210 protein-coding genes, 8 tRNA genes, 1 other RNA gene and 1 pseudogene (2 of these 220 running past the window's edge) are annotated in these 225,671 nt (G+C 70.3%); 86 read left to right on the top strand and 134 right to left on the bottom strand.

Translation table 11 applies throughout. The features are described from left to right. Nucleotides 1–988: the 5' portion of a glucose-1-phosphate adenylyltransferase gene (gene glgC / locus AB0230_RS13195; RefSeq protein WP_315995838.1), read on the bottom strand. The gene continues 257 nt to the left of window position 1, outside the view; 988 of the gene's 1,245 nt are visible here — the first part of the coding sequence; it begins with the start codon at nt 986–988; the stop codon falls past the left edge of the window. Nucleotides 989–1,064: 76 nt separating this feature from the next. On the opposite strand from glgC, the gene glgA reads away from it, so the two are divergent. From glgA to AB0230_RS13180, 3 genes are all read left to right on the top strand, one after another. Beyond that, the gene (gene glgA / locus AB0230_RS13190) at nt 1,065–2,261 is read left to right on the top strand and encodes a glycogen synthase (RefSeq protein WP_363391343.1); all 1,197 of its coding nucleotides are present in this window, start codon (nt 1,065–1,067) and stop codon (nt 2,259–2,261) included. Between the two features lie 59 nt (nt 2,262–2,320). Then, nucleotides 2,321–3,103, top strand: a complete 783-nt coding sequence (locus AB0230_RS13185) for an ABC transporter ATP-binding protein (RefSeq protein ID WP_315995836.1) — start codon at nt 2,321–2,323, stop codon at nt 3,101–3,103. A 129-nt stretch (nt 3,104–3,232) separates the two neighbouring features. Further along, a complete protein-coding gene (locus AB0230_RS13180) occupies nt 3,233–3,484 on the top strand; it encodes a type B 50S ribosomal protein L31 (RefSeq protein WP_055837630.1) in 252 nt (83 codons plus the stop codon). 236 nt (nt 3,485–3,720) lie between these two features. Here AB0230_RS13180 and AB0230_RS13175 read toward each other — a convergent pair whose 3' ends face one another. Then, nucleotides 3,721–4,455, bottom strand: a complete 735-nt coding sequence (locus tag AB0230_RS13175; RefSeq protein ID WP_366376174.1) for an exonuclease domain-containing protein — start codon at nt 4,453–4,455, stop codon at nt 3,721–3,723. Between the two features lie 265 nt (nt 4,456–4,720). Here AB0230_RS13175 and AB0230_RS13170 point away from each other — a divergent pair, with 265 nt between their 5' ends. Beyond that, nucleotides 4,721–5,599, top strand: coding sequence for an alpha/beta hydrolase (locus AB0230_RS13170; RefSeq protein ID WP_366376172.1), 879 nt, complete (start codon nt 4,721–4,723; stop codon nt 5,597–5,599). Between the two features lie 27 nt (nt 5,600–5,626). On the opposite strand, the gene AB0230_RS13165 is transcribed toward AB0230_RS13170, so the two are convergent. Continuing rightward, nucleotides 5,627–6,184 carry a CGNR zinc finger domain-containing protein gene (locus AB0230_RS13165; protein WP_366376170.1) on the bottom strand — a complete coding sequence of 186 codons (558 nt, stop codon included), beginning with the start codon at nt 6,182–6,184 and terminating at the stop codon, nt 5,627–5,629. Nucleotides 6,185–6,255: 71 nt separating this feature from the next. Here AB0230_RS13165 and AB0230_RS13160 point away from each other — a divergent pair, with 71 nt between their 5' ends. Beyond that, nucleotides 6,256–7,248, top strand: a complete 993-nt coding sequence (locus tag AB0230_RS13160; RefSeq protein ID WP_363391354.1) for a DMT family transporter — start codon at nt 6,256–6,258, stop codon at nt 7,246–7,248. Between the two features lie 69 nt (nt 7,249–7,317). Here AB0230_RS13160 and AB0230_RS13155 read toward each other — a convergent pair whose 3' ends face one another. After that, complete coding sequence (locus AB0230_RS13155; protein ID WP_136585763.1) at nt 7,318–7,791, bottom strand: Lrp/AsnC family transcriptional regulator; 474 nt, start codon at nt 7,789–7,791, stop codon at nt 7,318–7,320. A 171-nt stretch (nt 7,792–7,962) separates the two neighbouring features. Here AB0230_RS13155 and pdhA point away from each other — a divergent pair, with 171 nt between their 5' ends. The 3 genes from pdhA to AB0230_RS13140 are packed head-to-tail and all read left to right on the top strand — an operon-like array spanning nt 7,963 to nt 11,590. Beyond that, entirely contained in the window at nt 7,963–9,105 is a 1,143-nt protein-coding gene (gene pdhA / locus AB0230_RS13150) for a pyruvate dehydrogenase (acetyl-transferring) E1 component subunit alpha (protein ID WP_315995828.1), read from the top strand. Further along, entirely contained in the window at nt 9,102–10,145 is a 1,044-nt protein-coding gene (locus AB0230_RS13145; RefSeq protein ID WP_366376167.1) for an alpha-ketoacid dehydrogenase subunit beta, read from the top strand. The genes pdhA and AB0230_RS13145 overlap by 4 nt, the downstream gene beginning before the upstream one ends. After that, nucleotides 10,142–11,590, top strand: coding sequence for a dihydrolipoamide acetyltransferase family protein (locus tag AB0230_RS13140; protein WP_366376165.1), 1,449 nt, complete (start codon nt 10,142–10,144; stop codon nt 11,588–11,590). The genes AB0230_RS13145 and AB0230_RS13140 overlap by 4 nt, the downstream gene beginning before the upstream one ends. Before the next feature lie 135 nt (nt 11,591–11,725). Here the strand turns inward: AB0230_RS13140 and AB0230_RS13135 are convergent, their stop codons facing one another. Beyond that, on the bottom strand, nt 11,726–12,469 hold the full coding sequence (locus AB0230_RS13135) for a TetR/AcrR family transcriptional regulator (protein WP_366376163.1): 744 nt from the start codon (nt 12,467–12,469) through the stop codon (nt 11,726–11,728). A 97-nt stretch (nt 12,470–12,566) separates the two neighbouring features. Here AB0230_RS13135 and AB0230_RS13130 point away from each other — a divergent pair, with 97 nt between their 5' ends. The 5 genes from AB0230_RS13130 to AB0230_RS13110 are packed head-to-tail and all read left to right on the top strand — an operon-like array spanning nt 12,567 to nt 18,811. Further along, on the top strand, nt 12,567–14,243 hold the full coding sequence (locus tag AB0230_RS13130; RefSeq protein ID WP_366376161.1) for a carboxyl transferase domain-containing protein: 1,677 nt from the start codon (nt 12,567–12,569) through the stop codon (nt 14,241–14,243). A gap of 2 nt (nt 14,244–14,245) precedes the next feature. Continuing rightward, complete coding sequence (locus AB0230_RS13125) at nt 14,246–16,345, top strand: biotin carboxylase N-terminal domain-containing protein (RefSeq protein WP_366376159.1); 2,100 nt, start codon at nt 14,246–14,248, stop codon at nt 16,343–16,345. Continuing rightward, entirely contained in the window at nt 16,342–17,517 is a 1,176-nt protein-coding gene (locus tag AB0230_RS13120; protein ID WP_363391374.1) for an acyl-CoA dehydrogenase family protein, read from the top strand. Before AB0230_RS13125 ends, AB0230_RS13120 begins: the two co-directional genes overlap by 4 nt. After that, complete coding sequence (locus AB0230_RS13115) at nt 17,514–17,981, top strand: MaoC family dehydratase (protein WP_363391377.1); 468 nt, start codon at nt 17,514–17,516, stop codon at nt 17,979–17,981. The genes AB0230_RS13120 and AB0230_RS13115 overlap by 4 nt, the downstream gene beginning before the upstream one ends. Continuing rightward, the gene (locus tag AB0230_RS13110) at nt 17,978–18,811 is read left to right on the top strand and encodes a CoA ester lyase (RefSeq protein WP_366376157.1); all 834 of its coding nucleotides are present in this window, start codon (nt 17,978–17,980) and stop codon (nt 18,809–18,811) included. Before AB0230_RS13115 ends, AB0230_RS13110 begins: the two co-directional genes overlap by 4 nt. Before the next feature lie 151 nt (nt 18,812–18,962). On the opposite strand, the gene AB0230_RS13105 is transcribed toward AB0230_RS13110, so the two are convergent. Both AB0230_RS13105 and AB0230_RS13100 read right to left on the bottom strand, forming a co-directional pair. Next, entirely contained in the window at nt 18,963–19,550 is a 588-nt protein-coding gene (locus AB0230_RS13105) for a histidine phosphatase family protein (RefSeq protein ID WP_315995819.1), read from the bottom strand. Nucleotides 19,551–19,628: 78 nt separating this feature from the next. Next, on the bottom strand, nt 19,629–20,477 hold the full coding sequence (locus AB0230_RS13100) for a Sir2 family NAD-dependent protein deacetylase (RefSeq protein WP_315995818.1): 849 nt from the start codon (nt 20,475–20,477) through the stop codon (nt 19,629–19,631). Between the two features lie 199 nt (nt 20,478–20,676). Between AB0230_RS13100 and AB0230_RS13095 the strand changes: the two genes are divergently transcribed. Beyond that, on the top strand, nt 20,677–21,486 hold the full coding sequence (locus AB0230_RS13095; RefSeq protein WP_315995817.1) for an RNA methyltransferase: 810 nt from the start codon (nt 20,677–20,679) through the stop codon (nt 21,484–21,486). Nucleotides 21,487–21,507: 21 nt separating this feature from the next. Here AB0230_RS13095 and AB0230_RS13090 read toward each other — a convergent pair whose 3' ends face one another. Both AB0230_RS13090 and AB0230_RS13085 read right to left on the bottom strand, forming a co-directional pair. Continuing rightward, entirely contained in the window at nt 21,508–22,179 is a 672-nt protein-coding gene (locus tag AB0230_RS13090; protein ID WP_366376154.1) for a hypothetical protein, read from the bottom strand. 4 nt (nt 22,180–22,183) lie between these two features. Then, nucleotides 22,184–23,044, bottom strand: coding sequence for an SGNH/GDSL hydrolase family protein (locus tag AB0230_RS13085; protein ID WP_366376152.1), 861 nt, complete (start codon nt 23,042–23,044; stop codon nt 22,184–22,186). Nucleotides 23,045–23,418: 374 nt separating this feature from the next. Between AB0230_RS13085 and AB0230_RS13080 the strand changes: the two genes are divergently transcribed. Continuing rightward, on the top strand, nt 23,419–25,605 hold the full coding sequence (locus AB0230_RS13080) for a DEAD/DEAH box helicase family protein (protein ID WP_366376151.1): 2,187 nt from the start codon (nt 23,419–23,421) through the stop codon (nt 25,603–25,605). 305 nt (nt 25,606–25,910) lie between these two features. Further along, on the top strand, nt 25,911–26,990 hold the full coding sequence (locus tag AB0230_RS13075) for a VIT1/CCC1 family protein (RefSeq protein ID WP_315995813.1): 1,080 nt from the start codon (nt 25,911–25,913) through the stop codon (nt 26,988–26,990). A 227-nt stretch (nt 26,991–27,217) separates the two neighbouring features. On the opposite strand, the gene AB0230_RS13070 is transcribed toward AB0230_RS13075, so the two are convergent. Next, the gene (locus AB0230_RS13070) at nt 27,218–28,264 is read right to left on the bottom strand and encodes a 2-oxoglutarate and iron-dependent oxygenase domain-containing protein (RefSeq protein ID WP_366376149.1); all 1,047 of its coding nucleotides are present in this window, start codon (nt 28,262–28,264) and stop codon (nt 27,218–27,220) included. Nucleotides 28,265–28,418: 154 nt separating this feature from the next. Then, nucleotides 28,419–28,503: transfer RNA gene (locus tag AB0230_RS13065), tRNA-Leu, on the bottom strand. Between the two features lie 174 nt (nt 28,504–28,677). On the opposite strand from AB0230_RS13065, the gene AB0230_RS13060 reads away from it, so the two are divergent. Next, nucleotides 28,678–29,979 (top strand): M20/M25/M40 family metallo-hydrolase, encoded by a 1,302-nt coding sequence (locus AB0230_RS13060; RefSeq protein WP_366376147.1) that lies wholly within the window; start codon nt 28,678–28,680, stop codon nt 29,977–29,979. A gap of 8 nt (nt 29,980–29,987) precedes the next feature. Next, entirely contained in the window at nt 29,988–30,836 is an 849-nt protein-coding gene (locus AB0230_RS13055) for an undecaprenyl-diphosphate phosphatase (RefSeq protein ID WP_363391405.1), read from the top strand. A gap of 169 nt (nt 30,837–31,005) precedes the next feature. Here the strand turns inward: AB0230_RS13055 and AB0230_RS13050 are convergent, their stop codons facing one another. Continuing rightward, a complete protein-coding gene (locus AB0230_RS13050) occupies nt 31,006–31,872 on the bottom strand; it encodes a PAC2 family protein (protein ID WP_315995809.1) in 867 nt (288 codons plus the stop codon). Between the two features lie 119 nt (nt 31,873–31,991). Between AB0230_RS13050 and AB0230_RS13045 the strand changes: the two genes are divergently transcribed. From AB0230_RS13045 to lnt, 9 genes are all read left to right on the top strand, one after another. Further along, nucleotides 31,992–32,690, top strand: a complete 699-nt coding sequence (locus tag AB0230_RS13045; RefSeq protein ID WP_363391409.1) for an HAD family phosphatase — start codon at nt 31,992–31,994, stop codon at nt 32,688–32,690. Then, complete coding sequence (locus AB0230_RS13040; RefSeq protein WP_315995807.1) at nt 32,687–33,712, top strand: tRNA (adenine-N1)-methyltransferase; 1,026 nt, start codon at nt 32,687–32,689, stop codon at nt 33,710–33,712. The genes AB0230_RS13045 and AB0230_RS13040 overlap by 4 nt, the downstream gene beginning before the upstream one ends. Before the next feature lie 49 nt (nt 33,713–33,761). After that, nucleotides 33,762–34,709 (top strand): FKBP-type peptidyl-prolyl cis-trans isomerase, encoded by a 948-nt coding sequence (locus tag AB0230_RS13035; RefSeq protein WP_366376144.1) that lies wholly within the window; start codon nt 33,762–33,764, stop codon nt 34,707–34,709. A gap of 100 nt (nt 34,710–34,809) precedes the next feature. Then, nucleotides 34,810–35,799: a WYL domain-containing protein gene (locus AB0230_RS13030; protein WP_363578991.1), complete on the top strand. Its 990-nt coding sequence runs from the start codon at nt 34,810–34,812 to the stop codon at nt 35,797–35,799. Next, nucleotides 35,796–36,785, top strand: coding sequence for a WYL domain-containing protein (locus tag AB0230_RS13025; protein ID WP_366376142.1), 990 nt, complete (start codon nt 35,796–35,798; stop codon nt 36,783–36,785). The genes AB0230_RS13030 and AB0230_RS13025 overlap by 4 nt, the downstream gene beginning before the upstream one ends. 108 nt (nt 36,786–36,893) lie before the next feature. Further along, entirely contained in the window at nt 36,894–37,151 is a 258-nt protein-coding gene (gene tatA / locus AB0230_RS13020; protein WP_315995803.1) for a Sec-independent protein translocase subunit TatA, read from the top strand. Between the two features lie 63 nt (nt 37,152–37,214). After that, the gene (tatC, locus tag AB0230_RS13015; RefSeq protein ID WP_315995802.1) at nt 37,215–37,973 is read left to right on the top strand and encodes a twin-arginine translocase subunit TatC; all 759 of its coding nucleotides are present in this window, start codon (nt 37,215–37,217) and stop codon (nt 37,971–37,973) included. Beyond that, nucleotides 37,970–40,453 (top strand): DEAD/DEAH box helicase, encoded by a 2,484-nt coding sequence (locus tag AB0230_RS13010; protein ID WP_366376140.1) that lies wholly within the window; start codon nt 37,970–37,972, stop codon nt 40,451–40,453. The genes tatC and AB0230_RS13010 overlap by 4 nt, the downstream gene beginning before the upstream one ends. Next, nucleotides 40,450–42,018 (top strand): apolipoprotein N-acyltransferase, encoded by a 1,569-nt coding sequence (gene lnt, locus AB0230_RS13005; RefSeq protein ID WP_366376138.1) that lies wholly within the window; start codon nt 40,450–40,452, stop codon nt 42,016–42,018. The genes AB0230_RS13010 and lnt overlap by 4 nt, the downstream gene beginning before the upstream one ends. Before the next feature lie 54 nt (nt 42,019–42,072). On the opposite strand, the gene AB0230_RS13000 is transcribed toward lnt, so the two are convergent. From AB0230_RS13000 to AB0230_RS12985, 4 genes are all read right to left on the bottom strand, one after another. Beyond that, a complete protein-coding gene (locus AB0230_RS13000; RefSeq protein WP_315995799.1) occupies nt 42,073–42,444 on the bottom strand; it encodes an RNA polymerase-binding protein RbpA in 372 nt (123 codons plus the stop codon). 93 nt (nt 42,445–42,537) lie between these two features. Then, nucleotides 42,538–43,332, bottom strand: coding sequence for a glycerophosphodiester phosphodiesterase family protein (locus AB0230_RS12995; protein ID WP_363391424.1), 795 nt, complete (start codon nt 43,330–43,332; stop codon nt 42,538–42,540). After that, a complete protein-coding gene (locus AB0230_RS12990; RefSeq protein ID WP_366376136.1) occupies nt 43,332–44,285 on the bottom strand; it encodes an SPFH domain-containing protein in 954 nt (317 codons plus the stop codon). The genes AB0230_RS12995 and AB0230_RS12990 overlap by 1 nt, the downstream gene beginning before the upstream one ends. Further along, entirely contained in the window at nt 44,282–44,773 is a 492-nt protein-coding gene (locus tag AB0230_RS12985) for an NfeD family protein (protein WP_363391428.1), read from the bottom strand. The genes AB0230_RS12990 and AB0230_RS12985 overlap by 4 nt, the downstream gene beginning before the upstream one ends. A gap of 212 nt (nt 44,774–44,985) precedes the next feature. On the opposite strand from AB0230_RS12985, the gene AB0230_RS12980 reads away from it, so the two are divergent. Both AB0230_RS12980 and AB0230_RS12975 read left to right on the top strand, forming a co-directional pair. Then, nucleotides 44,986–45,750: an SDR family oxidoreductase gene (locus AB0230_RS12980; protein WP_366376134.1), complete on the top strand. Its 765-nt coding sequence runs from the start codon at nt 44,986–44,988 to the stop codon at nt 45,748–45,750. A gap of 2 nt (nt 45,751–45,752) precedes the next feature. Further along, a complete protein-coding gene (locus AB0230_RS12975) occupies nt 45,753–47,723 on the top strand; it encodes a S9 family peptidase (protein ID WP_366376133.1) in 1,971 nt (656 codons plus the stop codon). A 46-nt stretch (nt 47,724–47,769) separates the two neighbouring features. On the opposite strand, the gene AB0230_RS12970 is transcribed toward AB0230_RS12975, so the two are convergent. Together AB0230_RS12970 and AB0230_RS12965 are read right to left on the bottom strand one after the other, a co-directional pair. After that, the gene (locus AB0230_RS12970; RefSeq protein WP_363578998.1) at nt 47,770–48,321 is read right to left on the bottom strand and encodes a DUF308 domain-containing protein; all 552 of its coding nucleotides are present in this window, start codon (nt 48,319–48,321) and stop codon (nt 47,770–47,772) included. Nucleotides 48,322–48,406: 85 nt separating this feature from the next. Continuing rightward, nucleotides 48,407–49,336 carry an AEC family transporter gene (locus tag AB0230_RS12965; protein WP_366376131.1) on the bottom strand — a complete coding sequence of 310 codons (930 nt, stop codon included), beginning with the start codon at nt 49,334–49,336 and terminating at the stop codon, nt 48,407–48,409. Nucleotides 49,337–49,564: 228 nt separating this feature from the next. Between AB0230_RS12965 and AB0230_RS12960 the strand changes: the two genes are divergently transcribed. After that, nucleotides 49,565–50,338 carry a dienelactone hydrolase family protein gene (locus tag AB0230_RS12960; RefSeq protein ID WP_315995791.1) on the top strand — a complete coding sequence of 258 codons (774 nt, stop codon included), beginning with the start codon at nt 49,565–49,567 and terminating at the stop codon, nt 50,336–50,338. Between the two features lie 126 nt (nt 50,339–50,464). Here the strand turns inward: AB0230_RS12960 and AB0230_RS12955 are convergent, their stop codons facing one another. Continuing rightward, a complete protein-coding gene (locus AB0230_RS12955) occupies nt 50,465–51,277 on the bottom strand; it encodes an SDR family NAD(P)-dependent oxidoreductase (protein ID WP_366376129.1) in 813 nt (270 codons plus the stop codon). Between the two features lie 73 nt (nt 51,278–51,350). Between AB0230_RS12955 and AB0230_RS12950 the strand changes: the two genes are divergently transcribed. Then, nucleotides 51,351–52,400, top strand: coding sequence for a hypothetical protein (locus AB0230_RS12950; RefSeq protein WP_363579002.1), 1,050 nt, complete (start codon nt 51,351–51,353; stop codon nt 52,398–52,400). A 110-nt stretch (nt 52,401–52,510) separates the two neighbouring features. Here the strand turns inward: AB0230_RS12950 and AB0230_RS12945 are convergent, their stop codons facing one another. The 5 genes from AB0230_RS12945 to polA all read right to left on the bottom strand — a co-directional run bounded on the left by AB0230_RS12945 (nt 52,511) and on the right by polA (nt 60,274). Next, nucleotides 52,511–53,275 (bottom strand): SGNH/GDSL hydrolase family protein, encoded by a 765-nt coding sequence (locus AB0230_RS12945; protein ID WP_366376127.1) that lies wholly within the window; start codon nt 53,273–53,275, stop codon nt 52,511–52,513. A gap of 124 nt (nt 53,276–53,399) precedes the next feature. Continuing rightward, nucleotides 53,400–54,734, bottom strand: coding sequence for an MFS transporter (locus AB0230_RS12940; protein WP_315995787.1), 1,335 nt, complete (start codon nt 54,732–54,734; stop codon nt 53,400–53,402). Beyond that, nucleotides 54,731–55,783, bottom strand: a complete 1,053-nt coding sequence (locus AB0230_RS12935; RefSeq protein WP_366376124.1) for an LLM class flavin-dependent oxidoreductase — start codon at nt 55,781–55,783, stop codon at nt 54,731–54,733. The genes AB0230_RS12940 and AB0230_RS12935 overlap by 4 nt, the downstream gene beginning before the upstream one ends. A gap of 97 nt (nt 55,784–55,880) precedes the next feature. Continuing rightward, a complete protein-coding gene (locus AB0230_RS12930; protein ID WP_363579005.1) occupies nt 55,881–57,557 on the bottom strand; it encodes a DUF885 domain-containing protein in 1,677 nt (558 codons plus the stop codon). An 80-nt stretch (nt 57,558–57,637) separates the two neighbouring features. Beyond that, on the bottom strand, nt 57,638–60,274 hold the full coding sequence (gene polA, locus AB0230_RS12925; protein ID WP_366376122.1) for a DNA polymerase I: 2,637 nt from the start codon (nt 60,272–60,274) through the stop codon (nt 57,638–57,640). Nucleotides 60,275–60,357: 83 nt separating this feature from the next. On the opposite strand from polA, the gene AB0230_RS12920 reads away from it, so the two are divergent. Beyond that, nucleotides 60,358–60,792 (top strand): hotdog fold thioesterase, encoded by a 435-nt coding sequence (locus AB0230_RS12920; protein ID WP_315995783.1) that lies wholly within the window; start codon nt 60,358–60,360, stop codon nt 60,790–60,792. A gap of 100 nt (nt 60,793–60,892) precedes the next feature. Here AB0230_RS12920 and AB0230_RS12915 read toward each other — a convergent pair whose 3' ends face one another. The 29 genes from AB0230_RS12915 to pyrR all read right to left on the bottom strand — a co-directional run bounded on the left by AB0230_RS12915 (nt 60,893) and on the right by pyrR (nt 93,010). Further along, a complete protein-coding gene (locus AB0230_RS12915; RefSeq protein ID WP_366376119.1) occupies nt 60,893–61,513 on the bottom strand; it encodes a response regulator in 621 nt (206 codons plus the stop codon). Nucleotides 61,514–61,572: 59 nt separating this feature from the next. Next, nucleotides 61,573–61,653: transfer RNA gene (locus tag AB0230_RS12910), tRNA-Leu, on the bottom strand. 77 nt (nt 61,654–61,730) lie between these two features. After that, complete coding sequence (pyk, locus tag AB0230_RS12905; protein ID WP_315995782.1) at nt 61,731–63,176, bottom strand: pyruvate kinase; 1,446 nt, start codon at nt 63,174–63,176, stop codon at nt 61,731–61,733. Nucleotides 63,177–63,231: 55 nt separating this feature from the next. Further along, a complete protein-coding gene (locus AB0230_RS12900; RefSeq protein WP_366376117.1) occupies nt 63,232–64,698 on the bottom strand; it encodes a glutamate synthase subunit beta in 1,467 nt (488 codons plus the stop codon). Next, the gene (gene gltB, locus AB0230_RS12895; protein WP_366376115.1) at nt 64,691–69,268 is read right to left on the bottom strand and encodes a glutamate synthase large subunit; all 4,578 of its coding nucleotides are present in this window, start codon (nt 69,266–69,268) and stop codon (nt 64,691–64,693) included. The genes AB0230_RS12900 and gltB overlap by 8 nt, the downstream gene beginning before the upstream one ends. Before the next feature lie 52 nt (nt 69,269–69,320). Next, entirely contained in the window at nt 69,321–70,325 is a 1,005-nt protein-coding gene (gene lgt / locus AB0230_RS12890) for a prolipoprotein diacylglyceryl transferase (RefSeq protein ID WP_363579010.1), read from the bottom strand. A gap of 10 nt (nt 70,326–70,335) precedes the next feature. Beyond that, a complete protein-coding gene (trpA, locus tag AB0230_RS12885; protein WP_366376113.1) occupies nt 70,336–71,127 on the bottom strand; it encodes a tryptophan synthase subunit alpha in 792 nt (263 codons plus the stop codon). Further along, nucleotides 71,124–72,467, bottom strand: coding sequence for a tryptophan synthase subunit beta (gene trpB / locus AB0230_RS12880; protein WP_315995777.1), 1,344 nt, complete (start codon nt 72,465–72,467; stop codon nt 71,124–71,126). The genes trpA and trpB overlap by 4 nt, the downstream gene beginning before the upstream one ends. Beyond that, nucleotides 72,464–73,240: an indole-3-glycerol phosphate synthase TrpC gene (trpC, locus tag AB0230_RS12875; protein WP_363579012.1), complete on the bottom strand. Its 777-nt coding sequence runs from the start codon at nt 73,238–73,240 to the stop codon at nt 72,464–72,466. The genes trpB and trpC overlap by 4 nt, the downstream gene beginning before the upstream one ends. Before the next feature lie 2 nt (nt 73,241–73,242). Continuing rightward, nucleotides 73,243–73,473 carry a DUF6704 family protein gene (locus tag AB0230_RS12870; protein WP_116239751.1) on the bottom strand — a complete coding sequence of 77 codons (231 nt, stop codon included), beginning with the start codon at nt 73,471–73,473 and terminating at the stop codon, nt 73,243–73,245. A gap of 104 nt (nt 73,474–73,577) precedes the next feature. Beyond that, nucleotides 73,578–74,165 carry a Trp biosynthesis-associated membrane protein gene (locus AB0230_RS12865; RefSeq protein ID WP_366376110.1) on the bottom strand — a complete coding sequence of 196 codons (588 nt, stop codon included), beginning with the start codon at nt 74,163–74,165 and terminating at the stop codon, nt 73,578–73,580. Continuing rightward, entirely contained in the window at nt 74,165–74,503 is a 339-nt protein-coding gene (gene hisI, locus AB0230_RS12860; protein WP_363391474.1) for a phosphoribosyl-AMP cyclohydrolase, read from the bottom strand. Before hisI ends, AB0230_RS12865 begins: the two co-directional genes overlap by 1 nt. Further along, a complete protein-coding gene (gene hisF, locus AB0230_RS12855) occupies nt 74,500–75,264 on the bottom strand; it encodes an imidazole glycerol phosphate synthase subunit HisF (protein ID WP_366376107.1) in 765 nt (254 codons plus the stop codon). The genes hisI and hisF overlap by 4 nt, the downstream gene beginning before the upstream one ends. Next, nucleotides 75,264–76,106: an ATP phosphoribosyltransferase gene (gene hisG, locus AB0230_RS12850; RefSeq protein WP_076675493.1), complete on the bottom strand. Its 843-nt coding sequence runs from the start codon at nt 76,104–76,106 to the stop codon at nt 75,264–75,266. Before hisG ends, hisF begins: the two co-directional genes overlap by 1 nt. A 46-nt stretch (nt 76,107–76,152) precedes the next feature. Next, the gene (locus AB0230_RS12845; protein ID WP_094732978.1) at nt 76,153–76,416 is read right to left on the bottom strand and encodes a phosphoribosyl-ATP diphosphatase; all 264 of its coding nucleotides are present in this window, start codon (nt 76,414–76,416) and stop codon (nt 76,153–76,155) included. A 71-nt stretch (nt 76,417–76,487) separates the two neighbouring features. Continuing rightward, nucleotides 76,488–77,159, bottom strand: coding sequence for a ribulose-phosphate 3-epimerase (gene rpe, locus AB0230_RS12840; protein WP_315995772.1), 672 nt, complete (start codon nt 77,157–77,159; stop codon nt 76,488–76,490). A 154-nt stretch (nt 77,160–77,313) separates the two neighbouring features. Then, a complete protein-coding gene (locus AB0230_RS12835; RefSeq protein WP_366376104.1) occupies nt 77,314–78,684 on the bottom strand; it encodes a transcription antitermination factor NusB in 1,371 nt (456 codons plus the stop codon). Continuing rightward, nucleotides 78,681–79,598, bottom strand: coding sequence for a methionyl-tRNA formyltransferase (fmt, locus tag AB0230_RS12830; RefSeq protein ID WP_315995770.1), 918 nt, complete (start codon nt 79,596–79,598; stop codon nt 78,681–78,683). Before fmt ends, AB0230_RS12835 begins: the two co-directional genes overlap by 4 nt. A 46-nt stretch (nt 79,599–79,644) precedes the next feature. Next, nucleotides 79,645–81,627 (bottom strand): primosomal protein N', encoded by a 1,983-nt coding sequence (locus AB0230_RS12825; protein WP_363391488.1) that lies wholly within the window; start codon nt 81,625–81,627, stop codon nt 79,645–79,647. 121 nt (nt 81,628–81,748) lie between these two features. After that, entirely contained in the window at nt 81,749–82,942 is a 1,194-nt protein-coding gene (gene metK, locus AB0230_RS12820) for a methionine adenosyltransferase (RefSeq protein ID WP_366376102.1), read from the bottom strand. A gap of 93 nt (nt 82,943–83,035) precedes the next feature. Continuing rightward, nucleotides 83,036–83,290, bottom strand: a complete 255-nt coding sequence (rpoZ, locus tag AB0230_RS12815) for a DNA-directed RNA polymerase subunit omega (protein ID WP_055837405.1) — start codon at nt 83,288–83,290, stop codon at nt 83,036–83,038. Nucleotides 83,291–83,494: 204 nt separating this feature from the next. Further along, nucleotides 83,495–84,400 carry a guanylate kinase gene (gene gmk / locus AB0230_RS12810; protein ID WP_315995767.1) on the bottom strand — a complete coding sequence of 302 codons (906 nt, stop codon included), beginning with the start codon at nt 84,398–84,400 and terminating at the stop codon, nt 83,495–83,497. Beyond that, a complete protein-coding gene (gene pyrF / locus AB0230_RS12805) occupies nt 84,393–85,253 on the bottom strand; it encodes an orotidine-5'-phosphate decarboxylase (protein ID WP_366376099.1) in 861 nt (286 codons plus the stop codon). The genes gmk and pyrF overlap by 8 nt, the downstream gene beginning before the upstream one ends. After that, complete coding sequence (carB, locus tag AB0230_RS12800) at nt 85,250–88,537, bottom strand: carbamoyl-phosphate synthase large subunit (RefSeq protein WP_366376097.1); 3,288 nt, start codon at nt 88,535–88,537, stop codon at nt 85,250–85,252. Before carB ends, pyrF begins: the two co-directional genes overlap by 4 nt. After that, nucleotides 88,530–89,702: a glutamine-hydrolyzing carbamoyl-phosphate synthase small subunit gene (carA, locus tag AB0230_RS12795; protein ID WP_366376095.1), complete on the bottom strand. Its 1,173-nt coding sequence runs from the start codon at nt 89,700–89,702 to the stop codon at nt 88,530–88,532. The genes carB and carA overlap by 8 nt, the downstream gene beginning before the upstream one ends. Then, entirely contained in the window at nt 89,699–90,199 is a 501-nt protein-coding gene (locus AB0230_RS12790; RefSeq protein WP_366376093.1) for a hypothetical protein, read from the bottom strand. The genes carA and AB0230_RS12790 overlap by 4 nt, the downstream gene beginning before the upstream one ends. Then, nucleotides 90,196–91,518 carry a dihydroorotase gene (locus AB0230_RS12785; protein WP_315995762.1) on the bottom strand — a complete coding sequence of 441 codons (1,323 nt, stop codon included), beginning with the start codon at nt 91,516–91,518 and terminating at the stop codon, nt 90,196–90,198. Before AB0230_RS12785 ends, AB0230_RS12790 begins: the two co-directional genes overlap by 4 nt. Beyond that, the gene (locus AB0230_RS12780) at nt 91,515–92,483 is read right to left on the bottom strand and encodes an aspartate carbamoyltransferase catalytic subunit (RefSeq protein WP_315995761.1); all 969 of its coding nucleotides are present in this window, start codon (nt 92,481–92,483) and stop codon (nt 91,515–91,517) included. Before AB0230_RS12780 ends, AB0230_RS12785 begins: the two co-directional genes overlap by 4 nt. Then, nucleotides 92,480–93,010, bottom strand: coding sequence for a bifunctional pyr operon transcriptional regulator/uracil phosphoribosyltransferase PyrR (gene pyrR / locus AB0230_RS12775; RefSeq protein ID WP_366376090.1), 531 nt, complete (start codon nt 93,008–93,010; stop codon nt 92,480–92,482). Before pyrR ends, AB0230_RS12780 begins: the two co-directional genes overlap by 4 nt. Before the next feature lie 154 nt (nt 93,011–93,164). On the opposite strand from pyrR, the gene AB0230_RS12770 reads away from it, so the two are divergent. Beyond that, nucleotides 93,165–94,745, top strand: a complete 1,581-nt coding sequence (locus AB0230_RS12770; RefSeq protein ID WP_366376088.1) for an HNH endonuclease — start codon at nt 93,165–93,167, stop codon at nt 94,743–94,745. 192 nt (nt 94,746–94,937) lie between these two features. Here AB0230_RS12770 and AB0230_RS12765 read toward each other — a convergent pair whose 3' ends face one another. From AB0230_RS12765 to AB0230_RS12670, 20 genes are all read right to left on the bottom strand, one after another. Continuing rightward, nucleotides 94,938–95,333 carry a VOC family protein gene (locus AB0230_RS12765; protein ID WP_366376086.1) on the bottom strand — a complete coding sequence of 132 codons (396 nt, stop codon included), beginning with the start codon at nt 95,331–95,333 and terminating at the stop codon, nt 94,938–94,940. 3 nt (nt 95,334–95,336) lie between these two features. Continuing rightward, nucleotides 95,337–96,920: an MBL fold metallo-hydrolase gene (locus AB0230_RS12760; protein WP_366376084.1), complete on the bottom strand. Its 1,584-nt coding sequence runs from the start codon at nt 96,918–96,920 to the stop codon at nt 95,337–95,339. A 125-nt stretch (nt 96,921–97,045) separates the two neighbouring features. Then, a complete protein-coding gene (locus AB0230_RS12755; protein ID WP_315995758.1) occupies nt 97,046–97,576 on the bottom strand; it encodes a putative immunity protein in 531 nt (176 codons plus the stop codon). 80 nt (nt 97,577–97,656) lie between these two features. Beyond that, nucleotides 97,657–97,788 carry a hypothetical protein gene (locus tag AB0230_RS12750; RefSeq protein WP_363579020.1) on the bottom strand — a complete coding sequence of 44 codons (132 nt, stop codon included), beginning with the start codon at nt 97,786–97,788 and terminating at the stop codon, nt 97,657–97,659. A 159-nt stretch (nt 97,789–97,947) separates the two neighbouring features. After that, nucleotides 97,948–98,463, bottom strand: coding sequence for a hypothetical protein (locus AB0230_RS12745; RefSeq protein ID WP_366376081.1), 516 nt, complete (start codon nt 98,461–98,463; stop codon nt 97,948–97,950). A gap of 64 nt (nt 98,464–98,527) precedes the next feature. Then, on the bottom strand, nt 98,528–101,479 hold the full coding sequence (locus tag AB0230_RS12740; RefSeq protein WP_366376079.1) for a DEAD/DEAH box helicase: 2,952 nt from the start codon (nt 101,477–101,479) through the stop codon (nt 98,528–98,530). Between the two features lie 391 nt (nt 101,480–101,870). Continuing rightward, nucleotides 101,871–102,281 (bottom strand): transcription antitermination factor NusB, encoded by a 411-nt coding sequence (nusB, locus tag AB0230_RS12735; RefSeq protein ID WP_298872920.1) that lies wholly within the window; start codon nt 102,279–102,281, stop codon nt 101,871–101,873. Nucleotides 102,282–102,299: 18 nt separating this feature from the next. Next, nucleotides 102,300–102,860 (bottom strand): elongation factor P, encoded by a 561-nt coding sequence (gene efp / locus AB0230_RS12730; RefSeq protein ID WP_076675522.1) that lies wholly within the window; start codon nt 102,858–102,860, stop codon nt 102,300–102,302. 72 nt (nt 102,861–102,932) lie between these two features. Beyond that, nucleotides 102,933–103,391, bottom strand: coding sequence for a type II 3-dehydroquinate dehydratase (aroQ, locus tag AB0230_RS12725; protein WP_366376076.1), 459 nt, complete (start codon nt 103,389–103,391; stop codon nt 102,933–102,935). 72 nt (nt 103,392–103,463) lie between these two features. Continuing rightward, nucleotides 103,464–104,000 carry a GNAT family N-acetyltransferase gene (locus tag AB0230_RS12720; protein ID WP_366376074.1) on the bottom strand — a complete coding sequence of 179 codons (537 nt, stop codon included), beginning with the start codon at nt 103,998–104,000 and terminating at the stop codon, nt 103,464–103,466. Further along, nucleotides 103,997–105,073, bottom strand: a complete 1,077-nt coding sequence (gene aroB, locus AB0230_RS12715) for a 3-dehydroquinate synthase (RefSeq protein ID WP_315995751.1) — start codon at nt 105,071–105,073, stop codon at nt 103,997–103,999. The genes AB0230_RS12720 and aroB overlap by 4 nt, the downstream gene beginning before the upstream one ends. Further along, nucleotides 105,070–105,558, bottom strand: coding sequence for a shikimate kinase (locus AB0230_RS12710; protein ID WP_315995904.1), 489 nt, complete (start codon nt 105,556–105,558; stop codon nt 105,070–105,072). The genes aroB and AB0230_RS12710 overlap by 4 nt, the downstream gene beginning before the upstream one ends. Nucleotides 105,559–105,631: 73 nt before the next feature. Beyond that, nucleotides 105,632–106,858, bottom strand: a complete 1,227-nt coding sequence (gene aroC, locus AB0230_RS12705) for a chorismate synthase (RefSeq protein ID WP_315995750.1) — start codon at nt 106,856–106,858, stop codon at nt 105,632–105,634. Between the two features lie 4 nt (nt 106,859–106,862). Continuing rightward, nucleotides 106,863–107,699 carry a shikimate dehydrogenase gene (locus AB0230_RS12700; protein WP_366376071.1) on the bottom strand — a complete coding sequence of 279 codons (837 nt, stop codon included), beginning with the start codon at nt 107,697–107,699 and terminating at the stop codon, nt 106,863–106,865. Beyond that, on the bottom strand, nt 107,693–109,429 hold the full coding sequence (gene mltG, locus AB0230_RS12695; protein ID WP_366376069.1) for an endolytic transglycosylase MltG: 1,737 nt from the start codon (nt 109,427–109,429) through the stop codon (nt 107,693–107,695). The genes AB0230_RS12700 and mltG overlap by 7 nt, the downstream gene beginning before the upstream one ends. 1 nt (nt 109,430) lies before the next feature. Next, on the bottom strand, nt 109,431–109,904 hold the full coding sequence (gene ruvX, locus AB0230_RS12690; protein ID WP_363391541.1) for a Holliday junction resolvase RuvX: 474 nt from the start codon (nt 109,902–109,904) through the stop codon (nt 109,431–109,433). Beyond that, the gene (alaS, locus tag AB0230_RS12685; RefSeq protein ID WP_363391544.1) at nt 109,901–112,570 is read right to left on the bottom strand and encodes an alanine--tRNA ligase; all 2,670 of its coding nucleotides are present in this window, start codon (nt 112,568–112,570) and stop codon (nt 109,901–109,903) included. Before alaS ends, ruvX begins: the two co-directional genes overlap by 4 nt. A 65-nt stretch (nt 112,571–112,635) precedes the next feature. Beyond that, nucleotides 112,636–112,923, bottom strand: a complete 288-nt coding sequence (locus AB0230_RS12680; protein WP_315995745.1) for an ATPase — start codon at nt 112,921–112,923, stop codon at nt 112,636–112,638. 726 nt (nt 112,924–113,649) lie between these two features. Beyond that, a complete protein-coding gene (gene rpsD / locus AB0230_RS12675; RefSeq protein WP_076675537.1) occupies nt 113,650–114,279 on the bottom strand; it encodes a 30S ribosomal protein S4 in 630 nt (209 codons plus the stop codon). Nucleotides 114,280–114,464: 185 nt separating this feature from the next. Next, complete coding sequence (locus AB0230_RS12670; RefSeq protein WP_366376065.1) at nt 114,465–115,874, bottom strand: replication-associated recombination protein A; 1,410 nt, start codon at nt 115,872–115,874, stop codon at nt 114,465–114,467. Nucleotides 115,875–115,988: 114 nt separating this feature from the next. Here AB0230_RS12670 and AB0230_RS12665 point away from each other — a divergent pair, with 114 nt between their 5' ends. The 3 genes from AB0230_RS12665 to AB0230_RS12655 all read left to right on the top strand — a co-directional run bounded on the left by AB0230_RS12665 (nt 115,989) and on the right by AB0230_RS12655 (nt 118,685). Continuing rightward, nucleotides 115,989–116,267: a dioxygenase gene (locus AB0230_RS12665; protein WP_363579030.1), complete on the top strand. Its 279-nt coding sequence runs from the start codon at nt 115,989–115,991 to the stop codon at nt 116,265–116,267. A 135-nt stretch (nt 116,268–116,402) separates the two neighbouring features. Then, nucleotides 116,403–118,040, top strand: a complete 1,638-nt coding sequence (locus AB0230_RS12660) for a DUF349 domain-containing protein (RefSeq protein ID WP_366376063.1) — start codon at nt 116,403–116,405, stop codon at nt 118,038–118,040. Nucleotides 118,041–118,103: 63 nt separating this feature from the next. Further along, nucleotides 118,104–118,685 (top strand): type IV toxin-antitoxin system AbiEi family antitoxin, encoded by a 582-nt coding sequence (locus AB0230_RS12655; RefSeq protein ID WP_363391557.1) that lies wholly within the window; start codon nt 118,104–118,106, stop codon nt 118,683–118,685. 30 nt (nt 118,686–118,715) lie between these two features. On the opposite strand, the gene AB0230_RS12650 is transcribed toward AB0230_RS12655, so the two are convergent. From AB0230_RS12650 to pdxS, 10 genes are all read right to left on the bottom strand, one after another. Continuing rightward, complete coding sequence (locus AB0230_RS12650) at nt 118,716–120,965, bottom strand: bifunctional (p)ppGpp synthetase/guanosine-3',5'-bis(diphosphate) 3'-pyrophosphohydrolase (protein ID WP_315995740.1); 2,250 nt, start codon at nt 120,963–120,965, stop codon at nt 118,716–118,718. 115 nt (nt 120,966–121,080) lie between these two features. Further along, complete coding sequence (gene secF / locus AB0230_RS12645; RefSeq protein WP_315995739.1) at nt 121,081–122,067, bottom strand: protein translocase subunit SecF; 987 nt, start codon at nt 122,065–122,067, stop codon at nt 121,081–121,083. Further along, nucleotides 122,067–123,776, bottom strand: a complete 1,710-nt coding sequence (gene secD, locus AB0230_RS12640; RefSeq protein ID WP_366376060.1) for a protein translocase subunit SecD — start codon at nt 123,774–123,776, stop codon at nt 122,067–122,069. The genes secF and secD overlap by 1 nt, the downstream gene beginning before the upstream one ends. Before the next feature lie 44 nt (nt 123,777–123,820). Then, nucleotides 123,821–124,279, bottom strand: coding sequence for a preprotein translocase subunit YajC (locus AB0230_RS12635; RefSeq protein ID WP_298872885.1), 459 nt, complete (start codon nt 124,277–124,279; stop codon nt 123,821–123,823). Between the two features lie 91 nt (nt 124,280–124,370). After that, nucleotides 124,371–125,417, bottom strand: coding sequence for a Holliday junction branch migration DNA helicase RuvB (gene ruvB, locus AB0230_RS12630; RefSeq protein WP_315995737.1), 1,047 nt, complete (start codon nt 125,415–125,417; stop codon nt 124,371–124,373). Then, nucleotides 125,410–126,030, bottom strand: a complete 621-nt coding sequence (ruvA, locus tag AB0230_RS12625; RefSeq protein WP_363391566.1) for a Holliday junction branch migration protein RuvA — start codon at nt 126,028–126,030, stop codon at nt 125,410–125,412. Before ruvA ends, ruvB begins: the two co-directional genes overlap by 8 nt. Before the next feature lie 4 nt (nt 126,031–126,034). Further along, nucleotides 126,035–126,643, bottom strand: a complete 609-nt coding sequence (ruvC, locus tag AB0230_RS12620) for a crossover junction endodeoxyribonuclease RuvC (RefSeq protein ID WP_315995735.1) — start codon at nt 126,641–126,643, stop codon at nt 126,035–126,037. Nucleotides 126,644–126,691: 48 nt separating this feature from the next. Further along, nucleotides 126,692–127,450: a YebC/PmpR family DNA-binding transcriptional regulator gene (locus AB0230_RS12615; RefSeq protein WP_315995734.1), complete on the bottom strand. Its 759-nt coding sequence runs from the start codon at nt 127,448–127,450 to the stop codon at nt 126,692–126,694. 9 nt (nt 127,451–127,459) lie between these two features. Beyond that, entirely contained in the window at nt 127,460–128,080 is a 621-nt protein-coding gene (gene pdxT, locus AB0230_RS12610) for a pyridoxal 5'-phosphate synthase glutaminase subunit PdxT (protein WP_366376057.1), read from the bottom strand. Then, nucleotides 128,070–128,954 carry a pyridoxal 5'-phosphate synthase lyase subunit PdxS gene (pdxS, locus tag AB0230_RS12605; RefSeq protein WP_174799665.1) on the bottom strand — a complete coding sequence of 295 codons (885 nt, stop codon included), beginning with the start codon at nt 128,952–128,954 and terminating at the stop codon, nt 128,070–128,072. The genes pdxT and pdxS overlap by 11 nt, the downstream gene beginning before the upstream one ends. 97 nt (nt 128,955–129,051) lie before the next feature. Between pdxS and AB0230_RS12600 the strand changes: the two genes are divergently transcribed. Further along, nucleotides 129,052–130,392, top strand: coding sequence for an aminotransferase class I/II-fold pyridoxal phosphate-dependent enzyme (locus AB0230_RS12600; protein WP_366376055.1), 1,341 nt, complete (start codon nt 129,052–129,054; stop codon nt 130,390–130,392). Further along, entirely contained in the window at nt 130,389–131,240 is an 852-nt protein-coding gene (pdxY, locus tag AB0230_RS12595; RefSeq protein ID WP_363391577.1) for a pyridoxal kinase PdxY, read from the top strand. The genes AB0230_RS12600 and pdxY overlap by 4 nt, the downstream gene beginning before the upstream one ends. Nucleotides 131,241–131,473: 233 nt before the next feature. On the opposite strand, the gene AB0230_RS12590 is transcribed toward pdxY, so the two are convergent. From AB0230_RS12590 to thrS, 3 genes are all read right to left on the bottom strand, one after another. Continuing rightward, nucleotides 131,474–132,079, bottom strand: coding sequence for a hypothetical protein (locus AB0230_RS12590; RefSeq protein ID WP_315995729.1), 606 nt, complete (start codon nt 132,077–132,079; stop codon nt 131,474–131,476). Nucleotides 132,080–132,136: 57 nt separating this feature from the next. Further along, on the bottom strand, nt 132,137–132,649 hold the full coding sequence (locus tag AB0230_RS12585) for an HIT domain-containing protein (RefSeq protein WP_366376238.1): 513 nt from the start codon (nt 132,647–132,649) through the stop codon (nt 132,137–132,139). 107 nt (nt 132,650–132,756) lie between these two features. Beyond that, complete coding sequence (gene thrS, locus AB0230_RS12580; RefSeq protein ID WP_366376052.1) at nt 132,757–134,742, bottom strand: threonine--tRNA ligase; 1,986 nt, start codon at nt 134,740–134,742, stop codon at nt 132,757–132,759. A gap of 82 nt (nt 134,743–134,824) precedes the next feature. On the opposite strand from thrS, the gene AB0230_RS12575 reads away from it, so the two are divergent. Then, nucleotides 134,825–135,976: an SLC13 family permease gene (locus AB0230_RS12575; RefSeq protein WP_366376050.1), complete on the top strand. Its 1,152-nt coding sequence runs from the start codon at nt 134,825–134,827 to the stop codon at nt 135,974–135,976. 3 nt (nt 135,977–135,979) lie between these two features. Here the strand turns inward: AB0230_RS12575 and AB0230_RS12570 are convergent, their stop codons facing one another. From AB0230_RS12570 to AB0230_RS12560, 3 genes are all read right to left on the bottom strand, one after another. Next, nucleotides 135,980–136,372 carry a TIGR03618 family F420-dependent PPOX class oxidoreductase gene (locus tag AB0230_RS12570; protein ID WP_315995726.1) on the bottom strand — a complete coding sequence of 131 codons (393 nt, stop codon included), beginning with the start codon at nt 136,370–136,372 and terminating at the stop codon, nt 135,980–135,982. Nucleotides 136,373–136,413: 41 nt separating this feature from the next. Then, the gene (locus AB0230_RS12565) at nt 136,414–136,797 is read right to left on the bottom strand and encodes an ATP-dependent DNA ligase (RefSeq protein ID WP_315995725.1); all 384 of its coding nucleotides are present in this window, start codon (nt 136,795–136,797) and stop codon (nt 136,414–136,416) included. Nucleotides 136,798–136,991: 194 nt separating this feature from the next. Continuing rightward, nucleotides 136,992–137,405 (bottom strand): PPOX class F420-dependent oxidoreductase, encoded by a 414-nt coding sequence (locus AB0230_RS12560; RefSeq protein ID WP_366376047.1) that lies wholly within the window; start codon nt 137,403–137,405, stop codon nt 136,992–136,994. Between the two features lie 129 nt (nt 137,406–137,534). Between AB0230_RS12560 and AB0230_RS12555 the strand changes: the two genes are divergently transcribed. Continuing rightward, on the top strand, nt 137,535–137,717 hold the full coding sequence (locus AB0230_RS12555) for a hypothetical protein (protein ID WP_315995723.1): 183 nt from the start codon (nt 137,535–137,537) through the stop codon (nt 137,715–137,717). Nucleotides 137,718–137,921: 204 nt separating this feature from the next. Further along, nucleotides 137,922–138,065 (top strand): hypothetical protein, encoded by a 144-nt coding sequence (locus tag AB0230_RS12550; protein ID WP_366376045.1) that lies wholly within the window; start codon nt 137,922–137,924, stop codon nt 138,063–138,065. Nucleotides 138,066–138,174: 109 nt separating this feature from the next. Here the strand turns inward: AB0230_RS12550 and AB0230_RS12545 are convergent. From AB0230_RS12545 to AB0230_RS12535, 3 genes are all read right to left on the bottom strand, one after another. Then, nucleotides 138,175–138,246, bottom strand: a tRNA-Val gene (locus tag AB0230_RS12545). 27 nt (nt 138,247–138,273) lie between these two features. Beyond that, nucleotides 138,274–138,344, bottom strand: a tRNA-Cys gene (locus tag AB0230_RS12540). A 68-nt stretch (nt 138,345–138,412) separates the two neighbouring features. Continuing rightward, a tRNA-Gly gene (locus AB0230_RS12535) sits at nt 138,413–138,485 on the bottom strand. Nucleotides 138,486–138,636: 151 nt separating this feature from the next. Here AB0230_RS12535 and AB0230_RS12530 point away from each other — a divergent pair. Continuing rightward, nucleotides 138,637–138,709, top strand: a tRNA-Val gene (locus AB0230_RS12530). 52 nt (nt 138,710–138,761) lie between these two features. Here AB0230_RS12530 and AB0230_RS12525 read toward each other — a convergent pair. The 4 genes from AB0230_RS12525 to zapE form a co-directional block, all read right to left on the bottom strand. After that, the gene (locus AB0230_RS12525; RefSeq protein WP_366376043.1) at nt 138,762–139,793 is read right to left on the bottom strand and encodes a hypothetical protein; all 1,032 of its coding nucleotides are present in this window, start codon (nt 139,791–139,793) and stop codon (nt 138,762–138,764) included. Then, nucleotides 139,790–140,350, bottom strand: a complete 561-nt coding sequence (locus AB0230_RS12520) for a type II toxin-antitoxin system PemK/MazF family toxin (protein ID WP_363579073.1) — start codon at nt 140,348–140,350, stop codon at nt 139,790–139,792. The genes AB0230_RS12525 and AB0230_RS12520 overlap by 4 nt, the downstream gene beginning before the upstream one ends. 72 nt (nt 140,351–140,422) lie before the next feature. Continuing rightward, on the bottom strand, nt 140,423–141,697 hold the full coding sequence (locus tag AB0230_RS12515; RefSeq protein WP_315995720.1) for an ammonium transporter: 1,275 nt from the start codon (nt 141,695–141,697) through the stop codon (nt 140,423–140,425). Between the two features lie 166 nt (nt 141,698–141,863). Then, nucleotides 141,864–142,901, bottom strand: a complete 1,038-nt coding sequence (zapE, locus tag AB0230_RS12510; protein ID WP_363391601.1) for a cell division protein ZapE — start codon at nt 142,899–142,901, stop codon at nt 141,864–141,866. Between the two features lie 120 nt (nt 142,902–143,021). On the opposite strand from zapE, the gene AB0230_RS12505 reads away from it, so the two are divergent. Together AB0230_RS12505 and AB0230_RS12500 are read left to right on the top strand one after the other, a co-directional pair. Beyond that, nucleotides 143,022–143,924 (top strand): sulfurtransferase, encoded by a 903-nt coding sequence (locus tag AB0230_RS12505; protein WP_366376040.1) that lies wholly within the window; start codon nt 143,022–143,024, stop codon nt 143,922–143,924. A 34-nt stretch (nt 143,925–143,958) separates the two neighbouring features. Further along, a complete protein-coding gene (locus AB0230_RS12500; RefSeq protein WP_315995717.1) occupies nt 143,959–144,399 on the top strand; it encodes a SufE family protein in 441 nt (146 codons plus the stop codon). A 61-nt stretch (nt 144,400–144,460) separates the two neighbouring features. On the opposite strand, the gene AB0230_RS12495 is transcribed toward AB0230_RS12500, so the two are convergent. Further along, on the bottom strand, nt 144,461–145,669 hold the full coding sequence (locus AB0230_RS12495) for an alpha/beta fold hydrolase (RefSeq protein WP_366376038.1): 1,209 nt from the start codon (nt 145,667–145,669) through the stop codon (nt 144,461–144,463). A gap of 25 nt (nt 145,670–145,694) precedes the next feature. On the opposite strand from AB0230_RS12495, the gene AB0230_RS12490 reads away from it, so the two are divergent. The 4 genes from AB0230_RS12490 (at nt 145,695) to AB0230_RS12475 (ending at nt 150,889) form a co-directional block, all read left to right on the top strand. Then, nucleotides 145,695–146,285: a DUF3000 domain-containing protein gene (locus tag AB0230_RS12490; protein ID WP_315995715.1), complete on the top strand. Its 591-nt coding sequence runs from the start codon at nt 145,695–145,697 to the stop codon at nt 146,283–146,285. Next, nucleotides 146,278–147,474, top strand: coding sequence for an HRDC domain-containing protein (locus AB0230_RS12485; protein ID WP_366376036.1), 1,197 nt, complete (start codon nt 146,278–146,280; stop codon nt 147,472–147,474). Before AB0230_RS12490 ends, AB0230_RS12485 begins: the two co-directional genes overlap by 8 nt. 71 nt (nt 147,475–147,545) lie before the next feature. Continuing rightward, on the top strand, nt 147,546–148,754 hold the full coding sequence (locus tag AB0230_RS12480) for a thiolase family protein (RefSeq protein WP_076675584.1): 1,209 nt from the start codon (nt 147,546–147,548) through the stop codon (nt 148,752–148,754). Next, nucleotides 148,751–150,889: a 3-hydroxyacyl-CoA dehydrogenase NAD-binding domain-containing protein gene (locus tag AB0230_RS12475; protein ID WP_366376034.1), complete on the top strand. Its 2,139-nt coding sequence runs from the start codon at nt 148,751–148,753 to the stop codon at nt 150,887–150,889. The genes AB0230_RS12480 and AB0230_RS12475 overlap by 4 nt, the downstream gene beginning before the upstream one ends. Before the next feature lie 340 nt (nt 150,890–151,229). Here the strand turns inward: AB0230_RS12475 and dxs are convergent, their stop codons facing one another. From dxs to dut, 6 genes are all read right to left on the bottom strand, one after another. Then, nucleotides 151,230–153,179 (bottom strand): 1-deoxy-D-xylulose-5-phosphate synthase, encoded by a 1,950-nt coding sequence (gene dxs, locus AB0230_RS12470; RefSeq protein WP_315995711.1) that lies wholly within the window; start codon nt 153,177–153,179, stop codon nt 151,230–151,232. Nucleotides 153,180–153,341: 162 nt separating this feature from the next. Continuing rightward, the gene (locus AB0230_RS12465) at nt 153,342–153,521 is read right to left on the bottom strand and encodes a hypothetical protein (protein WP_315995710.1); all 180 of its coding nucleotides are present in this window, start codon (nt 153,519–153,521) and stop codon (nt 153,342–153,344) included. A gap of 134 nt (nt 153,522–153,655) precedes the next feature. Next, nucleotides 153,656–156,496: an aconitate hydratase AcnA gene (acnA, locus tag AB0230_RS12460; RefSeq protein WP_363391619.1), complete on the bottom strand. Its 2,841-nt coding sequence runs from the start codon at nt 156,494–156,496 to the stop codon at nt 153,656–153,658. Between the two features lie 133 nt (nt 156,497–156,629). Next, a complete protein-coding gene (locus AB0230_RS12455; protein ID WP_315995708.1) occupies nt 156,630–157,385 on the bottom strand; it encodes a DUF3159 domain-containing protein in 756 nt (251 codons plus the stop codon). Beyond that, entirely contained in the window at nt 157,382–158,026 is a 645-nt protein-coding gene (locus tag AB0230_RS12450) for a DUF3710 domain-containing protein (RefSeq protein WP_315995707.1), read from the bottom strand. The genes AB0230_RS12455 and AB0230_RS12450 overlap by 4 nt, the downstream gene beginning before the upstream one ends. After that, nucleotides 158,023–158,478 carry a dUTP diphosphatase gene (gene dut / locus AB0230_RS12445; protein ID WP_363391623.1) on the bottom strand — a complete coding sequence of 152 codons (456 nt, stop codon included), beginning with the start codon at nt 158,476–158,478 and terminating at the stop codon, nt 158,023–158,025. The genes AB0230_RS12450 and dut overlap by 4 nt, the downstream gene beginning before the upstream one ends. A gap of 12 nt (nt 158,479–158,490) precedes the next feature. On the opposite strand from dut, the gene AB0230_RS12440 reads away from it, so the two are divergent. Further along, complete coding sequence (locus tag AB0230_RS12440; RefSeq protein ID WP_315995705.1) at nt 158,491–158,982, top strand: DUF3093 domain-containing protein; 492 nt, start codon at nt 158,491–158,493, stop codon at nt 158,980–158,982. Here AB0230_RS12440 and AB0230_RS12435 read toward each other — a convergent pair. Then, the gene (locus AB0230_RS12435) at nt 158,957–159,250 is read right to left on the bottom strand and encodes a DUF4193 domain-containing protein (RefSeq protein WP_056231545.1); all 294 of its coding nucleotides are present in this window, start codon (nt 159,248–159,250) and stop codon (nt 158,957–158,959) included. The two genes, AB0230_RS12440 and AB0230_RS12435, sit on opposite strands and share 26 nt — an antisense overlap. Before the next feature lie 221 nt (nt 159,251–159,471). Here AB0230_RS12435 and sepH point away from each other — a divergent pair, with 221 nt between their 5' ends. Continuing rightward, entirely contained in the window at nt 159,472–160,497 is a 1,026-nt protein-coding gene (gene sepH / locus AB0230_RS12430) for a septation protein SepH (RefSeq protein WP_315995704.1), read from the top strand. Between the two features lie 12 nt (nt 160,498–160,509). Here sepH and AB0230_RS12425 read toward each other — a convergent pair whose 3' ends face one another. Then, the gene (locus AB0230_RS12425; protein WP_366376029.1) at nt 160,510–161,637 is read right to left on the bottom strand and encodes a nucleotide pyrophosphatase/phosphodiesterase family protein; all 1,128 of its coding nucleotides are present in this window, start codon (nt 161,635–161,637) and stop codon (nt 160,510–160,512) included. 70 nt (nt 161,638–161,707) lie between these two features. On the opposite strand from AB0230_RS12425, the gene AB0230_RS12420 reads away from it, so the two are divergent. Continuing rightward, nucleotides 161,708–164,176, top strand: a complete 2,469-nt coding sequence (locus tag AB0230_RS12420) for a DNA topoisomerase IV subunit A (protein WP_366376027.1) — start codon at nt 161,708–161,710, stop codon at nt 164,174–164,176. Nucleotides 164,177–164,459: 283 nt separating this feature from the next. Here the strand turns inward: AB0230_RS12420 and AB0230_RS12415 are convergent, their stop codons facing one another. Next, on the bottom strand, nt 164,460–166,559 hold the full coding sequence (locus tag AB0230_RS12415) for a DNA topoisomerase IV subunit B (protein WP_366376025.1): 2,100 nt from the start codon (nt 166,557–166,559) through the stop codon (nt 164,460–164,462). Between the two features lie 134 nt (nt 166,560–166,693). On the opposite strand from AB0230_RS12415, the gene AB0230_RS12410 reads away from it, so the two are divergent. After that, nucleotides 166,694–166,912: a hypothetical protein gene (locus AB0230_RS12410; RefSeq protein ID WP_076675603.1), complete on the top strand. Its 219-nt coding sequence runs from the start codon at nt 166,694–166,696 to the stop codon at nt 166,910–166,912. A 156-nt stretch (nt 166,913–167,068) separates the two neighbouring features. On the opposite strand, the gene AB0230_RS12405 is transcribed toward AB0230_RS12410, so the two are convergent. Next, nucleotides 167,069–168,106 carry an alanine racemase gene (locus tag AB0230_RS12405; RefSeq protein WP_363579083.1) on the bottom strand — a complete coding sequence of 346 codons (1,038 nt, stop codon included), beginning with the start codon at nt 168,104–168,106 and terminating at the stop codon, nt 167,069–167,071. Continuing rightward, on the bottom strand, nt 168,103–168,741 hold the full coding sequence (locus tag AB0230_RS12400; RefSeq protein ID WP_366376023.1) for an alanine racemase C-terminal domain-containing protein: 639 nt from the start codon (nt 168,739–168,741) through the stop codon (nt 168,103–168,105). The genes AB0230_RS12405 and AB0230_RS12400 overlap by 4 nt, the downstream gene beginning before the upstream one ends. A gap of 45 nt (nt 168,742–168,786) precedes the next feature. On the opposite strand from AB0230_RS12400, the gene AB0230_RS12395 reads away from it, so the two are divergent. Beyond that, nucleotides 168,787–169,809, top strand: a complete 1,023-nt coding sequence (locus tag AB0230_RS12395; protein ID WP_366376021.1) for a sugar-transfer associated ATP-grasp domain-containing protein — start codon at nt 168,787–168,789, stop codon at nt 169,807–169,809. A 223-nt stretch (nt 169,810–170,032) separates the two neighbouring features. On the opposite strand, the gene AB0230_RS12390 is transcribed toward AB0230_RS12395, so the two are convergent. From AB0230_RS12390 to AB0230_RS12380, 3 genes are all read right to left on the bottom strand, one after another. Continuing rightward, the gene (locus tag AB0230_RS12390) at nt 170,033–170,731 is read right to left on the bottom strand and encodes a coenzyme F420-0:L-glutamate ligase (protein WP_363579084.1); all 699 of its coding nucleotides are present in this window, start codon (nt 170,729–170,731) and stop codon (nt 170,033–170,035) included. Then, nucleotides 170,728–172,056 carry an RNA polymerase sigma factor gene (locus AB0230_RS12385; RefSeq protein WP_315995696.1) on the bottom strand — a complete coding sequence of 443 codons (1,329 nt, stop codon included), beginning with the start codon at nt 172,054–172,056 and terminating at the stop codon, nt 170,728–170,730. The genes AB0230_RS12390 and AB0230_RS12385 overlap by 4 nt, the downstream gene beginning before the upstream one ends. A gap of 296 nt (nt 172,057–172,352) precedes the next feature. After that, nucleotides 172,353–173,279, bottom strand: a complete 927-nt coding sequence (locus tag AB0230_RS12380) for a PAC2 family protein (RefSeq protein WP_315995695.1) — start codon at nt 173,277–173,279, stop codon at nt 172,353–172,355. An 84-nt stretch (nt 173,280–173,363) separates the two neighbouring features. Between AB0230_RS12380 and AB0230_RS12375 the strand changes: the two genes are divergently transcribed. Genes AB0230_RS12375 through sucB form a run of 3 tightly spaced genes read left to right on the top strand, consistent with a single transcriptional unit; the run spans nt 173,364 to nt 178,006 of the window. Beyond that, on the top strand, nt 173,364–174,830 hold the full coding sequence (locus tag AB0230_RS12375; RefSeq protein ID WP_315995694.1) for a leucyl aminopeptidase: 1,467 nt from the start codon (nt 173,364–173,366) through the stop codon (nt 174,828–174,830). After that, complete coding sequence (gene lpdA / locus AB0230_RS12370) at nt 174,827–176,200, top strand: dihydrolipoyl dehydrogenase (RefSeq protein WP_363391654.1); 1,374 nt, start codon at nt 174,827–174,829, stop codon at nt 176,198–176,200. The genes AB0230_RS12375 and lpdA overlap by 4 nt, the downstream gene beginning before the upstream one ends. 54 nt (nt 176,201–176,254) lie before the next feature. Beyond that, nucleotides 176,255–178,006: a 2-oxoglutarate dehydrogenase, E2 component, dihydrolipoamide succinyltransferase gene (sucB, locus tag AB0230_RS12365; RefSeq protein WP_363579087.1), complete on the top strand. Its 1,752-nt coding sequence runs from the start codon at nt 176,255–176,257 to the stop codon at nt 178,004–178,006. A gap of 17 nt (nt 178,007–178,023) precedes the next feature. Here sucB and AB0230_RS12360 read toward each other — a convergent pair whose 3' ends face one another. Beyond that, nucleotides 178,024–179,049, bottom strand: coding sequence for a hypothetical protein (locus tag AB0230_RS12360; RefSeq protein WP_366376017.1), 1,026 nt, complete (start codon nt 179,047–179,049; stop codon nt 178,024–178,026). A 118-nt stretch (nt 179,050–179,167) separates the two neighbouring features. Between AB0230_RS12360 and AB0230_RS12355 the strand changes: the two genes are divergently transcribed. Then, nucleotides 179,168–179,878 (top strand): DUF4191 domain-containing protein, encoded by a 711-nt coding sequence (locus AB0230_RS12355; protein WP_315995690.1) that lies wholly within the window; start codon nt 179,168–179,170, stop codon nt 179,876–179,878. A 56-nt stretch (nt 179,879–179,934) separates the two neighbouring features. Here AB0230_RS12355 and AB0230_RS12350 read toward each other — a convergent pair whose 3' ends face one another. Continuing rightward, complete coding sequence (locus tag AB0230_RS12350) at nt 179,935–180,363, bottom strand: RDD family protein (protein WP_315995689.1); 429 nt, start codon at nt 180,361–180,363, stop codon at nt 179,935–179,937. Between the two features lie 133 nt (nt 180,364–180,496). Between AB0230_RS12350 and glnA (AB0230_RS12345) the strand changes: the two genes are divergently transcribed. Continuing rightward, the gene (gene glnA, locus AB0230_RS12345) at nt 180,497–181,921 is read left to right on the top strand and encodes a type I glutamate--ammonia ligase (RefSeq protein WP_094734498.1); all 1,425 of its coding nucleotides are present in this window, start codon (nt 180,497–180,499) and stop codon (nt 181,919–181,921) included. A 46-nt stretch (nt 181,922–181,967) separates the two neighbouring features. Here the strand turns inward: glnA (AB0230_RS12345) and AB0230_RS12340 are convergent, their stop codons facing one another. Both AB0230_RS12340 and AB0230_RS12335 read right to left on the bottom strand, forming a co-directional pair. Further along, nucleotides 181,968–183,101, bottom strand: a complete 1,134-nt coding sequence (locus tag AB0230_RS12340; RefSeq protein ID WP_366376014.1) for a site-specific integrase — start codon at nt 183,099–183,101, stop codon at nt 181,968–181,970. Beyond that, the gene (locus AB0230_RS12335) at nt 183,076–183,669 is read right to left on the bottom strand and encodes a helix-turn-helix transcriptional regulator (RefSeq protein ID WP_366376012.1); all 594 of its coding nucleotides are present in this window, start codon (nt 183,667–183,669) and stop codon (nt 183,076–183,078) included. Before AB0230_RS12335 ends, AB0230_RS12340 begins: the two co-directional genes overlap by 26 nt. Before the next feature lie 122 nt (nt 183,670–183,791). Here AB0230_RS12335 and AB0230_RS12330 point away from each other — a divergent pair, with 122 nt between their 5' ends. The 10 genes from AB0230_RS12330 to AB0230_RS12285 all read left to right on the top strand — a co-directional run bounded on the left by AB0230_RS12330 (nt 183,792) and on the right by AB0230_RS12285 (nt 188,502). Continuing rightward, a complete protein-coding gene (locus tag AB0230_RS12330; protein ID WP_366376010.1) occupies nt 183,792–184,001 on the top strand; it encodes a helix-turn-helix domain-containing protein in 210 nt (69 codons plus the stop codon). A 108-nt stretch (nt 184,002–184,109) separates the two neighbouring features. Then, nucleotides 184,110–184,577, top strand: a complete 468-nt coding sequence (locus AB0230_RS12325) for a hypothetical protein (protein ID WP_366376008.1) — start codon at nt 184,110–184,112, stop codon at nt 184,575–184,577. 81 nt (nt 184,578–184,658) lie between these two features. Beyond that, nucleotides 184,659–185,267 carry a hypothetical protein gene (locus tag AB0230_RS12320; RefSeq protein ID WP_366376006.1) on the top strand — a complete coding sequence of 203 codons (609 nt, stop codon included), beginning with the start codon at nt 184,659–184,661 and terminating at the stop codon, nt 185,265–185,267. Beyond that, nucleotides 185,264–185,425: a hypothetical protein gene (locus AB0230_RS12315; RefSeq protein ID WP_366376004.1), complete on the top strand. Its 162-nt coding sequence runs from the start codon at nt 185,264–185,266 to the stop codon at nt 185,423–185,425. The genes AB0230_RS12320 and AB0230_RS12315 overlap by 4 nt, the downstream gene beginning before the upstream one ends. Further along, nucleotides 185,422–185,703 (top strand): WhiB family transcriptional regulator, encoded by a 282-nt coding sequence (locus AB0230_RS12310; RefSeq protein WP_366376003.1) that lies wholly within the window; start codon nt 185,422–185,424, stop codon nt 185,701–185,703. The genes AB0230_RS12315 and AB0230_RS12310 overlap by 4 nt, the downstream gene beginning before the upstream one ends. Nucleotides 185,704–185,737: 34 nt before the next feature. Next, a tRNA-Arg gene (locus AB0230_RS12305) sits at nt 185,738–185,810 on the top strand. 188 nt (nt 185,811–185,998) lie between these two features. Beyond that, complete coding sequence (locus AB0230_RS12300) at nt 185,999–186,247, top strand: hypothetical protein (RefSeq protein WP_366376001.1); 249 nt, start codon at nt 185,999–186,001, stop codon at nt 186,245–186,247. Between the two features lie 8 nt (nt 186,248–186,255). Further along, entirely contained in the window at nt 186,256–187,071 is an 816-nt protein-coding gene (locus AB0230_RS12295; RefSeq protein WP_366375999.1) for a hypothetical protein, read from the top strand. Nucleotides 187,072–187,139: 68 nt separating this feature from the next. Then, nucleotides 187,140–187,763, top strand: a complete 624-nt coding sequence (locus AB0230_RS12290) for a hypothetical protein (protein WP_366375997.1) — start codon at nt 187,140–187,142, stop codon at nt 187,761–187,763. 70 nt (nt 187,764–187,833) lie between these two features. Beyond that, nucleotides 187,834–188,502, top strand: coding sequence for a hypothetical protein (locus tag AB0230_RS12285; RefSeq protein WP_366375995.1), 669 nt, complete (start codon nt 187,834–187,836; stop codon nt 188,500–188,502). Here the strand turns inward: AB0230_RS12285 and AB0230_RS12280 are convergent. Continuing rightward, entirely contained in the window at nt 188,499–188,918 is a 420-nt protein-coding gene (locus AB0230_RS12280; protein WP_366375993.1) for a DUF732 domain-containing protein, read from the bottom strand. The genes AB0230_RS12285 and AB0230_RS12280 overlap by 4 nt on opposite strands. A gap of 464 nt (nt 188,919–189,382) precedes the next feature. Between AB0230_RS12280 and AB0230_RS12275 the strand changes: the two genes are divergently transcribed. Beyond that, nucleotides 189,383–190,384 (top strand): hypothetical protein, encoded by a 1,002-nt coding sequence (locus AB0230_RS12275; RefSeq protein ID WP_366375991.1) that lies wholly within the window; start codon nt 189,383–189,385, stop codon nt 190,382–190,384. A 166-nt stretch (nt 190,385–190,550) separates the two neighbouring features. Here AB0230_RS12275 and AB0230_RS12270 read toward each other — a convergent pair whose 3' ends face one another. The 4 genes from AB0230_RS12270 to AB0230_RS12255 all read right to left on the bottom strand — a co-directional run bounded on the left by AB0230_RS12270 (nt 190,551) and on the right by AB0230_RS12255 (nt 192,473). After that, the gene (locus AB0230_RS12270) at nt 190,551–190,835 is read right to left on the bottom strand and encodes a hypothetical protein (RefSeq protein ID WP_366375989.1); all 285 of its coding nucleotides are present in this window, start codon (nt 190,833–190,835) and stop codon (nt 190,551–190,553) included. Between the two features lie 69 nt (nt 190,836–190,904). After that, nucleotides 190,905–191,105 (bottom strand): helix-turn-helix domain-containing protein, encoded by a 201-nt coding sequence (locus tag AB0230_RS12265; protein WP_366375987.1) that lies wholly within the window; start codon nt 191,103–191,105, stop codon nt 190,905–190,907. Between the two features lie 691 nt (nt 191,106–191,796). Further along, on the bottom strand, nt 191,797–192,111 hold the full coding sequence (locus AB0230_RS12260; protein ID WP_363579089.1) for a DUF2277 domain-containing protein: 315 nt from the start codon (nt 192,109–192,111) through the stop codon (nt 191,797–191,799). 38 nt (nt 192,112–192,149) lie between these two features. Further along, nucleotides 192,150–192,473: a hypothetical protein gene (locus AB0230_RS12255; protein ID WP_366375985.1), complete on the bottom strand. Its 324-nt coding sequence runs from the start codon at nt 192,471–192,473 to the stop codon at nt 192,150–192,152. 223 nt (nt 192,474–192,696) lie between these two features. Between AB0230_RS12255 and AB0230_RS12250 the strand changes: the two genes are divergently transcribed. Continuing rightward, nucleotides 192,697–194,391 carry a long-chain-fatty-acid--CoA ligase gene (locus AB0230_RS12250; protein ID WP_363579091.1) on the top strand — a complete coding sequence of 565 codons (1,695 nt, stop codon included), beginning with the start codon at nt 192,697–192,699 and terminating at the stop codon, nt 194,389–194,391. 147 nt (nt 194,392–194,538) lie between these two features. Here AB0230_RS12250 and AB0230_RS12245 read toward each other — a convergent pair whose 3' ends face one another. The 3 genes from AB0230_RS12245 to AB0230_RS12235 are packed head-to-tail and all read right to left on the bottom strand — an operon-like array spanning nt 194,539 to nt 199,108. Continuing rightward, nucleotides 194,539–197,529 carry a bifunctional [glutamine synthetase] adenylyltransferase/[glutamine synthetase]-adenylyl-L-tyrosine phosphorylase gene (locus tag AB0230_RS12245; protein ID WP_366375983.1) on the bottom strand — a complete coding sequence of 997 codons (2,991 nt, stop codon included), beginning with the start codon at nt 197,527–197,529 and terminating at the stop codon, nt 194,539–194,541. A 10-nt stretch (nt 197,530–197,539) separates the two neighbouring features. Beyond that, nucleotides 197,540–198,880, bottom strand: a complete 1,341-nt coding sequence (glnA, locus tag AB0230_RS12240) for a type I glutamate--ammonia ligase (RefSeq protein ID WP_076675636.1) — start codon at nt 198,878–198,880, stop codon at nt 197,540–197,542. A 45-nt stretch (nt 198,881–198,925) separates the two neighbouring features. Next, nucleotides 198,926–199,108 carry an SPOR domain-containing protein gene (locus tag AB0230_RS12235; protein WP_315995684.1) on the bottom strand — a complete coding sequence of 61 codons (183 nt, stop codon included), beginning with the start codon at nt 199,106–199,108 and terminating at the stop codon, nt 198,926–198,928. Between the two features lie 97 nt (nt 199,109–199,205). Here AB0230_RS12235 and ppgK point away from each other — a divergent pair, with 97 nt between their 5' ends. The 3 genes from ppgK to AB0230_RS12220 all read left to right on the top strand — a co-directional run bounded on the left by ppgK (nt 199,206) and on the right by AB0230_RS12220 (nt 200,904). Further along, entirely contained in the window at nt 199,206–199,991 is a 786-nt protein-coding gene (gene ppgK, locus AB0230_RS12230; protein ID WP_315995683.1) for a polyphosphate--glucose phosphotransferase, read from the top strand. A 104-nt stretch (nt 199,992–200,095) separates the two neighbouring features. Next, entirely contained in the window at nt 200,096–200,404 is a 309-nt protein-coding gene (locus AB0230_RS12225; RefSeq protein ID WP_366375980.1) for a hypothetical protein, read from the top strand. Between the two features lie 158 nt (nt 200,405–200,562). Then, entirely contained in the window at nt 200,563–200,904 is a 342-nt protein-coding gene (locus tag AB0230_RS12220) for a hypothetical protein (protein WP_366375978.1), read from the top strand. A 6-nt stretch (nt 200,905–200,910) separates the two neighbouring features. On the opposite strand, the gene AB0230_RS12215 is transcribed toward AB0230_RS12220, so the two are convergent. From AB0230_RS12215 to AB0230_RS12195, 5 genes and pseudogenes are all read right to left on the bottom strand, one after another. Beyond that, nucleotides 200,911–201,198, bottom strand: coding sequence for a hypothetical protein (locus AB0230_RS12215; protein ID WP_315995680.1), 288 nt, complete (start codon nt 201,196–201,198; stop codon nt 200,911–200,913). 78 nt (nt 201,199–201,276) lie between these two features. After that, a complete protein-coding gene (locus AB0230_RS12210; RefSeq protein WP_366375976.1) occupies nt 201,277–201,591 on the bottom strand; it encodes a hypothetical protein in 315 nt (104 codons plus the stop codon). 119 nt (nt 201,592–201,710) lie between these two features. After that, nucleotides 201,711–202,081, bottom strand: an RNA gene (gene rnpB / locus AB0230_RS12205) — RNase P RNA component class A. Between the two features lie 28 nt (nt 202,082–202,109). Next, nucleotides 202,110–203,826 (bottom strand): annotated as a pseudogene (locus AB0230_RS12200) (bifunctional 3'-5' exonuclease/DNA polymerase). Continuing rightward, nucleotides 203,823–204,551: a C4-type zinc ribbon domain-containing protein gene (locus AB0230_RS12195; RefSeq protein WP_366375974.1), complete on the bottom strand. Its 729-nt coding sequence runs from the start codon at nt 204,549–204,551 to the stop codon at nt 203,823–203,825. Before AB0230_RS12195 ends, AB0230_RS12200 begins: the two are co-directional and overlap by 4 nt. Before the next feature lie 223 nt (nt 204,552–204,774). Between AB0230_RS12195 and AB0230_RS12190 the strand changes: the two genes are divergently transcribed. Continuing rightward, nucleotides 204,775–204,850: transfer RNA gene (locus AB0230_RS12190), tRNA-Val, on the top strand. A gap of 48 nt (nt 204,851–204,898) precedes the next feature. Beyond that, entirely contained in the window at nt 204,899–205,573 is a 675-nt protein-coding gene (gene catA, locus AB0230_RS12185; RefSeq protein ID WP_366375972.1) for a type A chloramphenicol O-acetyltransferase, read from the top strand. On the opposite strand, the gene AB0230_RS12180 is transcribed toward catA, so the two are convergent. After that, nucleotides 205,570–206,265, bottom strand: a complete 696-nt coding sequence (locus tag AB0230_RS12180) for a DUF1345 domain-containing protein (RefSeq protein ID WP_315995676.1) — start codon at nt 206,263–206,265, stop codon at nt 205,570–205,572. The two genes, catA and AB0230_RS12180, sit on opposite strands and share 4 nt — an antisense overlap. Before the next feature lie 251 nt (nt 206,266–206,516). Between AB0230_RS12180 and aceE the strand changes: the two genes are divergently transcribed. The 6 genes from aceE (at nt 206,517) to AB0230_RS12150 (ending at nt 214,272) form a co-directional block, all read left to right on the top strand. Continuing rightward, nucleotides 206,517–209,243, top strand: coding sequence for a pyruvate dehydrogenase (acetyl-transferring), homodimeric type (aceE, locus tag AB0230_RS12175; protein ID WP_315995675.1), 2,727 nt, complete (start codon nt 206,517–206,519; stop codon nt 209,241–209,243). Between the two features lie 116 nt (nt 209,244–209,359). Further along, nucleotides 209,360–210,541 carry a helix-turn-helix domain-containing protein gene (locus AB0230_RS12170; RefSeq protein ID WP_315995902.1) on the top strand — a complete coding sequence of 394 codons (1,182 nt, stop codon included), beginning with the start codon at nt 209,360–209,362 and terminating at the stop codon, nt 210,539–210,541. 186 nt (nt 210,542–210,727) lie between these two features. Beyond that, nucleotides 210,728–211,648, top strand: coding sequence for an ACP S-malonyltransferase (locus tag AB0230_RS12165; RefSeq protein ID WP_363579098.1), 921 nt, complete (start codon nt 210,728–210,730; stop codon nt 211,646–211,648). Further along, nucleotides 211,645–212,649 carry a beta-ketoacyl-ACP synthase III gene (locus AB0230_RS12160; RefSeq protein ID WP_315995673.1) on the top strand — a complete coding sequence of 335 codons (1,005 nt, stop codon included), beginning with the start codon at nt 211,645–211,647 and terminating at the stop codon, nt 212,647–212,649. Before AB0230_RS12165 ends, AB0230_RS12160 begins: the two co-directional genes overlap by 4 nt. 67 nt (nt 212,650–212,716) lie before the next feature. Beyond that, nucleotides 212,717–212,965, top strand: coding sequence for an acyl carrier protein (locus tag AB0230_RS12155; RefSeq protein WP_022880558.1), 249 nt, complete (start codon nt 212,717–212,719; stop codon nt 212,963–212,965). A 68-nt stretch (nt 212,966–213,033) separates the two neighbouring features. Then, a complete protein-coding gene (locus AB0230_RS12150) occupies nt 213,034–214,272 on the top strand; it encodes a beta-ketoacyl-[acyl-carrier-protein] synthase family protein (protein WP_315995672.1) in 1,239 nt (412 codons plus the stop codon). A gap of 144 nt (nt 214,273–214,416) precedes the next feature. On the opposite strand, the gene AB0230_RS12145 is transcribed toward AB0230_RS12150, so the two are convergent. The 3 genes from AB0230_RS12145 to AB0230_RS12135 form a co-directional block, all read right to left on the bottom strand. Then, entirely contained in the window at nt 214,417–214,920 is a 504-nt protein-coding gene (locus AB0230_RS12145) for a DUF3145 domain-containing protein (protein ID WP_076675660.1), read from the bottom strand. A 137-nt stretch (nt 214,921–215,057) separates the two neighbouring features. Continuing rightward, nucleotides 215,058–215,939 carry a hypothetical protein gene (locus AB0230_RS12140; protein ID WP_366375968.1) on the bottom strand — a complete coding sequence of 294 codons (882 nt, stop codon included), beginning with the start codon at nt 215,937–215,939 and terminating at the stop codon, nt 215,058–215,060. A gap of 97 nt (nt 215,940–216,036) precedes the next feature. Further along, on the bottom strand, nt 216,037–216,615 hold the full coding sequence (locus tag AB0230_RS12135) for a hypothetical protein (protein WP_366375966.1): 579 nt from the start codon (nt 216,613–216,615) through the stop codon (nt 216,037–216,039). Nucleotides 216,616–216,760: 145 nt separating this feature from the next. On the opposite strand from AB0230_RS12135, the gene AB0230_RS12130 reads away from it, so the two are divergent. After that, nucleotides 216,761–217,435, top strand: a complete 675-nt coding sequence (locus tag AB0230_RS12130) for a response regulator transcription factor (RefSeq protein WP_366375964.1) — start codon at nt 216,761–216,763, stop codon at nt 217,433–217,435. Then, nucleotides 217,432–218,859, top strand: a complete 1,428-nt coding sequence (locus AB0230_RS12125) for a HAMP domain-containing sensor histidine kinase (protein WP_363579104.1) — start codon at nt 217,432–217,434, stop codon at nt 218,857–218,859. The genes AB0230_RS12130 and AB0230_RS12125 overlap by 4 nt, the downstream gene beginning before the upstream one ends. Before the next feature lie 124 nt (nt 218,860–218,983). Here AB0230_RS12125 and AB0230_RS12120 read toward each other — a convergent pair whose 3' ends face one another. Further along, nucleotides 218,984–219,322, bottom strand: a complete 339-nt coding sequence (locus AB0230_RS12120) for an ATP-dependent DNA ligase (protein WP_298872682.1) — start codon at nt 219,320–219,322, stop codon at nt 218,984–218,986. A gap of 334 nt (nt 219,323–219,656) precedes the next feature. On the opposite strand from AB0230_RS12120, the gene AB0230_RS12115 reads away from it, so the two are divergent. The 3 genes from AB0230_RS12115 (at nt 219,657) to AB0230_RS12105 (ending at nt 223,085) form a co-directional block, all read left to right on the top strand. After that, the gene (locus AB0230_RS12115; protein ID WP_366375962.1) at nt 219,657–221,057 is read left to right on the top strand and encodes a hemolysin family protein; all 1,401 of its coding nucleotides are present in this window, start codon (nt 219,657–219,659) and stop codon (nt 221,055–221,057) included. Beyond that, nucleotides 221,054–222,079: a CNNM domain-containing protein gene (locus AB0230_RS12110; RefSeq protein WP_366375960.1), complete on the top strand. Its 1,026-nt coding sequence runs from the start codon at nt 221,054–221,056 to the stop codon at nt 222,077–222,079. The genes AB0230_RS12115 and AB0230_RS12110 overlap by 4 nt, the downstream gene beginning before the upstream one ends. Nucleotides 222,080–222,266: 187 nt before the next feature. Further along, a complete protein-coding gene (locus tag AB0230_RS12105) occupies nt 222,267–223,085 on the top strand; it encodes an SDR family oxidoreductase (RefSeq protein WP_315995665.1) in 819 nt (272 codons plus the stop codon). A gap of 140 nt (nt 223,086–223,225) precedes the next feature. Here AB0230_RS12105 and AB0230_RS12100 read toward each other — a convergent pair whose 3' ends face one another. Continuing rightward, nucleotides 223,226–225,671, bottom strand: partial view of a chitinase N-terminal domain-containing protein gene (locus AB0230_RS12100; protein WP_366375958.1) — the end only. The gene runs 2,915 nt beyond the window's last position; the window shows 2,446 of its 5,361 coding nt (coding positions 2,916–5,361); the start codon falls outside the window, past its right edge; the stop codon is at nt 223,226–223,228.

The following is a 225,671-nucleotide window of genomic DNA, read 5'->3' as shown; positions in this document are numbered from 1 at the left end:
CCGACAGCACCGAGCCGAGCGACACGATCGAGTCGATCGCGTTGCCGATGCGTCCGACCGAGTCGCGCACGAACTTCGCCGGCGGGGCGTTGAAGGTCTGCGAGTAGATCGGCCAGTCGGTGTTGTAGAGGTTGAAGATGGGCAGGGTCGAGATCAGGTCCATGTGCGCGTCGTAGAACGACTCGATCGTGCCCACGTCGCGCCAGTACGACTGATCGCGCGGGGTGGACCCGGGCACGTCGTTGCGCTGGAAGTCGTACACGGCCGCCTCGCCGCGGTTGACGAAGTACGGAACGATGTCGCCGCCCATGTCGTGGGCCGAGGTCGGCAGCTCGCCGTCGTGGGTGACGGCTTCGACGAGCGCGTCGGCGTCGAAGATGTAGTTGCCCATCGAGGCGAGCACCTCGTGCGGCGAGTCGGCCAGCCCCTCGGGGTTCTGCGGCTTCTCGAGGAACGCGCGGATCTTCGTGGGGTCGCTCGGATCGGTGTCGATAACGCCGAACTGGTTCGCGAGCGAGATCGGCTGACGGATGCCGGCGACCGTCGCGCGCGCATCCGAAGCGATGTGGGCGTCGAGCATCTGCTTGAAGTCCATGCGGTACACGTGGTCGGCGCCGATGACGACGACGATGTCGGGCTTCTCGTCGCGGATGAGGTTCATCGACTGCAGGATCGCGTCGGCGGAGCCCGAGAACCACCGCTTGCCGAGGCGCTGCTGGGCGGGGACGGATGCCACGTACGCGCCGAGCATGGGCGACATGCGCCACGTCTGAGAGATGTGGCGGTCGAGGCTGTGCGACTTGTACTGCGTGAGCACGACGAGCTGGCGCAGGCCCGAATTGATGAGGTTCGAGATGGCGAAGTCGATGAGGCGGTACTGGCCGCCGAAGGGGACGGCGGGTTTGGCGCGATCCGCCGTCAGGGGCATGAGTCGCTTTCCCTCGCCGCCGGCGAGGATGATTCCGAAGACCTTCGGCGCTGCAGGCATGGCACCACACTAGGGGGCGGAACAGGATGCCGGAACACGTCGTCGGCGTGCCTTCCGCTGTACTACGGTTCGTCTCATGCGCGTCGACATCGTGACCAAGGAGTACCCGCCGGAGATCTACGGGGGAGCCGGGGTCCACGCCACGGAGCTGGTCAAGGCGCTGCGCGCCGAGGGCACCGAGGTGCAGGTCCGCGCGTTCGGCGCGGAGCGCGACGCGGCCGACACGACGTCCTACGGCGTCCCCGCCGAGCTCGCCTCCGCGAACGGCGCGATCCAGACCCTCGGCACCGACCTCGAGATCGTCACCGACGTCGCCGGCGCCGACGTCGTGCACTCGCACACCTGGTACGCGAACTTCGCCGGGCACCTGGCATCCCTCCTCCACGGGATCCCGCACGTCGTGACCGCCCACAGCCTCGAGCCGTTGCGGCCCTGGAAGGCCGAGCAGCTCGGCGGCGGCTACGCCGTGTCGAGCTACATCGAGAAGACGGCGTACGAGGGGGCCGCGGCGGTCGTCGCGGTGAGTTCGGGGATGCGCGACGACATCCTGCGCAGCTACCCGTCGCTCGATCCCGCCAAGGTGCGGGTCATCTACAACGGCATCGACACCGAGGCGTGGCATCCGGTGACGAACGACGCGTTCCTGGAATCGGTCGGGATCGATCCGTCGCGTCCCTCCGTCGTCTTCGTCGGGCGCATCACACGGCAGAAGGGTCTGCCGTACCTGCTGCGCGCGGTCGAGCAACTGCCGCCGGACGTGCAGGTGATCCTGTGCGCGGGCGCCCCCGACACCCCGCAGATCATGGCCGAGGTGCAGGAGCTCGTGCGCGGCCTGCAGGCGACCCGCGACGGCGTGGTGTGGATCGAGCGTCTGCTTCCACGCGACGAGCTGTGCGCCATCCTCACCGCGGCGACGACGTTCGTGTGCCCCTCGGTGTACGAGCCGCTCGGCATCGTGAACCTCGAGGCGATGGCGTGCGGAGCGGCCGTGGTGGGCACCGCGACCGGCGGCATCCCCGAGGTCGTCGTCGACGGCGTGACCGGTCGTCTCGTGCCGATCGACCAGGTGCAGGACGGCACCGGCACGCCCGTCGACCCCGACCGCTTCGTCGACGACCTCGCCCGCGTGCTCACGGAGGTCGTGGCGGATGCCGAGACCGCCCGCGCGTTCGGCGAGGCGGGGCGCCAGCGCGCCGTCGACGCCTTCAGCTGGGGCGCGATCGCGCAGGAGACCGCGGCGCTGTACGCCGAGGTCGCGGGGGCGTCGCGGTAGCTCTGCACGTCGGCCGTGTGGCATCCGGGTGGTGTCGTCGCGCCCGTTAGGCTAGCTGCATGCCTCAGGTGCTCGAGTTCTCCGACGTCGTCGTCCGCCGGAACGCGCGGGACATCGTGTCCCACCTCGACTGGACGGTGTCGGATGACGAGCGCTGGGTCGTGCTCGGGCCGAACGGCGCCGGCAAGACCACCGTTCTGCAGCTCGCCGACACGTTGCTGCACCCCACGTCGGGGGCCGTGACCATCCTCGGCGAGCGACTCGGGCGGACCGACGTCTTCGAGTTGCGTCCGCGCATCGGCTTCGCCTCGTCGGCGATGGCGCGACGCGTGCCGCCGGAGGAGACCGTGCTCGACGTCGTGCTGACCGCGGCCTTCTCGGTCGTCGGGCGCTGGCGCGAGGACTACGACGACATCGACGAGCGACGCGCGCTGCGCGTGCTGGCCGAGTGGAAGCTCGACCACCTCGCCGACCGCACCTTCGGAACGCTCAGCGACGGCGAGCAGAAGCGCGTGCAGATCGCCCGCGCCGTCATGACCGATCCGGAGCTGCTGCTGCTCGACGAGCCGACCGCGAGCCTCGACCTGGGGGCGCGCGAAGAGCTGCTGAGCCTGCTGTCGGGCTACGCGCAGGCGCCGACGACACCCGCGATGGTCATGGTCACGCACCACGTCGAGGAGATCCCCATCGGGTTCACGCACGTGCTGCTGCTGCGCGACGGCGAGGTCGTCGCATCCGGACCCCTCGAAGAGGCCCTCACGGCCGAGAACCTCTCGGCGACGTTCGGTCTCGACATCACCCTCACGCACGACGCCGGTCGGTACGCCGCTCGCGCGGTGTAATCCCGGGCGGCGGGGCCTCTCGGCGTCGGCTTCGGCTCGGGCCTGGTAGACTCTTCCGTTGGTGCCTCCGGCGCCGCAGACTTTGACGTCCTGGCAGAATCCAGGGCACCACTTCTCAAAGGACCTCCCATGCAGACTGACATCCACCCCACGTACAAGGCCGTCGTGTTCCGCGACCTCGGTTCGGGCGACACCTTCCTCACCCGTTCGACCGTCTCGAGCGACAAGACGATCGAGCTCGACGGCGTGGAGTACCCCGTCATCGACGTGGAGATCTCGTCGGCCTCGCACCCGTTCTACACGGGCAAGCAGCGCATCATGGACTCGGCCGGTCGCGTCGAGAAGTTCAACCAGCGCTTCAAGAACTTCGGCGGTCGTTGATCCGCAGCGGTTCCGCGTCGAAGCCCCTCGTCCTTCAGGACGGGGGGCTTTCGTCTTTCCCGGAGCCGGAGGTGACCGGGGCGCGGTCGCCCTCACCCGCGCTTCGCGGGCAGGAGGGGCTTCGGCGGGTCGGTGCTGAGGATGGGGGACGTCGTCACCGGGGCGCGGTCGCCCTCACTCACGCCATCCCTTCGCGGGCAGGAGGGGTTCGGAATCCCGCGGCGCGACCTCGCTTCTCAGCGGATCGGCCACGCCCCGTCGAGCGGCGGAGCGGCGGCATCCAGGCGGCCGATCTTCACGAAGTACTCGGTCAGGCTCGCGGCCTGCGCGCGGGCCCACGCGATCTGGCGGGTGTGCAGCTCGTCGAGGGTCTGCGGCATCCACGGTCCGAACTTCTCGGCGAGAGCCAGTGCCAGGCGCCCGGCGGCGACCGCGTCGGCGCAGGCTTCGTGAGCGGATTCGAGCGGGACGGCGTAGTGCTCGGCGACGACCGACAGGGTGCGCTTGCCGCGACGGTACCTGTCGTAGGTCTTGTCGACCACGAGGGGGTCGATCACGGGTGAGGGCGCGTGGATCGGCGCGACGCCGTGGCGAACGGCTTCGTTCTTGAGCAGCGAGAAGTCGTACGGAGCGTTGTAGGCCACCACCGGGATGCCGGCGGCGAACAGCGCGGCGAGGGCTTCGACGACCTCGGCCACCACGCGCGGGGCGGGGGCTCCATCGGCGCGAGCCCGCTCCGTGGTGATGCCGTGGATGGCCGCGGCTCCGGCGGGGATCTCGATGCCCGGGTCGGCGAGCCAGTCGCGGGCGTCGATGACGTTGCCGTCGACGTCGAGCACGCCCACGTGGGCGGTCACGATGCGATCTCTCTCGACGTCCACGCCGGTGGTCTCGAGATCGAACACGCCGATCAGGCGCGCCCACTCGGGCGTCTGGAAGAGGGGGAGCGGCTCGGCCTGCCACAGGGTCATGGGGTCACCGTAGAACGAGGTTCCGACATGGACGGCGAGGCGCGCAGAAGGGTGCGGGGAGGAGGTCCCGGATGCCAGGCGGCGGCGTGAGCGCCGGGCGCGCGTCCTGAACGCCGGGCGCGGCGGGAAGCGCCGGGGCGGCGTTCGCGTCGACGCGCGTCCCGGATGACGAGGCGCGACAGGAAGGATCGCGGCCGACGGTGCCGGGACGTGGTGGGGGAGGATCGCGCCCGGCGGTGTCGGGACCCCCTCGTAGACTCGACCCATGCCGAATCCCTACGCCGAGCGCCTCGCCGAGATCGCCGTGGAGCGCCGCGAGACCGCCGTCCTCGGCGGCACCACGGCCTACTGGGTCTACGGAGACGACGCCGCTTCGACGACGATCGTCGCGGTGCACGGGTTCCGCGGCGAGCATCACGGACTCGACCCCGTCGTGGCGCACCTGCGCGGCATCCGGGTCATCTCACCCGACCTGCCCGGCTTCGGTGAGACGGCGCCGCTGGCGGGTCGCGCGCACGATCTCGAGACGTATGCGCAGTGGTTGCGGGCGTTCGTCGAGGCGGTCGCGCCCGGCGCGGTGGTGCTCGGGCACTCGTTCGGGTCGATCGTGTCGGCCGCCGCCGTGGCCGGCGGGCTCGCGACGCCCCGGCTCATCCTCGTCAACCCGATCGGCGCGCCCGCGCTGGAGGGGCCGCGCGGCATCCTCACGCGACTCGCCGTCTTCTACTACCTCGCCGGAGCGAAGCTCCCGCGCGCTCTCGGCGAGGGGCTGCTGCGCAACGGTCTCATCGTGCGGGTGATGAGCAACGCCATGGCCAAGACGCGCGACCCGGAGCTGCGGCGCTTCGTGCACGAGCAGCACGACGAGTACTTCTCCCGCTTCGCCGACCGCGACGTGCTGCACGAGGCGTTCGTGACGAGCGTCTCGCACGACGTCCGCGAGTTCGCGCCGCACATCGCGCAGCCGACGCTCCTGATCGCGGCCGAGAAGGACGACATCACTCCGATCGAGGCCGAGCGGCACCTCGCCACCCTCTTCCCCGATGCGGAGTTGGTGGAGATCCCCGAGGTCGGGCACCTCATCCATTACGAGACGCCGCAGGCGGCGGCATCCTCGATCCGGACGTTCCTCGGCGACGAGTGACGCGAGCTCTGCCGCGCCAGAACCGCACTACGCCGTCTCGGCCTTCCGCTTCCGATACGCGATGACGTTCATGCGGTTGCCGCAGTTGCCGGAGTCGCAGTAGCGCTTCGAGCCGTTCTTCGAGAAGTCGACGTACACGCCGTCGCAGTCGTCGGCGTCGCACACGCGGATGCGGGCGTACTCGTCGGCGCGGATGACGTCGACGAACGCCATGGCCGTCTCGACGAGCATGCGCTGGGCGAGGTGGTCCGACGCCTCGGAGGCGTGGATGTGCCAGTCGAACTCGTCGTGCCGCACGAGCTGCGGGAGGGCGCGTCCGTCGCGCAGCATCGCGTTCACGAGGGGCACCGCGTCATCGCGATCGACGTTCCACAGTGCTTGGATGCGGCGCCGGATGCCGCGCACGGCGGCCAGCTCGCGCTCGTCGCGGGCGCGCGAACCGGTGTAGGTGTGCCGCTCGGCGAAGTCGTCGAGCTCGGCCATCGTCGTGAGGGTGTCGACCCCGCTCACCTCGGTGTGGGGCAGGGTGTTGACCAGTTCGACGGTCGCGCGCAGCACCAGTTCGGTGTCACGGATGAAGACCATGTTGACTCCTGACATTCTCAGGTCGTACTGTCACGAGTGTACTCACTCTTGACTCCTGACAGCAGGCCCGCATGACCACGTCGTCCGTCACCCTTCCCCGTCCCGTCCGCCACGGCTCCGGCGCCGTCACGGGGCTGCTCATCGCCGTCGCCTCGGCGCTGGCCTTCTCGTCCAGCGGCCCCTTCGTCAAACCGCTCCTCGACGGAGGATGGTCGCTCGGGGCCGTGCTGCTCGTCCGCATGGGCGTCGCGGCTCTCCTGCTCTCGCCCGCGCTCATCACGGCGATCCGGCGTCAGCGAGGGTTCCTCCGGCGCCACGGCCTGCTCATCGTGTCGTTCGGCCTGACCGCGGTCGCCGGCTGCCAGCTGTTCTACTTCGCCGCGATGCAGAGGATGCCGGTGGCCGTGGCGCTGCTGATCCAGTACATCGCCCCGGTGCTCATCGTGATCGCCGTCTGGGCGCGCACCCGCCGCGCGCCGTCGAAGGCCGTGCTCATCGGCTCGGTCGTCGCGATGGCCGGACTCGTCCTGGTCGTCGACATCAGCGGGGCGCGATTCGACCTGCTCGGCACGCTCTTCGCCCTGTGCGCCGCCGTCTGCGCAGCCGCGTACTTCGTGATCGCCGGCCGCGCGGGCGACGACCTCCCACCCCTCGCCCTCGCCGCCGGCGGCCTGCTCACCGGGACGCTGCTCATGGGCATCCTCGTGGGGGTGGGCGTGCTCCCCTTCGCCGCGCCCTCGATCACGGTGTCGCTCGCGGGGCTGCAGGTTCCCGGCATCCTGCCGCTGCTGTGGGTCGGCGCGGTGGCGACCACCCTCGGCTACGCCCTCGGGGTGATCGCGGTGCCGCTCATCGGATCGCGTCTGGCGTCGTTCGTCGGCCTCAGCGAGGTGCTGTTCGCGCTCGGCTTCGCGTGGCTGCTGCTGGGCGAGACGCCCGCGCCGATCCAGTTCGTGGGCGGCGCGTTGATCCTCGTCGGGGTGGTGCTGGTGCGACTGGATGCCGGGAGCCCGGCCGAGCCGGCGACCGAGACGGCGAGCATCCCGGTGGTGCCGGCGCCGTGAGCCGGCGCGGGTTCCGGTCCCTCCGACGGGGTCCGGAACCTGGGGTGCTGCGGGGTGCGCAGGGGCGGGTCAGATCTCCTCGCGCGCCAGCTGCATCAGCGGCCCCACGCGATAGCCGATGACCTCGCCCATCACGAGCGAGGTCTCGGTGCGCTCGACGCCCTCGATCGCGAGGATGCGCGCGTCGGTGTCGAACAGGTGCTGCGTATCGCGGCACGCGACGCGCACGAGCAGGTCGACCTGGCCGCTGAGGCCGTGGGCCTGCAGCACCTCGGGGACTTTCGCGAGCTCCTCGCGGATCGCGGGGAGCTCGGCCTGACGCACCGTCACCTGCAGGAACGCCTCGATCGGGAAACCGAGCGCCTCGGCCGACAGTGTGCGCTCGAACGACAGGAATACGCCGCCGCGTTCGAGGCGGCTCATGCGGGCCTGCACGGTGTTGCGCGAGAGGCCGAGCTTCTCGGCGAGCGCGACGACGGTGGCGCGCGGGTCGGCGGACAGGGCGCGGAGGAGGTCGAGGTCGACCGCGTCGAGCTTGCTCATGGTGCGAAACATTAGCAGTGTCACCGCCCTCCGCAATGGGCACCTTGCTCAATATGACGGCGAGGTCTTGAGCGGGGTGCATTCCGCGCGTACGGTCGGCCTCGTCGGCGGAGTTGCCGACGCCCGGACCGCCCCGGCTCTCACGAGGAGCCCCGGGCCGCACCTGGAGGGATGACGATGACGTACACCCAGACCACGCCGGAGCAGGGAGCCGCCGACCGCGGATCCACCGGCACCCGCGGCGACGTCGACGACGTCTCGCGCCTGCTCGAGCCCGACGGCTCGCGGATCCCGGATGCCGAGCTCGACCCGTGGATCGCCGACCTCTCGCCGCACGAGCTGCGCGCCCTCCACCGCGACATGGTCCTCACGCGTCGCCTCGACGCCGAGGGCGTCGCCCTGCAGCGTCAGGGTCAGCTCGCCCTGTGGGCCCCGTGCCGCGGCCAGGAAGCCGTGCAGGTCGGCACCGCGCACGCCCTCGCCCCCGGCGATTTCGTCTTCCCCAGCTACCGCGAGCACGGCGTGCTGCTCGGCCGCGGCGCCCAGCCCGCCGACTACGTGCTCGCCTGGCGCGGTGAGGAGCACTCCGCCTACGATCACACCACGATCAACGCGGCGCCCCCGCAGATCATCATCGGCGCCCAGTCGCTGCACGCGACCGGCTGGGCCATGGGCGCGCAGCGCGACGGCTCCACCGACGTGGCCGTGGCGTACTACGGCGACGGCGCGACCAGCCAGGGCGACGTCAACGAGGCGATGATCTTCGCCTCGTCGTTCCGCGCCCCCGTGGTCTTCGTCTGCTCCAACAACCAGTGGGCGATCAGCGAGCCCGTCACCGTGCAGGCGAAGTACCCGATCGCGGGTCGGGCGCCGGGTTTCGGCATCCCGAGCATGCGCATCGACGGCAACGACGCCCTCGCGTGCGTCGCCGCGATGCGGTGGGCCCTCGACCGTGCGCGTCGCGGCGAAGGCCCCTCCTTCATCGAGGCGGTGACCTATCGCATGGGCCCGCACACCACGAGCGACGACCCCACGCGCTACCGTGACGCCGCCGAGGTCGAGGCGTGGTCGCAGCGCGACCCGATCGCCCGGTTGGAGGCCTACCTTCGTGCCGAGGGCGTGCTCGACGACTCCGCCCTCGACGAGGTGGCCCGCGCCGCCGACGCCCTCGCTGCCGACGTGCGCGCCGCGTGCATCGGCGCGACCACCCGTTCGCCCGAGACGATGTTCGACCACGTGTACGCCGAGCCGCACCCCGGCCTGGAGCGGCAGAAGGCGGAGTACGTCGCGTACCTCGCGGGGTTCGAGAAGTGACCGCGCTGACCCTCGGTTCCGCGATCAACGCGGGCCTGGCGGAAGCCCTCGAGCGCGACGAGAAGGTCCTCCTCATGGGCGAGGACATCGGCGCCCTGGGCGGCGTGTTCCGCGTCACCGACGGCCTGCAGCAGCGCTTCGGTGCACAGCGGGTCGTCGACACCCCGCTCGCGGAGGCGGGCATCGTCGGCACAGCCGTCGGCCTCGCCCTGCGCGGCTACCGCCCGGTCGTCGAGATCCAGTTCGACGGCTTCGTGTACCCGGCCTTCGACCAGATCGTCTGCCAGGTCGCGAAACTGCACTACCGCAGCAACGGTCGGATCCGGATGCCGCTGGTGATCCGCATCCCGTGGGCCGGGGGAGTCGGCGCGGCCGAGCACCACTCCGAGTCGCCCGAGGCGTACTTCGCCCACACCGCGGGACTGCGCGTGGTCGCCCCGAGCACCCCGCAGGACGCCTACGTGATGCTGCAGCAGGCGGTGGCATCCGATGATCCCGTCGTCTTCTTCGAACCCAAGCGCCTCTACCACTCGAAGGGCGAGGTCGACCTGGACGCCGATCTCGCCGACGCGCCGCCCCTGTACCTCGCGCGCGTCGCCCGCGAAGGCACCGACGCGACGATCGTCACCTACGGTGCCCAGGTGCGCACGGCCCTCGACGCCGCCCTCGCCGCGGAGGACGAGGGTGTCTCGCTCGAGGTCATCGACCTGCGCTCGCTCTCGCCGATCGACATGAACACCGTCGCGGCATCCGTGCGCAAGACCGGGCGCGTCGTCGTGACGCACGAGGCCGCACGTCAGGCGGGGATGGGCGCGGAGCTGATCGCGAGCATCACCGAGCAGTGCTTCGAGTACCTCGAGGCGCCTCCCCAGCGCGTGACCGGTCACGACATCCCGTATCCGCCGTCGAAGCTCGAGAAGCACCACGTGCCCGACCTCGACCGCGTGCTGCACGCCGTCGACCGGGTGCTCGAGCGCGACGCGCCGGGAACCGCACCCGGCGGCTCGCACGCTTCGATCGTGGGCGGGGGTGCGCGATGATCGCCGAGTTCCTGCTCCCCGACCTCGGCGAGGGCCTGCCCGAGGCCGAGATCGTCGCGTGGCTCGTCGCTGAGGGCGATGTGGTGACGTTGAACCAGACGATCGCCGAGGTCGAGACGGCCAAGGCCGTCGTGGAGATCCCCTCGCCCTACGCCGGAACCGTGCAGGGCCTGCACGCGGCCGCCGGCGATGTGGTGGCCGTCGGCTCCCCTCTGGTGTCGTTCGCCGTGGGCGGGACGGATGCCGACGACCCGGCGCCGGCCGCGACACGGACGGAGCGTGCGGCGGCGACGGAACGCGAGGACGCGGACGAGTCCGCGGCGCCTCCCGCGGTGGCGGCAGCGGCCGAGGCCGAGCGGGCGACGCCCAACCTGGTCGGTTACGGGGCCGCGCCGGCCTCGGGCAGTCGGCCGAAGCGCCGCGCCCGGGCCGCCGCCGGCACGGCGACCCTCGACGCCGACACGGCGGTCCGCGAGGCGGCGCCCCATGATGCGGTGCGCACGGGTCCCATCGACCTGCCGCTCGAGCGTCCTCGCTCGACGCCTCCGGTGCGCAAGCTCGCGAAGGACCTCGGGGTCGATCTCGTCCTCGTCGCGGCCGCTCACCCCGGGGAGGCGGTGACGCGCGCGCACGTCGAGGAGTACGCGGCACGGGTGCCGGTGGCATCCGTCGCTCGCTCCGTCTCCGCGTCGACGGTCCCCCCGGCCGCACCCGCCTCCACCGCCGCTCGCCCGGATCCCGGCGAGCGGGTCACCCGGACGCCCATCCGCGGCGTGCGCAAGCACACTGCCGCGGCGATGGTGCAGAGCGCCTTCACGGCGCCGCACGCCACGACCTTCCTCACGGTCGACGTCACCGCCACGACCGAGCTGCTGGCATCCCTCAAGACCGACCGCGCCCTCGACGGGCATCGGATCGGCGTGCTGGCCGTCGTCGCCAAGGCCGTGTGCCTCGCCCTCGGGCGCACACCGGCGCTGAACGCGCGGTGGGACGAGGCCGCCGGCGAGATCCTCGAGCACCACTACGTGAACCTCGGGATCGCGGCCGCGACGGATCGTGGTCTCGTCGTGCCGATCGTGCGGGATGCCGAGCGCCTCCCGCTCGTCGACCTCGCCGACGCGATCGCCGAACTGGCCGGCACGGCGCGCGCCGGCCGCACGGCCCCGGCCGACATGACGGGCGGGACGTTCTCGATCACCAACGTCGGAGTCTTCGGGGTGGATGCCGGGACGCCGATCCTCAATCCGGGGGAGGCCGGGATCCTCGCCGTCGGCGCCGTGCGGCGCACGCCGTGGGAGCACCACGGCGAGATCGCCCTGCGCGACGTGCTCACCCTCAGCCTGTCGTTCGACCACCGCGTCGTGGACGGGGCCGAGGCCGCGCGATTCCTCACCGACGTCGCGGGCGTGCTGCGCGAGCCCGGACGGGCGATGCTGCTGCGGTGAAGGTTCCGGGCGCCGTCAGGCGGCGGCGCCCGGTTCTCCGCGCGGGCCGCGCGCGCTCGAGCGTGCGGAACACCCGGAGAGGGTGATCGGGGCTTCCGTCGTCGTGGACGCGCGATCCCGGAGGGACGAGCGCGCTCAGGCCGTCAGTGCGGCCAGCGCCATGCGCGTGAGCGTCGGGCGCACGCGCGATGCGGGCACGCCCCGCACGCTGTGCGGGGTCGAGTTGATGAGGCCGAAGCACGCGAGGGCGCGCACCCGACGTTCGGCGGGGGACTCGGCGTCCGGGGTCTGCGCGCGCCGGTCCCGCGCGTGCGGATCCGGGGACGCCAGCGCGTCGGTCCACACCTCGACGTACGCGTTCTGCAGGCGGCGCACCGCGCGGCGGTCGTCGGGCGCGAGGCGGTCGAGGTCGCGGTCCTGCACGCGGATGACGTCGGCCTCGGCGAGCGCGAACGCGACGTGGAAATCGACGAGGGCGGCGAGGGCCCCGGATGCCGGGCGGGCAGAACGGCGGGAGACGCCGGCGACACGCCGGTCGGCGGCGGGCGCGGGACGGTGCGCGGCCGCGACGGCGCGTCCGCCGGTGAGGAGGCGTTCGCTGACGTCGACGAGGATCGCGCCGAGCAGTGCCTGCTTGCTCGCGACGTGGCGGTAGACCGCGGGCCCGCTGACGCCGGCGGCCTCGCCGATGTCGCCGAGGGTCACCCCGTCGAATCCCCGCTCGGCGAACAACCGTGCGGCCGCGGCGAGCAGCGCCGCCCGGCGCTCGGCCTTGGCGCGGTCGCGCGCCGTGGACGGGGCCGTGGCGCGGGCTGCCGCCGGGGGAGTCGCCGTGTCGTCGGCGGCCGCGGCGCGGGAGGGGTCGAGAGGTCTTGTCATCGGCATCCGCTCGGGTTAGCCTGGGGACTCAGTTAGTCAACATTAACTGAAATCGACGGGGCTGTCGACGACGCGGCCACCGGAACGGAAAGCCGCCATGAGCACAGCACCGGACTCCTCCGCAGCGACCGCGACCGCGGAACCCGCACCCGCGGAGGTCGCAGCCGCACCGCCTGCGGTCGACGCACCTCGGCGCGCCGACCGCGGCGCCCGAGGCGCCGCCACCACGCAGCGCGATCTCGCCGCCGAGCTCCGCGCCACCCTCGCGCGCACCGCCCGCGGGGGATCCGAGGCCGCCCGGGAACGCCACTCGGCCCGCGGCAAGCTCCTCGCACGAGACCGCATCGACCGCCTGCTCGACGAAGGCAGCCCGTTCCTCGAGGTCGCCCCTCTCGCCGCCCACGGGCTCTACGACGGCGGCGCTCCGGCCGCGGGGGTCGTCGCCGGCATCGGTCTCGTGCACGGGCGCCACGTCATGGTGGTCGCCAACGACGCGACGGTGAAGGGCGGCGCCTACTTCCCCCTCACCGTGAAGAAGCACCTGCGCGCGCAGGAGATCGCGCTCGAGAACCGCCTGCCGTGCGTCTACCTCGTCGACTCGGGTGGCGCCTTCCTGCCGATGCAGGACGAGGTGTTCCCCGACCGCGAGCACTTCGGCCGCATCTTCCGCAACCAGGCGCAGTTGTCGGCGCGCGGTGTCCCGCAGATCGCCGCGGTCATGGGCTCGTGCACGGCGGGTGGGGCGTACGTGCCGGCGATGAGCGACGAGAGCGTGATCGTGCGGGGCCAGGGCACGGTCTTCCTCGGCGGACCGCCCCTGGTCAAAGCCGCGATCGGCGAGGACGTCACCGCCGAGCAGCTCGGCGGGGGCGATCTGCACGCGCGCCGCTCGGGCGTGGTCGACCACCTCGCCGACGACGACGAGCACGCGCTCGAGATCGTGCGCGACATCATCGCGACCCTGCCCCCCACCCCGCCTCCGGTGTGGGAGATCGACGCCCCGCGGGATCCGTCGCGCGCGCCGGAGGATCTCTACGACATCGTCCCGGTCGACGTCGCGCAGCCCGTCGACATGCGCGCGATCATCGACACCCTGGTCGACGCCGACTCCCTGCACGAGTTCAAGGCGCTGTACGGCGAGAGCGTCATCACGACCTTCGCCCGCCTGCACGGGCATCCGATCGGCATCATCGCGAACGACGGCGTGCTCTTCAGCGAGTCGGCCCTCAAGGCGGCGCACTTCATCGAACTCGCCGACCAACGCGGCATCCCCCTGCTGTTCCTCCAGAACATCACCGGGTTCATGGTGGGGCGGGATGCCGAGGCCGGAGGCATCGCGAAAGACGGCGCCAAGATGGTCACCGCCGTCGCCACCACGCGCGTGCCCAAGCTCACCGTCCTCGTCGGCGGGTCGTACGGAGCCGGTAACTACGCCATGTGCGGCCGCGCGTACGACCCGCGGTTCCTGTGGAGCTGGCCCGCGAGCCGGATCTCGGTCATGGGCGGAGCTCAAGCGGCATCCGTCCTCTCCACCGTCCAGCGCGACCAGCGCGCCGCACGAGGCATGGAGTGGACGGATGCCGAGCAGCGGGCGTTCGAAGACCCGATCCGCGCCCGCTACGACGAGCAGGGCGACCCGTACTACGCCACCGCGCGCCTCTGGGACGACGGCGTGATCGATCCCGTCGACACGCGCACGATGCTGGGGCTCGCTCTCGACGTCGTCAGCCGCGTCCCCCTGGCCGACCGGGGCTTCGGCCTCTTCCGGATGTGACCATGAGCATTCCTGCTTTCACCAGCCCCGATCTCCGCACCCCTGACGTCACCACCCCCCGGCCGGAGAATCCCCCTTTCTCCTCCGTCCTCGTCGCCAACCGCGGTGAGATCGCCCGCCGCGTGTTCCGCACGCTCCGACGCCTCGGCATCCGTTCCGTGGCGGTGTACACCGACGCGGATGCCGGTTCCCCCCACGTGCGAGAAGCCGACCGCGCGGTGCGGGTGCCGTCGTATCTCGACGTCGATGCCGTGGTCGACGCCGCCGTGTCCAGCGGAGCGGATGCCGTGCACCCCGGCTACGGCTTCCTCAGCGAGAACGCCGGCTTCGCCCGCGCGTGCGCCGCGGCCGGTGTCGTGTTCGTGGGCCCCGGTATCGAGGCGCTCGAAGTCATGGGCGACAAGATCCGCGCCAAGGAGCACGTCGCCGCGCACGGAGTGCCGATCGTGCCGGGATTCCCGGCGGCGGGGTTGAGCGACGACGAGATCGCCGCCGCGTCCGACCGCGCCGGGTTTCCGCTCCTCGTGAAGCCTTCCGCCGGCGGCGGCGGGAAGGGGATGACGGTCGCCACCGGCCCCGCCGACCTGGCCGATGCGCTCGCCACGGCCCGTCGGGTCGCCGCCGCCGCGTTCGGCGACGACACCCTGCTGCTCGAGCGGCTGCTGGAGCGCCCGCGGCACATCGAGGTGCAGGTGCTCGCCGACGCGCACGGCACGACGATCTCCCTCGGTGAACGCGAGTGCACCCTGCAGCGACGTCATCAGAAGGTCGTCGAGGAGGCGCCCTCACCCGTGGTGGACGCCGCGACGCGCACGCGCCTCGGAGAAGCCGCGGTGTCCGCCGCCCGCAGCGTCGGCTACCTGGGCGCCGGGACGGTCGAGTTCCTCGTCGCCGGCGACCGGATCGACGAGCCCTTCTTCATCGAGATGAACACGCGCCTCCAGGTGGAGCACCCCGTGACCGAGATGGTCACCGGGATCGACCTCGTCGAACAGCAGCTGCGCGTCGCCGCAGGCCACGCCCTCGACCTGCCTGAGATCCGACTCGACGGGCACGCGATCGAGGCGCGCGTGTACGCCGAGACCCCCGCGCGCGGATACCTCCCCGCCACCGGGACGGTGACCGCGTGGCATCCGGGACCCGCCCGCGTCGACAGCGCCGTCGAGACGGGGAGCGTGATCAGCTCTCTGTACGACCCCATGATCGCCAAGGTCATCGCCCACGGCCCCGACCGTGGGACCGCCCTGGCGCGCCTCGACGCCGCCCTCGCCGAGACCGTCGTGCTGGGCGTCGACACCAACATCGCCGACCTCCGCGCACTCCTGGCCGAACCGGCGGTGCGCGCCGGCGACCTCGACACGGGCGTGCTCGATCGCAGAGGCACGCCCGAGTCTCCGGAACCGTCACCGGCTGCGCTCGCCGCGGTCGCGCAGCGGGTCGTGGATGCCGCCGCTCCGGCCGAGGGCTCGGTCTGGGGCCGCGCCGGGGCGTGGCGCGCCGGGGGAGCGCAGGCGCATCGGACGGTATGGCTGCAGGATGACGCGGGGCGCGTGCACACGGCATCGCCCGCCGCCGGTGATGCGCGGGTCGTGGGCGGGCCGATCGAGTACTGGGCGCACGCCGAGGGCGCGGCCCATCGCCTGCGGGTCGTCTCGCGTCGGGACGCCGCCGCGCGCCGCCGCGCGAGCGCGGGACGCGCACCCGGCGCCGTCGATCCCGAGCTCGTCGCCCCGCTGCCCGGCACCGTCGTCGCGGTGCACGGCGCGGACGGAGACGCCGTCGAGGCCGGCGCCCGACTCGTCACCATCGAGGCCATGAAGATGGAGCACACCGTGACCGCACCCCACCCCGGGGTGCTGCGCCTGCACGTCACCCGCGGCACCCAGGTCGCCCGCGACGCGGTGGTCGCGACGGTGAGCCCGTCTCCGCAGGTCGTCGAGTCCGACATCCCCGCCTCCGAGGACCCTGATCCCGAGGTCCCTGAGCCTGTCGAAGGGACCGGTACCCCCTCGGCCTCGGGGCTGTCGACGGGCTCCGCCTCCTCCTCCGCCGCATCCCCGGCGTCCACCCCCATCCCATCCCACAAGGAGACCCACCCGTGAGCATCGACAGCCAGCAGGCCTTCACCGACGACGAGCGCGAGCTGAGCGCGATGGTGCGCGAGTTCGCCGACGAGGTGATCGCGCCGCGCTCGTACGAGGCCGATCGCGCGCACGAGCTTCCCCTCGACATCGTCGAGCAGATGGGCGAGCTCGGCCTGTTCGGCCTCCCGTTCCCCGAGGAGGTCGGCGGACAGGGCGGCGACTACGCGAGCCTCTGCGTCGCGATCGAGGGCGTCGCGCGCGTCGACCAGTCGATGGCGATCACGCTCGAGGCGGGCGTGGGCCTGGGTGCCATGCCGATCTACCGCTACGGCACCGCCGAGCAGAAGGCGCAGTACCTCCCCGACCTCGTCGCGGGGCGCGCGCTCGCCGGGTTCGGCCTGACCGAGGCCGAGGCGGGCAGTGACGCCGGCGCCACGCGCACCACCGCGCGTCTCGAGGGCGAGGAATGGGTGATCGACGGCTCGAAGCAGTTCATCACCAACTCCGGCACCGACATCACCCGCTTCGTCACGGTCACCGCGGTGACCGGTCGCACGGGCGATCGCCCCGAGATCTCGACGATCATCGTCCCGAACGGCACACCCGGCTTCACCGTGGGCCCCGCGTACGACAAGGTCGGCTGGAACGCCAGTGACACCCACCCCCTCACCTTCGACGGGGTGCGGGTCCCCGCCGCGAATCTGCTCGGTGAGCGCGGCCAGGGCTTCAAGAACTTCCTGCGCACGCTCGACGAGGGCCGGGTCGCGATCGCCGCCCTCGCCACGGGCGCGGCGGAGGGGTGCCTCGAAGCCGCCGTCGACTACGCCCGCAGCCGCACGGTCTTCGGCGAGCGCCTCTCGACGCGGCAGAGCATGCAGTTCCTGCTGGCGCGCATGCACGCGCGCGTGCACACGGCCCGCCTGGCGTGGGTGCATGCCGCCCGCCTGTGCGACGCCGGAAAGCCCTTCTCGGTGGACGCCGCCGTCGCCAAGATGACGGCGAGCGACGCCGCGATGGCCAACGCACGGGACGCGACGCAGGTGTTCGGCGGCAACGGTTTCATCAACGAGTACCCCGTCGCGCGGCACTACCGCGACTCGAAGATCCTCGAGATCGGCGAGGGCACCACCGAGGTGCAGCTCATGGTGATCTCGCGCGCGCTGGGACTCACCGGTACCGTGGCCGCATGATCGAGCAGCGGGGCCTGTATCTGGAGGAATTCGTCGTGGGGGAAAGGTACGCGCACCGACCCGGCCGGACGGTGACCGACGCCGACAACGTCCTCTTCACCACCCTCACGATGAACCCGCAGGCGCTGCACCTCGACGCCGCCTACGCCTCGTCGCAGCCCTTCGGACGGCCGCTCGTGAACTCGATGTGGACCCTGTCGACGCTCGTCGGGCTGTCGGTCGGGCAGCTCACGCAGGGAACGCTCGTCGCGCAGCTCGGTCTCACCGATGTGAGCTTCCCCGCTCCGCTGTTCGTCGGCGACACCCTCACGGCAGAGACCGAGATCGTCTCGGTGCGGCCGTCGGCATCCCGCCCGGGTCAGGGGGTCGTCGTCATGGCGCACACCGGTCGCTCGCAGAACGACGAGGTCGTGGCGACCGCGACGCGCACGGTGCTGGTGTGGGCGCAGGAGGCGGCGGCATGAGCGGCGTGCGCCCCGACTCACGCGCGGCGACGCGACCTTTCGCCCTGGGGCCCGCTCTGCTGTTCGTACCCGGCGACCGCCCCGAGCGGCTGACCAAGGCCCTCGACCGAGCGGATGCCGCGATCCTCGACCTCGAGGACGCCGTCGCCCCGGACGCCAAGCCCGCCGCTCGCGAGGCGATGATCGCCGCCGATCCCGACCCCGACCTCGTCATCGTGCGGGTCAACGGCCCCGAGACGCCGGAGTTCGCGCGCGATCTCGCCGCTCTCGCGCAGACGCGCGTGCGCACCGTGATGGTCGCCAAAGCCGAGGACCCGGCATCCCTCGCCCCCCTCGAGGGCTACGACGTCGTCGCCCTGTGCGAGACCGCGCGCGGGGTCGTGCACGCGGAGCAGCTCGCCGCCGTCCCGCAGGTCGTCGCGCTCATGTGGGGCGCCGAAGACCTCGTCGCGAGCCTCGGCGGCACCTCGAGCCGATTCGCCGACGCCACCTACCGCGACGTCGCGCGCCTCGCCCGCGCCCGGGTCCTGCTCGCCGCGGGAGCTGCCGGCAAACGTGCGATCGACGCGGTGCACGTCGACATCGGCGACCTCGAGGGTCTCTCCGCCGAAGCTCAGGATGCCGCGGCCTCGGGGTTCGCGGCCACCGCGTGCATCCACCCGGGCCAGGTCGAGACCATCCGTGCGGCGTACGCGCCGACGCCGGAGCAGCTGCGCTGGGCGCACGGCGTGCTCGCGGAGGCCGAGGGCGGCGCGTTCCGCTTCGAGGGGCGCATGATCGACGAACCGATCCTCCGCCACGCGCGCGCGCTGGTCGCGCGGGCGGGCTGAGCGACCTTCGGCGGGGAGGTGGCTGGGCCTGTCGAAGCCCGCGGTCCCCTGGGCGGGCTCTGAGACCTGCGGTCGCGCGTCAGACGGCTGAGCGTGTCGAAGCCACCGGGGTGTGCGGATCCCGGTCGCCGCCCCCGTGATGCGGTCCGGCCTAGCCCGCGACGCCCGCGTACGCGAGCATCTCCCACGCGTCGCCGTCGAGGCGGAACGTCGTCGCCGAGCAGTTCGGCAACCGCTCGCCCTCGCGGGGGAACTGCCCGTCGGTGGCGTGCATGATGACCTCGCGGATCAGCGCGCCGTGCGCGACGGCGATCACGTCGACGTCGGCGGGGGTGGATGCCACCACCTCGGCGATCGCGGCGAGGGCGCGCTCGCGCACGACCGGCCAGGCTTCTGCGCCGGGCACGTCGGCGGCGTGCCACGGTCCGTAGGTGTCGTAGAAGGTGGGGGCGTCCATCCCCTCGGCCTCGCCGTAGGAGCGCTCCTGAAGTCCCGGCATCCGTCGGCTCACCGTGGTGCCCAGGGCGGCGGCGATGACGTCGGCCGTCTCGGCGGCGCGCGACAGGTCGCTCGAGACGACGACGACGTCGCGTCCGGCGTACTCGGCGGCGAGCGTCTCGGCGATGCCCTGCGCCTGGATGCGACCTGTGTCGTTCAGGGGGATGTCGGTCGAGCCCTGGATGCGGCCCCCGTAGTTCCAGGCCGTCTCACCGTGTCGCACAAGAGTCAGGATCGTCACCGTCCGAGCCTAACCGTCGGCACGCGGTGAGGGTTCCAGGAGTCCGGTGGCGACGGGCGGGTCCGCGGCGCGTCGGCGTCAGAGCAGGCCCGGCAGCCGTGCGGCGAACGCCTGGAGCACCTCGGTCGTGCTGCCGTCGATCTTCACGCTCGCGCGCTGATCGGCCCGCGTCTCGCCGCGGTTGACGATGACCACCGGCAGGCGCTTGCGGCGCGCCCGCTCCACGAGCCGGATGCCGGAGTTCACCACGAGCGATGACCCGGCCACCACGAGGGCGTCGCTGGTGTGCACGAGCTGCTCGGCCTCGCGGAACCTCTCGACCGGGATGTACTCGCCGAAGAAGACGACGTCGGGTTTGAGCGTGCCGCCGCACACGGAGCAGACGGGGACGACGAACCCGTCGGCGGACGCCGGCGTCACGTCGCCGTCGGGTCCGAGCTCGACGTTCTCGGGGAGGGTGATCCACGGGTTGTCGGCTTCGACGCGCTCGGCGAGATCGCGGCGGTCGAACACCTGCCCGCAGTGCAGGCACCCCACCCGGCGCATGGTCCCGTGCAGCTCGACGACCCGGCCGCTGCCCGCCCGCACGTGCAGACCGTCGACGTTCTGCGTCACGACGCCGTTGGCCACCCCTGCAGCCTCGAGCGCCGCGAGGGCCCGGTGACCGCCGTTGGGCTCGGCCGCCGCGAACACCTTCCACCCGAGATGGCTACCGACCCAGTAGCGCCGGCGCGCCTCGGCGCTCGCGAGGAACTGCTGCGCCGTCATCGGCGTGCGCGTGGGGGCGCCCTTACCTCGGTAGTCGGGGATGCCCGAGTCGGTGGAGACCCCGGCGCCGGTCAACACGGCCACCCGGCGGCCGGCGAGCACCTCGACAGCCCGATCGATGGATGCCGAGAACCCGGCATCCTCCGTCGTGTCGGTCATGCGCACCTCCGTCGAGTCGAGTCTATGGCGGGGCGCCGACACCGGCTCACGCGCTCGTGATCCCCGCCGAGCTCGGCCGGCGCCGCGGCCTCGCGTTCCCGAGCCACCGACGGAGCGACCGCGGGTGCCGCGTTTCTCGCGCGCTCGGGGATCGGACCCCGACAGGAGGAGAAGGGGGCGGTGCTGGCACGATGGGACGATGCCCGTCATCCCGCTCGACTCCGCCGACGACCCGCGTCTCGCCGACTACCGCGACCTCACCGACGTGTCGCTGCGCCGCGTGAGCGAGCCCGAGGGTGGCCTGTACATCGCGGAATCGTCCAAGGTGCTCGACCGGGCCCTCCGCGCCGGACACCGTCCGCGCTCGGTCCTCGTGCAGGAGAAGTTCCTCTCCGACGCCCTCGCCCTGGTGGGGGAAGATGCCGAGGTCTACGTCGTCCCCTCCGAGATCGCCGAGCAGGTCACCGGGTACACCGTGCACCGCGGGCTGCTGGCCTCCATGCATCGGCCTCCGCTGGCATCCGTGGCCGACGTGGTGAAGGACGCGCGGCTCGTCGTCGTGCTCGAGGACATCGTCGACCACACCAACATCGGGGCGGCGTTCCGGTCGGCCGCCGCACTCGGGGCGGATGCCGTGCTCGTCACGCCGCGATGCGCGGACCCGCTGTACCGGCGCAGCGTCCGCGTGAGCATGGGCACGGTCTTCCAGGTGCCGTGGACGCGGCTCCCCGAGTGGACGGAGGCCACCCCCCTCCTGCACGACGCCGGCTTCCACCTGGCCGCCCTCGCGCTGTCGGACGACGCGGTGACGCTCGACGCGTTCTCGGCCGCGGGGCACGAGCGCGTCGCCCTGCTGCTCGGCGCCGAGGGCGATGGACTGAGCCGCAGCGCGCTCGCCGCCGCCGACACGGTCGTGACGATCCCGATGGCCGGGGGAGTGGACTCGTTGAACGTCGCCGCCGCCAGCGCCGTCGCGCTGTGGGAGCTGGGGCGCGGGCACCGCGGCTGAGACCGAAGACCGCCCGTCGGCTCAGCCGGTCGGGTCGTCGAACCGTCCCACGCGCATGCGGCGCTCCGAGACGGCGGCGGCGCTGACGCGTTGATCCGGGTCGCCCTCGAGCGCGGCGAGCATCTCGTCGGGCAGGTCGTGCTCACCCACCAGGAACCACCGCTCGACGACGCTTCCCTCGGATGCCACGCGGCGGTCTCGCGCCTCGTCGCGCGGCAGGCCCTCGGACGGAGAGTCATCGCGCTCGATCGCGAGGTGCAGGTGGGGCGGGAGCGTGCCAGGCCCGGCGGTCATGGCGGGCGCGGTGAACAGCTGCACGACGACGTCCTGCCCACGCCAGAGGAGCCAGTCGACCGGCTCGTCGTCCCACCACGGGTCGTCGGCGCTCCAGCCCGACCAGTCCGGACCCTCGGTGTCGAAGACCCAGCGGTGCGGTTCGGCGTGCAGCGTCGCGACGATCGAGAGCGCGTCGCGGCGCACGTCGAGCAGGTCTCCGTCGCGGAACACCGACACGTTCGGCGGCCAGGCCGACGACACGACGTCCCACCCGTCGGCGCTGAAGCGACCGCTTTCGACGTCGGGAGCCCACCCGGCGTCTGCGAGCGTGTCGGCGAGGGCGTCGGCGTCGCGCAGGAGCGTGTCGGCGTCTGCTGCTCTCAGCAGCGCGGTGACCGCGTCGGGAAGAGTGCGCACGGCGTCAGACCTGCGTCTCGCGCGGGCCCGCGGCATCCGGCCCCGGGGCGAGGGTGACCACGGGGAGCGGCTCCGGACGTTTGGGCAGGATGTGATCGCCCGATGACTGGTGACGTAGCCGTCGCAGGACCCAGGGCACGAGGTACTCGCGCGCCCACACGAAGTCCTTCTCGCGAGCGGCGCGCCAGGTCATGATCGCCTGGGTCTCGGCCTGCAGCGGCTCGAGGTCGTTGGGGACGTTCAGCGCGCGCAGCACCATGCGAGCGACCTCGTGGTGACCGAGGGCGTTGTAGTGCAGACGGTCGTCGTCGAAGAAGCGCATGTCCTGCACCTCTTTGAGCCCCCACTGGTCGGCGACGACGCAGTCGTACCGATCGGCGATCGAGCGGATGTTCTCGTTGTAGATCGCGACCTTGCCCCGGATGCCGCGGAACACCGGGGTGAACTCGGTGTCGATCGCCGTGAACACCACGACCGTCGCCCCACCGCTGCGCAGGCGCGCCACGGCGTCCTCGAGCTGGCGCGAGACCGCGTCGGGGTCGCTGCCCGGGCGGATCACGTCGTTGCCGCCCGCCGAGATCGTGATGAGGTCGGGCTGGAGCGCCAGGGCGGGCTCGATCTGGTCGGCCACGATCTGCGCGATGAGCTTGCCGCGCACGGCGAGGTTGGCGTAGGCGAAGTCGTCGACCTGCGCGCCGAGCACCTCGGCGACGCGATCGGCCCATCCGCGGTGGCCGCCGTCGGGCAACGGGTCGCCGATGCCCTCGGTGAACGAGTCACCCAGGGCGACGAAGCGGCGCCACGGATGCGGGCCGGCGTTGTCGGGCGTAGGCGAGGTGCGGGGCGAGTGCGGATCGAGTGTCATCGAAACCTCCGTCCTCCACGGTACCCCCGGCCTCCGACACAGCAAGGAGGGATGCCGGCGACGCGCGCTCCACCGGCCGGAACATCCCACCGGGCCGACGGCAGCCGCGCGCCGGTGGGGCGGGAAGGCGCGCGCGCCCGGAGCGCGAGGGCGCGCGCCGGGGGGACGCCGTGGTCGCCGCCACGGCCGCTCGCGACGGGCCCCACCGCGACTCCGATGAACGCGATTCGTGCGCATAAACGCTGCGTCGACGCGTTTCTGCGCACGGATCGCGTTTATGGCCGGTGGTGGGACGGATCCGTTCTCGGCCCGGGCATGTCGTGCGCCGAGGTCGCCTATCGTTGATGTTCGCGCTCGCGAGGGATGGAGGTTCGATGCTGGAAGAAGAAGCCCGCACCCCGAACCTCTCCCACGCGGATGCCACGACCCCGGCACCGCGCATCGCGAGTCCCGGTCCCGTGGCGGGTCGCGGCCCGGTCGCGAGTCCCGGTCCCGTGGCGAGCCCCGGTCCCGTGGCGAGTCCCGGTCCCGTGGCGAGTCCCGGCCCGGTCGCGAGTCCCGGTCCCGCCGCGCACGCCCCCGCCGTCGCCGCGCACGCGCCCGCTGTCGAGACCCCCGACGCCGCCTCCACGGCATCCGCCCCGATCGAACCCTCGCACGCCACCGCGCCCGTCGCGGACGACCCCGCTCCGGGGGCGACGCCCGACCCGGCGTTCGACGGAGCCGTCGACGGCACGGAGCCCCACTTCGGCTCCTTCGCCGCCGAGCACCTCTCGCCGTCGTTCCCGCAGCGTGCGCCGTGGGGGACCGCCCAGCGTCTGCGCGCCTGGCAGGCCGAGGCGCTCGACCTCTACTTCGGCCTCGACGGACCCGACGGCGAGGGCAAGGGCCCCCGCGACTTCCTGGCCGCGGCCACCCCCGGCGCCGGCAAGACGACCTTCGCCCTGCGTCTCGCGTCCGAGCTCATGCGGCGGCGCGTCGTCGACCGCATCGTCGTCGTCGCCCCCACCGAGCACCTCAAGACCCAGTGGGCCGAGGCGGCCGCGCGGGTCGGCATCCGTCTCGATCCGTACTTCTCGAACCGGCACGCCACGCCCTCGCGGCAGTACCACGGCGTCGCGGTCACGTACGCCCAGGTGGCGGTCAAGGCCGAGGTGCACCAGCGCCTGACGATGGATGCCAGAACCCTCGTCATCCTCGACGAGGTGCACCACGGTGGTGACGCGCTGAGCTGGGGCGACGCCCTGCGCGAGGCGTACAACCGCGCCACCCGGCGCCTGCTGCTGTCGGGAACGCCGTTCCGCAGCGACACCGCGCCCATCCCGTTCGTGGAGTACCACCCCAACGCCAAGGGCATCCGTCTCTCGCGCACCGACTACGCCTACGGCTACAAGCGCGCCCTCGAGGACGGCGTCGTCCGGCCGGTCTTCTTCCTCGTCTATGCCGGGCAGATGCGCTGGCGCACCAAGGCGGGTGAGGAGATGGAGGCCCAGCTCGGCCAGGACAACACCAAGGACATCACCTCGCAGGCCTGGCGCACCGCGCTCGACCCCAACGGCGACTGGATCCCCGCGGTCCTGCGCTCCGCCGATCGTCGCCTCACCGAGGTGCGCGAGACGGTCCCGGATGCCGGGGGCCTGGTCATCGCGACCGACCAGACCGCCGCGCGCGCCTACGCCGCCATCCTCGAAGACATCAGCGGCGAGAAGGTCACCGTCGTCCTCTCCGACGAGGCGGAGGCCTCGGGCCGCATCGAGACGTTCTCGAAGGGCACGAGCCGGTGGATGGTCGCCGTCCGTATGGTGTCGGAGGGCGTCGACGTTCCGCGCCTCGCCGTCGGCGTCTACGCCACGAGCGCCTCGACGCCGCTCTTCTTCGCGCAGGCCATCGGCCGTTTCGTCCGCGCCCGCCGCCGGGGTGAGACGGCGAGCGTGTTCCTCCCGAACGTCCCGCAGCTGCTCGCGCTCGCCGGTGAGATGGAGGCGCAGCGCGAGCACGCCCTCGACCGCGACAGCGACGCGGACGACCAGTGGAACGCCGAAGAAGACATGATGGATGCCGCCGAGCGCGAGGACAAAGCCTCCGACGCGCTCGAGCAGGAGTTCGAGTACCAGGCCCTGGGCTCCCTCGCGCACTTCGATCGCGTGATGTTCGACGGGCAGGAGTTCGGTCAGCTGGCCGTGCCCGGGACGATCGAGGAGGAGGAGTTCCTCGGCATCCCCGGGCTCCTCGAACCCGAGCAGGTGCACGAGGTGCTGATGTCGCGCGCCACGCGTCAGTCGCGCCACCGCTCCACACGCGAGGCGCACGAGAAGGAGAACGGCGTCGAGCCGCCGTCGGTCGACGAGGGGGGTCTTCCCGGTCCCCTGCACCGCACGCTCAAGGAGCAGCGCCAGCTGCTGAACACGATGGTCGGGCTCTACGCCCGTCAGACCGGGGAGCCGCACGGACTCGTGCACGCCGAGCTCCGGCGCCTGTGCGGCGGACCCGCCGTCTCGCACGCCACGGTGGCGCAGCTGCAGGCGCGCATCGACCTGCTGCGCAAGCGCGTGCGCTCCTGACCACCGGATGCCGCGCCGCGGCGCGCGCCGGATCCGCCCCCTCTCGTGGGCACGAGACAGCACCCCGCCGACGTCTCGGCGACATCATGCAACCGAGATGTCAGCCACGTGCCGTCTCGACGCCGGAGGAGCCGTGAGACCTGGGTCTCGCGAGACCGCTTTCGCGCCCCCGAAATGCTGGCATCCGCCCCTCGGCATCCGCGTCGTTCCGGGCTTCGGAAGCCCGAAATGCTGGCAGTATCGATCGACGCGCCCGGGGGTCGGATTCCCGCTCACTACGGTGGGGACGACCCGAAGGAGCCCCCGTGACGACCTCCGCCACACCCACCGCCCGCGACCGTCGCCGTTGGGCGCGTTATCTCGTCGACGAACGCGCTGAAGCCCGCGTGTACCGCGAGCTGGCGTCTCGTCGCACCGGCGAGGAGCGCGACATCCTGCTCGAGCTCGCCGAGGCCGAGGGGCGACACGAGCAGCACTGGATCGACCTGCTGGGGGAGACCCCGAAGCGCCTGCCGTCGCCCGGGATCGGCACGCGCCTGCTGGCGTGGATGGCCCGCCGCTTCGGATCGATCTTCGTGCTCGCCCTTGCGCAGAACGCCGAGGCGCGATCGCCCTACGCCGACGAGCCCTACGCCACCGCCGCGATGGCCGCCGACGAGCGCGTGCACCACGAAGTCGTCCGCGGGCTCGCCGCACGCGGGCGTCGACGCCTCTCCGGAACCTTCCGCGCCGCCGTCTTCGGCGCCAACGACGGCCTGGTCTCCAACCTCGCCCTCGTGATGGGCGTCGGCGCCACCGGCGTGGCACCCAGCTTCGTGCTGTTCAGCGGCGTCGCGGGCCTGCTCGCGGGCGCCTTGTCGATGGGCGCGGGCGAGTTCGTCTCGGTGCGCTCGCAGCGCGAGCTGCTCGAAGCCACGGAGGAGAGCGACTTCGCCGACTCCGCCCTTCCCCACCTCGACCTGGATGCCAACGAGCTCGCCCTCGTGTACCGCACGCGCGGCATGGATCCCGACGCCGCCCTCGACAAGGCGCGCGAGGTCGTCACCGCCGCCCAGGCCGGCAGCGCGCCCGTCGCCGCGGCCCCGGGGGAGTCCTCGCACGACGTCGTCGGCAGCGCGTGGGGTGCGGCGCTGTCGAGCTTCCTGTTCTTCGCCTCGGGCGCGATCATCCCGGTGCTGCCGTGGATCTTCGGCATGAGCGGCTTCGGCGCCGTCGCCCTCGCCCTCGGCCTCGTCGGCATCGCGCTGATGGCCACCGGTGCGATGGTCGGTCTGCTCTCGGGCGCCTCGCCCCTGAAGCGCGGCCTGCGTCAGCTCGCGATCGGCTTCGGCGCCGCCGCGGTGACCTACGTGCTGGGTCTGCTGTTCGGGGTGTCGGCGGCCTGACCCGCGTCGCCTGGGCGCGGGGCGTCACCCTCACGCATAAACGCCATTCGTGTGCGGAAACGCGGTGACAGCGCGTTTCTCCACAAGAATGGCGTTTATGCGTGGTGCGCCGCCCGCGCGGTCGCCGCAGCCCGCCGCGCGCGCCGCCCCCGCCCCCGCCGTGCCCGCCGCGCGCCGCCCCCGCCGTGGCCCGCTCCGCGCAGGCTCGCTCCGCGCGGGCCCCGGGATCAGCCCCGTCCTGCCGCCGCCACCCGCGCGGCCTCGCGCACCGCGCTCACGTTCTTGCGTCCGGCGCGGGAACCGGCGAGCTTCGCGGCGATGTGCTCGCGCACGGTGACCGGTTCATACAGCGCGGGCGCCTCCTCCGAGACGAAGCCCGGGAGCGGGGCGATCACGGCGTCCGCGTTGCCGTCGTGGAAGAACGCCGCCGACCGCCGCCGCTCGATGGTGCCGTCGATCACCGGGGGCTTCACCCGGTGCAGCGTCGAGAGCCACTTGTCGTTGGTCAGCCGGGCGGCCACATCCCCCAGGTTCACCAAGAGGGCGCCCTCGGCGGGTGAGACGTCGTTCCACGACCCGTCGAGTCCCAGCACCTGCAGGCCCGCGACGCGATCCGCCCACAGCACCGTCACCAGTCCGAAGTCGGTGTGCTCGCCCATGCCGGTCAGCTCGGCGCCCAGCTCGATCGAGCCGGGCGGCAGGGCGTAGTTGTTCATGCGCAGCACGTCGATCGAGTGGTCGGTGACGTCGCCGAAGAAGTCCTCCGGCACCCGCAGGGCGGCGGCGAAGATGCGGGTGAGGGTCTGCGCCACCCGACGTGCCTCGCCGTAGTAGGCGGTGACGGCGGCTTCGAAGCCGTCGGCGTCGTCGGGCCAGGTGTTCTCGGCGTAGTCCTCGACGGTCGCCGTCGTACCCGGGTACTCGCGCCACGACGTGCCCACATTGAACGCCTCGAAGAAGTCGTTCATGCGGGTGACCGGGTCGACCCCCAGGCTGTAGCTGAGCGATTCGCTCTTCGGCGGGCTGTACCCGCGGTTCTCGCCGCCGGGGCGCACGTACTTCTTCTTCGCCTCCAGTGGCAGCGCGAAGAACTCGTCGAGACCGCGCTGCAGGTCGTCGAGGACGACATTCGGGATGCCATGCCCCACGATCTGCATGAACCCCACCGTGCGGCACGCGTGGTCGATCGCCGCCACGACCGCCGATCGGGCGTCGAGCGAGCCGGGGCCCACCCATGCCGAGATGTCGATGGTGGGGACGTGGAAGCGAGCCATGCGTGATCCGATCTGCCGGGGACGCCTCGACGCTAGGCGCGCCATGTCACGCCGGTGTTTCCTCGCGGTCACGGCATGGGGTGCCAGCCCTGCTCCTCGCGTAAAAAACGAAGAAGACCCCCGGGGATGAACCCCGGGGGTCTTTCTCATTCTGTGCGCGAGGGGGGACTTGAACCCCCACGCCCTATACGGGCACTAGCACCTCAAGCTAGCGCGTCTACCTATTCCGCCACCCGCGCATCTGGGTGTTTTGTCGCTTTCGCAACGAGGAACGACATTACCACGCCCCGGGCCCCGCCTCGAACCGACGGTGACGCCCGGGCGCGTCCGGGTCCGGAGATCACCCCGCATCACGTTCGTCTCCTGACGACGCGCGTCGGGGGAGCGCCCCGGCCGCCGGTACCGTAGTGCGCATGCCCGAGCTCGAAACCGACGTCCCCGAGGTCGCCCGCATCGCATCCGACCTCATCCGCTTCGACACCTCGAACTACGGCGGGGGTCGCGCGAACGGCGAACGCGAGGCGGCCGAGTACGTCGGGGCCTACCTCGAGGGTCTCGGTCTCGACACGGCCTACTACGAGCCGGTCGAGCGGCGCACCAACGTCTGCGCCCGCGTCCCGGGACGCGACCGCGACAAGCCGGCGCTGATCCTGCACGGACACCTCGACGTCGTCCCCGCCGTCGCCGAGGACTGGAGCGTCGATCCGTTCGCGGGAGAGATCCGCGACGGCATCCTGTGGGGCCGCGGCGCGGTCGACATGAAGGACATGGATGCCATGATCCTCACCTCCGTCGCCGACCTGCTGCGTGCGGGGGAGCAGCCCGAGCGCGACGTGATCGTGACGTTCTTCGCCGACGAGGAGAACGGCGGCGTCGAAGGATCGGCGCGCGTCGTCAAGGACCGCCCCGAGTGGTTCGCCGGCGCCACCGAGGCCATCAGCGAGGTCGGCGGGTATTCGATCTCCGTCGGTGACCGGCGCGCCTACCTGCTGCAGGTCGGCGAGAAGGCCCTCATGTGGATCAAGCTCGTCGCCCGCGGCCGGGCCGGCCACGGTAGCGGGCTTCACGTCGACAACGCGGTGACAAGCCTCGCGGAGGCCGTCGCTGCCCTCGGCCGCACCGAGTGGCCGATCCGGCTGACCGACACCACGAGTGCGCTTCTGGCGGGCCTCGCCGAGATCACGGGTGACGACGGGGGCGATCCCGACACCCTCGCGAAGCGCACGGGCGCGGCATCCAGCTTCATCCGCTCGACGTTGCGCACCACGACCAACCCCACGGGCCTGACCGCCGGGTACAAGCACAACGTCATCCCCGACCGCGCGGAGGCTCTCATCGACGTGCGTGTGCTGCCCGGTACGGAAGAGGCCGCCCTCGCCGATATCCGCCGCATCGTCGGCGACGGCGTCGAGATCGAGATCGTTCATCAGGACGTCGGCCTCGAGGTGCCCTTCTCGGGCGACCTCGTCGACGCCATGGTCGCGCAGCTCGGCCGTCACGACCCCGGCGTGCCGGTCGTGCCGTACCTGATGGGAGGCGGCACCGACAACAAGGCGCTGTCGACCCTCGGAATCTCCGGTTACGGATTCGCACCGCTGCGACTTCCCGCCGGTCTCGACTTCACCGGGATGTTCCACGGTGTCGACGAGCGCGTCCCCGTCGACGCGCTCGAGTTCGGTCGACGTGTTCTCGCCGACCTCCTCCGGACGTACTGAAGGACCGCATGCATATCTTCGAGGTCATCATCCTCGGGCTCGTCCAGGGCCTGACCGAGTTCCTCCCCATCTCCTCCAGCGCGCACCTGCGCATCGTGGGGGAGTTCCTGCCGTCGCAGACCGACCCGGGCGCGACGTTCACCGCCATCACGCAGATCGGCACCGAGCTCGCCGTCTTGATCTACTTCCGCAAGAAGATCGGTCGCGTCATCTCGCGCTGGTTCCTCTCGCTCAGCGGCAAGGTGCCGCGCAACGACCCCGACGCCCGCATGGGCTGGCTCGTCATCCTCGGCACGATCCCGATCGCCCTGCTCGGCGTGCTGCTGCAGAGCCTCATCCGCGACAACTTCCGGAGCCTGTGGATCACCGCGATCGTGCTGATCGTCTTCGGGATCCTGCTGGGTCTCGCCGACCACTACGGCAAGCGCCGTCGCGACCTCGACGACCTCACCTACCCGCACGGCATCGCCTACGGTTTCGCGCAGGCGCTCGCCCTCGTGCCCGGCGTCTCGCGCTCGGGGGCGACGACCACGCTCGGCCGCGCCCTCGGGTACAAGCGCACCGCCGCCGCGGAGTACTCGTTCCTGCTCGCGGTGCCCGCCGTCTTCGCCAGTGGTCTGTTCGAGCTCTACAAGAGCTTCGACGAGGGCACCGGCCCGTACAACCTCGGTGAGACCGCGATCGCCACGGTCATCGCGTTCGTGGTGGGCTACCTCGTGATCGCCTTCCTCATGCAGTACCTCAAGCGCGGCAGCTTCCTGCCGTTCGTGGTCTACCGCATCGCGCTGGGTCTGCTCATCATCGTCCTGCTGCTGACCGGCGTCATCCCCGCGGTGTCGACGGTCATGACCAGCTGATCCCGGGATGCCATGACGACGGCGCCGCCCCTTTCGGGACGGCGCCGTCGTCACGTGCGGGCGAGGCGGGTGCCGATGGCTTCGACGGGCTCAGCCACCTCGGTTCGGTCCGTGTGTCGGTGCGAGGTCCCCGAGCGTGTCGAAGGGACCGGGTGTTTCGCGACGGAGGCTAGCGACGCGGCGGGTCGTCGCGACCGGGCTTGGAGGGACCTTCGCCCCCGCGGCGCAGATAGCGCTCGAATTCCTGGGCGATGGCATCGCCCGACGCCTCGGGAGAGTCCCAGGTGTCGCGGGTCTGCTCGAGCTGGCGGATGTAGTCGCTCATCTCCTCGTCATCGGCCGCGGCGGCGTCGATCGACGCCTCCCACTGGCGCGACTCGGATTCGAGGTCGCCGCGTGGAACGGTGATGCCGGTGATCGCCTCCAGCTTCTCGAGCAGCGCGAGCGTGGCCTTGGGAGAGGGGGTGTGTCCCGCGACGTAATGCGGGACGCTGGCCCAGAGGCTGGCGGTCGGGATGCCGACCTGCTCCGAGGCGTGACCGATCGCGCTCAGGATGCCGACGGGCCCCTCGTAGAGGCTCCGTTCGAGTCCGAGCGACTGCCGCACGCCGTCGTTGTCGCTGCCGGCGAAGACCGAGATCGGGCGCGTGTGCGGTACGTCGGACATCATCGATCCGAGCGCGACGAAGCCGGTGACGTCCTCCCGCAGAGCGACGTCGATGAACTCCGCCGCGAACGCCTGCCAGGCGCGCGCGGGCTCCACGCCGACCAGCAGCCAGATCTCCGCATCGCCCGACCGCTCGGTCGGACGCAGCAGTTTGGCCTCGGGCCAGGTGAGCGTGCGTCGACCCTCGGCATCCAATCCGATCTGGGGGCGCGTGTACTGGTAGTCGAAGTACAGCTCGGGGTCGACCGTGTGCACGACCTCGTACTCCGCGTCGGCGCGCAGAAGCGCCGCCGCGGCGGACGCGGCTTCTCCGGCGTCGTTCCAGCCGTCGAAAGCGGCGACGATGATCCGGCGACCCAGTGCGTCCACGCAACCTCCTCTGCCCCGTCGGGGCTTCGTTCCAGGATAGGCGCACCCGCGCGGAGGCGGTCGGACCGGGCGACCCCGCGGGCGCGGGGGAGGAGCCGCACCTTCCATAAGATGGAACGATGACTTCTTCCGCCCTCGCTGCGGTCCTGTGGGACATGGACGGCACCCTCGTCGACACGGAGCCCTACTGGATGGCCGCCGAGGTGCCGCTGGTCGAGCGGTTCGGGGGCACCTGGTCGCACGAACAGGCCCTGGGCATGGTGGGTCTCGCGCTCGAGGACTCCGCGCGCCTGCTGCAGAACGCCGGCGTGCCGTGGGGCGTCGACGAGATCATCGCTCACCTGACCGACGAGGTGCTGCGCCAGCTCGCGAGCACGGGCGTGCCGTTCCGCCCGGGCGCGCGCGAGCTGCTCGCCGACCTCAAGGCGCACGGGGTCAAGACCGCACTGGTGACGATGTCGATGCGGCGCATGGCGCTGTCGATCGCCGACCTCATCGACTTCCCCGCCTTCGACGTGGTCGTCGCCGGCGACGACGTCGAGCGGCCCAAGCCCCACCCCGATCCCTACCTGCAGGCGGCCGATGCCCTCGGTGTGGACATCCGCGACTCCCTCGCGATCGAAGACAGCCCCAACGGCCTGCGATCGGCGATCGCCAGTGGCGCGGTCTCGCTCGGCGTCCCCCTGATGGTCCCGCTCGACGGCGTCGGAGCGCACGCGCTCTGGTCGAGCCTCGAGGGGCGGACCGCCGCCGATCTCCGCGCCCTCCACGATGCGCACACCCCGACCCGACTCCCCGAAACGCGAGTGAACCCATGAGCGAGACCCCCCACCTGAGCGGACCTTTCCGCATCGGCGACCGCGTGCAGCTGACCGGACCGAAGGGCCGCATGCACACGATCACCCTGCGCGAGGCGGGAGAGCTCCACACCCACAACGGCGTGTTGAAGCACTCGCTCCTGGTCGGGCAGCCCGATGGCAGCGTCGTCACCAACAGCTCCGGCCACGATTACCTGGCCGTGCGCCCCCTGCTGCGCGACTTCGTCATGTCGATGCCGCGCGGAGCGGCGATCGTCTACCCCAAGGACGCCGCGCAGATCCTGGCCCAGGCCGACGTGTTCCCCGGCGCGACGGTCGTGGAGGCCGGCGTCGGCTCCGGTGCCCTCTCGCTGTGGCTGCTGCGAGCGATCGGCCCGGCCGGTCGCCTGCTGTCGTTCGAGCGCCGCGAGGAGTTCGCCGAGGTGGCCCGCGCCAACGTCGAGACCTTCCACGGCGAGCACCCCGCCACTTGGGAGGTCGTCGTCGGCGATCTCGTCGAGAGCCTCCCGGACGCCGTGGCTCCGGCCTCCGTCGACCGCGTCGTGCTCGACATGCTCGCGCCGTGGGAGTGCATCGACGCCGTGGCCGACGCGCTGACTCCCGGCGGTGTCGTGCTCTGCTACATCGCCACCGCGACGCAGCTCAGCCGTGTCGCGGAGTACATCCGCGCGACGGGCCTGTTCACCGAACCGGATGCCAGCGAGACGATGATCCGCGGGTGGCACGTCGAGGGCCTCGCCGTGCGCCCCGACCACCGCATGGTCGCCCACACCGGCTTCCTCATCACCGCCCGTCGTCTGGCGCCGGGCGCGATCCCGCCCGAGGTCAAGCGCCGCGCGTCGAAGTCGAGCTACGGCGACGAGGACGTCGAGCTGTGGACGCCGGGCGCCGTCGGCGATCGTGAGATCACCGACAAGAACCTGCGCAAGCGGGTGCGCGAGGCGCAGAAGTCCGCGGAGGGCGTCCGCCAGTCGGTGGCGGGCGCGGCCGCGCCCACGGAGGGTGCCCCTGCGCCGGAGTGACCAGGGTGGGGCGGCGGGCGAGAGCCGCGCGAGCACCTAAACTGTTCCGGTGCGCAGACTTCCCGCTCTCGTTGCCGTGACCGCTCTGGCCGGATTCGGCCTCGTCGGGTGCTCGGCATCCGCCGCCTCGTCGTGCCCGACCCCCACCGATGCGAGCGTCGCCTCGGTCGTCGAGGCGACCGGCGATCTCGGCTCGGCACCCACCGTGACGGTGCGCTCGCCCTTCTTCCCGGAGCAGGCCGGCACCGACACCCTCATCGCGGGCGACGGGCAGCGCATCACGAGCGACAAGCAGCTCGCGCTGGTCGAGGTCACCGTGCTCGACGCGGCGACCGGCGAGGAGCTCGTCGCCACGAAGTACGACGCCGATCTCGCGACCGCGACGCCGCTCCCGCGCCTGACGCAGGCCGTGCCCTCGATCGCTCCGCTGCTGAACTGCGTGGCCGAGGGCTCGCGCGTGGCCGTCGCGATCCCGGGCTCCGACCTCGGGGCCGACGGGGCGAAGGCGCTCGGCGTCACCGAGGGCGACGGCGCGATCTTCGTCTTCGACGTGCGCAAGGTGTTCCTGCCCGCGGCCGACGGGGCCGACCAGTACAACGCCGACTCCGGCATGCCTTCCGTCGTGCGCGCGCCCGACGGTCAGCCGGGTGTCGTCATCCCCGCCGGCGACGCCCCGACCGAGGTGCGATCGCAGGTCATCAAGAAGGGCGACGGCGACGTGCTGACCGCCGACTCCTCGGCCATCATCCACGTCCAGGGCGTCGCCTGGGGCGCCAAGACCACCTTCGCCTCCACCTGGAAGAACGGCGCCCCGGGGCAGGCGAAGGTCTCCGCGCTGCCCCCGGCCCTCGCCTCGGCTCTCGAGGGCCAGCCGGTCGGCTCGCAGGTCCTCGTCGTCGTGCCCGCCGACCAGACCCAGCAGGACCAGCAGGCGCTGCAGGCCCCGGCGAACACCGCGCTGGTGTACGTCGTCGACATCCTCGGCACCATCGGCTGAGTCCGCCCCTCCGCGTCGTTTCGAGACCGGCCCGCCGTCGCCCTCGCGCGCGCGGGCCGGTCTCGGCGGTTCGGCCCCGGCCCCGGCCTAGGATGGGCGGGTGCCCGCCGCTTCCCGCAACGCTCCCGAGGAGCGTCTGGTGAACCTCGTCGTCGCGCTCATGGCGACCGAGCAGGGCCTGACGAAGGACACGATCCTGTCGTCGGTGGCCGGGTACCGCGAACAGCTCGACGCGGGGGCTTCGAAAGACGCGCTCGAGAAGATGTTCGAGCGCGACAAGGAGAACCTCCGCGGGCTGGGCGTGCCCATCGAGACGATCGGCAATCGCACCGACCCCGACGACCTGCGGGAGGCCCGTTATCGCGTGCCGACCGCGGAGTACGCGCTCCCCGTCGACATCTCCTTCAGCCCCGCGGAGATCGCGCTGCTCAACATCGCCGGCGGGGTGTGGGGCAGCGAGTCGCTCTCGGTCGACGCGCGCAGCGGCCTCCGCAAGATCCGCGCCCTCGGCATCGCCGTCGACGAGCCGATCATCGGCTACGCCCCGCGCATCCGGGTGCGAGACGCCTCCTTCGGGGCGTTGCAGCGCGCGATCGAGCAGTGCCGCACCGTCACCTTCACCTACCTGCGCCCGGGCGATGCGCAGCCGCGCGAGCGCCGTCTGCGTCCTCTCGCCCTCGTCGAGTACGAGGCGCGATGGCACGTGTACGGCTTCGACGTGAACGTCGGCGCCGATCGCACGTTCCTGCTGTCGCGCATCGTCAGCGACGTCACCGTCACCCGGGAGAAGTTCCCGCCCGCGTTGCGCGAGGGGGCAGGGGAGCGCGCTCTGCGGGGACTGGACGACGTCGCCGCGCGTCAACGGGCTCTGCTCGAGGTGCACCCGGGCACCGAGGCCGCATTGCGTCTCGCACGGCGGGCGGAGGAGGCGCCGCAGGGCATCGTCGTGCCCTACGTCGATCTGCACGTCTTCGCCGACGAGTTGGCCTCCTACGGCCCCGAGGTGCGCGTGGTGGCCCCCGCCGACCTGCGCACCGAGGTCGTCCGGCGCCTGCGGGCGACCCTCGAGCGGCACGGGGGAGCGGCATGAGCGTCGATCGTCCCGGGGGTGACCGCCCGATCGCGGCCCTCGATCGCGCCGCGCTCCTGCTGCAGCTCGTGCCGTACCTTCTGGGCAAGGGCGAGGTGAGCGTGGCGGAGGCCGCGGCCGAGTTCGACGTCGCGCCCGGGCAGATGCGCGCGATGGTCGAGCGCCTGACCGTGATCGGCCTGCCCGGCGAGCAGGGCTACTGGCAGCTGCCGCACGACCTCTTCGACATCGACTGGGACCTGCTCGACCGCGACGACGTCATCGCCATCACGAACACGGTCGGGCTCGAACGCTCCCCGCGGCTGACGGCCCGAGAGGCGGCGGCGCTGCTCGCCGGTCTGCAGCTCGCACGCAGCCTCCCCGGCGTGGGCGACAGCGACGTGGTCTCCGGACTGCTCGAGAAGCTCGCTCGGGGAGCGGCCGCCGCTCCACCGCCCGTGATCGTCGCGCCCGGACCCGTCGACGGCGTCCGCGACGTGGTCGACCGCGCCCTGCGCGAGCGCGTCGCGGTGACCTTCGTGTACCGCGCCCCGGGTGCCGCCCCGGCCTCGCGCACCGTCGACCCGATCAAGGTGCACATCGCCAACGGCCAGTGGTATCTGCAGGGCTGGGATCACCTCCGCCAGGCCGTGCGCACCTTCCTCCTCGACCGCGTGAGCGAGCCGACCCTCACCGACATCGCGGCTGTCCACGGTGCCGACCCCGTGCCGGAGCTCTTCGCTCCGGGCGACGACGAGGTGGTCGCGCGTTTCCGCTTCCCGCGCGCCGTGGCGCCTTTGCTGGCGGACTACCTCGATCGCGCCGAGATCGAGGATGCCGACGACGACACGGCCGTGGCATCCCTGCGCCTCGCCGACGAGCAGAGTCTGAAACGGCTCGCGGCCCGCCGCGGGGGAGAGGTGGAGCTGCTGGAGCCGCTCGGCGCGCGGCGCGCGGCGGCCGCGTGGGCGGCGGCGGGGCTGGCGCAATACATCGACAAAGACTGATCCGCCGGCGGTGTACCTGGACGCTACGGGGATTTCCCCGCGGGTCGGGTCGCCCGCCGTGTGCGCGGGTTAGACTGATGACTCGCCCGAACGAGACGAGGAGTCCTCATGTTCCAGGGATTGACCGGATGGCACCTGCTAGTCGTTCTGGCTGTCATCCTCCTTCTTTTCGGTGCCGCCAAGCTTCCCGCGCTCGCGAAGAGCATGGGTCAGTCGGCCCGCGTGTTCAAGAGCGAGATGAAGGAGATGAAGCGCGACGACGAGGTCGCGTCCGCGCAGTCCTCCGACGTTCCGCGGCCCGCCGACAGCGGCACCGCGCCGGCCGTGGCACCCGAACCGCGCAGGTCGACCGACCCCACCGTCTGACGCGTGGCGACGGCACGATCGCCGCGGATCGACCTCCCCGAGGAACCGCGGCGCGATAAGCGCATGTCGATCGGGGCGCACCTGGTCGAACTGCGCAAGCGGTTGATGATCGCCGCGCTCGCCCTCGTGGTCGGCATGGTGGTCGCGTTCATCATCACCGATCCGATCATTCACCTGATCACCGAGCCGATCCGCGAGATCGCCGCGCGGCGAGGAGACGACTTCTCGGCGCTGAACTTCACCTCGGTGACGTCGGCGTTCGACCTGCGCATGCGGATCGCCTTCTCGATCGGCATCTTCCTGTCGGCGCCGATCTGGCTCTGGCAGATCTGGGCGTTCATCATGCCCGGTCTCACCCGCAAGGAGATCCGCTACACGGTCGGCTTCGTGGCATCCGCGGTTCCCCTGTTCTTCGTGGGGTGCTGGGTCGGTCTGCTCATCGTCCCGCACGTGATCGAGCTCATGTGGGGCTTCACCCCCGAGGGCGGGGTCAACTTCTACAACGCCGTGGACTACTACGACTTCGTCTTCAAGCTGTTGATCGTCGTGGGCGTCTCGTTCGTGCTGCCGGTGTTCCTGGTCGCCCTCAACGTCGCGGGCGTCATGAGCGGCAGGGCGATCCTGAAGGGATGGCGAGTCGCGATCCTCATCGCCGTCATCTTCTCGGCCCTCGCCACCCCCGCGGCCGACGTCGTGAGCATGCTGATGCTGGCCGGCATCCTGATCGTGCTCTTCTTCGCCGCCGCCGGACTGTCGCTGCTGTTCGACCGCCGCAAGGCCCGTCGCGTCGCCGCGGAGATGGCGCCGGGGCCCATCGCGTGACCTGCCCCAGCCCCGCGGAGCGCTTCGCCCGCGCGAGCGCTCGCTCGTCGCACCCGCACACCGCCGACTTCGCCGAGATGCAGCGGTTCGAGCTCGACGACTTCCAGATCGCCGGATGCCACGCCCTCGAGGACGGGCGGAGCGTCCTGGTCGCCGCGCCCACCGGTGCCGGCAAGACCATCGTCGGCGAGTTCGCCATCCACCTCGCGATGCTCGAGCCGGGCGACAAGGCGTTCTACACCACGCCCATCAAAGCGCTCTCGAACCAGAAGTTCCACGAGCTGCAGGAGGTGTACGGCGACGACGAGGTCGGCCTGCTCACCGGCGACACCAACATCAACGCCTCGGCGCGCATCGTCGTGATGACCACCGAGGTGCTGCGCAACATGCTCTACGCCGATTCACCGGCGCTGCGGGGCCTGCGATTCGTCGTGATGGACGAGGTGCACTACCTCGCCGACCGCTTCCGCGGTGCCGTGTGGGAAGAGGTCATCATCCACCTCCCGCCGTCGGTGAAGCTCGTGTCGCTGTCGGCGACCGTGTCGAACGCCGAGGAGTTCGGAGACTGGCTCGACACCGTGCGCGGCGACACCGAGGTCATCGTGTCGGAGACGCGTCCTGTTCCTCTGGAACAGCACGTGCTCGTGCGGGGCGACCTGCTGCCGCTGTTCGACGACCGCGCCGGCGTGGCCACGGCCCAGGTCAACCAGGAGCTGCTGCGCATCCGCGGAGGCAACGCGGGCGGGTACGAGAACAACCGGCGCGCCCAGGAGTACCGCTCCGCCCGCCACGCCGGAGGCCCGCGCCACGCGCATCAGCGCCGCGGCGGACACAAGCCGCTGCGCGCGCAGCAGGGCCCGCGCATCGAGCGCATCGACCGTCCCGAGGTGGTCGAGCTGCTGCAGCGCAACCACCTGCTGCCGGCGATCTTCTTCATCTTCAGTCGCGCCGGGTGCGACGCGGCCGTTCAGCAGCTGCGCCGCGCGAACGTGCGTCTCACCTCGGTGGAGGAACGCGTCGAGATCCGCCAGATCGTCGACGAGCTGACCTTCACCCTCAAGGACGAAGACCTCGCCGTGCTGCACTTCTGGGAGTGGCGCGACAACCTCGAGCGCGGAATGGCGGCCCACCACGCGGGCCTGCTGCCGGCGTTCAAGGAGGTCGTCGAAGAGCTCTTCCGCCGCAAGCTCGTGAAGGTCGTCTTCGCGACCGAGACGCTCGCCCTCGGCATCAACATGCCCGCGCGCACCGTGGTGCTGGAGAAGCTCGAGAAGTTCAACGGCGAGGCCCGCGTCGCCATCACCTCGGGCGAGTACACCCAGCTCACCGGCCGTGCCGGCCGTCGCGGCATCGACGTCGAGGGCCACGCGGTCGTGCAGTTCACCGAGGGGCTCGACCCGCAGTCGGTCGCGGCCCTCGCCTCACGTCGCACCTACCCGCTCAATTCGAGCTTCCGCCCCACCTACAACATGGCCGTGAACCTCATCGACCAGTTCGGGCGGGCCCGCGCGCGCGAGATCCTCGAGTCCTCGTTCGCCCAGTTCCAGGCCGATCGCTCGGTCGTGGGTCTGGCGCGTCAGGTGAAGGATGCCGAGGAGTCGCTCGACGGCTACGAGAAGGCGATGACGTGCGACCGCGGCGATTTCCGCGAGTACTCCACGATCCGCCGCGAGCTCAGCGACCTCGAGAAGATCAACCGTCGCGACGCCACCGCGCCCCGGCGCCTGAGGGACGAGCGCCAGCAGCAGATCCAGTCGCTGCGCAAGCGGATGCAGCGGCATCCGTGCCACTCGTGCCCCGACCGCGAGGCGCATGCGCGCTGGGCGGAGCGGTACTGGAAGCTCAAACGCTCGACCGACAAGACCCGGCAGCAGATCGATCAGCGCACGGGCACCGTGGCGCGCGTGTTCGACCGGGTCGTCGAGGTGCTCGCCGCGCTGGAGTACGTGGCGATCGAGGCCGACGGCGCGACGGTGCTCACGCGCGCCGGCCGCACGATGCGCCGCATCTACGGCGAGCGCGATCTGCTGGTGGCCGAGTCGCTGCGCCAGGGCCTGTGGGACGGGCTGGACGCCGCCTCGCTCGCCGCTCTCGCGTGCTGCCTCGTGTACGAACCGCGGCGCGACGAGGCCGGACCGGGGGAGCGAGGACTTCCCCGCGGTGCCTTCCGGGGAGCCCTGGATGCCACGCAGACGCTGTGGCAGGAGCTCGACGACCTCGAACGCGACCACCGCCTCCCCGGCTCGGAGAGCCCCGCCTCGGGCCTGGCGCCGGCCATGCACGCCTGGGCGCGCGGCCTGCCGCTGGACAGCGTGCTGACCCTGGCCGACATGGCCGCGGGGGACTTCGTGCGATGGGCCAAGCAGACGATCGACCTGCTCGACCAGATCTCGCTCGTCGCGGAGCCGCCGCTCGCGAAGACCGCGCGCACCGCACTGGACGCGGTGCGCCGGGGCATCGTGGCGTACACGTCGGCATGAGCGGCACGACCCCGCCGCCGCGACCTGTGCTGCGCCTGGCCTTCGCCGCGCCGTTGTCGGTCGTGGCGGGACTCCTTCTGGTCACCGCCTATCCCGCGCTCGCGTGGTGGCCCCTGGCGTTCCCGGCCGTCGCCCTGGCCCTGCTGACGCTCATCGGCCGCCGGTTCTGGTCGGCCGTCTTGGTGGGCTTCCTCTTCGGTGTGGCCTTCTTCTCGGTCAACCTGCTCTTCACGGCGCGTTACCTGGGACCCATCCCGTGGGCCGCGCTCTTCGTGCTCGAGGCGCTGCTGACGGCGGTGCTCGCGGTGCCGATCGCCCTGGCGTACCGGTGGGTGCCCCGCGTGGTTCCCGGGGTGCTCGGCCGCACGCTCGCGCTCCCGGCGCTCGTCGCGGGGCTGTGGGTGCTGCGCGAACAGATCGTCGGGTCGTGGCCCTACGGCGGCTTCCCCTGGGGGCGCATCGGCGTGTCGCAGGTGAACGGGCCGTTCGCCGAGGTCGCGTCGTGGGTGGGGATGTCGGGCCTGTCGTTCCTCATCGTGCTGCTGTGTGCGATGGCGGTCGAGCTCGTTCGCCTTCGCCGTTTTCGCAGGCCCCTCGCCGCCGTCCCCACCGCCGGGTTGCTCGTGGTGCTGCTGGTGCTGCCGCAGTTCCCGACCGCGGCTGCCGGGTCGCTCCGCGTCGGCGCGGTCCAGGGCAACGGCCCGGCCGGGTACTTCGACCAGCGGGCGCGCAATGCCGTGTTGAACGCGCAGCTGGCGGCATCCGCCCCGCTCTTCGGCCAGCAGATGGACGTGCTCCTCTGGCCCGAGGGAGGCGTCGACTCCGACCCGACCGCGAATAGCTCGACCTCCGCGGTGCTCGAAGAGCTGTCGCGCCGCGTCGACGCGCCGCTGCTCGTGTCCGCGGTGACGGAGCGCGGGCCCGACCTGTTCAATTCGGCACTGCTGTGGACGGCCGACGGGCAGTCCGGTGCGACGTACGACAAGCGGCATCCGGTGCCGTTCGGCGAGTACGTGCCCGACCGGGCGTTCTGGGAGCCCTTCGCTCCCGACCTCATCGGGCTCATCGGTCGCGAGTACACGCCGGGCACGGCGAGTCCGCTCATCGACATCGACGGCGTGGGCGTGGGGCTGGCGATCTGCTTCGACGTCATCTACGACGACGTCGTGTGGGACGGGGCCGACGCGGGCGCCCAGGTCTACATGTTCCAGACCAACAACGCCGACTTCCGCGGCACCGACGAGAACCTGCAGCAGCTCGCGTTCGCGCAGATGCGCGCGATCGAGACGGGGCGTGCGGTCGTGAACCTGTCGACGGTCGGGACCAGCCAGGTCATCGCGCCCGACGGGTCGACGCTCGATGCTCTGCCGATCGACGAGGCCGGCCACATGCTGACCGACGTGCCCCTCCGCACCGGCCTGACGCCCGCGGTGGTGATCGGTCCCGCCGTGAAGATGGTGCTGGGGTGGGGGAGCCTCGCCGGTCTTCTCGCGGCAGGGCTGTCGCTGGCGGTGCGCGCGCGGCGCACGAAGAAGACGCCGACCCCCACGGGGGCCGGCGTCTGAATTCTCAGGGCGTTTCGCTCAGGACGTCCTGATCAGGACGCCCTGATCGGTAGGTCAGGCGCTGAGCTTCTCGTTGCCCGCGCCACGACGGGCGCGCACGAAGGCGAGGCGCTCTTCGAGCAACTCTTCGAGCTCGGGGAGCGTGCGGCGCTCGAGCAGCATGTCCCAGTGCGTGCGGGCGGCCTTGTCGCCCGAGTGGTCGACGGTCGCGGTGCCGTCGCCGATGCGCAGCAGCGCTTCGGCGCCGCACGTGCGGCACTCCCAGGACTCCGGAACCTCGGCGTCGGCAGCGAAGGTCAGGACGGTGTCGCGTCCGCAGGTGCTGCAGATGTAGGTGTGTTGTGCACGGTCGTGGAACACGACGCCGTCTTCGCTCTGGAGGCTTTGGGCGCCGAGTCGGATGCCGCGGAGACTGCGGTCTGCCATTTTGTGGTCCTCTCGTCGGTCACCATGTATAACGTCCGCACCTGTGCGCTTTATTCGAACGACGGGCATCGTGGCGCCTTTCACAGAGGATGCTCAGACAGCCGGAGTTCCCCGCGTGTTCACCTTACGGAGGGCCGCGTCGGCCCGGTCGGTGACGAGGCCGTCGACGCCCAGATCCAGCAGGCGTTCCATGTCGTCGTCGGCGTTCACCGTCCACACGTGCACCTCGACGCCGTGCGCGTGCGCATCGCGCACGAGGCCGCGCGTGACGATGCGCAGCGGCCCCTGCCTCTCCGGTACCTGCAGGGCGTCGAGCCCGTCGAGGAGGGCGCCCACGCGCCCCGACCGTCGCAGGGCGCGCGCGGCGAGCAGCCGCACCACCGTCGCCTGTCCCGGCGATGTCGCGGGGCGTTGCGCGGCTCCGGCTGCGTGCGCGGCGGCGAGCGCCTCGAGGCGGCGATCGTCGGAGAAACTCGTCACGAGCACCCGCTCGGCGTGCGGTGCGACCAGCCGCCCGACACCGTCAGCGGCGGCAGCCGTCTTGACGTCGAGGTTGAACCGCAGCTCGGGGAACGCCTCGAGGGCCTGCGCGAGGGTGATGAGACCGCCGCGGTCGGCCATGAGCTCCTCGAGCTCGTGGAGGCGCACATCGGCGATCTGCCGCGGGTCGCCGGCCACGCGCCGGAGATCGTCGTCGTGGAACAGCACGACCGTTCCGTCAGCGCTCACGTGGCAGTCGGACTCGACGTACGCGGCCCCGGCGGCGTGCGCCTCGGCGACGGCGGCGAAGGAGTTCTCGACGACGCCGTGGGAGGCGGCATCCGCCGTCACGAGTCCGCGGTGGGCCAGCACGCGCGGAGCGGCGGGGGACAGGTAGGGATGCCGCATCATCGGGGCGTGGAGGGGTCCGCGTCGGGCGAGAGCGACGCGGGGCCGTCCGCGCCGGGAGTGCGGGAGGTGAAGGCTCCGGAGAAGCCCTTGAGGGCTTCGGTGAACTCGCTCGGGATGATCCACAGCTTGCTCGCGGCGCCGTCGCTGATCTTGGGCAGCGTCTGCAGGTACTGGTAGGCGAGGAGCTTGTCGTCGGGACGGCCCTCGTGGATCGCCGTGAAGACGGAGTGGATGGCCTCGGCCTCGCCCTGCGCGCGCAGCACCGCCGCCTGCTTGTCGCCCTCGGCCTCGAGGATCGCCGCTTGACGGCGGCCCTCGGCCTCGAGGATCTGCGACTGCTTCGAGCCCTCGGCGGTCAGGATCGCGGCGCGCCGGTCGCGTTCGGCCCTCATCTGCTTCTCCATCGAATCCTGGATCGAAAGGGGCGGATCGATCGCCTTGAGTTCGACGCGCCCGACCCGGATCCCCCATTTCCCCGTGGCCTCGTCGAGCACGACGCGCAGCTGCCCGTTGATGTTGTCGCGACTGGTGAGCGCTTGCTCGAGGTTCAACCCGCCCACGACGTTGCGCAGGGTCGTGGTCGTGAGCTGCTCGACGGCGCCGAGGTAGTTGGCGATCTCGTAGGTGGCGGCGCGCGCGTCGGTGACCTGGAAGTAGACGACGGTGTCGATCGAGACGACGAGGTTGTCTTCGGTGATCACCGGTTGCGGTGGGAACGACACGACCTGCTCGCGCATGTCGATGAGCGGTCGCACCCGGTCGATGAGCGGGACGACGAGGTTGAGGCCGGGCGTGAGGGTCTTGTGGTAGCGCCCGAGACGCTCGACGACCCCCGCGCGGGCCTGCGGGATGATGCGGATGGCGCGCACGAGCACGATGACGACGAACACCGCCACCACGATCGCGAGGACCCACCCGATGGTGGCCGGGATCGACGTTGCGAGGTTCATGACGGTCCGATTCTCATGGGGGTGCCTCCTGGCTTCGCGCGGACGACGGCGGTGGCGCCGTCGATGCGGACGACCTCGATGCGCGTGGCGGGGTCGAGTCGGGTGTCGCCGTCGCTGCGAGCGGTCCACACGTCGCCGTTCGCGAGCTTGACCTGCCCCGCGACGGCGGGAGAGACCCGCGACAGCACGAGACCCTCGAGCCCGAGGAGCGCTTCCACGTTCGACGGGCGGGCGTCGGCGCCGCGGTGCAGTCGTCGAAGGAGCGGGGGGCGCAGGAAGACGAGGAGGGCGACGGCGGCCAGGGCGGCTGAGACGACCTGCAGCCACAGCGGTGCGCCGAGTACTCCCGCGCCGAGCCCGACCGCGGAGCCGGCGGCGAGCATGAGGAACGTCAGCTCGCCCGTGAGCATCTCGACGACCAGGAAGACCAGGATCAGCACGAGCCACCCGATCCAGGCCCACGTGTCGATGATGGAGAGAACGTCCATGTCGCACCTCCTGAGCCCGAACGTAGCACCGGGGAACGCCACCCGGGCCGCTTCCCGACGACCGCACAGGCTTCCCCGGCGGAGAAGCTTTCCCCGGCCGACCGGCTTCGCCGACCGAGGGCCTCCGCCGCTCGAGGAGCTACCCTTCCCGAGAGGGCGGCGGGGCGGTCGGTAGGCTGGGGAGTCGACCCACGATCCTCAGGAGTTCTCCCGTGTCCCAGACCCTCCCGTCCGGCTCGCTGAGCGGCAAGACCGCCCTCGTCACCGGTTCGTCGCGCGGCATCGGCGCCGACACCGTCCGCTACTTCGCCGAGGCCGGCGCCGATGTCGTCATCAACTTCCGCAACAAGGCGCCGCGGGCCGAGAAGCTCGCCGCCCAGCTGCGCGAGCTGGGTGTCGAGGCGCTCGTGGTGGGCGCCGACCTGACCGACCCCGAGTCGGTCGCGGCGATGTTCGGCGAGGTCGAGCGCACGTTCGGCGGCCTCGACATCCTCGTGCTCAACGCCTCGGGCGGCATGGAGTCGGGCATGGCCGAGGACTACGCCCTGCTGCTGAACCGCGACGCACAGGTCAACGTGCTCGAGACGGCGCTGCCGCTGCTGAACGACGACGCGCGCGTCGTCTTCGTCACCAGCCACCAGGCGCACTTCATCCGCTCGACCCCGACGATGCCGGAGTACGAGCCGGTGGCCCTCTCCAAGCGCGCGGGAGAAGACGCGCTGCGCGAGAAGATCCCCGCCCTCGAGGAGCGCGGGATCGGCTTCACGGTGGTCTCGGGCGACATGATCGAGGGCACGATCACCGCGACGCTGCTCGAGCGTGCGAACCCCGGCGCCATCGCCGCCCGCCGCGACGACGCCGGCAAGCTCTACAACGTCGCCGAGTTCGCCGCCGAGGTCGCGCGTGCGGCCGTCGACCCGGTGCCCGCCGACAACATCCGCCTCGTCGGAGACACGGGTTCGTTCGGAGGCGAGTGAGCATGCGGCCGACCGACATCGAGTCCCTGATCGGGGTCGGTCGGCCCGCGATCTCCTCGGACGGCGCCTTCGCCGTCTTCGCGACCTCACGCCCCGACCTCGCCGCCGACCGTGCGGTGGGTCAACTCTGGCGGGCCGATCTCGCCACGGCCTCGTCACGCCGTCTCACCCGTGGGGTGGAGGATCGGTCGCCGCGTCTCTCACCCGATGACGCCGTCGTCGCATTCCTCCGCGGCGACGCGAAGGGGCGCCTGCAGATCTTCGTCGTCGGTTCCTCCGGCGGTGAGCCCGTGCAGGTCACCGACCGACCCGGGGGAGTGACCGACCTCGCCTTCTCGCCCGACGGCCGACGTCTCGCGTTCACGGCACGGGTGCCGGAGCCGGGGCGTTACGGCACCGTCGAGGGGCGGGATGCCGGTGCCGAACCGCCGCGGCGCATCACCGGCATCCGGTGGCACGCGAACGGCCTCGGGTATCTCGATCGTCCCGCGCAGGTGTTCGTGGTCGACGTGCCGTCCACCGACGCGGAGCCGTTCTACGAGCCCGCGCCCGCGATCGACGAGCCCGAGACGCGCGTCGTGCCCCACCCTGCGACGCAGCTCACCCGCGGCGGCACGAGCTGGGCCGGCGTGGCCTGGACGCTTGACGGCGCCGAGGTGCTCAGCGTGCCCGACATGATCGAGACCTCGCGGCGCGACCTGCGCGACCGCGTCGTCGCGATCGCCGTCGATGGGGGAGTGCAGCGCGAGGTGCTGGGCATCGCGGAGAACCTGTCGGTGTCGGCGGTCCAGACGGCGCCCGACGGAACGGTCTTCCTCCTCGCGCACGATGTCGGCGGCTCGGGCGTGGACTTCGTCGCGCCGGGCGTGGCGCTGTTCGCCCTCGACGGCGACGCACCACGCGTGCTGACCGACCCCGAGACGATCGACCTCGGCGAGGTGGGGAGCCATCTCTCGTTCGACGGCGACGACGTCCTCGTGCAGGATCGCACCCGCGGGCGGGTGCGCCTGCTGCGCGTGACGCGGACGGGCACCGTGACCGAGGTCCTCGGCGGCGACCTCGAGGTGAACGGCCACGCCGCGGCGGCGGGACGGGTCGTGGCATCCGTCGCCTCTCCCGAGTCGTTCGGCGAACTCGTGATGATGCACGGGCGCGAGATGCGGGCGTTGACGAGGTTCGGGGCCGCGGCGTGCGACCGCGGCGTCGTCGTGCCGATCGATCACGAGGTGACCGGGCGCGACGGCTACCCCGTGCACGGTTGGGTCGCCGTCCCCGAAGGGGAGGGCCCGTTCCCGGTGATCCTGCAGATCCACGGCGGACCCTACGCCGCCTACGGCGTGCACCTCTTCGACGAGACCCAGGTGCTGGTGGATGCCGGCTACGCGGTGGTCTACAGCAACCCGCGGGGGAGCGCCGGATACGGTCGCGCCCACGGGCGAGCGATCCGGCAGCGCATGGGGACGCTCGACTTCTTCGACGTCATGGACTTCTTCGACGCCGTCGTGACAGCCGACCCGCGGCTGGACGCGGGACGCGTCGGCGTCATGGGCGGGTCGTACGGCGGGTATCTCACGGCGTGGATCATCGCGCACGACCACCGCTTCGCGGGCGCGATCGTCGAGCGCGGCTTCCTCGACCCCGCCTCCTTCCCCGGTTCGAGCGACATCGGCTCGTTCTTCGGCCAGGAGTACGTCGGCACCGATCCGATGCAGGTCGCGGCGCAGAGTCCGATGGCTGTGGTCGACCGGGTGCGCACGCCGACGCTCGTGCTCCACTCCGAGCTCGACTTCCGCTGCCCGCTCGAACAGGCCACGCGCTACTACGCGGCGTTGAAGCAGCAGGGGACCGAGGCCGAGATGCTCGTCTTCCCCGGCGAGGATCACGAGCTCACCCGCGCCGGGCGGCCGCAGCACCGCGTCCAGCGGTTCGAGGCCGTGCTCGAGTGGTGGGGCCGGCATCTGCCGGTGACCTGACGGAAGGCCCGGACGCGAGGGCATCCGGGCCGTCCGGCGGTCGGGGTCAGACGGCCTTGCCGAACTGGATCGCGCGGACGATCTGGAAGACGCCGAGGATGACGAGCGAGACGCCGATCAGCAGGAACAGCGTGACCGCCCCCAGCAGCGGCGAGAACAGCAGGACGACGCCGGCGACGATGCTGACGATCGCGAAGAAGATCGTCCATGCGCGCGCCTTCGATCCGTGGCCCGCGGTGGTGAGCGAGACGACGCCCTCGATGATCCACAGGATGCCGACGAGCGTGCCGATGAAGACGCCGAACCACGCGGCGGTGGCCGGCAGGTTGGTGAAGGAGAAGATGCCGGCGACGATGAACAGCACGCCCAGCACGATGTAGCCGATGCGCGCCCAGCCGGAGCGCCAGAACAGACCGATACCGATGTTCACCAGTCCGGCGATGATGACGTAGACGGCGATGATCCCGACGGCGACCTGGGCTGTGCGACCGGGCCAGAGCAGGATCAGCAGGCCGATGACGAGCGACAGCGCGCCGCTCACGCCGAGGGCGGTCCGGACGGCTCCGACGGCGGGACTGGTCGTGGACGAGGGCGACATGGCGAGCCTTTCTGAGTGAACGCTGAGAACAGTGCTCACCCTAGACCCGGGCGTGAAACTCGCGCGAACGTCCCGTCGCGGACGGTCACGCGGGGGAGTGGTCGAGCAGGAGCGCGACCGCGAACAGTACGGGCAGGCACCCGACCGTCGAGATGAACACGACGTCGCGCGAGAGGATCTCGCCGACGCCGTAGCGCTGTGCGAAATTGAACACGTTCTGCGCGGTGGGAAGTGCCGCGAGCACCACGACGATGAAGATCTGCTCCTCGGGCAGACCGAACAGCGACGCCACCAGCAGCGCGATCGCGGGCATGACGATCAGCTTGAGCGCCGAGGCGATGACGACGTCCACGCGGCGCCCGGGCTCCGTCAGCACGCGCTGGCCGTACAGCGACATGCCGTACGACATCAGCAGCACGGGGACGCACGCGCCCGCGATGAGATGGAGGGGGTCGAAGACGATGGGCGGCAGGTCGATGCCGAGCAGCGCGACGAGGACGCCGAGCGCGGAGCCGATGAGCATCGGGTTCTTCGCCGTCTGCGCCAGGATGCGTCCGATGTTCCGGGAGCCCGAGGTCGCGGCATCCAGGATGCCCAGGGCGATCGGCATCAGCACGAGCAGCTGGAACAGGATGACGGGCGCCGAGAACGCGGCGTTGCCGAGCATGTAGAGCGAGATCGGGATGCCGATGTTGTTGCTGTTCACCTGCCCCGCCGACAGCGCGCCGATCACGGTCTCACCGACCGGTCGGCGCAGAATCAGCGCCGAGATGAGCACGGAGACGGCGATGATCGCGGCGGCGGTGATCATCGACACCGGCAGCAGGGCCGAGAACAGCGTCGCCACGTCGGCCGTGGCGAGCACCGTGAACAGCAGGAACGGCGACAGCACGAAGAAGGTCAGGCGGCTGAGGACGTGCCGCGCGTGCGGACCCAGCAGATCGATGCGCGCGATGACATAGCCCACGATCACGGCGAGGCCGACGACGGCGAATCCGGTGAGGATGCCGCTCACGCGTGGATCCCGTGACGGGACGGGGCGGGGGAGAGAGGCATCCTCTCGAGCGTAGCGGGGGCGCGGAGGCGGCCGTGACGCGGGTGCGGGGCGGGAGGGAGCTTCGCACGGAGCGGGGGCGTGTCGGGTCACGGGCAGCGGCGCAAGTCCCGGGGGAGGCTCGGGACGCGGCTCTATCCTCGGCTCCTGACATCCCCGTCGGGGGCCATCGACCGTCTGGAGCTCCGAGTGAACACCTACCCCGCCAACCTCACCGAGATCCTCGAGCGTGAACCGCTGCCGGCATCCGGGATCGACTCGGACGACGTCGCGTACGAGATCGACGGCGTCGCGTATCGCGGGTATCGCGCGCGGCCGGCCGGCGAGGGGCGGTATCCGGGCGTCATGGTCGTGCACGACTGGCTCGGTGTGACCGACTACGTGCGCATGCGGTGCGACATGCTCGCCCGGCTCGGTTACGCCGCGTTCGCCGCCGACGTGTACGGCGCAGACGTGCGACCGACCCCACAGGAAGCCCCGGCGGTCGCCGGGCGCTTCTACCAGGATCGTCCGATGTGGCGGAAGCGCCTCGTCGAGGCCTTCGAGCAGCTTCGCGTCGACCCCTCGGTGGATGCCGACCGCACCGCGGCCATCGGCTACTGCTTCGGCGGTTCCTCGGTGCTCGAGCTCGCTCGCACGGGCGCGGACGTCGACGCGGTCGTCAGCTTCCACGGGGGCCTGCTCACCGGGCCCGAGGGTGAAGCGGAGAACATCACCGCCGGCATCCTGGTGCTGCACGGCGCGGCGGATCCCGTCGCGCCCGACGACGCGATGATCGCCTTCGAGAACGATCTGCGGACGGCGCCGTCGGTCGACTGGCAGCTCGTGTCGTACGCGAACGCGATGCACGCGTTCACGCTGCCGGATGCCGATGCTCCCGAGCAGGGCGCGCAGTTCCAGGCCACCGCCGAGCGACGCAGCTGGGCGGCGATGAAGGCGTTCCTGTCGGAGATCTTCGGCTGAGGCGGGCTGCTGCGTGGCCGCTGGGCCGCTGGTGACGCAAGCCGATAATGCACATTATGTCAGTTTACGTCGATCGACCGGATCCCCCGCGCCGAGGGAAACCCGTGCGCTGTCTCTCCGTCGGAGTCAGGACCCCGTGCGGATCCACTCCGACGTGACGCCGATCACCCGCGACCCGTCGAGATCGCCCAGCGACAGGCCGGCGAAGCGCACCGCGGCCTCCGACGTCTGCCACCGGAATTTCGGCTCCGACGTGGTGGCCGCCTCGACGACGGCTTTCGCGGCGTCCTCCGCCGATTGCGCGGCCGCGAACGACGCGGCCGTGCGGTCGAGGTAAGCCTGCTGCAGTTCGCTGTAGGGGCCGGCCGGGGCGCGGTGCACCGAGTCAGTGAACGACGATGCCACCGCCGCGGGCTCGACGATCGAGACGTCGATGCCGAACGGCGCGACGACCGGGGCGAGGGACTGCATGAGCCCCTCCACGGCGAACTTCGCCCCGCAGTACGCGTCGGCGAACGGCTGGCCGACCGCTCCCCCGACGCTGGTGACGGTGACGATGCGTCCGTGGCCGCGTTCGCGCATACCGGGGAGCACCAGACGGGTCAGGCGGGCGACGGAGAGGTAGTTCGTGTCGAGCTGCGCTTGAAGATCGGCGTCCGACAGCTGCTCAAGCGTGCCGACCGCGCCCCGACCGGCGTTGTTGACGAGGATGTCGACGGGGCCGACGACGTCGATCAGAGCCTCGGCTGCAGCGGCATCCGTCACCTCCAGAGCGCGGATGTCGAGCTCGACCCCCGCCCGGGCGGCGGCCTCGCGCAAGGCGTCGGCGCGGGAGACGTCGCGCACCGTCGCGATGACCGCGACACCCGCCTTCGCGAGTCCGATGGACGTGTGCAGGCCGATGCCGCTAGAGGTGCCGGTGACGAGCGCAGTAGTCATACGCTCATCCTCCTCCCGTCCGCGCGAGAGGGAAATGCGGTTCTCATCCAGCGAACGCTGACAGGCTGACGCGATGACGATCGATCGGGGGCACGGTCTTCGCCGCGCCATGAGGCGCCGTCCGCGGACGACCGTGGCTCTCGCGGCGACCGGACTGTTCGTGCTGTGCCTCGCGGTGCTGACGATCGTCATTGCCGTCGGAGCGCGCGGCGACGGGAGGACCGAGGTCGTCGTCGGATCGTGGGATGCCGACGCGATCCTCTCCGTGGCGGGACCGGCATCCGGTCTGCTCCTGCTCGTGGTCCTGTGCGCGATCCGGGCTCCGCGGTGGTGGCTGCTGCTGTTCGTGCCGCTGCGCCTGGCGGTGAGCGTGGTGCTTCTCGGTGCGCTGCTCCTCGCGGCGTTCAAGACAGGCGGAACCGTCGTGCCCCTCGTCGTGGACGGGTGCCGGAGCGGCTACGTGGTCAGCGAACGCCGGCCGTGGGACGAGACCGACGTGCGGGTGCTCCGAGTCGACGGGCTGACGGGAACGCTCGTCGCGAGCGGGACGGCTCGCGACGGCGGGCACCCCTTCGCCGAGGGGGACTACCGAATCGTGAGCGACGGCGAGAACCTGCGCGTGCGGTCGTCCCGCCTCACCGGTCCCACGTTCGTTCTGCCGGTGCTCGCCGATCCGGTATCCGGTTCGTGCGGTCTGCCGGATGGGGAGGGGCCCCTTCTCACGCCCACGGCGGAGCCGGCGGCTCGACAGTCCGAGGAGGGGCCTGCGCCCGCCCCGATTCTCGGCGACAGGCGCGCTGAGGTGGCCCGCATGGTGCAGGTGACCCTGGATGCCGCGACCACACCTGTCAGAGACGCGGACGGGGCGTTCGTCGAGGCCCCGGCGGCATCCGATCTGCCGTGCGACGGCACGACCGGGATCGCCCTCGCCTTCGCGACGGGCGACAACAGCGCCTCGTACGCGTCGATCCTCGCGGCGTGGGACGCCGAGGGCTTCTCCGCCGATCGCGCGATGCAAAACGACCTCCGCGACAACGGCGTCGTGCGGCTCTCCGCGCGCGACAGGTCGACGATCGACGGCCTGCTGCACCTCGCGCTGACGGCGCCGTGCCGTGCCTCGTGACACAGGCGCGGGCACAGCGCGTCACGCGTGAGGCAGTGACGGGGCGGGCGTCCGTGCGTCGCGTGTGACGGGTCAGCGGGCACGGGGTGTCGCAGACACCGGAGCCGCGGTCAGGTCAGGGGTTCGAGAGTCACCCATCGGCCGCCGAACTTCGGCTCGCGGCCGTCGCCCGACGACGTGCGGGTCAACCGCCGCCGCACCCAGGGCGCGACGTGCTCGCGATAGTAGGCGGAGCCCTTCAGCCGCTCGATCTCGGGGATCTCGCGCAGATGCCACCACTCCCCCGGCGGGGTGAGGCCGACGGACTCGATCACGCGGGCGGCGACGCGATGGTGGCCGCGAGGATTCATGTGCAGGCGGTCCACCGACCAGAACTCCGCGCCCGCCAGCTCCCGGTCGAACCAGTTGTAGGCCGTGAGCACGTCGGGCCGCGCCTCGAGGCGCTTCTCGACGGCATGCGAGAGGCGGTCACCCCGCGCCTCGATGAGTTTGCCGAGCGGGAGGCCCGCCGACGGATTCGCACCCGAGAGCACGATGAGCTGCACGCCCTCCTCGTCGCAGCGGCGAACGACGTGGTCGAAGAGGTCGACGATGCGCTCGATGCCGGTCCGCGGGCGCAGCATGTCGTTGCCGCCGCCGTTGAACGACAGGTGGGTCGGCTTCAGCGCGAGCGCCGGCTCGAGCTGCTGCGCGACGATCGGCTCGATGAGCTTGCCGCGGATAGCGAGGTTCGCGTACTCGATCGGCTCCCCCGCGGCATCCGCCCATCCTTGGGCTGCGAGATCGGCCCAGCCTCGTACGGTGCCGTCGGGTAGTTCGTCGCCGACCCCCTCGGTGAACGAGTCGCCGATCGCGACGTAGCGCACGGATGCCATGCCCCGAGCCTACGTGGCGTCCCCGCTCCCCGCCCCGGCCTCCCGGGTCGAGTGTCCACGACACGCCGTTGCGCCGTCGCGTGTCACGGCGTGTCGTGGACACTCGACGTCTGATGAGCCGGTGTCAGGCGAGCGCTCGGCCGCGCTGCTCGCGCAGGAAGAGGGCGGCCACGACGGCGACGGCGAAGAACGCCGCGAAGACGACGAAGAGCAGGGGCGCTCCGCCGAGCCCGAGCAAAGGCGGCACAGCGAGAGGGGCGAGGATGGATGCGATGCGCCCGACCCCCGCGGCCCACCCCGCGCCCGTCGCACGCAGGGCCGTCGGGTAGGTCTCCGGGGTGGCGGCGTAGAGCGCGCCCCACGCTCCGAGGTTGAAGAACGACAGGGCCATGCCCGCTGCGATCACCGCGACCTCGCCCGACGCCGTGCCGAACAGCACCGCCGAGACGGCGGATCCCGCGAGGAACGTCGCGAGTGTCGCACGGCGGCCCCACGCCTCGATCAGCCAGGCCGCGACGGCGTAGCCGGGCAGCTGGGCGAGCGTGATCACCAGGGTGAAACCGAACGAGCGCACGAGGTCGTAGCCCTGCGAGACGAGGATCGTGGGGATCCAGATGAACGCCCCGTAGTACGAGAAGTTCACGCAGAACCACAGCACCCACAGGCTCGCGGTGCGCGCCCGGAGGGCGGGTGCCCACAGTGCGCTCACGCGCGGCCGGGGGGCGGGAGAAGATGCCGCGACCCCCTCCGTCGACGCTTCGAGGGCGATGCGACCGGCGGCGGCCTCCAGGTCGCGCACGATCACGACCGCCTCCGCGTTGCGTCCGCGCGAGGCGAGCCACCTCGGGGACTCGGGCAGCCCCCACCGGACGACGAGCGCGTACACCGCGGGGATCGCGCCGAGGGCGAAGGCCCACCGCCAGCCGTCGGCGGACGACGGCACCACGAGGTAGCCGATCACCGCGGCGGCCGTCCATCCGACCGCCCAGAACGCCTCGAGGAAGACGATGAGACGCCCCCGCATGCGCGCCGGCGCGAACTCGCTGACGTAGGTCGAGGCCACGGGCAGCTCCGCCCCGAGGCCCAATCCGACGACGAAGCGCAGCACGAGCAGCGCCGCCAGCCCTCCCACGAGGGCGCTCGCGCCGGTGGCCACGCCGTACACCAGCAGGGTGAGGGCGAAGACATGACGGCGGCCGAAACGGTCGGCGAGCAGTCCGCCGACGCTCGCCCCGATCGCCATTCCGGCGAACCCCGCCGACGCGATCCACGACGCCTGCGTCGGGGCCAGCTGCCACTGCACGCTGAGCGCGGCGATGACGAACGAGATGAGCCCGACGTCCATGGCATCCAGGGCCCATCCCAGCCCCGATCCGCCGAGGATCCTGCCGTGCCGCCGGGTGAACGGCAGGGCGTCGAGACGCTCGGACACCCGGACGGTGTCGGTGCTCGTGGTCACCGGGCGACGGGAGCGTCGGCGAGCATGTCGTGCACGAGCGGTCGCACCTGCGTGCCGTACAGCTCGATGCTGCTCAGGAGGTGGTCGTGCGAGATCGACCCGCTGGCCATCTTCAGTTGGAAGCGGCTGTTGCCCAGCGCTCGAACGGTCGCGGCGATCTTGCGGGCGACCGTCTCGGGCGAGCCCACGTACATCGAGCCCTCGGGGCCGACATCGTGCTGGAAGCGCAGGCGGTTGTACTCCGGCCAGCCGCGCTCGCGCCCGATCGTGTTGTTCAGCTCTGCGACGCCCTCGTACGCCTCTTCCCACGCCTGCTCGTCGGTGGCGGCGACGTGCCCGGGCGAGTGCACCGAGATGGGCATCTGCGGCTTGCCGAGCTCGGTGAGCGAACGGCGGTACAGGTCCGCGTACGGGCGGAACCGCGCCGCCGAGCCGCCGATGATCGCGAGGACCAGGCCGTACCCGTAGCGCGCCGTGCGCACGACCGACTCGGGTGAGCCCCCGACTCCCACCCACGCCTTCAGACCGTTCTCGGTCTTCGGGTAGACGTCGGCGTCCTGCAGGGCGGGGCGCGTGCGGCCCGACCACGTGACGGGCCTCTCCTGCAGGAGGAGCGAGAACAGCTCGAGCTTCTCCTCGAAGAGCACTTCGTAGTCGGCGAGGTCGTAGCCGAAGAGCGGGAACGACTCGATGAACGATCCACGCCCGAGGATCACCTCGGCACGCCCGTGCGAGACCGCGTCGAGGGTCGCGAACCGTTCGTAGACGCGCACGGGGTCGTCGCTGGAGAGGACCGTGACGGCCGTGCCGAGGTGGATGTCCCGCGTCCGTGCGGCCGCCGCGGCGAGGACGATCTCGGGGCTGGTGACGGCGAAGTCCTTGCGGTGGTGCTCGCCCACCCCGAAGAACGACACGCCCACCTGGTCGGCCAGTACCGCCTGGTCGACGACGTTGCGGATGGTCTGCGCATCGGACAGCAGCGACCCGTCGGGGCCGCGTGAGATGTCTCCGAAGGTGTCGAGGCCGAGCTCGAGAGGGCGAACGTCCATGAGGTCTCCTTGCATTCGGATGAATGAACTTTACGCGTGCTCGGGGTATTCCCCCGCATCGACGAGGGGCACCGCCGCAGCGGCGCCCCTCGGGGAATCAGACGGATGCCAGAGCTGTGCGCAGCGTGTCGAGACCGACGCCGCCGATGTCGAGGGCCCGGGTGTGGAACTGCTTCATCGAGAAGTCCGCCCCGCGGCGCTCCCGCTCCTCCTCGCGCACCTGCTCCCAGATGCGCTGGCCGACCTTGTACGACGGAGCCTGCCCCGGCCACCCGAGGTATCGGTTCACCTCGAAGCGCACGAACTCCTCGCTCATGTTGACGTTCTTCAGCATGAAGGCGAGGGCGTAGTCGTGATCCCAGGTGCCGTTGCCGTCGAGGCGCGGCTTCTGCAGGTGCACGCCGATGTCGAGCACCACGCGCGCCGCGCGCATGCGCTGCCCGTCGAGCATGCCGAGACGGTCGGCGGGGTCGTCGAGGTAGCCGAGCTGCTCCATCAGACGCTCGGCGTAGAGGGCCCAGCCCTCCGCGTGCCCGCTGGTGCCGGCCAGCAGGCGGCGCCACGAGTTGAGTTCCGCGCGGTTGTACACGGCCTGAGCGATCTGCAGGTGGTGGCCCGGCACGCCCTCGTGGTAGACGGTCGTGAGTTCGCGCCACGTGTCGAACGTGTCGACGCCCTCCGGCACAGACCACCACATGCGACCCGGTCGGGAGAAGTCGTCGGTCGGACCGGTGTAGTAGATGCCGCCCTCGTTCGTGGGCGCGATCATGCACTCCAGGCGACGGATGGGCTCGGCGATGTCGAAGTGCGTGCGACCCAGCTCCTCGACGGCTTTGTCACTGGTGCGCTGCATCCACTCCTGCAGGGCCTGCGTTCCGCGGAGCTTGCGCGACTCGTCCTTCTCGAGGAAGGCCACGGCTTCCTCGACGCTCGCGCCGGGCAGGATCTCGTTCGCGATGGCCTCCTGCTCGGCGACCATGCGCGCGAGCTCTTCGACGCCCCACTCGTACGTCTCGTCGAGGTCGATCTCGGCCCCGAGGAAGCGGCGCGAGTGCAGCGCGTACATCTCGCGGCCGACGGCGTCGACGTCGCCCGCCACCGGGGCGAGCTCGCCCGCGAGGAATGTCGCGAGAGCGTCGTAGGCCACGCGTGCGGCGTTGGCGTTGGCGGACAGGTCGCGGGCGAGGGATGCCGGCAGCTGACCCTCCTCGGGAGCGGCATCACCGACGAACTCGGCGAAGAACCCCGTGTCGGACGTGTAGCGGGCGATCTGCGTCACGACCTCGGTCACCTGACGGCGGGCCGGAACGACGCCCTCGGCGATTCCGCGACGGAGCGTCGCGACATACCCGTCGATCGCAGCCGGGAGCGCCTTCATGCGCTCCGAGATGATCGACCAGTCGTCCACTGTGGCGGTGGGCATGAGGTCGAACGTCGAGCGGATGTCCTGCGCCGGCGAGGCGATGACGTTGAGGTCGCGCAGATGCGTCTTCGCCTCGTGCTGCTCGATCGTCAGGTCGAGCTCGCGACCCAGGTCCATCTTCGTGACCGTGTCGATTGCGTCGACGGGCTCGGCGGTCTCGAGCGCGCTCCGCGTCGCGCGCGCATCGGACACGAGGGCCTCGGCACCCTCGGGGCTGTAGTCGCCGAAGCGGCCGTTGTGCTCGAACCGGCCGATGTAGGTCGCCAGCGTCGGCTCGCGCTCGGCCAGGGTGTCCACCCACGCGTCCGCGATCGTGTCGATCGGCGTGGGGCTGCGGTGTGCGTCAGTCATCCTCCGAGCCTAGGGAAGGCTCAGCGATGGCGCACCCCGCCCCCGCCGGTGGAGGCGTCGGGGAGGAGGGGTGGCCGGGATCAGTGGCCCGCTTCGTCCCAGTCGCCGCCGCGACCGATCTGCACGTCGAGGGGCACCGACAGGTCGGCCGCGTCGGCCATGCGCGCGCGCACGATGCCCTCCACGGCATCCCACTCCCCCGCCGCGACCTCGACGACGAGTTCGTCGTGGATCTGCAGCAGCACGCGAGAACGCAGTCCCGCGGATGCCAACTCGTCGCGGATGCGGAACAGCGCGACTTTCATGATGTCGGCGGCACTGCCCTGGATGGGGGCGTTCAGCGCCGCGCGCTCCGCGTTCTCGCGCAGGACCCGGTTCATGCTGGTCAGATCGGGGAACGGCCGGCGTCGACCGAAGATCGTCTCGGTGTAGCCGTCTTGACGGGCCTGCTCGACCGAGCCCCGCAGGTAGTCGCGCACCGCACCGAAGCGGGCGAAGTACTCGAGCATGAGCTTCTTGGCCTCGGACTGTTCGATGCGCAGCTGCTTCGACAGGCCGAAAGCCGACAGTCCGTAGACGAGGCCGTACGACATCGCCTTCACCTTCGTGCGCATCGCGGGCGTGACGTCCTGCGGATCGACACCGAAGACGCGCGCGCCGACGAACCGGTGCAGGTCTTCGCCGGAGTTGAACGCCTCGATCAGACCGGGGTCGCCGGAGAGGTGCGCCATGATCCGCATCTCGATCTGGGAGTAGTCGGCGGTCAGCAGCGTCTCGTAGCCCTCGCCGACCTCGAACGCGGCGCGGATGCGACGGCTCTCCTCGGTGCGGATCGGGATGTTCTGCAGGTTCGGGTCGGTGCTCGACAGGCGGCCGGTCTGGCTGCCGGTCTGCACGTACGTCGTGTGGATGCGTCCGTCGGCGCCGGTCGCGGTGTCGAGGGCGTCGATGATCTGCTTGAGCTTCGTCGCCTCGCGGTGGCGCAGCAGCAGGTCGAGGAACGGGTGCGGAGCGCTCTCCTGCAGGTCGGCGAGGGCAGCGGCATCCGTCGTGTAGCCGCTCTTCGTCTTGCGCGTCTTGGGCAGCTGGAGCTCGTCGAAGAGCACCTCCTGCAGCTGCTTGGGCGAGCCGAGGTTCACCTCGTGCCCGATCGCCGCGTAGGCGTCGCGCGCGAGGGCGTCGGCGCGCGCACCGAGCTCGGCCGAGAACCCGTACAGCTTCTCGTGCGACACGGCCACCCCGGCCAGCTCCATGTCGGCCAACGCCGTGAGGGTGGGCAGCTCGATGTCGTCGAGCACGGAGGCGACCTTCTCGGGCAGCGTCCCGCGCTGCGCCTCGGCGACGCGGCGGGTGAACCACGACAGCTGGCCGGGAGTCGCGCCCTCCGTCTCGGGGACGAGCTGGGTGGGATCGGCGACCGGCAGCTTCTCGTCGAGCTCGCGCTCCACGAGGTCGGCGAGCGACTTGTCGGGGAAGCTCGGGCGAACGAGCCATCCGGCCAGCAGCACGTCGAATGCCACGCCCCCCACCGTGACTCCCTCGCGGGCGAGGGCTTTGATCTGGGGTTTGGCATCGCAGAACACCTTGGGGGCGTCGGATGCCAGCCACGGCGCCAGCGCGTCGTGGACGGCCGGACTCCATTCGGCCTCGACGGCCGCGTCAGCCGACGCGAGACCGATCGCCGTGGGCACGGAACCGGAGAGGCTGAGGGTGACCCCCACCTCGCCGTGCGCGTCGGTCGCCCACGCCGCGAGGGCCGCGGGGTCGAGGCGCTGCGGCGCGGGAGCGGTCGCGGTCGGGCGGACCTCTTCGACGACGCCGCCCTCGGCGCCCAGCGCGTCGAAGACGCGCGGCAGCAGCGTGCGGAACTCCAGGCGGGCGAAGATGTCGCGGACGGCCTGCGCGTCGAGCGGCTGGACGGCGAGGTCGTTCGGGCCGACCGGGAGCTCGACATCGCGCAGCAGGCGGTTCAGCGCGCGGTTGCGCTTGACGGCGTCGAGGTGCTCGCGCAGGTTGTTGCCGACGACGCCGGTGATCTTGTCGGCGTTGTCGAGGAGGGCCTCGAGCGACCCCCACTGGGTCAGCCACTTGACGGCGGTCTTCTCGCCCACCTTCGGCACGCCGGGCAGGTTGTCGCTCGTCTCGCCGACGAGGGCGGCGATCTCGGGATACTGAGCCGGCGGCAGCCCGTACTTCTCGATCACCGCGTCGGTGTCGTAGCGCTTGAGCTGCGAGACGCCCTGCACGTTGGGGTAGAGCAGCGTGACGTCGTCGGTCACGAGCTGGATGGTGTCGCGATCACCCGAGCAGACCAGCACCGTGAAGCCCTGCTCCTCCCCCTGCGTGGCGAGGGTCGCCAGGATGTCGTCGGCTTCGAAGTCTTCTTTCTTCAAGACCGGAACACCCATCGCGGCCAGGCACTCCTGCAGGAGCGGGATCTGCCCCTTGAACTCGGCCGGCGACTCGCTGCGGTTGGCTTTGTACTCCGTGTATTCGCGCGTGCGGAACGATTGCCGCGACGTGTCGAAGGCGACGGCGAGGTGCGTGGGCTTCTCGGCCTTCACGAGGTTCACGAACATCGACAGGAAGCCGTAGATGCCATTGGTGTGCTGGCCGTCCTTCGTCGAGAAATTGTCGACCGGCAGCGCGTAGAACGCGCGGTAGGCCAGCGAGTGGCCGTCGACGACGAGGAGAGTAGGCTTTTCGGCATCCGTCACTCTCCCAGCGTAACGAGAACCACGGACACTCCCCCGGCTCGGCCCGATTCGCGGCCGTCCCGCCCGGTACGACGAAGGCGACGATGAGCAGCTCCACGACTCCCGACACCCGCAGTGGCCTCGACTGGGCGCGCGAGCGCGGCATGGGGGCCCTCGCCGCGAAGATGGGCATCGAGTGGGTCGAGTTCTCGGTCGAGCGCAGCGTCGCGACGATGCCCGTCGAGGGCAACACCCAGCCGGTGGGTCTCCTGCACGGCGGCGCCTACGTCGTCCTCGGCGAGTCGCTCGGGTCGATGGCGGCCAATCTGTACGCCGGATCCGGCAAGCTCGCGGTCGGCATCGACATCAACGCCACGCACACGCGTTCGGCCACCTCGGGCATCGTCACGGGGGTCTGCACCCCGATCCATCTCGGTCGCTCGCTGACGGTCCACGAGATCGCCGTGAGCGACGAACAGGGCCGGCGCTGCTCGACCATCCGCATCACGAACATGATCAAGGACGCCCCGCAGCCCTGACCCGGATTTGCGCGGGAGGACCCGGAGCCTGTCGAAGGGTCCGGGCACAACGAGAAATGGATGCCACGCACGTGGCATCCATTCTCGAAAGGCGCTGCGCTCAGCCCTTCTTGGGCGCCAGCTGCTCGATGATCGCCTTGGCGACGTCCTGCATGGTGAGGCGGCGGTCCATGGACGCCTTCTGGATCCAGCGGAAGGCCTCGGGCTCGCTCAGGCCCATCTTCTCGTTCAGCAGACCCTTCGCGCGGTCGACGAGCTTGCGGGTCTCGAAACGCTCGACCATGTCGGCGACCTCGGCCTCGAGCGTGATGATCTGCTCGTACCGGGCCAGGGCGATCTCGATCGCCGGCAGCAGGTCGTTCGGCGTGAAGGGCTTGACCACGTAGGCCAGGGCGCCGGCCTCGCTGGCGCGCTCGACGAGCTCCTTCTGGCTGAACGCCGTCAGCAGCACGACGGGGGCGATGTGGTTCTTGCTCAGCTTCTCGGCGGCGCTGATGCCGTCGAGCTGCGGCATCTTGACGTCCATGATCACGAGATCGGGACGCAGCTCGGTGGCCAGCTGCACGGCGGTCTCGCCGTCACCTGCCTCGCCGACGACGTCGAAGCCGTTGTCGCGGAGGATCTCGACGATGTCGAGGCGGATCAGCGACTCGTCTTCCGCGACGACGACGCGACGCGGTGCGGTCGGCCCAGTGGCCGGGGCGGCTTCTTGATCAGTCACGAGACCATCCTAGAACGTGGATTCGCGCACCCACGGGAGACCGCGGATGCGATAGGGCGTACCGGTGGTGGGACTCGAACCCACACGTCTTTCGACAGAGCATTTTGAGTGCCCCGCGTCTGCCATTCCGCCACACCGGCAGGTGTTGCGTTCCCAATGTACCGGGCGGGAACGCAACACGACGCGCGCCGGGGTCTCCGGCGCGCGTCGTGAGGGCTCAGACTTCCTGGTACCCGGGGGCCGCGCCGTGCACGGCGTCGCCCACGCGGTGCACGCGCAGGTCGTTCGTCGAACCGGCGATTCCGGGAGGGGAACCGGAGATGACGACGACCTTGTCGCCGACCTTGGCCAGGTCGTGCGTGAGCAGGTAGTCGTCGACCTGCAGGAACATCTTGTCGGTGTGCGACACGTGCTCCACCAGGGTCGAGCGAACGCCCCAGGTCAGCGCGAGACGACGGCGGATGCCGGGCTCCGGCGTGAACGCGATCATCGGGATGGTCGAGCGCAGGCGCGACATCCGGCGGGCGGAATCGCCCGACTCGGTGAAGACGCACAGGTACTTCGCCTCGACGAAGTCCGCGACCTCGACGGCGGCGAGGGTGATGGCGCCACCCTGCGTGCGGGGCTTGTTGGTCAGCGGCGCGATGCGCTCGAGACCGTGCTCCTCGGTCGACTCCACGATCCGGGCCATCGTCTCGACGACCACCACGGGGTAGGCGCCCACGCTGGTCTCGCCGGACAGCATGACCGCGTCGGCACCGTCGAGCACGGCGTTGGCGACGTCGGACGTCTCGGCGCGCGTGGGGACGGGGTTGGTGATCATCGACTCGAGCATCTGCGTCGCGACGATGACGGGCTTGGCCATGCGGCGGGCGAGCTCGACGGCGCGCTTCTGCACGATCGGCACGGCCTCGAGCGGAAGCTCGACGCCCAGGTCGCCGCGGGCGACCATGATGCCGTCGAACGCGTCGATGATCTCTTCGAGGTTGTCGACTGCCTGCGGCTTCTCGATCTTGGCGATGACGGGCACGTAGCGTCCCTCTTCGGCCATGATCTCGTGCACGCGCTCGATGTCCTTGGCATCCCGCACGAACGAGAGGGCGATGAGGTCGGCACCGGCGTTGAGGCCCCAGCGCAGGTCGGACTCGTCCTTCTCGCTCAGCGCGGGGACGTTCACGGCCACGCCGGGCAGGTTGATGCCCTTGTTGTTCGACACGGGACCGCCGACGATGACCTTGGTGGTCACGACGGTGCCGTCGGTCTCGACGACCTCCACGCGCACCTTGCCGTCGTCGATGAGGAGGAAGTCTCCCGGGCGGACGTCCTGGGGCAGGCCCTTGAAGGTCGTGCCGACGATCTCCTTGGTGCCGAGGATGTCTTCGATCGTGATCTTGAAGATGTCGCCGGGCAGCAGGTCGTGCGGACCGTTCTCGAACTTGCCGAGACGGATCTTCGGGCCCTGGAGGTCGACGAGAGCGGCGACCGGGCGACCGGCGTCCTCTGCGGCCTTGCGCACGTTGGCGAAGTTGGCGTCGTGCACGGAGTAGTCTCCGTGGCTCAGGTTGAGGCGGGCGACGTCCACCCCGGCGTCGATGATGGCGCGAACCATCTCATACGACGACGTGGCGGGCCCGAGTGTTGCGACGATCTTGGCGCGTCTCATCCGTTTTCAAGCTCCGTGAGGATTTTCGGGAAGTGGCCGATCGGCCCTTGCCAGCTTAGGCGGGCAGGAGGCCGATGGCGACATCGGTCGGGCGCACCGGCGCGGGGAGCACCGTTTCGCCCATGAGGAAGGTGTCGACTTCGGCGGCGGCCGCGCGGCCCTCCGCGATGGCCCACACGATGAGCGACTGTCCGCGCCCCGCGTCGCCGGCCACGAACACGCCCGGCGTCGTGGTGGCGTAGGTCGCGTCGCGCTCGACGTTGCCGCGGTTCGTGAACTGCGTGCCGAGCTGGCTCTCCAGGTGCTCCCGCTCCGGACCGGTGAAGCCCATCGCGATCAGCACGAGGTCGGCGGGGATCTCGCGCTCGGTGCCGCTCTTGGGCACGCGACGGCCGTCGACGTACTCGGTCTCGGCCACGCGCAGCGCGCGCACCTCTCCTGCGGCATTGCCGAGGAACTCCACGGTCGAGGCGAGGAACGTGCGCTCCCCGCCCTCCTCGTGAGCGGATGCCATCTCGAACAGGTTCGGCATCATCGGCCAGGGCTGCTCGGAGGGACGCTCGGAGGGCGGCTGCTTGCCGATCGCGAGGTTCGTCACGCTCAGCGCGCCCTGGCGGTGGGCCGTACCGATGCAGTCGGCGCCGGTGTCGCCACCGCCGATGACCACCACGTGCTTGCCGGCGGCGCTGATCTGCTGCGGGATCTGGTCACCCGCGACGGCCTTGTTGCCCTCGATGAGGTATTCCATGGCGTAGTGCACGCCGTCGAGGTCGCGACCCGGGATGGCGAGGTCGCGCGGCACGGTCGAACCGGTGGCCACCACGACGGCGTCGTAGCGCGCGCGCAGGTCGCTCCACGAGATGTCCGTGCCGATCTCGACGCCCGCGCGGAAGCGGGTGCCCTCGGCCTGCATCTGGCGCAGGCGCAGCTCGAGGTGGCGCTTCTCCATCTTGAAATCGGGGATGCCGTAGCGCAGCAGACCGCCGATGCGGTCGTCGCGCTCGAAGACGGCGACGGTGTGCCCTGCGCGGGTCAGCTGCTGCGCGGCCGCGAGACCCGCGGGCCCGGAGCCGACGACCGCCACGGTCTTACCCGTCAGACGCTCCGGCGGCTCGGGCTCGACCCAGCCGTTGCCGAACGCCTCGTCGATGATCGAGACCTCGACCTGCTTGATCGTCACGGCCGGCTGGTTGATGCCGAGCACGCACGAGCTCTCGCAGGGCGCGGGGCACAGGCGCCCCGTGAACTCCGGGAAGTTGTTGGTCGCGTGCAGGCGCTCGATCGCCGCGCGACCCTCGCCGCGCCACGTGAGGTCGTTCCACTCGGGGATCAGGTTCCCGAGCGGGCACCCCTTGTGGCAGAACGGGATACCGCAGTCCATGCAGCGGCCGGCCTGGCGCTTGATGACGGACGAATCACCCGGCTCGTACACCTCTTTCCAGTCCATGATGCGCACGGGCACCGGTCGACGCTTCGGGAGCTCGCGCTCCGTGGTCTTGAGAAAGCCCTTCGGGTCAGCCACCCGTCACCTCCAGAATGCGCGTCCAGACGACGTCGCCGTCGGGGTCCAGCCCCTCGGCCACCGCCTCCTGGCGGGTCTGCAGCACAGCGGCGTAGTCGCGCGGCAGCACCCGGACGAAGTTGTCCACCTGGGCCTCGAAGTCGTCGAGCAGACGACGGGCCAGCGTGGAATCGGTCTCCGCGACGTGCTTCTCGAGCAGGTCGCGGAGGATCTCGGCATCCCCCGATCCGAGGGCGCCGAGGACGAGCTCACCGGATGCCATGGCCTCGCGGTTCACCTTGTCGCGGTCGAGCTTGTAGACGTAGGCCTGTCCGCCCGACATGCCGGCGCCGAGGTTGCGGCCGGTGGCGCCGAGGATGACGGCCAGTCCGCCGGTCATGTACTCGAGCGCGTGGTCGCCCACACCCTCGACGACCGCCGTGGCTCCGGAGTTGCGCACGAGGAAGCGCTCGCCCACCACACCGTTGAGGAACATCTGTCCCTGCGTGGCGCCGTAGCCGATGACGTTTCCGGCGATGACGTTCTCGCTCGCGGCGAAGGACGACCCGCGCGGCGGGCGCACCACGATCGTTCCGCCCGAGAGCCCCTTGCCCACGTAGTCGTTCGAGTCGCCCTCGAGACGCAGCGTGATGCCGGCGGGCATGAACGCGCCGAACGACTGCCCGGCCGAACCGGTCAGGCGCACGTCGATCGAGTTCTCCGGCAGACCGTGCTCGCCCCGCGCCTTGGTGACGTGGTGGCCCAGCATGGTCCCCACCGCACGGGCGGTGTTGCGGATGGGCAGGTCGATCGTGAGCTGGCCTCCGTGCGCGATGACGTCCTGCGCGCGCTCGATGAGCTGCACGTCGAAGTGGTCGTCGAGCTTGTGGTCCTGGTTGCGGGCGTGACGGCGCGGCTCGTCGTCGGCGAAGCGCGGTCCTTCGAGGATCGGCGCGAGGTTGAGACCGCGCGCCTTCCAGTGCTGGATCGCCTCGTTCGCATCGAGCAGCTCGGACCGGCCGACGATCTCGTCGATCGAGCGGTAGCCGAGGGCGGCGAGGTACTCGCGCACCTCCTGCGCGATGAACTCCATGAAGTTCACGATGTACTCGGCCTTGCCGGTGAAGCGCTGGCGCAGGACCGGGTTCTGCGTCGCGACGCCCACGGGGCAGGTGTCGAGGTGGCACACGCGCATCATGATGCAGCCCGAGACGACCAGGGGCGCGGTCGCGAAGCCGAACTCCTCGGCGCCGAGCAGGGCGCCGATGATGACGTCGCGGCCGGTCTTCATCTGTCCGTCGACCTGCACGACGACGCGGTCGCGCATGCCGTTGAGCATGAGCGTCTGCTGCGTCTCGGCCAGGCCCAGCTCCCACGGGGTGCCCGCGTGCTTGAGCGAGTTCATCGGGCTCGCGCCCGTGCCGCCATCCTGACCCGAGACCAGGATGACATCGCTCAGCGCCTTCGCGACGCCCGCCGCGACCGCGCCGATGCCCGACTGGCTGACGAGCTTCGTGTGGATGCGGGCCGAGGGGTTGGCGCGCTTGAGGTCGAAGATGAGCTGCTTGAGGTCTTCGATCGAGTAGATGTCGTGGTGCGGCGGCGGCGAGATGAGACCCACTCCCGCGGTCGCGTGACGCGTGCGCGCCACCCACGGGTACACCTTCGTCGGCGGCAACTGACCGCCCTCGCCGGGCTTGGCGCCCTGGGCGAGCTTGATCTGGATGTCGTCGGCCTCGGTCAGGTACAGGCTCGTCACACCGAAGCGACCGGATGCCACCTGCTTGATGGCGCTGCGGCGCTCGGGGTCGAGAAGACGGTCGACGTCCTCCCCGCCCTCACCGGTGTTCGACTTGCCGCCGATGCGGTTCATCGCGACCGCGAGGACCTCGTGCGCCTCTTTCGAGATGGAGCCGTAGCTCATGGCGCCGGTGGAGAAGCGCTTGACGATCGCGGAGACGGGCTCGACCTCGTCGATCGGCACGGCGGGCCGCTGACCGGTGCGCAGGCCGAAGAGTCCGCGCAGGGTCTTCAGCTCGTGCGCCTGGTCGTCGATGAGCTGCGTGTACTCGCGGAAGATGTCGTACCGGCGCTCGCGGGTCGCGTGCTGCAGGCGGAACACCGTGTCGGGGTTGAACAGGTGCGGGGCGCCGTCGCGACGCCACTGGTACTCGCCACCAGTCCACAGGCGCTCGTGCGCGCGCGCCGCGGCATCCTGGGGGTAGGCGTACTCGTGACGCGCGGCGTTCTCGGCCGCGATGACGTCGAGGCCGACGCCGCCGAGCTTGGTCTCGGTTCCGGTGAAGTACGCGTCGATGAACTCCCGGGAGAGGCCGACGGCTTCGAACACCTGAGCGCCCGCGTACGACGACACGGTCGAGATGCCCATCTTCGACATGATCTTCAGCACGCCCTTGCCGAGCGCGTAGATCAGGTTCTTCACGGCCTTCTCCGGCGTCACACCGGTGATGAAGCCGGCGCGGACGAGGTATTCGACCGTCTCCATCGCCAGATACGGGTTGACCGCCGAAGCGCCGTAGCCGATGAGGGTGGCGACGTGGTGCACCTCGCGCACGTCACCGGCCTCGACCACGAGGCCCACCTTCATGCGCGTCTCCTTGCGGATGAGGTGGTGGTGCACGGCGGCCAGCATGAGCAGCGACGGGATCGGCGCGAGGTCCTTGTTGCTGTCGCGGTCGCTGAGCACGATGAACTCGGCGCCGTCCTCGATGGCCTGGTCGACCTCGGTGCACATCTGCGTGAGGCGCTTCTGGAGCCCCTTGTGCCCCGCTTCGACGCGGTACAGGCCGCGGATCGTCACCGAGGAGCGCCCGGCCAGGGCGGTGTCGATGTGCTGGATCTTGGCGAGCTCGTCGTTGTCGATGACGGGGAAGTCGAGCGTCACCGTGCGGGTGTGGTCCGGGCCCCAGTCGAGGAGGTTGCGCTCGGGGCCGAGACCCAGCGACAGCGAAGTGACGACCTCCTCGCGGATCGAGTCGAGAGGCGGGTTGGTGACCTGCGCGAACTGCTGCGAGAAGTAGTCGAACAGAAGGCGCGGACGATCGCTCAGCACCGCGACGGGCGCGTCGCTCCCCATCGCACCGAGCGGCTCGGTGCCGCCCTGGCCCATGGGGGTCAGCAGGATGCGCACCTCCTCCTCGGTGTAGCCGAAGGTGCGCTGGCGACGGGTGATCGAGGCGATGGGGTGCACGATGTGCTCGCGCTCGGGAAGCTCGCTGAGCTTGACGCGCCCCTTGTCCACCCACTCGCCCCACGGCTGGAGCGCCGCGAGGTCGGCCTTGATCTCCTCGTCCTCGACGATGCGGCGCTGGGCCGTGTCGACGAGGAACATGCGTCCGGGCTGCAGACGACCGCGGCGCTTGATGCGCTCGGGCGCGAAGTCGAGCACACCGGTCTCGGAGCCGATCACGACGAGGCCGTCGGTGGTCTCGGTCCACCGGCCCGGGCGCAGACCGTTGCGGTCGAGCGTGGCGCCGACGAGCGTGCCGTCGGTGAAGATGAGCGCGGCCGGTCCGTCCCACGGCTCCATCTGCATGGAGTGGTAGTCGTAGAAGGCGCGCAGATCGGGGTCGATCGTGGCCTGCTTCTCGTAGGCCTCGGGCACCATCATCATGATCGCGTGCGGCAGGCTGCGACCGGTGAGGGTCAGCAGCTCCAGCACCTCATCGAAGGATGCCGAGTCGCTGGCGCCCTCGGTGCAGATGGGCAGCAGCGGGCGCACGTCGCCGATCAGCTCGGACTCGAGCTGCGACTGGCGGGCGCGCATCCAGTTGCGGTTGCCCTTGACGGTGTTGATCTCGCCGTTGTGCGCGAGCATGCGCAGCGGCTGCGCGAGCGGCCACGACGGGAAGGTGTTGGTCGAGTAGCGCGAGTGCACCACGGCCAGCTCGGACGCGAATCGCTCGTCCTGCAGGTCGGGGTAGAACGGCTCGAGCTGCAGCGTCGTGACCATGCCCTTGTAGCCCAACGTGCGGCTGGAGAGCGAGACGAAGTACGCCTCGAGCTCGTGGCGCGCGCGCTTGCGGAGCCGGTAGACGCGGCGGTCGAGCGCGATACCCGCCAGGGCGGGCTGGTCGCCGACGGCGGGGCGCGACACGAAGAGCTGCTCGAACGCGGGGCGTGCCTCGTAAGCGAGCTTGCCGAGGTTCTCGGGCTCGACGGGCACCTCGCGCCAGCCGAGCACCTCGAGGTTCTCGTGGCGGGCGATCTCTTCGATCCCGGCCTTCATCGCGACGCGCTCGTCGTGCCCGAGGGGCAGGAACACCATGCCGGCGGCGTACTCCCCCACCGGCGGCAGGTCGAAGTCGACCACGGCGCGCAGGAATGCGTCGGGCATCTGCGTCAGGATGCCGGCACCGTCACCGGTGCCCGCGTCGGAGCCGATGGCGCCGCGGTGCTCGAGGTTGCGCAGCGCCGTCAGCGCCAGGTCGATGATGTCGTGACCGGCTTCGCCGCGGAGAGTGGCGACCATGGCGAGGCCACAGGCGTCTTTCTCGAACGACGGGTCGTACATTCCCTGTCGGGCGGGGAATGCTCCTCCGACGGTGTCGGAGCGCAGGCTGGAAGCCATATCAACCGTCCTCACGTTGATGCTTCGAATGGGACGACGTCGGCCCAGAGTGTTAGTTCGTGGCGGGGCTGCTTGTGGCGCTGGTGCCGACGGTGTCGTTCGTCGCGGGCGGCTCGCTCACGTCGACGAAGTCAGAGGGGTCGCCTGAGTCTACAGCCCCCGGAGCCTTCGACTCGCGCCCCGGGACGTACGGCGACGGCTCGAGACCGTGGTGACGGCGCGACTGCACGGCGAAGATGACGATGCCGAGGATGACGCCGAAGATCGCGGCCCAGACGTTCGTGCGCAGGCCCAGGATGATGTCGCTGGGGTCGATGCGGATGGACTCCCACACGATGCGGCCGGCGCTGTACCAGACCAGGTAGATCGCGAACTGCTTGCCCCACTGGAGCGTGAAGCGCTTGCCGACGTACAGGATGACCGCGGCGCCGAGCAGGTTCCAGATGACCTCGTAGGCGAAGGTGGGGTGGAACAGCGTGCCCGCGGGCAGGCCGACGGGGATGGCGGAGTTGCCCGCGGCGATCTCGAGCCCCCACGGCAGGTCGGTGGGCTGGCCGAAGAGCTCCTGGTTGAACCAGTTGCCGAAGCGTCCCATGGCCTGGGCGATGATGAGGCCGGGCGCGAGGGCGTCGGCGAAGGTCCAGAACCGGATGCCGGTCCAGCGGCATCCGAGGATCGCGCCGATGGCGCCGCCGATGAGGGCGCCGTAGATGGCGATGCCCCCCTCCCAGATGGCCCACACGGACCCGGGCTGCGTGATGTTCCACGGGTTGGAGCCGGGGCCGAAGTAGAAGCCCGCATGCGTGGCCACGTGGTAGATGCGCGCCACGATGATGGCGAGCGGCACCGCCAGGAGGCAGATGTCGATGACGACCCACTTCTCGGCGCCGCGACGCGTCAGACGGGCGTTCGTGAGGAACACCGCGACGATGATGCCCGCGACGATGCACAGGGCATAGAAGTGGATGCGGAGCGGACCGAGATCGACGTAGGAGATCGTCGGGCTCGGGATGCTGGCGAGCACGCCGGAGGCGGCGCTCGAGAGGGCGAACGTCATGCAGACGAGTCTAGGCGCGCTGAACAGCGCCCGCGGACAGCTCCCTCGCGAGCGAGGAGAGGCCGTCGACACCGCCGTCGCGCAGCGCCTTGACCAGCGCGGTGCCGACGATCGCGCCGTCGGCGTACTCGACGACACCGGCGACCTGCTCGGCGTTGGAGATGCCGATACCCACGCACGCGTGCTGCACCCCGAACGCCCGCAGCCGCTCCACGAGACCCCGCGCGGCGGCGTCGAGAGAAGCGCGCTCCCCCGTGATGCCCATCGTCGACACGGTGTACACGAAGCCCGTGGAGGCGTCGACGATCATCTTCAAGCGCTCGTCCGACGAGGTGGGAGCGGCGAGGAAGACGCGGTCGAGCCCGGTGCGCTCGCTCGCCGCGATCCAGGCCTCGCCCGCGTCGGGGGTGATGTCGGGCGTGATGAGGCCCGCTCCCCCGGCGGCGACCAGTTCGTCGGCGTATCGGTCGACGCCGTACTGCTCGACGAGGTTCCAGTACGTCATGACGAGGATGGGCACGTCGGTGCGCGCCGTGACCTCGCGGATGATCGTGAAGAGGTCGCGCATGCGGAAGCCGCCTGCCAGCGCCGTCTGCGTCGCCTCCTGGATGACCAGGCCGTCCATGACGGGATCGCTGTAGGGCGGTCCGAGCTCGACGACGTCGGCGCCGGCCTCGGCGAGGGCGACGGCCGCCTCGATGCTCGTGGCGACGTCGGGGTAGCCGGCGGGCAGGTAGCCGACGAACGCGCCGCGACCGTCCGCGTGGGCGGCCTCGATCGCCGTGGCGACGCGCGAGGTCACAGCTCGACCCCCGCACCGCTGGCCGCGTCGGGCGCCGGCGCGACGTCGACCGGGGATCCGGGAGCGGATGCCACGGTCTCGGCGGCGCGCGTCTGCGCACGGCCCTCGGCCATCTCCGGCGCGTGCTCCGCGTCGTAGAGGTCGAAGTACCGGGCGGCGGTGTCCATGTCCTTGTCGCCGCGGCCGGAGAGGTTGATCGCGATGACGGCATCCGGGCCGAGCTCGCGCCCGATGCGCAGGGCGCCCGCGAGGGCGTGCGCGGACTCGATCGCGGGGATGATGCCCTCGGTGCGCGAGAGCAGGCGCAGGGCCTGCATGGCCTCGTCGTCGGTGGCCGGGATGTACTGGGCACGGCCGATGTCGGCGAGCCACGCGTGCTCGGGGCCGACGCCGGGGTAGTCCAAGCCGGCCGAGATCGAGTGCGATTCGGTGGTCTGACCGTCTTCGTCCTGCAGGACGTAGGTGCGCGCGCCGTGGAGGACGCCCGGGCGACCCCGACCGATGGACGCCGCGTGCTTGGGGGTGTCGACGCCGTCGCCCGCCGCTTCGACGCCGTAGAGGGCCACGCCCTCGTCGTCGAGGAAGGCGTCGAACATGCCGATGGCGTTGGATCCGCCGCCGACGCAGGCGAGAACGGCATCCGGAAGGCGACCGAGTCGTTCGAGGAACTCGGCGCGCGTCTCTTCGCCGATGATCTTCTGGAAGTCGCGCACCATCGCCGGGAACGGGTGCGGGCCCGCCGCGGTGCCGAAGATGTAGTTGGTGGTCTCGACCGACGCGACCCAGTCGCGGTAGGCCTCGTTGATCGCGTCCTTGAGGGTGCGCGACCCCGTCGTGACCGGCACGACCTCGGCGCCCAGCAGGCGCATGCGCGCGACGTTGAGCGCCTGACGCTCGGTGTCGACCTCGCCCATGTAGATCACGCAGTCGAGACCGAACAGCGCGGCCGCGGTCGCGGTGGCGACGCCGTGCTGACCGGCTCCGGTCTCGGCGATCACGCGCGTCTTGCCGAGGCGCTTGGTGAGCAGCGCCTGGCCGAGCACGTTGTTGATCTTGTGCGAGCCGGTGTGATTGAGGTCTTCGCGCTTGAGGAAGACGCGTGCGCCCCCCGCGTGCTCGGCGAAGCGCGGCACCTCGGTGAGCACCGAGGGGCGACCCGCGTAGTCGTGCAGCAGGGCGCTCAACTCGGCGTGGAACTCCGGGTCGGCCATGGCCGACTCGTAGACCTCGGTGAGCTCGTCGATCGCGGCGATGAGCGACTCGGGCATGTAGCGCCCGCCGAAGTCGCCGAAGAACGGCCCCTTCTGGTCGCGCAGCTTCTGGACGGGAACGGTGGTCATGACGTCTCCTGGAGGAACGCGCGGAGGGTGGCGACGGGGTCGCCGGTCACGAGGGCCTCGCCGACGAGCACCACGTCGGCGCCGGCGGCGCGGTAGTGGGCGACGTCGGCGGGGGCGAGGACAGCCGATTCGGCGATCTTGATCGCATCGGCCGGGAAGCGATCGGCGAGCGAGCCGAACAGGTCGCGGTCGAGCTCGAACGTCGAGAGGTTGCGGGCGTTGACGCCGATGAGCTTCGCCCCGAGCTGCGAGGCCCGTTCCAGCTCGTCGGCCGAGTGCGTCTCGACGAGGGCGGTCATGCCCAGGTCGGTGACGAGACCGTACAGCTCGCCGAGCGTCTTGTCGTCGAGTGCGGCGACGATGAGCAGCACCAGATCGGCGCCCGACGCGCGAGCCTCGAGCACCTGGTAGGGCGTGGCGATGAAGTCCTTGCGCAGCACGGGGACGCTCACCGCGGCACGGACGGACTCGAGGTCGGCGAGGCTCCCCTTGAACTTGCGGCCCTCCGTGAGCACGGAGATCGCCGAAGCGCCGCCCTCCTCGTACAGGCGCGCCTGTCGCGCGGGATCCGGGATCGACGCGAGGTCGCCGCGCGAGGGGCTCGCGCGCTTGACCTCGGCGATGATCTTCACGCGGTCGGCGGGGGCCAGCATGGCCAGCGCGTCACGGGCCGGGGTCTGCGCGAGGGCATCGCGTTCGACATCGGCGAGCGAGCGCGTCTGGGCGCGCTGCTCGGCATCCTCCACCGCTCCGGCCGTCAGATCGGCCAGCACGGTCAGTGCGCCTTCGGGTTGGACTTCGCGCCGTTCGCGCCGTAACCGGCCTTGGTCATGGCCCAGCCGACGATCGCGCCGACGACGAGCAGACCCACCGACGCCCACACCAGCACCGGCATGTCGAGCCAGAAGAACAGCGTGCCGAGCGTGAAGGCGACCAGCATGATGATCACGGCCGTCCAGGCGGCGGGCGAGTGTCCGTGGCCGGGATCGCCGATGGGGTTGCTCATGGGACTCCTAACAGTCGCGCGCGGGCGCGGGGGAAAGCGTTCGACCAGTCTATCGAAGCGCGGTGGGCCTCTCCCGCCGTCGTCTCGATGTCGCGAGGTCGGTCTCAGGCCGTGGGGTCGTCGCCGCGGGAGAGGTCGTCCCACGAGTCGATCGCGTCGTGGGGGCGACCGGTGGCGGTGCCGGCCTCCTCGGCCGTGCGGTACTTGCGGCTCGCGCCCGAGGCCCAGCGGCGCGCGGTGACGAGCGTGAAGACGGCTGCCGCGGCGAGGACGACCTGGGCCACCAGCGTCACGGCGGGCCAGGGGGTGAGTGACAGGCCGCTGACGAGCGAGGCGACGGCATCCGTCCCCGAGATTCCCGTCGCCTCGGTGACCGCCGCGGCCGTCGCCGAGACGGGGGTGGCGAACAGCAACTGCGCGGTTCCGACGCCCACGAGACCCGCGATCAGGATGCCGAGCACTCCGAACAGGTACCGCAGCACGGGGCCGACGATCGACAGGGCCGCGCCCAGGGCCAGGGCGGCGAGGCTGAGGGGGGTCAGCACGGGGAGGGCGTCCGCGCCGGAGACGGCGATGGTCTGCCGCGCACCGTCGTCGAGGGTGACGTCGATCCACGTCTGCGTCGACGCGATGACGCCGATCGCCCCCGCGGCGAGCATCGCGAGCACCGCCAGGGAGCGGGCGCGTCGCATCAGCGCTCCCCCACGACGGGGTGCAGGTCGTCGGCGTCGAAGCACGTGTGGTCGCCGGTGTGGCACGCGGCGCCGATCTGGTCGACCTCGATGAGCAGTGTGTCGCCGTCGCAGTCCAGGCGCGCGCCCTTCACGATCTGGATGTGCCCGGAGGTGTCGCCCTTGCGCCAGTACTCCTGACGCGAGCGGGACCAGAAGGTGACGCGGCCGCTGGTGAGGGTGCGGTTCAGGGCCTCGGCATCCATCCACCCCATCATCAGCACCTCGCGCGTGTCGAACTGCTGGATGACGGCGGGAACCAGACCGTCGGCGTTGTAGGTGACACGGTCGACGCTCATCGGCGCACCTCGATCCCTTCGGCGGCCATGGCGTCTTTGACCTCTCCGACCGTCAGCTGACCGGAGTGGAACACGGATGCCGCCAGCACCGCGTCGGCACCGGCCTGCACGGCAGGGGCGAAGTGTTCGAGCGCGCCCGCACCGCCGGAGGCGATGACCGGGACCGCGGCGACCTGGCGCATGAGGCGCACGAGCTCGAGGTCGAAGCCCTGCTTGGTGCCGTCGGCGTCGATCGAGTTCACCAGCAGTTCGCCGGCTCCGCGCTCGACGGCCTCGCGCGCCCACTCGAGCGCGTCGAGAGTCGTCTCGGTGCGGCCGCCGTGGGTGGTCACCACGAAGCCGGACGGGGTGGATGCCGCCCGCTTGACGTCGAGCGAGAGCACGACGACCTGGGCGCCGAAGCGGTCGGCGATCTCGTCGATGAGCTGCGGACGGGCGATCGCGGCGGAGTTGACGCCGATCTTGTCGGCGCCGACGGCGAGGAGTCGGGCGACGTCGTCGCTCGAGCGCACTCCCCCGCCCACAGTGAGCGGGATGAAGACCTGCTCGGCCGTGCGGCGCACGACGTCGTAGGTGGTGGAGCGCTCGTCGACGGTGGCGGTGACGTCGAGGAACGTGACCTCGTCGGCGCCTTGGTCGAAGTAGAGCTTCGCGAGCTCGACAGGGTCGCCCATGTCGCGCAGGTCGAGGAAGTTGACGCCCTTCACGACGCGGCCCGCGGCGACGTCGAGGCAGGGGATGACGCGACGCGCGAGGGTCATCAGAGCCTCGCGGCGAGGATCTCGGTGACGAGGATCGCTCGCGCGCCGATCGCGTAGAGCGCGTCCATGACCTGGTTGACGTCGCGGCGCGGGCTCATCACCCGCACGGCGACCCACTCGGGGTCGCGCAGCGGCGAGATCGTGGGCGATTCCAGACCCGGGGCCACCGCGACCGCCTGCTCGACGAGGGCGGCGGGCAGGTCGTAGTCGATGAGCACGTACTTGCGGGCGGCGAGGACACCGCGCAGGCGTCGCAGCAGCGTCTCGGTGCCGTCGGCTTCCTGCGGACCGGCGATCAGCACGGCGTCGCTCTCGAGCAGGACCGGTCCGAAGATCTCGAGCCCGGCCTGGCGCAGCGTCGTGCCGGTCGAGACGACATCGGCCACGGCATCCGCCACTCCGAGCTGCACGGCCGACTCGACCGCGCCGTCGAGCGGCACGATGTCGACGGCGATGCCGCGCTCGTCGAGGAAGGCGTCGACCAGGCCCGGGTAGGCCGTCGCGACGCGGAGACCCTGGAGGTCCTGCACGTCGGTGAAGCGGCCGGGGCGACCCGCGAAGCGGAAGGTGGAGCCGGCGAAGCCGAGGGACTCGACCTCTCGCGCGCCGGGCATGCGGGCGTCGAGCAGCAGGTCGCGACCGGTGATGCCGACGTCCAGCGCGCCGGAGCCGACGTAGGTCGCGATGTCACGGGGACGCAGGTAGAAGAACTCGACCTCGTTGACGGGGTCGACCGTGTACAGGTCTTTCGAGTCGCGTCGTCCGGTGTATCCGGCCTCCGAGAGCATCTCGGCGGCGGTCTCGGCGAGCGACCCCTTGTTCGGCACGGCGATTCGCAGCATGACGGGGGCTTTCGTGTTGTGTGAGCGTGGGGAGGGCGAGTGCGGCTCAGAGATGTCGGTAGACGTCTTCGAGCGACAGCCCCTTCGCGAGCATGAGGGTCTGCAGGTGGTAGAGCAGCTGCGAGATCTCCTCGGCCGCGGCCTCGTCGGACTCGTACTCGGCGGCCATCCACACCTCGGCGGCCTCTTCCACGATCTTCTTGCCGATCGCGTGCACGCCGGCGTCGAGTTGCGCGACGGTGCCGGAGCCTTCGGGTCGCTCGACGGCCTTGGCGCTGAGTTCCGCGAACAGGTCGTCGAAGGTCTTCACCCCTCCAGGGTATCGGGTCGACGGGGGTGGGGTTGTCGCGGGGCGGCTGGGGGGCGGTGACGAACGCGCGGTCAGTGGCGGTGGCGGGCGGCGGAGGCGCGCAGCGACTGGATCGCGCGGTCGGGGTCGTCGGCGCCGAACACCGCGGAACCCGCGACGAACGTGTCGGCCCCGGCCTCGGCGGCCTGGGCGATCGTCGCTTCGCCGATGCCCCCGTCGACCTGCAGCCAGACGCTCGACCCGCGTCGTTTCGCCTCGTCGGCCAGGGCACGCAGCTTCGGCATCGTCTCGGGCATGAACGATTGGCCGCCGAACCCCGGCTCGACGGTCATGACGAGGATCTGGTCGAACTCGTTGAGCGAATCGAACAGGTTCTCGACCGGCGTGCCGGGCTTGACGGCGACGCCCGCGCGCGCACCGATCGCGCGCAGCTGGCGGGCGAGGGCGACCGGGGATGCCGCCGCCTCGAGATGGAAGGTGACGGAAGCCGCACCGAGCTCGGCGTACGCGGGAGCCCAGCGGTCGGGGTCGTCGATCATGAGGTGCACGTCCAGCGGCACGGGGCTCGTCTCCTGGATGCGACCGACCATCTGCGGACCGAAGGTGAGGTTCGGCACGAAGTGGTTGTCCATCACGTCGACGTGCACGAAGTCGGCTCCCGCGATGCGCGCGAGCTCGGCCTCCATGTTCACGAAGTCGGCGGCCAGGATGCTCGGGTTGATGCGCGGGGCGTCGGTAGGCACCCGACCATTATGGGCGTGTGACCCTGCGCGTGCCGGTTCCGTCGATGCCCGGCTCCATAAACGGCATTCGTGCTCAGAAACGCGCTGCGGGAGCGTTTCCGGGCACGGATGCCGTTTATGCGTGCGTGGAGGCGGGGCGCGGCGCGCGGGCGCGTCAGCGCTTGCGGAGGAGGGCGATCGACATGGCATCCGTGCCGTGGCGGTGCGGCCACAGTTGAGCGCGGAGCGAGCCGTCGGCCTGCTCCGGCAGGTCGATGTCGTCGACCGCCACGGCGCGCACGACGGCGCGGGCGTCGAGCTCCTCCGCCGCGTCGCCGAGCGTCCGCATCACCTCGGCCAGCACTCCGGAGGTCTCGGCCAGGTGAGGGGAGCACGTGACGTACGCCAGCACCCCGCCCGGCTTCAGGGCCTCGAACGCCGAGAGCACGAGCTCGCGCTGCAGCTCGGTGAGATCGGGCACGTCGGCCGGCGTCTTGCGCCAGCGCGCCTCGGGCCGTCGGCGCAGGGCTCCGATCCCGGTGCAGGGGGCGTCGACGAGGATGCGGTCGTACTCCCCCGCCGCGCGGGCCGCGCGCTCGCGCCCGTCCTCCTCGCTCACCTCGACCTCGAGGGGGACGGATGCCACGGCCTGCCGCACGAGTCCCGCTCGCGCCGGCGCGATCTCGTTGGCATCCAGTCGGGCCCCGTGGGCGAGGGCCTCCGCGGCCAGCAGGGCGGTCTTGCCTCCGGGGCCGGCGCACAGGTCGAGCCAGCGCTCCCCCTCGCGCACGGGCAGCGCCCGGCTGAGCGCCAGGGCGGCGAGCTGCGAGCCCTCGTCCTGCACGCGGACACGTCCGCCCGTCTCGCGGATGAGGTGCTCGGGGTCGCCCCCGCGCGTGGTGAACGCCGTCGGCGCGAAGCGCGCGGGGGTGGCGTCGTCGGGGACCTCGGCGAGGCCCGGGAGGGCGATCATCGCCACGCGCGGAGCGACGTTGTCGGCCTCGAGCAGTCCGGGGAGCTCATCCGCGCGTCCCTCGGCGGTCAGAGCGCGACGCAGGGCCCGCACGATCCACACCGGGTGCGAGGTCGTCAGGCCGATGCGCTCGTCGTCGCTGCGCGCCCCCTCGGCGACGCGCTCCATCCAGTGCCCCGGGTTGTCGCGCGACACGCGACGCAGCACGGCGTTGGCGAACCCGGCGGCACCGCGCCCGCCCCCGTTCCGGCGGGCGAGCTCGACCGACTCGTTGACCGCCGCGTGCGAGGCGACGCGCGTCGACAGCAGTTGATGGACGCCGAGGCGGAGCGCATCGAGGACGGCGGGATCGATGCGGTCGACCGTGCGATCGGCGGCGATCGCGATGATCGCGTCGTACGTGCCGCGACGGCGGAGGGTGCCGTACGTCAGCTCGGTCGCGAGGCCGGCGTCCTTGGCATCCAGACCCTGCCGGGCGATCGCGTGCGGCAGCAGCAGATTGGCGTAGGCCTCGTCTCCCGAGACGGCCCGCAGCACCTCGTAGGCCGCCGCGCGTGCTCCCTGAACGCTCATGCGCCCAGCACCGGCTGGTCGGTGCGCAGGCCTCGGAACCAGTCGCCCGCGTTCATCGCGCCCTTGCCGGCCGGCTGAACCGTCTCGAGACGCAGCGGCGAAGTGCCTGTGCCCACGACGACCTCTTTGCCGGATGCCGTGACCCGGCCGGGCGGAAGGGGCGGTGCGTCCGACGCCGACGCGCGCAGCACCTTGAATCGGGCGCCGTCGAACGTGGTGTGGGCCCCGGGCTCGGGGGTGACGCCCGCGATCTGGTGCAGGAGCGAGGCTGCGTCGCGGGTGAGGTCGAGGGCGCCGTCGTCGAGGGTGAGCTTCGGGGCGAGGGTGGGCTCGCCCTCCTGCGGGGCCGCGACGGCGGTGCCGTCGGCGATCCCGTCGACGACGCGCGCGAGCAGAGGAGCGCCGATGTCGGCGAGGGCGTCCAGGAGGTCCGCCGAGGTCGCCCCCGACGGGACCTCGTACCGCTCCTCGGCGAAGACGTCGCCGGCGTCGAGGGCGGCGACGAGCTGGAACACGCTGGCTCCCGTGACGGCGTCGCCCGCGATGAGCGCGCGCTGCACGGGGGCGGCTCCACGCCAGCGCGGCAGCAGCGAGAAGTGCAGGTTGATCCAGCCGCGATCGGGGGTCGAGAGCAGCGGCTCGCGCACGAGACCGCCATAGGCGACGATCACGCCGAGGTGCGGCTCGAGCGCGGCGATGCGGGCCGTGGCGTCGGCGTCGAGGCGATCGGCCTTGATGACGGGCAGGCCGAGCTCGTCGGCGGCCTGGGCGACCGGCGACGGCGTCAGGACGCGCTTTCGTCCGAGCGGGGCGTCGCTGCGCGTGACGACCGCGGCGATCTCATGGGGACCGGATGCCAGGGCGCGGAGCGACGGGACGGCGACGGCGGGGGTGCCGGCGAAGACGAGGCGCATGGTTCTCCTCAGACTCTCGGAAGCGGGCGGATGGGTGGGGGCGCGCTCAGAGGTCGGGCTCGGGGATGTCGAGGCGGACTCTGAGCGTACTGCGCGGGCGGGGACCGCGATCTTTGCGCGACTTGCGCGCCCGCAGCGCGTCGGCGATGACTCCCGCGCGCAGCGCCTCCGCGACCGCGCGGCCGTGGGCGTAGTCGAAGCGCACGAGCGCGCGGGCCGTCGCGGTGTCGGGGTCTGTCGAGGTGTCGACCGGCCCCAGGACGGCGAGGGCGTCGAGATCGGGCACCGTCTCGCGGAGGGAGGCGAGGAGCGTGTCGACGCTCCGGGCGTGTCCGTCGACGCTCGCCACGCGGACGGCCGGGGGCATCCGCAGCGGCGCGCGGTCCGCGAGCTCGGCGCGGGCGTAGGCCGGCTGCGTCCAGGTCGCGAGCGCCCGCGCGACGGGCCCGGCGACGCCGACGAGGTGAACGGGCGCGCCGGGCGCGGCGAGGGCCGCGGCGTTCGACCACCAGCGCAGGCAGTGCTCCCCGATGCGCAGCGCCTCGTTCTGCAGCATGCGGTCGCCGTCGAGCAGGATCACGGCGCGGTACCCGCCGCGCGCGAGCGGTTCGGCGCCGCGCGTCGCGATCACCAGGGCCGGGGCGGCATCCACCTCGGCGACCTGGTGCGCGCCGTCGGCGACGATCACCCGTGTGTTCGGGAAGGCCCGGCCGAGCTCATCGGCCGTGCGCTCGCTGCCCGAAGAGGCCATGCGCAGTTTGACCGACCCGCAGTGACCGCACGACCACGCGTGCGCGCTGCGGCCGCACCACGCGCACACCGGCGTCGCTCCGGGGCGGGCGGCGCGGAGGGGACCCGCGCAGTGCGGGCACCGCGCGGGCCGGCGGCAGTCGGCGCACACGAGCGACGGCGCGTAGCCCGGACGCGCGACCTGCACGAGCACCGGTCCGTGCTGCAGGGCTTCGCGCGCGGCGGCGAAGGCCGAGGACGGGACGCGGGACTGCCGCTGCTCGCCCTCGCGCGTCGCACTCAGCACCACACGGGGGCTGGGGCGTCGTGCCTGGGGCACCTCGCGCACGTAGCCGACGTCGACCAGTCGCTGAACGTCGGAGGTGCGCGTGTGTCCGGCGAACACGAGCGCCGAGTGCTCGATCTCCTGTCGCACGAGGGCGGCGTCGCGCGCGTGCACGCCCGGCGAGAGCGGTTCGGCGAGCAGCGAATCGCCGTCGTCCCACAGCGCGACCAGGCCCGTGTCGTGCGCGGGGGCGTACACCGCCGAGCGACGTCCGACGACGATGCACGGGACGGGGGCGAGGGTGCGCAGATACTGCCCGTAGCGCGCGGGACCCGACTGGTCGGCGTCGTCGCGGACGATCGCCTCCGCCGGCACGAGCTCGGCCAGGGCCGCCAGCAGCTGTGCTTGGTCGCGGTAGTCGGGCACGATCAGCACGGCGCTCCGGCCGCGTGCCAGCGTGCGGGTCGCGGCGGCGGCGAGGAGGTCGGCCCAGGCGCCGCGTGGCAGCTCGGGATGCGGGTGCGGCGGGGCGTCGACCGCGAGGCGCTCGCCCGCGTCGAGGGCGGCGCCGAGGCCGGGATACGCGCCGAGGACGCTGTCGGCGTGGTCGCGCGCGGCGGGGACGACGTCGGGCGTCGCGGGTGCGGGGGCCGCCGCCCACGCCTTCTCGGCGCGGACCATGCGCTTGGGCACGGCCAGACGCAGGATGTCGCTGACCGAACCCGCCGCGCGATCGGCGACGCGCCGAGCGAGCGTGTACAGGCGTGCCGGCAGCACGGGCGTCGTGGACACGACCGCCTCGACGGAGGAGAGCGGACGTTCGGTGCCGTCGTCGGCGACGACCTCGACGACGAACGCCTCCATCATGCGACCGGCGGACCGCAGGGGCACCTTGACCCGCACCCCCGGTGCCACGTCGGCGACGAGGGGGTGCGGGATGGCGTAGTCGAACAGGCGGTCGAGTTGAGGGACGGGCGACTCGAGCTGCACGCGCGCGACGCGGCGCTCGCTCATGAGCGCGCATCCTCGCCGCGGGCCCGCTCAGCAGCCGGGCGGCCGGCAGCGGCCGCGTCACCGCGCGAGCCTCCCTGGCACGCACCCTCGACGCGGGCGGGGTGCTCTCCCCCACCCACCGTCAGAGTCCGGCGGAGGTGCGCAGCTCGTCGACGCGGTCGGTGCGCTCCCACGTGAAGTCGGAGAGCTCGCGGCCGAAGTGGCCGTAGGTCGCCGTCTGCGCGTAGATCGGACGCAGCAGGTCGAGCTGCTCGACGATCGCGGCAGGTCGCAGGTCGAACACGTCGCGGATGGCCCGCACGATGACGTCGTCGGCCACGTGCGCCGTTCCGAACGACTCGACGTACAGACCGACGGGGTTCGCCTTGCCGATCGCGTAGGCGACCTGCACCTCGAGACGGTCGGCCAGGCCCGCTGCCACCGCGTTCTTGGCGACCCACCGCATGGCGTAGGCCGCGGAGCGGTCGACCTTCGACGGGTCCTTTCCGCTGAAGGCGCCACCGCCGTGACGCGAGGCCCCGCCGTAGGTGTCGATGATGATCTTGCGGCCGGTGAGCCCGGCGTCGCCCTTGGGCCCTCCGATGACGAACGGTCCCGCGGGGTTGATGTAGTACTTCACGTCGGGCAGCTCGAGACCCGTCTCGGCCAGCACCGGTTCGATGACCGCCGCCTGCACCTCGGCGCGCAGGTCTTCCTGCGAGATGTCGGGGTGGTGCTGCGTGGAGAGTACGACCGAGTCGACGGTACGCGGGGTGAAGCCGTCGTAGCCGAGGGTCACCTGCGTCTTGCCGTCGGGGCGGAGGAAGGGCAGCGCGCCGCTCTTGCGGACGGATGCCAGGCGCTCGGCGATGCGGTGGGCAGTCCACGCGGCCATCGGCATGAGCTGGGGCGTCTCGTTCGTGGCGAAGCCGAACATGATGCCCTGGTCACCCGCGCCCTGGAGATCACGGGGGTCGACGGAGCCGCGCTCGCGCTGCTCGAACGCCTTGTTGACGCCCGCGGCGATATCGGACGACTGCGCGCCGATCGACACGCTGACCCCGCACGACTCCCCGTCGAAGCCGGTGTCGCTCGAGGTGTAGCCGATGCGATTGACCACGTCGCGCACGATCGCGGGGATCTCGACGTAGGCGCTCGTCGACACCTCGCCGGCGACGTGCACGAGCCCCGTCGTGACGAGGGTCTCGACGGCCACGCGACCGGTGGGGTCGTCGGTGAGGATGGCGTCGAGGATGCTGTCGGAGATCTGGTCGCAGATCTTGTCGGGGTGTCCTTCGGTGACGGACTCGGACGTGAACAGGCGCAGGTCGGTCAAGACGACTCCGGGGTGGTTGCGAGCGGGGAACGGGCACAAGTATGCCCCGGGCGGCGCCAGGCCGCCCGGGGCATCGTCACATCTGTGAACAGATCACTCGGCGGCGCGAAGGCGCAGCTTGTCCTCGTGGATCTCGTGCAGAGCGATCGTCAGCGGCTTGTCTTCGACGGTGGAGTCGACGAGCGGGCCGACGTTGTCGAAGAGGTTGCCCTCGTGCAGGTCGGAGTAGTAGTCGTTGATCTGACGCGCGCGCTTGGACGCGTAGATGACGAGCTGGTACTTCGAGTCGACCTTGTCGAGCAGAGCGTCGATGGGCGGGTCGATGATGCCCTTGTCACGTCCGGCCATGGGGAACCTCCTGGTTCGGCGGATGGGGTGGATGCGGCGCTGGAGCGCCGAAGCATCCTCCTATTCTAGCCGACGCCCGCGCGGCTCGTGCCGAGGGCGGTCGGGTGGGTCGGGCTCGCGGGTTCGGGACGGGTCACGCCGTCCGGGGCGGATCTTCCACGCCCGGATGACGGGAATCCGCCGCGAACCCGGTTCAGGCCCCGGTCAGTGCTGAGCGGCGGCGAGGGCGACGACCTGGGCGGCGGCGTGCGCCACCTCGTCGTTCACCACCCGGTAGTCGAACTCGTTCTGCGCGGCGAGCTCGACGCGGGCCGTGCGCAGGCGCCGGGCGCGCTCCTCGGCATCCTCCGTCCCCCTCCCGACCAGGCGCTGCACGAGCTCGTCCCAGCTGGGCGGCAGGAGGAACACCAGGGTCGCCGACGGGTCGGCCGCGCGCACCTGACGCGCGCCCTGCAGATCGATCTCGAGCAGGGCGGTGCCCCCCTCGGCGAGGACCCGCTCGATGGGAGCGCGCGGGGTCCCGTAGCGGTTCTTGTTGTGCACGACGGCCCACTCCAGCAGCTCCCCCGACGCGACCAGGCGGTCGAATTCCGCGTCGTCGACGAAGTAGTAGTGCTCGCCCTCGACCTCACCCGGGCGCGCGGTGCGCGTGGTCGCCGACACCGACAGGTGGATCTCCGGGTAGTTCTCCTTGATGTGCGCGGCGACCGTGCCCTTGCCGACGGCCGTGGGCCCGGCGAGCACGATGAGGCGGCTGCGTCCGTCGCGCGGCCCCGGCTCGGGCCACCGCGTGTCGAGGAAGTCGCGGAGCGCGTCGCGCTGGCGGGTGCCGAGACCGCCGAGCCGCTTCACGGGCGAGATCCCGAGGGAGGCCAGGATGCGGTCGCGCTTGCTCTCGCCGATCGCCGGGATCGCGGTGAGGAACTCGGTGACGCGCATCGCCCCGGCCGGCGACAGCGGGTCGGCCAGGCCCCGGCGCAGCAGTTCCTGCGGCGAGATCACGCGGGTGGAGACGTCGCGCTTCAGCGCGGCGCGTTCGCGCCGCGCTTCGACGGCTCGGCGCGAGGCGGCGGCGCGGTCGACCTCGGGCGGACGACGGGTTTCAGCCATGCAGGGACTCCCGGTAGAGCGCGGCGCGCTCGTCGATGCGGGCGGCGAGGCGTTCGGGCCCGACCGCGAGGATGCTTCGGCTCTCGTTGGCGACGACGGCCGAGGCCACGTATCCGAAGAGTCGGCCGAGGTCGGCGGGCGCGGCTCCCTGAGTGCCGAAGCCGGGCGCGAGGATCGGCATGCCCGCGAGGGCCACGTCGCCGAGACCGAAGGCCGCACGGTCGACGGTGGCCCCCACCACGACTCCGACGGGACCGAGGGCGCCGGGGGCGCCGACATTGGCCTCGTTGACGTCGCGGGCGACCCGCGCCGCCACGTGCTCGTGGTCGCCGATGGCGAGGGCGTCGTCGACGATCGCGCTCTGCAGCGCGCGGGCCTCGGGGTTGCTCGTCGCGGTGAGGACGAACGCGCCCTTGCCGTGGCGTACCGCGAGGGACAGCGTGTCGCGCAGCGAGTCGGCACCCATGTAGGGCGTCAGCGTCACGGCATCCGCTTCGAGGGGAGAACCGGGCTCGAGCCACGCGTGGGCGTAGCCCTCCATCGTCGTGCCGATGTCACCGCGCTTGGCGTCGGCGATCACGATGAGCCCCGCGTCGCGGGCGGCGGCCATCACGTCCTCGAGGGCGGCGAAGCCGCGGGAGCCGTAGCGCTCGTAGAACGCCACCTGCGGCTTGACCACGCCGACCCTCCCCCGCGCGGCCTCGACCGTGCGCAGGCCGAACTCCCGCGCGCCCTCGGCCGTGGCATCCAGCCCCCACGCCGACAGGAGGGCGGCGTGGGGGTCGATGCCGACGCACAGCGCGCCGTGCAGGTCGAGGGCGGCGTGGAGGCGCTGACCGAACGTGTCGCTCACAGGCGTCCCGCGCGGTCGGTGGCGTGCTCCTGGAGGCTGCGCACCGCGAAGCCGTCCTTCATGGCGCCGAGAGCGCTCACCGCGGCGCCGAGGACGGCCATCGTGGTGAACAGCGCCTTGTCGGCGGCCACGGCGGCGGCACGGATCTCGTAGCCGTCGGCGCGCGCGGTGCCGCCGGAGGGCGTGTTGACGATCATGTCGATCTCGCCGGCGTTGATCAGGTCGACCACGTTCTGCTGGCCGGAGCCCTGCGTCTCGGAGTACTTCTCGACGACCTTCACCCGGATGCCGTTGCGCGCGAGGATCTCGGCCGTGCCCTCGGTCGCCATGAGCTGGAAGCCGAGCTCCTGGAGGCGGTGGGCGGGCAGGATGACGGCGCGCTTGTCGGCGTCGGCGACCGAGATGAACACGGTGCCCGAGGTCGGCATGCCGCCGTACGCGGCCTCCTGCGACTTCGCGAACGCGGTCGGGAAGTCGCGGTCGATGCCCATGACCTCGCCCGTCGAACGCATCTCGGGTCCGAGGACCGAGTCGACGGTGTGCCCGTCGGCGGTGCGGAACCGCTTGAACGGCAGCACGGCCTCCTTGACGGCGACCGGTGCGTCCAGCGGGACGCGCGAGCCGTCCTGTTCGGGCAGCAGTCCCTCGGCGATGAGCTCGGCGATGGTGTTGCCGGCCATGATGCGGCTGGCGGCCTTCGCGAGCGGGATGCCGAGCGCCTTCGACACGAACGGCACGGTGCGGCTGGCGCGCGGGTTCGCCTCGATGACGTAGAGGACTCCCGCCGAGATCGCGAACTGCACGTTGAGCAGGCCGCGGACGCCGACGCCCTTCGCGATCGCGAGCGTCGCCTCGCGGACGCGGTCGACCTCGGTGCGGCCGAGCGAGACGGGCGGCAGCGTGCAGGAGGAATCGCCGGAGTGGATGCCGGCCTCCTCGAGGTGCTCCATGACGCCGCCGATGTACAGGTCGGTGCCGTCGTACAGCGCGTCGACGTCGAGCTCGATCGCGTCGTCGAGGAAGCGGTCGACCAGGAGCGGCAGGCCGGGTCCGATGATTGCCTGATCGGCCACGCGCACGAAGTAGTCGCGCAGCGCCTCCGTCGAGTAGACGATCTCCATGCCGCGTCCGCCGAGCACGAAGCTCGGGCGCACGAGCACGGGGTAGCCGATCTCCTCGGCCACCTGCACGGCGCCCTCGACGTCGATCGCGGTGCCGTTGCGGGGTGCGACGAGGCCGGCGTCGTCGAGCAGGCGCGAGAACAGCTCGCGCTCCTCGGCGAGGTCGATCGCCTCGGGGCTGGTCCCGAGGATCGTGTACCCCGCGGCCTCGATGCCCTTCGCCAGGCCCAGAGGCGTCTGTCCGCCGAGCTGGCAGACGACGCCGAGGATCGTGCCCGACTGGCTCTCGGCGTGCAGCACCTCGAGCACGTCCTCGAGCGTCAGCGGCTCGAAGTACAGGCGGTCGGACGTGTCGTAGTCGGTCGACACGGTCTCGGGGTTGCAGTTGACCATGACGGTCTCGTACCCGGCGTCCGACAGCGCGAACGAGGCATGCACGCACGAGTAGTCGAACTCGACGCCCTGGCCGATGCGGTTCGGCCCGGAGCCGATGATGACGACCTTCGTGCGGTCGGAGGGGGTGACCTCCGTCTCTGCGTCGTACGAGGAGTAGTGGTACGGCGTGAGCGCCGGGAACTCCCCCGCGCACGTGTCGACCGTCTTGTAGACCGGGCGCACGTCGAGCGCGTAGCGGCTCTCGCGCACCGCCGCCTCGTCGAGACCGCGGATCTCGGCGATCTGGGCGTCGCTGAAGCCGTGCTCCTTCGCGACGCGGAGGGTGTCGGCATCCAGCTCGTCGGCCTGCGCGATGAACTCCGCGACCTCGTTGATCAGCACCATCTGGTCGATGAACCACGGGTCGATCGCCGTCGCGTCGAACGCCTGCTCGGCCGTCGCGCCCTTGCGCAGCGCCTGCTGCAGCACGACGATGCGGCCGTCGGTCGGGGTCTTCGCGATCTCGAGCAGCTCCGAGGCCGTCCGCGACTCCTCGCCCCAGTGGAAGCTGGAGCCGCGCTTCTCGAGCGAGCGCAGCGCCTTCTGCAGGGCCGTGGTGTAGTTACGACCGATCGCCATCGCCTCGCCGACCGACTTCATGGTGGTCGTCAGCGTGGTGTCGGCGGCGGGGAACTTCTCGAAGTTGAACCGCGGCACCTTGACCACGACGTAGTCGAGCGTGGGCTCGAAGCTCGCCGGGGTGACCTTCGTGATGTCGTTGGGGATCTCATCGAGGCGGTAGCCGATCGCGAGCTTCGCGGCGATCTTGGCGATCGGGAAGCCCGTCGCCTTCGACGCGAGCGCGCTCGACCGCGACACACGCGGGTTCATCTCGATGACGATGATGCGGCCGGTCTGGGGGTCGACGGCGAACTGGATGTTGCAGCCACCGGTGTCGACGCCCACCGCGCGGATGATGTCGATGCCGATGTCGCGCAGCTTCTGATACTCGCGGTCGGTCAGCGTCAGCGCGGGAGCCACCGTGATCGAGTCGCCCGTGTGCACGCCGACCGGGTCGACGTTCTCGATCGAGCAGACGACCACCGTGTTGTCGGCGGTGTCGCGCATGAGCTCGAGCTCGTACTCCTTCCACCCGAGGATCGACTCCTCGAGCAGCACCTCGTTGGTGGGCGAGTCGTGCAGGCCCGCACCGCCGATACGGCGGAGGTCGGCCTCGTCGTACGCGAAGCCGGAGCCGAGGCCGCCCATGGTGAAGGACGGACGCACGACCAGCGGGTAGCCGAGCTTCTCGGCTCCGGCCAGCAGCTCGTCCATCGAGTGGCAGATGACGGATGCCGCGACGTCGGCGCCCGCCTCGAGCACGAGCTCCTTGAAGATCTGGCGGTCCTCACCGCGGTTGATCGCGTCGAAGTCGGCGCCGATGAGCTCGACGTCGTACTTCTCGAGGATGCCGCGCTTGTGCAGCTGGATCGCCGCGTTCAGGGCCGTCTGTCCGCCGAGGGTGGGGAGCACGGCATCCGGCTTCTCCTTGGCGATGATCGACTCGATCACCTCGGGGGTGATGGGCTCGATGTACGTCGCGTCGGCGAAGTCGGGGTCGGTCATGATCGTCGCCGGGTTGGAGTTGACGAGGATGACGCGCACGCCTTCTTCGCGCAGCACGCGGCACGCCTGGGTGCCGGAGTAGTCGAACTCGCAGGCCTGACCGATGACGATCGGGCCGGAGCCGATGACGAGGACGGAGGTGATGTCGTCGCGCTTAGGCATTGGTCTTGGTCTCCTGAGTCGCGATCACCATGTCGCGGAAGCGGTCGAACAGGTAGTTGGCGTCGTGCGGACCCGAGGCGGCCTCGGGGTGGTACTGCACGCTGAACGCGGGGATGTCGAGGGCGCGCAGACCCTCGACGACGTTGTCGTTGAGGCCGATGTGGCTCACTTCGACCCGGCCGAAGCCGTTCGGGCTGTCGATGACGGCGTCGAGCGGCGCGTCGACGGCGAAGCCGTGGTTCTGCGACGTGATCTCGACGCGGCCGGTGGTCTTGTCGAGCACGGGCTGATTGATGCCGCGGTGTCCGAACGGCAGCTTGTAGGTGCCGAAACCGAGGGCGCGGCCCAGCAGCTGATTGCCGAAGCAGATGCCGAAGAAGGGCAGGCCGTCGCTGAGCACCTCGCGCAGGAGCTCCACGTGCTGGTCGGATGCCGCGGGGTCGCCGGGGCCGTTCGAGTAGAACGCCGCGACCGGCTCGATCGCGCGGATCTCGTCGATCGTGGCGGACTGGGGGAACACGTGCACGTCGAAGCCGCGCGCGGCGAGGTTGTCGATGGTCGACTTCTTCACGCCCAGATCGAGCACCGCCAGGTTGCCGATGCGCTCCGCCGTCGCGGGGGTCACCTCGACCTCGGTGACCGAGACCTCGGCCGAGAGGTTGCGGCCCGCCATGCCCGGAGCCTCGCGCACGCGACGCAGCTGCTCCTCGGCATCCAGGCTCGCGGCCTCGCCGGAGAAGACGCCGCCGCGCATGCTGCCCGAGGAGCGGATGCGGCGGGTGACGGCGCGGGTGTCGATGCCCGAGATGCCCACGATGCCGTCTTCGACGAGCGCGTCTTCGAGCGAGCGGTTCGCGCGCCAGTTCGACACCATGCGCGAGGGGTCGCGCACGACGTAGCCGGCGACCCAGATGCGCCGCGACTCGGGGTCTTCGTCGTTCACGCCGGTGTTGCCGATGTGGGGGGCGGTCTGCAGCACGATCTGGCCCGCGTACGAGGGGTCGGTGATCGTCTCCTGGTACCCGGTCATGCCGGTGGCGAAGACGACCTCGCCGAGGGTCTCGCCGCGTGCGCCGTAAGCGCGGCCGGTGTAGCGGGTGCCGTCTTCGAGCACGAGGACGGCCGGTTCCCGCGCGGAGAGCGCGGAAGGGATCAGGGAGGTCATGCGTCGCTTCCTGTCGAGGTGAGGGGGCGGATGGCGTCGGCCAGTGCTTTGGCCGAGGCGTCCTGAGGACGGAGGTAGGTGTCGACGATCGTGTCGTCGTCGATGCGCCAGGTGACGCGTGTGAGGCCGCCTGCCTCGACCACGCGGTCGATGGCGACGGTGGCCTGGGCGGCGTCCACCAGGCGGTCACGGGTGAGCGCGATGCGGGGCTGGCCCGGGAGGTCGAGGGCGACGCCGGCCGAGGTGACCGTGACGTCGACGCGGGAGCGGAAGCCGAGGCCCTTGACAGCGAGACGCTCGAGCGGCTCGTCATGACGGGTCGTGGCGACGTAGAGCCCCGGGAACACCGCCGTCTCGACGGCGTCCGCGGGCAGCTCCCCCACCGGGGCGGAGTAGCGCGCATCGCGCCGCGTTCGTCGCCACCACGCCCACGCGAGAACCGCGAGGAGCGCGACGGCGACGCCGATCATGACGAGCAGGGCACCCTCTTTGCTCACGCGAGCACTCCCGGGGTGTCGAGAACGGAACCGTCGACGACGGTGGGGATGCCGGAGCGCACGGTCCAGCGCACCTCTCCCGGGAGCTCTCGGCCGAGGTACGGGGAGTTCTTGCTCCGGCCACGCAGGTCGTCGAGCACGAACGTGCGCGAGGGGCGCGGGTCGTACAGGGTGAACGAGGCCGGCCGGCCCTCCGCGACGGAGGTGCCGTGCCCCTCGAGGCGGCCGATCCGCGCAGGGGTCTTCGACATCACCCGCGCCACGTCGGCCCAGCTGAGCAATCCGGTGTCGACCATCGCCTGCTGCACCACGCGCAGGGCGCTCTCGAGGCCCACCATGCCGTTCGCCGCGGCGGCCCACTCGCAGGCCTTCGCCTCGGTCGGGTGCGGAGCGTGATCGGTCGCCACGATGTCGATCGTGCCGTCGGCGAGGCCCTCGCGCACGGCCATGACGTCTTCCTCGCGGCGCAGCGGCGGGTTGACCTTGAACCGCGCGTCGTAGTCGCGCACGAGCTCATCGGTCAGCAGGAGGTGGTGCGGGGTGACCTCGGCGGTCACGTTCACGCCGCGCTTCTTGGCCCAGCGGATGATGTCGACCGAGCCCGCCGTGCTCAGGTGGCACACGTGCAGGCGGGAGCCCACGTGCTCGGCCAGCAGCACGTCGCGCGCGATGATCGACTCCTCGGCGACCGCGGGCCAGCCGGTCAGGCCCAGCTCGGCCGAGACGGCGCCCTCGTTCATCTGCGCGCCTTCGGTGAGGCGCGGGTCCTGCGCGTGCTGCGCGACGACGCCGTCGAAGGCCTTCACGTACTCGAGGGCTCGGCGCATGATCAGCGGGTCGAAGACGCAGAACCCGTCGTCGCTGAAGACGCGGACACGCGCGCGGGAGTCGGCCATCGCGCCGAGCTCGGCGAGGCGCTCGCCCTTCTGCCCCACCGTCACGGCGCCGATCGGCTGCACGTGGACGTAGCCGGCGGCCTCGCCGAGGGCGAGCTCCTGCTCGACCACGCCGGCGGTGTCGGCGACCGGCGAGGTGTTCGGCATCGCGAAGACGGTGGTGAACCCGCCCGCCGCCGCGGCGCGCGAGCCCGTGAGGATCGTCTCGGACGCCTCGTAGCCGGGCTCGCGCAGGTGCACGTGCAGGTCGACGAGACCCGGGAGGGCGATGAGCCCGTCGGCGTCGACGACCGTGGCGCCCGCGTGCGAGAGGCCGGAGCCGGTCTCGGCGATGACGCCGTCCTTCACGAGGAGGTCGGTGGCATCCTGACCCTCGACGCGTGCGCCGCGCACCAGAAGGGTCTGGGGGGTGGCGTGGCTCATCGGAGGTCCTCTCTCTCGCTGTCGGGCCGCTCGCCCGCCAGCAGCAGGTACAGCACGGCCATCCGCACGGAGACACCGTTCGTGACCTGCTCGAGCACCGTCGAGCGCGGGGAATCGGCGGCTTCGGCGGAGATCTCCAGGCCCCGGTTCATCGGACCGGGGTGTAGAACGATGCTACCGCCCGGGAGGGCCTGCAGACGCCGCGCGTCGAGACCGTACCGGCGGGAATACTCCCGTTCAGTCGGGAAATACGCAGCCGACATGCGCTCGAGCTGGATGCGGAGCATCATGAGCGCGTCGGGTCCGGCCGCGATCGCGTGATCGAGGTCGTAGTCCACCTCGACGGGCCAGCCGCTGACGTCCTGGGGCACGAGCGTCGGCGGGGCGACCAGCGTGACGTGCGCGCCGAGGGTGTGCAGCAGCCATACGTTCGAGCGGGCGACGCGCGAGTGCAGCACGTCGCCGACGATCGTGACCCGGATGCCGTCGAGGTCGCGGCCGCGGCTGTCGTCGCCGTGCAGGCGCTTGCGGATGGTGAACGCGTCCAGCAGTGCCTGAGTGGGATGCTCGTGCGTGCCGTCGCCCGCGTTGACCACGCCCGCGCTGATCCAGCCGCTGGTGGCGAGCGTGCGGGGTGCGCCGGAGGCTCCGTGGCGGATGACGACGGCATCCGCCCCCATCGCCTGCAGCGTCTGCGCGGTGTCCTGCAGCGATTCGCCCTTGCTGACGCTGGAGCCCTTCGCCGAGAAGTTGATGACGTCGGCGGAAAGACGCTTGGCCGCGGCCTCGAACGAGATGCGGGTGCGCGTGGAGTCCTCGAAGAAGAGGTTGACGACCGTCTTGCCGCGCAGCGTCGGGAGCTTCTTGATCTCGCGGCGCTGGGTGTCGGCCATGTCCTCGGCGACGTCGAGGATCTCGAGCGCGTCGGCGCGGGAGAGGTGCTGGGTGTCGAGGAGGTGCCTCATGACTCGATCGTCACCTCCTCGACGCCGTCGATCTCGGCGAGACGCACGTTGACCCGCTCGTCGCGGGCGCTGGGGAGGTTCTTGCCCACGAAGTCGGGGCGGATCGGCAGCTCGCGGTGGCCGCGGTCGATCAGCGTCGCCAGGCGCACCGCGGCGGGGCGTCCGATGTCCTGCAGGGCGTCGAGGGCGGCGCGGATGCTCCGCCCCGAGAACAGCACGTCGTCGATGAGCACGACGGTCTTGCCGTCGATGCCGCCGGCGGGGATCTCGGTCCTGCGCGGGGCCCGCGTGGGGTTGCGGTGCAGATCGTCGCGATACATCGTCACGTCGAGGGATCCGACCGGGACGGCCGCTCCCCCGAACTCGCTGACGAGGGGGCCGATCCGGTTCGCGAGCGTGACGCCGCGGGTCGGGATGCCGAGGAGGACGAGTCCTTCCGGTCCTTTGTTGGACTCCAGGATCTCGTGCGAGATGCGCGTCAAAGCGCGGGCGATATCGGCATCGTGCATGACGGTGCGCGTATTCATCCGCCGCTCCCTTCTCCGCCTCACGGGACGGGGTTAAAGGTTGCTGTGGTTCGTTGACCAGCTTAGCGGGTGCGGCGGGGTGAAATCTGAGCGGCGGCGGCTGATCTCGGCCTCTGGCGCTCGTGGTGAGTGCGGAGATTCGTACATTTGTTCTATGGATGTGAGCGCACCGATCGACCGCCTTCGGGTGGCGAGCGAGCGTGTCGTCGAGCTGGTTGCGGGGAACGAGATCGAACTCCTCGGCGATCGCGAGGTCGTGGAAGTGATGGCCGAGGTCACCGCGGCGCGGAACGCCCTCGACGTGCTGGCGGCGTGCGCTGCGCGGGTCATCGACGCGAGGTCGACGCGCGATCGGGGAGGCGCGGGCCTCGCGCAGAGGGCGGGGCATCGCAATGCGACCGAACTGCTGCAGTCGCTGACGGGCCTGCCCCGGGGGGATGTGACCCGGTCGGTGAAGACCGGGGGTGATCTGTTCGGTGAGGCACCTCTCGAGCGTGGGAGCGGGGCTGGCGGTCCGGCGTCGAGCGCAGGCCCGGCAGCGTGCCCGGCCACGGCGCCGGGGGCGAGCGCGGGGCCGGCGGCGAGCGCGGGGTCGGCAGCGAGCGGAGCGGGGGCGGAATGGCTCGAGCGCGCAGCCGGCGCGCTGCGTGACGGATCGCTGAGCCACGCGCAGTTCCGGGCCATCCGCGTGGGGCTGGGTGAGCCACCTGTCGAGAGGTATCCCGAGCTCGACCCGGACCTCCTCCCCCGCGCCTGGGCGACGGCCGTCGAGCGGTTGATCGACGAGGCGCCGCATCGGCCGGTCGAAGAGTTGCGGGCGTCCGCCCGGATCGCGCGCGACCGGCTCGACCCCGTCGGTGTGAGGGTGCGGTTCGAGGAGCGATTCGCCGCCCGGTCGTACCGTTCGTGGGTCGATGAGCACGGGCAACGGCACGGACGGTTCGTGTTCGACGACGACGCGGCGGCATGGGTCGACGCGATCAATCAGGCCGCTCTGCGTCCGCGGCGTGGACCGCGGTTCGTGGATCCGGATGCCGTGGTCGCTGACGCCCCCGATGATCGGTCGGGCGAGCAGATCGCCTACGACACGTTGATCGCGGTCCTACGGACCGGAGCCGCAGCGGATCCGGCGCAGGCGTTCGGCGACCGGCAGCCTGGGGTGCGGATCGTGCTGGAGGCATCGGCGCTGGTTTCGAGCGCGGCGGATGGCGTCGAGCGACCGGGCGTCGGGACCGAAGTGCGGTCGGGTGTCAAGACTGTCGTGCGCGGCGTCGGACACTTCGAAGACGGTGGGGAGGCCCTCCCCGGCGGGGTCGTCGCGAGCTATCTCTGCGATGCGGGCGCGGTGCCTGTCTCGTTGAGCGAGGCGGGGCGGCCGCTCGACGTCGGGAGGCATCAGCGTCTGTTCACCCGCGCCCAGCGGATTGCGATCGCCGTGCGCGACGGCGGCTGCGTCGGCATCGGATGCCGAGCTCCCATCTCGCAGTGCGAGATGCACCACATCGATCACTGGGCGTCGGATCGTGGCAGAACCGACGTCGACGACGGCGTTCCGCTCTGTCGGAACCACCACCTCGGTCTGCACAATCGCGGCGAGAAGATCGTGCGTCAGCGGGATCCCGTGACCGGCAGGGATTCGTACTGGTTGCACGCGCCACCCGATCCGCGCACGGGCGAGGTGCGACCGCCGACGCTGTTGCGGTCGAGATCTCCGCGCCGCTTCGGCGCGGCGTGAGCGAGCGCGGGCGGATGCAGATCGCCTGAAGGGAATCGTGCCGTGCAGGGTGCACCCTGAGCGTCGAGGTATCCGCCGGCTGCTCACCGCTGTGCGTTCGAACGCGCGGGGTCGGGTCACGGAGCATTGCTCCCCGAGTCCCGCGGATCCACCGCCTGCTCACCGCTGTGCGGTCGAACGCCCGCGGTCGGGTCACTCCTCGTCCGCGACGACCTCCGCCTTGAATCCCGCGGAGTTCTCGAGCCACCCGGCATAGTGCGACGGGCCGCCGGCGAACGGGCAACGCTCCTGATACAGCGGGCGCCACCCGTGGGCGCTCGCCGCGGCCATCACGGCATCCACCTGCCCGCGAGAGCCGCCGAGGAAGGCGAGATGGTTCACCCCGGGAGCGCGCCGGTCGTGATCGAGCCCCGACAGGTTCGGTGAGGTCGTCAGCGTCAGGTACGGGCCATCACCCGCACTCCACGTCTCGCCGTCGGCCCAGTGCGCGGTTCGCTCGAAACCGACCGCGGAGAGCAGCCAGCCCCATTCGGACTGCGCCGTGGTCAGGTCGCTGACCCACACCTCGACGTGGTGAAAGCCGGGCACGGGTCAGCCCGCGGCGACCTCGGCGGCGGCGCGCTCTCCGCTCGGAGTCGTGCGCACGCGCGACGAGCGGATGGGATGCCCCGTCGTCGTCAGGCAGCGACCCGTCTCGAGGTCCCACTTCCAGTCGTGCAGCGAGCACGTCAGCACGCCGTCCTCGATCTTGCCGGTCTTCGTCAGGTCGGCGCGCAGGTGCGGGCAGCGACGCTGCACGGTCCAGTCGCCGATCTCGGCATCCTCGGTCTGGTCCGACTGCTCGGCGTACCAGTTCTCGACGTACTCGATGCGGTCGCGAGAGAGGCACTTGAGGAACGTCGTGAGGAACTCGTTGAACTTGCCCGAGCGACCGACCTCGAACTGCATCGACAGGAAGATCGAGTTCGACCAGTCGATCTCGTGGTCGCGGATGTTCGTCGAGACGAGGTCGGCGGGGATGGTGTACCAGTAGATGCACTCCTCCCCCGCGTACTCGCGCAGCTTCGCCTTGGGGAAGTCCACGACCATGTCGAGCTCACCGATGCGGAAGCGCACCATGCCGCCCACGCCGTTGCGGATCGTGCGGGCGCGACGCAGCAGCGGCTCCCACCACTCCTTGAGGGCGGCGAGCATCTCGGCGGGCGGGATGATGTCCGCGCGGGTCGCCTCTTCGGCCTGCACCTCGGCCTGGCGGCTGTCGCGCTGCTCGGCGAGGTAGTCCCACTTGTCGCCGAAGACGCGCTCGATCTCGGCATCCGTGTACAGCGTCTGCGTCACCGTGACGTCGGAGCCCTGCACCTCGACCTCGGTGCCGGGAAGGAACAGATAGCCCTTCTGGTCGGGGCGCTGCTCCTTCATGTGCGCGAGGAACTCGCGCTGGTCGGTGAAGATCGAGTCGTTCTCGAGGCCCGTGCCGTTATAACGGAACAGCTCTTCACGCAGGAACATGGGCGGGCCCGCCATCGGGAACACGTGCTCGGCGTCGACCTTGTCGATGTAGTACATCGCGCGCTTGTTCTGCGCGTCGCGCTTGAGCTGGGCGAAGTTCTGCTTGGCATCCTGGGGAAGGTCGTAGACCATCGGCCACCAGATCGCGCCCGAGACCTGGGTGAAGTACGCGTCGGGCTTGCCGAAGTCGAACAGCTTCTCGAGATCCAGCGGGTGGGAGTCGTTCTGATTGAGGACCGAGGCGGTGCCGTCGTCGAGCGAGAGCGACGAGTCGCCGATCGGACCGTCGGAGGGGGCGCGCAGCGGCGTCACCATGAGCTTCAGGTCGCCGAACTGCAAAGGCACGCCCGCTTCGGTGCGGACGAGGTTCGTGTAGCCGAGGCCGAGGAGGTCCTGCTCGAGGTCGTCGGTCGGGTACTCGGGCAGGAGCACCTTGATGTCCTTCGGCACGTAGCGCTCGAGCAGAGCCGGATCGAAGTGATCGCGGTGACGGTGCGAGATGTAGAGGAAGTCCGCCTTGCCGAAGCGCTCCCAGTCGAGGGCACGGTTGTCGGGGAACGGGAACCACGAGCCGAAGAAGCTCGGACCGAGGACGGGGTCGCAGATGATGCTGCCGCCGCGCGTCTCGATGAACATTCCCGCGTGGCCGAGGCCGGTGATTCTCATGTCGCTCCTGTGTCGTGGACGGAACTCGACGAGTCTACGCGGGGGTTGCTGCGAGGCCGCGGGGTGCCGCGGCGGTTCGAGAGACAAACGGATGCCACGGCCCTCCCTCGCGGATCGCTCGCGGGTCAGCGGGCTGTGAGCGCCGTCTGGAGGAAGCGGATGTTCTCGCCGAGGACGCCCGAGGCGAGAAGTCCCGATCCCAGTGGCCCGGAGGGATCCTCCCCGAGCCGGGGAAGCAGCGACAATGCGTTTCGCGTGTCGACGTCGAGACGGGCGACCTGCCACGCGAGTTCGGCGGCCCCGCCGCGACCGGGATCGGCGAGCTCGGCGGCCTTCGCCGCGAAGGCCGCGGCGCCGAGGGCATGGGCACCCATGTGCGCAACGCCCGCCGCCTGCCCCGCCGCCCACGCGGCGGCCTTTCCCACCGCGGTGGTCGCCGACTGGGAGGCGCGTCCGGCCACGAAACGCCGGCGGATCTCCCCCGCGGCGTCCAGCTCGCCTCGCGAGAAGGCTCGCGCTCGCCGGATGCCGTCGCGCGCCCGGTCATCGAGCGGGGCCTCCGCCTCGAACAGGGGGAGAACCCGCTCGGCGCAGTCGGCCGCCCACGCCGCCACCCTTCGTCGGTCGTTCTCGCTGAGCGATTGCGGGGAGAGCACGCGAGTACCCTCTCACACACCGCGGATCGGTGCCGCGCGATGGTACCCCGCGCCCGACGACCCCTTCGCACGCCCCGGAGTCACGGTCCCAACAACCCCCGGATGTCAGCCGCGTCCAACGACGCGGCGAACGCCTCGCCGTCATCGATGACCGTGTCGAAGAGGGCCGCCTTGAGGCGCTGGAGCGCGAGCACTCTCTCTTCGATCAGCATGCGCAGCAGCGTCAACGACCCAAACACGATGAATCGCTGACGATCGAGATCGTTGACCAGCCCGAGTTCGTCACCGGCGAGCTGGGGTGAGTCGCGACGGGTCCTAACGCCATCCCGCGTTCGTCAGTCGACGATGTCGTCGACCGGGGGCAGATCGGCCTACGCGTGAGCGACAAACGGATCGGCCGGATAGACCTCGTTCCGGCCCGCGATCAGTCGGCGCAAGGAGAATTCACCGATCGAGGCGACAGCGACGTGCACGTCTGCAGCGCGATCGACGCAGCAGGTGAGCGTCACGCCCTCAACGGCGGTGGCCACGGCTGGGAACGGTCGACCGTCAACGACCACGGTCGCGGCGTTCCACCGTGTGTCGTCCTCGGCGAGCCTCAGCACCTCGTCGACGGGGGTCGCCGGTGCGAAGACGCGAAAGGCCGAGAGCAGCAACGCTCCCGTGGCACGGGCTTCCGCTACCTCGTTCCACCGGGACGAGGCCACCAGCGCGGAGTCGCGCTCGGTCTTCGCCGCGAGTGTCACATCTGTGGCGGGCGCGGTCACGAGGCCGTTCCAGCCGCTCAGCCACCGCCGTGGCGGCGCTCCTCCGCCTCTGAACACCGCTTCGTACAGAGGAAAGGCGGGCGGATGGTAGCCGGGCTCAATCGCCTCGATGTGCGTCATGACGTCGTCCGCCTGTTCCCTCCCCGTCGAGTAGCGACGGGGCTCCGACACTATCCGGCTCGCGTCACGGTCCCAACAACCCCCGGACGTCAGCCGCGTCCAACGACGCGGCGAACGCCTCGCCGTCATCGATGACCGTGTCGAAGAGGGCCGCCTTGCGGCGCTGGAGCGCGAGGACCTTCTCTTCGATCGTGCCCGAGGCGATGAGCCGGTAGACGAAGACGCTCTTGTTCTGCCCGATGCGGTGCGCACGGTCGATCGCCTGGGCCTCGGCCGCGGGATTCCACCAGGGGTCGAGGACGAAGACGTAGTCCGCCTCGGTCAGCGTCAGTCCGAATCCCCCGGCCTTGAGGCTGATGAGGAAGACGGGCGCCTCCCCCGCGCGGAAGCCCGCGACCACGTCTCCGCGCCGAGCGGTGCCGCCGTCGAGATGGGCGTATGCGAGGCCGGCGGCATCCAGTCTCTCCGCCGCCATGTCGAGGAAAGAGGTGAACTGGCTGAACACCAGTGCACGGTGCCCCTCGGCCGCGACCTCCACGAGGCGCTCCAGCAGCACGTCGAGCTTGGCGGAGCCCAGGTGCGCGTCGCGATCGTCCACGAGCCCCGGTGCCAGCGCCAGCATGCGCAGCAGCGTGAGCGACCGGAACACGATGAACCGCTGTCGGTCGAGATCGTTGAGCAGCCCGAGGACCTTCTGCCGCTCCCTCTGCAGCACCCGGTCGTAGACCGCCCGATGTGCGGGGTCGAGCGGCACCGCGATCTCCTGCTCCTGTTTCGGGGGCAGATCGGAGGCCACCACGTCTTTCGTGCGCCGCAGGAGGAAAGGGCGGACCCGACGGCGCAGACGTTCGAGGGTCTTCTCTCGGTGCGCGCCCGCGGCCGCGGCCGACAGATCGGTGGGGGCGTCCGACGGCAGCTGCTCGATCGCGCGGGTGTAGTCCTCCCGGAACTGCCGGATCGAGGGGAACAGCCCGGGCGCCGTCAGCGCGAGCAGCGCCCACAGGTCGTCGAGACCGTTCTCGATGGGTGTTCCGGTGGCCGCGAACACGGCGTCGGTGCGGAGCGCCGCGATCGCGCGGTGGATGCGCGTGGCCGGGTTCTTCACGAACTGGGCCTCGTCGAGCACCACGCCCGACCAGTGCGGTGCGGCGAACTCCTCGGCATCCGTCCGCACGACGCCGTAGGACGCGACGACGATGTCAGCCTCGCCCGCGATCTCGAGGATCGAGTCGGCGCGGCGCACCGCGGTCGCCTCGATGACGGCGACCCGCAGGCCCGGGGCGAATCGTGCGGCCTCATCGCGCCAGGTCGGCAGCACCGAGGTCGGGGCGACGACGAGCCACGGTCGTGCGTCGCCGCGCGCGCGGCTGTGCGCGATGAGCGCGAGCAGCTGCAGGGTCTTTCCGAGGCCCATGTCGTCGGCGAGGATGCCGCCGAGTCGGTGCGCGTGCAGCAGCGCGAGCCACGACAGGCCCTCGCGCTGGTAGGGACGCAGTTCGGCGCGGAACCCGGTCGGGGTCGGGACCTCGGGCACCTCGCTCACGTCGCGCAGCGCCCGCGCGAGCTCTCGCCACTCGACCGCCGCCTCGGACTGATCGGCGAGGTCCTCGAACTCCGCCCACAGTGCGAGGTGCGTGCGGGGCAGGCGCGATCCCGTCTCCCACTCGTCGAGCGTCGCGGCCTCCTCGAGCAGCTCGCGCAGACGCTGCAAAGCCGGGTGCGCGAGCGAGAACCAGGCACCGTCCGACAGCTTGATGCGCGTCCGGCCCCGCGAAAGGGCGCTGAAGAGCACGCCGAACGGGATCAGGCGGCCCTCGATCGTCACGACGATGCCGAGATCGAGCCAGTCCCGGTCGAGCGACTCGACGGCCGTGATGCGCAGGGACGGATCGCCGCGCAGCTCGCGGAACGTGGGTTGCGTGCCGCGCGTGCGCACCCGCACCTCGTCGAGCACGTCGACGGCGGGAAGAACCCGCGCGCCGAAGACCGCGGCATCCGCATCCCGCAGGGTCGCCCTCGCGAGGGCGGGCAGATCGGATGCCGCCATCCACGCCGTCTCGAACCGTTCGCCGATCTGCGCCTCGGCGCGCGGATCGCGCTCGGCGTGGTCGCCCCGATCGTCGTACGCGGCCCGGAACCCGCCCGGGTAGACCCAGTCGAGCCGGTACTCGACGGCGTCGTCGTCGAGATAGGAGACGTCGACCGTCAGCGTCGGTCGCGCCGGCGGCGGCGGGGGGACGCCCGCGCCGACGGACAGCGGGGCGCGTCGCGCCAGTCGCGGGTACACCTCCGCCACGAACTCCGTCGCCTCGGTCGCGGGCACCTCGACGGCGGCTCCGCCGAGCAGGGCGGGCAGCGGCACCGGAAGGTCGACGGCCGCGAGCACGATCGGCACCGGGTCGCGATCGATCTCGAAGGCGAAGAGCCCCGCGGTGCCGATGGCGCGCGCGTGGGTCGCGTCGACGGGACGCGTGTCGATCTCGAGGTCGGCCGACACCCGCAGTGCTCCCCCGCCGACCGCGTCGAGCGCGACCCGGGCGGTCGCCGTGCGCGCGAGGCGCACGCTCTGCTGCGGATGCATCGGGACGATCCGGATGCCGAGCCCCTCGGCCGCGAGAAGGTGCGGCCAGAGCAACGGCGAGTCGACGGTGTCGAGGGCGACCGTGTCGCCGGACGGGGCGAACGGTCCCGTCGTCCGCAGAGCCTGCGCGAGGGCGTGCAGCTCGGCGAACCAGCGCACCTGCATGGGGTCGAAACGGCCGGAGGATCGGCGAACGGTGTCCCAGGTGGCATCCGCCTTGATCCACGCCTCGCGTGCGCCTCGGACGAGCGGACGGGCGACGAGCTGCAGGTCGTCCTGGCGCTGGGCGAGCAGGCGCGGCGTCACCGGCACGACGGCACGGGCCTCCCACCGGGACGGGTCGTACGCCTCGCGCTGGCGCAGCTCGATGCCGAGGGCGAGCGGCTCGAACGCGGCCGTCTCGCTCCCGGGAAGCAGCTCGCGCCAGGAGGTCACGGGAGCATCCTGCCGCGAACCTCCGACAGGGGGCGGCGGACCGGCCGCGCGAGACCGTTCCGTTCGCGCCGAGAAACGCCCTCGAGCTCGAGGAACGCGGCGACATCGCGTTTTTCGGTGGCGACAGCGTTCATCGATGCCGCGGCGGCTTCTCCGCACCGCGCGCCGCCGGACGCCCCGCCGCCCTGCATGGCGCCGGATGCCGCAGCGACCCCGCCGCCCTGCATGGCGCCGGACGCCGCAGCGACCCCGCCGCACCGCGCGCCGCGATCCTCTGCGCGCAGACGCCGTGACATCCGGTCCCACAGCACGCCCCGGCACTCCACCCGGAAACGCCACGACGCGGTCACCGGCGGGCAGCCGGGACCGCGTCGCATCGCGTCAGCCGCGCTCAGGACGAACGGGCGATCCGCGCCAGCACGCCGTGCACGAACGAACCGGAGTCGTCGGTCGAGAACTCCTTCGCCAGCTCGACGGCCTCGTCGATAGCGACGGCGGTGGGCACCTCGTCGTTGTAGAGGATCTCCCACGTGCCGATCCGCAGCAGCGCCCGGTCGACGGCCGGCATGCGCTGCAGCGACCAGTCCTTGGCGAACGTGGTGATCTGCTCGTCGATCGCATCGCGGTTGTCGATCACGCCGTCGACGATGTCGCGGGCGTACAGCCACGAGGCCTGACGGTCGGGCTCGGAGGCCGCGCGCTTGGCCTCGGTGGCCAGCATCACGGGCAGCTCCTCGCCGCGCACGTCGGCCTGGAACAGGATGTCGAGGGCGCGCTTGCGCGCCTTGGTACGAGCACTCATTCTGTCGGGATCGAGACGTCAGCTGATGCGGCCGAGGTACTCGCCCGTGCGAGTGTCGACCTTGATCTTGGTGCCGGTCTCGAGGAACAGCGGAACCTGCATCTCGTAACCGGTCTCGACGGTGGCGGGCTTGGTGCCGGCGGACGAGCGGTCGCCCTGCAGACCGGGCTCGGTGTACGTCACCTCGAGGATGACCGACGGCGGCAGCTCGATGTAGAGCGGGTTGCCGTTGTTCAGCGCGATCTGCACCTGCTGGTTCTCGAGCAGGAAGTTCGCCGCGTCGCCGACGGTCGCCGCTCCCACGGTGATCTGGTCGTAGTCGGCGACGTCCATGAAGACGAAGCCTTCGCCGTCGTTGTAGAGGTAGGTGAAGTCGCGACGGTCGACGTTCTCGAGGTCGACCTTGGCGCCGGCGTTGAACGTGCGGTCGACGACCTTGCCGCTCATGACGTTCTTGAGCTTGGTGCGCACGAAGGCGCCGCCCTTGCCGGGCTTGACGTGCTGGAACTCCACGACGCTCCAGAGCTGACCGTCGATGTTCAGGACGACGCCGTTCTTGATGTCTGCGGTGGATGCCATGAGTGCCGATATTCCGTTTCGTGAGTCGAAGTGGGCGAGAGCCCGACGTCAGAGTCTACGTGATGAGCGGGCTCAGCCGTCGGCGCGGCCCGAGATGACCTCCGCGAGCAGGTCGACGGCTAGCGCGTATCCGGGTACGCCCTCGCCGATCACGTGCACCGCGGCGACGTCCTCGATGTACGAGAAGTGCCGGAACGCCTCGCGCTCCTTGATGTTCGAGATGTGCACCTCGGCGACGGGGAGATCGACGGATGCCAGGGCGTCGCGCAGCGCGACGGAGGTGTGTGTGTACCCCCCGGCATTGATGACGATGCCCGCGCAGTCGAGCCGGGCGGCGTGGATCGCGTCGATGAGGACGCCCTCGTGGTTGCTCTGGATCGCGCGGACCTCGAGGCCGTGCCGGCCGGCGGCCTCGGCCGTCACGCGTTCGACGTCGGCGAGGGTGTCGCGGCCGTAGATCTCGGGCTGACGGGTGCCGAGGAGGTTCAGGTTGGGGCCGTTGACGAGGAGCAGTCGGCGGGGCGTGGTCATGTCCCGCACGCTATCAGCGGCCTCCCGTTGCGCTCGTCCGACGGGAGCGTCGGCCGGCCGACCCGGGCCGTGTCACAGTGTGCGAAGCGACCGGCTCATCGCGAGCTCGTCGCCGATGGGGCTCGTGAAGGTCTCGCCCGTCGGCACGAAGCCGGCGCGGCGGTAGACGGCCTGGGCCCGGGCGTTGTCGACGTGCACGTCGAGCGAGAGCGTCTCGAATCCCTGATCGGCGCTCCAGCGCGCCGCGGCGTCGAGCAGGGCGTCGATCGCGCCGGATCCGCGATTTGCGGGATCGACGTAGACCCCCACGACGTCGGCGCGTCCCGTGCTGAGTCGTCGCCCGGTGTGGTCGACGTCGCCCGCGCGCCGGACGAGCACCGTGCACGTGCCGATCCACGTGTCGGCGCTCTCGGCCACGAACATCGCGGCGGAGTCGCCGTCGGCGCCGCCCGCCGCTCGCTCGTCCCAGAACGCCTGGTCCCGCTCGAGCTCCTGGTCGTAGGTCGTGAGGAACGCGATGGATGCCGCCGGGTCGCCGACCGCGCGCAGCCGCAGCTCACGGACGCGTCCGCCCTCCCCCGCGCGCACGCGGCGCACGGAGGTGGTCACGCACCGACCTCCTGGTAGGCCGCGAACAGCAGCGACTCGTCGGGCGCCTGCAGCACGGTGGGCCGCGCCAGGTCGTCGAGCACGATGAAGCGCAGCATGCTCCCGCGGCTCTTCTTGTCGCGCTGCATCGTCGCCTTCAGCGTCTGGAACGCCCCGGCGCGGTAGGTCGTCGGCAGCCCCAGCGACTCGAGCACGGTGCGGTGCCGCTGCGCGACGTCGTCCGACAGGCGCCCGGCGAGGCGCGACAGCTCGGCGGCGAACACCATGCCCACCGAGATCGCCGCCCCGTGACGCCAGCGGTAGCGCTCGGCATGCTCGATGGCGTGGCCGAGGGTGTGCCCGTAGTTCAACACCTCGCGAAGGCCCGCCTCGCGCAGGTCTTCCCCGACGACGCGCGCCTTCATGTCGATCGCGAGCTCGACGCAGCGGCGGAACGCGTCGCCCTTCGGATCGACGATGCCCGTCGGGTCGGCCTCGATGAGATCGAGGATCTCGGGATGCCAGATGAAGCCCGCCTTGACCACTTCGGCGAAGCCGGCGGTCGCCTCGTTCTTCGAGAGGGTGTCGAGCAGGTCGAGGTCGCAGACCACGGCCACCGGCGGCCAGAACGCACCGACCAGGTTCTTGCCTTCGGCGGTGTTGATGCCGGTCTTCCCGCCCACGGCGGCGTCGACCATGCCCAGAACGGTGGTCGGGACCTGCACGAGGGCGACCCCGCGCAACCAGGTCGCTGCGACGAAGCCCGCGAGGTCGGTCACGGCTCCCCCGCCGAAACCGACCACGACGTCGGTGCGCGTGAAGTCGGCTTGGCCCATGACCTGCCAGCAGAACGCGGCGACCTCGACGCGCTTGCCCTGCTCGGCATCGGGGATCTCGGCCAGCAGTACCTGGCGATCGCCCACCAGCTGCGCGCGCAGAGCCTCGGCCTGCGCGGCAAGGGTCGGTGGGTGCACCACGAGCACTTTCCGGGCGGCGGCGGGCAGCTTCTCGCCCAGCGCGGCCAGCAGGCCCCGGCCGATCGTGATGTCGTAGCCGGGGTCGCCGGCGACGCTGATCGTGGTGGTGTCGCTCATGATGTCTCCTGGGCCGGGACGCTCTGCGCCCAGGCCACGATGTCGTCGACGACGCGGGACAGGGGCCCCGACGACGTGTCGATGGTGATGTCGGCCGTGGCCTCGTAGACGGGGCGCCGCTCGTCGTAGATGCGCCGCCAGCGTTCGACGGGGTCTTCGCCCCCGAGGAGGGGCCGATCGTCGCCGTGGATACGGGATGCCACCACGTGCGGCGCCACGGTGAGCAGGACGACGCGATGCGCGGTCAGGCGTTCCCGCGTCGCGGGGTCGAGCACCGCTCCCCCGCCGAGCGCGACGACGCCCCCGCGGCCCAGCGCCTCGACGACCGCGTCGCGTTCGAGCGCGCGGAAGTGTGCTTCGCCGTGGACGAGGAACAGGTCTCGGATCGGCCCGTGCTCGCGCACGACGAGCTTGTCGGTGTCGGTGAAGGGGGTGCCCAGGGCGCGAGCGACGCGGCGCCCCACGCTGGTTTTCCCGGCGCCCATCGGACCGATGAGCACGACGGCCGAACCGGTCCCGGTCACCGGCGTACGGTCGTCGGCTCCGGCGGGCGCCTGCTCAGGCGAGGTCATGCGCGAGAAGCGCGGCGTCCGACGCGTCGGTCGTGCGCAGGGTCTCGGGCAGGTTCGCGAGGTACGACTCGAGGTTGCGGCGGGTCTCGGCGACGTTGTCGCCCCCGAACTTCTCGAGCACGGCATCCGCGAGGGTCACCGCGACCATGGCTTCCGCGACGACGCCCGACGCGGGCACCGCGCAGACGTCTGAGCGCTGGTGGTGCGCGGCGGCGGTGTCGCCGGTGGCGACGTCGACCGTACGCAGGGCCTTGGGGATCGTCGCGATCGGCTTCATACCGGCGCGTACGCGCAGCACGGTGCCGGTCGACATGCCGCCCTCGGTGCCGCCGGCACGGTCGGACGATCGGGTGATGCCGTCTTCGGTGGCGAACAGCTCGTCGTGCGCCTGAGAACCGCGGCGCGTCGTGGTGAGGAAGCCGTCGCCGACCTCGACGCCCTTGATGGCCTGGATGCTCATGAGCGCCTGGGCGAGGCGGGCGTCCAGACGGCGGTCCCACTGCACGTGCGAGCCGAGCCCCGGGGGCAGGCCGTACGCGAGCACCTCGACGATGCCGCCGAGCGTGTCGCCCGCCTTCTTCGCGTCGTCGACCTCGGCGACCATCGCCGCACTGGTGTCGGCGTGGAAGCACCGCAACGGATCGGCGTCGAGCCGGTCGACGTCGTCGGGCGTGGGCAGTGCGGCGTCGTCCGGCACGCGCACGGGACCGATCGAGAGCGTGTGGCTGACCAGGCGGATGCCGAGCTCGCTGAGGAACGAACGGGCCACGGCGCCCAGGGCGACGCGTGCTGCGGTCTCGCGGGCGGAAGCGCGCTCGAGGATGGGGCGGGCCTCGTCGAAGCCGTACTTCTGCATGCCGACGAGGTCGGCGTGGCCGGGGCGGGGGCGCGTGAGCGCGGCTCCGCGTCCGCGGGAGCGGTCGGACAGCTCGACGGGCTCGGGGCTCATGACCTCGGTCCACTTCGGCCACTCGGTGTTGCCGATGCGCAGGGCGATCGGGCTGCCGATCGTGAAGCCGTGCACGATGCCCGTCGACAGCGTCAGCTCGTCTTCTTCGAACTTCATGCGCGAGCCGCGACCGTACCCGAGTCGACGGCGCGCCAGTTCGGCGCGGATCTGGGCCGAGGAGACCGGGACACCGGCCGGCATCCCCTCCATGAGGGCGATCAGTTCGGGGCCGTGGGACTCGCCGGCGGTGAAGACGCGAAGCATTCGTCTAGTCTCCCACGAGCGCGATGCGCATTGCGGCCAGCACCTCGTCCTCGTGGACGAGTGGCTGCGCAGGGTCACCGGCGACGAAGACGCGCACCTGCAGCAGTGCCTGGTGCAGCAGCATCGTGAGCCCGTCGTGCGCGGCCACCCCGGCGCTCTCCCAGGCCCGCGCCAGAGGTGTGGGCCAGCCGCCGTAGACGACGTCGACGAGGGGCCCGGACGTGGACGCCAGCGCCCCCGCGAGGGCGCCGAGGTCGGTGCCGCCGGGCAGGGCGGCGATGGTGGTGTCGACCTGGACGTGATCCGGCGCGTCGAGAGGCGCGGTCCGCACCGCGACGCCCAGGAGCGCCCCCAGTTCGGCGAGGACCGCTGCCGCTTCGGGGCGTCGAGCCCGTACCTCCACCTCGACCGCTCCGGCGCGGGCCGCCGAGACGAGGGCCGAGGTCGCCGTCGCTCCCGCGCCCAGCACGCGCACGCGCTCGGGTCGGCGCACGCCGACCTCGTCGAGGGCGCGGGCGAGTCCGCCCACGTCCGTGTTGAAGCCGTGGGCTCCCCCGTCGGTCAGCAGGTAGGTGTTGACGGCGCCGGTTAATCGCGCGTCATCGTCGAGGGTGGTGGCCCGGGCGGCCGCGACGTGCTTCAACGGCATCGTCAACGACAGGCCGCGCCAGGTGGCGTCCAACCCGTCGAACTCCGTGGCGAAGGTCGCCTCGTCGACGCGTCGCCGTCCGTACTCCCAGTCGAGTCCGAGCACGCTGTACGCGGCGGCGTGCAGCCGGGGCGACCGCGAATGCGCGATCGGGTCGCCCCAGACGGCCAACCGGGTGGCGTCGGTCAGCATCCGCCGTCGGGGTTCTCGCGACACCACGCACGGAACTGGTCCACGGCCTTCAACTGGTCGGCGTAGGTCGTCGAGAACACCGTCTCGCCGGTGGCGAGGTTGACGGTGGTGAAGTAGTACCACGAGCCGTCCACCGGCTTCATCGCCGCGTCGATCGCGAGATCGCCGGGGTTGGCGATGGGCCCGATCGGCAGACCCGGGCGCACGTAGGTGTTCCACGGGTTGTCGCTGGTGAGCGCGTTCTCGGACGACGACGACGACCCGGCATCCAGTTCTCCCGCGCCGTACTGGGCGGTCGAGTCCATCTGCAGCAGGCCGTGGGTCTCGGTGTTGTCGGGCTGGAGGCGGTTCTCGATCACTCGCGAGACCTTGTAGAAGTCCTCGCTGCTGCGCGCCTCGCGTTCGATGATCGATGCGACGATGAGGATGCGCTCCCGGTCGGGCTCCGGGACCCCCGCGGCGTCGAGCGACTGGATGGTGCGCTGCACCATGCGTTCGATGACCTGCTGGGCGGTGACGCCCTCGTCGAAGTCGTAGGTCGCCGGGAAGATCCACCCCTCGAGCGTCGAGGCGGGCACGCCGTACACCGACGGGTCGGCGGCGGCGGCGTCGAGATCGGCGCGCGGGATGCTCAGCTGCTCGGAGATGACGTCGAGCGACTGCGTCAGGGTGAGCCCCTCGCGCAGCTGCACGGAGTAGTCCAGACGGCTCGCGGGGTCGCGGAGAGCGGCCAGGACCGCCTCCGACGTCATCTGCTGCTGCAGCTTGTAGACGCCCGGCTGGAAGGTGAAGGCGACGGAGTTGTCGACCATGTACTTGTAGAGCGAATTCGAGGCCTTCGTGATGCCGGCCTCGAACAGCTTCGGTGAGACGGACTCCCCCGTGTCGCCCGAGACGATGGTGACGCGGGCCTCGCCCGTGGCCTGCCCCGCCTCGTAGTCGAGGGGCTCGCCGTTGCCCAAGAACGCCTGGATGCGATCGCCGTAGGTGTTCCAGACGACCATGCCGCCCGCGGCGATGCCGCCGAGCAGCACCAGGACCACGGCGAGGGCGATCCAGCCGCCGACGCGACGGCGCTTCTTGGGGGCGCGGGGCGCGGCGTGGCCGATCTCGTGGGTCGTGGTCTGGCCGGTGAAGAGGTCTTCGAGCGACCCGGAGGCCATGCCGGCGGCACCCGGAGCGGGGCGTCCGGCCGTCGCGGAACCGATCAGCGCCGGCTGCGCCTCGCGCGAGACGTCGTCGATCGTCGCCGGCGCGCTCGTCCGGCGGGGTCCGGGCGCGGATGCTCCGCCGTCGCGTGCGACGTCGGAGGATGAGGCGGATGCCGTGGCTGCGGCCGCGTCGGTGGCTCGCGGCGCGGACGCGGGCTCGGTGGCGCGGGGCGCCGGGGTGGGTGCGGCGGTGCGCGGCGCGGGCTCGGCGGCACGCGGCGCGGGCATGCGCTCCGCGGCGCGGGTGGGCTCCGGCGCGGAGGTCTCCTCCGGCGCGCGTCGCGCCGCGTCGAACCGGGGCGCCGGGGCGGCGGCACCGTCCGGGGCGGGGGCCGCGGCGACGGCGGGTGTCGTGTCGGTCGGGCCGGTCTGCGCGCGGCGCGCCTCACGAGCAGCGCGACGCGAGGGCGGAGCGGCGTCGGCCGAATCGTCGGCCGCGCGCGCGCCGCTGCGCGGGTCGGGCAGGCGACCGTACAGGTCGGCGAACGGATCGCTCTCGGGGGGCTGGTTCTCGGGCATGTCAGGCGGGCTCCTGTCCCGGTGATACGGCGGGTCCGGCCGGCTCGCCGGACTGTCGCTCCACGTCGAGCGCCTGCTGCAGCAGCACCACAGCGGCGACTTGATCCACAATGCTACGAGAGTCGCGCTGGGAACGACCTGCCTCCCGCAGCACGCCGTGCGCCGACACGGTGCTCAGTCGCTCGTCGACCAGCCGCACCGGTATGGGCAGAGCGGATGCGAGCTGCTCGGCGAATCTCCGTGCATCGGTGGTCGACGGGGTGTCCTCCCCGCGGAGGTTGAGCGGCAGACCCACCAGCACCTCGAACGCCTCGTACTCGGCTGCCAGTGCGGCGATCCGGCGCACCGGCTCGCCTTTGCGCGGCACCGTCTCGACGGGCACGGCCAGCACGCCGTCCGGGTCCGAGCGGGCGACGCCCACGCGGGCGCGCCCGACGTCGATCCCCAGACGGATGCCGCGTCGGAACTCCGTCACGCGGTCGTCGCCCGCACGTCGGCGACGATGCCGTCGAGCGCCTGCGGCAGGGCCGCGGCATCCGTTCCGCCTCCCTGCGCGACGTCGGGACGACCGCCGCCGCCGCCGCCGAGCACGGCGGCTGCGGCCTTCGCGAGGGCACCGGCGGCGAGACCGCGCTCGCGTGCCGCGTCGTTCGTGACGACGACGACCGTCGCGCGGCCGCCGGCGACCGAACCGAGGGCGACGACCGCGGGGTCGCTGCCGAGGCGGTCGCGCACCTGCAGGGCCAGGGAGCGCACGTCGTCGGCCGAGGCGCCCTCGCCGAGACTCTGCGCCACGACCTTGACGGTGCCGACGGCCACCGCCGACTCCACCAGCTGCGGCAGGCGGCCGGTGAGGGCCTGTGCCTCGAAGGCGGCGATCTTCTTCTCGGCGGCCTTGAGGCTCGCGGCGAGCTCGGCGATGCGGTTGGTCAACTGCTCGCGCGGTGTCTTGAGCGACGTCGACAGCTGCGAGACGATCGCGCGCTCCGCGGCGAGGTCACGGAAGGCGTCGAGGCCGACGAGCGCCTCCACGCGTCGGTTCGAGGCGCCGACCGACTGCTCGCCCACGAGGTTCACGAGGCCGATCTCGGCGCTGCGCGCGACGTGCGTGCCGCCGCAGAGCTCGCGCGACCACGGGCCGCCGATGTCGACCATGCGCACGGTGTCGCCGTACTTCTCGCCGAACAGGGCCATGGCGCCCGCGGCCTTCGCCTCGTCGAGCGACATCACGCGCGTGGTGACCTCGAGGTTGTCGCGGACGGCGTTGTTGGCGATGTCCTCGATCTCGGTGCGGGTCTCGGGAGAGAGCGCCGAGCCCCAGCTGAAGTCGAAGCGCATGTAGCCGGCACGGTTGAGCGACCCGGTCTGCGTCGCGGTCTTGCCGAGAGTGTCGCGGATCGCCGCGTGCACGAGGTGCGTGGCGGTGTGCGCCTGCTGCGCCGCGTGGCGGTTGAGTCCGTCGACGACGGTGGTGGCGGGTGCGCCCACGGCGACCTCACCGGTGGTCACCTCGACCGTGTGGCTGACCAGACCCGGCACGGGACGTTGCACGTCGAGCACCTCGAGCTCGTAACCCGGGCCCACGATGACGCCCTTGTCGGCGACCTGGCCGCCGGATTCTGCGTAGAGGGCGGTCTCGGACAGGATGACCTCGGCGATCTGACCCTCCGAGGCGCGGTCGGTCCCCTGCCCCTGGACCAGGATGCCAAGGACTTTCGACTCGGTCTGCAGCTCGGTGTATCCGGTGAACACGGTCTCGCCGAGCGCGCGGAACTCGCGGTACGCGCTCTGGTCGGCGATGGCACCCTTGCGGGCACGCGCATCGGCCTTGGCACGCGTGCGCTGCTCCAGCATGAGCTGGTCGAACGCGCCGCGGTCGACCGACAGCCCGGCCTCTTCGGCGATCTCGAGCGTGAGGTCGATCGGGAAGCCGTACGTGTCGTGCAGCAGGAACGCCTCGGAGCCCGACAGCGTCGTGCCGCCGCCGGTCTTGGCCTCGGCGACCGACTGGTCGAGGATCGCGGAGCCGGCCGCGAGGGTGCGGAGGAACGTCTGCTCCTCGGCGATCGCGTAGGCCGAGAGACGGGCGTAGTCGGTCTCGACCTCGGGGTACGACTCCTTCATCGCGTCGCGCGAGGCGGCGAACAGCTCGGGGAAGGTGGCTCCCTCGACGCCGAGCAGGCGCATCGAGCGGATCGCGCGACGCATGATGCGGCGCAGGATGTAGCCGCGGCCCTCGTTCGAGGGGGTCACTCCGTCGGCGAGCAGCATGAGCGACGAACGCACGTGGTCGGCGACGATGCGCAGGCGCACGTCGTCCTCATGCGACTCGGCGCCGTACGCCTTGCCGGCCAGCTTCGCCGCCAGGTCGAGCACGGGGCGCACCTGGTCGGTCTCGTACATGTTGTCGACGCCCTGCTTGATGAACGCGATGCGTTCGAGGCCCATGCCGGTGTCGATGTTCTTCGCGGGGAGCTCTCCGACGATGTCGAAGTCGTACTTCGAGCGCACGTTCGTGATCTCGTACTGCATGAACACGAGGTTCCAGATCTCCACGTACCGGTCGTCGTCGGTCGCGGGACCGCCGTCGATGCCGTAGTCCGGACCGCGGTCGAAGAAGATCTCCGAGCAGGGGCCCGCGGGGCCGGGAAGGCCCGTCGACCAGTAGTTCGTGTCCTTCCCGAGGCGCTGGATGCGCTCGTCGGGCAGGGTGCTGAGCTTCAGCCAGAGGTCGCGAGCCTCGTCGTCCTCCTCGTAGACGGTGACCCAGAGGTCCTTCGGGTCGAAGGCCAGGCCGCCCTCGGACTCGGGCGCGGTCAACAGCTCCCAGGCGAAGCGGATCGCGTCTTCCTTGAAGTAGTCGCCGAACGACCAGTTGCCGAGCATCTGGAAGAACGTGCCGTGCCGCGGGGTCTTGCCGACCTCTTCGATGTCGTTGGTGCGGATGCACTTCTGCACGTCCGCCGCACGCGGGTAGGGCGGCGGCACGACGCCGCTGAGATACGGGATGAAGGGCACCATGCCCGCCACGGTGAACAGCAGGGCCGGGTCGTCGGTGACGAGCGAGGCCGAGGGGACGATCGTGTGGTTCTTCTTCTCGAAGAAGTCGAGGAAGCGCTGGGCGATCTCGGCGGTTTTCATGGCGGGTCTTTCCGTGCGCGTGCGGTGGCCGACCCCGGGTCATCGGGGGCCGGATGCCGGGGAGGTCAGTCGGTCGAGGATGCCGCGGTCTTCGCGGAGGCGGCGGCGTCGCCGATCGCCTCGGAGGCCCGGTCGACCGCGGAGGCGGCGACGCCCTTGGCGTCGTCGATGATCTCCGACAGGCGGGTCTCCTGCTGGTGGTAGGCGTCGCTCATGTGGTCGGTGAACTCCCCGATCCGCGAATCGAGCTGGGCGAGCAACTCCTGACCGCGGGGGTCCTTGTTGACGAGATGCGCGGCGACGAATCCGCCGGCGATCCCCAGCGCGAACCAGAAGAGGCTTTTCACGATCACGACTTCTTCCTCGAGGCGACGCCGCGGTCGCGGCATCCTTCATCGTAGGCGACGGCCCCCGTGCCTCGTGCAAGAGACCTGTGGATGCCGACTCCCCGGAGTCCACCGCGTACCGGATGCGACTGCACACTCGCGTGGGTGCCGACCGGGGCAGCAGGACCGGCACCTCTGCGTGCGATTGCCGTAGGTGGTCGGTGGCTCGGTGAGGGGCGGCGTTCTGGGGCGAGCGAGCACGTGGCGTCTTGGTTCGTTTGCCGCGGGTGGTCGGTGGCTCGGTGAGGGGCGGCGTTCTGGGGCGAGCGAGCACGTGGCGTCTTCGTTCGTTTGCCGCGGGTGGTCGGTGGCTCGGTGAGGGGCGGCGTTCTAAGGCGAGCGAGCGCGTGGCCTTTTCGTTCGTTTGCCGCCGATGGGCGGTGAGGCCGGGCACGATCCGCTGTCTCGGGCAGTCGAACGGCGGCGATCGATGTTCGCCGCACACTACAGCGTCAGCTCCACAGGCCGCCAACGGCCCCAGAAGTGACAAGGGGCCGCGCGAGAGCGCGACCCGGACAGCAGAGAGCCGCGCGTGAGCGCGACCCGGACGGCAGAGAGTCGCGCGAGAGCGCATCCCAGACGACAGAGGGCCGCGCGAGAGCGCGACCCGGACGACGGAGGGCAGCGCGAGAGCGCGTCCTGAAACCGCGAAGGGCGCCGGGAGAACCCGACGCCCTTCGCTGCTCGCTGAGATCAGCGGGCGGCGTAGTACTCGACGACGAGCTGCACGTCACACGTGACGGGCACCTCGGCGCGCTTGGGGCGACGCACGAGCTTCGCCTGCAGCGTCGAGAGGTCGACCTCGAGGTAGCCCGGGACGGGGGGCAGCACTTCCGCGTGCCCGCCGGCGGCGGCGACCTGGAAGGGCTCGAGACCCTCGCTCTTGGGCTTGACGTGGATCTGCTGACCCGGCTTCACGCGGAACGACGGGCGGTCCACGAGCTGGCCGTCGACCATGATGTGGCGGTGCACGACGAGCTGACGGGCCTGCGCGGTGGTGCGGGCGAAGCCCGAACGCACGACGAGGGCGTCCAGACGCATCTCGAGCAGCTCGACCAGGTTCTCACCGGTCAGGCCGTCGGTGCGGCGGGCCTCGTTGAACGCGATGCGCAGCTGCTTCTCGCGGATGCCGTACTGCTCGCGCAGACGCTGCTTCTCGCGCAGACGGACGGCGTAGTCGCTGTCGGCCTTGCGCTTGGTGCGACCGTGCTCGCCGGGAGCGTAGGGACGCTTCTCGAGGTAGCGGGCGGCCTTGGGGGTGAGTGCGACGCCGAGGGCGCGCGACAGACGCACCTTGCGGCGGTCCTGAGACTTCGTGGTCACGAAGTTCTCCTTCCGATGACGTGGCCGCGCCTTTCACGGCTCACGGGCGTATCGCCCCCTTCCGCCCGATCCGACGCGCACGCCGGGGCGCGTCGGTAGGTGATCACAGAAAGGAGGGGATGCCCGAAAACCCTGTTTCGAGCCGGTTCATGCTATCAGAGCGCCCCGGGGAACCCCTGCACGCGTCACTTCCCCTCGAGGATGCGTCTGATCTTCTCCAACCGCGCCGATACGTCGCGTTCGGTGCCGTGGGTGGTCGGCTCGTAATACCGGCGCCCGCGGAGTTCGTCGGGCAGGTACTGCTGGGCGACGATGCCGATCTCGCTGTCGTGGGCGTACTTGTATCCCTTGCCGTGTCCGAGCCGCTTGGCGCCCGGGTAGTGGGCGTCGCGCAGGTGCATCGGCACGCGCCCGAACCCGCCGGCTCGCACATCGGCGATCGCGGCGTTGATGGCGTTGTACGCGGCGTTCGACTTGGCCGTGGTCGCGAGGTAGATCGTCGCCTCGGCGAGCGGGATGCGCCCTTCGGGCATACCGATGAAGGCGACGGCGTCTGCGGCGGCCACGGCGATCTGCAGCGCCTGCGGGTCGGCCATGCCGATGTCCTCCGCGGCGGAGATGACCAGTCGGCGCGCGATGAACCGGGGGTCTTCGCCGGCCTCGATCATTCGCGCGAGGTAGTGGATCGCGGCATCCGGGTCGGAGCCGCGCACCGACTTGATGAAGGCGCTGATGACGTCGTAGTGCTCGTCGCCCTGGCGGTCGTAACGGAGCAGAGCGCGATCGACGGCCTGCGCGATGTGGTCGGCCGTGATGACGGGTGGCTCCGTCTCCGTCAGCTCGAACGGGGCCCGGTCGTCGTCATCGTCGTCCTCGTCCCCTCCCGAGCGGGTGACGTCGCTCGGGGATCCCCCGTCGTCGCCCGCGACCGACGCAGCGGCCTCGAGCGCGGTGAGCGCGCGGCGCGCGTCGCCGGATGCCAGACGCACGAGTGCGGCTCGGGCGTCGTCGTCGAGCACGACGCGTCCGGCGAGACCGCGCGGGTCGGTGACCGCGCGATCGACGAGCGCGCCCAGGTCGTCGTCGCCGAGCGGGCGCAGGGTCAGCAGCAGCGACCGCGACAGCAGGGGCGAGATGACCGAGAACGACGGGTTCTCGGTGGTCGCCGCGATCAGCACCACCCACCCGTTCTCGACGCCGGGGAGGAGGGCGTCCTGCTGCGCCTTGGTGAAGCGGTGGATCTCGTCGAGGAACAGGATGGTGGACTGTCCGTACAGATCGCGCTGCGTCAGCGCCTCCTGCATGACCTCCCGCACGTCTTTCACCCCTGCGGTGATGGCCGAGAGCTCCACGAACCGTCGCCCCGACGAGCGCGCGATGGCCTGAGCCAGGGTCGTCTTGCCGGTGCCGGGCGGACCCCAGAGGATGACGGAGACCGCAGCCCCGGATGCCGAGGAATCGGTGGTGGCGAGGGTGACGAGCGGCGACCCGGGGCGCAGCAGATGCCCCTGACCCGCCACCTCGTCGAGGCTCACCGGGCGCATCCGGACCGCGAGCGGCGTCTGGCCCTGGAACAGCGCGGAGGAGGGTGTCACCCCTCCAGGCTAACCGCGGCCTCCGACACCGGTCCCGAGCGCGGCGGCCCCGCGGACGCCTGCTCGCGGGCTTTGTAGGATCGAGGAGCCCGGTGGCGGGCGGAGGAGGTCGATGTGGCGACGCGCGGGAAAGACCGGCAGACGCGGGAACAACGCGAGCGAGCCCGCGCCTATCAGGTCCGCGTCGCCCTTCACGAGCGTCAGCGCCGCCGTCGCACCCGCGACGACGTGCTCGGCGTCGTGATCGGTCTCGTCGTCATCGCCGGGGCGGTCGGTGCGCAGACGGCGTACTTCGTCGCCGGCCCGGGCGCGCCCGCACCGGCGCAGAGCCCGTCTGCACCCGTGACCGAGTCGCCCGCGTCGCCGACCACAGCTCCGACGACGGCTCCCTGACCCGCCGCCTCGTCGGCGGCGAGAAGGTCGACGCCTATCCCCCGCGGTCCACGCACCTGTGGCGGCGCGGTCGCTCGTACTAGGCTCGGAGGGTCCTTCTCCCCCAGGCGGTTCTGCCGCGATGAGGTGCTACCCGTGACTTCCGTTCCCTCCCCCGAGACCTCCGACCCGCGCGACGACGCGAGCACCCCCGAGGTCGATCCCGCCGCGACCGAGATCGCGGCCGACAACACGGATGCCGAGGCGCCCGCGCCTTCGGCCTCCTCCGCGACCGACGAGTCGGCGGATGCCGCGACCCCCGCCGACGAGTCGACGGACGCCGTCGACGCGGCCGAGGCTGCGCCCGAGCCGACTGATGACGCGGCGGGCTCCTCCTCCGATGAGCCCGGCACCGCCGAGGCGGAGACCGCCGACGCCGAGTCCGCCGAACCGGCAGCCGATGCGCCCGAGGCTGCGGACACCCCCGCCGCGCCGCAGCCCGCCGCGCGCCCCGTACCGGGCGCACGCATCCCCGGTCCCCCGCCCGGCGCCACGGCGTCGAAGACGGCGAGCCAGCCCTGGGGTCGCGTCGACGACGAGGGCACGGTCTCGGTCCGAGAGGGCGACGGCTGGCGCGTAGTGGGTCAGTACCCCGACGGCACCCCCGCGGAGGCCCTCGCCTACTTCCAGCGCAAGTTCGCCGACCTGGCCGGCGAGGTGACGCTGCTCGAGACCCGTCATCGTCGCGGCGGAGCCTCGGCATCCGATCTCCGATCGACCGCGAAGACGCTGCGTGCGAAGCTCGACGGAGCCGCCGCGGTCGGCGACCTCGGCGCCCTCCTCGGCCGCGTCGACGCCCTCACGGCCGAGCTCGCCGAGGCGAGCGAGACCGAGGCCGTCGCCAACAAGCAGGCATCCGAGGAGGCGGTGCGCGAGCGCACCGCGATCGTCGAAGAGGCCGAGGCCCTGGCCGCCCGCGATCCGCAGTCGGTGCAGTGGAAGCAGATGACCGCCGACATGGCGGCCCTGTTCGACCGGTGGCAGGCCCATCAGCAGAACGGCCCGCGTCTGTCGAAGTCCACGGCGCAGCAGCTGTGGCGTCGTTTCCGCGACGCCCGTGCGACGGTCGACCGCCACCGGCGGGAGTTCTTCTCGTCGCTCGATGAGACGCACAAGGCCGCCCGCGAGGCGAAGACCCGCCTCGTCGAGCGCGCTGAGGCGCTCGCTCCCCGCGGGGAGGACGGCATCGGGGCGTACCGCGATCTGCTCGATGCCTGGAAGGCTTCGGGCCGCGCGGGCCGCAAGGTCGACGACGCCCTGTGGGCGCGGTTCAAGGCGGCCGGTGACGCGCTGTACGGTGCTCGCATCGAGCGCGAGACGGCTGACGCCGAAGCGTCCAAGGAGAAGATCGAGCAGAAGCGCGCCCTGCTCGAGCAAGCGGCGCCCATCGTCGACGAGAAGAACCTCGCGACGGCCCGTCAGAAGCTCACGGCGATCCAGCGTCAGTGGGACGAGATCGGTCGTATTTTCCCGCGCGACAAGGAGCGCACCCTCGACGACGAGCTCCGCAAGATCGAGCAGTCCGTGCGCACGCGCGAAGACGCTGACTGGAAGCGCAACGATCCGGAGCAGAAGGCGCGTGCGAACGACATGACGCGTCAGCTCACCGACGCGATCGACAAGCTCGAGGCCGAGCTCGCCGAGGCCGAGGCACGCGGAGACAAGCGTGCCGCCGCGCAGGCCTCGGAGGCGCTCGAGGCGCGTCGTACCTGGCTGCGCGCCCTGGGCGGCTGACCAGCTCTCCACAGATCCGACGGTTCGCCGTCAGGGGCGACACCGCTCCGCCACACTGGCGGGATGGTGTCGCCCTTTCTCTTCTTCGCCGACGAAAGACTCTCGCTCGCCGAGCTCACGGCGGCGTGCCTCGACGGGGCGCTCGTTCCTCTGGGCGAGGGCTACATGCCCGCTGACGCGGCGGAGACGAAGTGGATGCGCGCGCGCAGTGTGGCGCCCCTGCTCGGCGATCGGTGGGCAGCCATCCGTCTGACCGCGGCATGGGTGCACGGTGGCATCGCCCAGGAGCCGGCGATCCATCACCTGCAACGCGTCCGCGCCGCCCGTGTCCGCGCGGGATGCGACCTTCGCGCCGTGTTCCACGACGTGCGCCTCCCGGCCGACGACATCATGTCGGTCGCCGGGGTTCCCGTCAGCACCCCCGCGCGGACGCTCGTCGATCTGGCCCGATCCGACGCCCGCGAGGAGATCGCCGCGGCGCGGGCATGGGCGTACCGCGACCCGCTGCTTCGAAGGGATGCCGAGGTCTGGTTCGAGCGGCATCCGCGGTTTCCGCATGTCCACCGCGCCACCCGTCTGCTCCGTGCCGCCGCTGACGCGGGTGCCGTCCCGGCGGAAGGGGCCGGGGCGGATGCCGACGACTGACGCGAGGTCGTCGGGTGGCGGATCCCCGGCCTACGACGAAGTGACGCGGTACACGTCGTACACGGCGTCGATGCGCCGCACGGCATTGAGCACGCGGTCGAGGTGGACGGTGTCGCCCATCTCGAAGACGAACTTGCTCAGCGCGAGTCGATCGTTCGTCGTGGACACCGTCGCGGACAGGATGTTGACGTGATGCTCGCTGAGCACGCGCGTCACATCGCTCAGCAGGCCGGAGCGGTCGAGAGCCTCGACCTGGATCTGCACCAGGAACACGCTCTTCGTCGTGGGGGCCCACTCGACATCGATGAGACGGTCGGGCTCCTCCTTCAGCGACCGCACGTTGGTGCAGTCGCCCCGGTGCACCGAGACGCCGCTGCCCCGGGTCACGAAGCCGACGATCTCGTCGCCCGGAACCGGCGTGCAGCACTTGGCGAGCTTGACCAGGATGTCGGGCGCCCCACGGACGAGCACACCCGAATCGCCACCGCGCGGTGCGCGGCTGCGGCCCACCGGGATGTCGATCGGTCCGGTGTTGGTCTCCTCGGCGCTGACCAGCGCGGTGACCTTCTCGATCACCGACTGGGTGGAGACGTGCCCCTCGCCCACGGCCGCGTACAGCGCCGAGACGTCCTCGTAGTGGAAACCGCGGGCGACCTCGGTGAAGGAATCCTGGTTCATCAGGCGCTGGAGCGGCAGGTTCTGCCGCCGCATCGCGCGGGCGATGGAGTCCTTACCCTGCTCGATCGCCTCTTCGCGGCGTTCCTTCGTGAACCAGCCGCGGATCTTGTTGCGCGCACGGGTGCTCTTGACGAATCCGAGCCAGTCCTGGCTGGGGCCGGCGTCGGGGTTCTTCGAGGTGAACACCTCGACGACGTCGCCGCTCTGCAGGGTCGACTCGAGCGGCACGAGGCGGCCGTTCACCTTGGCGCCCATCGTGCGGTGACCGATCTCGGTGTGCACGGCGTAGGCGAAGTCGACCGGAGTCGCCCCGGTCGGAAGGCCGACCACCCGGCCCTTCGGCGTGAAGACGTAGACCTCTTTCGCGCCGATCTCGAAGCGCAGCGAGTCGAGGAACTCCCCCGGGTCGGCGGTTTCGGCCTGCCAGTCGGAGATGTGCGCGATCCACGCCATGTCGGCGTCGACGGCCTTGGCATCCGCCTTGCCGCCCGCCATGCGCTCTTTGTACTTCCAGTGCGCGGCGACACCGAACTCGGCCTGCTGGTGCATCTCGTTCGTGCGGATCTGGATCTCGACGGTACGGCCGCCGGGACCGATCACCGTCGTGTGCAGCGACTGGTAGAGATTGAATTTGGGCGTGGCGATGTAGTCCTTGAACCGCCCGGGAAGGGGCGTCCATCGCGCGTGGATGGCGCCGAGCACGGCGTAGCAGTCGCGAACCGTGCCGACCAGGATGCGGATGCCGATGAGGTCGTAGATATCGTCGAACTCGCGGCCGCGTACGACCATCTTCTGGTACACGGAGTACAACTGCTTCGGGCGGCCCATGACCCGACCGCGCACACGGAGTTCGCGCAGATCGGCGTCGACCGCGTCGATCACGTTCTGCACGTACTGCTCGCGCTGCGGGGTGCGCTGCTTCACCAGGCTGTCGATCTCGGCGTACAGCTTGGGATGCATGACCGCGAACGAGAGGTCTTCGAGCTCGCTCTTGATGGCCTGGATGCCGAGACGGTGCGCCAGGGGCGCATAGATCTCCAGCGTCTCGGTGGCCTTCTTCGCGGCCTTGTGCGGGGGCACGAAGCCCCACGTGCGCGCGTTGTGCAGACGGTCGGCGAGTTTGATGAGCAGGACGCGGATGTCTTTCGACATCGCCACGATCATCTTGCGCACCGTCTCGGCCTGAGCGCTGTCGCCGTACTTGACCTTGTCGAGCTTGGTGACCCCGTCGACGAGCATGGCGACCTCGTCGCCGAAGTCGGCCGCGAGCTCATCGAGCGGGTAGCCCGTGTCCTCTACCGTGTCGTGCAGGAGGGCGGCGGCGATCGCCTTCGGTCCGAGCCCCAGCTCGGCGAGGATCTGCGCGACCGCGAGCGGGTGTGTGATGTAGGGCTCGCCGCTCTGGCGCTTCTGACCGTCGTGCGCCTTGTCGGCAACGGCGTATGCGCGCTCGATGATCGCGAGATCGCCCTTGGGGTGATGCGTACGGACAGTTCGCAGCAGTTTGTCGACGTCGTCGCGGCGGGCGGCGCGCGAGAAGATGCGCGGAACCAGGCGTCGCAGCGATGACGGCGGCGGCGCAGAAGAGGCGGTCTCTGTCATCGTCACCCCTTCCTCACGGCCAGTCGATCAAGTCTACGCTCCCCCGACGTGTCGAAGAGGGCACGTCGGGGGAGCTCACGCGCGCACGATGGGCGTACGCGGGGCGCTGCGGTGATCAGGCCGGAATGCCGGCTTTCTCCCGGGCGGCGCGCACGCGCTGATCGCGCTGGGCGATCGGCTTCTCGCCTTCGCGCAGCAGGGCGTACATCGGGACGGCGACGAACAGGGTCGAGTAGGCCGCGACGATGGTGCCGACGAAGATCGACAGCGAGATGTCGCTGAGCGTCCGCGCTCCCAGCGGTACACCGATGAACAGGATTGCGCCGACGGGCAGGATCGCGACCACGGTCGTGTTGATGGAGCGGATCAGCGTCTGGTTCGCCGCGAGGTTGACCGACTCGGCGAACGTGCGGCCGGAGATCTCCCCGTCTTCTCTCGTGTTCTCCCGCACCTTGTCGAAGACGACGGTGGTGTCGTAGAGCGCGTAGGAGAGGATCGTGAGGAAGCCGATCACGGCAGCGGGCGAGATCTCGAAACCGAAGACCGCGTAGACGCCGATCGTGATGACGAGAACATCGACGAGGCCAATGATCGCGGCGACCGACATCTTCCACGTGCGGAAGTACAGGGCGAGGATGAGGAATGTCAGCGCGAGGAAGATCGACAGACCCCACAACGACTGACGCGTGACGTCGGCACCCCAGGTGGGGCCGATGAAGGAGTCGGTGACCTCCGACGCAGGAACGTCGTACGCGCTGGCCAGGGCAGCCGAGACGGCCTGCGTCTCGTCGCTGCCGAGCTGGTCGGTCTGCACGCGAACGGCCTGGTCGCTGATCGTCGTGACGCGGGTCGTCGCTCCCGGAACGACCGAGGTGACCGCGTCGGTGGCGAGGGCCTGATCGAAGGAGGTCGGGTTCGACACGGTGAACTGCGACCCGCCGGTGAACTCGATCGAGAACTGCACGGGCCGGAACAGCGGCACGAGAGCGGCGCCGATCACGAGGACCGCCGCGATGATGAACCACAGGCGACGACGCTGCACGAACGGGAAGGAGGTCTTCCCGGAGTAGAGGTCGTTACCGAGCTGCGACATGGAGCGCATCAGTCGCTTCCCTCCTTCGTGGAGCCGCTATCGCCGCGCGCGGCGGCCGCGAGTTCCGCCTGCTTGCGCTCAGCGATCGTCTGGCGGCGCTGGGCTTCGCCGCGCGACCGCTTGGCGCGACCGGCATCGGCCACCGGGGCGCGGAACTGCGCACGGCCCCGGTACACCGCGCCGAGCGCGTTCGGGTCCATACCCGAGAGCGGGTGGCCCGAGCCGAAGAAACGCGTGCGCGCGAGCAGCTGCATGACCGGGTGCGTGAAGAGGATGAAAATGAGGACGTCGATCGCGGTCGTGAGTCCGAGCGTGAACGCGAAGCCCTTCACCGTGGCATCCGCCAGGATGTACAGCACGACGGCGGCGAGGACGTTGATCGACTTCGAGATGTAGATCGTGCGCTTGGCGCGCGACCATCCGTCTTCGACGGCCGCGGTGATCGACTTGCCGTCGCGCAGCTCGTCGCGGATGCGTTCGAAGTAGACGATGAACGAGTCTGCCGTGAAGCCGATCGTCACGATCAGGCCCGCGACGCCCGCGAGGGACAGTCGGAAGCCCGCGCGCCAGGCCAGGATGCACAGGGCGAGATACGTCAACACCGCCATCACGGCGAGCGACGCGATGATCACGGTGCCCAGGGCGCGGTACACGATCAGCGAGTAGATCGCCACGAGACCGAGGCCGATGAGCCCGGCGATGAAGCCGACCTGGAGCTGCTGGGAGCCGAGGGTGGCTGAGACGGTGTCGGAGCTGACGACGGTGAAGCTCAACGGCAGGGCACCGTACTTCAGCTGGTCGGCGAGGGCCTTCGACGACTCCTGCGTGAAGCTTCCGGTGATGCTCGGTCGACCGTCGACGATGATGCCGTTCATCGACGGGGCCGACAGCACGCTGCCGTCGAGGACGAAGGCGAACTGGTTGAACGGGGCCTGCGCTCCGTACAGACGCTGGCTCACGTCGGCGAACTTCTGAGTGCCCTGGTCGTTGAAGACGAGGTTGACGGCCCACTGGCCCGTGTTCTGCTCCTGGCCGTTGGTGGCGTCGGAGATGTCGTTTCCGTCGAGCTCGACCGGGCCGAGGATGTACTTCGCCTGCCCGTTGACGTCGCAGGTGATCATCGGCTGATCGGCCGGGGCCTGCGCGGGGTTGGACGGCGGGTTGGCGCAGTCGTAGGAGAGGAACTCGGCCTGGAGGGCGGGAGTGATGTACGCGGGGTCGCTCGCGTTGGTCGGCGACGCGGTGGGCGTCGCCGGCAGGCTCGGGTCGGGCGTCGGGTACGGGGTGTTGCTGCCGTCCTCGCCCACGAACGACGTCGCCGGCGAACCCGTGAACAGCACGGGCCGCAGCTGGAGCTGTGCGGAGCTCTGGATGCGCTGACGCGTGGCGTCGTCGGCCTGACCGGGGATCTGCACGACGATGTTGCGCCCGCCCTCGGTGGCGACGTCGGCCTCACCGACGCCCGAGGCGTCGACGCGCTGACGGATGATCGTGACGGCCTGGGCCAGCTGTTCGCTGTCGGGGGCCGCCCCGTCGGTCGTCTGGGCCTGCAGGATGATCTGCGTCCCGCCCTGGAGGTCGAGCGCGAGCTCGGGCGTCCAGGAACTTGCGTTGAAGACGTACACGCCCAGCGCGTTGATGCCGAAGAGCACGCCGACGATGGCGAGCAATCCGGTCAGTACGCGCCAGGCATGACGGACAGGGGTCGAGGGCGCCACGGAGTCGGCTTTCTGTGCGGCGGGCGGGAACGGCGGAGCGGGCGTCAGGCCTGCGGGCGGTCCTTGTCGGTCTGGTCGGGGTCGGCCGCGTGCTGGCGGGCGGCGCGCTGGTCGTCGCTGATCGAGGTGATGTCGCCGTCGGCGACCCCGGCGACGTACTCGGCCTCGGTCTCCTCCGCCTCGATGAACTCGTCTTCGGTGACGGCGCCCTGAGCGGGGTCGACGATGCGCAGCACGGCCTGGCTGTGCACCTTGATGACCACACCGGGGGCGATCTCGACCAGGGCGGGCTTGTCGAGATCGACGCCGTCGTACTCGACGACGGTGCCGTAGAGGCCGCCCTGCAGGAGCACCTCAGCGCCGGGAACGGTCTCGCGCGACTTCTTCTCGAGCTCCGCCTTCTGCTTCTGCATGCGGCGCCGCGAGCTGTAGAACATGAAGATCAGCAGGGCGATGAGCAGGATGACGATGCCGTAATCAGCGAAGAACCGGGCGATATCCATCGAGGCGGTGCACCTTTCGAGTCAGGCGCGCCGTGCGGCACTGCCTAGCGTGAGTCAAGCGGGGGTCGGGGAATCCCTCGCCGAGTATAGGTCATGACCCCTGGCTGAACCGGAGCAGGCCGTCGGGGTGAGGGGCGCCGAGGTGGTCGTATGCCTCGGGGGTGGCGACGCGTCCGCGCGGCGTGCGTCCCATGAAACCGATACGGACGAGGTAGGGCTCCACGACCGACTCGATGGTCTCGGGTTCTTCGCCGACGGCCACCGCGAGCGTGCTGAGACCCACCGGTCCGCCGCGGAATCGACGCACGACGGCGTCGAGGACCGCTCGGTCGAGGCGATCGAGCCCGATGGCATCCACGTCGTAGAGATCGAGGGCGGCGCCGACCGTGCGCACGTCCGCATCGCCGTCCTCGGCGCCCGCCGAGGGGCCGTGGACCACCAGGTAGTCGCGCACGCGCCGGAGCAGGCGGTTGGCGATGCGCGGCGTGCCCCGCGAACGTCGGGCGATCTCGGAGCGCGCGGTGCCCGGCAGGCCGACGTCGAGCATGGCCGCGGACCGCGAGACCACCTGCTCGAGTTCTTCGGGTTCGTAGTACTCCAGGTGCGCGGTGAAGCCGAAACGGTCCCGCAGCGGGTTGGGGAGCAGGCCCGCGCGCGTGGTCGCTCCGACCAGGGTGAACGGAGACAGGTCGAGGGGAATGCTCGTGGCACCCGCCCCCTTGCCGACCATGATGTCGATGCGGAAATCCTCCATCGCCAGGTACAGCATCTCTTCGGCGGAGCGCGCCATCCGGTGGATCTCGTCGATGAACAGCACTTCTCCCGGCGTGAGTGACGACAGCAGCGCCGCGAGGTCACCCGCGTGCTGGATCGCCGGCCCGCTGGAGAGGCGCAGAGGACGTCCGCTCTCATGCGCCACGATCATGGCCAGGGTGGTCTTGCCGAGCCCAGGAGGGCCGGACAGCAGGATGTGGTCGGGCGAGCGCTGCTGGATGCGCGCGGCATCGAGCAGGAGTTGCAGCTGCCCCCGCACCTTCTGCTGACCGACGAACTCTGCGAGCGAGGTGGGGCGGAGGGCTCCTTCGATCGCGAGCTCGGTCTCGTCGTCGGGGGTGCCGGCGTCGCGGACGTCAGCCACCCACGTTCTCCTTCCGTGCCGGACCGAGCAGCGCCAGCGTCAGGCGCAGCAGGGCCTGGACGGAGGCGCGGTCGGCCTCGGAGGCGTTCTCGGCGACGGATGCCACGGCCTCGGCCGCGGTGCGCTCGGTCCACCCGAGGCCGATCAGCGCCTGGGTGACCTGGACGGGGATCTGGCCGTGCGGCGCGACGGCGGCGGGCGCGGACGCGGGCGCGACGGCGAGCTTCCCGGCGAGCTGCACGACGATGAGCTTGGCGGTCTTGGGGCCGATCCCCGACACGCGACGGAAGGGAGCGTCGTCGTCGTCGGCGACGGCCTGCGCGATCTGCGGCACGGTCAGGGAGGACAACACCCCGAGGGCCGATTTCGGTCCGACGCCGGTCACGCTGATGAGCTGGGTGAAGACCGTGAGCTCTTCCCGCGTCTCGAAGCCGTAGAGGGACAGGGCGTCTTCTCGCACGATGAGGTTCGTGTGCAGGTGCACATCGTCGCCGAGGTGAACCGTCCGCGCGAACTGCGCGGTCACGGCGACCGAGAAGCCCACGCCTCCGACGACGACCACGAGCGAATCGTCGGCGACGTGCGCCGCCGACCCATGCAGCGAAGAGATCATGCGATCAGCCTACGCCGGGCGTTCGTACATGTGTTCGAGCGACACGGGGCTGTGGAGAACGTCGCTTCTCGGCATCCCGCCAGGCCCGCTGAGCAGGCGTGAGGGCGGCCTCCGCCGAGGGGGTCGCCGGGCCGCCGCGCCAGGCGTGGCAGAGGGCGATCGCGAGCGCGTCGGCGGCGTCGGCCGGCTGGGGCAGCGTGTCGAGGCGCAGCACGCGCGCGACCATGGTCTGCACCTGCACCTTGTCGGCGGCGCCGTACCCCGTGATGGCCGCCTTCACCTCGCTGGGGGTGTGCGTCGCCGCGGTCAGTCCGTGCTCGGCGGCCAGGAGCAGCGCGATGCCGCTCGCCTGTGCGGTTCCCATCACCGAGTGCCGGTTGTTCTGTGCGAAGACGCGCTCGACGGCGACCACGTCCGGCTGGTGGGCGACGAGCACCTCCCGGATGCCGACGGCGATGGCCGCGAGACGTTTCTCGATCGGGTCGCCGGGCGCCGACCGCGCGACGCCGACATGCACGAGCGACGCGGTGCGGTTCGGCGAGACGTCCACGATCCCGATACCGCAGCGCGTGAGGCCGGGATCGATGCCGAGGACGCGCAGAGAACGGGACACGGCCCCCACGCTAAGCGCAGGGGCCGTGTCGCGGAGAAGGGCGCGCCCTTACTCGTCGTTCTCGAGCTCGGCCTGCACCTCGGGCGTCATGTCGAAGTTCGTGTAGACGTTCTGCACGTCGTCGCTGTCTTCGAGCGCGTCGATGAGGCGGAACACCTTGCGGGCGGTGTCGGCGTCGACCTCCACCTTGAGCGAGGGGACGAACTCGACGTCGGCGGAGTCGTACTCGATCCCGGCGTCCTGCAGGGCGCTGCGCACGGACACGAGGTCGCTCGCCTCGGTGATCACGCCGAAGCCCTCGCCGTGGGGCTCGACCTCCTCGGCGCCGGCCTCGAGGACCGCGAGCATGACGTCGTCCTCGCTGGTGCCCTCGGCGGGGACCACGATGACGCCCTTGCGGCTGAAGTTGTACGCGACGCTGCCCGGATCGGCGAGGGTGCCGCCGTTGCGGCTGAGAGCCGTGCGCACCTCGGCGGCCGCACGGTTCTTGTTGTCGGTCAGACACTCGATGAGGAACGCGACGCCGTTGGGACCGTAGCCCTCGTACATGATGGAGGCGTACTCGACGGCCTCGCCGCCGATGCCCGCGCCGCGCTTGATCGCGCGATCGATGTTGTCTTTGGGGACCGAGGTCTTCTTGGCCTTCAGAACGGCGTCGAAGAGGGTCGGGTTGCCCTGCAGGTCGGCACCGCCGAGCTTGGCCGCGACCTCGATGTTCTTGATGAGCTTGGCCCACGACTTCGCGCGGCGGGCGTCGACGACCGCCTTCTTGTGCTTGGTCGTGGCCCATTTGGAATGTCCGGACATTGCTCCAGTTTACGGTGCGACACGGCCTGCGCCGCGTCGGTTGCGCACGCGGTGCAGGAACCGTTCGTGGAAGCGCGTCTCCCCCGTCGACTCCGGATGGAACGCCGTTCCGAGCAGCGCTCCCTGCTCGATCGCCACGACGCGCCCATCGGGGAGGGATGCCAGGGGCTCGGCATCCGGGCCCCACTCCACGACCGCGGGCGCGCGGATGAACACCGCGTGCACCGGCGGACTGCCGAGCGCAGGCACCTCGAGGTCGGTCTCGAAGGATTGCGTCTGGGAGCCGAAGGCGTTGCGGGCGACCCGCGCGTCGATTCCGCCGAAGGTGCGCTGGCCGGCGATGGCGCCGTCGATGCGGTCGGCGAGGAGGATGAGCCCGGCGCAGGTGCCGTACATCGGCATCCCGTCGGTGATCGCCTGGCGGATCGGGTCGAACAGGCCGAAGGCGCGCGCGAGCTTGTCGATGACGCTCGACTCGCCGCCGGGGAGCACGAGGCCCTCCACGGCGGCGAGCTCCTCGGGCCGACGCACGGGCTGCGCGTCGGCTCCGAGGGCGGTCAGCACGGCGAGGTGCTCGCGCACATCGCCCTGCAGGGCGAGGACGCCGACGCGGGGACCGTTACCAGCCACGCTCGGCCAGGCGGTGGGGGGCGGGGAGGTCGGCGACGTTGATGCCGACCATCGCCTCGCCGAGTCCCCGCGACGCCTCCGCCACGATCTTCGGGTCGTCGTGGAACGTGGTCGCCTTGACGATCGCCGCGGCGCGCTGGGCGGGGTTGCCCGACTTGAAGATGCCCGAGCCCACGAACACGCCGTCGGCGCCGAGCTGCATCATCATGGCGGCGTCGGCGGGAGTCGCCACTCCCCCGGCGGTGAAGAGCACGACGGGCAGCTCGCCGGTCTCCGCGATCTCGGCGACGAGGTCGTACGGGGCCTGCAGCTCCTTCGCCGCGACGTAGAGCTCGTCCTTGGTCTTCGCGCGCAGGGCGTTGATCTCCGAGCGGATCGTGCGGATGTGCTTCGTCGCCTCCGACACGTCTCCTGTGCCGGCCTCGCCCTTGGACCGGATCATCGCCGCGCCCTCGGTGATGCGCCGGAGCGCCTCGCCGAGGTTGGTCGCGCCGCACACGAACGGCACGGTGAAGTTCCACTTGTCGATGTGGTTGACGTAGTCGGCGGGCGAGAGCACCTCGGACTCGTCGATGTAGTCGACGCCGAGCTCCTGCAGGATCTGCGCCTCGACGAAGTGGCCGATGCGCGCCTTGGCCATGACGGGGATCGACACCGAAGCGATGATGTCGTCGATCAGGTCGGGGTCGCTCATGCGCGCCACGCCGCCCTGGGCGCGGATGTCGGCGGGCACGCGCTCGAGCGCCATCACGGCGACCGCGCCCGCGTCTTCGGCGATGCGGGCCTGCTCGGCGGTGACGACGTCCATGATGACGCCGCCCTTGAGCATCTCGGCGAGTCCCCGCTTGACGCGGGAGGTTCCGGTGTCGGTCATGACTGCTCCGTTCCGCGCTTCGGGGCGCGATCTATTGGCTTAGGCCAAACCGTAGCATGGCTCAGGACATAGGCTGGACGTCGACTCCGGGGGGCACATGACCATCGACATCACCGGGCGCTCGGCATCCGAGATCGCCGCCGGGCTCCGCACGCGCATCGAACGCGGCGAGCTGCCCCCGGGCACCCTTCTCCCTCCCGTCCGCACGCTCGCGGCCGAACTGGGCGTGAACCGCAACACCGTCGTGGCGGCGTATCGCCAGCTCGCGCAGGCGGGGCTCGTCGAGGCGCGCGGTCGAGGCGGCACCCGGGTGGCCGACCGCGCCGCCGTGGCCCAGGAGGGCTACGCGCCCGACACCGTGCTGCGCGACGTCGGCACGGGCAATCCCGATCCCGCCCTCATCCCCGACCCGACCGCGGCCCTCGCCCGCTCCGCGCGTCCCGTGCTCTACGGCGAGCCGGTCATCGACCCCGGACTCGAGGCGTGGGCGCGTCAGTGGATGACCGATCAGCTCCTCCACGACGACACGCGCATCACCGTCACCAGCGGCGCGAGTGATGCGATCGAGCGGCTGCTCGCGCAGGCGCTGCAACGCGACGACGCGGTGGCGCTCGAGGACCCGTGCTTCCTCTCGGCGCTGCACACCGTGCGCACCGGCGGTTATCGCGCGGTACCCGTCCCGGTGGATGCCGAGGGCATGACCGTCGAGGGACTCCGCGCGGCGCTGGCCGCCGGCATCCGCGCGGTCGTCGTCACCCCGCGCGCGCACAACCCCACCGGGGCGAGCCTGACCGCCGACCGGGCCGCGGCGCTGCGTGCGGTGCTCGCCGAGCATCCGTACGTGCTCGTCATCGAAGACGACCACTTCTCCCTGCTGTCGCGCGCGCCGCTGCACACGGTGATCGGCCCCGCGCAGCGGCGGTGGGCGCGCATCCGCTCGATGTCGAAGTTTCTCGGACCCGACACGTGCCTGGCCGTCACGGCATCCGATGCCGACACCGCCGACGGTCTCGCGGTGCGGCTCACCCCCGGCACGACGTGGGTGAGCCACATCCTCCAGCGACTGACCCTGGCGCTCGTCACCGATGAGGGGGTGCGCGCCGGGATCGAACGTGCCGCCGTGCACTATGCCGAGCGCAACGCCGCTTTCGCCCGCGCGCTCACCGAGAGAGGGGTCCCCGTCTCCCCCGGCGACGGTCTCAACCTTTGGGTGCCGCTCCCGGTCGCCGCTGCCCGCGTCCGCGAGGACCTCATGCGCCGCGGGTGGCTGGTGCGCGAGGGCGACCCGTTCTTCCTCGGCGACGGCGACCACGGCGCGTTCCTGCGGTTGACCGTGCACGACCTCGACGAGGCCTCGGCGCGCACCCTGGCCGACGATCTCGCGCGTGCGTGCCGGGTGCTCCGCGCGGACGCGGGAAGTGGAAGGATCGAGGCATGAAGGTTCTCTCGATCCAGTCCGCCGTCGCGTACGGGCACGTCGGCAACTCCGCCGCCGTCTTCCCCCTCCAGCGCATCGGCGTCGAGGTGCTGCCCGTGTACACGGTGAACTTCTCGAACCACACCGGTTACGGCGCGTGGCGCGGACCGCTCATCTCGCCCGACGACGTCGCCGCCGTGATCGCCGGCATCGAGGACCGCGGTGTCTTCCCCGAGATCGACGTGGTGCTCTCGGGCTACCAGGGCGGAGAGGGCATCGGAGACGTCATCATCGACGCCGTCTCGCGTGTGAAGAAGGCCAACCCGGATGCCGTCTACGCCTGCGACCCCGTGATGGGCAACGCCAAGTCGGGGTGCTTCGTCGCTCCGGCCATCCCCGAGCTGCTGCGCGAGCGCGTGGTGCCCGTGGCCGACATCATCACGCCCAATCAGTTCGAGCTCGGCTTCCTCACCGGCACCGAGCCCGGGAGCATCGATTCGACCCTGGCATCCGCCGATCTCGTGCGCGAGCGCGGCCCGCGCACGGTCCTGGTCACGAGCGTCGAGCGCCCCGACCGGGAGGCCGACACCATCGAGATGATGGTGATCGACGATGCCGGCGCCTGGATCGTGCAGACCCCCCTCATCCCCATGAAGGCGAACGGCTCTGGCGACGTGACCGCGGCGCTCTTCACCGCGCACTACCGCCGCTCCGGCGATGCGGCCGACGCGTTGGCCCGCACCGCGTCGAGCGTCTTCGACCTGCTGTCGAACACGTACGAGTCGGGCTCGCGCGAGCTGCGTCTCGTCGAGTCGCAAGAGGCCTACGCCCACCCGCGCCTGCAGTTCGCCGTGCGCCAGGTGCGCTAGCACCCCGGCGACGGCCCTGCCGCTTCGACGGGCTCGGCCACCGGTTCTGCTCTCGTCGGCCCGTCGAGTCCTCTGAGCCCGTCGAAGGCGCCGATCCGTGTGCGCGACCCGCGCGAGCGGAGCCCCTGAGCCTGTCGAAGGCGCCGACCCGCGTGCGTGACCTGCGCAAGCGGATGTCGCTGAGCCTGTCGAAGGGACCGAGCCCGACCTGCGAGCCGCGGGGCGGCGAGGCCTCAGCCCCCGTACACCTCGCGGTACGCGGTCACCCACTGCGTACCGTCGTCGGGACAGAGGAACGTCGTCCCGAAGACCATCACGCTCGCGATCGGGGCCTCCGCCTGCGTGCGGGCGTCGCCGTCGAGCTCGGCGGGGATGAGCTGAGCGAACAGCGGCGACGTTGTCACGTGGGCGATGAGCGTCGACGAGTCCACCTGATGACGGCTCAGGATCGCGGTCTCGCACGCGTCGCCCGCGAGGGCGAGGGCGAGATTCTCATCGGATGCCGTCCACTCGAGCCCCTGCTGTTCGACGTACGCGCGCTGCTGCGCGATGAAGTCCTGCTGAGCCGGTGTCACCGCGACCAGCGGCGTGCCATCCATCGGCAGCTGCTGCGCGCGGAAGAACTCGTCCCGCTCGGCGAAGACGTCGGCGAAGTCGTCAGGATCGGCGGTCGCTTCGTCGCCGGGCGTGGACGGCTGCGCCGCGGTGGGGGTCGCCGCGGACACCTCACCGGCTTCTCCGCGGTCGAGCGGGCTCGGAAGCGGAAGACACGCGGTTGTCGCCACGACGACGGCGGTCAGTGTCAGCGTGAGCACGAAGGGGCGATTTCGAGCGTTCATCGGAACACCATAACCAGGCGGCCGCCCGCGCCGAGCGGGGTTGTGGATGACGCCGGTTCAGGCGTTCCAGGCCTCCGACACCGTCCGACGCACGTCGCCGAGCAACTGCGGCAGCGCCTTCGTCTTGGCGATGATGGGGAAGAAATTGGCATCCGACGCCCACCGCGGAACGATGTGCTGGTGCAGGTGAGCGTCCACCCCGGCCCCCGCGATCGCTCCCTGATTCATCCCCAGGTTGAAACCGTCGCAGTTCGACACCGCCCGCAGGACCCGCATTCCGCGCTGGGTGAGGGCACCGATCTCGGCCACCTCTTCGTCGGTCGCCTGATCGTACGTGGCGATGTGACGGTACGGGCACACGAGCAGATGGCCCGAGTTGTAGGGGAAGAGGTTCAGAAGTACGTACGCGGTCTGCCCGCGCGCGACGATCAGCCCGTCTTCATCGCTCTTGTCCGGCGCCGCGCAGAACGGACAGTTCTGCTCCATCGGTTCCCGCCCCGCGGAGATGTACGCCATGCGGTGCGGAGTCCACAGGCGCTGGAACTCGTCGGGAACGCCGGGCAGGGTCATCGCGTCGACGAGCTCAGCGTCGGTCGTCGGCGATCCGGACCGGCCGACGGGGGCCGTCGCGCCGGTCACCGGCGACGAGCCCGCCGCGGCGGCATCCGGATCGTCCGTCATGCCAGGTCCTCGGCGGTGTTGACGAGCGTGCGGTCGGAGATCGCGCTGGTGATCCGCGCCACGGCCTCGTCGACCGGGATGCCGTTGAGCTGCGTGCCGTCACGGAACCGGAACGACACCGTGCCGTTGGAGCGGTCCTGCTCGCCGGCGATCAGCATGAGCGGCACCTTCTGCGTGGTGTGGGTGCGGATCTTCTTCTGCATGCGGTCGTCGCTGTGGTCGGCCTCGGCGCGCACGCCCTTGGTCTTGAGGTCGGCGACGATGCCCTGCAGGTAGTCGCCGTACTCGGCGGCGACGGGCACGGCCACGACCTGCACCGGCGCGAGCCACACGGGGAAGGCCCCGGCGTAGTGCTCGAGCAGGATGGCGAAGAAGCGCTCGACCGACCCGAACAGCGCGCGGTGGATCATGACAGGACGGTGCTTCTCGCCGTCGGGGCCCGTGTACTCGAGCTCGAAGCGCTCCGGCTGGTTGAAGTCGAGCTGGATCGTCGACATCTGCCACGTGCGGCCGATCGCGTCACGAGCCTGCACCGAGATCTTCGGTCCGTAGAACGCCGCCCCGCCCGGGTCGGGAACGAGCTCGAGTCCGGAGGCCTCGGCGACCTCGCGGAGGGTCTCGGTCGCCTCGGTCCAGAGGGCGTCGTCGCCGATGAACTTCGGGTTGCCGTCCTCCTTGGTCGACAGCTCGAGGTAGAAGTCGTTGAGACCGTAGTCGCGGAGCGTCTGCAGCACGAAGTCGAGGCTGTGGGTCAGCTCGTCCTTCACCTGATCGGCCGTGACGTAGATGTGCGTGTCGTCCTGGGTCATGCCGCGCACACGCGTGAGGCCCGACAGGGTCCCGCTCTTCTCGTAGCGGTAGACCGACCCGAACTCGCTGAGGCGCAGGGGGAGCTCGCGGTAGCTGCGTCCGCGCGAGCGGAAGATCAGATTGTGGAACGGGCAGTTCATGGGCTTCAGGTAGTACTCCTGGCCCTCCCGCGAGACGTGCCCGTCGGCATCCACGACCTCGTCGAGGACCATCGGGGGGTACATGCCGTCCGCGTACCACTGCAGGTGCCCGCTCGTCATGAACAGGTCGCCCTTGGTGATATGCGGGGTGTTGACGACCTCGTACCCGCTCGCGAGCAGGCGCTCGCGCATGTAGCGCTCGATCTCGTAGCGGATGATGCCGCCCTTGGGGTGGAACACCGAGAGTCCCGGACCGATCTCGTCGGGGAACGAGAAGAGGTCGAGCTCCTTGCCGAGCTTGCGGTGGTCGCGCTTCGCGGCTTCCTCGAGGCGATGCTGGTACGCGCGCAGCTCGTCTTTCGTGGGCCACGCGGTGCCGTAGATGCGCTGCAGCTGGGGGTTCTTCTCACTACCGCGCCAGTAGGCGCCGGCGATACGCGTGAGGTCCCAGCCGTTGCCGATCAGACGGGTGCCGGGCACGTGGGGTCCGCGGCACAGGTCTTTCCACGCGGTCTCGCCGTCGCGTGTGACGTTGTCGTAGATCGTCAGTTCGCCGGCGCCGACCTCGACGGACGCGCCCTCGGCGGCCTCGGCGGACCCGCCCTTCAGCCCGATCAGCTCGAGCTTGAACGGCTCGTCGGCGAGCTCGGCGCGAGCCTCGTCGTCGGAGACGACGCGGCGCACGAACCGCTGGTTCTCGCGGACGATGCGCTCCATCTCCTTCTTGATGACCTTGAGGTCCTCGGGGGTGAAGGGCTCGTCGACCTGGAAGTCGTAGTAGAAGCCGTCGGTGACCGGCGGCCCGATGCCGAGGTTGGCCTGGGGCTTGACACGCTGGACGGCCTGCGCGAGCACGTGCGCCGTCGAGTGGCGCAGGATCGAGAGACCGTCGGCGCTGTCGATGGTGACCGGCTCGACCTGATCGTCGGCCGTCAAGGTCGTGGCCAGGTCTTTCAGCTCCCCGTTCACGCGCAGGGCGACGACCGAACGGTCGGGGAAGAGGGCGAAGCCATCGGCGGGGAAATCAGTCACAGAACATCTCCTGAAGGGGTCTGTTCCAGGCTACCGGGCGGGCGTGGCCTCGATCGCACCGGACGTGCCCCATAGTGGAGCGGTGACTCTGGCCATCATCGGCGGCGTGCTCTGGATCCTCGGGATCATCGCGCTGCTCACCGGCGCCTTCCCCGCCGCCGACGCCCTCGCCGTCGCCGATCGCGTGTGGCCGATCCTGCTCTTCGTCGTCGCCGTGACGATCGTGGCGGAACTGGCGTCCAAAGCGGGGCTCTTCGACGTCGTCGCGGCGCGTCTGGCGAAGATCGCGCGAGGACGTACCGCCCTGTTGTGGGCTCTCGTCGTGCTGCTCGCGACCGTGGCGACCGCCTTCCTCTCCCTCGACACGACCGCGGTGCTGCTGACACCCGTCGTGGTGGCCATGGCGGTCGCACGCAGGATGGATCCTCTGCCTTTCGCCTTCGTGACCGTGGTACTCGCGAACACCGCTTCGCTCGTGCTGCCCGTGTCGAACCTCACCAACCTGTTGGCATCCGAGGCCCTCGGCGGGGGACACGATCCAGTGGCGTTCCTGGCCCTGCTCGGTCCCTCCGCGGTCATCGCGATCGCGGTGTCGGTGGTGGTGCTGACGGTCGTCTTCCTCCGCCGTCTCCCCCGGACCTACCCGGATGCCGCCGCCCCCACCGTCTCGGACCCCGTTCTCCTGCGCGTGGCGGGTGTCGTCACGCTCGCGCTGCTGCCGTTGCTGGTGGTCGGTCTCGAACCGTGGATGCCGGCGGTCGCCGCTGCCGTCGTGCTGGTCGTCGCGTTCGCCCTGCGCGCGCCGAAGAGCCTCGGCATCCGGCTGGTGCCCTGGTCGTTGCTCGTGTTCGCCGGCGGGCTGTTCCTCGCGGTCGGAGCCCTCGAGGCCCTCGGCATCGGACGGGTCACCTCGGTGCTCGCGGGCACGGGCGAAGACCTGGGGTCGCTCTGGCAGCTCGCCGGAGTCGGGGCGCTCGTGGCCAACGGCATCAACAACCTGCCCGCGTACCTCGCGCTGGAATCCGTCGCGGGCTCCCCCGTGCGTCTGGCGGCGCTGCTGATCGGCGTCAACGCCGGGCCGATCGTCACGCCATGGGCGTCGCTCGCGACGCTGCTGTGGCACGACCGGCTCGTGGCGGCGGGTGTCGAGGTGCGCTGGAGTCGCTTCATCGTGCTCGGCGCCGTGATCGCCCCCCTGATCCTGCTGCTCGGGGTCCTGCCGCTCGCGCTCTGAGGGTCAGTCCTCGTAGGTGCGCGACCACGCCTTGCGCGGCTCGATGAACCACACGGCGAGGCCGTCGCGAAGGCCGTACGGTTCACCCGTATAAAGGGTCGAGATGCGGTCGACGTACGGCAGTGCGTCCTCGCCGTCGATGCGTTCGACCGCCTCGCCGCGCACGAACGCCATGGCGTAGGGGTTGTCCGTGCCGGTCACCGAGATGGCGACGCGGGGATCACGCCGGATGTTGCGGTCTTTGAGCGTGTCCACCTCGGTGAAGATCATGAGACGCTCCCCGTCGACACCCACCCACAGCGGGATCCCGTGAGGAGAGCCGTCCGCCATGAGGGTGGAAAGGTGGGCGACGGCGTTCGTCTCGAAGAAGGGCTTCGCATCGGTCCAGGAGGTCATGCGAGTCGTAACCGCCGCGCGACCGCCGCGCATTCCCGTTCTCAGGACTGCGCGGGGGCGGGGGCCTGCTCGTTCGGCACCTCGCGGAAGACCATCTCCTCCCGCTGCAGGCTCTCGCGCGGCGAGAACTCGTCGGGTTCGGGGATGACGTAGAGGCCCCGCCCGGAGTTGGCGTTGTAGGTGAGCGCGTGCAGCCATGCCGGGCTCAGCTGCGGCGTCCGGCTGCCGTGGTACTTGAACACCAGGGAGACGTTGGGGTGGATGTACACCGTCGTCCGTCCTCCGCCCGTGCTGATGTCGTCCTTCCAGGTGAAGGGGAAGGACTCCCCGCGACGCACCTTGGCCATGATCACCGCCTGGAGGTGCGCAAGGAGACGGTCCTCGAAATCGACTTTGACGTCGCCGTCGTAGATGAATTTGCCCATGATGACCCCCCGGCGATCGTCGCCCCGGAGTGCGCATCTCTCGGCGAGAAGTCAAACGCTGATGGCCGGGGTTCCATCGCCGTCTCTTCGTGCACTGTCCCCCATCCAGCCGTCCGGCGCAAACCCCCTTGATCCTCCGTCGCTACGGGGGTAGTGGTTCGCGCGATGCGTCCATCCCGGACGGATGCCGAACGTCAGCCGGCGCGCGAGATGCGCAGGATCACCCGATCACCGGGCTTGCGCTGGATGCGCCGGACCAGCGCCTCGACGCCGAGGATGATGCGGAACTGCAGGCCGTACTTCCGGCGCAGGGCGCGGTCGGCCCGGTCATCGCCGGTCGCAGGCCCCGCGATGCGCGCATGCGCCTCGACGGTGATGGCATCCGGGTCGATGGACCCCATGCGGCTGCAGGGGCGCAGGACGACCCGCGAATCGTTGCGCAGGCGCTTGACCTTCCCCGTGGAACGCTCGCTGGTGACGACGAGTTCGTCGCCGTCGCGGGCGATCCACACCGGCACCGCCACGAGTGCGCCGTTCTTTCGATAGGTGCCGAGCGAGACGAAGAGCGACGAGGCGATCTCACGCCAGTGGGTGTCGGGGACAGACATGGTTCCACGCTAGCGAGGTTCGAACAGCCCACTCGGGGGTTGCGCCAGACGCCGGAGGGCGGCCAAATTGCGAAGACTGTTCATGGGAGCGCTTCCATGTGGTGTTCCCGCGCCCCTACGCTCGCGGTCATGGGGAGCTATGACGTCCCGCAGGTGGGGCCTGTGGTCGTGTCACTGAAGACGTACCGGTTCGGATTGACGAACGAGTCGATGACGACCTTGGCATCCGTCCGCCGGGTGAACGGCCAGCCGCTGGACGTCGTCGACGAGGAGCGAGTGGCGCAGTATCTCGAGAGCCTCGACGTGATCTGATCGACCCGCCTGTGCGGCGACTATGCCGAACCTCAACGCCGGCGCAAGGAATGCGCAACGGTGCCGCAAGACCGGTGGATTCGTGTCCCCCTTTCGGTGGACATGGGTTAGCGTCGTCTCGTTCCCGCCGCCAGGCACTCCGCAGCCCCCCTTACTGGCGGCGGGAACGACCACTCCCCCGGTTCGCCCGGGATGCCATCGCCGGTGGACGAGCTCCTCAGCGATGAAGAACTCGAAGACGGCTTCGGCACGGTGACGCCGATCCGCCCACCCGTCAGGATCTCGCACGTGAGGCGGCGAGCACTTTCCTCGCGCGAAGATCGCGACGACGGCGCCGGCCACGCTTGACCTGATTCGGCAGGGCGTCTTTTCGCGCGAACAGGCGCCCGGGATGCCGGCTCGTCATCCCCCATGACGCGAACGAAAAAACCCCCGGCGAACCGGGGGTTTCATTCGGTGCGCGATACTGGGATCGAACCAGTGACCTCTTCCGTGTCAGGGAAGCGCGCTACCGCTGCGCCAATCGCGCCTATACAGGCTGTTCTTTTGTGAGTTGAGGTGGCGACGGGATTCGAACCCGTGTAAACGGCTTTGCAGGCCGGTGCCTAGCCGCTCGGCCACGCCACCGTGATGTGGTTCGACCCACGTGTCGTGATCTGTTCATCAGCCGTGCTGATGACAGTTCCCTCCACTCGAGCGGATGACGAGACTCGAACTCGCGACCCCAACCTTGGCAAGGTTGTGCGCTACCAACTGCGCTACATCCGCATTTTGTTCCCGGGGCTTGCCCCGAGCACTCGTAAGACATTACCCGATCTGAGCGCGCGCGCAAAACGAGGTGCGCCCCGCGCGTGTCTCCCGGAATGGTCGGGAGCACCTCTCGGCATCCGGTACGATCGACGAGTCCCGTTCGGGATGCGGGCGATTGGCGCAGTTGGTAGCGCGCTTCCTTCACACGGAAGAGGTCATCAGTTCGAGTCTGGTATCGCCCACCGAAAAGGCCCCCGGTCATCCGGGGGCCTTCGTCGTTCCCGGGGTGTCGACTCACGCGACCCGCGTCCACGCGGCATCCGGATGATCGCGTCTCCACTCCTGTCGGTCACCGCTCTCGACCACCGCATCAGCGAGCCAGATCGTCGAATCCGGTTCCCATCCCGCGATGACGCTCGCGTACTCGTCGTCGACGGTGATGGCTCGTGTGGCGCCGGCGAGGTAGCCGAGGGTGGTCAGGTGCACGGCCTCCCACTCGTGGGCGACGCGGCCCCAGTCGGGTACGAGCCACCGCCCGTCGCGCCCCGTCGTGCGGAACCAGTCGTGCCGGCGCGAGGCCGTCACCTCGACGGGGTACCGCCGGCAGAGCGCCGCCCAGTCCGCGGCTCCGCGGATCTCGAGCGTGCGCCCCGATCCCACGACCGGGACCACCGTCGCGACCTCCTCGCCGAGGGAGTCCTCGACGAGGTCGAGCGCCGCGTCGATGCCCCCTCGCGTCGACAGCAGCCGCACGGGCACCGACCACCACTCGCCCGACAAGCGGGCCGTCGGATCGCTCGGCCACTCCTCACGCGCGCTCTCCTCCTGAGCGCGCATGTCGGCGTCCCACGCCGCGAGCGCGCCGGCGGCATCGTGGGCGAGAGGCCCGGTCGCCTCGGGCCGCCGCCACTGCACGGCCCATTGCTCTTCGCTCCGCTCGCGGTTCCACCGGCCCCCCGCGTGGCGGAGGAGGTCGCGGGCGAGCGGGCTCAGCGCTCCGATGACGCGTGGATCGGAGCAGAGCCCGTCGAGGGTGTCGGGCTCCTGCCAGTACCGCGCGACATCGACCGTCGCGCGCAGCGCGGCTGCGAGGGCGACGTCGTCGAGCGGAGCCGCGGATGCCGCGGCCAGCACGTCGGCGATGTCGCCCACGCCGGGGTCGGGGATCGGTGCCCGCTCCCCATCGTCGAACGCGATGACCGTGGACCGCTCGTCCCGATGGTGGAAGGCGTAGGAGCTCACGAGGTCGGCGAGCCGCGGATCGCGACACGCGTACTCGAGACACAGCCGTCGTCCCCTCGGTCCATCGAGGAGCATCTCGCTCACGCCCGCGACCACCCGTACCGCTTCTGCAGGGCTGCCGCGACGGCGTCGAAGCGCTTCCGGTCGAGGGCGGCCGCCTCGCGCCGCATGCCCGCGTCGTGTACGAGGTACACCTGCTCCACGTCGACCCACGACGGTCGGCGCTGCGGGTCCCACTCCCCCGTGCCGAGCGACAGGTACTGGCGGTCGCCGTCGTGCGGCTTGCTCGTCAGGCGCACGGCGTAGGACCGGGTGGCATCCGCTCTGCCGAGGACGAGCACGGGGCGGTCTTTTCCGCGGCCGTCCCGCTCCTCGTAGGGCACCCACGTCCAGATGATCTCTCCCCCGTCGGGTGCGTCGTCGCGCTCCGGGGCGTACGACAGCGTCAGGCGCCGCGGAGGATCGATCTCGACGGTCTCGGTGCCTGCGGGCGCGGTCGAGGCGGTGGCGGGCCGTGAGGGGCTCGCTGGGCGCCGTGTAGGGGCCGTGGCCGGGCGCGGGGGGCGGGCGGGGGTGGCGGGCGCGGATCCGGACCGGAAGAGGCCGAGCAGCGCCGACAGCACGCGAGAAGTCGTTCCCATGGGCCCACCCTAGACACGCGGAACGGGGCGCCGCCGACGAATCGGTGGCGCCCCGCTCGGGGTGAAGCGGACTCAGCCGCGCACGTCGGAGAGCACGTAGCCCTCTTCTCCGTGGACGACGGTGTCGATACCGGCGATCTCGTCCTCGTTCTTCACGCGGAAGCCGATCGTCTTCTCGATCGCGAAGCCGATGACGAAGGCGAGCACGAACGAGTACACGAGCACCGCGAGGGCCGCGATCGCCTGGACGATCAGCTGGTTGAACGAACCGCTGTTGATGAGGCCCGTGCCCGTGGCGAAGATGCCCAGGTACAGGGTTCCGATCAGACCGCCGACGAGGTGGATGCCGACCACGTCGAGCGAGTCGTCGAAGCCGAGCTTGAACTTCAGCTCGATGGCCAGGGCGCAGACCGCACCGGCGAGCAGACCCAGGACGATGGCCCAGAACGGCGTGAGGGCGGCACAGGCGGGCGTGATGGCGACCAGACCCGCGACGGCACCGGAGGCGGCGCCGACCGAGGTGGGCTTGCCGTCCTTGATCTTCTCGACGATCAGCCAGGCCAGGAGAGCTGCGGCCGGGGCGGCGATGGTGTTGACGAAGGCCAGCGCGGCGGTGCCGTCGGCGGCGAGCTCGGAGCCGGCGTTGAAGCCGAACCAACCGAACCACAGCAGACCGGCGCCCAGCAGTACGAACGGCGGGTTGTGGGGGACGTGGGCGCCCTTCTGGAAGCCGACGCGCTTGCCGAGCACCAGAGCGAGGGCCAGGGCGGCGGCACCGGCGTTGATGTGCACAGCGGTTCCACCGGCGAAGTCGATCGCGCCGACGCCGAAGACGTCCTGCAGACCGTGCGTGATCCAGCCGCCGTACGAGAACGACGCGTCGTCGGCGAGGCCGAAGTTGAACACCCAGCTGGCGACCGGGAAGTACACCACGGTGGCCCAGATGCCGGCGAAGATCATCCACGCGCCGAACTTGGCGCGGTCGGCGATGGCACCCGAGACCAGGGCGACGGTGATGATGGCGAAGGTGGCCTGGAACGCGACGAAGGCGAGCGGCGGGTAGGCCGCGCCCTCGGGCGTCTCGAGGACGCCGGCGAGGCTGAAGTTGCTGGGGTCGATCGCCCACGGGAACTGGGTGGTGCCCTCAGCCGTGGTCGGGAACGCGATCGAGTAGCCGTAGAGCACCCAGAGGACCCCCATGAGGCCCATGGCGCCGAAGCTCATCATCATCATGCTGATGACGCTCTTGGCCTTGACCAGGCCGCCGTAGAAGAACGCGAGTCCTGGCGTCATGAGCAGCACGAGTGCCGCTGCTATAAGGATGAATGCGGTGTTGCCTTGATCCATCTCGGAGGAAACCTCTCTGCAGGGACGCAGGTAAAGCGTCGGGTCCCCTCAGTGTTCCCAGTCGCGGTTACCACCGCCGTCCGCCCCGTGTTTCGCGAAGGTTACAGGCGCTGCCCTCCGGTAAACATCGCGTTTCGCGCCGATGGGAGGCGCTGATGAACCGGGTTCAGGAGTGCGTCAGCGCGACCAGGCGCGACACCGCGCGGAGGTACTTCTTCCGGTATCCCCCGGCGAGCATCTCGTCGCCGAACACCGAGTTGAGCGCGACCCCCGTGGCGCGGATCGGGATCTGGGCGTCGTAGGCGCGGTCGACGAAGGCCACCAGGCGAAGGGCGGCCGACTGGTCGTGCAGCACCTCGACATCGCGCAGACCGATGACGTCGACGCCGTCGATCAGGCGGATGAAGCGCGACGGGTGCACCCGAGCCAGGTGCCCGACGAGGTCGGTGAACGCGTCGTCGGAGGCCACCGAGCCGGAGGCCGCGGCATCCAGCGCTGTCCGGTACTCGTCGCCGGAGAGCGCTTTCGCCTCACCGTCGATGGCGCGCTGGCGGAAGTCGGTGCCGTCGATGCGGATCGTGCGGAAGCTGTCGGACATCGACTGGATCTCGCGCAGGAAGTCCTGCGCCGCGAAGCGACCTTCGCCCAACGCGTTCGGCGGGGTGTTCGAGGTCGCGGCGAGTCGGGTTCCGGATGCGACCAGCTCGCCGAGGAGCCGCGTCATGACCATCGTGTCGCCCGGGTCATCGAGCTCGAACTCGTCGATGCACAGCAGGTCGGAACCGCGGAACAGCTCCACCGCCTTCGCGTAGCCGAGCACGCCCACGAGGGCGGTGTACTCGATGAAGGAGCCGAAGTACTTCCGGCGGGCGGGCATCGCGTGGTAGATCGACGCGAGGAGGTGCGTCTTGCCGACGCCGAACCCGCCGTCGAGGTAGACCCCGGGCTTGATGGGCGGCGTCTTCTCGGCGCGGCGGAAGAACCCGCCCTTCTTGGCCGGGGCCGACTGCTTGCCCGCGAAGGCCTGAAGCAGCTCCTTGGCCTCCTGCTGCGAGGGGTACGCGTCGTCCGCTCGGTACGACTCGAACGTCGCCCCGTCGAACTGCGGCGGCGGCACCAGTGCACTCACCATCTCGGCGCCCGTGACCGCGGGCTCGCGATCGGTGAGGTGGATGAGGCCGGTCGTCGCGGGCGTAGAGGTCATGGCCGTCCTGTGTCGCAGTCTTACGGGAGGGGTGCGTGCCCCCTGCCGCGGATCTAGGGTCGATGGTGCGGTGTCCACCCTATGCCGCCGTTCCCGCCGCCCCGACAAGAGGAGTTCTCCGTGACCGTCGAGATCGACACCACCTCCCCCAAATTCGCCGAGTACTCCGAGCCCGGCCGACTCGTCACCGGCGAATGGCTGCAGGAGCGTCTCGGGGCGCCGGGGCTCGTCGTGGTGGAGTCCGACGAGGACGTGCTGCTGTACGAGACGGGTCACATCCCCGGGGCGGTGAAGGTCGACTGGCACACCGAGCTCAACGACCCCGTCGTGCGCGACTACGTCGACGGCGAGGGCTTCGCCGAGCTGCTGAGCGCCAAGGGCATCTCCCGCGACGACACCGTCGTGATCTACGGCGACAAGAACAACTGGTGGGCCGCCTACGCCCTCTGGGTGTTCTCGCTGTTCGGCCATGAGGACGTGCGGCTGCTCGACGGCGGCCGCGACAAGTGGATCGCCGAGGGACGCCCCCTCACCACCGACAAGACCGTCGTCGAGCCCACCGACTACCCGGTCGTCGAGCGCGACGACTCCCTGCTGCGTGCCTACAAGGACGACGTGCTCGCCCACCTCGGCAACCCCCTCATCGATGTGCGCTCCCCCGAGGAGTACTCCGGCGAGCGCACCACGGCCCCCGCCTACCCCGAGGAGGGCGCGCTGCGCGCCGGTCACATCCCGAGCGCGCAGAGCGTGCCGTGGGGCAAGGCCGTCGCCGAGGACGGCGGCTTCAAGTCGCGTGCCGAACTGGATGCCATCTACCGCGACGGTGCGGGCCTGGCCGACGGCGACAAGATCGTGGCGTACTGCCGCATCGGCGAGCGCTCGAGCCACACCTGGTTCGTACTCAAGCACTTGCTCGGCTTCGACGACGTGCGCAACTACGACGGCTCGTGGACCGAGTGGGGCAGCGCCGTGCGCGTGCCGATCGTCGCCGGCGCCGAGCCGGGTGAGGTCCCGGGTCGCTGAGCCCGGCCGCGGTGGGCGTGGGAGGATGACGGTGATGTCCGAAATCGCCCTCCCCGCCCGCCTCGCCGAGATCCGCGAGGAGTTCCTCGAGCTCGACGAGCCCGACCGCCTGCAGCTGCTGCTGGAGTTCTCCCAGGAGCTGCCCGAGGTGCCCGCGGAGTACGCGGATCACCCGGAGCTCGCTGAACGGGTGGCGGAATGCCAGTCGCCCGTGTTCATCATCGTCACCGTCGATGATGACGACCGCGTCGCGATGCACGCGACGGCGCCCGCCGAGGCGCCGACCACGCGCGGGTTCGCCAGCATCCTCGCGCAGGGGCTGACCGGGTTGAGCGCCGACGAGATGCTCGCCGTGCCCGATGACTTCCCGCAGAGCATCGGTCTCACCCGCGCCGTGAGCCCGCTCCGCATCGCCGGCATGACCGGCATGCTCATGCGTGCCAAGCGCCAGGTGCGCGCCAAGCGCGCCGCCTGAAGCGCTCCGCCCTCGGGGGCGAGCCGATCTCGGTGATCCCGCCGGGTTCCGGCATCCGGGATCAGCTCTCTCGGGAAAGACCCCGTTCGCGCAGCCATCGCGCGATGGCGTCGGACCAGCGCGTCTCGTCGAAGTTCCACAGTTTGGTGTGGCGGGCGGTCGTGAACGTCTCCATCGTGACGAGGTCGGGCCGGGCCGTCGCGAGCGCGTGCGAGGCGTCCGACGGGACGAAGCCGTCGTCGTCGCTGTGGAGGATGAGCAGGGGATGCCGAAGGCTTCGCGCGCGGGCGACCACGTCGAGCCGATCGAGGGGAATGGGTTCGTCAGCGCCCAGCACCGCCGCGCCCCAGCCGGAGCGGATCGTGGTCTGGGCCAGCGCGATGACCGGCGCGGGCAGACGCATCATGCGTCCCTGGAACGCGAGGACCGTGCGCCAGTCCACGACGGGCGAGTCGAGCACGAGACCGGCGATCACGTCGCCGTGCGGCGACTCGAGGGTCGCCTGCAGGGCGAGCGCACCGCCCATCGACCATCCCATGAGGATGACGCGGCGCGCCCCCTGCCGTCGGGCGTACCCGATCGCGGCATCCAGGTCGCGCCACTCGGTCGCGCCGAGGCCGTAGGTGCCCGAGGGGCTCGTCGGGGCGTCGCCGTCGTTGCGATACGACACGACGAGGCTCGTGATGCCGAGCGCGTGGAAGACCGGGACGGCGCGGAGGGTCTCGGCGCGGGTGGTGCCGCGACCGTGCACCTGGATCACCCAGACGTCGGTGGGGTCGGAGGCGGGGAACTCCCACGCGGGGCACGGGCCCACTGCGGTCTCGATGTCGACATCGTGGAACGGCAGATGCAGCTGCCCGGGTTGGTCGTAGTACCAGCCGCTGAATGCGGCCTCGGCAGCGAGATCGCCGTCGGCGGCGACGTGGGTGAGCAGCTTGCGGGTGACGCTCGTCTCTTCGCTGCCGACGATGGCGCCGAGGCGCAGGTACTCGGCCGAACCGACGGTGAAGAGTCCGTATCGGCCGGGCAGCGCGGTGTCGGGCGTTCGCGCCAGGGTGATGGTCTGCGCGGCGGCGTCCAGGCGCAGGATGCGGGTGTCGGGCCGACGGCCGGCCGGGCGCACGACGGTGCGGGCGACGCGCAGCGAGACGGCGCTGAGTGCGCCCGCCGAGGCGGCCAGGGCGAGACCCAGGGAGGAGAGGGCGATGCGGAAACCGGTGATGCGGCGCCGCGATGCGCGGGGACCCGCGGCGCGCCTGGGAGCGTTCATCGAGGCCTCACTCTAGTCTGCTGCCGTGAGTGACCATCGCCCGGCGGAGGCCGCCGGACCGTTCGCGCGTGCCGCCGAGGAGGTGCGTGCCACGACGTTCCGTGACGACCTCGTCGTGCGGGAGATCCCCTCCCCGGCCGGTCTGGCGCCCTTCTCGCTCGCCCTCGCCGGTGATGTGCGCCCCGAGGAGCACGCCACCGACTCGCCCTTCGGCACCGGTCGCTTCATCCTCCTGCACGACCCCGAGGAGCCCGAGCCCTGGGGAGGGGCGTGGCGCATCGTCTGCTTCGCGCAGGCGCCGCTCGAGCCGGAGATCGGGGTCGACCCTCTGTTGGCCGACGTCGCCTGGTCGTGGCTCATCGACGCGCTGGACTCGCGCGGAGCCGACCGTCATTCCGAGTCGGGCACCGCCACCAAGACCCTCTCGACCGGGTTCGGCGCTCTCGCCGCCCAGGGTGAGGGGTCGCAGATCGAACTTCGCGCGTCATGGTCGCCGCGCGGTCCCTTCCGCCCGCACCTCGAGGCGTGGGCGGAGCTCGTGTGCATGCTCGCCGGCCTCCCCCCGGGGTCGGAGGGCGTTGCCGTGTTCGGAGCCCGGAGGCCCACGCGTGGTTGAGTACATCGTCATCGAGGATGCTGCGGGCTTCCTTGCCGCGTGCGAGGCGCTGGCCGCCGGAACGGGGCCGGTCGCGGTCGACGTCGAGCGGGCCTCGGGCTTCCGCTATTCGCAGCGCGCCTATCTCATCCAGGTGTTCCGCCGGGATGCCGGCGTGTTCCTCTTCGATCCCACGACGATCGACGACTTCTCCCCCCTGCAGGACGCGATCGGCGAGGCGGAGTGGGTCTTCCACGCGGCCAGCCAGGATCTGCCGTCGCTGCGCGAGCGCGGTCTCGAGCCGCCGGTGATCTTCGACACCGAGCTCGGTTCGCGCCTGCTCGGCCACGAGCGGGTGGGTCTCGGCGCCGTCGTCGAGCAGACCCTCGGCATCACGCTCGCCAAGGCGCACTCTGCCGCGGACTGGTCGACGCGCCCCTTGCCGGCATCCTGGCTCGAGTACGCCGGTCTCGACGTCGAGCACCTCATCGACGTGCGGGACGTGCTCGTCGCCGAGCTGGCGGAGCAAGGGAAGACGGAATTCGCGCGACAGGAGTTCCAGGCCGTGCTCGATCGCGAGCCCAAGCCTCCGCGCGATGACCCGTGGCGCCGGTTGAGCGGCCTGCACACCGTGCGGGGGCGCCGCTCCCTCGCGATCGCCCGGGCACTGTGGCAAGCGCGCGAGGATTACGCCCGCGAGCAGGACGTCGCTCCCGGTCGGCTCGTGCCCGATCGCGCCCTGGTGGCGGCCGTCCTGGCGGATCCCTCGAGCAAGCAGGCGCTCGCGGCGGTCAAGGAGTTCAACGGTCGCGCGAGCCGTACGCAGCTGGACCGCTGGTGGAACGCCATCGTGGCGGGACGCGAGACCACGGACCTCCCCGCCGACCGAGTGCCCAGCGACACCCTTCCGCCGCCGCGCGCGTGGGCCGACCGCAACCCCGAGGCCGACCGTCGCCTCAAGGCCGCGCGTCCCGCGGTCGAGGCGCGGGCGGAGGAGCTGCGGATGCCGACCGAGAATCTGCTCACCCCCGAGTCGCTGCGCCGTCTGGCATGGGCGCCCCCGGCCGACCTCACGGTCGAGAACGTCGGGGCCGCTCTCGCGGATCTCGGCGCACGCCCGTGGCAGATTGACCAGACGGCACAGGTGATCGTCGATAGCTTTGTAGCTTCCCTCAAATCGGCCGACGAGGCCCCTGGCACGGATTCGTAGGTTCGGACAACCGATTCGGCGCGGTCGAGTGCTCTTCCTAGGCTGGGGTCATCCCAAACTATGGAGGCAGAGTGGCCGAGATGACGGACGTCTTCTTCGTCGACGGAATGCGCACCCCCTTCGGGCGCGCCGGCGAGAAGGGCATGTACTGGAACACCCGCGCCGACGACCTGGTCGTCAAAGCGATCATCGGGTTGATGGAGCGCAACGGTGACGTGCCGAAGGACCGGATCGACGACGTGGCGATCGCCGCGACGTCGCAGACCGGTGACCAGGGGCTGACCCTCGGGCGCACGGCGGCGATCCTCGCGGGTCTGCCCATGACCGTGCCGGGGCTGGCGATCGAGCGCATGTGCGCCGGCGCCATGACGAGCGTGACGACCATGGGCGCCTCGATCGGCGTCGGCATGTACGACCTCGCCCTCGCGGGCGGTGTCGAGCACATGGGACGCCACCCCATCGGCGGCAACGTCGACCCCAACCCCCGCTTCGTGGCCGAGAAGCTCGTCGACCCGGGCGCCCTCAACATGGGGGTAACGGCCGAGCGCATCCACGACCGCTTCCCGCACCTGACCAAGGAGCGTGCCGACCGCTTCGGCGCCGCGAGTCAGCACAAGGTCCAGGCGGCATACGAGGCCGGGAAGATTCAGCCCGATCTCGTGCCGGTGGCGGTGAAGGATGCCGACGGTGCCTGGGGCCTCGCGACCGAGGACGAGGGGCGGCGCCCCGAGACCACGGTCGAGGGTCTCGCGACGCTGAAGACACCGTTCCGCCCCCACGGTCGGGTGACCGCCGGCACGTCGTCGCCGCTGACCGACGGGGCGACCATCAGCCTCCTCGCCGGCGCCGACGCGGTGAAGGAGTTCGGTCTCGCGCCCAAGATGCGCATGGTGTCGTTCGCGTTCGCGGGCGTCGAGCCCGAGATCATGGGCATCGGTCCGATCCCCTCGACCGAGAAGGCGCTGAAGAAGGCCGGACTCACGATCGACGACATCGGGCTCTTCGAGCTGAACGAGGCGTTCGCGATCCAGGTGATCTCGCTGCTCGATCACTTCGGCATCGCCGACGACGACCCGCGCGTGAACCCGTGGGGCGGCGCGATCGCCGTCGGGCACCCGCTCGCGGCATCCGGAGTCCGCCTCATGATCCAGCTCGCGGCGCAGTTCGCCGAGCGACCCGACGTGCGCTACGGCCTCACCGCGATGTGCGTGGGCCTGGGCCAGGGCGGCTCGGTCATCTGGGAGAACCCGTTCTTCGACGGAAAGAAGAAGCGCAAGTGACCGACTACACCTCGATCGACTTCTCGCCTCTCGACGCCTTGACCGGCGACGAGGTCGTGACCCACTCCCCCGTCCGCGACGTGCGTCTGCCCTCGGGCAACGTGCTGGCGCTGATCACGCTCGACAACGGGCGCGACCACACCCGGCCCAACACCCTGGGGCCCGCGACCCTGGCCGAACTCGGGCAGACGCTCGAGACGCTGAAGAAGCGCGCCGCCGCGGGCGAGATCCACGCCGTCGCGATCACCGGCAAGCAGTACATCCTCGCCGCCGGTGCCGACCTGTCCGATGTCGCGAAGCTGCCCTCCACGGAGGTCGCCCGCCTCATCGCGCAGCGCGGACACCAGGTGATCGGCTCGCTGTCGGAGCTGGGTGTGCCCTCGTTCGCGTTCGTCAACGGCCTCGCCCTCGGCGGCGGCCTCGAGATCGCGCTGAACTCGACCTACCGCACGGTCGACTCTTCGGCGGCGGCGATCGCGCTGCCCGAGGTGTTCCTCGGGATCATCCCCGGCTGGGGAGGCGCCTACCTGCTGCCGAACCTCATCGGCATCGAGAACGCGCTCGAGGTCGTCATCTCGAACCCGCTCAAGCAGAACCGGATGCTGAAGCCCCAGCAGGCCTTCGACCTCGGGATCATGGATGCCCTCTTCCCGGCGGCCAGCTACCTCGAGGACTCGCTTCGGTGGGCCGACGGCGTGCTCACCGGGCGTGTGAAGGTCGAGCGCAAGAACGAGCCGGGCAAGCTCGAGCGCCTCACCAAATGGCCCATCGCGATCAAGATGGCCCGCGGAATGCTCGAGTCGAAGATCGGCACCGTGCCCCGCTCCCCCTACGTCGCGCTCGACCTGCTCGACAAGGCGAAGAGCGGTACGAAGGCCGAGGGCTTCGCGCGCGAGGACGAGGCGCTGGCCGAGCTCATCACGGGCGACCAGTTCGCGGCATCCATGTATGCCTTCGACCTCGTCCAGAAGCGTGCGAAGCGTCCGGTCGGGGCCCCCGACAAGGCGCTGGCGAAGAAGGTCACGAAGGTCGGCGTCATCGGCGCGGGTCTCATGGCCTCGCAGTTCGCGCTGCTGTTCGTGCGCAAGCTCCGGGTGCCGGTGATCATCACCGACCTCGACCAGGGACGCGTCGACAAGGGCGTGGCATCCATTCGAGACGAGATCGGCAAGCTCGAGGCCAAGGGGCGCCTCGACGGCGACACCGCCAACCAGCTGCGCGCGCTCGTGCACGGCACGACCGACCGCAGCGAGTTCGCGGACTGCGACTTCGTGATCGAGGCCGTCTTCGAAGAGGTCGGCGTGAAGCAGGAGGTGTTCTCCGCGATCGAGAAGATCGTCGCCGACGACGCCATCCTGGCCACGAACACCTCGTCGCTCTCCGTGGCTGAAATCGGCTCGGTGCTGCAGAACCCGGAGCGTCTCGTGGGCTTCCACTTCTTCAACCCCGTCGCGGTCATGCCGCTCATCGAGGTCGTGAGGACGGATGCCACCTCCGACGCCGCTCTGTCGACGGCGTTCGTCGTGGCGAAAGGCCTCGGTAAGAACGCGGTGCTCACCGCGGACGCGCCCGGCTTCGTCGTGAACCGTCTGCTGGCCAAGGTCATGGGCGAGGCGGCCCGGGCAGTCTACGAGGGAACGCCGATCACGGTCGTCGAGAAGGCGTTCGCGCCGCTCGGCCTGCCGATGGGTCCGTTCCAGCTGATCGACCTCGTCGGCTGGAAGGTCGCCGCGCACGTGCAGGACACCATGGCGCACGCGTTCCCCGACCGATTCTTCTCGTCGGAGAACTTCCACGAGCTCGCCGCTCTCCCCGAGGTCGTCGAGAAGGACAAGGGCGGCCGTGTCACCGGCTGGACCAAGGCCGCGCAGAAGGTGCTCGTCACCGGCAAGACGCCCGTCGCGCCCGAGACGATCCTCGCCCGCGTGCAGGACGGCCTCGCGCAGGAGATCAAGATCATGCTCGACGAGGGCGTGGTCCCCGAGGTGCAGGACATCGACCTGTGCCTCATCCTCGGCGCCGGCTGGCCCTTCATCGACGGTGGGGCCTCGCCCTACCTCGACCGCGAGGGGGCGTCGGAGCGCGCCTTCGGCGACACGTTCCACCACCCGCCCATCCGCGGCATCGGAGGCTGAGACTCTCCCTAGCGACGGCGTCGTCCCCTCGGGGGCGGCGCCGTCGTCGTTCGCGCAAGTCGAGCGCCGTCACCAGAACAGGGTGCGCGACGAGGACAGGGCGGTTCCGGCCGTTTCGGCCTGTTCTCGGTGCATCGCCCTGTTTTCGTGACGGCGAGGGTGCGCGAGGCGTGCCCGCGGCATGATCACGAGAACAGGCTGTGCGACGAGGACAGGCCGTTTGCTGCGATCTCAGCCTGTTCTCGTCGCCTCCCCTGTACTGGTGACGGCGGATCGGCGCCGAACATGCAGAACAGGCCGGGATATCGGCATCCCGGCCCGTTCGCGCTTGCTCACGCGCCTACGGGCGCGACTTCTCCCACTCCTCGATCGTCGGGATCGAGCCGGTGGGCGTCTGGCGGGCCATGGGGATGCGGGTGCCGAGCACCTGGGCCACCACGTCGTGGGCGATCTTCGACGCCGTGAGACCGGCATCCTCGAGGATCTGCTCGCGCGTGGCGTGATCGATGAATTCATCGGGGATGCCGAGCTCGTCGACCGCCGTGTCGACTCCGGCCTCGCGCAGCACCTGACGGACCCGCGTGCCGACACCGCCCACGCGGATGCCGTCCTCGATGGTGATGACCAGACGGTGCTCCCGCGCCAGGTCGACGATCGAGGGCTGCACGGGGATGGCCCAGCGCGGGTCGATCACGGTGGCGCCGATGCCCTGCGCCTTGAGCCGTTCCGCGACCTCGAGGGCCAGGTGCACCATCGGGCCGATGCCGACCAGGAGGACGTCCTCACCCGAACCGCGGCTGAGGACGTCGACTCCGTCATGCAGGCGCTCGATCGCCTCCACGTCGTCGTTGACCTTGCCCTTAGGGTAACGCACGACAGTGGGGGCATCCTCGACCGCGGTGGCCTCGCGGAACACCTCGCGCAGACGGGCGGCGTCGCGCGGGGCCGCGATCCGGATACCGGGAACCAGCTGCAGCATCGCCAGGTCCCAGATGCCGTGATGGCTGGGGCCGTCGGGGCCGGTCACACCGGCGCGGTCCAGGACGAAGGTGACGCCGGCCTTGTGCAGCGCGACATCCATCATCACCTGGTCGAACGCGCGGTTCATGAAGGTGGCGTAGATGGCGACGACGGGGTGCAGCCCGCCGAAGGCGAGGCCGGCGGCGGATGCCACGGCGTGCTGTTCGGCGATGCCGACGTCGTACACCCGCTCGGGGAAGCGCTCGGCGAACTTCTGCAGGCCGGTGGGGCGCAGCATCGCCGCCGTCATCGCGATCACGTCATCGCGTTCGGCGCCGACCGTGACGAGCTCCTCCGCGAAGACATCGGTCCACTGCACCCCGCCACCGGAACCGAGTGCTTCGCCCGTGATCGGATCGATCTTGCCCACCGCGTGGAACTGGTCGGCCTCGTCGCTCATGGCCGGCGCGTAGCCGCTGCCCTTGTCGGTGATGGCGTGGACGATGACGGGGGCACCGTACGACTTCGCCAGTTCGAGCGTCTCGATGAGCGACTCGAAGTCGTGCCCGTCGATCGGGCCGAGGTATTTGATGTCGAGGTTGCTGTAGAGCGCTTCGTTGTTGGTGAAGCGCGAGAGGAAGCCGTGGGTGCCTCCACGGACGCCGCGATAGACGGCGCGGGCCGCCGGACCCAGTCGGCGGAAGAGCGTGTCGGAGCCGCGGTGCAGGGTGCGGTACGCCTCGTTCGTGCGGACACGGTTGAGGTAGCGCGCCATGCCGCCGATGGTGGGGGCGTACGAGCGTCCGTTGTCATTGACGACGATGACGAGGTTGCGGTCGTTGTCGTCGCTGATGTTGTTCAGCGCCTCCCACGTCATGCCGCCGGTGAGGGCACCGTCGCCCACGACGGCGATGACGTGGCGATCGCGGCGGCCGGTGCGGCTGAACGCCCGGGAGACGCCGTCAGCCCAGCTGAGCGAACTGGAGGCGTGCGATGACTCCACCACGTCGTGCTCGCTCTCGGAGCGCTGGGGGTAGCCGGCGAGTCCACCGCGCGAGCGGAGGTTCTCGAAGTCCTGGCGCCCGGTGAGGATCTTGTGCACATAGGACTGGTGTCCGGTGTCGAAGATGATGGGATCCGCGGGCGAGTCGAACACCTTGTGCAAGGCGATCGTGAGCTCGACGACGCCGAGGTTCGGACCCAGGTGCCCGCCGGTGCGGGCGACGTTCTCGACGAGGAAGGATCGGACCTCGGCGGCGAGCTGACGCAGCTCGTCGGGGTTCAGGCTGTCGAGGTCACGGGGGCCGTGGATGCCGGGTAGGAGAGCCATGTGACTCCTCTCGTGCGGGGCGCGCAGGGGTCTGCGCGTCTGTCGATTCTAGTCTCGGGGGGTGCGGAGGGCCCGGCAACGGCTTGCCGATCGCGCTCCGGTAGTGTCCGCCTTCGCGGGCGCAGGGACGACACCGCGAGAGCCGCGGTGTCGCCCCGCTGGTCAGTCCATCCACCCCCGCAGCGTGGTCTGAAGGCGCCAGATCACGTTGTAGAGATTCAGCGGGGCTTCGTCGATGGGCCGCCAGGGCTGACCGACGTGGGCGGCCCACTCCGGGATGCGGCCGCAGCAGAGACGGTGACCCGTCAGGCGGAAGACGGCATTGGCGAATGATCTGCGCACAGAGGTGTCCCCTCGTTCGTCGCCGGCCCCGGGCGGGGCTGGCGTGGGCAGATCGTCATCCGTCGAATCTACCCGAGGGGAAAACGAAGGTGCCCCGGGAGCGCGAGGCTCCCGGGGCACCTGACGGATGTCGCTCAGACGAGCGAGCGCAGCACGTACTGCAGGATGCCGCCGTTGCGGTAGTAGTCGGCCTCGCCGGGGGTGTCGATGCGGACCACGGCGTCGAACGTGACGGTCTGCTTGCCCTCGGGCGAGAACTCGCTCGGTTCGGCGGTGACCTTCACCGTCTTGGGCGTGACGCCCTCGTTGAGCTGCTCGATGCCCTCGATCGAGACGATCTCGGTGCCGTCGAGGCCCAGCGACTTCCAGCTCTCGCCCGCGGGGAACTGCAGCGGCACGACGCCCATGCCGATGAGGTTCGACCGGTGGATCCGCTCGAAGCTCTCGGTGATGACGGCCTTGACGCCGAGCAGGTTCGTGCCCTTGGCCGCCCAGTCGCGCGACGAGCCCGAGCCGTACTCCTTGCCGCCGAAGATCACCAGCGGGGTGCCCTGCGCCTGGTAGTTCTGGCTCGCGTCGTAGATGAACGACTGCGGGCCGCCGGGCTGCGTGAAGTCACGGGTGTAGCCGCCCTCGACGACCGCGCCGTCGTTGACCGCCGCCGTCAGCTCGTTCTTCAAGCGGATGTTCGCGAACGTGCCGCGGATCATGACCTCGTGGTTCCCGCGGCGCGAGCCGTAGGAGTTGAAGTCCTTCTGCGCGACGCCGTGCTCGGTCAGGTACTGCGCGGCGGGCGTGCCCGCCTTGATGTTGCCGGCCGGGCTGATGTGGTCGGTCGTCACCGAGTCACCGAGGGTCGCCATGACCCGCGCACCGGTGATGTCGGCGACCGGCGAGGGCTCCATCGACATGCCGTCGAAGTACGGGGCCTTGCGGACGTAGGTGGAGTCGGCATCCCATTCGAAGACGGGGCCGGTAGGCGTGGGCAGGTTCTTCCAGCGCTCGTCGCCCTCGAAGACGGTGGCGTACTGCTGGATGAACTGTTCGCGCGAGATCGACGCGTCGATGATGGTCTGCACCTGGTCGGGCGCGGGCCAGATGTCCTTCAGGAAGACGTCGTCGCCGTTCTGGTCCTTGCCGAGGGCGTCGGTCTCGAAGTCGAAGTTCATCGAGCCGGCGAGGGCGTAGGCCACGACCAGCGGCGGAGAAGCCAGGTAGTTCATCTTCACGTCGGGGCTGATGCGACCCTCGAAGTTGCGGTTACCCGAGAGGACGGCCGTGACGGCGAGGTCGTTCTCGTTGATCGCCTCGGAGACCTCCTCGATGAGGGGGCCCGAGTTGCCGATGCAGATCGTGCAGCCGTAGCCGACGGTGTAGAAGTCGAGACCCTCGAGCGCCTTGTCGAGACCGGACTTCTCGTAGTAGTCGGTGACGACCTTCGAGCCGGGGCCGAGCGTCGTCTTGACCCACGGCTTGCGCTTCAGACCCTTGTCGACGGCGTTCTTGGCGAGCAGACCCGCCGCGATCATGACCGAGGGGTTCGAGGTGTTCGTGCACGAGGTGATGGCCGCGAGCGTGACGGCACCGTTGTCGAGCAGGTACGACTGCCCGTCGGGCGTGGTGACCTTGACGGGGTTCGACGCGTTCGCGGGGTGACCCGACGAGATGAGCACCTCGCTCTCGGTGACCTCCTCGTGCTCCTCACCGGGGACCGAGCCCGGGTCGGATGCCGGGAACGTGCCGTCGACCTCGAGGTCGACGATCGAGTCGGAGACCGACGTGCCGGCGTAGTTGAGGATGTCCTTCTCGAACTGGTTCTTGGCCTCGGAGAGCAGGATGCGGTCCTGGGGACGCTTGGGTCCGGCGATCGAGGGGACGACGGTCCCGAGGTCGAGCTCCATGTACTCGCTGAAGACGAGCTCGCGGGCCGGGTCGTGCCAGAGCTTCTGCTCCTTGGCGTACGCCTCGACGAGGGCGACGGTCTGCTCGTCGCGACCGGTGAGGCGCAGGTAGTCGAGCGTGACGTCGTCGATGGGGAACATCGCCGCGGTCGAGCCGAACTCGGGGCTCATGTTGCCGATGGTGGCGCGGTTGGCGAGCGGTACCGAAGCGACGCCCTCGCCGTAGAACTCGACGAACTTGCCGACCACGCCGTGCTGGCGCAGCATGTCGGTGATCGTCAGCACGACGTCGGTCGCGGTGACGCCCGCGGGGATCTCGCCGCTGAGCTTGAAGCCGACGACGCGTGGGATGAGCATGGAGACGGGCTGGCCGAGCATGGCCGCCTCGGCCTCGATGCCGCCGACGCCCCAGCCGAGCACGCCCAGGCCGTTGACCATCGTGGTGTGCGAGTCGGTGCCGACGCAGGTGTCGGGGTAGGCGCGCAGCACGCCGTCGACCGAGCGGTCGTAGATGACCTTGGCCAGGTGCTCGATGTTGACCTGGTGGACGATGCCCGTTCCCGGGGGGACGACCTTGAAGTCGTCGAAGGCCGTCTGGCCCCAGCGGAGGAACTGGTACCGCTCGCCGTTGCGCTCGTACTCGATCTCGACGTTGCGCTCGAGGGCGTTCTCGCTGCCGAAGAGGTCGGCGATGACCGAGTGGTCGATGACCATCTCGGCGGGCGAGAGCGGGTTGATCTTGTTCGGGTCGCCGCCGAGAGCGGTGACGGCCTCGCGCATGGTGGCGAGGTCGACGATGCACGGGACGCCGGTGAAGTCCTGCATCACGACGCGGGCGGGCGTGAACTGGATCTCGGTGTCGGGGTCGGCCGTGGGCACCCACGAGCCGAGCGCCTCGATCTGCTCCTTGGTGACGTTGGCACCGTCCTCCGTGCGGAGCAGGTTCTCCAGCAGCACCTTCAAGCTGAAGGGGAGCTTCTCGTGACCGGCGACCGTGTCGATCCGGAAGATCTCGTAGTCGGTGCTGCCGACCGTCAGGGTGCTCTTTGCACCGAAGCTGTCAACCGTGGACACGATCGTCTCCTTCGTCGGCGAATGCGCAGGCGTCGGCCCGCATTTCTCCATCTTCCCCGCGCTGCGCAGCCGATTCCAGGAAGGTCGGCCTAACCGATCGGGGGGACGGATTTATCTTGATGTCAAGATAATATCAGGACTCGCGGCGTGGCGAGAGAGATCGGACCACGAGCCACGTCACGGCCAGCATCGGCGCGAAGAGCGGCAGGCCCATGACGATCTTCAGCGTCCCGAGCGCGGTCACGTCGCCCGCAAAGTAGAGCGGGAGCTGAACCGCGAGGCGCGCGGCGAAGAGTGCCGCCCACGCCAACGAGAGCCACGTGTAGGCGCGCTTCTTGCGCCGGTCGGAGCGCCAGCGCGTCCCCTCGCCCAGCAGGTATCCCGCGGCGAGGCCGATGAGCGGCCATCCGACCAGCGCCGAGACGAGGAACGCCGTGCCGTAGGCGCCGTTGGTGAAGAAGCCCAGCACGAAGTTGTCCTGCCCGCGACCGGTGACGAGGGCCAGGACGGCGGCTCCGACGGTGGCGAGCAGTCCGCCGATCGCGGCGCTCGGGGGCGACTTCGCGATCAGCCGGGCGAGGGTGAAGACCACGGCGAGCCCGACGGAGACGCCGAGGCTCAGCCACAGGTTGCCCTGTCGCGTCTCGGGGTCGATCGTGACGGTGAAGAGGACGACGAACGCCAGCGACGGCAGCACCGACTCCAGGATGCCGCGCCACCCGCCCATCGCGGACCACACCGCCGCTCCCGTACTGGCGTGCGCCGCGGGGTCGAGGCCGGCGCGCCGCGCGGCGTTGCCGAGGGCTGCTCCCATGCTGTCGGCGGCGGACGGTGGCTGCAACGGCACGCGGTCGGAGTCCGACGTCGAGCGCGAGGACTCCTCGCTCATGCGGTCGCGGGGCTCGACGGCATCCGCAGGGGGATCAGGTCGCGCGGCGGCATCGGCGACGTTCCCCGGACGACGACGATCGAGCGGAAGAGGTCTTCGACCGCGGCGGCGGCCTCGACGTCGCTCGTCGCTGCTCCCCCGACCACTCCGCGCAGGAACCAGCGCGGGCCGTCGACGCCGACGAAGCGCGCGAGACGCTTCCCCGCGCCGTCCGCTCCCGCCATGACCGGGACCTCGGCGAGCAGTTCGGGACCCAGGGGGCCTTCGCGCTCCTCGACGCGTCCGCCCTGCTGCTTGACCTGCTGGCGGATCTGCTCGCGCGTTTCCTCCCACAGCCCGCTCGAGCGCGGAGCGGCGAAGGGCTGCACCTGCAGGGTCGAGTCGGCGTAGTCGAGCCCCACGGCGACGATGCGCTTGGTCTGCTCCTCCACCTCGAGACGCAGGTTCAGGCCCTCGCGCGGAAGGATCTTGATACCGCCGAGGTCGATGTAGGGGCGGACGGGGTTCGCTTCGGCTTCGTCGAAGGGTCCCGCGCTGTCGCGGTCGACCGGGGCGCTCTTCGCGGGCGGAGCCAGCTCGGTGCCGGGCTCCGTGGTCTCGGACCCTTCGGGCGTGGGGGTGGTCTGCGACTCGTCGGTCATCGGGTGCTCCCTTGCAGGCTCTGGTATCCGCTCGATCCGAAACCGCCTTCGCCGCGCACGCTCTCGGGGAGTTCGTCGACGGGGACGAAGCGCACGGGCGGGACGGGCATCACGATGAGCTGGGCGATGCGGTCTCCGACCGCGATGTCGTAGGCCTCGTCGAGGTCGGTGTTCAGCAGCGCGACCTTGATCTCGCCGCGGTATCCGGCGTCGATCGTTCCGGGCGCGTTGACGATGGTGATGCCGTGCTTGGCGGCCAGACCGCTGCGCGGAACCACGAAGGCGGCGTGGCCCTCGGGAAGGGCGATACGAACACCGGTGCCCACGAGGGCGCGGCGTCCGGGCTCGAGACGAACCGCCTCGGCGGCGGTCAGGTCGGCGCCGGCGTCGCCGGGGTGGGCGAAGACCGGGGGCTCGGATGCGACAATTGGGACGTCCACCGTTTCGGTCACCCCACGAGGGTAATGCAGAAGAGGGGGTGCGGCATCCGCACCGCAGTCGAGTATCGAGAGCGTCTGAGCCCGTCGCTGTGGGCGCTCGTCGCCGCCGCCGTGTGCGGTCCCATGGCCGCCGTCGTCTTCTCGCCGCTCGATACGACTCTGGCGCTGTTCATCGGCCTCATCGTGTCGGTGGCGATCGTGGTCGGTCTCCTCGCGATCTCACCCGTCGTCGAGGTGCGCGACGGCGAGTTGCGCGCCGGTCGCGCGCACATCCCGGTGGAGTTCCTGGGCGTTCCCGCCGGCGTCGTCGCCGAGGAGGCCCGCACGGCCCGTGGAAGTGGTCTCGACCATCGGGCCTGGCATGTCATCCGGGGCGGGATCGACGGCATCGTCACGATTCCCGTGACCGATCCCGACGACCCGACCCCGTCGTGGGTGGTGTCCACCCGCACGCCGGATCGCCTCGTCGCGGCGATCCAGCGTGCTCAGCTCAGGCTGCGCACTCCAGGCAGATGAAGCCGGGGCCGCTCTCCTCTGCGATCTGAGAGCGGTGCTTCACGAGGAAGCAGTTCATGCAGGTGAACTCGTCCTCCTGCGGGGGCAGGACGACGACATCGAGCTCGATGTCGGAGAGGTCGGCGCCGGGCAGTTCGAAGCCCGAGGGGTTGTCGGCATCCTCGTTGTCGATCGACCCCGACGCCTTGTCGGGCACGCGCTCCTTGAGGGCCTCGATCGACTCGCTGTCGTCCTCGGTCTTGCGCGGTGCGTCGTAATCGGTTGCCATGCGTGCGGGTCTCTACTTCCGGTTTTCGTGGTGCTGTGCCCCATCGGGTGCCCGATCGGGCGGCCATAGTTTGCATGACACGTCTGCGATAAGCAAATGCTCGCGGGCGCGCCTGCGTGTCGGGCGAGACGGGAAACTCGCGGCGCGCCCCGGATATTCCCGGAACCGGGCGACGCGCATGTCAGCATGGGCGCTGACCGCAGATCGGAGGGGTGTTTCGCATGGAACAGCTCAAAGTCATCGGAACCGAAGATGACGTCCTCGTCGTGGCGACGCAATCGGGTGAACGCTTCGCTTTGGCGCTCGACGAGGTGCTGCGCGCCGAGGCTCGCCGCGCGCGCCGGGACCGTGAAGACGACGACCGCGCCCCGCGTCCCAGCCCCCGCGAGATCCAGGCGCACATCCGGGCGGGTCTGTCGGCGCGCGAGGTGGCGACGCTGCTGAACGCCCGCGTCGAGGACGTGGAGCGCTTCGAGGGGCCGGTGCTCGCCGAGCGCGAGCATGTCGTGGCGCAGGCCCTCGCGGTCCCCGTCCTGCTGGGCGGCACCCTCGAGCACGACGCCCCCATCACCTTCGGAGCAGCGGTGCGGGCCAAGCTCGCCGAGGCCGGGGCTTCGGCCGAGCGATGGACCAGCTGGAAGGAGGGCTCCGGCTGGATGGTCAAGCTGGAGTTCACCGCCAACGGGATCGAGCACGACGCGCGGTGGGGCTTCGAGCCGCGCCGCAGCAGCCTCTCCCCGCAGAACGCCGATGCGATCCAGCTGTCCCGCCAGGGATCGCTGCCGGAAGGCCTCATCCCGCGTCTGCGCGCCCTCGACAACGTGGCGAAGGACGACTCCCGCTTCGACAGCGGCGCATTCGGTCCCCGGCGCCTCGACATCGACGACGAACCCGGCGTCGAAGCGACCGGACCGGTGGCCCCGGCGGTTCAGGCGGCCGCCATCAAACGCGCCCCCGACGCCCCGGTGGCCTCGTCCGAGACCGCCGATCTGCTCGAGGCCCTCCGTCGACGCCGCGGACAGCGCGAGCCTCTGCCCGGGACGTCGGATGTCGAGCCCGAGCCGCGGCCCGCGTCGCCGCCGGTCGCCCTCTTCGACGCCGTCGAGCCGGGCTACGTCGAGGACTCCGTCGACGACACCGTCGAACCGGAACGCCCGCAGCCCGACACGGTACGACGCGCCAAGGGTCGCCCGTCGATGCCGTCGTGGGACGAGATCGTCTTCGGCGCACGCACCGACGAGAGCTGAGGGCGCCGGGCCTCAGGCGAAAGCGCCCAGGCGGAGCAGCGGCACCGTGCGCTCCTCGTCGGTGAGGGAGCCGTGCTGGCCGATCATGCGCTGCGGTCGCTTGTCGACCTCGCGGTCGTCGTAATACGCGAAGCGCCCGCGCGCCGCCACGACGACGTCGCCGATGCGCTCGCGCACCTCGTCGTCGACGGGGCCGAAGAGACCGGCCGCGATCGCCTCGTCGCGCGTCAGCACCCACGCCCGCGCGGCCTCGTCGCTCTTCCAGCGCGAGGCCATGGCATCCGCCCGTCCATCGTGGGCGTAGAGATGGAGCATTCGCGGCTCGCCGCCGAGCAGGGCGACGTCGTCGAGGAGGGGATCTCCGTCGCGCAGCAGGACGTGCTTGTGAGCGGGCACGTCGACCATGCCGTGATCCGCCGTGACGATGACACCGGTGCGGGGGCCGATCGACTCCGCGAGGCGACGGGCCGCCGCGTCGACGCGTTCGAGCGCGTCGGTCCACCGGTCGGACTCCCAGCCGTCGCGGTGACCGGCGGTGTCGAGCTCGGGCGCGTACAGGTACGTGATGGACCCCGGATGCCGCGCGGCCAGATCGGCCGCCAGCCGCACGCGCTCGTCGAGGTCGTCGGAGGGGAAGAAGGACGCGCCGCGGAGGGTGGCTTCGGTGAAGCCGGTACCCGTGTAGCTCGTGCGCGACACGACGAAGGCCTCCCGGCCGGCCGCCGCGTGCGTCTCGAACAACGGCGTCCGACGCTGCCACAGATGCGGGTCGAGGCCGTCGGTCTCCCAGCCGTGCAATTGATTCGGCGCCAGGTCGGTCCCGGGGATGCGGACGCGATACCCCACGATCCCGTGAGCGCCGGGGGCGGTTCCGGTCAGCAGGCTCGTCAGCGCGGCGGCGGTGGTCGACGGGAAGACGGTGCGGGCGACGTCGCGGCGCCCGCCCACCGAACCGAGGAACCGCGCGTGACCGCGTCGCGCCGCGAGGTTGTGGGCGCCGAGGCCGTCGATCACGAAGACGATCGCGCTCTGGGCGGGCGCGAACCACTCCGACGAGCCGGACAGTGCGGCGATCGACTGCTCCACCACACCGGTGAGGCTCCGGGAGCGCGGCGGGTCCGCCGGTAGGCTGAGTGACATCGGAGCAAGTCTTCCACACGGCTCCCGACCCCGTCCCGACCGGACGCCCGCCCGACCCGAGGCCGTTGATATGCCCGTTTCCCGTTCTTCCTCGCCCGCGACGGGCTCCCCCGTGACCGAGCGCATCGAGGACGTCGATGTCTCGACCGAGATGCAGGGCTCGTTCCTCGAGTACGCCTACTCGGTCATCTACTCGCGCGCGCTGCCCGACGCCCGCGACGGGCTGAAGCCCGTGCAGCGTCGCATCCTCTACCAGATGGCCGAGATGGGGCTGCGCCCCGACCGCGGCCACGTCAAGAGCGCGCGCGTCGTCGGCGAGGTGATGGGAAAGCTCCACCCGCACGGTGACGCGCCCATCTACGACGCCCTCGTGCGCCTCGCGCAGTACTTCTCGCTGCGCGTCCCCCTGGTCGACGGGCACGGCAACTTCGGCTCGCTCGACGACGGGCCGGCGGCACCCCGCTACACCGAGGCGCGCCTCGCTCCCCCGGCCCTCGCCCTCACCGAGAATCTCGACGAAGACGTCGTCGATTTCATCCCCAACTACGACGGACAGTTCCAGCAGCCCGAGGTGCTCCCGGCGGCCTTCCCCAATCTGCTCGTGAACGGCGCGACGGGCATCGCGGTCGGCATGGCGACCAACATGGCGCCGCACAACCTCATCGAGGTGGTCGCCGCGGCGACCCACCTGCTGCAGAATCCGGATGCCACGGTCGAGGAGCTCATGGAGTTCGTCCCGGGACCCGACCTCCCCTCGGGCGGCATCATCGTCGGTCTCGACGGGATCAAGGACGCCTACACGAACGGCCGCGGCACGTTCCGCACGCGGGCGAAAGCGTCGATCGAGTCGCTGGGGCCACGCCGCACGGGAATCGTCATCACGGAGCTGCCGTACCTCGTCGGCCCCGAGCGCGTGATCGAGAAGATCAAAGACGCCGTGCAGGCGAAGAAGCTCGCCGGCATCGCCGACGTCACCGACCTGACCGACCGCAACAACGGACTCCGGCTCGTCATCGGCATCAAGACCGGCTTCGACCCCAAGGCCGTTCTCGAGCAGCTCTACCGGCTCACCCCCCTCGAGGACTCGTTCGGCATCAACAACGTCGCGCTCGTCGACGGGCAACCGCAGACGCTCGGCCTGCGCGACATGCTGCGCGTCTACATCGACCACCGCATCCGCGTCGTCACGCGTCGCAGCGAGTACCGCCTCGCGCGCAAGCGCGAACGCCTGCACCTCGTCGAGGGACTGCTCATCGCGATCCTCGACATCGACGAGGTCATCCAGGTCATCCGCTCCTCCGACGACGGCGAGCAGGCCCGTACCAAGCTGCAGGAGGTCTTCGACCTCTCGCATCCGCAGGCCGAGTACATCCTCGAGCTGCGCCTGCGGCGCCTCACGAAGTTCTCGCGCATCGAACTCGAGGCGGAGCGCGACCAGTTGCACGCCGAGATCGCCCAGCTCGTCGAACTGCTCGGAAGCGAGACGCTCCTGCGCCAGCAGGTCGCGAAGGAACTGGATGCCGCGGCCGAGGCGTACGGAACCCCTCGCCGCACCATGCTGCTCAACGGTGGACCGGTGCAGCCCCGATCCGCGCGGGCCGCGGCCGCCGCCGACCTGCAGATCGCCGACGCCCCCTGCCGGGTGTACCTGTCGGCCACCGGGCGCATGGTGCGCGCCGAGCTCGTCGCCGACGCGCCGGGCGGAGGGGTGATCGCTCCGACGCGACGGTCGAAGCACGACGCCGTCCGCTCGGCCGTCGACACCACGACACGCGGTGACATCGGTGCCGTCACCTCGGCCGGGCGCCTCGTGCGGTTCTCCCCCGTCGATCTGCCCTCTGTTCCGGCCAACTCGGTGCACCTCAGCGCGGGCACGAAGGTCGAGCAGTACCTGGCCCTCGCCAAGGGCGAGACCCTCGTCGCCCTCGTCCCCCTCGTCGACGCACCGACGATCGCGCTCGGCACCGCGCAGGGCGTGGTCAAGCGCGTCGCCGCGACCGAGCTCGGCACCAAAGACGAGATCGAGATCATCTCGCTGCGCGACGGCGACGAGGTGGTGGGGGCCGCCCCGGCGGGTGACAACGCCGAGCTGGTGTTCGTCGCCACCGATGCGCAGCTGCTGCGCTTCGATGCCTCCTCCGTACGACCGCAGGGGCGATCCGCAGGCGGGATGGCCGGCATCCGTCTCTCCGACGGCGCGCGCGTGATCGCGTTCGCGGTCGTCGGCGCCTCGGCCTTCGACGCGGTCGTCGTGACGGTCGCGGGATCGTCGTCGGCCCTGCCCGGAACGGACGCCGGCACGGCCAAGGTGTCGGCGTTCACGGAGTTCCCCGCGAAGGGTCGGGCCACGGGCGGCGTGCGCGCGCAACGCCTGCTGCGCGGAGAAGACGCCCTCACCCTGGCCTGGGTCGGGACGGACCCCCGGGCCGTGGGCTCGGACGGCTCCGTCCGGGCGTTGCCGGAGTCCGGAGCCAAGCGCGACGCGTCGGGTCAGCCTCTCGAGGCCGCCGTCGGCGCGATCGGCACCGTGGTCCGCTGAGTCGGGCCGGGCGCGGGTCGCCCGTGCCGGCACCGGCGTGCACGATCGCGAGGGTCTCCGAAGAAACGCCGGGTGCGCCGTCGGATCCCCGGCGCGGCGTCCTGGGTGCCCGCCGTTGTGCACGCCTCGCGGGCCGGCGCCCGCTGGTGTGCACACCTCGCGCGTCAGCGCCGCGCCGCCTCGAGAGCCGCGGCCGGCCTCGCATCGGAGGTACCGGGACCGTGGGCAGCTCCGCGAGTCGGTCTCGACGCGGGCCGGTACAGCGGGTCGACCCGCCACGGACTCAGACGTCGATGCGTTCCCGCGCCAACCGGTCGCTGGAGTCGATGATGAACTCGCGACGCGGCGCGACGTCGCTGCCCATGAGCAGATCGAACACGGAGGCCGCGGCCTCCATGTCCTGCACGCGCACGCGACGGAGGGTGCGCCCGCCGCGGTCCATGGTGGTCGTGGCGAGCTGGTCGGCATCCATCTCGCCAAGACCCTTGTAGCGCTGCACGGGCTCCTGCCAGCGCTTGTTGGAGCGCTTGAGCTTCGTGAGCAGGGCGTGCAGCTCTTGCTCGCTGTAGGTGTAGATGGTCTCGTTGGGCTTGGTCCCGGGATTCATCACCACGACGCGGTGCAGCGGCGGGACGGCGGCGAAGACCCGCCCCTCTTCGACGAGCGGTCGCATGTAGCGGAAGAACAGCGTCAGCAGCAGGGTGCGGATGTGGGCCCCGTCGACGTCGGCGTCGCTCATCAGGATGATCTTGCCGTAGCGGGCGGCGTCGAGGTCGAAGGAACGGCCGGAGCCCGCACCGATCACCTGGATGATCGAGGCGCACTCGGCGTTGGACAGCATGTCGCTGATCGAGGCCTTCTGCGTGTTGAGGATCTTGCCGCGGATCGGCAGCAGCGCCTGGTATTCGCTGTTGCGGGCGAGCTTGGCGGTCCCGAGCGCGGAATCGCCCTCGACGATGAACAGTTCCGAATCGGTGACGTCGTTGGAACGGCAGTCCACCAGTTTGGCCGGCAGCGACGAGGACTCGAGGGCGTTCTTGCGCCGCTGGGTCTCTTTGTGGGTGCGCGCCGAGATGCGCGCCTTCATCTCGGAGACGATCTTCTCGAGCAGCTGCGCGGTCTGCGCCTTGTCGTCGCGCTTGGCCGAGGCGAACAACGCCGCCAGCTCCTTCTGCACGACGGATGCCACGATCTGGCGCACGGCAGGAGTGCCGAGGACCTCTTTGGTCTGGCCTTCGAATTGCGGCTCCGGCAGGCGAACGGTGAGGACCGCGGAGAGTCCGGCGAGGATGTCGTCCTTCTCGATCTTGTCGTTTCCGACCTTGAGCTTGCGCGCGTTCTGTTCGACCTGCGAGCGCAGGACCTTCATCAGACCCTGCTCGAAGCCCTGCTGATGCGTGCCGCCCTTGGGCGTGGCGATGATGTTGACGAACGACCGGACCGTCGTGTCGTACCCGGTCCCCCACCGCACGGCGATGTCGACCTCGCACTCGCGCTGCACCTCGGTGGGGATCATCGACCCGCCCGTCTGCAGAACGGGTACGGTCTCGGTGAAGGTCCCCGTTCCCGTGAGGCGCCAGGTGTCGGTCACGGCCGCGTCGGGGGCGAGGAAGTCGGCGAACTCGGAGATGCCGCCGTCGAAGCGGTAGCTCGTCTCGACGCGCTCCTCGCCGCGGTCGTCGAGGACGACGATCTCGAGCCCCGGCACGAGGAACGCCGTCTGACGCACGCGCTGGACGAGCTCGTCGTGGCCGAAGGCGGCATCCTTCGTGAAGATCTGCCGATCCGCCCAGTAGCGGATGCGCGTGCCGGTGACGCCCCGGGCGGCCTTGCCGACCACGCGCAGCTCGCTGCTGCGCTCGAAGGGCGTGAAGGGCGCGTCGGGTCCGTCGCCCGCGAACAGGCCGGGCTCGCCGCGATGGAACGACATGGCGTAGGTCTTGCCCGAGCGGTCGACCTCGACGTCGAGGCGCTCGGAGAGGGCGTTGACGACCGACGCGCCCACACCGTGCAGACCACCGGATGCCGCGTACGAACCGCCGCCGAACTTGCCACCCGCGTGCAGCTTCGTGAAGACGACCTCGACACCGGTGAGTCCCGTGCGCGGTTCGACGTCGACGGGGATGCCGCGCGCGCGGTCGCGCACCTCGACACTGCCGTCCGCGTGCAGCACGATGTCGATGCGCGTCCCGTGGCCGGCGAGGGCCTCGTCGACGGAGTTGTCGATGATCTCCCACAGGCAGTGCATGAGGCCGCGGGAGTCGGTCGAGCCGATGTACATTCCGGGGCGCTTGCGCACGGCTTCGAGGCCCTCGAGGACCTGCAGGTGGTGGGCGGAGTACTCGGACGTCACGGTTTTCAGCGTAATCGGGGCCACCGACATCGCCTGCCAGACACACAGCGGGGTCGGGTCACCGTACGCGCACAGCGAAATGTGATCAAGCCGCGGCATAGGGGAAACATCGGCGTGGTTATATGTGTGGACTCGCCCACGATCACCTGAGGAGGGCACCCGAGATGACCACCACGACCGCACCCGACGCGTCTGTTCTCGACCACCGCCTGACGGCGGCGGATCGCTGCGACTCCTGCGGCGCTCAGGCCTACATCGCCGCCGAGGTGAACGGCAGCGAACTGTTGTTCTGCGCGCACCACGGCCGCAAGTACGAAGAGAAGCTCCGCAGCGTCGCCACCTCCTGGCACGACGAGACGGCGCGCCTCAACGCCGCCGACTGACACATCGTCCGAACGGGCCTCGTGCCGTCTCCCTCGGGAGCCGGTCCGGGGCCCGTTCCGCGTTCCGGCACGGCGATCTCACGCGCACCGGCGGCCGGCCGTCCGACCCCCGCGCGACGGCATGCCTGTCCGACTCGCGCCCGCTCGACCGTCCGGTCAGCTCGAGACGTAGCGGCGCGATACGGCGGGAGACACGCGGAGGGCGATCTCCTCGCCGATCGTGTCGATGAGTTCGGCGAGATCGGTGGCGCTGTTGCGTGATCCCCGTCCGAACACGATGACCTCGTCTCCCGGGGCCGCCCCGGGCCAGGGCGCGACGGACACGGAGACGGGGGTGATCGCCTCGACCCGCCGGGGACCCGCCGGGGTGTCGACGTCGAAGCGCCCCGCGAGGGTGCTCGGCAGCCCGTGCAGACTACCGACATCGAGGCGGACCCCCGCGGCGTCCACGTCGGTCACCGTCGCCACGAGAGCCGCGATCGGTTCGATCCCCAGTGAGGCCTCGTCGGGGCCGCCGGCGGGGCGGATGCCGTACGAGAACGCCCCCACGCGCACGAGGTCTTCTCGGAACTCCCCGCGGGCGAACCCGGCCGCGCTGGCGGCGAGGTGCGAGAAGCGAGGATCGAGACCGGCGACGCGGGCGGACTCGCGCGCGGCGAGGAACACCGCTCGGGCCTCATCGTCGTCGGCGTCGGATGCCTCGGAGATGTGCGACCAGATGCCCTCGAGCTCCGCGCGCCCCCGCGCGACGAGCGCGGCGGTGTGATCGAGCGCCTCGCCCCACCGTTCGGGACGGATGCCGTTGCGGTGCAGGCCCGTGTCGATCTTGAGGTGGATGCGCGCCACGCCGTCCACGGTCAGGCCGGCGAGGTCGTCGAGCAGGGCCTCGTCGCCGACGCCGAGGTCGAGATCGGCCGCGATGCCGGCGGCGAGGTCATCGGCCCCGCCGATGAGCCAGACGAAGATGCGGGCCTCGGGACCGACCACCGCCCGGACGGCCGCGCCGGTGACGACGTCGAACGCGCCGAACCAGCGCACGCCCTGCGCGAACGCGTGGGCGACGAGGCGTTCGAGTCCATGCGCGTAGGCGTCGTCCTTGACCACCAGCATGTGGGCGGCGGGGGCGACGGCCTCGCGCACGCGGTGGAGGTTGCGGGAGAAGGCGTCGAGGTCGATGCGGTACGAGGCGGTCACGCGATCACTTCCCGTTCGGCACGCGCGCCGACCATGGCGACGATCTCGGCTGCGGTGAGGCCCGTGGCATCCGCCCACTCCTCGAGGGAGGGGTACCCGTCGGCGGGATCGCCGAAGAACACGACCTCTGCTCCGCGGGTGATCGCCGTGTCGCCGACATCGACGACGCTGACGTCCATCGCCACGCGCCCGACGATCCGATGACGCCGCCCGTCGATCGACACCGTCGCGGCATTGCCGAGGGCGCGCACGACGCCCTGTGCATAGCCCCCGGTGACCAGGGCGACGGTCGTGTCGTGCGGGGCACGGTGCGTGTAGCCGTACGACACCCCCTCCCCGCGCAGCAGCGGCTTGGTGCCGAGAGCGCGCCCGCGCAGCGACATCACCGGGCGCGTGTGCGCCCCCGGGAGGCCGTACAGCGCCACCGGGTCGAGGGCCGCGGCATCCATTCCGAGGTCGGCGAGGACGGATGCCACCCATGCGGCACCGTGGCCCCAGGCGTCGGCGGCGAGGGCGTCGGCGCCGTTCGGCGCCAGGGAGAGCGGGGCGTTGGCGCGCAGAGCAGCGGTGGACAGAGCCGCGACGGGAGCGACTCCCCCGGCCCCGGGCGTGCGGGCAGGGAGCGTGGAGGTCACCCCTTTAGACTAACGGGGTCCTTCGTCCCCGACCCCGGAGCGTGCATGCCTAGCCAGGGCTTCTCCCCCGTCACCCGTCTGCGCTACCTCGCCGGACGCGCCCGTCGCATCGACGTCGGATCCGTCGTGGAGCGCGCCAAGGAGGCCTCCGCCCAGCACGGCAAGTCCCTGCCGCTGGTCGTCGCCGACATGCTCTTCCAGGCCGGCGTGAAGAACGTCGGCTTCCAGGACTACATCGACTACGACTTCGCGATCCTCACGCCCGCCGAGCGCGCGACGTACATGACGCACCCGGTCTCGAACCAGATCTCGCAGAAGTACGACCATCCCGACTACCGCGGTCTGTTCCAGGACAAGGTGGAGTTCGACCGGAAGTTCAGCGACTTCCTCCGCCGCGACTGGATGGTGGTGGATGCCGGCAACGCCGACGAGTTGCGCGCCTTCACCGAGCGGCTGGGCACCATCGTCACGAAGGAGCCGGTGGGCCAGGCCGGAACCGGTGTGCACCGCTACCACGCGGCCGAGGTCGAGGACTGGACGCAGTTCCACCGCGGGCTCCTCGAGCGCGGAGAGATCCTCGTCGAAGAGGTCATCCGCCAGCACGACGACCTCGCGGCGGTCTGCCCCGGAACCGTCAACACCACGCGCGTCACGGCGTTCTTCGACGGGGAGAAGACCCACATCCTGGCCATGGCGCAGAAGTTCGGCCGCGGTGCGGTGAGCGACCAGATGACGTTCGGCGGCTTCTACACGATGCTCGACGAGAACGGCCACGCCCTCGGCGCCGGGTACGACTCGCACGGCCACGTGCACGAGCTGCACCCCGACTCGGGCGTGCGCATCGCCGACTTCCAGCTGCCGATGATCGACGAGGTCAAGGCGTTCGTCGACCAGGTCGCCCGTGTCGTGCCGCAGGTGCAGTACGTCGGCTGGGACATCGTCGTCGGTCCCGAGGGTCCCGTGCTTGTCGAGGGCAACTGGGGCGCGGGGGTCTACGAGAACAAGCCGAGCGTGACGGGGATCCGTACCGGGCACAAGCCGCGCTACCAGGCAGCCATCGGGTTCTGATCCCGGATGCCGAGAGGCCCTCTCCCCGCGCGAGGGCGGGCCTCACGCGTGCCCGGAGGGCGCTGGGGTCGTCAGGGTTCCGGTGGCTTCGACGGGCTCAGCCACCTGGGTGGGGAGGATCCTGAGCCCGACGAAGGGTCAAAGCACGGCACAACGCCCCTCGGCATCCGGACACAGCAAAGGCCCGCCCCGCGAACGGGACGGGCCTTCCGTGCAACACGTCTCAGCTGTGGCGGACGATACCCAGCGGAGTCGACTCGTGACCCTGGCCGAGCGGGTTGTCCTTCAGGATCGCGACGAGTCGCTTCTCACCGGCCTTGTCCATGGTGGAGCCGAGGATGTTACCGCCCAGATCGTTGATGTCGACGACGGCCACGTCGAGGTCGATGCCGAGCAGCGACTTCAGACGGGCCGCAACCTCTCGGGGGCGCTCCGGGCCGAGGACGACGGCCTGGTTGTACGGCGGGATCGTGCCCTTGGTCGGACCGTCGATCGCGCGGGCCTTGTCGCCGGCGATGCGGTAGAAGTCGCCCTTGCGCCCGAACGCCTTGGTCACGGCGGAGACCGCCGCGGCGAACAGGATGCGGGGCGTGCCGCACTCGCGCAGCGCCATCTCCATGGTCTCGGGCATCCCGAGACCGATGCCGTAGGGAGTGCGCGTGACGTACTTCGACAGGAACAGAGCGAGCTTGCGCGGCGTGATCGAGTCGAGCTTGAACGAGCGGCCCTGCGTGATCGCGACGATCTTCTCGGTGACGAACAGCAGGTCGCCCGGCTGCACCGCATCCTTCGCGTACTCGAGGATGAAGGCGTCGAGGTCGTCACCCGGCATGACGACCCGCGTGCGGATCGGGATGCGGGCGTACGACGTGCCGTCGACGGTACGGGTGAGCGCCTTGCCGGCGTTGGCCTCCGCACTCATTCGAGGTAGTCCCGGAGCGACTGCGAGCGGCTGGGGTGACGCAGCTTCGCCATGGTCTTCGACTCGATCTGGCGGATGCGCTCGCGCGTGACGCCGAACGTGTCGCCGATCTGGTCGAGGGTCTTGGGCTGACCGTCGCCGAGGCCGAAGCGCATGCGGATCACGCCCGCCTCGCGCTCGCTCAGCGAGTCGAGGAGCGACTCCAGCTGACGCTGCAGCATGGTGAAGCCGACCGCGTCGGCGGGGACCACGGCCTCGGTGTCCTCGATGAGGTCACCGAATTCGCTGTCGCCGTCTTCACCGAGGGGCGTGTGCAGCGAGATGGGCTCGCGGCCGTACTTCTGCACCTCGATGACCTTCTCGGGGGTCATGTCGAGCTCGCGGCTGAGCTCTTCCGGGGTGGGTTCGCGACCGAGGTCCTGCAGCATCTGACGCTGAACACGTGCAAGCTTGTTGATGACCTCGACCATGTGCACCGGGATGCGGATGGTGCGGGCCTGGTCGGCCATGGCGCGGGTGATCGCCTGACGGATCCACCAGGTGGCGTACGTCGAGAACTTGAAGCCCTTGGTGTAGTCGAACTTCTCGACCGCACGGATCAGACCCAGGTTGCCCTCCTGGATGAGATCCAGGAACTGCATGCCGCGACCGGTGTAGCGCTTGGCGAGCGAGACGACGAGGCGGAGGTTGGCGCCGAGCAGGTGGCTCTTCGCGCGCTGGCCGTCGCGGGCGACCCACTGCAGGTCGAGACCCAGCTGACCGGTCTTCTCGGCGGCCGACATGTTCGACAGCTTCTCTTCGGCGAACAGGCCCGCCTCGATGCGCATCGCGAGCTCGACCTCTTCGGCCGCGTTCAGCAGCGGGACTTTACCGATCTGCTTGAGGTAGTCCTTGACCGGGTCGGCGGTCGCGCCGGTGATCTGCGCCGAGTAGACGGGGACGTCGTCCTCGTCGCTCGACGAGATGACGATCGCGCCGGACGGCAGGGCCTCGGCGGGCGCGGCCGGGGTCTCGTCGTCCTCATCGTCGTCGGACTTCTTGGCGCCGGGCTTGGCCGCGTCGTCGGACTCCTCCGCGTCGTCGCTGTCTTCGACGTCGATCTCGACGTCGCCCTCGTCCTCGACGTCCTCTTCGTCTTCGAGGTCGTCGTCCTTCTTCGCCTTGGTCTTGGCCTTGGCGGGCGTCGCCTTGGCCTTGGCGGGGGCCTTCTTGGCGGGAGCCTTCTTCGCGGTCGTCGTCGTCGACGCCGTCACGGTCTCCTCGGAGTTCTCGAGCTCGGTGTCCTTCGCACCCCGGGAGCGGGTCTTGGTTGTCGTGCCTGCCACGTTTCGCCTTTCACCGGGAACGTACGTTGCACGGCCACCGGTCGTTCTCGGACACTAGTAAGACCCTTGTCAAGTACCGAGCCGAGGAGCGTGGCTCCTTGACCGGATGACAACGGGTCAGGTTCTTCATTGTCTCACATCCCCCGACCGGGACTTGACGCGGACCGGGGATCTATGCGTAGACAACGCCCTTCCGGCCATCCGCATTCCCTCCGGACGCCGTACCTTGCGGCATCCGGTGACGGGGTCGCCGCGCGGTCGCCGCGTCTTGGGCGCGTCGCCGTACTCCGCCGGACTCAGCCGAGCTTGCCGCGCCGGTCGTCGTCGCCGGGGCGGGTGGCGAGGAACCGCTCGAGTTCCGCCGCGAGCTCGTCGGCGCTGGGCAGGTCGCCCGTGTGGATGATGGGGGTCGCGTGCGTGGAGCCGGCCATATAGGAGTCGTAGCGCTCCTCCAGCCCCTCGAGCATGCGCGTGAGCTCTTCGCTTCCCTCGACCTGCTCGGCGACCTTGCCGATGAACTCGCGGTTCTCCTCGCGCAGCACCTCTCCGGAGAACACGAGTCCCGTCGCGACGGTGAGGCTGTCCAGAGCGGCCAGGGCGGCGGCCGGGTATTCCGTGTCGCCGAGGTAGTGCGGAACGAGCAGCGCGAAGCCGGCCACTTTGGCGCCGGCCTCCGCGAAGCGGTATTCGAGCAGATGACCCGCCGTGGAGGGGACCTGCGTGTGCGGGCGCCAGACCGAGTGCGCTTCGGCGAGGTCGGGTCGCGTGCCGCTGACCGTGGTGCCGATGGGCCGCGTGTGCGGCACCGGCATGGGGATCGCGTGCACCCACGTGACCGACGACACCTGCATGCCGGCGGAGAGCTCGAGAACGGTCTCGGCGAAGGCCTCCCACAGGAAGTCGGGCTCGTAGCCGGCCAGCAGCAGGAACGGGTGCCCGAGCGAGTCGTGCGCGAGCGAGAGTTCGAGCCGGGCCGGTCGGTAGTCGGTGAGGTGGTCCTCGACGAAGGTGATGACCGGACGCCGCGCGCGGTAGTCGAGCAGCACGTCGTTGTCGAACACGACGACGGGGTTCGGCTCCAGGTCGTCGCGGAAGTACTCGACCAGTCGGGTGACGGCCCCGCCGGCGTCGGTGAACCCCGTGAGGGCGATCACGAGCGGCAGGCCCGACGGCACGGGCGGCGCCGCGGGGGCGCGGTCGTACAGCGGGGCGGAGGAGGGCATGCATCCACTCTACGAGCGCTCCCGGATGCCCGGTCGCGGTGCGTCCCGCTGCTAGCGAACACGCACGAACCTAGGATGGATGTCATGCCGTTCCCCTCCGTGGCGTACACCGACGCCCCCGTCCTCGAATCCGATGCCGACGCGATCCTGCTGATCGTCCCCACCACTGCGGAGGGAGCGTCCGACCCCGATGGCTGGGACGGACTGGGGGCGGCGCTGTCCGCGGTCGGATTCACCGGGGCCGTCGGGTCCTACCAGCGCGTGCACGTGCCCGGTGTCGACAAGCCCGTCGCCGTGGTCGGTGCGGGCTCCGACGCGACCGACGCGTCCGTCCGGGATGCCGCCGGCGTCGGCCTGCGCCAACTCACCGGTTTCGCGCATGTCGCGATCCAGTCGCTGGTGGCGGCGCCGTGGCGTCCGATCGCCGAGGGTGCCGCACTCGGCGGATACCGCTTCGCCGACTACAAGAAGAAGGCCGCGAAGGCGCGAGCCGAGCGCGTGAGTGTGTCGACGAGCGAAGCGCCGGCCGAGACCGACGTCACCGCGGTCGCCGCGATCTCGGGAGCCGTCGCGCTCGTCAAGGACCTCGTGACCACGCCCGCCGAGTGGCTCGGACCCGCGGACTTCGCCGATGCCGCCGTCGCGGCCGTGAAGGATCTGCCTGTCGAGGTCGAGGTGCTCGACGAGGCTGCGCTGCGCCAGGGTGGCTACGGCGGAATCCTCGGCGTCGGCCAGGGTTCGGATCGCCCGCCCCGCATGGTCCGCCTCGAGTACTCGCCCGCCGGGGCCGAGCGCCACGTGGCCCTCGTCGGTAAGGGCATCACCTTCGACACCGGTGGTCTGTCGCTGAAGCCGCCCGCATCCATGGTCGGGATGAAGTACGACATGTGCGGCGCCGCCACGGTCCTCGCCGTGCTGAAGGCCGCCGCCGAGATGGCCCTGCCCGTCAAGGTCAGCGCGTGGCTCTGCATCGCGGACAACATGCCGTCGGGTCGGGCCACCCGCCCCGGAGACGTGCTGCGCACCCTCGACGGCACGACCGTCGAGGTGCTGAACACCGACGCCGAGGGTCGCCTCGTGCTCGCCGACGGTCTCGCCGCGGCGAGCCGCGAGAACCCCGACCTGATCGTCGACGTCGCCACTCTCACCGGAGCGATCACCGTCGCCCTCGGCAACCGCCACACCGGGGTCATGGGAGACGACGCCGCGGTCGCGTCGTACCTCGAAGCGGCGGGTCGCGTCGCGGAGCTGGCGTGGCAGCTGCCGCTGCCCGACCACATGGTCGACGACCTCGACTCCCCCATCGCCGACCTGCAGAACGCGAAGATCGGCGACCCCGCAGGCGGTTCGCTCTTCGCCGGCCTGTTCCTGCGCCACTTCGTCGGCAGGGTGTCCGACGAGGCCGACGCGCCTCGCATCCCGTGGGTGCACCTCGACATCGCGGGGGTCGGTATGAACAAGTCCGCCCCGTTCGGATACACCGACAAGGGCGTGACCGGCGCGACCGTCCGTTCGCTGGTGGAACTGCTCGTCTCGGACGGCGCGCGGTGACCGAGTACACCGCGGACGTCGTCGTCCTCGGTGGCGGCAGTGGCGGATACGCCGCCGCGCTGCGCCTCGCCGAGCTCGGCAAGGATGTCGTCCTGATCGAGAAGGACAAGCTCGGCGGCACCTGCCTGCACCGAGGTTGCATCCCGACGAAGGCCCTGCTGCACGCCGGTGAGGTCGCCGATGCCGCCCGCGGTGCGTCGGACATCGGTGTGGACGTGACGTTCAGCGGAATCGACCCGGCCCGGGTGCGCGCGTATCGCGAGGGGATCGTCGCCAAGAAGTACAAGGGTCTCGAGGGTCTCATCTCGGCCCGCGGCATCCGCGTCGTCTCGGGCGAGGGGACGCTCGAGGCAGGGCCCGCTGTGCGCGTCGGAGACGACCTGTACCGCGGAACGGACGTCATCCTCGCGACGGGTTCGTACAGTCGCAGCCTTCCGGGCCTGGAGATCGGCGGGCGCGTCCTGACCAGCGAGCAGGCTCTCGATCTCGACGTCATCCCCGAGCGCGTCGTCGTGCTCGGCGGCGGGGTCATCGGCGTCGAGTTCGCCAGCGTGTGGCGCTCGTTCGGCGTCGAGGTCACGATCGTCGAAGCCCTCCCCCACCTCCTCCCCGCCGAGGACGTCTCGTCGAGCAAGGCTCTCGAGCGCGCCTTCCGCAAACGCGGCATCGCCTTCCAGCTGGGCCGGCGATTCACGTCGCTCACCTCGGACGACCGCGGCGTCACGGTGTCCCTCGACGACGGCAGCGAGCTGGTCGCCGACTACGTCCTGGTGGCCGTGGGCCGCGGTCCCGCAACCTCCGGTCTCGGCTTCGAGGAGGCCGGGGTGGTGCTCGAGCGCGGCTTCGTGCAGACCGATTCCCGCCTGCGCACCGCTGCGGCGCACGTGTGGGCCGTGGGCGACATCGTGCCCGGTCTGCAGCTCGCGCATCGCGGCTTCCAGCAGGGCATCTTCGTCGCCGAGGAGATCGCGGGGCTCTCGCCCGTGCTCGTCCCCGACGTCGACGTGCCGCGGGTCGCCTACTCGCACCCCGAGGTGGCGTCGGTCGGACTCACCGAGGCCCAGGCTCAGGATCGTTACGGATCCGAGGCCGTCCGCGCATACGAGTACAACCTGGCCGGTAACGGCCGTAGCGAGATCATCGGGACCTCGGGGATCGTCAAGATCGTGCGTCGTGTCGACGGACCCGTCGTCGGGGCCCACCTCGTGGGCGATCGCGTGGGAGAGCTGATCTCCGAAGCCCAGCTCGCCGTCGGCTGGGAAGCGCATCCCGAAGACATCGCGCCGTTCGTCCACGCGCACCCCACCCAGAGCGAGGCGCTCGGCGAGGCCTTCCTGGCGCTCGCGGGCAAGCCGCTGCACGCACTCTGACCGACAACCGGTCACTAAGCTAGATACCGCATCCGGTACGAAGGAGACATATCCATGAGCACATCCGTCGTCCTCCCCGCTCTCGGCGAGAGCGTCACCGAGGGAACGGTCACCCGCTGGCTGAAGCAGGTCGGTGACACCGTCCAGGAGGACGAGGGGCTGTTGGAGATCTCGACCGACAAGGTCGACACCGAGATCCCCTCCCCCGTCGCGGGCGTGATCGAAGAGATCCTCGTCCAGGAGGACGAGACCGTCGAGGTCGGTGCCGTCCTCGCCAAGATCGGTGATGGCTCCGGCGCCTCGTCCAGCGACGACGCCCCTCAGGCCGCCCCTGCCGAGCAGGAGTCCGCTCCCGCCGAGCAGCAGTCCGCTCCCGCCGCTCCGGCCGCGTCGGCCCCCGCCGAGCAGCCCGCTCCGGCCGCGTCGGCTCCCGCTGCCTCCGGCGACTCCACCGAGGTCGTCCTTCCCGAGCTCGGCGAGAGCGTGACCGAGGGAACCGTCACGCGCTGGCTGAAGGCCGTCGGCGACGACGTCGCGGTCGACGAGCCGCTGCTCGAGATCTCCACCGACAAGGTCGACACCGAGATCCCCTCGCCGGTCGCCGGCACGCTGCAGGAGATCCTCGTCCAGGAGGACGAGACGGTCAACGTCGGAGCCGCCCTCGCCCGCATCGGCAGCGGTGCGGCCGCCCCCGCGCAGGAGGAGGCCCCCGCCGCTCCCGCCGCCGAGGAGAAGCCGGCCGAGCAGCCCGCGCCCGCTGCGGAGGAGAAGCCGGCCGAGCAGCACGCGCCCGCCGCGGAGGAGAAGCCCGCAGAGCAGCCCGCCGCGGAGAAGCCCGCCGCTCCGGCACCCGCCGCTCCGGCACCCGCCGCTTCGTCGAACGACGACGTCACCTACGTCACCCCCCTGGTGCGTCGCCTGGCGCAGCAGCAGGGCGTCGACCTGACGACGGTCAAGGGCAGCGGCGTCGGCGGTCGCATCCGCAAGGAAGACGTGCTCAAGGCGGCCGAGGCCGCGAAGTCCGCCTCCGCAGCCCCCGCCGCGCAGGCAGCCCCGGCCGCAGCGCCCTCCGCCCCGGTCGAGGTCTCGCCGCTGCGCGGAACGACGCAGAAGATGTCGCGTCTGCGCAAGGTCATCGCCGAGCGTGCCGTCGCGTCGATGCAGGCGACCGCTCAGCTGACCACCGTGGTCGAGGTCGACGTGACCAAGGTCGCGGCGCTGCGCGACCGCTTCAAGGGCGAGTTCCAGCAGAAGACGGGCGACAAGCTGTCGTTCCTCCCCTTCTTCGCGATCGCCGCCATCGAAGCCCTCAAGACGTACCCGATCATCAACTCCACGGTCGAGGGCGACGAGATCGTCTACCCGGCCCAGGAGAACGTCGCGATCGCGGTCGACACCGAGCGTGGCCTCCTCACCCCCGTCGTCAAGGACGCGGGCGAGAAGAACATCGCTCAGCTGGCGCGCGAGATCGCCGACCTGGCCGCTCGCACGCGTGACAACAAGCTGAAGCCGGACGAGCTCGCGGGGGGCACGTTCACGCTGACCAACACCGGTTCGCGCGGCGCGCTCTTCGACACGCCGATCGTGTTCCTGCCCCAGTCCGCGATCCTCGGACTCGGTGCCGTGGTGAAGAAGCCGGGCGTCGTGTCGGTCGACGGTAAGGATGCCATCTCGGTGCGCTCCTACGTCTACCTGGCCCTGTCGTACGATCACCGCATCATCGACGGTGCCGACGCGGCCCGCTTCCTCGGTGCCGTCAAGGCCCGCCTCGAGGCGGCGCAGTTCGAGGGCGACCTCGGCATCTGACACCGCCGACCGCCGGCTCATGATGGCTGGTCCGCGACCGTTTCGACGGCGCGGACCAGCCATTTGTCGTCGTGCCGGACGAGCGTGACGTACTGCGCCCTGTCCGCATCCGCGACGCGGACGACGGCGACACCCCCGAAGTCCTCGAGGAGCGCGATATCGGCGTGCTCGGCATCGGGAAGCAGCGGCTCCCGTGTGAACGTCGACCCCTCGTCGAATGCGCTGCGGCACTCGGGATCGTCTCCGCACCGGGAGATCTCGCCGAAGACGCGTCGTGCGACCTCGACGATGTCGTCGGAGAGCGGAACGCGATCGTCCGCCGGCCAGGGCGACGTGGCCGAGGGTCGGGGAGTGATCGACATGGTCGGCGGCGCGATACGGGACACGTGGGGCGTCGAGGATGCCACCGGCGCGGGTTCCCGCACCTCGGGGAGGAAGACGGATGACACGACGGCGGCGACCGCGAGGACGCCCACCCCGATGACGGCCGCGCGGAAACGAGGCGATGATGCCCATCGCTCGCGGAGGCCCGCCGTGCCGTTCCGTATCGTGCGGAACAAGTCGTCGTCGAGGAGTCCGAGCGGACCGCCCGTCAGCGCGTCGTCGCGATCTTCCGCCCGTTCCTCGATGACCACCGGTGTCAGGGGTCCCAGCACGAGCGGTGCCGGGTCGGCGTGTGCGAAGAGCCGCCTCTCGACGGCATCCCACTCCCGCGGCGGGCGGGTCGCCACCACCTCTCCCGCTCGGTCGATCAGGCCGCGCGTCGTCGGATCGGGGACGAGCACGGCGAGCCGTCGAAGGCCGTCGGCGGTCGACGCGACGACGTCCGGAGCGCCGTGATCTTCGACGACGACGGGTCGCCCCTCCGCCGTCAACCACCACGCGGCTCCCCCGCCTCGGACGGCCGCGCTCCGGCATCCGCGCAGGAGACCGACGGCGGCGGTGACGACCTCGCCGGGGGTCAACGCGGTCGCGCTGGCGCCCCGGCGACGCAGGTAGACGATGAACGGCTCGACGGGGGTCGATGAGAGGGAGGTGCTCATTCCCCGATCGTGCGCCGGCGAGGGAGGTGCGCGCGGGACGGCCGGGGCCGGATGGGGATGACCGCTGCGACGGCGCCCCTGGGGAGGAACCGTTCGCGGCGAAGATAGAATCGTCTTCATGGCCGCTCGCACCACCACGCCCGAGAAGCGTCCGGGCTTCTTCTCGCAGCTCAAAACGCTCTACACCTTCACGCAGAAGGAGTACCGCTGGCTGCCCTTCCTGCTCGCGGGCATCGTCCTGGTGGGCATCGCCCTCGGTGTGCTCGTCGGCTTCCTCATCCCGCCGCTGGCGGTGTGGAGCATCATCCTGTGGGGTGTCACGGGTCTTCTCGCCGGCATCCTGGCCGGGATGATCACGATGACGCGGCTGTCGACCACGGCGATGTACAAGAAGATCGACGGCATGCCCGGCGCCACCGGCCACGTGCTCTCGTCGTCGCTCGGCCGCAACTGGCAGGCCTCCGAGGCCCCGGTCGGCGTGAACCCGCGCACCCAGGAGGCGCTGTACCGCGCGATCGGTCGCGGAGGCGTCGTGCTGATCGGCGAGGGCAACCGCAGCCGCCTCACCCGTCTGGTCGGCGAGGAGCGCTCCCGTGTGCTCCGCGTCGCGGCGGGCGTGCCGGTCACCGTCCTCTACGTCGGTCACGGCGACGACGAGGTGCCGATCGCCAAGCTCGCCTCGACCATCAAGGCGCTGCCCAAGAAGGTCGATCGCGCCACGATGGCCGCCGTCATCAAGCGCGTCTCGTCGGTCTCGCAGGGCCTGTCGTCGCTGCCCATCCCGAAGGGCGTCGACCCGACGAAGATGCGCGCTCCGCGCCCGCGCTGATCACACGAGGAAGGCCCCCGCTCAGCGGGGGCCTTCCTCGTCGGCGCGGGGTTGCGTCAGCTGCGGACCAGGACCGTCCCGACCGCCTTGTCGTGCAGACCGCGCTGATCGGCGTCCCACACGACCGCGGGGATGATGACGGCGAGCAGGAGCGTCCGCACGATGGGGCGCCAGAGCCCCACCCAGCCCCCGGATGCCAATTCGAGGCGCATGCCCATCAGCCGGTGCCCGGGACTTCCGCCGATGAGCGGGATGAAGAGGATCTGCACCGCGAAGAAGATGAGGTTCGTCGCGATGGGGTTGGCGAACGGCACCCCCGTCACCGGGTCGGGGGTGGAGAAGAATGCGAAGCCGATCAATCCGGCGCTCGCGACGTCGATCAGGAGGGCCGCGATGCGGCGTCCCGGACGGGCGATGGAGCCGCGACCCTCGCGGGGAAGGCCGAGCCGCTGGCCCGGGTATTCGTTCTCGGCGGGGACGCTCACGGCATCCAGCGTAATCGGGCCGTCGTAACATCCCGGAAACATGCGAGATATGACCGGGACACCGGTTCTGGGTAGGGTCGAGGAGGCTGGCCGAGGCCGGCATGATCCCGAATGTTCTACCTCTGGAGTCTTCATGTTCAAAGATTCGTCCGAGGTGCTGAAGTTCATCCAGGACGAGGACGTCAAGTTCCTCGACATCCGTTTCACGGACCTTCCTGGTGTGCAGCAGCACTTCAACATCCCCGCCTCGACCGTCGACGAGGAGTTCTTCACCGTCGGACAGCTGTTCGATGGCTCGTCGATCCGCGGGTTCGCGAACATCCACGAGTCGGACATGCAGCTGATCCCCGACGTGACGACCGCGTACGTCGACCAGTTCCGCGAGGCGAAGACCCTCGTCATGGTCTTCGACATCTACAACCCGCGCAACGGTGAGATCTACGGCAAGGACCCGCGCCAGGTTGCCAAGAAGGCCGAGAAGTACCTCGCCTCCACCGGCATCGCCGACACCGCGTTCTTCGCCCCCGAGGCCGAGTTCTACATCTTCGACGACGTGCGTTACGAAGTGAAGCAGAACTCGAGCTTCTACTCGGTCGACTCCGAGGAAGGCGCCTGGAACACCGGCCGCGAGGAAGAGGGCGGGAACCTCGCCAACAAGACCCCCTACAAGGGCGGCTACTTCCCCGTCTCCCCCGTCGACAAGACGGCGGACCTCCGCGACGACATCACCCTCAAGCTGATCGAGGCGGGCTTCGCGCTCGAGCGCTCGCACCACGAGGTCGGCACCGGTGGTCAGCAGGAGATCAACTACCGCTTCGACACGATGCTGCACGCGGCCGACGACATCCTGAAGTTCAAGTACATCGTCAAGAACACCTGCGAGCAGTGGGGCAAGGTCGCGACCTTCATGCCCAAGCCGCTCTTCGGTGACAACGGCTCGGGTATGCACACCCACCAGTCGCTGTGGAACGACGGCAAGCCGCTCTTCTACGACGAGACCGGCTACGGCGGACTCTCCGACATCGCCCGCTGGTACATCGGCGGTCTGCTGGCGCACGCGCCCGCCGTGCTCGCCTTCACCAACCCGACCCTCAACAGCTACCACCGCCTGGTGAAGGGCTTCGAGGCGCCGGTCAACCTGGTGTACTCGGCCGGCAACCGCTCCGCCGCCATCCGCATCCCGATCACGGGCACGAACCCCAAGGCCAAGCGCATCGAGTTCCGTGCGCCCGACGCCTCGGGCAACCCGTACCTCGCGTTCGCGGCTCAGCTGATGGCCGGCATCGACGGCATCAAGAACCGCATCGAGCCGCACGAGCCCGTCGACAAGGACCTCTACGAGCTCCCCGCCGAAGAGGCCAAGAACATCCCGCAGGTTCCCAACTCGCTGCTCGACTCGCTCGAGGCCCTGCGCGCCGACCACGAGTTCCTGCTCGCCGGTGGCGTGTTCACGCAGGAGCTCATCGACACCTGGATCGAGTACAAGATCGAGAACGAGATCCAGCCGATCGCCCAGCGTCCGCACCCCTTCGAGTACGAGCTGTACTTCGGGGTCTGAGTCCACAGCGCGATATTCTGGGCCAGAACGGGCGCTTAGTCCGCGTTTAGTCCGCAGAATCTGAGGAAGAGCCCCCCGGGTCCGCAGGTGTGTCATCTGACACCGCAGGATCCGGGGGGTTTTTCCGTGCTCCGAGAACGGCCGCAACGGCCGCGCGCGAGGTGTCGTCGGTGTCCGGCCAGAGGTGCCCGTACGTTCGTAGGGTGATGACCGGTGAGGCGTGCCGCATCCGGGTCTGCACCACCTTGATATCTAAGCCCGCTGCGATGAGCAAGCTCGCGAAGTAGTGCCGCAGATCGTGGATTCGGAACCCCTCGGGCAGACCATCAACGCGCAAGCGAGTCTCGGCCCAAACCTCATTCAGCCGCCAGGCGGTCACTCCTCGCCCGAACACGCCGGGAACGATCATCGTTTCCCCGGCATCCGCGTCCATCATCGTCGCGAGCTCTGCCGGTATAGGGATCGTGCCGCTCGAGGTTTCCGACTTCAACTCGTCGCCGTCGTGCTGCACGCTGACCGTGATCGACGGGGCCGACCAATCGACGTCTGCGCGCGTGAGCGCGGCCATCTCGCCGGCCCTCAACCCGGCGAACGCGCCGAGAAGCACAAGGTTTCGGTAAGACCCCGGGAGCGCGTCATAGAGCGACCACACTTGCGCCGTGGTCGCGACGTATGGTCGCTGTGTGGGTGTAGGCGGGCTCGTGCGGCGAGACACCGGAGAGCGGGCGATAACGCCGTCATGCACCGCATCCGTGAACACCTGCGCCAAGCGGCGATGGATGGCGTACACGTAAGAGCGGGCGTACTTTTCGGCAAGCTCAGCCATCCAGATTTTGACGTCCTGCGCGCGTATGGTGCGGAGTTGCCGCGTCCCGAACTTCGCTCGTATGAGCTTGAGATGGACAGCAGCCGACTTCACCGTCCCTGGTTTGTTCGCGGCATACCCCGCTTCCCACCGGTCTAGCCACTCCCCCATCGTCATTTTCGACGTATTCGGATCTACCCACGTCCCCGCACGCATCGCGGCCGTGGCCTCATCGAGCCACGCCTGAGCGGACGGAACGCCGGGACGGGTAGCTGAGGAATTCTTGTATTTGAAATGCTTCGCGTACTCCTTGCCGTCCGGGCCTCGATAGCGTGCCCGCCACGAACCGTCAGGGCGTTGTTTTATGCTCGCCATCGTCGGATTCCTCGTTGAAGCTGAACCGAGCCTGAGCATCGTTGTAGGCGTCTAGCCACTTGCGGCCCTGTCCCTCGGCCGGGAACCACTCTTCGGCCGTGACGCCTTCTCGAGCGAGTGTTGCGGCGAATTCTCGTCGTTCGAAATCGCGGTAATCCTCTACTACAGAGTCGATCGTTTCGGTAACCAACTCGGCCGCGGCCATGAGCTGGGTGGACATCGGCCCGTCGTCCAGTTCATCGAGAGCAAACGCTAGGGCCCCGCGCGCGGTGTCGTAGGCCGCCATCGCCGCCCGCATGGCCTCGTAATGATCCCTGACTACGCGGGCCGCGGCGTACACGCGCTCCTCTCCATCCCGAGCCGTGAACACATGGCGCCCAACCCCTAGCAATTCGGCTACCGCCTCAGATTCGGAGAGGCGCAGGGGCCGCTCACCCTTCTCGACGCTCCAAACCGTCGCCTGAGACCACTTGAAGCCGCGATCTCTCATCCGCTTTGCGAGGTCACTCTGGCTCATCTCGCCGCGGACGGCGGCGAGGTTGCGGCCTATCTGCTCGTCAGAAATCATGCCGCCATCCTAGTCATTCGACACGCCCAACCCTAGTTGACACGCGTGTCTAGTTGTGGGTCGGGTTTAAATCTGGTAGACCATAGGAAAGCTAGTCGTTAGCAACTAGGAAAGGAGTGACGATGACGACGATTCTCGACAGAGACCACCCCCTCGCGGCTCAACTGCTCTTTGTCCCCGAGGTCGCGGAGTACCTGCGCCGGTCTGTTGACGCGGTGCGGTGGCTCATCAATTCCGGTCAACTCAAGGCGGGGAAGCTCGGCGGGCGAGTCGTCGTACGCCGCTCCGATCTTGAGGCGTTCGTGGATGCCGCTTTCGAGGAGGCGGGCTGACACGACCGGAGCGCACACCCAAGTACCGAATACAGCTCAGACACGACGACGGCCTGGTCACTGCAGGAACAGTGCCAGGCCTAGGAACCCATGAGAGAGAGATTCCAAATGAATGTCATCGCCAGAGTACACGAGAACGGCACCGCGCGGGAAACACTCGCCGTCGCAGAGTGGCTCACCAACAACTCAGATGCTGTCGCTGAGGTACGCCCCGAATGGGCCGACCCGGAGCGCACAACAGCCTGTCTTGACTTCGACGAAGAGGCCGAATCGGTCTGGTTCGTCCGGCAGTTCGATGTCATCGAGGTCATCCAACGGGCAGACGTCAAACGGGGCGTTCTGACCCTCACCGGTCACCCGCACGTCCGCGCCGTGTCACTCCCCGACATGGAAGAAACGCGCATGCCCGATGTCGCGGAGCTCGGCAAAGACATGATCCGAGCCGCGCAGTACGTGTCCGCGTCAGAGGGTCAGGACGGCGACATTTCCATGCTGCGCCTGAGCGACGTGTTCCGGCTGCGCAAGCTGCGCCGGCTTGCGTCTGTGGATGACCGACTCCGCGGGCTGGATGACTGAACCACACATGACTAGGGCGCCGGAGGTTCGTAGGGGTTCCTCCGGTGCCCGCCCCCTGATTTCTCCCGGGATTGAGGACAAATGACTGACGCACGACTCCCCGGATACTGGCTCACCGAAATGAGGTTCAACGATCTCACAGACAAACAGTGGCGAGTGTTCACCGGGCTCCTCATGTGGTCCGTTGAGCAGGGCACGGATGGTCACGTGCCGACTCGCTATGTCGGAACCGTTCATCTCGACGGCGTTGACGACGCGGATCTCGAAGCTCTTGTCGACTGCGGAGTGCTCGAGAGGGTCGCCACGGGAGTTCAGATGCTCCGGTGGGATGACCCTAATGGCCTCAGACAGTCACTCGCGGCAACTGTGGAGGCTTACCGGACTCGCAAGCGGGAGAACCAGCGGGCATCGCGTGCGGCCCGCAGAACCCAAGTTGTAGCCGGTGACATGGGCGGTGACGTCACCGGGCGTGTAGGCGGAGGATATTCATCCAATTCTTCTTCCTCTGCCTACACGCCCGGCAACAAGGCCGGAGACGTCACCGGTGACAGAAAGCGGACCAGGTACGACTTCAGCGCTGAGCGAATGCAGACCGTCCAGCCCGGCTCAGACTGCGGGCCCGGCAATCACACGTGGGTAGCCGATGGAACCTGCACACGGTGCGAGAAGAGGAAGGACGCTGCCGCATGAACAAGATCCCCGCCCCTAAGCCTCACAACTTCGACGCCCTCTCCCGCACCTGGAACGACCCAGCCGCGTTCGCTCGAGAGAGGGCGGCGTACTACGCGTCGCTCAGACCCGAGGTGCGTGACATCACCTCCCCTCTTCACGAACGGGAGGACGCATGACCCGGAACAGCCCTCGACTCACGGAAGCCTCCCGCAAGCTCGAAGCCCTCACTCGTGCCGGTGTTGATACACCGCCCGCGTGTGAGGGGGATGACGCGTTCATCGCGGATAAGGGGACTCTCCTCCCGCACGAGCTGTCACGGATGCGCCTCGTCTGCTCACGGTGCCCCCTCCTTGAGCCCTGTGGGGACTACGCCCGCACAGCCCGACCCGAAGCCGGCTACTGGGCCGGTATGGCCTACGGACGGCCCGAGAAAGCCACAGCGAAGACAGCTTGACCCCCCGATGGCCGGAGGCCGGTCCGACCCTCACCCCCTAGTAGCTCAGTGGACAGAGCAGCCGGTTTCTACCCGGAGGCGCGCAGGTTCAAATCCTGCCGAGGGGACGCAGCACCCCTACCAGAAGACACAGCAGAGGAGACCGAATGCCCCGCAGATGGACGAACGCCTATCAGCCGGCGGGCGGCTACCGACTGAGCGACCTCGAAAACGAACTACACCGCCGATGGGACGCACGGCAGCTCCGACAACTGGAACGACGCCTAGGCATCCCTACACAAGAAACGGAAACGACATGACCTACATGGACCCCGTCCTGGTCTCCCTCATCCGGGCGACGAACCCCCACGCGACGGACGAAGAGATCGCCGCCTACATCGCCCAGCTAGAGAGCGGAGAGGACCAGACGCGCGTGCAGCTCACGATCGACGGCGTCTTCCAGGGCAGCTCCGGCGGCGCGGGTCCCCTCGCGCTGAACGATGACGCCGGCCTCGCCCGACGACTCGGGATGCCGCTCAGCCACGACAGCCACTTCACCAACTGAGGAGAACCATGTACGACACATTCGCACGCGACCTTTCCACCGTCCTCGAGCACGGCGGGACGATCCCGCCCGAGCTCACCGCCCTGCAGGAACGTGGCACGAAGTACACCGAGTACGACCACAACTTCACCGGCCGCTACGCCGAAGCCGTTGTCAACAACGCCCCCGAAGACGAGATCCTCAACCTCCGCGCCCTCGCGCTGGTCGAGCAGACCGTCACGCCCGTCGATCAGGCATCCGTCAACCAGGTCATGCGCGCCGCAGTAGGCCGCGCCACCGACGCCCTCTACGAGAACGTGGCGGAAGCGAACTGGGACACGATCGCGGGACAGTTCAACGCCGCCGCGGAAGCGTTCACCAAAGCGCACCAGACCGTGGCCGCGACGACCGCGCCGGCATCCCTGGTCACCGCATCCGACCGCATCCGCAAAGCGTGGGCAGAGGGACAGTCTCAGCGCGCCGCCCTCGACGGCCTGATCGGGCCGCTCCTCGCCGCCGCCCGGCTCGCCGGCACCAACGCCACGGGGAAGACCTGGGAGATCGGCGCGACCCTCGACGCGGGGAACCTCCACCGTCGCCGCGTGTGGGAAGCGTGGGACTCGGAGAACCGGTGGACCGCCCTGCTCGATCTCAACGCGACCATTCAGGCGCCCGAGCTGGACAACCTCACGCCCTACCGCGAACCCGCTCCGATGGAGAACCGATTGGAGCGCGGCGGCATCGGATTCGTGAACGTCGAATACGACCCCGAGGACAACGTCCCCACCGACTCTCTCACTGCGCAAGCCGTCGAGAACCACCTCAACGGCGTCCCCACGCCGTAACCCAGACCGCCGGTGTCCTCGGATTCACAGCCCTGAGGGCACCGGCCTACACAGAGAAAGGCACTCTCATGCAACTTCGCGACCTATCGGACGCGTTCTGGTGGATCCGGCGACTGATTTTCCGCGTCGACCGCCTCGAAGCCGGGTCAATGCTCGAGAACTCATCCATCAGCAACGGCCGCATGCGGTTCATCGGTGGCCTCCTCCTCATCGATGAAGGCGGCACGCTGCAGGTCGTAGGACGCCTCGACGGAAACGGGAACTTCGAATGGTCAGGCCCCTGGAAATTTGACTCGGGAAACGGTGAGATCTCTGGCGACGTCAAGCTGACCGGAGAGTTCGATCTCATCGGGAGGCTCATCAACGGGGACATCCGCATCGAAGGCAACCGAGTTCACGTCGGAGGCATGACCCTCGACCCCACCGATCACGGCGGCTCAGTCACGTTCCCCAACGGCTCCCAGGTCTTCACCGACGACGACACCATCCAGGTGTTCAAGGGCAACAGCGTCATGCAGGTCAGCGACGACTACGCACGTCTGCAGAACGGGGGGAACGTCGTCGAGATCGACCCGATGGGGATACGCATGTCACCCGCCGCGATCCCCTCCACACCCGGCACCGGCCTCCCGATCGCGGGTGTCGTCATCCAGTCCGCAATGGGATACCTCCAAAAGTCAGACGGCACCTGAAACCACTTGAAGGGAAAGACCAATGGCACAGAACCTCAATGACGCGTTCGCGTGGATCCGAGAGCTGCATATGGAGGTCGCGCGCCTCAAGTCCGGCGCGCTGCTTCAGAACTCGAGCATCTCCGAGGGTCGTATGCGTTTCATCGGCGGGCTACTGCTCATCGACTCCGGCGGCACCCTGCAGGTAGTCGGCCGCTTCGATGGAACGGGGAACTTCGAGTGGTCCGGTCCGTGGAAGTTCGACTCTGGCGACGGCGAGATCGCCGGGAACGTCAAGCTCACGGGAGACTTCGACCTGACCGGGCAGATGGACGTGACCGGCGGGATCGAGATCCTCGGCCCCGGCAAGATCAAGGTCGGGAACGTCATCATCGAGAACGGCAGGATCACCGCCGGCACTGGGGCGGCACAGGTCACGATCGACGGTGAGACAGGCAAGGTCACCGCGGGCGATATGACGATGGATCCGACCGTCTCCGGGGGCGCGCTCACTTTCGCGAACGGGGCCCAAGTCTTCACCGACGACGACACCGTGCAGCTCTACAAGGGAAGCAGCGTCGTCCAAGTCACCGACAGCTACGCCCGCCTACAGAACGGCGGCGACGTGGTCGAGATCAATGACAACGGCATCCGCATGTCACCGGGAGCTATTCCGACGACCCCCGGGACCGGGCTACCCGTGCCCGGTGTGCTGATCCAGGCGCCGAACGGCTACGTGCGAAAGTCAGACGGCACCTAAGGGCAGATGGTCTGCTTCGCTACCGACCCGATACGCGCACTGTCGCGGTAGTACCCGAGGCTGTCAGCCTGCTCGCCGTCGATCACGGATACCAAGGTCGAATCGACACCACCCGCCATCTGCTCACAGGCGTCCTGAGCGGCGGCGAGCAACTGACCATCCGTCGCATCCGGGATAGACGTGTCATCCGGCAGAACCTCACGGATCTTCACCAGAAAAGCATCCTCCGGTGTAGCGGCCTCAGGCGCCGCGCTAGGCGACACGGCAGTCAACGGAGCCTCAGACACAGTAACCGCGGGAGACGCCGCCTCAGGGCTTCCCACGGCCTCATTCACCTCATCTCCACCGCCGCCAGTGCACCCCGACAGCACGAACAGCAGCACGGCCGCAGCAACGGGGACGACCGCACGATTCATGCCGCACACCATACCCGGCCAACCCTCCCCCCGGGGTACACCTCGGCTCGCTCCCTCGGCATTGCGAGATATCTCCCCGCCGTTTTTTCCACGCCCCCGCCTCACATAGAACGGATACGAACATGGGCCGAGGACTTGGCGCGATCCAACAACAGATCCTTGCGCAATTGACTGAACTGAATCCCGGCGCAGGCGTTCTCCCCGGCGACAACGGCGGAAATACGCGGCGTGCAGCCCACACACTCGCCGGCCGAGGACTCGTCAGAATCGAGTACCTGAACATCTACGGTCGCCGCAGACTCGTCATCCGCCTTGCACGACGTCGCGTCTGACACTCTCTGTGTGCGAAAGTCGCAAGGCCGAGGGAGCGAACGTGGCGGGTAGGGAGGGGGTGGGTGGCCCTATAGGTCATTTCGCTCTCAGGCCGCTAGGTTGAGAGCCGTTGCGTATTCAAGGGGGGCCGCATGGCAGTAGTTGGTCGCGATCGCGAAGAGATCGAAAACGGGATTGTTCAGCTGCGATTCGTCGGCGACGACGGGCATACCAACGAAATCGGCGCCTATGAATTGGCTCAGGCGCTGGAAGGGCTGGTCGACCTCACCAAGGAGCTGAACAAGACCGGAGAATTTGGAGCTGGAGTCGCTCCTGACCTGCGCATCCGCCCTCCGCGCGAAGGCTCGTTCATCCTCGAGGCAATGGTGTGGGTGAATGAAAACCCCATAACTGGCGTTGGCCTCGGGCTAGCGGCCAGCGCGGCAACAGCCGGAGCGGTGGCCGCCGGCAAAGAGATCGGAACCGCGGCGGGCAAAGCGATCGTAAATGCTGTAGGTACAGGCTTGAAGAGCCTGCGCGGCGAAACTCCGGCTCAAGAGACGCACCGCGAGAACGGCGACGTGGAACTGTCTTGGGCGGATGGCACCTCGACCGTTGTGCAGAAAGCGACCTGGGTCAAATTGCAGGAGATGAAACGGCCGACGCGTAGGGCTCTTCAGAAGCTGCTGACGCCTCTAAATGATGAAGCGACGTCGATGGAGATTCGCGATGCATCTCCCAACGCAACTACTGAGGAGATTCTCGCGCTCCCCGCGGAGGCAACGGCGCGGCGGGAAGATTACCTCGATGCGATTGCGGAGCCAGACGACGCCTTCGAGAAGGAACGTATTTTCGAGACGGAGGCCAGCATCAGGAGCTTGGACTTCGACAACAACCGGCGTTGGCGTGTCGAGACGACGAAAGAAGGCACGCGCCAGGCGACTATCGAGGACGTAGACTTCCTTCGGACCCTTGACAAGCCGGGTCAGGCGATCCATAAGAACGATGTCTTTTGGCTCAAGATCCGTGAGGTCACCTCGAAGGAGCGGGGACGAAACGCGTCGAAGGACTGGATCGTCATCGAGGTGAAGCGAACGAAGCGAGGTGAGGTCGATGGCGGTGCAGAAGACCCACCGGCGAACGACGAAGACTGAACCAAATCGTCAGGTCAGCCTGGCCGTTGTCTTCGTGTGCATCGTGTCGATCGTCATGCTGATTACGGGCGCAGTCGTAGAAGGCACTCCCGCGGTTCTGGTGGTATTTCCAACCCTGGTTGCGGCCCTCACAATCGCGAGGATGCGGTCCTAGCGGAGCACAAAGCTAGCGTCTGCGTCCGTCGCGGGTCTTTTCTCCCCAGTCGGCGGCCGGCGGGCCGGGGTTGCCCATCGTCGCGAGGTAGGCGACGTGCACCTTGTGGCAGGCGAGACGGAGGGTGTGTGCCCAGCCGATGATCTCACCGCGCATGGTGACCCTGTATGCGACTTGCTCGCCGTTCATCACGCGGCGGATCTCGATCAGCCCGTACTCACGGTCTTGCGGGTCGATCATGCGCCAGGTGCCGGTGGGGCCCTCAACGGCCGCCATGATGGGGTGCCACTCGCTCACGGGTGCGCCGGATCCTTCCTCCGGCCGAGAGGACACCAGGCTAGGTCAGACCGCCGACATCGTCGGAGCTCAGACGGGTTCCCAGCTCTCCATCCATGCGTCGAGATCTTCGCGGAACAGGATGATGTCTCTCCCATGTCGCACTGCGGGTAGCTCGTTCCAGCGGATCGCGCGCTTCACCTTATCGATGCTTACCGTACAGTAATCGGCGGCCTGCTCGCGACTAAACCCGCGTTTCCACTTGTAGGGGTCGGGTACTTCACCGTTCATGCGGGCACGCTAGCAGGCACCCAGGTGGATAGAAATACCCGATCAGCGGGGTTATCACTAAGGAGCAGCCTGCAGCGTCTCCATACTGATCATGTCGGTGGCATTCCGTCGGGTCGCAGCCAGCTCCCGGGTGGGCCGGAACTTGATCCGATTTCGCCGACGACCCACGAGGTGGTCCGGCGGACGCTCTTCTAGGCGCGAAGAGCGTTGTCGATCGTGTCGGCCGCGCGTGTGCCACCTACCGTCTTCGACATGTAGACCGTCTGCGTGAGGGCGGTGTGCACGTGACTGTGGGCTTGGGCGTCTGGGTTGCGGATGCCTTCGGAGGTGCGGACGTCGCCACCGCCTCGACGTTCGCCGCGGAGTAACCCGACAAAGGCGGGCAGCAGAGTGAGCGCGGCGGGGATGGCAGCTCGATTCGTGCGCCACCTTAGCGTCCCCGCGAAGTCCGCAAGAAGTCCGCAGAAGTGCCACCGGACCACCTCCACAGCCACGCGTGACATCGGGTATTCCCACGTAATTGCGCGGGTGACACCAACCGACACCACGTACCACCATGTCAGTATTCGTACGAGCTGTACTTCGGGGTCTGATCGCCCGATCCTCACGACGACGCCCGTCCCCGCCGTTTCGCGGGGGCGGGCGTCGTCATTCCTCCCCGGGGACGAGATGGATGCGGTGGCCCGGCACGTCAGCCGGTGGTTCGCGCCGCGCGTTTCTGCTCCTGGAACACCCGGATCGCCTCGTATCGCTCGGCGGAGCGGGCCTGCCGCTTGGCAGCCTCTACCTCGCGCACCTTCGGTGGTGCGCTCGTGACGAGGTCGTCGAGGAGATGCCGGACGGATGCCGTGATCTCGGCGACCGCGCGATCGAAGACGTCCTGATTGGCCCGCGACGGCGTCGTCGTGCCCACGATCTTGCGGACGAACTGCAGCGCGGCGTCGTGGCACTCGGCATCCGTCGCCGGGGGCGTGAAGTTGTGCAGGGGGACGATGTTGCGGCACATGCCCGACAGGCTAGGCCCCTCGCGCGCGACGCGCGAGGTCACCGCGTGCGGCGAGCGGGGATGTCGGGCCACCGGCAAACGAGACGCCCCGCCAGGCCGACGCCGTAGACGACGAACAGCACGGCCACGGGGCCGCCGATGCCGACCACGAGCATCGCGGGCATGCGGCGTCGGCCGGATCCCACGGCGTCGGTCCACTGCAGGTCACCGGCGGCGATCTGGGCGAGAGTGGAGAGGGCGAACGCGGCGATGATCGCACCCATCACGAGAGCCGTGGCGACCAGGAGCAGCGCCCGCCCGCGCCCGAGGCGCAGCAGGCTCGCGTCGAGCCCGTCGGTCCAGCGCTTCCGAAACGGTGTCACGACGACTCCCCCGCGGCCCGTCGCATCCGCTCGTCGGGGACGTACAGGGTCCGGTCGGGGCGGGTGAGGCACGGAGGCGGCGGCACCGCTCCATCGAAGCACGCCTTCGGCGGTCTCCGGCACAGGCCCGTCCCCGAGGCGTCGGCTTGCCGGCATCCGCTTCCCGGCATCCGCACAGGTGCCCTTCCGCCGCGATGTCACGGGGGCACGCCAGGATGGAGGGATGCCGGACTCCCCTTACGCCTCGCGTCCGTGGTCGACCTCGTATGCCGAGGCCGTTCCCTTGGAGATAGACGAGCCCTCGCAGACGCTTCCCGAGATGCTGTCCGCCTCGGTGGCCCGCTACGGGAAGAAGACGGCGCTCGAGTTCTTCGGCGCATCGACCTCCTACGCGGAGCTCGGCCAGCAGGTCGCCCGTGCGGCTGAGGGACTGCGCCGGCTCGGCGTGCGAGCGGGCGACCGAGTGGCCCTCGTGCTGCCGAACTCGCCGCAGCACGTCGTCGCCTTCTACGCCGCGCTGCGGCTCGGGGCCATCGTCATCGAGCACAACCCGCTCTACACGCCCCGCGAGCTGCGGCACCAATTCGAAGACCACGGCGCGCGCTTCGCAATCGTGTGGGACAAGCTGGCCGACACCGTCGCGGAGTTCCCCTCCGACCTGGCGCTCGAGCACGTGGTGAGCGTCGACATCACCGAGGCGCTCCCCCTCGGCAAGAGGCTCGCGCTGCGTCTGCCGGTGGCGAAGGCGCGGGCGGCCCGCGCCCAGCTCACATCCGCGCCCACGTCGAAGCGGCCGGTCGCGTGGAAGAAGCTCCTGACCCACGGCTCGCTCTCGCGCCGGCACGGCGGTCCCGCGCTCGACGACATCGCGCTCCTGCAGTACACCAGCGGCACCACCGGGAGTCCGAAGGGTGCGGTGCTCACGCACGCGAACCTGCGCGCCAACGCGATGCAAGGCCGCGCCTGGGTGCCCGGGCTGCACGACGGCGAGGAGACCTTCTACGGGGTCCTCCCGCTCTTCCACGCCTACGGCCTGACCCTGTGCCTGACGTTCGCGATGAGCATCGGCGCGAAGCTCGTGCTGTTCCCGAAGTACGACCTCGACCTCGTCGCGTCCGCCGCGAAGAAGAGCCCTCCGACCTTCCTCCCGGCCGTGCCGCCCATCTACGACCAGCTCGCCCGCGCGGCGGCACGCGGCACGATCGATCTGAAGAGCGTGCGCTTCGCGATCTCGGGCGCCATGAGTCTGCCCGTGGCCACGGTCGACCGCTGGGAGGCTGCCACCGGCGGGCTGCTCGTCGAGGGCTACGGGATGACCGAGTCGTCGCCGGTCGCGCTCGGCAACCCGATCGGCCCCTCCCGACGCCCCGGCACGGTGGGCGTGCCGTTCCCGAGCACGGAGATCCGGGTGGTCGATCCCGACGACCCGACCGTCGATCTTCCCCTCGGCGAGCCCGGCGAGCTCCTCCTCCGCGGTCCGCAGGTGTTCCAGGGCTATTGGAACCGGCCGTCCGACACCGCGGCCACCCTCCTCGACGGCGGGTGGCTGCGCACCGGAGACATCGCGTCGGTATCCCCCGACGGGTTCGTCACCATCGTCGACCGCTTGAAGGAGATCATCATCACCGGTGGCTTCAACGTCTCGCCGAGCGAGGTCGAAGACGTTCTCACCTCCCACCCCGACATCGCCGGGGCGGCCGTGGTCGCGCTGCCGAAGTCGAGCGGGGGCGAAGACGTCGCCGCGGCGATCGTGCTGCGCGAGGGCGTCCAGGTCGAACCCGACGCGATCCGCGACTTCTGCAAGCAGAGGCTCGCGGCGTACAAGGTGCCGCGGCGCGTCGTCGTCGTCGACGACCTCCCGCGTTCGCTCATCGGCAAGGTCCAGCGGCGCGAGGTGCGCGAGCGTCTCATGTCCTGAGCACGACGGCAGCAACGAATACCGACCGCCGGCCGGAACGGCATCCATCGCTGCTGCGCCGGGGGCGGGGCGCTCGATGCCTCGAGCGTTCGGGTGAAGGGACGCCCCGGTCAGGCCGGCCGCCCCGCCGCTGCCGCCGACGGGTGATCAGCCGTAGAAGAGCTTGTCGAAGACCCGCCGGGCCCGTCGCGTCGCGCCGAGGTAATCCTCCTCGACCTGCGTCGCGGAGCGGGGCGCGTACTCGAGGATGCGTCCGATGCCGTCGAGGCGGCCACGGTCCACCGGGAGGATGTCACTGGTCTGACCCGACAGCAGGGTGTTGGCGGATCGCAGGCGGGATGCCAGGTGCCAGGCGGCGGCGAGCTTGTCGCTCGCGTCGCGCTCGACCAGTCCGGCGACGGTCGCCGCTTCGAGGGCTCCGAGCGTCGAGGTCGTGCGCATGTCGGGCACGGCACGCGCATGCTGCAGCTGCAACAACTGCACGAGCCACTCGACGTCGCTCAGCGAGCCCGGACCGAGCTTGAGGTGCCGCGCGGGGTCGGCGCCCTGCGGGAGGCGTTCGTTCTCGACGCGCGCCTTGATGCGGCGGATCTCGCGCAGACCGTTCTGATCGGCTGAGACCGGGTACCGCACCTCGTCGGCGAGCTCCATGAACGCCGCGATCAGCTTGACGCTGCCGGCGACGCCGCGCGCCCGCAGCAGCGCTTGCGCCTCCCACGACAGCGACCACCGACGGTAATACTCCGTGTAGGCCTCGATCGAGCGGGCCAGCGGGCCGCTGCGTCCCTCCGGGCGCAGCTCCGCGTCGAGGTCGAGCGGGAGACGGTGGTCCTCCGACTGCTCGCGCAGCCCCGCGACGATCTTCAGCGCCAGCTGACTCGCTCGTTGCGGATCGACGCCGTTCGCGCGGTAGACGTACATCACGTCGGCATCCGACCCGAAACCGAGCTCGCGTCCGCCGAAGCGCCCCATGGCGATGACGGCGAAGTCGAGGTCGTCGTCCTCGGGCGGCACCACGACGCGACGCACCGCACGCAGGGTCGCCTGGATCGTCACCTCGGTGATCGTGGTGAGGGCGTCGGAGAGCTCCTCGAGCGAAACGGTGCCCAGGACCGCGGCCATCGCCACACGCAGCATCTCCCGACGGCGCAGCGCGCGCACCGAGCGCATCGCATCGTCGATGTTCTGCCAGCGGGTCTGGATGGCGCGCGCCTCGTCTTCGAGGGCTTTGCCCGAGCGCGGGCGCAGGAGAGCGTCGTCGTCGAGCCACGCCACCGACTCCGGGATCCACTCCATCAATTCGCCGATGTATCGCGAACCCGAGAGCACGCGTGTGAGGCTCTCGGCGGCGCCGGCGGAATCGCGGAGCATCCGCAGGAACCACGGCGTGTTGCCCAGCCGCTCGCTGATGCGACGGAAGACCAGCAGGCCGTAGTCGGGGTCGACGCCGTCGGCGAACCACCGGATCATGATCGGCATGAGGTGCCGCTGGATGGTCGCCTTCCGGCTCAGGCCGCTCGTGAGCGCGGCGATGTGCCGGAGTGCTCCGGCGGGGTCGCGAAATCCGATGGCCGCCAAGCGATCGCGCGCCTGTTCGGTCGACAGCGTGCGCTCGCCCTCGGGCAGCGCCGCGACGGCGGAGAGCAGCGGGCGGTAGAACAGGCGCACGTGGATGTCGCGCACCTCGCGCTTGATGCCCTCCCACACCGCCTGCACCCCGGATGCCGACTCGGCCAGCCGCGACGCGCGCGCGAGCACCCGCAGATCGTCGTCCTTCTCGGGCAGCAGCGCCGTGCGACGGAGCCCGCGCAACTGCAGACGGTGCTCGAGCAGACGAAGGAGCCGGTAGTCGCGACCAAAGGCCTCGGCTTCGCTCCGGCCGATGTAGCCCTCGGCCACCAGGGCGTCGAGCGCCTCGAGCGTCCCGCGCTGCCGGATGCGTTCGTCGGTGAGGCCGTGCACGAGCTGCAGCAGCTGCACGGTGAACTCCACATCGCGGATGCCGCCGGGGCCGAGCTTCAGCTGCCGGTTCACCTCCGCGGCGGGGATGTGGTCGGTCACGCGCTCGCGCATGCGCTGCACGCCCTCGACGAAGTTCTCGCGCGCCGCGCTGTGCCACACCAGGGGCTGCACCGCGGCGACGTACTCCGCGCCGAGCGAGGCGTCACCCGCGATCGCGCGCGCCTTGAGCAGCGCCTGGAACTCCCAGCTCTTCGCCCAGCGCGCGTAGTACTGCTGGTGCGAGGCGAGACTGCGCACCAGCGCGCCCTGCTTGCCTTCCGGGCGCAGGTTGGGGTCGACCTCCCAGAGCGGCGGTTCGATCTCGGGCCCGGCGATGCCTCGCATCGTCTGCACCGCGAGTCGTGTGCCGATGTCGATCGCACGCGCCTCGCTCACGACCTCCTCGTCGGCCGAGCCGCCCACGAAGATGACGTCGACGTCGCTGACGTAGTTGAGCTCGCGCGCGCCGGTCTTGCCCATGGCGATGATGGCGAACCGGGTCGCCTCGACCTGCGCGCGGGGGAAAGCGCCGGGTCCGGCTCCCGAGACCCGCGAGCGTGCGACGCTCAGCGAGGCTTCGAGCGCTGCACCCGCGAGGTCGGCGAGTGACGACGAGACGACGTCGATCGCCCCCGCCGGGTCGTCCTGACCCAGGTCGTAGGCGGCGATGCGGGCGAGCAGCCGCCGATACCTGACGCGCAGGGCGACCCAGGCGGCATCCGTCGCGTCCGCCGCGAAACCCTCGTCGTCCCCCACGGATGCCAGCAGTTCGGTGCGCATCGTGGGCTCGTCGGGCAGGGTGAGGCCGGCGCCCGAGAGGTGCACGAGCTCATCGGGATGCCGAAGGTAGAACTCGGCGAAGCCGTCGGACGCCCCGACGATGTCCCACAGGGCACGCCAGGCGCCGGCGTCGGCGGCCGCGGCGCGGACCGCGGCGACGTCGCGCCGCGCCACCTGGAGGATCGCCCGCAGCGCGCGGTCGGGATCGGCCACGCGCTGCGCGAGCCGCATGGCGTCCGCCCGGTCAACGCCCACCGACTCCTCGAGCTCGCCGAGCAGGCTGTCTGCTTCGGTGAGCTGCGAGAAGCCGGTGCGGGCGAGGGCGGTGAGCGCGGTGGTGCGATCGCCCGAGGTCATCGGCGGTCCGTCAGAGCGCTTCGAGGTTGCTCGCGAGCTCGAACGGCGTCACCTGCGCGCGGTACTGGTTCCACTCGCGACGCTTGTTGAGCAGGACGTACTTGAATACGGTCTCGCCCAGCGTCTCGGCGACGAGCTCGGACTCCTCGAGGTATTCGAGGGCGTGGTCGAGACTCGACGGGAGCGGTGCGTAGCCGAGGGCACGGCGCTCGGTGTCGCTGAGCGACCACACGTTGTCCTCGGCTTCGGCGGGGAGTTCGTACTCCTCCTCGATGCCCTTGAGGCCGGCCGCGAGCATGAGCGCGTACGACAGGTAGGGGTTCGCCGCGGAGTCGAGGGCGCGGTATTCGACGCGCGTCGACTGGCCCTTGTTCGGCTTGTACAGCGGCACGCGCACGAGCGCCGAGCGGTTGTTGTGGCCCCAGCAGATGAAGCTGGGGGCCTCGTCGCCGCCCCACAGGCGTTTGTACGAGTTGACGAACTGGTTGGTGACCGCCGAGATCTCGTTCGCGTGGCGCAGCAGACCCGCGATGAAGTGACGGCCGACCTTGGACAGCTGGTACTGCGCGCCCTCTTCGTAGAACGCATTCATGTCGCCCTCGAAGAGCGACAGGTGCGTGTGCATGCCGCTGCCGGGCTGCCCGCTGATGGGCTTCGGCATGAAGGTGGCGTAGACGCCCTGTTCGATCGCGACCTCCTTCACCACCGTGCGGAACGTCATGATGTTGTCGGCGGTGGTCAGCGCGTCGGCGTACCGCAGGTCGATCTCGTTCTGACCCGGACCGCCCTCGTGGTGGCTGAACTCGACCGAGATGCCGAGGTCTTCGAGCATGCGCACCGAGCGTCGACGGAAGTCGTGGGCCGTGCCGCCCGGGACGTTGTCGAAGTAGCCGGCCGAGTCGACCGGCTGGGGGCGTCCGTCGGCGCCGAGCTGCGACGACTTCAGCAGGTAGAACTCGATCTCGGGGTGCGTGTAGAACGTGAAGCCCGCGTCGGCCGCCTTGGCGAGGGTGCGCTTGAGCACGTGGCGGGGGTCGGCGACCGCCGGCTGACCGTCGGGGGTGGTGATGTCGCAGAACATGCGCGCCGTCGGGTCGATCTCACCGCGCCACGGCAGGATCTGGAACGTCGTGGGGTCGGGGTGGGCGAGCAGGTCGGACTCGTAGGAGCGGGTGAGGCCCTCGATCGCCGATCCGTCGAAGCCCAGGCCCTCGGTGAAGGCGCCCTCGACCTCGGCGGGCGCGATCGCCACCGACTTGAGCGTGCCGACCACGTCGGTGAACCAGAGGCGCACGAACTTGACGCCGCGCTCCTCGATCGTGCGCAGGACGAAATCACGCTGCTTGTCCATCGTCATCCTTCGTTTCGGGGGCGGTCGGTCCGTCGGATCCGAGCCTCAGTCGTTCTCGGCCTCTTCGTCGGCCCACTGCTTGGCGCGCTGCTTCAGCAGCTGCGGCGCGTTCGCCGCTTCTTCGGCGGTGTCGAAGGGACCGGCGCGGTCGATCGCGGGCGACTCGTACCCCTTCTCGACCTGGCCGGTCTCGAGGTTGTACCAGTACTTCTCGTTGTCGTCGCTCACGATGGCTCCTCACGTGGGTCTCGCGGATCGGCGCGGTCCCGCCGGTGCTCTCCCGATCCTACTGATGCCGACCCCGCGGCTGGATAGGCTGAGGGGCATGGCAACGAATGCGTCTCGTGCGGTCGGAGTGGACATCGGCGGAACCGGCATCAAGGCGGGGATCGTCGACCTGGATGCCGGCGAGCTCGTCAGCGACCGGGTGAAGGTCGCCACCCCCGAAGGCGCGGAGCCCGCCGACGTGCTGGCGGCGGTGAGACAGGTCCTCGAAACGCTCGAAGCTCCTGCCGACCTGCCCCTCGGCGTGGCGTTCCCGGCGATCGTGAAAGGCGGGCGCACGCTGTCGGCGGCGAACGTGTCGAAGTCGTGGATCGGATTCGAGGCCGAGAAGTTCTTCGAGCACGGGCTCTCGCGCGACATCCACTTCGCCAACGACGCCGACGTGGCGGGCATCGCCGAGGTGCGGTACGGCGCGGCGAAGGGTGTCGACGGTCTCGTCATCCTCACCACGCTCGGCACCGGCATCGGGTCGGCCATGATCTACGACGGCGTCCTCGTCCCCAACAGCGAGCTCGGTCACCTCCAGCGCGCCGGGCACAAGAAGGATGCCGAGCACTTCGCCGCCTACTCCGCGATGGAGCGTGAGGAACTGTCGTGGGACAAGTGGGCCAAGCGCCTGCAGTGGTACTACGACTACGTCGAGTTCCTCTTCAGCCCCGACCTCATCGTCGTCGGCGGCGGCGTGTCGAAGCACTCCGAGAACTTCCTGCCGCTGCTGAAGCTGCGGGCGCCGATCGTCCCGGCGAAGCACCGCAACAACGCCGGCATCATCGGTGCCGCCTCCCTCGCCGTGCCGGTTCCCGAGGCGCTGCCCGCCGTCAAGTGAGGCGCCGGGCGGGTGGCATCCTGTCGCTCGTCGGACTCGGGGTCGCGACTCTGACGGGCTGCGCGTCCACCGCTGACGCCGCTCCGTCGGAGACGGGGTCGATCGTGACCGAGCACGGGTGGTGGAGCGACGCAGCCCCTCTCGTCGAGGAGACGGAGCGGCCGAGCCCTGAGGTCGACGAGGCGCCGAGCGACTTCGTGGACGCCGTCCGCGCGGCGTTGTCGGATTCGAGTCGCTTGCGCGCGTCCTCGGATGACGCGCTCGCGGAGGCCGGGGAGGATTTCTGCTTCCTCGCGGCGGAGGTCGATGACAGGCCGCCGCTTCCGGAGGTCGTCGGCGGCATGCGCGTCGAAGCCGATGACGCTGTCGTGATCGCGAGCGCAGCACGGAGCATCCTCTGCCCCTCCGACTGAGACGGCACTCAGCCGGCTCACAGGCTCGGTAGGGTGGCACGCGTGAAACGTTCCCTCGTCCCGGCCGGCATGGCGCTGAATCTCGCCGGGTCGGCCCTGCCCCGCGGCGGCGACGATGCCCTCACCATCATCGAGGCCGCGTCCGTGTCGCGGTGCGGGTGAGTCGGCGGCGGCTTCTGGTCGCCCTGGTCGCCGTCGTGGCCGTCGTCTCCGCCGGCGTCGAGTACACGGAAACGGTGGCCGCCCCTCGGTATCACCTGGCCACGCGCGCGGCCGATCCCGATGGTTTCCTCGACGCGGTGCGCGCGGCCGCCCCGCACGGAGGAGTGGTGGCGATGTCGAGAGATGAGGACGTCCTCGCCGGGGCCTGGCAGTACTGCGTGGATCACACGGACCTGAACCCGGGCGAGCCGATCGTCATCACCGTCGGAGGTCGGCTGCTGACGGACGGCGAAGAGATCGGTGCCGTCGTGCGGGCCGCCCGCACATCGCTCTGTTGAGCCCGCTCACGGAGCCGCGTCGCGGACGCTGACGGCGTTGCGCCACACCACGGGCGCCCAGTGGCCGCCCTCGCAGGGCACCTCGAGCATGACGACGCGGTCGTTGCCCCCGGTCGCCCAGGCCGCCTCGCGCGTCGAAGCCCGGTTGGGCCAGGTGACCCACGCCCACACCGGGCGCTTCTGCGCGTACCACTCGATGGGACGGACGCCCCAGGTCTCGGGCTGCAGCGTGCAGGGGGCGATGGATGCCAGCACCCGCGCGACCATCTCGTCGCTGACTCTCGTCGACCCCATGCACCGGACCCCTTCCCCGGCCGTGATCGAGTCTAGAACATATGTCCGACACTCGACCGGGTAAGGATGCGCGGTGCCTCACCCGAGGAGCAGATGCACGCGGTTCCGGAGAACGTCCACCGCCTCCTCCCGCGTGCGCCCGGTGCTCGGACCCTGCAGCAGCTCGGCCGCGATCTCGACGAGGATCGCGGTACCGAGGAAGAGGTCGGCAGCGCCGATCGTCCGCGTGTCGCCGTCGGCGGTCGCCGTGGTCTGCAGCGCTGCAGTCGGTGTTCCGAAGCGCGCGCGGACGAGCGCGCGTTCGTCGGGCGATGCGTCCCAGAACGGTCGGCCGGTCGCATCCGCACGGTCGATGAGGTTGATCAGGAAATCGCGGGCATCGCGCTGGGTCACGACTCCTCTTCGGAGCGTGGAGGCGGACAGATCCCCCGTGCGACCACTGGTTTCGTCCGTCGCGGGTGGTGGCATCCGGAGTCCGAGAGCGCGGCTTCGACTCGATCGAGACCGGGATGCGAATGGGCCGGCCTGTACGCCGGGTTCTGTCCGGGGGTCCCGGGGGACCCCGTGGACGGTCATCTCTCTCGGCGACACGTTGCCGTGCCGCTCCAGCGGCCTACCCGGGGACTCGGCGAGCCGCGTCGTCATCCCCTGTCTGGCCTTGCTCCGGACGAGGTTTACCTCGCGGGTCGTGTCACCACGACCCCGGTGGTCTCTTACACCACCCTTTCACCCTTACCCCGGTCCTGACGGACCGCGGCGGTCTGCTCTCTGTGGCACTGTCTCGCGGATTGCTCCGGGTGGGCGTTACCCACCGTCCTGCCCTGTGAAGCCCGGACGTTCCTCGGCACGGGCGAACCCGTGACGCGACCGTCCAGCCGACCCATTCGCAGGGTCGAGTCTACGCGGGCCGCTCAGCCCTTCTCGGCCGTCTCTCCGATCCGCAGGTCGAGGGGGAAGTCGATGGGGAACGTCCCGAACAGCAGACGGCCCGCGGATGCCGCGGACTCCCGCACCGCATCCGCGACGGCGTCGGCGTGTTCGAGCGGGGTGTGCACGACGATCTCGTCGTGCAGGAAGAACGCCAGGTGGGGCACCCGCGCGAACACCGGACCTGAGGCGGGCGCCGCGTGGGCGGCGTCCACCGCGGGGAGGACGGCGAGACGCGCGCGCAGGTCGGCGAGCCACGCGAGGGCCCACTCGGCGGCCGTGCCCTGCACGATGAAGTTGCGGGTGAAGCGGCCCCGGTCGCGAGCGGATCGACGCGCGCGGCTCTCGTCGACTCCGGATGCCGCGGCGTCGCTCGCGCGCGACTGCAGGTGCTGCCACGCCTCTCCCGCGGCGGGTGAGGTGCGCCCGAGCCACGTGCGGACCACTCCCCCGTTCTCACCCGTGCGCGCGGCGTCGTCGACGAGCTGCATCGCCCGCGGGAAGGTGCGGCGCAGACGCGGGAGCAGGCGCCCGCTCTCCCCGGTGGTGGCGCCGTACATCGCGCCCAGCATGGCGAGCTTCGCCTCGGCGCGGCTGGCGACGGCCCCGCGTTCGACGATGCCGGCGTAGAGGTCGCGACCGGATGCCGCCTCCGCCAGCGCCGTGTCACGCGCCATCGCCGCGAGCACCCGCGGTTCGAGCTGGGCCACGTCGGCGGTCACGAGGGTCCAGCCCGGATCGGCGCGGACGGCGGTGCGGAGCGAGCGCGGGATCTGCAGCGCTCCGCCGCCCGACGACGCCCATCGGCCCGTGACGACTCCGGCGGGAACGTACACGGGGCGGAAACGGTCGTCGTGCACCCACTCCTGCATCCAGGCCCACCCGTTGGCCGTGTACAGGCGCATGAGCTTCTTGTAGGCGATCAGCGGGGCGACGACGGGGTGGTCGTGCTCGGCGAGCTCCCACCGGCTCGTGGAGGTCACCTGGAGCCCCGCCCGGTGCAGGGAGCGCAGCAGGCGAGGCTGCGAGTCCAGGGAGGCCGTCGGATCCTCGAGAGCGGCCCGGACGATCGCCGCGGTGCGCTCGATGCGCTCCGGCAGACCTCCGCCGCGACGCGAGCCGAGCTCGCGTTCGAGCATCTCCTCGTGCGCGCGCCGGCTCCACGGCACCCCGGCCGCGTGGAGTTCGGCGGCGATCAATCCGCCGGCCGATTCGGCGACGCACAGCAGGCGCAGAGCGCCGGGGGCCGCCGCCGAGTCGATGGCGGCGAGCTGCCGTCGAAACTCGGCGACAGCGTCGTCGAGCGAGTCGGGCAGGACGGTCGACGGATCGCCGAGGTCGAAGAGCGTGTCGCCCGCCGCGGGCGCGGCGCTGCCGGCATCCCACTCCGGATGGGAACGGAGTCCGTGATCGTCGACCACGCCCTCGGCGTCGCGCAGGATGCCGTGCACCAGTCGCAGATCCCAGGCGCGGGCCAGACGCACCCCCGCCGACAGCAGAGCGGGATACGTGCTCGCCGTATCGGCCCACACCCACCGGACGTCTCCGCGCTCTTCACGATCGGAAACGGCTTCGGCGAGCCGGTCGGCGGGGACGTCGGTGGGGGCTGCGTCGACGTCGAGCGACTGGAGGGCGAAGCGGCCGGGGCCGGTGCGCCCGACGACGACCGTGTCAGACGGCACGGGCGCCGGGAGGGGTCATCGCGATTCTTCGGTGCGGACGAGGATTGCGCCGCACTCGGGGCAGAACACGACCTCGTCGGTCTGTGCCCGGCGGACCGTGGCCAGGTCGCTCGGCGGGAGAACCATGCGGCAGGCCTCGCAGGCGCCGGCGCGCAGCAGACCCGCACCGTTGCCGCGGGAGGCGAGACGCTCGTAGAGCCCCAGCAGGTCGGCGGGGACGGACGCGGCCACGGCGTCACGATCGCGGCGCGCACCGTCGAGGCGCGTCGTCGCGTCGGACACGGTGGTCTTGGCCTCGGCGCTGAGCTGCGCGCCCTGCGCGTTGGTGTCGGCGATCTGTGCCTCTTGCTCGGCGACCGCGGCGTCGGCGGCCTCGAGGCGCTCCATGAGCGCGATCTCCATGTCTTCGAGGTCGCCCTTGCGGCGCTTCAACGACACGAGCTCGTTCTCGAAGCCCTGCGCCTGCTTGGGGTTGGACGAGGCGGCGAGACGCTCGGTGTCGCGTGCGATGCGGGCGTCGACGACGGCGACGTCGGATTCGAGGCGCTTCAGTTCGGCGGTGATGTCGTCGCGCGCGTTGGCCCGGGTACCGAGCTCTTGAGCGAGCGTCGCCCGCTGGGCGATGAGCTCGCGCACGCGCTCGGCCTGCGGCGGGTTCGCCGCGACGCGCTCATCACGACGGATGCGGGCGTCGAGGTCGGCGAGATCGAGCAGTTTGCGCTGGTCGGCGGGATCGGCATTCACGCATGCAACGCTACCCCGGGGGTCGGACATCGGCGGTACGCGCCGACAGCGCGGCCCGCGCGCGCCCGGCGCCGAGATCACACCTTCGGCGCGAGGTCACTGCGTAGGGCCGCGCTCTTCGGTGCGACCTCGCGCCGGACGTGTCATCTCGCGCGCGTCGGCCGGCGATCGAAGCGGCGGGTGCGCACGCGGCGGGGGCCCGCGGCTAGACTCGGGGCATCCCGGGCCTTTAGCTCAGCTGGTAGAGCGCCACGTTTACACCGTGGATGTCGTCGGTTCGATCCCGGCAGGGCCCACCACCTCCGCGGTGCCGTACACCGTCCGCTCACGTCGCGCATCATGGAGCGATGGAGCACCGCACCCCCATCGACCTCGACTCGTGGCCGCGTCGGCAGCACTTCGATCACTACCTGCACGCGTCGCCGTGCACGTACGCGCTGACCGTCGAGGTCGACGTCACCGACTTCGTCGCGGCCGTGCGGGCGTCGGAGCGTCGCACGTACGTCGCGCAGATCTGGGCCCTCTCGGCGATCGTCGATCGGCATCCCGAGTTCCGCCTCAGCCTCGACGAGACGGGCGCGCCGGCCGTGTGGGATCGCGTGCACCCGGCCTTCACGGTCTTCCACGCCGAGAGCGAGACCTTCTCGTGCCTCTGGGTTCCCTTCGACCCGGACTTCCCCGCGTTCCACGATGCCGCCGTGCGCACGATCGCCGAGCACGCGGCATCCGAGGAGTTCTTCCCGCAGGGCGAACCGCCGCGCAACACCTTCGACGTCTCGAGCCTGCCGTGGACGGACTTCACCGGCTTCACGCTGAACATCCAGAAGGGCTGGGCGCATCTCGCGCCGATCGTCACGCTCGGCCGGTACGTCGACCGCGACGGCCGCGTGCTGCTGCCCGTCGCCCTGCAGATCCACCACGCCGCGGCCGACGGCTTCCACGCCGCCCGCTTCGTGAACGAACTGCGCGAGCTTCTGGCCGACGGTTCGTGGGTGACGGCCCCCGCGGCCGCCGAGCGCTAATTCAGGATGTTCACGCTCCGCGCGATCACCAGCGCCAGCAGGATGAACCCCGAGACCGCCTGCACCATCATGAACAGCTTCGCCCGACTCGACAGCGGCATGACGTCGGTGGGGCTGAAGGCCATGGCGTTGGATGCCGAGAAGTACAGGTAGTCGACGTACCCGGGCGCCCAGTCCTCGACGTCGGACGAGCGTCGCCGCACTTCGCTGACGGCGTCGCGGTCGCTGTCCTGCGGGAACTGGAAATCGGCGGCCGGGAGCTCGTCTCGGGGGTCCCGACGGCGGGCGATCGGCCCGCCCCGGTCCATCTCCCAGTAGACGACGGCGTAGCCGATCACGTTGATCGCCCACACCTGTGCGGCGCCGAGCAGCGTTCCGGCCCCGTCGCCCTGTCCTTGCAACAGCTGGTGGACGAGCAGCACCAGCGCCACCTGGTTCGCGAGCAGCAGCACGGCGGTGAACGCCAGCGCGAAGCCGCGCCCCCATCGCGACTCGCGCGTGAGTCGCGATGGATTCGTCACCACCATGGGGACGGCGCACAGCACGCCGGCGCCCACGACGACGTACCTCAGGATGCCGGCGGCCTCCGTGGGCAGGAAGGCGTACAGTCCCGCCCCCACGGCGAGGGCGATCAGCACCGGCCAGCGGTGCTCGGGCCGCGTGCGGAACGCGGAGGGATCCTGCGGGCTCACGCGCTCAGGCTAGACCCGTCCCGCCCTCGGGCCCGGGCTCCGGCGTCGTTCATCGCTTCTCCACAGCCGGGACGGGACTCCTCGACGTCGAAGGGTCGTGACGGTCGGAGCGGGACCGCGGGCTCCCCGCGCACCCGATGGCGCGCCGACTCGCTAGGCTGGACGCTGGTTGATTGTGCGGAGCGAACAAGGGTTGCCGCACTCGTATGGCGATTCTCTGGCATGACCTGCCAGACGACGAAAGGTCTTCCGTGACTGTTCACGACCAGGATCCGTATTCGCAGGGGCCGCAGGACAGCGACCCGGAAGAGACCGGGGAGTGGCAGGAATCCCTGCGACAGCTGGTCCAGGCGAAGGGTCCGGCTCGCGCTCGCGAGATCATGCTGAGCCTGCTCAAGGGCTCGAAGGAACTGCACCTCAACGTGCCGATGGTTCCGACCACCGATTACATCAACACGATCGCTCAGAAGAACGAGCCCGAGTTCCCGGGCGACGAAGAGCTCGAGCGTCGTTACCGCAAGTGGATCCGCTGGAACGCGGCGGTCACCGTGCACCGCGCGCAGCGCCCCGGCATCGGCGTCGGCGGCCACATCTCGACCTACGCGTCGTCGGCGGCCCTGTACGAAGTGGGCTTCAACCACTTCTTCCGCGGCCTCGACGACCCGTCCGGTGGCGACCAGATCTTCATCCAGGGCCACGCCTCGCCCGGCGCGTACGCGCGCGCCTTCCTCGAGGGTCGCCTGACGGAGGCGCAGCTCGACGGCTTCCGTCAGGAGAAGTCGGCGGCGCCGAACGGCATCCCCTCCTACCCCCACCCCCGTCTCATGCCGGAGTTCTGGCAGTTCCCGACGGTGTCGATGGGTCTCGGTCCGATCAACGCCATCTACCAGGCGATGTCGAACAAGTACCTCGCCAACCGCGGCATCAAGGACGTCGGCGGCTCGCAGGTGTGGGCCTACCTCGGCGACGGCGAGATGGACGAGGTCGAGAGCCGCGGCCAGCTGCAGGTCGCGGCGAACGAGGGCCTCGACAACCTCAACTTCATCATCAACTGCAACCTGCAGCGCCTCGACGGCCCCGTCCGCGGCAACGGCAAGATCATCCAGGAGCTCGAGAGCTTCTTCCGCGGCGCCGGCTGGAACGTCATCAAGGTCGTCTGGGGTCGCGAGTGGGACGACCTGCTCGCCCGCGACACCGAGGGCGCCCTGCTCAACCTCATGAACACCACGCCCGACGGCGACTACCAGACCTACAAGGCCGAGAACGGCGCGTACGTCCGCGAGAACTTCTTCGGTCGCGACCCCCGTGCGCTCGAACTCGTCAAGGACTACACCGACGAGCAGGTCTGGGGCCTCAAGCGCGGCGGCCACGACTACCGCAAGGTCTACGCGGCGTTCAAGGCGGCGGCCGAGCACAAGGGACAGCCCACCGTCATCCTCGCCAAGACCATCAAGGGCTACGGCCTCGGTCCCCACTTCGAGGGCCGCAACGCCACGCACCAGATGAAGAAGCTGACGCTGGACGACCTCAAGTCGTTCCGCGACGCCATGGACATCCCCGTCACCGACGCGCAGCTAGAAGAGAACCCCTACCAGCCGCCGTACTACAACCCCGGTGAGAAGGACGAGACCATCCAGTACATGCTGGAGCGTCGTCGCTCGCTCGGCGGCTTCCTGCCCGAGCGTCGCACGACCCACGTGGGTCTGGAACTGCCCGGGGATGCCGCGTATGCGCTGCCCAAGAAGGGCTCCGGCACCCAGGACGTGGCGACCACGATGGCGTTCGTGCGTCTGCTGAAGGACCTGCTGCGCGTCAAGGGCTTCGGCCACCGCATCGTGCCGATCATCCCCGACGAGGCGCGCACGTTCGGTATGGACGCGTACTTCCCGACGGCGAAGATCTACAACCCCAAGGGCCAGCACTACACCTCCGTCGACCGCGAGCTGCTGCTGGCGTACAAGGAGAGCCCCGAGGGCCAGATCATCCACGTCGGCATCAACGAGGCGGGCGCCCTCGCGGCGTTCACTGCGGCCGGCACGGCGTACGCGACCCACGGCGAACCGCTCATCCCGGTCTACGTCTTCTACTCGATGTTCGGCTTCCAGCGCACGGGCGACGCCCAGTGGGCCGCGGGCGACCAGATGGCGCGCGGCTTCATCATCGGCGCCACGGCCGGCCGCACCACGCTGACGGGTGAGGGTCTGCAGCACGCCGACGGTCACTCGCAGCTGCTGGCCTCGACCAACCCCGCCACCGTGTCGTACGACCCGGCCTACGGCTACGAGATCGCCCACATCGTGCGCAGCGGTATCGAGCGCATGTACGGCGGCGAGCACTCCGACCCGAACGTCATGTACTACATGACGGTCTACAACGAGCCGTACGTGCAGCCCGCCGAGCCCGAGGGCGTCGACGTGGACGGCATCGTCCGCGGCATCCACCACATCTCCACCGGTGAGGGCGACGGTCCCCGCACCCAGCTGCTCGCGTCGGGCGTCGGTGTGCCGTGGGCCCTCGAGGCGCAGCGTCTGCTGAAGGACGACTGGGGTGTGAAAGCCGATGTGTGGTCGGTGACCTCGTGGTCGGAGCTGCGTCGCGACGGTCTCGCCGCGGACGAGCACAACTTCCTGCACCCCGATGAGGAGCCCCGCGTGGCCTACCTCACCGACAAGCTGAAGGAGGCCGAGGGTCCCGTCGTGGCCGTCAGCGACTGGATGCACGCGGTGCAGGACCAGATCCGCCAGTGGGTTCCGCAGAATTACTGGACGCTCGGCGCCGACGGTTTCGGCTTCTCCGACACGCGTGCGGCGGCCCGTCGCTTCTTCAAGATCGACGGCCCCTCGCTCGCCGTGCGCGCCCTGCAGGCCCTGGCCGAAGAGGGCAAGGTCGACCGCGCCGTCGTCGGTCAGGCGATCGAGAAGTACCGCCTGCACGACGTCAACGCCGGCACCAGCGGCAACGCGGGCGGCGAGGCCTGAGTCCGGTGACGGACTCCACCGTCGGCCCCGGTTCCCCCCGCACCGCGGGCGGGGCCGGGTCCGACCGGTCTCCGGCGGGCGACGCCGCGGTCGAGAAGGCCGAGACCCTCACATGGCTGCGGCGCATCTCCGGCGATCTCGCCACCGCGACGATCCAGCGCCTCGAAGAGACGCTCCCGTGGTACGCCGAGATGCCCCCCGCGCGGCGATCGGCGGTGGGGCTGGTCGCGCAGGCCGGCATCACCTCGTTCCTGCAGTGGTTCGAGGAACCGGCATCCACCCCCGCGATCGCGGCCGACATCTTCGCCGCGGCCCCGCGCGAACTGCTGCGCAGTGTGAGCCTGACTCAGACGCTGCAGCTTGTGCGCGTGACCGTCGAGGTCATGGAGGAACGCGTCGCCGGGCGGAGCGAGAAGGTGCGCGAGGCGATGCTGTCGTACTCGCGCGAGGTCGCCTTCGCCGCCGCCGACGTCTATGCCCGGGCCGCCGAGGCCCGGGGCCTGTGGGACGCGCGTCTCGAGGCGCTCGTGGTGGACTCGATCCTCACGGGCGAGGCCGACGACGAACTCCCCAGCCGCATCGCCGCCCTCGGGTGGCACGGTCATGGCGAGGTCGCGGTGCTCGTGGGCACCACTCCCCCGCAGCTCGACGTCGATCAGGTGCGGCGCACGGCGCGCAAGCTCGGCGTGGATGTGCTCATCGGCGTGCAGGGGTCGAGGCTCGTGCTGGTGGTCGGCCGTGCGGATCTGCCCGCACGCTCGAGCGGAGAGGACACCGCTGAACTGCCCTTCCCCGAGATCGCGAAGCGCCTCGAGCCCGGCTTCGGGTCGGGGCACCTCGTGCTGGGCCCGGCCGTTCCGGCTCTGGTCGACGCAGGCCAGAGTGCCCGCGCCGCGCTGGCGGGTTTCGCCGTCGCCCGGGCATGGCGCCACGCCCCGCGTCCGGTCGAGGCCGACGACCTGCTCCCGGAGCGAGCCCTCGCGGGAGACGCGGTGGCCAAGCAGACCCTCGTCGACCGCGTCTACCGCCCCCTGCAGGCGCACAGCGCCGATCTCGTCGCGACCCTGTGGAGCTACCTCGACAACGGCCGGTCGCTCGAGGCGACAGCCCGCGAACTCTACGTGCACCCCAACACGGTGCGCTATCGCCTGAAGCGCGTCTCCGAGGTGATCGGCTGGGATGCCACGGGCCCCCGCGAGGCGCTGATCCTGCAGACGGCGCTGATCCTGGGCTCGATCGGCACGGATGCCACCCGCCGGCGCGGTCTCGCCAGTCGGCGACCGCTCGCGTCCCGTTGACGCGCCCATCGGCTTCCTCTCGCCGAGTGTCCCCGACACGCCGTTCCGCGCACCGGCGTGCGGCGTGTCGTGGACACTCGACGGAGGGGTGGCGGCCGTGCTGATGCACGGCGCGCACAAAGACACGCCGCATATCTGTGCCGATATCTCCATAAGCACCGGCCCGATCCTTGGCAGGATGGGACGGTGATCATCGCCGTCTTCCCCGGACAGGGCTCGCAGACCCCTGGGTTCCTCTCGCCGTGGCTCGAGATCGACGGGGCGCGTGAGCGCCTCGCCGCCTTCTCCGATCAGGCCGGAGTCGACCTCATCGCCGCCGGTACCGAATGGGATGCCGACCGGATCCGCGACACCGCGGTCGCCCAGCCGCTCATCGTCGCCGCGTCCCTGCTGTCGTGGGCGGCACTGAACGAGCGCACGGGCACACCCGTCGCCGGTGTCGCGGGGCACTCCGTCGGTGAGATCGCCGCTCTGGCGGCATCCGGGGTCCTGAGCGACGCGGACGCGCTGCGCCTGGTCGGTCTGCGCGGCCGCGCGATGGCCGAGGCGGCCTCGGCGGTCGACACCGGAATGAGCGCCGTCGTCGGCGGAGACGAACAGGCCGTTCTCGAACGCCTCGCGGCGCTGGACCTCACCCCCGCCAACTACAACGGCGGCGGGCAGATCGTCGCCGCCGGGGAGCTGCCGGCCCTGGCCGAGCTCACCGCGGAGGCTCCCCGCGGTGCGCGGGTCATCCCGCTGCAGGTCGCCGGTGCCTTCCACACCCGCTTCATGGAGCCCGCGGTCGAGACGCTGCGATCCGCCGCGGCCGACGTCGAGGTCGCCGACCCGAACCTGACGCTGTGGACCAACTCCGATGGCTCCGTCGTCTCCGACGGCCGCCGCGCGCTCGACCTCGTCGTCGCGCAGGTGGCCTCGCCCGTCCGCTGGGATCGCTGCATGGCCTCGTTCGCGGAGCGCGGCGTCACCGGCATCATCGAACTCTCGCCCGCGGGGGCGCTCACCGGGCTCGCGAAGCGCGCCCTGCGCGGCACCCCGACCGTGGCGGTCAAGACCCCCGACGACCTCGACGCGGCCGTCTCACTGCTGAAGGAAGACCAGGCATGAGCACCCCCACCCTCCGCCAGACCCAGGGCGCGGCCCACACCCGCATCTACTCGTACGGCGCGGCCCGCGGCGAGAACTTCGTCCCCAACGACGACCTCGTGGGTCCCATCGACTCGAGCGACGAGTGGATCCGCCAGCGCACCGGCATCGTCACGCGCGTCCGCGCCAACAAAGAGACGGATGCCATCGACCTGGCCGCCGAGGCCGCACGCGAAGCCGTGGAGAAGTCCGGCGTCTCCCCCGCCGACATCGACGCCGTGATCGTCGCCACCATCAGCAACCCGAAGCAGACGCCCTCGGCCTCCGCGATCGTCGCCGACCGGATCGGCGCGAACCCCGCCGCCGCCTACGACGTGAACGCCGCGTGCGCGGGCTTCGCCTACGGCGTCGGCCAGGCCGACGCTCTCGTGCGCGCGGGTCTCGCGACGCACGTCGTCGTCGTGGGAGCCGAGAAGCTCAGCGACATCGTCGACCCCACCGACCGCAGCATCTCGTTCCTCCTCGGCGACGGCGCGGGCGCCGTGGTCGTCGGACCGAGCGACACCCCCGGCATCGGCCCGACCGTCTGGGGGTCCGACGGCTCGAAGGCGGATGCCGTGGGCATGAACGCCACGCTCAACGAGTTCCGCGACGGCACGGCGCCGTGGCCCACCCTCCGCCAGGAGGGCCCCACGGTCTTCCGCTGGGCCGTGTGGGAGATGGTGAAGGTCGCGCGTCAGGCGATCGAGGCCGCGGGCATCGAGCCCGGCGACCTCGCGGCGTTCGTGCCGCACCAGGCCAACATGCGCATCATCGACGAGTTCGCCAAGCAGCTGGGCCTGCCCGAGACCGTCGTCATCGGCCGCGACATCGAGACCACGGGCAACACCTCCGCGGCATCCATCCCGCTCGCCACCCACCGTCTGCTCGAGGAGCACCCCGAGCTCAGCGGCGGTCTCGCGCTGCAGATCGGCTTCGGCGCCGGGCTCGTGTTCGGCGCGCAGGTCGTCGTGCTTCCCTGACGCGAGAGCGTCGAACCCTAGACTGATCGGGGCCTGTCAGGCCCGCCCCCAAGAAACAGGAGACATCATGGCATTCACCAACGACGAGGTTCTCGCCGGCCTTGCCGAGCTCATCACCGACGAGACCGGTATCTCGGCCGACGAGGTCGCCCTCGAGAAGTCGTTCACCGACGACCTCGACATCGACTCCATCTCGATGATGACGATCGTCGTCAACGCCGAGGAGAAGTTCGGAGTCACCATCCCCGACGACGAGGTCAAGAACCTCAAGACCGTCGGCGACGCCGTGACGTTCATCACGTCGAACCAGTCCTGACACCTCCCGGTGGGGGCTTCGGCCCCCACCGGTCACGACCTGTCGGCCGCACCAAGGATCTCTCGCTCATGAGCACACCCCGCATCGTCGTCACCGGCATCGGAGCCACCTCGCCCATCGGCGGAACGGCACCCGAGAGCTGGTCCGCCCTGCTCGCCGGAACCTCCGGCGCCCGATCCCTCGAGCACGAATGGGTCGAGCAGTACAACCTGCCCGTCACCTTCGCCGCCGAGGCGCTCGTGCGTCCCGAGACCGTGCTCGAGCGACCCGTCGCCAAGCGGCTCGACCCCTCGTCGCAGCTCGCCATGGTCGCGGCAAAGGAAGCATGGGAAGACGCCGGCAGCCCCGACATCGACCCCGACCGTCTCGGCGTCGACTTCGCCACCGGCATCGGCGGTGTCTGGACGCTGCTCGACGCCTGGGACACCCTGCGCGAGAAGGGCCCGCGTCGCGTCATGCCGATGACGGTGCCCATGCTCATGCCCAACGCCGCGGCGGGCAACCTTTCGCTGCACTTCAACGCGCGCGCCTTCGCACGCACGGTCGCCTCCGCCTGCGCCTCGAGCACGGAGTCGATCGTCAACGCCGTGCAGCACATCCGCGACGGCCTCGCCGATGTGGTGATCGCGGGTGGGACCGAGTCGGCCATCCACCCGATCACGATCGCCTCGTTCGCGTCGATGCAGGCGCTGTCCAAGCGCAACGACTCCCCCGAGACCGCCTCGCGCCCGGCGAGCATCGACCGCGACGGCTTCGTCATGGGCGAGGGCGCCGGCGTCCTCATCCTCGAGACCGAGGAGCACGCCAAGGCCCGCGGCGCCAAGATCTACGCCTCGATCGTGGGCGGCGGCGTGACCGCGGACTCGTACCACATCACCGCCAACGACCCCGAGGGCCACGGAGCCGCCCGCGCGGTGCACATGGCGCTGGAGATGGCCGGAGCGTCGGTCGACGACGTGACCCACATCAACGCGCACGCCACCTCGACGCCCGTCGGCGACCCGAACGAGTACAAGGCACTGCGCTCCGTCTTCGGCGACCGCGTCGACGAGATCCCCGTCTCGGCTACCAAGGCCTCCACCGGCCACCTGCTCGGTGGCACGGGTGCCCTCGAGGCGATCTTCACCGTGCTGGCTCTGCAGAACCGCGTCGCGCCGCCGACGATCAACCTCACCGAGCAGGACCCCGAGGTCCCGTTCGCCCTCTCCGGCTCTCCCGTCGAGCTGGGGGCGGGCGACCAGCTCGCCATCAGCAACTCGTTCGGCTTCGGCGGGCACAACGCCGTCGTCGCGATCGCCTCGGTCTGACCGCAGAAGAACGCCCCCTGGCATCCCCCCGACTGCGGTCGGGGATGCCAGGGGGCGTTCTTCTTCATCCGGGTGGGGATACGCGGTCCCGGTGCCGGGTATGGACACCGGCCTCCGGTAGTGGCGCCTCCCCGCCCGGGGGTCTCAGCCGACCTTGTGCAGCCAGACGATCTGCTGATCGTCGCCCGCGTGGCGGAACGGCTCGAGCTCTTCGTCCCACGCGGAGCCGAGGGCGACGTCGAGTTCGCGCTGCAACTCGAAGGGATCGCCCGCGGCGACCTCCATGGCGTAGCGCACGCGGTCCTCGCCGATGACGACGTTGCCCGAGGCGTCGGTCTGCGCGTAGTGGATGCCGAGCCCCGGCGTGTGCATCCAGCGACCGCCGTCGCTGCGCGGCGTGGGGTCTTCACTCACCTCGAAGCGCAGGTGCTCCCATCCGCGGATCGCGCTCGCGAGCGCGGCGCCGGAGCCGACCGGGCCCTCCCAGTAGAACTCCGCGCGGCGGCTGCCCATCAGCACGGGCTGGTCGGCCCAGTCGAAGTTGACGGCACGGCCGAGAGCGCGTCCTACCGCCCACTCGAGGTGGGGGCACAACGCGCGGGGCGCGGAGTGGATCAGGATCACTCCGCGCGAAGACGTGATCGCCATGGTCTCTCCTTCGTCAGGTACGTCTTCCCCTACGACCTGTGATGGAGCACGGCGGCTGTTCGTTTGTCCCGGCAATTATCGCCCGTGCATAACGAAATCACAACACTGTGATTCAGCCGCCCGTCACGGAGGCGCTGTCAGGCGAACCAGAGTGCCCAGTACAACGCGAAGTTGCGGTTGCCGTAGGCCGAGCAGGCGTCGCCCGTGCCCCACCGGGCGGCGAGGGCCGCCGGGTTCGGCTGGTAGGGCGTGTAGTTGTACAGCGCCGCGGTGGCGCGGTTCGTGATCGTCACGTCGGTGCCGCCGCAGGCCGGGTCGGGCGAGTAGGCGATGTAGTGCGTTCCGGGCTGGCGCATGAAGCCCGAGGCGCTGTACGACTTCAGATCGGTCGTTCCCTGGGCGACCTGCTCGGCGAAGCCGGCCGCGCCCGGGTCGCACGCGGCGTCGTCGGGGCAGCGCGCCCCCATCGCGGCCCCCAGCTGCTCGGCGCGGGGGGCGCGGGCCGATCGACCGGCGACCAGGCTCTGCTCCTTCTGCAGGGTCACCAGGATGACCTTCGCCGAGATACCGCACGCGCGCTGCACGCGGTCGATCACCTGCGCGGCGGATAGCTCTCCCCCGTCCCACCCGTCGCAGACCGTCTCGCCCGTGGCATCCGAGACGATCGGTTCACGCGCGGGGAAGTCCACATGCAGATCGGCGAGGCACGTGTCGCCCGTGCACGCGCCCACCTGGTCGTCGAGGAACGCCTGGATCTGATCGGCGGTCAGTGCGTCACCGTCGTAGAAGTCGTCGTCGCCGATCAGGGTGCCGGGGTCGAAGGATGTCAAGTCGACCGCGTCGCGTCGGGTCTCGGCGTTCCACGCGGCGTTCCACGCCCTCGTGAGCGACACCAGCGGCACGAGGGCGACCACGATCAGAGCGACGAGCACGACGGCCGTGACGCCGACGGTGATCCGGCGACGGCGGAGCACGCGCGCGCGGGCCGCGGAAGGCCGTCGCCTGCGTCTCTTCGCCACCCCTCGATCGTGCCGCACCGCGCTGACCGCTCGCTGCACGCACGGGGATGGCGTGGCGAGGCGGTCAGCGCGGTGAGGGGGTCGGAGCGATTCCGACTCAGCTGTCGGACGGAGCCGACGGCGTGGGAGCCGAGCCCTCTGCGGGCGGTGCGGGCGGTGTGGGCGCGGTGCCGTCGGTGGGAGGGGTGGGAACGGATCCCTCGGCGGGAGGAGCGGGCGGCGTCGGGGCGGTGCCGTCGGTCGGCGGGGCAGGCTTCTCTCCGCCGGCCTCGGGGCCGTGTGCTCCGGGACCGTTCGCGCCCGGGCCCTCGCCGGGGCCGCACTCACCGGGGCCGGTGCCGTCGGGAGCGGCGGGGCCGGCGGGCGCGGTGCCGTCGGTCGGAGCCGGTGCGGGCGTGGGCGCAGCGCCCTCGGCGGGGGCTCCGCTCGGCGTGGAGCCCGGCGTGGGCGCGGTGCCGGGGCCGGTCGCGCCCCCGTCGGCGCTCGGAGCCGAGGTCGCCGCGGTGAGCGTCGCTCCCCCGGTCTGCGCGGCCAGGGCGGCGCTGCCGCCGGTGAGCCCCGCCGCCACGATCACGGCCCCCGCGATGAGGGCGGGTCGCCGCCAGGAGCGGTGGCGTTGCTCGGTGCTCTCCTCCAGACGCGGGAGCGGCTGGGTGGGGTATTCGTCGTCGTTCATGATGTCCTCCTGCGCCGATGGCTGTCACCGGCTCTGAGACCAGACTTCGAGCCGGGACTGAAGCGAACCTGAAGCCGGTGCCCGAGAGGCGAGCGCACACGCAAGCCATATCTCGCGTTCAGGGGGCGGCCCTATCGTCACTCGGATGTCCGCTCCCGCCCGTGTGCTCGTCCTCGACGACGACGAGACGATCCGCGTGTCCGTGCAGACCGCGCTGCGGGCGGAGGGCTTCGTCACCGAGGCCGCCCCCGACGGGAGCGACCTGAGCGCCCGCCTCGATCGATTCCGTCCCGACCTCGTCATCCTGGACTGGATGATGCCGGGACCGAGCGGCATCCGGTTGCTGCCCCTCGTTCGCGGGACGGGCGACATCCCGGTGATCATGCTGACCGCGCGCGACGAGGTCGACGACCGTCTGCGCGGCTTCGCGGAGGGCGCCGACGACTACGTCGTCAAGCCGTTCACGATGGCCGAGCTCGTCGCGCGCGCCGGGGTCGTGCTCCGTCGGCGCGGGCGCCTTCCGCAGACCATCGCGGTCGGCGACCTGCTGGTGGATCCCGATGCCGCGACCGCCCACCGCGCGGGAGCGCCGCTCGAACTGACGGCGACGGAGTTCCGCCTGCTGCAGCTGTTCGCGGAGAGTCGCGGACGCACGCTGTCGAAAGCGCAGATCCTCACCCAGGTGTGGGGCTACGACGATTACGACCCCAACCTCGTCGAGGTTCACCTCAGCGCCCTGCGTCGCAAGATGGAGCAGCACGGGCCCCGGCTGATCCACACCGTGCGCGGGTTGGGCTACCGCTTGAGCGCGGTCGCGTGAGTTCCGCGGTCCTACGCTCCGGGTCGCTGCGACGCCGCACGATCGTCGCCGTCGTGGCTCTCGTTGCGCTGCTGCTCGTGGTGCTGGCGGTCGTGGTGGACCTGGCGCTCGGCGCGCGACTGCGCGGACAGATCGAGGAGCGCTTGCGTGATCGCGCCGCCGCCACAGCGTCGCTGGTCGGCATCGTCGACGACTCCGACCTGGCGGAGCGTCTGTCGGACCAGGGCCTCGCCGTCCGCATCGACTCCGCCGGGGGCGGGTCGGTGGTGGCGGGCCCGAGCCCCGAGCAGCTGCGCGAGGCGCCGGGCGGGCCGGGAGGACCGGGGGGCGGGGCGCCCGGGGAGCGTTCGGTACCGCAGCCCACGCCCTCCAGCGGCGTGGATGTCGTGGCATCCGAGGTGTCGGGCGACGATCAACTGATCACCCTGCGCTCGACGCTCAGCGACGGATCGACTTTAACGCTCACCGCTTCGGCCGTCGGTGTCGGCGAGACCCTGGGGCAAGTGCGATGGATCATGGCCGTGTCGTCGATCGGGGTGCTCGTCCTCGCGGCGGGCGCCGTGACACTCGTCGTCCGGCGGAGCCTGCGCCCCCTCGACCGGGTCTCGGAGGTCGCCCGAGCGATCGGCGCGGGCGAACGGGAGCGGAGACTGCACCCGACGCGCACCGACACCGAGATCGGTCGAGTGGCGACGGCGCTCGACGACATGCTCGACGATGTCGTGGGCGCGGAGAAGACGGCCCGCGAGGCCGAGCAGCGGCTGCGGGCGTTCCTCTCGGATGCCGCTCACGAGCTGCGCACGCCCGTCGCCGGCATCCGGGCGGCCGCCGACACCCTCGTGCGTGCCGACCTGGACGGGCCCGAACGCGAGATGCTCGCCGCGCACGTGGCACGGGAGGCCACGCGCGCGTCGCGCCTCGTCGACGACCTGCTGACGATGGCGCGAGTGGATCGTGGACTCGATCTGCAACTCGTCGACATCGATCTGCGCACGCTCGTGGATGCCGAAGCGCGTCGCATGCCGCTGGTGCACCCCTCGGTGCGGCTGCGAACGGCCGTCCCCGACCAGCCGGTCCGGACGACCGTGGATGTCGATCGCATCGCCCAGGTCGTGGCGAACCTGATCGAGAACGCCGCCCGTGCGACGGGCGGGACCGGGGAGATCGAACTCGCCCTGCGGATGGACGACCGACGCGCCGTGATCTCGGTGACCGACGACGGCCCGGGGGTGCCCGCCGCCGACCGGGAGCGGATCTTCGACCGGCTGGTGCGCCTGGATGCCGCGCGGGCCTCGGCCGCGGGCGTCGGACTGGGATTGCCGATCGCCCGCGGGATCGCCCGCGCGCACGGCGGCGACGTCCAGTACGTCGCGTTGCCGACGGGGGCGCGTTTCGAAGTCGAGCTGCCGTTCACCGTCGCCTGAACGCGGCGCGATCAGCGCGCCGCGCGTGAGGCGAGACGATGAGCGCGCGCCGGGCGCGGGCGCCGTCCGCCCGGCGGGCGGAGCGTGAACGGCGCCCGCGCCGTCAGCCCGGGGCGGGGATGCGTCAGTTCGCCGTGCGACCCACCGGGCGGCGGGGCGGGGCGGGCGGCGGGGCGATTCCCGCGGCCGTGAGTGTGAGACCGTCGGCGCCGCTGGCGTCGTGCATCATCTGATCGATGAGCTCGCGGTCGATCGCGGGCTCCCGACCGCCGTAGAACTGCATGACCAACGCGTTCGAGGCGTGGATCCACAGGCTCGCCTGGCGCACGCCCTCGTTGACGGGCAGCTGGAGCATGAACCCCTCATTGCGTCGCAACTTGTTCATGACGACGATGCGGAGGTGAGCGAGGATGCGGTCGTCGATGTCGAACGATGCGCGGTCTCGGTAGATGAGTCTTCCCACGACAGGTCCTTTTCTGGCGCGCCGAAACGTACCGGTAGAGCAAGGGCGGGACCACGCCGGGAAGCGAGGCAATGCGGGAGTTCCAGTATTCCACTCCGCACGCCGTGGGGATACTCCGCGAGCGATATATCGCTCACCGGGTGTGTCGCGCCTCGGGGGCCGTTCTAGAGGTCGCGGCGAATGCCCAGGCTGTCCGACGACAGGGTCGCTAAGTTGGGTCACGATCTGCGATCATCCGACCCACGAGAGAGAAACCCGTGAGCCATCACCGCACCTCCCCCGACCAGGAGGGCCGATCTTCGAGCCCCCTCTTCTCGAGAGGGGGTGAGATCTGATGCTGGCTGCGGCCCTGACGCTTCTGTTGGGGATCATCGTGACCCTGGCGATCATCGTCGCCTGCGGATTCTTCGTCGCGCAGGAATTCGCCTACATGTCCGTCGACCGGGCGCGGCTGACCGCGCGGGCCGAGAAGGGCGACGCGCAAGCGAAACGTGTTCTCGCGATCACCAAGCGCACGTCGTTCATGCTGTCGGGTGCCCAGCTCGGCATCACGGTGACCGGACTGCTCATCGGGTACGTCGCCGAGCCGCTGATCGGCGAGTCGATCGGCACGCTGCTGGGCGGCGTCGGCGTCGACCCGGCCGTGTCCGTGCTGATCGGAACCGTCGGCGCGCTGCTGCTCGCGACCGTGGTCACCATGATCTTCGGCGAGCTCTACCCGAAGAACCTGGCGATCGCGAACCCCGAGCCGCTCGCGCGCGCCCTCGCCGTGCCGACGCGCATCTACCTGCTGCTCTTCGGCTGGCTCATCACGGTGTTCGACGTCGCGGCCAACGCGCTTCTGCGCCTCCTGCGCATCGAGCCCCTCGAGGACGTCGACGAGAGCGCCACGGCGCGAGACCTCGAAGCGATCATCGAGGAGTCGCGCCAGAGCGGCGACCTGCCCGACGACCTGTCGATGATCATCGACCGCATCCTCGACTTCCCCCAGCGCGACGTCGAGCATGCGATGGTGCCGCGATCGCAGGTGGGATCGGTGACGCCCGAGACCACCGTCGGCGAGGTGCGCGCTCTCATGGCCACCGGCCACACGCGCTACCCCGTGATCGGCGCGGAGGACTCCCCCGTCGGCGTGGTCGAGCTCATCGACATCCTCCGAGAGGATTCCGCGGATGCCGCGCCGGTGGCATCCGTCATGCGGTCGGCGGTCGTCATCCCGACATCGATGCTGCTCCCGGTGGCCCTGGAGCGCATGCGGCAGACGCGCAACGAGTTGGCGTGCGTCGTGGACGAGTACGGCAACTTCGACGGCATCCTGACCATCGAGGACCTGACCGAAGAGGTCATCGGCGAGCTCTCGGACGAGCACGACGCCGAGGTGGCCGAGGTGTCCGCTGTCGGCGACGACGCGTGGAGCGTACCGGGCGACCTGCACCTCGACGAGCTCGAGAGGCTCATCGGTCACGACCTCGCCCACAGCGACGTCGAGACCGTCGCGGGTCTCGTGATCGAAACGCACGGCGACCTCCCGCCCGTCGGCGGGGTCGTACGGATCGACCTGCCCGAGCGGGCGTCCGAGACCGTGCAGGGACTCGATTACGAGCGCTGGCTCGCGGTCGAGGTCGTCGAGGTCGACCGTCACGTGCCGTCGCAGGTGCGCGTGCAGCTGCACGAGGTGGATCGGGATGCCGCCGCCGTCGACGGCCCGGCCCACGGCGAGGAGGTGGCCCGATGAACGGCTGGACCGTCGCGCTCATCACGGCCGCGCTCATCATCGCGAGCGCCTTCTTCGTCATCGTCGAGTTCGCCCTCCTCGCGGCCCGTCGTCACCGGCTCGAGGAGGAGGCCGCCACGAGCGCGTCCGCCCGCGCGGCCCTGCGCGGGGTCAACGAGCTCACCGTCATGCTCGCGTTCGCGCAGCTCGGCATCACCGCCTGCACGTTCCTGCTCGGAGCGATCACGAAGCCCGCGATCGACTACGCGCTGGCCCCGGTGTTCGAGGCGTGGGGTCTCCCCTACGTCCTGGCCGACATCATCGCGTTCATGCTCGCGCTGATCGTGGTGACGTTCCTGCACCTGGTCATCGGCGAGATGGCGCCGAAGTCGTGGGCGATCGCGCACCCCGAGACCGCGGCCAAGGCCACCGGCATCCTGGCCCGTGCGCTCACCTGGCCGCTGCGTCCGTTCCTGCTGTGGATCAACCACATCGCGAACCGCCTGGTGAAGGCCTCGGGCGTCGAGCCCGTCGACAAGGCCGCGGCGGGTGGGCAGGACGCCGACACGATCCGCGAACTGGTCGCCCACTCGCGTCAGGCGGGCACGCTCGAGCAGCAGTACTCCGAACCCATCGCCCAGGCGATCGCGCTCGGCACGCTCACCGTGGGCGACATCGTGCGCACCGACCGCTCCCCCACGGCCGTTGCGATGGACGCCACGGTCGCCGACGTCCAGGCCGTCGCGGCGTCGTCCACGCACCTGCGCATCCTGGTGGGCTCGGGTGCGGCGTCTCGCGTGATCCACGTGCGCGACACGCTTGCCATCGATCCGTCGACGCCGGCGCGCGACATCGCCCGCGATCCGCTGCTGCTCGAGCCCTCGGCATCCGCCTACGACGCCCTCGCCCGCATGCGCCGCGGACGGGTGCAGCTCGCGACCGTGGTCGAGGGCGAGAGGCTCGTCGGCGTCGTCACGCTCGACGACCTGCTGCGCGAGATCCTGCCCGGGCCGGGCGAGCGCGAGGTCGTCGCCGCGGGATGACTCGGTTCGGGGCGGATCCTTCCGTTCGGGGCGAGAATCGCGCGCCCCGAGGCGAGGATTCCGCCCCGAACCGGTCGGGTGATGCCGGAGCGCGAGAGTCCGGTCGGGCTGTCAAGCCGTCCGGAGGGATGAGGAACGCGGCGTACCGTCGCCCGCATTCACCCCCTCATCTCTTCGGAGGACATCCATGAGCAAGACCTGGTTCATCACCGGTGCATCCAAGGGCTTCGGCCGCGAATGGGCCGAGGCGGCGCTGGAGCGCGGCGACAACGTCGCCGGAACGGCCCGCAACCTCGACGACGTGCAGGAGCTCGTCGACTCCCACCCCGACACGTTCCTGCCCCTGCAGCTCGACGTCACCGACCGCTCGGCGGACATCGACGCCGTGCGGAAGGCGCACGAGAAGTTCGGCGTACTCGACGTGGTCGTCAACAACGCCGGCTTCGGGCATTTCGGCATGGTCGAGGAGCTCACCGAAGACGAGGTGCGCGCTCAGCTCGAGACGAACTTCTTCGGCGCGCTGTGGGTCACTCAAGCGGCTCTTCCGATCATGCGGGAGCAGGGCTCGGGCCACATCATCCAGGTCTCGAGCATCGGCGGCATCAGCGCGTTCCCGACCGTCGGCGCCTACCACGCGTCGAAGTGGGCGCTCGAGGGACTGTCGCAGTCGCTCTCGCAGGAGGTCGCGGGCTTCGGCATCCATGTCACCCTCATCGAGCCCGGCGGGTACTCCACGGACTGGTCGGGTCCGTCGGCCAAGCGCAGCGACGAGATCGACGCGTACTCCGCCGTGCGCGAGGAGGCGGCCAAACGTCCGTCGGCCAACGACCCCGGGAAGCCCGAAGCCACACGCTCCGCGATCCTGAAGGTGGTGGATGCCGAGAACCCGCCGCTGCGCATCTTCTTCGGCAAGGCGCCCCTCGGCATCGCCGAGCGCGACTACGAGTCGCGCCTGCAGACGTGGCGCGAATGGCAGCCGGTGTCCGAAGAGGCGCACGGCTCGTAATCGCGAGTCCGGCGTCTCCGGCGCGCCGTCCGTGCGCCGGGGCGTCCGGTGACCGCCCCGGCGCACGGGATGCGCCCCGGTACACGTGAACCGCCCCGGGGGCGCCCGAGCAGGCACCCGCGGGGCGATCTCGCGCCGCTCTACTTCGCCACCACCACCCTCAACGGAGCGCTCGTGGTCGCTCCTCCGGCGTTCGCGAACTCGATGGTGTAGGTGTACGTGCCGACCGCGCGGCCGGTGACGGGAACGACCACTTTCTGCGCGGCCGGGGTCGCCGCGGTGAGCGCGCCCGACGCGATCTCGACGTCGTTCTCGAGCAGGCGGTACGAGGTCGCGTTCGTGCCCCACCAGAGGTTCGCCGTCAGGGAGTACGCGCCGTCGCGGTCGCTGTTGTCGGAGGAGAGCACGGGCGCTCCCGGAGCGGCATCCGTCACCTTCACCGTGAGCGGTTTGGTCGCCGTCGTCCCCTTCGAGTTCACCAGCTCACCCGTGAACTGATAGGTGCCGTTGCCGAGCCCGGCGATGTCGACGACGCTCTTCTGCGCATTCGGCGTCGCCATCGTCAGGGGCAGTGTCGCGACCAGTTCCCCGTCGCGGTACAGCTTGAACAGCGAGCCGTTCGAGCCCCACCACAGGTTCATCGTGAGCTGGAAGGTGCCGTCCTTCAGGCCGGTGTCCCAGCCGTCGTTCGACGAGAGCACGCCCGTGCCCGGGGCGGCGGTGGCCCCGTCGTTCGACGGGACCTCGGGCAGGGTGATCGTCGACGTCGCGGCCGAGCGGTCTCCCTCGCCGACGGCGTTGACGGCCGCCACCTCGAAGGCGTGCGCCGAACCCGGCGCGAGGTCGGACAGCGTGCAAGTGGTCTCGGCCACCTCGCACACCGGCTCGGTGGCGCCGGCCTCGTAGACCCGGTAGCCCGACAGCGCCGCGCCGATCTGCGCCGGCGCCTCCCACGCGACAGTGATCGAGGTGTCGGATGCCGCGGTGGCGGTGACCTTCTGCGGTGCCGTCGCGCGGGTGGTGTCCCTCACGGCGAGCCACGAGATGACGGGCTTCTCGCTGCCCGCGCCCTCGTTGGTGATCACGTAGTCGACCGTCGCCGCCTCGGTCAGGGTGAACGTCAGATCGCCCGTCAGCGGTCCGCTCACCCCGGTCAGTGGCACGTTGCCCTTGGCGAGCTCGGTCCCGCCGACCGACACGGTGTGATTCATCGTGCGGTTCAGACCCCACCACTCGGTGAACCCGCCGGTCAGCGTGTATTGCCCCGCGGGCAGCGGGAGGCGGTAGGTGAGTCGCGTGGTGTCCTGGTACAGCCCGGTCGAGAACTTGTCGGTGATGTCGGTCGAGCCCTTCACCTTCATGCCGTCGGCGACGTATCCCCACTCGTCCGCCGAGGTCGAGACCTGATCGACTTCGTCATTGCGCAGCGTCGGTACGGCCTTCTGGACCGCGGTGAATTGCGGCGACGGCGTCGTGCCGGTTCCGGAGTCGATGTAGTAGACGAGCCCCGAGGGGATCACCTCATAGGCGGCGACCACCTTCTGACCGCCCTCGGTGAAGCGCCCGGTCAACACCAGCTTCTGCAGGTCGGTGCGCTTCTGGGCGGCCGAGTCGGCATCCCAGGTCACGGCCATGTCGGCCCCGTCGACCGGGACCGTTGCGGGCAGTTCGTCGTCGGCCTTCAGCGTGCCGACCACGCCGAGATCGCGCGGAAGCGCCTGCACGTAGACGAGGGCGAGGCGGGCGTTGTAACCCGACGTCCCCGTGGTGCCGAACTCCATGCGCACGACACCGTCCGCCGCGAGGGTGATGCGCTGGGCGACCGGCGTGGCCGCGCCGTTCGAGACCGCGGACTGCGTGGTCTCGGCTGCGCCCGGAGCCCGCACCTTGCTGTAGACGTTGGTCGTCAGCCCCGCCCGCGGAGCCTGCACGGCGACCACGTTGTAGGAGCCGGCGGGCAGGGTGAGGCTGTAGACGATCGGCTTGTTGAAGTCGGCGCCGAGGTACGACGAGCCCCAATCGGTCGGTGAACCCGCCGCGACGGTCGTCGCGGTGGTCGCGTAGCCCCAGGTCGCCGCGGAGCTGGTGCCGTCCCACTTCTGGTCGGCGCTGTCGTTGCGCAGGTCGGGGAACGCCGCTTTCGCCGTGGCGAACACCGAGCCGGCGGCCGCGCCCGACGAACCGGAGTCGATCAAGTACGTCAGATCGGCCGGCAGGGTCAGCACCGACGCGGTGATGCGCTGGTACACGCCGGCGGCGGTCTTCTCCGACGTGCGTCCGGTGGCCGTGAACGAGCTCAGCTCGGCGGCGGAGCCCGCAGCGCTCACCGAACCCGCGGTCCAGGTGATCGCGGCATCCGTGCCCTCGACCGACACCGTCGCGGGGAGGGTGCGAGCGGGGAGGGTCATCGAGAGCGTGCCGACGTCTTTCACGTCGTCGCTGACGTCGCGCGGGGTGAGCTGATCGACGGCGACGGCCAGACGCGCCTCCAGAGCGCGGGCGCCCTCGGCGTCGAGTCCGTACGCTCCCGGATCGGCGACCGCGTCGCGAGCGGCGTCGCGCGCCGACTGAAGCCGCGCCCACGAG

It is taken from the genome of Microbacterium sp. NPDC089190 (assembly GCF_040701795.1).
Classification (GTDB): Bacteria; Actinomycetota; Actinomycetes; order Actinomycetales; family Microbacteriaceae; genus Microbacterium; species Microbacterium galbum.
This window is presented reverse-complemented; position numbering and strand designations above follow the sequence as displayed.

What these genes read in the sequence shown, in the direction of transcription:
- AB0230_RS12390 (WP_363579084.1), bottom strand. Translation starts at nt 170,731, where the DNA reads ATGAGTGCGGAGGCCAACGCCGGCAAGGCGCTCACCCGTACCGTCGAC.
- tatA (WP_315995803.1), top strand. Translation starts at nt 36,894, where the DNA reads ATGTTCCAGGGATTGACCGGATGGCACCTGCTAGTCGTTCTGGCTGTC.
- AB0230_RS12145 (WP_076675660.1), bottom strand. Translation starts at nt 214,920, where the DNA reads ATGGCGATCACGTCTTCGCGCGGAGTGATCCTGATCCACTCCGCGCCC.
- AB0230_RS12495 (WP_366376038.1), bottom strand. Translation starts at nt 145,669, where the DNA reads ATGAACGCTCCCAGGCGCGCCGCGGGTCCCCGCGCATCGCGGCGCCGC.
- aroC (WP_315995750.1), bottom strand. Translation starts at nt 106,858, where the DNA reads ATGCTTCGCGTCTTCACCGCCGGCGAGTCCCACGGCCCCGAACTGATC.
- AB0230_RS12750 (WP_363579020.1), bottom strand. Translation starts at nt 97,788, where the DNA reads ATGCTGATCGAAGAGAGAGTGCTCGCGCTCCAGCGCCTCAAGGCGGCC.
- ruvA (WP_363391566.1), bottom strand. Translation starts at nt 126,030, where the DNA reads ATGATCTCTTCGCTGCATGGGTCGGCGGCGCACGTCGCCGACGATTCG.
- AB0230_RS13085 (WP_366376152.1), bottom strand. Translation starts at nt 23,044, where the DNA reads ATGACACTCGATCCGCACTCGCCCCGCACCTCGCCTACGCCCGACAAC.
- AB0230_RS12955 (WP_366376129.1), bottom strand. Translation starts at nt 51,277, where the DNA reads ATGACTACTGCGCTCGTCACCGGCACCTCTAGCGGCATCGGCCTGCAC.
- AB0230_RS13165 (WP_366376170.1), bottom strand. Translation starts at nt 6,184, where the DNA reads ATGGTCTTCATCCGTGACACCGAACTGGTGCTGCGCGCGACCGTCGAA.
- AB0230_RS12285 (WP_366375995.1), top strand. Translation starts at nt 187,834, where the DNA reads ATGGAGGTCGCGCGCCTCAAGTCCGGCGCGCTGCTTCAGAACTCGAGC.
- AB0230_RS12450 (WP_315995707.1), bottom strand. Translation starts at nt 158,026, where the DNA reads ATGACCGACGAGTCGCAGACCACCCCCACGCCCGAAGGGTCCGAGACC.
- lnt (WP_366376138.1), top strand. Translation starts at nt 40,450, where the DNA reads ATGAGCGGCACGACCCCGCCGCCGCGACCTGTGCTGCGCCTGGCCTTC.
- AB0230_RS12935 (WP_366376124.1), bottom strand. Translation starts at nt 55,783, where the DNA reads ATGGACGTTCGCCCTCTCGAGCTCGGCCTCGACACCTTCGGAGACATC.
- hisF (WP_366376107.1), bottom strand. Translation starts at nt 75,264, where the DNA reads ATGACCCTCGCGCGTCGCGTCATCCCCTGCCTCGACGTCGCCGCGGGC.
- AB0230_RS12565 (WP_315995725.1), bottom strand. Translation starts at nt 136,797, where the DNA reads ATGGGCAAATTCATCTACGACGGCGACGTCAAAGTCGATTTCGAGGAC.
- hisG (WP_076675493.1), bottom strand. Translation starts at nt 76,106, where the DNA reads ATGCTGCGAATCGCCGTGCCGAACAAGGGGTCGCTCGCCGAGACCGCC.
- AB0230_RS13160 (WP_363391354.1), top strand. Translation starts at nt 6,256, where the DNA reads ATGACCACGTCGTCCGTCACCCTTCCCCGTCCCGTCCGCCACGGCTCC.
- AB0230_RS13185 (WP_315995836.1), top strand. Translation starts at nt 2,321, where the DNA reads ATGCCTCAGGTGCTCGAGTTCTCCGACGTCGTCGTCCGCCGGAACGCG.
- AB0230_RS12785 (WP_315995762.1), bottom strand. Translation starts at nt 91,518, where the DNA reads ATGAGCCACGCCACCCCCCAGACCCTTCTGGTGCGCGGCGCACGCGTC.
- AB0230_RS12260 (WP_363579089.1), bottom strand. Translation starts at nt 192,111, where the DNA reads ATGTGCCGCAACATCGTCCCCCTGCACAACTTCACGCCCCCGGCGACG.
- AB0230_RS12835 (WP_366376104.1), bottom strand. Translation starts at nt 78,684, where the DNA reads ATGAGCGTTCAGGGAGCACGCGCGGCGGCCTACGAGGTGCTGCGGGCC.
- AB0230_RS12500 (WP_315995717.1), top strand. Translation starts at nt 143,959, where the DNA reads ATGTCCGAAATCGCCCTCCCCGCCCGCCTCGCCGAGATCCGCGAGGAG.
- AB0230_RS13040 (WP_315995807.1), top strand. Translation starts at nt 32,687, where the DNA reads ATGAGCGAGACCCCCCACCTGAGCGGACCTTTCCGCATCGGCGACCGC.
- AB0230_RS12355 (WP_315995690.1), top strand. Translation starts at nt 179,168, where the DNA reads ATGGCCGCTCGCACCACCACGCCCGAGAAGCGTCCGGGCTTCTTCTCG.
- AB0230_RS12700 (WP_366376071.1), bottom strand. Translation starts at nt 107,699, where the DNA reads ATGCTGACCGACGCCACCCGGTTGGCCGTCTGGGGCGACCCGATCGCG.
- AB0230_RS12360 (WP_366376017.1), bottom strand. Translation starts at nt 179,049, where the DNA reads ATGAGCACCTCCCTCTCATCGACCCCCGTCGAGCCGTTCATCGTCTAC.
- gmk (WP_315995767.1), bottom strand. Translation starts at nt 84,400, where the DNA reads ATGGCTGAAACCCGTCGTCCGCCCGAGGTCGACCGCGCCGCCGCCTCG.
- AB0230_RS13045 (WP_363391409.1), top strand. Translation starts at nt 31,992, where the DNA reads ATGACTTCTTCCGCCCTCGCTGCGGTCCTGTGGGACATGGACGGCACC.
- AB0230_RS12215 (WP_315995680.1), bottom strand. Translation starts at nt 201,198, where the DNA reads ATGGGGTCGACGAGAGTCAGCGACGAGATGGTCGCGCGGGTGCTGGCA.
- AB0230_RS12745 (WP_366376081.1), bottom strand. Translation starts at nt 98,463, where the DNA reads ATGACGCACATCGAGGCGATTGAGCCCGGCTACCATCCGCCCGCCTTT.
- AB0230_RS12945 (WP_366376127.1), bottom strand. Translation starts at nt 53,275, where the DNA reads ATGGCATCCGTGCGCTACGTCGCGATCGGCGACTCGTTCACCGAGGGG.
- AB0230_RS13140 (WP_366376165.1), top strand. Translation starts at nt 10,142, where the DNA reads ATGATCGCCGAGTTCCTGCTCCCCGACCTCGGCGAGGGCCTGCCCGAG.
- AB0230_RS12415 (WP_366376025.1), bottom strand. Translation starts at nt 166,559, where the DNA reads ATGTCGGTGGCCCCGATTACGCTGAAAACCGTGACGTCCGAGTACTCC.
- AB0230_RS12985 (WP_363391428.1), bottom strand. Translation starts at nt 44,773, where the DNA reads ATGGACGTTCTCTCCATCATCGACACGTGGGCCTGGATCGGGTGGCTC.
- rpoZ (WP_055837405.1), bottom strand. Translation starts at nt 83,290, where the DNA reads ATGGCCGGACGTGACAAGGGCATCATCGACCCGCCCATCGACGCTCTG.
- AB0230_RS13135 (WP_366376163.1), bottom strand. Translation starts at nt 12,469, where the DNA reads ATGACAAGACCTCTCGACCCCTCCCGCGCCGCGGCCGCCGACGACACG.
- AB0230_RS13080 (WP_366376151.1), top strand. Translation starts at nt 23,419, where the DNA reads ATGCTGGAAGAAGAAGCCCGCACCCCGAACCTCTCCCACGCGGATGCC.
- AB0230_RS12995 (WP_363391424.1), bottom strand. Translation starts at nt 43,332, where the DNA reads ATGCGGCATCCCTACCTGTCCCCCGCCGCTCCGCGCGTGCTGGCCCAC.
- AB0230_RS12760 (WP_366376084.1), bottom strand. Translation starts at nt 96,920, where the DNA reads ATGAGAATCACCGGCCTCGGCCACGCGGGAATGTTCATCGAGACGCGC.
- pdhA (WP_315995828.1), top strand. Translation starts at nt 7,963, where the DNA reads ATGACGATGACGTACACCCAGACCACGCCGGAGCAGGGAGCCGCCGAC.
- carA (WP_366376095.1), bottom strand. Translation starts at nt 89,702, where the DNA reads ATGACCTCCCTGATCCCTTCCGCGCTCTCCGCGCGGGAACCGGCCGTC.
- AB0230_RS12515 (WP_315995720.1), bottom strand. Translation starts at nt 141,697, where the DNA reads ATGGATCAAGGCAACACCGCATTCATCCTTATAGCAGCGGCACTCGTG.
- AB0230_RS13130 (WP_366376161.1), top strand. Translation starts at nt 12,567, where the DNA reads ATGAGCACAGCACCGGACTCCTCCGCAGCGACCGCGACCGCGGAACCC.
- AB0230_RS12105 (WP_315995665.1), top strand. Translation starts at nt 222,267, where the DNA reads ATGAGCAAGACCTGGTTCATCACCGGTGCATCCAAGGGCTTCGGCCGC.
- AB0230_RS12375 (WP_315995694.1), top strand. Translation starts at nt 173,364, where the DNA reads ATGCCGTTCCCCTCCGTGGCGTACACCGACGCCCCCGTCCTCGAATCC.
- trpB (WP_315995777.1), bottom strand. Translation starts at nt 72,467, where the DNA reads ATGACCACCGTTCCCGTCCAGAAGCTGCGCGACCAGAAGGGGCCGTTC.
- tatC (WP_315995802.1), top strand. Translation starts at nt 37,215, where the DNA reads ATGTCGATCGGGGCGCACCTGGTCGAACTGCGCAAGCGGTTGATGATC.
- AB0230_RS12330 (WP_366376010.1), top strand. Translation starts at nt 183,792, where the DNA reads ATGACGACGATTCTCGACAGAGACCACCCCCTCGCGGCTCAACTGCTC.
- AB0230_RS12410 (WP_076675603.1), top strand. Translation starts at nt 166,694, where the DNA reads ATGACCACCACGACCGCACCCGACGCGTCTGTTCTCGACCACCGCCTG.
- ppgK (WP_315995683.1), top strand. Translation starts at nt 199,206, where the DNA reads ATGGCAACGAATGCGTCTCGTGCGGTCGGAGTGGACATCGGCGGAACC.
- AB0230_RS12570 (WP_315995726.1), bottom strand. Translation starts at nt 136,372, where the DNA reads ATGACCTCCTGGACCGATGCGAAGCCCTTCTTCGAGACGAACGCCGTC.
- AB0230_RS13170 (WP_366376172.1), top strand. Translation starts at nt 4,721, where the DNA reads ATGCCGAATCCCTACGCCGAGCGCCTCGCCGAGATCGCCGTGGAGCGC.
- pyk (WP_315995782.1), bottom strand. Translation starts at nt 63,176, where the DNA reads ATGAGACGCGCCAAGATCGTCGCAACACTCGGGCCCGCCACGTCGTCG.
- AB0230_RS12710 (WP_315995904.1), bottom strand. Translation starts at nt 105,558, where the DNA reads ATGGGCGCCGGGAAAACCAGCGTGGGGCGCCGCGTCGCTCGCGCCCTG.
- AB0230_RS13180 (WP_055837630.1), top strand. Translation starts at nt 3,233, where the DNA reads ATGCAGACTGACATCCACCCCACGTACAAGGCCGTCGTGTTCCGCGAC.
- AB0230_RS12420 (WP_366376027.1), top strand. Translation starts at nt 161,708, where the DNA reads ATGCCCGTTTCCCGTTCTTCCTCGCCCGCGACGGGCTCCCCCGTGACC.
- AB0230_RS12250 (WP_363579091.1), top strand. Translation starts at nt 192,697, where the DNA reads ATGCCGGACTCCCCTTACGCCTCGCGTCCGTGGTCGACCTCGTATGCC.
- zapE (WP_363391601.1), bottom strand. Translation starts at nt 142,901, where the DNA reads ATGACCTCTACGCCCGCGACGACCGGCCTCATCCACCTCACCGATCGC.
- AB0230_RS12265 (WP_366375987.1), bottom strand. Translation starts at nt 191,105, where the DNA reads ATGAACGGTGAAGTACCCGACCCCTACAAGTGGAAACGCGGGTTTAGT.
- glnA (WP_094734498.1), top strand. Translation starts at nt 180,497, where the DNA reads ATGTTCAAAGATTCGTCCGAGGTGCTGAAGTTCATCCAGGACGAGGAC.
- alaS (WP_363391544.1), bottom strand. Translation starts at nt 112,570, where the DNA reads ATGAAAACCGCCGAGATCGCCCAGCGCTTCCTCGACTTCTTCGAGAAG.
- AB0230_RS12920 (WP_315995783.1), top strand. Translation starts at nt 60,358, where the DNA reads ATGAGCAGCTCCACGACTCCCGACACCCGCAGTGGCCTCGACTGGGCG.
- AB0230_RS12280 (WP_366375993.1), bottom strand. Translation starts at nt 188,918, where the DNA reads ATGAATCGTGCGGTCGTCCCCGTTGCTGCGGCCGTGCTGCTGTTCGTG.
- AB0230_RS12435 (WP_056231545.1), bottom strand. Translation starts at nt 159,250, where the DNA reads ATGGCAACCGATTACGACGCACCGCGCAAGACCGAGGACGACAGCGAG.
- carB (WP_366376097.1), bottom strand. Translation starts at nt 88,537, where the DNA reads ATGCCTAAGCGCGACGACATCACCTCCGTCCTCGTCATCGGCTCCGGC.
- AB0230_RS12310 (WP_366376003.1), top strand. Translation starts at nt 185,422, where the DNA reads ATGACCCGGAACAGCCCTCGACTCACGGAAGCCTCCCGCAAGCTCGAA.
- pdxS (WP_174799665.1), bottom strand. Translation starts at nt 128,954, where the DNA reads ATGACCGACACCGGAACCTCCCGCGTCAAGCGGGGACTCGCCGAGATG.
- mltG (WP_366376069.1), bottom strand. Translation starts at nt 109,429, where the DNA reads ATGCCCGAGAACCAGCCCCCCGAGAGCGATCCGTTCGCCGACCTGTAC.
- AB0230_RS12520 (WP_363579073.1), bottom strand. Translation starts at nt 140,350, where the DNA reads ATGGGAACGACTTCTCGCGTGCTGTCGGCGCTGCTCGGCCTCTTCCGG.
- AB0230_RS12635 (WP_298872885.1), bottom strand. Translation starts at nt 124,279, where the DNA reads ATGGATATCGCCCGGTTCTTCGCTGATTACGGCATCGTCATCCTGCTC.
- AB0230_RS13025 (WP_366376142.1), top strand. Translation starts at nt 35,796, where the DNA reads ATGAGCGTCGATCGTCCCGGGGGTGACCGCCCGATCGCGGCCCTCGAT.
- AB0230_RS12770 (WP_366376088.1), top strand. Translation starts at nt 93,165, where the DNA reads ATGGATGTGAGCGCACCGATCGACCGCCTTCGGGTGGCGAGCGAGCGT.
- AB0230_RS12655 (WP_363391557.1), top strand. Translation starts at nt 118,104, where the DNA reads ATGGTGTCGCCCTTTCTCTTCTTCGCCGACGAAAGACTCTCGCTCGCC.
- AB0230_RS13060 (WP_366376147.1), top strand. Translation starts at nt 28,678, where the DNA reads ATGCCCGAGCTCGAAACCGACGTCCCCGAGGTCGCCCGCATCGCATCC.
- AB0230_RS12275 (WP_366375991.1), top strand. Translation starts at nt 189,383, where the DNA reads ATGGCAGTAGTTGGTCGCGATCGCGAAGAGATCGAAAACGGGATTGTT.
- AB0230_RS12590 (WP_315995729.1), bottom strand. Translation starts at nt 132,079, where the DNA reads ATGAACGCTCGAAATCGCCCCTTCGTGCTCACGCTGACACTGACCGCC.
- AB0230_RS12825 (WP_363391488.1), bottom strand. Translation starts at nt 81,627, where the DNA reads ATGAGCGAGCGCCGCGTCGCGCGCGTGCAGCTCGAGTCGCCCGTCCCT.
- catA (WP_366375972.1), top strand. Translation starts at nt 204,899, where the DNA reads ATGGAGCACCGCACCCCCATCGACCTCGACTCGTGGCCGCGTCGGCAG.
- hisI (WP_363391474.1), bottom strand. Translation starts at nt 74,503, where the DNA reads ATGAGCGTCGACCGTGTCACCTACAACGCCGACGGTCTGGTTCCCGCC.
- AB0230_RS12555 (WP_315995723.1), top strand. Translation starts at nt 137,535, where the DNA reads ATGGGGAGCTATGACGTCCCGCAGGTGGGGCCTGTGGTCGTGTCACTG.
- AB0230_RS13110 (WP_366376157.1), top strand. Translation starts at nt 17,978, where the DNA reads ATGAGCGGCGTGCGCCCCGACTCACGCGCGGCGACGCGACCTTTCGCC.
- AB0230_RS12325 (WP_366376008.1), top strand. Translation starts at nt 184,110, where the DNA reads ATGAATGTCATCGCCAGAGTACACGAGAACGGCACCGCGCGGGAAACA.
- AB0230_RS12110 (WP_366375960.1), top strand. Translation starts at nt 221,054, where the DNA reads ATGAACGGCTGGACCGTCGCGCTCATCACGGCCGCGCTCATCATCGCG.
- sepH (WP_315995704.1), top strand. Translation starts at nt 159,472, where the DNA reads ATGGAACAGCTCAAAGTCATCGGAACCGAAGATGACGTCCTCGTCGTG.
- AB0230_RS12245 (WP_366375983.1), bottom strand. Translation starts at nt 197,529, where the DNA reads ATGACCTCGGGCGATCGCACCACCGCGCTCACCGCCCTCGCCCGCACC.
- AB0230_RS12650 (WP_315995740.1), bottom strand. Translation starts at nt 120,965, where the DNA reads ATGACAGAGACCGCCTCTTCTGCGCCGCCGCCGTCATCGCTGCGACGC.
- aroB (WP_315995751.1), bottom strand. Translation starts at nt 105,073, where the DNA reads ATGAGCGACACCACCACGATCAGCGTCGCCGGCGACCCCGGCTACGAC.
- AB0230_RS12290 (WP_366375997.1), top strand. Translation starts at nt 187,140, where the DNA reads ATGCAACTTCGCGACCTATCGGACGCGTTCTGGTGGATCCGGCGACTG.
- gltB (WP_366376115.1), bottom strand. Translation starts at nt 69,268, where the DNA reads ATGGCTTCCAGCCTGCGCTCCGACACCGTCGGAGGAGCATTCCCCGCC.
- AB0230_RS12295 (WP_366375999.1), top strand. Translation starts at nt 186,256, where the DNA reads ATGTACGACACATTCGCACGCGACCTTTCCACCGTCCTCGAGCACGGC.
- AB0230_RS12615 (WP_315995734.1), bottom strand. Translation starts at nt 127,450, where the DNA reads ATGTCCGGACATTCCAAATGGGCCACGACCAAGCACAAGAAGGCGGTC.
- AB0230_RS13115 (WP_363391377.1), top strand. Translation starts at nt 17,514, where the DNA reads ATGATCGAGCAGCGGGGCCTGTATCTGGAGGAATTCGTCGTGGGGGAA.
- AB0230_RS12300 (WP_366376001.1), top strand. Translation starts at nt 185,999, where the DNA reads ATGACCTACATGGACCCCGTCCTGGTCTCCCTCATCCGGGCGACGAAC.
- AB0230_RS12130 (WP_366375964.1), top strand. Translation starts at nt 216,761, where the DNA reads ATGTCCGCTCCCGCCCGTGTGCTCGTCCTCGACGACGACGAGACGATC.
- AB0230_RS12135 (WP_366375966.1), bottom strand. Translation starts at nt 216,615, where the DNA reads ATGAACGACGACGAATACCCCACCCAGCCGCTCCCGCGTCTGGAGGAG.
- AB0230_RS12600 (WP_366376055.1), top strand. Translation starts at nt 129,052, where the DNA reads ATGACCATCGACATCACCGGGCGCTCGGCATCCGAGATCGCCGCCGGG.
- pyrR (WP_366376090.1), bottom strand. Translation starts at nt 93,010, where the DNA reads ATGAATACGCGCACCGTCATGCACGATGCCGATATCGCCCGCGCTTTG.
- AB0230_RS12970 (WP_363578998.1), bottom strand. Translation starts at nt 48,321, where the DNA reads ATGTCGCCCTCGTCCACGACCAGTCCCGCCGTCGGAGCCGTCCGGACC.
- AB0230_RS12115 (WP_366375962.1), top strand. Translation starts at nt 219,657, where the DNA reads ATGCTGGCTGCGGCCCTGACGCTTCTGTTGGGGATCATCGTGACCCTG.
- AB0230_RS12975 (WP_366376133.1), top strand. Translation starts at nt 45,753, where the DNA reads ATGCGGCCGACCGACATCGAGTCCCTGATCGGGGTCGGTCGGCCCGCG.
- secF (WP_315995739.1), bottom strand. Translation starts at nt 122,067, where the DNA reads ATGCGCTCCATGTCGCAGCTCGGTAACGACCTCTACTCCGGGAAGACC.
- pdxY (WP_363391577.1), top strand. Translation starts at nt 130,389, where the DNA reads ATGAAGGTTCTCTCGATCCAGTCCGCCGTCGCGTACGGGCACGTCGGC.
- glgA (WP_363391343.1), top strand. Translation starts at nt 1,065, where the DNA reads ATGCGCGTCGACATCGTGACCAAGGAGTACCCGCCGGAGATCTACGGG.
- AB0230_RS12335 (WP_366376012.1), bottom strand. Translation starts at nt 183,669, where the DNA reads ATGATTTCTGACGAGCAGATAGGCCGCAACCTCGCCGCCGTCCGCGGC.
- AB0230_RS12560 (WP_366376047.1), bottom strand. Translation starts at nt 137,405, where the DNA reads ATGTCTGTCCCCGACACCCACTGGCGTGAGATCGCCTCGTCGCTCTTC.
- AB0230_RS13055 (WP_363391405.1), top strand. Translation starts at nt 29,988, where the DNA reads ATGCATATCTTCGAGGTCATCATCCTCGGGCTCGTCCAGGGCCTGACC.
- AB0230_RS12870 (WP_116239751.1), bottom strand. Translation starts at nt 73,473, where the DNA reads ATGAGCAACCCCATCGGCGATCCCGGCCACGGACACTCGCCCGCCGCC.
- sucB (WP_363579087.1), top strand. Translation starts at nt 176,255, where the DNA reads ATGAGCACATCCGTCGTCCTCCCCGCTCTCGGCGAGAGCGTCACCGAG.
- efp (WP_076675522.1), bottom strand. Translation starts at nt 102,860, where the DNA reads ATGGCATCCACCGCAGACATCAAGAACGGCGTCGTCCTGAACATCGAC.
- AB0230_RS13155 (WP_136585763.1), bottom strand. Translation starts at nt 7,791, where the DNA reads ATGAGCAAGCTCGACGCGGTCGACCTCGACCTCCTCCGCGCCCTGTCC.
- AB0230_RS13125 (WP_366376159.1), top strand. Translation starts at nt 14,246, where the DNA reads ATGAGCATTCCTGCTTTCACCAGCCCCGATCTCCGCACCCCTGACGTC.
- AB0230_RS13100 (WP_315995818.1), bottom strand. Translation starts at nt 20,477, where the DNA reads ATGACCGACACGACGGAGGATGCCGGGTTCTCGGCATCCATCGATCGG.
- AB0230_RS12990 (WP_366376136.1), bottom strand. Translation starts at nt 44,285, where the DNA reads ATGAACCTCGCAACGTCGATCCCGGCCACCATCGGGTGGGTCCTCGCG.
- AB0230_RS12155 (WP_022880558.1), top strand. Translation starts at nt 212,717, where the DNA reads ATGGCATTCACCAACGACGAGGTTCTCGCCGGCCTTGCCGAGCTCATC.
- AB0230_RS12585 (WP_366376238.1), bottom strand. Translation starts at nt 132,649, where the DNA reads ATGACCCTGCCCGGCGTTCCCGACGAGTTCCAGCGCCTGTGGACTCCG.
- AB0230_RS12455 (WP_315995708.1), bottom strand. Translation starts at nt 157,385, where the DNA reads ATGAGCGAGGAGTCCTCGCGCTCGACGTCGGACTCCGACCGCGTGCCG.
- AB0230_RS12315 (WP_366376004.1), top strand. Translation starts at nt 185,264, where the DNA reads ATGAACAAGATCCCCGCCCCTAAGCCTCACAACTTCGACGCCCTCTCC.
- AB0230_RS12780 (WP_315995761.1), bottom strand. Translation starts at nt 92,483, where the DNA reads ATGAGGCACCTCCTCGACACCCAGCACCTCTCCCGCGCCGACGCGCTC.
- AB0230_RS13095 (WP_315995817.1), top strand. Translation starts at nt 20,677, where the DNA reads ATGCCCGTCATCCCGCTCGACTCCGCCGACGACCCGCGTCTCGCCGAC.
- fmt (WP_315995770.1), bottom strand. Translation starts at nt 79,598, where the DNA reads ATGCGCCTCGTCTTCGCCGGCACCCCCGCCGTCGCCGTCCCGTCGCTC.
- glnA (WP_076675636.1), bottom strand. Translation starts at nt 198,880, where the DNA reads ATGGACAAGCAGCGTGATTTCGTCCTGCGCACGATCGAGGAGCGCGGC.
- AB0230_RS12425 (WP_366376029.1), bottom strand. Translation starts at nt 161,637, where the DNA reads ATGTCACTCAGCCTACCGGCGGACCCGCCGCGCTCCCGGAGCCTCACC.
- AB0230_RS12320 (WP_366376006.1), top strand. Translation starts at nt 184,659, where the DNA reads ATGACTGACGCACGACTCCCCGGATACTGGCTCACCGAAATGAGGTTC.
- lgt (WP_363579010.1), bottom strand. Translation starts at nt 70,325, where the DNA reads ATGACGTTCGCCCTCTCGAGCGCCGCCTCCGGCGTGCTCGCCAGCATC.
- AB0230_RS12440 (WP_315995705.1), top strand. Translation starts at nt 158,491, where the DNA reads ATGCAGAAGAGGGGGTGCGGCATCCGCACCGCAGTCGAGTATCGAGAG.
- AB0230_RS12150 (WP_315995672.1), top strand. Translation starts at nt 213,034, where the DNA reads ATGAGCACACCCCGCATCGTCGTCACCGGCATCGGAGCCACCTCGCCC.
- AB0230_RS12865 (WP_366376110.1), bottom strand. Translation starts at nt 74,165, where the DNA reads ATGCGACGCGCCCGCTCCCTGGCGGTGCTCGCGATGCTCGCCGCGGGG.
- AB0230_RS12160 (WP_315995673.1), top strand. Translation starts at nt 211,645, where the DNA reads ATGAGCACCCCCACCCTCCGCCAGACCCAGGGCGCGGCCCACACCCGC.
- AB0230_RS13175 (WP_366376174.1), bottom strand. Translation starts at nt 4,455, where the DNA reads ATGACCCTGTGGCAGGCCGAGCCGCTCCCCCTCTTCCAGACGCCCGAG.
- AB0230_RS12930 (WP_363579005.1), bottom strand. Translation starts at nt 57,557, where the DNA reads ATGACTGACGCACACCGCAGCCCCACGCCGATCGACACGATCGCGGAC.
- AB0230_RS12380 (WP_315995695.1), bottom strand. Translation starts at nt 173,279, where the DNA reads ATGCCCTCCTCCGCCCCGCTGTACGACCGCGCCCCCGCGGCGCCGCCC.
- AB0230_RS12950 (WP_363579002.1), top strand. Translation starts at nt 51,351, where the DNA reads ATGACGATCGATCGGGGGCACGGTCTTCGCCGCGCCATGAGGCGCCGT.
- dxs (WP_315995711.1), bottom strand. Translation starts at nt 153,179, where the DNA reads ATGGCTCTCCTACCCGGCATCCACGGCCCCCGTGACCTCGACAGCCTG.
- nusB (WP_298872920.1), bottom strand. Translation starts at nt 102,281, where the DNA reads ATGAGTGCTCGTACCAAGGCGCGCAAGCGCGCCCTCGACATCCTGTTC.
- AB0230_RS13070 (WP_366376149.1), bottom strand. Translation starts at nt 28,264, where the DNA reads ATGGCTCGCTTCCACGTCCCCACCATCGACATCTCGGCATGGGTGGGC.
- aroQ (WP_366376076.1), bottom strand. Translation starts at nt 103,391, where the DNA reads ATGACCACGCCCCGCCGACTGCTCCTCGTCAACGGCCCCAACCTGAAC.
- AB0230_RS12395 (WP_366376021.1), top strand. Translation starts at nt 168,787, where the DNA reads ATGCCTAGCCAGGGCTTCTCCCCCGTCACCCGTCTGCGCTACCTCGCC.
- AB0230_RS12340 (WP_366376014.1), bottom strand. Translation starts at nt 183,101, where the DNA reads ATGGCGAGCATAAAACAACGCCCTGACGGTTCGTGGCGGGCACGCTAT.
- AB0230_RS13000 (WP_315995799.1), bottom strand. Translation starts at nt 42,444, where the DNA reads ATGGCAGACCGCAGTCTCCGCGGCATCCGACTCGGCGCCCAAAGCCTC.